Origin of the sequence: Saprospira sp. CCB-QB6, from assembly GCF_028464065.1 — a bacterium.
Taxonomy (GTDB): domain Bacteria; phylum Bacteroidota; class Bacteroidia; order Chitinophagales; family Saprospiraceae; genus Saprospira.
In genome coordinates this window covers 2,511,884-2,742,569 of sequence record NZ_CP116808.1, presented here as the reverse complement: position 1 = coordinate 2,742,569, position 230,686 = coordinate 2,511,884, and the positions used below count along the sequence as shown (strand labels likewise).

The following is a 230,686-nucleotide window of genomic DNA, read 5'->3' as shown; positions in this document are numbered from 1 at the left end:
GTCGGGTCGGGCTGTGTCGCAGCTCGCTATTCGCTCGGCCCTGCGGCGCTTGCAGCGCCTTGGTCTGGCCTACGGCCACTGCTGTCCATCCCTCAGCCGAGGCGCTGCGCGCCTTGGCGGCGGCTTCGCCGCCCCCTATTGGACCGAAAATCGACAATCGGAAAAATTGTCACGGAATAGGAACCGAAAACACCCAAAATGTCAGCTAAAGCTTTGGAAAGCTGCCATTTTGCCTTAACTTCAAGAATTGGATTTGCTTTTGAAAAGAAAAGCAGCAAAGAGAATCAATCTCCATTTGTATAGATAAAAATCCCTATAAATTATGTTTGATAAATTCACCGAAAAAGCCCGGCAGGCCGTACTAAAAGCACAAGAATACGTGCGCGGCCGCCAACAGCAAGACGTTCAATTGGCCCATTTATTAGCCGCTATGTTAGAAGTGGATGATAATGTAGTGGGCTACCTACTCAAAAAATTATCGGTAAACCTTAAGGACCTCAAGCAAAAGCTAGAGGTAATTATGGATGCTTACCCTAAAGTCTATGGAAGCAACTCAGGCAGCCACCTTTCTAAAGAAGCTAGCCTAGCTATCCAAAATGCCCAAAACCTCGCCCGCGATTTCGGCGATGAGTTTGTTGCCCTCGATATGATCCTGGCTGGTATTTTCTCTGTAGACGATAAAACCACTCGCCTACTCCGTAGCCTCGGCGCTAACGAAAAACTACTTGGCGACGCCATTAAGGAATTGCGCAAAGGCCGCACCGTAAAAAGCGAAAGCGGCGAAAATGAATTTAACGCCCTCCGCAAATATGGCGTAAACTATAACGAACAATGCCGCAACGGGAAATTGGACCGCATTATCGGCCGCGATGATGAAATTCGCCGCCTACTCCATATCCTCTCTCGCCGCAAAAAGAATAATCCCATCCTTATCGGAGAACCCGGTGTGGGTAAAACCGCTATTGTAGAAGGTTTGGCTTGGCGTATCGTAAATAACGATGTGCCCGAAAACCTAAAAGATAAAACCGTTTTTGGCCTAGACCTAGCCGCTCTAGTAGCTGGCGCCAAATATAAAGGGGAATTTGAAGAACGCCTCAAAGCAGTCGTCAAAGAAGTTACCACTTCTAATAATGTCATCCTCTTTATTGATGAAATTCATACCCTAGTTGGTGCTGGTGGAGGTGGAGGCGCAATGGATGCCGCCAACATTCTTAAACCCGCTCTAGCCCGTGGCGAACTACGCGCTATTGGTGCCACAACCCTAGATGAGTACCAAAAGTACTTTGAAACAGATAAGGCCCTGGAAAGACGATTCCAGAAAATTGTCATTGACCAACCTTCTTTGGAAGAAACTGTGGCCATTTTGCGTGGACTAAGAGAACGCTACGAAAATCACCACCAAGTTCGCATTCTCGATGACGCCCTCATTGCCGCTGCAGAACTTTCTCATCGCTATATTAGTGATCGTGCCCTACCCGATAAAGCCATCGACTTGATGGATGAGGCTGCGGCTAAACTTCGCTTAGAGCTAAACTCGATGCCCGAAAAATTAGATGAATTGGACCGCAAGGTACGTCAACTAGAAATTGAACGCGAGGCTGTAAAACGAGATGGCGACCAAAAGCGATTGGATGCTATCAATGAACAAATTGCCAACATCTCGGAAGAACTCACGGTCCTAAAAGCCGCTTGGGAGTCAGAAAAGGAATTGATCAATATTATTCAGTCTTGTAAGTCTGAAATTGAAAAATATCGCCTAGAAGCTGAAGAGGCTCGCCGTAATAGCGATTATGCTAAAGTGGCCGAATTGGAATATGGCAAAATCAAAGAACAGGAAACTATTTTGGCCAATGCAGAAGCCCAACTAGAAACCCTTTCTCCTGAAAAACGCCTAACGGATGGAGAAGTAGATGCCAATGACATTGCAGAAGTTGTTGCTCGTTGGACCGGTATTCCCGTAGCCAAAATGCTCGAAAGCGAAAGAGAAAAACTCCTCCGCTTAGAAGATGAAATTGGCAAGCGAATTATTGGACAAAGAGAGGCGGTACAAGCCGTTTCAGATGCCGTTCGCCGTAGCCGCGCTGGCCTACAAGATGCAAAAAAACCCATTGGTTCATTCCTCTTTATGGGAACAACTGGGGTAGGTAAAACGGAATTGGCCAAAGCCTTGGCCGAGCTCCTCTTTAATGATGAAGGAGCAATTACCCGCTTTGATATGTCCGAGTATATGGAGAAACATGCTGTTTCTCGACTCGTAGGTCCACCTCCTGGTTATGTGGGCTATGAAGAAGGAGGACAATTGACCAATGCTGTTCGTCAAAAGCCTTATTCTATCATTCTACTCGATGAAATTGAAAAGGCCCACCCTGATACCTTCAATATTTTGTTGCAGGTCCTAGACGATGGCCGCCTTACCGATAATAAAGGCCGTGTAGCCGATTTTAAAAATACCATTATCATCATGACGACCAATATGGGCGCCGATGTGATCCAAGATAACTTTGATGGCTTAGACGATGTCGATCCAAGCAAACGCCAAACGATCATTGAAACGACTAAATTGGAAGTTATTGAGCGACTCAAAGACCATGTTCGTCCTGAGTTCCTCAACCGAATTGATGAAACGGTAATGTTTACTATGCTCAACCGCGAAGAAATTAAGCAGATTCTTTATCTTCTACTTAAAGGCATTCGCAAGAGAGTATTGAGCCAAGGCTTTGATATTGAGCTATCTCAAGCCGCCATTGATTACTTAGCTGATTTGGGCTATGAGCCGGCCTTTGGAGCCCGCCCCATGAAGCGCGTACTTCAAAGAGAATTGGTCAATGAGTTGTCTAAAGCGCTGCTAGCTAGCCAATTTACCCCTGGCGACCTCATTTATGTCGACCTTCCTAAAGGACAAGAAAAGCTCTTGTTTACTAAAAAGGAAGAAGAGGTTGAAGTTGAAGACTAAAGAGTCACTGCTAACATGAAAAAGCGATCCCGTTTGGGATCGCTTTTTTTTGGTCCATTTTTTTGCGTTCTACAGGCGGCGAAGCCGCCGCAGGCTGAGCTGCCTGTAGGGTGGCCGAAGGCCAGACCGAGTTTTTTGAGCGTAGCGAAAAAAACGAAGGGCCGAGCAGAACTGCGAGCCCAGAAGGGAGCGACCCGAGCGAAGCGAGGGGCAGCCCCAAAACACCATTGCTCTAATTTTAATCAAAAAGTTGTTCTAAGCGGTTGCCTCTAGAGCCCTTGACATAAATGGCGTGGCCAGAAGTAGGCAAAGCCTGTCGCAGTTGGTCCAACTGCTCAAAATGTTGGGCGAAAGGAGGCAGCGACAAGCCCAAAAAGCTAGGGCCAAACAAGAAAAGTTGAATTTCTTTTTCGTCAGCCAGTTGGTCCAATAGCGCTTGATGCTCCCTTTGGCTAAACTTGCCGAGCTCCAGCATTTCGCCTAGGACAAAAACCTTGGGCGCTGATTTTTCGGCCTTAGCGGCTTGCAGAAAGACTTGCATACTGCTTGGATTGGCATTATAGCAATCGAGTAAAAGCGCTTGCTCATTCCAGTTTCGGCGTTCGGAGCGAAGAGATTTTGGGGCGTAGCTTTCCAGTGCTTGTTTAATCACGGCAGCTGGCAGGGCAAAATAATCGCCAATTGTGGCAGCGGCTAAAACGGTGGGCGCCCAAAACTCGCCAAAAAGATTCATTTTGATTGCTAACTTTCTTTTGCCCAATTGGATTTGTAGTTCTAGATCGGGAGCGGCAAGTAGTTTTGCCTTAGTTTGGTCATTGGGGCGACCGTAAAAAATGGGATCTTTTAGTTGTTTAGCGGCCTTCATCATCACTGGATCTTGACCATAAACAAAGGCTTGTCCCCCTGTTTTGGCCAAATAATCATAGAGTTCGTGATTGGCTTTCTGGATATTTTCCACCGAGCCATATTCTCCCAAATGGTCTTTACCGTGATTAGTAATTAGGCCATGTGTAGGCGCGGCAATTTCGCAGAGGGCAGCGGTTTCGCCTAGGTGATTTGCACCAATTTCTAGGATAGCCAACTCATGTTCATTTTTAATTTGCAGAACGGAAAGGGGCAAACCTAAGTGGTTATTCAAGTTGCCAGGCGTGGCCCAGCAATCATAATTTTGTGAAAGGACCAAATAAAGTAACTCTCGGCAAGTTGTTTTGCCATTGGAGCCCACCACCGCCAAAACGGGAATATCTAGCTGTTTGCGGTGATATTTAGCCAATTGTTGCAGACAAATTTCTACATCTTCCACTAAAATATAGCGCTCATCTTGCGCATTTTCGGCTTTTAGTCGAGGGTCGTTGATAATAGCGGCCAAAGCTCCTTTTGCTAAAGCCATTTCCGCAAAATCATTTCCTTTGTGACATCCATTTTCATCTTTTTGGCCTAAGGCAAAAAACAAATCTCCCGCCTTAACTTGGCGACTATCAATACAAAGGCCTTTAGCCGATAAAAAATGGGTATATAATTGAGCGATCTCCATGATAGCAATTTTGGTCTATAAAAAGGATGGGCGAAAATAGTCTTTTTTTAGGCTAGCCCTTCTCCCCTAAGGGAAAAGAAATCAAAAGTTTTTTAAGATAAAATAGGGGTTTGCGGTCCATAACTAATCTAAAAGATGTATTTTTGAGGCCAATTAAGGCCCCTACAGGGCCTTTTTGATTGATTATCAGTAAAATAAGAATTTCTCAGTTATGGACTACAAAGTCAAGGAGCTAGGAAAGTTCCAATATATAGAAGAAGGCCAAGGGGAAACCCTTTTGCTTTTGCACGGTCTTTTTGGGGCCCTTAGTAACTTCGGTACAATTATCGAACATTTCCGTCAGGATTACCGCATTTTGGTTCCTGTACTTCCCATCTATGAAGCGCCTCTAAGAGAGCTTTCGGTGGGCTACCTCAAAAATTATGTGGTAGAGTTTCTTGAGGCCAAGGGCGAAACGGAAAAAATGCATGTTTTGGGCAATTCTTTGGGTGGGCACGTTAGCCTATTTATGGCCCTAGAAGAGCAAGATCGCTTGAAAAGCCTGATCCTAACTGGTAGCTCTGGACTGTTTGAAAACACTTTGGGGAATACCTTTCCTAAGCGGAAGAGCTATACCTTTATTGAGCGCAAAGCAGAATATACCTTTTATGATCCTGCCACAGCTAGCAAAGAATTAGTCGATAGCCTTTTCGAGATTGTCAACAATAACGAAAAAGCAATTCGCGTAGTAGCTTGTGCTCGTTCTGCTATCCGCGATAATGTAGAAAACCGTCTACACAATATCAAGCTCCCCACTTTGCTTATTTGGGGAAAGCAAGATCGCATTACGCCTCCTTTCGTTGGTGAGGATTTTCACAAAGGGATTGAGAAATCTCAACTATATTACATCGATAAATGTGGACATGCCCCAATGATGGAACGTCCTGATGAGTTTAATCGCATTTTGAGTGCTTTTTTGAACCATCAGAACTAAATCTGACGGTCTTTTACTCAAAAAAAGGGCTGACTCTGCAGAGAGTCAGCCCTTTTTAATTTCTAGCTAATGGACAAATTTCTCTATTTCACACAACCTCAATGTGGGGTTTGCCATGCCCTACTGCCCAAACTTCGCGAGTTTGTAGCCGAACATTACCCAAAAATGGAATTAGAAGTAATTGATTGTATGGCCGAGCCCGAACGAGCGGCCCAACATAATGCTTTTTCGGTCCCTCTCCTACTCGTCTTTTTCGAAGGCAAAGAGTTTTATCGCTTCTTTGGCGCTTTTTCTTTAAGCGAACTAGCCGCCCAAATGCAACGCCCTTATCAACTTCGTTTTGAAGATTGATTTTAGCCTTTTTGGTGCTTTCTTTGTGGAGCGAAAAGTAAAAATTAAACAGCTATTCAATGAAAATCAAGTTTTACTTTTTGCTCCTTTTTTTGGCCTTTTTTAGCAGCAGTTGGGCCCAAAACAAAACAGCTGGCAGCATTTGGGAAGTATTGGCCTATCCTGTTCATGCTTTTCGCCTTAACCGGCAACAGCCCGCCCAAGCAGAACGGCAACGCATTCAATATGGCCCAGAAGAACGACAATATCTCTGGCTCTATGAACCTTTGGGCGGAGCTAAACAAGCTCCCATTATTTTTTATGTCCATGGTGGTGCTTGGCGAACGGGTAAACCAGAACAACATCAACATTTAGCCCAATTATTTACCGATTTGGGCTACCGTTTGGTCATGCCCGCTTACCGTTTGGCCCCTACTTATTGCCAAGAAGATTTACAACTCGATATTGACCAAGCCATTTTAGCCGCCCTCAAGCATTGGAATATTTCAGGCCCCAAAAGTCAATGGATTATTGGTGGAAGCTCTGCTGGGGGAAATTTAGCCGCTCTTTTGGCCTACGATCAAGATCGCTTAAAGAATTTAGGCCTAAGCACTCAAAATATTACTGGCTTTTTTTCTATCGCAGGCGCTTTAGACCTTAATCAGATGGAGTCTAGCCTTCCTCTTCGACAATATGCAGGCAGCAATAATTCAGTTAATTTCAAATTGGCCAATCCCATTTATTTGATTGATCCCAAAGACGATTTTCCAGCCCTTTTACTACACGGCAATAAAGATGGCTTAGTCGATTTTCGAGCATCGGCCTCTTTTGCCCAAAGCCTAAATCAGGCCCAACTCCCCTACTCTTTTCATTGCATCCGAGGCGCTAGCCATCTGGTCGTCACCGCAAAATGGTATTATAAGACCAAAAAGCGAAAAGGCCAAGGCCAACATTTACGCAATTGGCTAATCGCCATAAGCAAAGCGGAGATAGAAACTCCGAAATAAATCCTCCTTATAATAAATACGTAAGGGCAAAAACTCAGCTGCCTGAAGCAAGGCCGAGTTCTTGGCATTTGCAGCCAGTTCTTCTTCAGAAAATAGCAACGGATAATCTTTTGGCTCCGCTTTTTGACTAGCTTTCATCGCCCAAATTTCCTGTGGCAAACGAAAAAGCAATAAGCCTTCTGCCGCTCGATACAATTCCGCCTTGAAAGCTTGCGCTTCGGTCCCATAACTCAAACGAAAATCGCCATTGTAATCCGTCGGAAAACGAAGCAAAACATATAAATCCGTATTCGCATTCCACTCGGCCCCCAAAGGACCAGCGCCTTTTTCTTGCAATAAATTTTTGGCCTGATGCCAGCCCTCTTCTCGCTGCATACGCTCCCACCAAGCTGCCGCAGCTAAGCTATCCAATTGATTTTGAGGATCATCTCCCTCAAAAAAGCAGTAGGCCTCAAAGGATTTTGCCCGATTGCTTTTCAAGGCTCTGGCTTCAGCCGATAAGCTATCTGCTTCCGTTTTAGGGGCTGCCGTTATTTCTTTTTCTGGGGCTGCTGTTTGGCAGGCAAAACAAAGGGCTAAGGCCCAAACCCATATCCATTTTTGCATAATTCTTCTGTTTTTTTGGGGCCCGCGGCCGGCTAGCCTTTGGCTAGGTCGGCCGCCGCTATGCTGCGGGGCTCGCTATTCGCTCGGCCCTTCGTTTTTTTCGCTACGCTCAAAAAACTCGGTCTGGCCTCCGGCCACCCACTCCGCAGCGCTGGGCCAAAAGGCTTCTGGCGGCAAACAAAATTGCAAAAAAAAGGCGCCTTCTTCAAATAGAGGCGCCAAAATAGAACTTCATTTTTATTTATGCCATTGGCTGCACCAAAACTCGATAAATATCATATTTAGCTGATTCTTGCCGCATTTCTAAAAGGTCTAGCAACCCTTGCGATTGCAAAATTTCTTCTAAAGCAGATTGAGTATGCTCATTGCGCAACTCAATTTGGCCCTCTTGCAACTGCTGCATTCTCCAGAGATAGGTGTTCTCCATTTCCTGCCAAGTTTTACTTTGTTGTTGGACCGCATCAATTTCGGGAGAAACAGCTTCCGCTTCTACAAAAGCTTGATTATTTCGAGACAAAATAATACCCTCACTAATAATATAGTAACCGCTATGTGCCCATTGCCCCTCTTTTTCCGAAAGGAATTTAGAATAGACCACTAGCTGCAAATCATCATTATTCTGTAAGCTTTGGCGATAAAAACTTTTTCCTTTCCACTTAAGGTCTAAAACGGCTGTTTCTACTTTACCATTTCGCTCTCGGTAAAGGACCAAATCTGCAATACCCTTAATTTTTTGGCCACAAAGTTCTCCCTCTACAGCCATTTCAGAAGCTTTCACGCTCCAACCATTCCGCTGAATAGCAGAAATGAGGGTCCAAGCAGAAAACTTCATTTTATTGATAAAACTAATTCGGTCAGCTTCTTTGCCATACATTAACAAGACCGCTCCCTCTCGTTCAATAATTGTCGGTAAGGTTTTATCAATCCAAGCTTCTAATTCTGTTTTGGTCCAAGTTTTAGGCTTTTCTACCATCAAATCAAAAAGGCGTTCAAAAAGCACATGCGATAGGTTTCCCTTTAGGCGATTTTCACTAGAAACCTGCAAAATAGAAGACTTATTCAGCCCAATCAAATAGCGGAACACCCATTGGTAAGGATAATAAAACAGCTTATCTAATGAACTAAACGACTCATTTTCTCGCTCGCTGAGCAAGCCTGCGCCACCTTCTTGTTGGCCCAAACGAATATAAGGCGAAGGAGATTTTAATGGACTTGGACGCAACTTTTCTTCTTCTGCCAGCTCAAAATACTGTTGGAAATAAGTAGAGCTTTTGGCCTCTTCTAGTTGAATACTAAATGTATCGAGCAGCTCTCCAAAAAGGGCCTGCATATCGCCCCAAAGTGGGTGTGGATGTTGTTCACGCCCTTCCACTTTGGCGGGAAGGACCAAAATAAGTTGTTCTCTACAATATAGTATAGGCCGGATGCGCTGCCAGATATTCCGCAAATTGAGTTGGGCCAAAGCCTCCAATTGGATGGCCCTTTTTTCTAGATAATCTCGTTCATTTTTGTACCAGCGATCAAAACCTAGATTGCGTTGAGGATCCACAAAGTTCCACCAAAGCAATTGTTGGCTATTGCCTACAATTGCAGCGGGTTCATAAACAAAGGGAGCATGCCCCAATTCACTAGGTCGGAAAGGAATAGCTACGGCCTGGTTTACTTGTTTTACTAAGCGTTCAAGCTGTAGGTAGCCTACTCCTTGTTCCTTTTTAGCTAAACTTTGCAGCAAAAGCAAAAGGCGGCCAGCTTGCTCATAAAGGCGCAGAATTGGTTTTTGGGCAGCCAAAATTTCTTCTCTTTGGCGTTCAAGCTGTTGTTCCTTAGCCTCTTCTATATCTGATTTATTGAGTTTTTTATCAATCTTATCAACTTGTTTCTTTTGCTCATCCACTAATTTAAGGGCCCAAAGGCGGAGATAATCGAAAATTTCGACTAATTCTCGAACAGGCAATAATTGTCGAGAGTCGTAGCGGCGGCGTTCAAACCAAAAGCTATAATCTTTTTCTGCTTGAGCTAGTTCTGCTTCTAGTTTTTGGGCAATACGAGGGCCAGCTCTTTCGATTTGGGCCTTCATATCTTGTACAAATTCCTCTTTTTTGCGGAACCAGAGTGCGCTAAAGAGGCCAGGTTTTTCAGAAATAGATTCGGCCAACTTAACTGCCAAACCTTTGTGCAAAGGAATATTGGGCAAAGATAAAAACTCGAGTAAGCGATATGGATTGAGGGGTTGCCAGAGAAAAGAGCTAATTAGCTTAAGAATTTGTAGGCTGGGGCGGGCCAAAGAGGCTGATTCCACACCAAAAGAGGGTAATCCTTCTTGGACCAAAGCATTGTCTAGTGCTCTATTTTTATTAGATAACAAACAAAGTGGTTTCAGGTCGGGCATTTGGGCAAAAAGCTTGGCCAAATAAGCGGCGGCATAGGCTTCGCTCTCTGCTTTGAGGACCAAAATAGAGCCATCTGCTTTTTTTGTATCGGCAGTGGGAATTTCTTGGCCGAGGAGGCGAGCTTGCAATTGGCCCAGCTGCTTATTAGCTAAGGGTTGGGGTTGTTCTAATTGTCCAATTTCCACCCCTTCTTTTTCGAGTAGTTCAAAAAAGCGCTGCCAATAGGGTGGCCAAAGAGCTTTGGGCTCTTGCAACAACAATTTAGAGATAGGTTGTTTGCGGCCCTTTTCGATATAGGCAAAAACTTGGCGGAAGCGCTCTGCGAAGGCGGGTGCGAGTTGAATTTCTTCTTGACGCTGCAAGAGGCGTTCTAGTTCGGCCAATGTACGCAGGCGGCTAGGCATTTGCGTACGGATGGCAAAATCCCAGCTAGAGAGATAAAGTTCATCTCGGCGATCGAGTAATGCTTGAGCGGTAGCTAAGGGATCGGCTTTAAAAGAGGCGGCAAAAAAGGCCTCCTTTTGTTTTTCTAGGTACAAAGCCAATAGCTGCCGATATTGCTCTACACGCAAAAAGGCCTTATTATCGGGATAACCAATGCCCAACTGTTCTTCTAAAAATTCAATCAGTTGTTGTGGGCCACAACTATAATCAATGCCTTCTTCCCAGAGCGGAAAAATCTGCTCTTGCAGGCTCAAACCAAAACGTACTATCATAAGACTTCAGTCTAAAGAGCACAATTTAAGCAGTGGAGGGGCATTCTAAAATTAGGAAGGGCCCATCCTTTTGCGGTGCTCAACATCTAAGAGATAAGACAAGTTAGTTATTTTATACGCAAAAAGTAAATAGTTTTCCATTTTTTAGTCAAAATAATGATAAAAAAGGGCGGTTTAGGGTAAAAAAGGAGGCGAAGCGGCTATATTGGTCCAAATACTGAAGAAATGGGGGCCGAAGAAAAGGGTTAAAAGAAAGGAAAAGGAGGAGCGGCTGAGGGATGGATAGTGGTGCGGCGCAGCCGCAGACCAAGGCGCTTTGCGCCGCAGGGCCGAGCAGAGCTGCGAGCCACGACACAGCCCGACCCAAGGCCTGAAAGGCCGCAGGGGCAGCCCCTAAAAAGAAACAACACCAACATAAATTTGGGTAAAGTAGAGCGGCACTACATATTCTAAAAGTCAATATAGATTTATTCGGTTATAAAATAAATTAGCCATTTTTTTTTCCTAATTTGTTTTGGAAACAAAACTGGGCAACGCTTGTTGCTTTTAACTAAAAAAATTAAAGGAAATGAAAAGATCAGTATCTAGCCGTTCGAAGGAAGAGAGAGCCAAATTTTTCAAGCGAGGATTGACCAAAGTGCAGTTTTCTACGGCTCAATTGGGTGGGCAGGAAAAGGAAAAAGTGGAAAAAATTGAGGCTGTAGAGGAAAAAGTGGCGGAAGAGATTGTAGAAGATGTGGTCGTAGAGGCCGTTGTGGAAGAGGTTGAGGAGGAAGTTGAATTGGCTGTGGAGGAAGAGGAGGAAGAAGATTTTGATTGGGACGATGATGATGAGGAGGAGGAAGACGATGAGGACGATGAGGAAGAGGAGGACGATGATGACGACTTTGACTGGGATGATGAGGAGGATGAGGAGGATGAAGATTAGGTTTAATAAAACCTAAAAGTCAAGCTTTTCTAAGAACTCATTTAAAAAATGCTTAGTTTTGCGGGGGCCTTTGAGGTCTAAATACTAAAAAACATAGCGCTTATGATGAGCAATTTGCTAACCATTGCCGTAGCATTTGGAGCATTGATTCTTGCCTTTTTGCTAATTAACATCCGCAAAATTTTTGTTGGAGAAGATTTTAGAGGGACTTGTGCCCAGAATAACCCTTTACTGAAGAATCAGATTGGGGAATGTACGGTATGTGGCCGTAAGCCGGAGGAAGAGTGTCAACTTCCGGAAGTAGAAGAAGCTTAGGCTTTCTTTTTCGAGGAAAAAAGCGATTTAGCGGCTGCTAAATCGCTTTTTTTGTGCCTAGTTAGGGGCATTGATGAAATCTATAGGTTATACTGGGCTGACTTTAAACTATATATGAAATTAGCGTTTAATTTATCTTAGCAAAAAGGAGAAAAAACTTATTTTTGCCGCCCAGAGCTTTTCAAAATTCTACAAAAAAAGAAAAACTATGACGCAAGTACGCAGTAAAATTGCTGGAATTGGGCATTATGTTCCCAAGAATGTAATCAGCAATAAGGACCTCACAGAGGTGATGGAGACCAGTGATGAGTGGATTCAGGAGCGCACAGGTATTCAGGAGCGCCGTTATGTAGACCGTTATAAGGAGAATACCACTACACAGGCGGTAAAGGCTGCAGAAATTGCGATTGAGCGGGCAGGAATCACTAAAGATGATATTGACTTTATTGTTTTTGCGACTTTGAGTCCTGATTATTATTTCCCTGGTTGTGGGGTATTATTGCAGCGCGAATTGGGCATTAAGAGTCATATTGGGGCTTTAGATATTCGCAATCAGTGTTCTGGTTTTGTATATAGCTTGTCGGTAGCCGATCAGTTTATCAAAACGGGCATGTATAAAAATATTTTGGTTGTCGGTTCTGAGACGCATTCTGCGGGCTTAGACTTTAGCACCAGAGGTCGTAATGTGACGGTTATTTTTGGTGATGGTGCTGGAGCGGTAGTCTTGCAACCAACCACTAAAGAAGGCCAAGGTATTTTGTCTACGCATTTGCATGCTCAGGGAGAACATGCCGAGCGTTTGGCTTACATTAACCCGGGTGCACATGGTGGAATTTTCACAGGGGAGACTGATGATTTCCATTTGGACAGTGCTTGGGATTCTATGCTCATTACGCCAGAGATGGTAGAAGCTGGACATATTTACCCCAATATGGATGGTCCCTTTGTCTTTAAAAATGCGGTAGTTCGTTTTCCTGAAGTCATTATGGAAGCCCTACAAGCTAACCAGAAAGGGGTAGAAGAAATTGATATGTTGATTCCTCACCAAGCGAATTTGCGTATTGCTCAGTTTGTACAAAAACGCATGGGGCTAAGCGATGAGAAAGTGTACAACAACATTCAAAAGTATGGCAATACCACTGCTGCTTCTATTCCAATTGCACTTTGCGAAGCTTGGGAAGAAGGCAAGATCAAAGAAGGTGATTTAGTTTGTTTGGCTGCCTTTGGTAGCGGATTTACCTGGGCTTCTGCCTTGATTGAGTGGTAAAAGTCCTTTCGCATTAGTATAAAGACCGCCCTAAACTGTCGGTTTAGGGCGGTCTTTTGTCGGATAAGCAAAAAACAAAGGAATAAATCAGCTTAAAAAAGCGTATTCTTATTGTCCGCAAGATATTATCTACCTTAAATTATAATTATATTCTAATGACTTGGAATTGGAAATCTAAAGTAGCAGGGATTGGCTTTTTGGCCCTTTCTCTTAGCCTACAGGCTCAGGCCCCAGCAGAAAAAGCTCCTGAAAACTGGTTCAACTTGGACCTCACAGAAGATAAAGTACATGGAGTAAGCACTGAAAAAGCATACAAGGAACTCCTAAAAGACAAAAAGCCTAAGAAAAAAGTCTTGGTTGCCGTGATTGACTCTGGCGTAGATCCCGAACATGAAGACCTCAAAGACGTGATGTGGGTAAACCCCAACGAAATTGCGGGTAATGGCATTGACGATGACAAAAACGGCTATGTAGACGATATCCATGGCTGGAACTTTATTGGCGGCGCCGATGGCAAAAACGTCAATTATGAAAACTTGGAACTCACTCGCCTCTACCGCGAACTCAAAGCCAAGAAAAAACTCAACAAAAAGGAAAAAGCCTTTTTTGAAAAAATCAAAGAAGAATACGAAACTCGCCGCAAAGAGATGAAGCAACGCAAATCTCAATACGGCATGATCCTCGACGCCTTCAAATTGGTAGAAAAAGAACTCGGTACAGACGATTTTAGCGCTGAAGACCTCGAAAAGATTCCTGAAGATGCTAGCGACGACCTCAAGCAAGCCGTTGCAATGCTAGCTCCTACCCTAGCTCAGGTACCTAGCAAAGACTTGAAAGAACAACTAGAAGGTGCTGTAAACTACTTCAGCATGAATGTAGATTACTTCCTCAACGAGGACTTTGATCCCCGTCCCACTGTTGGCGATAACTACCAAAAACAATCTGAACGCTTCTACGGAAACAATGATGTTTATGGCCCCGATGCCCAACACGGTACGCACGTAGCCGGTATCATCGCCGCCGTTCGCACAAATGACCTTGGGATGATGGGCGTAGCCGATAATGTAGAAATCATGTCCATCCGCACCGTTCCTAACGGAGATGAGCGCGATAAAGATGTGGCTAACGCTATCCGCTATGCCGTAGATAATGGCGCCGACATTATCAACATGAGCTTTGGTAAAGCTTACTCTTACAACAAAAAAATTGTTGATAAAGCCGTAAAATATGCCGCTAAAAAAGGTGTTCTACTCGTGCATGCCGCTGGTAACGACAACAAAAACACGGATGTAGAATATAACTTCCCCACGGCCTTCTACCAAAAAGGAAAAGACTCTTACAAGCGCGGCCCCAAAGAAGCCGATAACTGGATCGAAGTTGGTGCCCTTTCTTGGAAAGGCGCCGCAGACGCTCCCGCTGTTTTCTCTAACTACGGCGCTAGCACAGTAGATATTTTCGCCCCTGGTGTAGACATTTACTCTACAGTTCCTGAAGGAGAATACGAAGCCCTAAGCGGTACCAGTATGGCCGCTCCCGTTGTGGCTGGTGTTGCCGCTTTGGTTAAAGCTTACTATCCCGAACTCACTGGCCAAGAACTCAAAGAATGCCTAGAGAAATCAATCGTTCTTGTTGACTATGAAGTGAACAAACCTGGTACAAACGAACTTGTCAAGTTCTCTGACCTTTGTAAAAAAGGCGGTGTAGTTAACGCTTATAAAGCACTCGAACTAGCCGAAAAAATGGTTAAAGAGAAGAAATAAACAACTTCTAACCTAATATAATTAAGCCCTTCTGCTGCTCAGTAGAAGGGCTTTTTTATTGTATTTCGGGGCCTCCTGCCTGCGGCAGGCGCTACGTTTCAGGGCTCGCAGTTCTGCTCGGCCCTTCGGCGCTAAAGCGCCTCGGTCTGGCCTTCGGCCACCCTTCCACATCGCTAGGCCAAAGCTCGCTACGCTCGCTTTCTGGACCAAAAACAAAAAGCCAACTCTTTTGAAGGAGTTGGCTTTTTTCTTAACACTTAAGATTTCATCTTCTGCTTAACGACCTCTACTTCTACCAGAAGATTTTGAGGAAGAACGAGAAGAACTATTCGTTCGACTGCTACTTCTACTAGAGGAGCGAGAAGGAGATGAGGAACGAGATGAGTTATTATATGAACGAGTAGGACGATTGCTTCTATTCGTACGATTGTTATTCATTCCGCCCAAATCACTCCCTCTTGAACGCCCCGTATTCGGCACAGCCGTTTGCGTCTGAGGATTGCTCCGACCACTATTTCCTCCACTATTCACTGTCCCCAAATCACTCCCTCTTGAACGACCCGTATTCGGCACAGCCGTTTGCGTCTGAGGATTGCTCCGACCACTATTTCCTCCACTATTCACTGTCCCCAAATCACTCCCTCTTGAACGACCCGTATTCGGCACAGCCGTTTGCGTCTGAGGATTGCTCCGACCACTATTTCCTCCACTATTCACTGTCCCCAAATCACTCCCTCTTGAACGACCCGTATTCGGCACAGCCGTTTGCGTCTGAGGATTGCTCCGACCATTATTTCCTCCACTATTCACTGTCCCCAAATCACTCCCTCTTGAACGATTAGGAGTCATCACCCCACTAGTATGCAAGGATGCTGGCGCAACTTGTCGCTGATGAGTGTCATACCCACTTACTGCTCGAGTTCGACTTCTTTGAATATTAGGATCACTACCACGACTGTAACGAGTCGTTACATAATTGGCCGCATTAGGCGCAGAGCTTTCATAATACCAGTTGTTTCCTCCTCCATAATAACCATTATGGTAACCATTCCAATACCCTTGATTATAAGCTCTTCTATAAGGATTATAGCCCCAGCCCCAATTGTTATAAGGGTTATACCCCCAGTTATTGTAGGGGTTATACCAAGGATCATAATAAGAATTACTGTACCCCCAACCATAACTATAACTCCAGCCCCAACGTCTCCAACGACGAGGACGATAGCTATTGTAACAATAAATGTTCATCCCAGGGGCATAAGGGTTGTACCAATAACTATCTACATAATAATTACTGTAATAATTAAAACCCCGAGCAGGACGATGAAATCGACGAATACGAGCCGCATAAGCATTATCATAGCGAGCATCAACGTATTCTTGCTCCGGACGATCATAACTATTCTGATCGTAAGTCGTAGGCGGCTCCTGATAGTTCTGCTGCTGAGCCACAGGCTCCTCTTCTCCATCAAAATAAATGTCATCGTATTGGGCCCAAGCTTGGGGCCCCATTAAAAAGATGGCGAAGAAGGCCAAGAAAATAGGGAGTGCTTGATTTTTCATAGATATTTCGGTATTTTCAACTGTACTTTTAGTCCTTTTTTTAACTTTGTGGGCCTTTTGGCCGCCTAATGAATATACAGCTTTTTTAAAGCTTAAGTTTTGAAAAGCAACTGCTTGCCTAAACTTTAACGTTCCATAAGCAAAAAGGCCACCTTTAATAAGCATTTATCGTTCAGGTCCACCTCATTAATGGACCAAAAAATATACCAATAAACCGATGGCAAAGGAGATTACCGCCCAACAAGAAGACTACTCTCAGTGGTACTTAGACATTGTTAAAAAGGCCAATCTAGCCGCTAATTCCAAAGTGCGCGGCTGTATGGTTATTAAGCCTTATGGCTATGCTGTTTGGGAAAAGATGCGCGACGATTTGGACCGCAGATTTAAAGAAACAGGTCACCAAAATGCCTATTTCCCACTCCTTATCCCCAAAAGCTTTTTGTCTAAAGAAGCAGAACATGTAGAGGGCTTTGCCAAAGAATGCGCCGTGGTCACTCACCACCGCCTCATGAATGATCCCGAAGGCCAGGGTGTAGTAGTAGACCCCGACGCCAAACTAGAAGAAGAGCTGATCATCCGCCCCACTTCCGAAACGATTATCTGGGACACTTATCGCGACTGGATCTCTTCTTATCGCGACCTCCCTCTACTCATTAACCAATGGGCCAATGTGATGCGCTGGGAAATGCGTACCCGCTTTTTCCTCCGTACCGCAGAGTTCCTTTGGCAAGAAGGACATACCGCCCACGCTACTCAAGAGGAAGCCGTGGCCGAAGCCCGCCAAATGCTAGAAGTTTACGCTAACTTTGCCGAGGAGATCCTCGCTATGCCTGTCTATAAAGGCGAAAAAACAGCCTACGAACGCTTTGCCGGTGCCGAAGACACCTATACTATCGAGGCCCTTATGCAAGACGGCAAAGCTCTGCAAGCCGGTACATCTCACTTCCTAGGTCAAAATTTTGCCAAGGCCTTTGATGTGAAATACCTCAACGAAAAGAATAAAGAAGAATACGTTTGGGCCACCTCTTGGGGCGTTTCTACCCGCCTAATGGGCGCGCTCATTATGACGCATTCCGATGATGAAGGCCTGGTCCTTCCTCCTCGCATCGCCCCCACTCAAGTGGTCATCATTCCTATTCCCAAACCCAATGATGAAATTGATGCCGTTGTCACCCAAATCATGGACGAACTCAAAGCACTTGACATTAGCGTGAAGTATGATGACGACCGCAAACGCCGCCCTGGCTTCAAGTTCGCCGAACATGAGATGCACGGTATCCCCGTCCGCCTCGCTCTCGGTAAACGCGACCTTGCCAATGGCCAAATTGAAGTGGCCCGCCGCGATACCAAAGAAAAAATGAGCTACCCCCTCGAAGGCCTAGCCCAAAGTATCAAAAACCTACTCGACGATATCCAAACTAACCTTTTCAATAAGGCCAAAGCCCGCCTAGACGAAGGAACTCATATCGTAAACAACTGGGAGGAGTTTGTCGATGTAATCGAAAATAAAGGCGGTTTTGCCTATGCCTACTGGGATGGGACCACCGAAACCGAGCTCAAAATTAAGGAACTCACTGGCGCCACTAGCCGCTGTATCCCTCTAGAAACTCCAGCCGGCGCCGAGGAAGTTGCCGAGCCCAAATGCGTGCTCACAGGCGCTCCCGCCAAAGCAAGAGTGCTTTTTGCCAAAGCTTATTAGCATAAAGGTTTGGGGCTGCCCCGCCCTGCAGGCGGGTCGGGCTGTGCCGCAGCTCGCAGTTCGCTCGGCCCTGCGCCGCCTTCGGCGGCTGGGTCTGGCGCTTCGCGCCACTGCTATCCATCCCTCAGCCTGCGGCGGCTTCGCCGCCTGTAGGACGCCCTTTAGACCAAAAGTCCAGTTGCTTAGTGCAGCTGGACTTTTTTTATCCCCATTTCACTACCTCTCCCCTAGTCTCTCTATTTAAAATAGCGAAGCGATGCCATTTTCAAGCGGCTGCTAAGCCGCAGGCTGAGGGATGGAAAGGGGTGCGCCGAAGGCGCAGACCCAGCCGCCTTAGCGGCGCAGGGCCGAGCAGAACTGCGAGCCCTGACACAGCCCGACCCGACCAATAATTCATGAGGGTTTCAACCCTCATTTTGTATAGCTTCGCAAAGCGATACCGCTTTGCGCTGGGTTTCAACCCGGCGGGAGGGGCAGCCCCAAAAAAATATCCCACACAAATTGAAAAGACAAGAAAAGGAGAAGAGTCTAAGCGAAATATCAAGTTTTTTTATTAAACTTGTTGCATACGGAACCTACATCCACATTTTTTACTGAACTAATAATTAGTTCGCCACCCAACTAAAAAGTATTAAAAGCAGATGGAAATTACTTATGACTTAATCAAGCCGATTATTCTAGAAGAAAAGGCTGACAATAGCACTATGGTTTGCAAATTCCAAGTAGAAGGAGAAGTCTTTGAAGGAAAGGGCAACATTCGTATTGACTCGAAGGATACCGGTAGCAAGGTGAAAAATATGGTTCGCCGTACCGTAATGAGCCGTATGCGCTCTTCTTTGATGCGTATGGTTCGTGGTGCTGTTGGTGGCGGTATGGCTGGTAACATTGCCTCTATGGCAGGAAACGAAGTAGTGCGTGCGAATACTTCTCACAATAGTTTTTCGGCTGCCGAAAAAAAGGCCGCTGTAGTGAAGGCTTTTGAGCGTGTAGCCTTCAACTTTTACTATGATGAGGAAAGTAAAAGCTGGAAAATTGCTCGTCGTCTTTCTGAGTTTGAAAAACGTCTAAAAGCAACTCCATTAACTACCGCTTACGATAAGAAAACTTTGGCCCGCATGCTCATCGAAATGGCAAAAGCCGATGGTCAAATTGCTGCCGAAGAAAAAGAATTCTTCCAAAGCTTTTTGGATGATGATACGGGTAGTTTTGCTCAAGTTATGCGTGAAGCCCCTCTGTCTCGAGTAGAATTGGAGGAAGTATCTACAGAAGGTCGCGAAAATATTTTCATGATTACTGTAGCCGTAGCCCTTTCTGATAAAGATTTTGACCAATCTGAAAAAGATAAGCTCTACGAATATGCCGAAATGATGAGCTTTGAAGAGAAAAAGCGCGATGATCTCATTAAATTGGCCCAAGATTATACCATTGAAAATGCGATTCACGCCTCTGGCAATATGTCTCGCGAAGAAGTATATCAGTTTGCTGATCAAATTGGAATGGACCGCTCTGAGGCCGAACGTGCTCAAATCCGCATGTCTAAACGCCTAGGCTAAGCCCACAATTTGGCCCAACACAAAAAAGCCCGCTTGATTAAGCGGGCTTTTTTGTGTTTAGGTCTTATTTTTAGATTAACCTAAATTAATTTGTAGGGAAATCTATTTTAAGTTAGCTTAGCAATAATTTAAACTAATCATTTTTTTAGTCTAAGCTAAAATTTAATATATGAAAGCTAAAAAACACTACTTATTGGCCATTTACCTTCTCCTATATAGTCTTCATCTTGGTGCACAAACTGCCAGTCTTCAAGGTTATTTATATGATTCCCAAGCTCAGCCGATTCCCTTTGCAGGCATTGGTTTGATTGAACAACAAAAAGGAACTGCTAGTCTTGAGTCTGGTTATTTTTATCTGGATGGATTGGCTCCTGGCCATTTTGAGTTACAGATACAGGCTATTGGCTTTCAAAGCCAATCTATAAACATTGAGCTCAAGGCCAATGACACCCTAAAACTCGATAGTCTCCTCTTGAAAGAGGACATCTTGGGTTTGGAAGAAGTTGTAGTTTCAGGCCAACTCAAAGAGAGCTTTCTCAAAAACTCTGCAGTAAAAATTCAAGTTTACCGTGCAGAGTATCTAGAACAAACTACAGCCCCAACTAACCTTATGCAGGCGCTAAAACTAATTAATGGTGTGCAGGAAGTAGTAGCTTGTGGGGTTTGCTTCACCAATTCCATTAGCATTAATGGCCTACCTGGACCCTATACTGCTGTACTAATAGATGGTAGTCCAGCCTATGGCAATTTAGCCTCGGTCTATGGACTAAACGGCATTCCCAAAAATATGATTGACCGTATTGAGGTGATTAAGGGGCCCAATTCTACGCTTTATGGCTCGGAGGCTATGGCAGGTGTAATTAATGTAATCACCAAAGATCCTAGCAAGCAAGCAGCTGTTTCTCTTGACCTTATGGGAACCACCCATGCCGAGGCTTTTTCTAATTTGGCTCTGTCTCAAAAGTTGGGGCGACTCAATGCCAGTTTGGGCCTACAACATGCCTACCTCAACCGCTTTGATGATGCTAACCAAGACGGCTTTGGCGATAATATTGCGATGGATCGCCTATCTGTTTTTGGAAAATTTACCTTTGATCGGCCCAACAACAAAAAAGCGAGCCTCTTTGCCAAATATTACTATGAGGACCGACGCAATGGCGTGGAACAATACACAAAAGATCGAGCTTATCAAGAGATTCGAGGAAATGACTCCATTTATGGTGAAAGCATTTACACCCAACGCTTTGAACTCATGGGCAGCTATGAGCTTCCGACCCAAGCCCCTATCCGCCTAGATTATAGCTTCAGCCAACACCATCAAGATAGTTATTATGGTAGCGATGGCTATCTGGCCCAACAGCGCATTGCCTACCTCAATGCCCTTTATATGCCTAATTTTGGCCCAAAACATAATTTAACAGCTGGATTAACCGCCCGCTATCAATTTTATGACGACAACACGCTTGTCACGTCCAAAGCCGATGAGCAATTTATTCCTGGACTTTGGGCCCAGCACGAATGGAAACCCCAAGGAGAAAAATGGACCTTCCTCAGCGGCCTTCGACTTGATTATTATGAAGCCCACGGACTTATCCCCTCTCCCAGAATTTCTATAAAATACGAACCTCGCCCCTACTGGAAAATTAGACTGAATACGGGCACAGGCTTTCGCTTGGTCAATCTTTTTGCCGAGGATCACGCCTTTGTTACTGGCAACCGACAACTGATTTTGGCCGAAAAGCTAGCCCCCGAACAAGCCCTAAGCAGCACTCTTAATATTCAACGTATTTTTAATTGGGGGCAGGGACAAGGAAGTATTGATCTAGACGCCTTCTACACCCACTTCATTAATGCCATCATTCCCAATTACGAACAGGCCAATAGCATTATTTATGAAAACTTAGATGGCTATGCTCAAAGTCGAGGCCTCGCCCTCAACCTTAACTATGGGCTGCCTGCTGGCCTCCAAATTAATCTGGGCGCTACCTACCAATATGTTTTTGAATATCGTAAGAATGAGCAAGGCCTAAAAGAAAAAAGGGAACTGGAGTATAGCCCCAAATTCTCTGGGGTATTAACCATCAACTATCACTATAAACCTTGGAATTTACGAGCGGCCTATACTGCCAACTTCACTGGTCAAATGCAATTGCCTGAAGTCTATGATCTGGACCAAAATGGACAGCCCCTTCCCCAAGCTCGCAGCACAAGATCCCAAGCATTCAGCATTCATAACCTTCAACTAACAAAGCAGTTTCCCAAACGACAACTGGATATTTATCTAGGTGCCCAAAATCTTTTTAATTACCGCCAAAAAAGCTCCCCCCTCTCTGGACTCAATGATCCAAATGCAGCAGTAGGATTTAGCGATTATTTCGATACGGCCTATGCCTATAGTCCGCTACATGGCCGAGAGTTTTATCTGGGGATTCGCTGGAATTTTCGTTAATTAAATTTGGGCCTCCTGCAGATCTCTAGGCCAATTACTTTTGGCTATTTTTAAGTAGTTAACAACCTACAGGAAGGTCCAAAGCGCTGGTTTTGGACCTTTCTATCTGCTGAACCGAGCAAAGCGAAGAGATTGCCCTTGGCTGAGGGATGGCAGTGGGTGGCCGAAGGCCAGACCCAGCAGGCGAAGCCTGCGCAGGGCCGAGCGAGCAGCGAGCCCACGCACAGCCCGACCCGCCCGCAGGGCGGGGCAGCCCCATAAATAAGAAAAGAACAGCAAGAACGTTTAAGACTAAATAGGAGAAAACCAATAGCGATTATTTTGGTATGATAGTTTCCGCTAAGTTATTTATCTTTAGGCTGTTTTGTCCAACCCTAATTAATAATAGTTTATGTTAAGCAGGATATTTTTACTCTTCTTTCTCTTGCCCTTAAGTTTGGGGGCCACCACTTATATTGAAGGGCCTATTTCGGAGGATACAGAATGGTTAAAGGCCAATAGTCCTTATATTATTACGCAAAACCTTTTAATTACGGAGGGAGCTTGTTTGCGTATTGAGGCGGGAGTTGAATTACAGTTTGCACATGAAACCCAGATATTGGTAAAGGGTGGAATTTCGGCTATTGGCAATAAGCGCAAACCGATTCGGTTTGTGGGCCATAATAATGCGCCTTGGAATGGTTTGCGCTTTTATCATAATTGTTTGCATTATGAGGAGGGGCAAGTGCGCAGCACGCAATTTGAGTTTTGTGAATTTGTGGGCATGGGGGAAGCCCCTGCTCAGCTATTGCGGACCGAAGGTTGTCATTTGAGTGTGAAGAATTGCAAGATAGAGAATTGTTATACGGCCATCCAATCAGAGCGACAGGCTAAGATTCAGTTGCTTGACTCAGAGATTAAGAACTGTGATAGGGCCTTGAATGTGCGCAATAGTAGCATGGCCAAGGTAAAAGGTAATAGCATAGAAAACTGCAACTCCATTATGTTAGGAGGCAGCACTGATTTTGAAAACAACCAGTTAAAAAAGTTTACCAACTACGGGCGGCATTCTGGTTTAGTGGTTTGGATGCTAGGCGGTGGTTTGGTGAATATCCGCAACAATCAATTTGAGGATTTTGAGGGGGTAGCGATCAAATTGCAGAAAATGAGTCGGCGGTCTAGCCTCAATATTCGCCAAAATCAGTTTGAGGGTAATGAAACGAATATTAAGCTTTCTTGTCAATATGCCAATAAAGGCAAGACTTTGGTAGAGGAGAATAACTTTATGGATTGTAAGCGCTATCAATTGGCCCTTTTTTCGCCTTGTTCAGAGGAGCCTGACCCAATTATCATTGGGCCTAATTACTGGGGCAAATCGGATGAAAATGCCTTTTTGGATCAAGAACAAGACGTTAATCTATCGACAAAACTGCAAGTTGCTGCAGGTTCAAAGAAGCCTTATCGCTAAATTTTACGTACTATTATAGGCAAAAAGACCCAGTCACAAAACAAAAAACTAAACTAGTTCGTTTGCACAAAACGGCTTAATAAAAAAATAGATTTATGACATTAAACAACTACAAAAAATGGCTACTCGGAAGTAGCTTTCTACTACTCACGGCCAGTAGCTGGGCCCAGCACAACAACGAGCTCTATAATGATGGGGCTTTGATTAAGGTGCAGGCTGGCGCAGAGGTCTATGTTATGGGAGATGTTCACCAATTTGGGGCAACTGCATTGATGGACCATGATGGCTATCTCGAAGTTCAGGGAGATATGTATTCAGATAACCTCTTTCAACAAAGAGGGACAGGAACAACCAAACTCATCAATGATGATGTCAATGCGGGCCAAACGCAGTTCATTAGCGGCAGCTATGCCGTTCGCGGGGGGCAGGCCGCTACTGGCGTTGATGATGGCTCCTTTTACGATCTTCAATTGGCCAATGACCAAGGAGTGGTTTGGCTAAATGGAACAGGTAATATTGCTGATGTTCGCAATAGTGTAGATTTTAATGGCCCTGGCGCGGCTACCGTCAATAGAATTATTACGGCAGATCCCTCTGCCCTACCGACTAACGGAGCGGCTTATCCCGCTGTTTTTGGGGTAATGAACCCCACGGCTGGCCTAACTAATATGCTCGATAATACCGTAAATACCAACGGAAATATGTCGGCTATTGATAATGGCTATGTGCAAGGAAAACTCCGCCGAGCCATTGATGCCGCAGGAGGAACTTACGGCTATGTTTTGGGACTAGAACCTGCCGCTGCTGGTGCACAAAGAGGAATGCAATATATTCATCTCGACTTTTCTGGGGCCAACAACTATGATGTCATCACGGGCCACTTTCAAACGGGCCTAGACAATAGCTTTGCCAGCCAACTCGAATGTAGCGGCTATCAAATTGACTATTGGGGGGGCCTAGATCACGGCCAATGGGTTTTTGATGACTTTACAGGCTCAGGCACTGGCGATTATGCCGTGATGGTTTGGCCACAGGATGATAACTTTCCCACCAAAACCGTTTGGCTAGTCACTAAAGATAATGCCGTTGCGGGTACTGCCGACGATTGTGGAGGAAGCCCCGTATCTCTAGAACGCACGGGCTTCAATGGCTTCTCTCAGTTTGGGGTGGCCGCCGCTGATATCCTTTTGGCTCAAAATAAGTTGTTGGACCTAGAGGCTACGCCTATCGAAAACAACTATATCCAACTCGATTGGAGCACTGAAGAGGAAGATGAGCTCGCTCATTTTGAAGTAGAACGCAGCTTAGACAACAGCCAATTTAGCTTTTTAGAACAGGTTTATGCCCAAGGCAATAGCCAATTGATCCAAGACTATCAATTAGATGATTATGAGGTTTTGCCTAATGTCAATTATTACTACCGCCTCCGCCTAGTCAATAATGATGGTACATTTAGCTATAGCCCCACCGTGGTGGCTCGCCTCTATAGCGAATCGGAGCAAGAAAGCATTCGCATCTTCCCGAACCCCGCTAGCGGAAATACTCAAATTGATGTCTTGTCAACTAAAGAAAGAGATTTGCAAATCCGCGTCTTCGATGCAATTGGTAAATTGGTCTATGAGCAAGATGCCCAAACTCAAATTGGACATCGGTTGATTCAACTTCCCGCTCAAGATTGGCCCGCTGGCTTGTATCTCATCCAAATCGCTGGTCCTGACTTCCAGCAAACTAAAGAGCTGATCAAAACACATTAAACCTTTTGACTCGCATAAAAAAACGCCATTCCTCTTTTTGGGGAATGGCGTTTTTGCTTTACAACCAACTAGAATAATTAGGTTTTGGGGCCCGCGGCCAGCTCGGCTTCGCCTCGATTGGCCGCCGCTATGCTGCGCCGCTCGCAAGGCTGCTCGGCCCTGCAGCCACCTGCGGCGGCTTGGGTCTGGCCCTTCGGGCCACGGCTGCGCAGCGCTGGGCCAAACCTACTCTATTATGGAGAGCTGGATCCGTTTGCGGCCTAGCTCTAGCCCAACAATAGTTACTTCTAGCTCTTGGCCCAATTTGACAAAGCGGGCGGGATCATCTACTCGTTGATGGCTCATTTGAGACTTATGCAAAAGGCCATTTTCCTTAATTCCAATATCAACAAAAGCCCCAAAGGCCGTAATATTGGTCACGATGCCCGGCAGTTTCATCCCCTCTTTGAGGTCCTCAATCTGATGCACATCAGCAAACTGGAAGACTTGGCGAGGCGGACGAGGATCGCGGCCAGGTTTTTCCAATTCCTTCATAATATCATGCAAAGAAGGTAGCCCAATTTCACCCTGCACATAATCTTTAAGCTGAATCTTTTTGCGCAAACTTGCATCCGCAATAAGGTCGGCAATGCTGGCATTGAGGTCCTTGGCCATCTGCTCTACAACGGGATAAGCCTCTGGATGCACCCCCGTATTGTCCAAAGGATGAATCCCTTTCCGAATGCGCAAGAAGCCCGCAGCCTGCTCAAAGGCTTTTTCTCCCAAGCGCTTAACCGATCGCAATTCTTGGCGGCTTTTAAAGGCCCCCTTCGAGCGACGATAATCGACAATGTTGCGGGCCAAGGCAGGCCCCAAACCAGATACATAAGTAAGAAGGTATTCGCTGGCGGTGTTAAGGTCCACACCCACCGCATTCACGCAGCTTTCGACTACCGCTCCCAATTTATTTTGTAGTTGTTTTTGATCCACATCATGTTGATATTGCCCCACTCCAATAGACTTAGGATCTATTTTTACCAATTCGGCCAAGGGGTCCATCAAACGACGACCAATAGAAACCGCTCCACGGACCGTAATATCTTTATTGGGAAACTCCTGACGAGCAATTTCTGATGCCGAATAAATAGAGGCTCCACTTTCATTGACCAAAAATATGGCGGGTGGATTTCCCTCAAAAGGCAGATCACGAACAAATTGCTCTGTTTCTCGGCCCGCAGTCCCATTTCCAATGGCTATCGCCTCAATACGATGCTTTTCTAGTAGATCCAAAACCGTATCGGTAGCTTGTAGCTTGCGATTGCGGGGAGGCGTGGGATAAATCACCGTATCTTCAAGTAATTCCCCTGTTGCCGACAAACAAACTAACTTACAACCCGTGGCATAACCTGGGTCTATGGCCATCATTCTTTTGTTCCCCAAGGGAGAGGCCAAAAGCAATTGGCGGAGGTTATCGGCAAAAATCTGAATAGAGGCCAAATCTGCCTGCGCCTTGGCTTGCTTGACAAACTCATTACTAATAGAGGGCTTCATTAGGCGTTTGTAGGCATCTTCTATGGCCATATCTAGTTGTTCTGCCCAACGATCGGGACAGCTTCTGCGAATAAACTGCCCACAAAGATCATTCAATACATAATCTTCATTTGGGGCCAATTGGACCTTGAGTAAGCCCTCTTTTTCGGCCCGCAAAACAGCCAAGATCTGATGCGCTTGTAATTGCTTGAGCGGACGGTCCAACTCAAAGTAGTTCTTATATTTTTGGGCCTCTTCTTCTTTGCCCGCTACAACTTCCGCCTTAAAGCGAGCCCGCTTCTGATAATGCTGACGTACAGTTGCCCGAGCAGTTTCATCCTGATTGATGCGCTCGGCAATAATATCTCTGGCCCCTTCTAAGGCATCCTCTTCATCCAAAACTTCCTCAGATAGTAGGGGTTCTACAATACTGTCGAGATCAAAATCTTTTTGGGCCCAAAGCAATTCAGACAAGGGTTCTAGACCAAACTCACGGGCCTTATCGGCTCTGGTTTTTCGCTTTTTCTTGTAGGGCAGATAAAGGTCTTCGAGCAAATGCAGCTCAAAGCAATTTTTAATTTTTTTGGCCAGCTCATCGCTCAGCTTGCCTTGTTCCTCAATCTTTTCTAGGATAAAAGCCTGACGCTTTTCAATTTCCTGTTGTTTTTCCCATTCGTCTTTAATAGCCATGAGGTCCACCTCATTCAAGCCCCCACTAGCCTCTTTCCGATAGCGGGCAATAAAGGGAATGGTGGCCCCAGATTCAAAGAGCTCAATTACTCGGGAAACAGCCTGAGCGTGAATATTTAGCAGTTTCGCAATACGTTCGATCATAAAAGTACGGCTTTGAGTTAAGGGCCTCAAGATAATGGCTTTTTGGGGAGCTTGCAAACGCCTTTTGTTTGGGCTTTGATAAAAGCGTACTTTTGCCCCAGTTTTTCAGATTTAAACGCAGCTTTATGTTCATTTTTATTGGGGCTATGGCCGTCATTTTCCTCGCTTCTTTGATCAAATCTACCTTTGGATTTGGCGAGGGCATGGTCAATATGTCCTTACTCACCCTATTGCTGGGCCTCGATCAGGCGGTCCCTTTGGTGGCCATTTTGGCCTTGGGCGGCAGCGCCTATATTCTCCTTCAAGATTTTAAGCAGGTCGACTGGAAAGAGCTTTGGCCTTTCTTAATTGGGGCCTTGTTGGCCGCCCCCATCGGCCTTTCTATGGGCGAGTATTTGCCCGCCTTTTGGATGCGCAAATTGCTGGGCCTCCTCATTATGGTTTTTGCCGTCTTCAAATTATATCAGAGCTATCAAATTGCCGAAGATTTGGGCGAGCCCAAAGGGCCCGAAGGCCGAAAATGGGGATATCTCTTTGGCCTTTTGGGCGGATTGTTTGGGGGCGCCTATAATGTTGCGGGTCCTGCCGGAGTGCTCTACGGCAACTTTAGAGCTTGGCCACCCGCCATTTTCCGCGTAACCATGCAGGGCTATTTTATGCTTTTGGGCATAGCCGTCGTTTCGGGCCACGCCTATATGGGCCGCTATTCTCCTGAGGTCCTAAAAATGGCTGCTTTTGCTTTAATTCCAATTGCACTGGGCGTATTCCTCGGCCGTTTTTTCAACCAAAAATTATCCAATCCCGCCCTTTTCAATAAACTGGTCTATTTCCTCTTAATCCTTTTGGGCTTAATCCTTATTATCAAGTAGTTTTTTTGGGGCTGCCCCTCGCTTCGCTCGGGTCGGGCTGTGCGGGGGCTCGCTGCTCGCTCGGCCCTTCGCAGGCTTTGCCTGCTCGGTCTGGCCTACGGCCCCCCCCTACCATCCCTCAGCCGCTCCTCTTGGTTTTTTCAGTCTAGGCGTCCTGCTTCGGCCCTAAATCCGCTTTGTTTGAGAGCAGTTAAGTTAATTTGTTAGGGTTTTATTAAAAATGAAAATAATGTAACAAAATCAAAAAGGGCAAAAGTTATGTCTGGAACATAACTGGCTTACTAAAAAACATAACCAGCTAGGTCTGGAACATAACTGGTTTACTATATAGAAGGAGCGAAGCGACTGGCCTAGCGATGCGGCGGGGTGGCCGTCAGGGCAGACCGAGGCGGCGAAGCCGCCGAAGGGCCGAGCGAATAGCGAGCCCCAAAGCGTAGCGCCGCAAGGCGAAGCCGCAGCGGAGGCCCCTAATCCTCATCAATAGCTTGATATTGAATAGCCAAGAGGATCAGTTTGGCTTTAAACTCTTCTAAGAGGAGATTGAGTTGGGGGGTCTGGGAGCTAAGTTGGGGCCAGCTATCAAAATAATTGTAGAGTTTGGGGAGGCGCAGATAGAGGGGAAGCAGGCTATCTTCGCAAGGGGGCTGTTCTAGTTCCTCATCTAATAGCTTATTGCAATGGCTAATAATGGCCTCTAAAAGGGCGGTTTCGGTTGGGGCATGTATACTTGCGCAGAGGCCATCGATTAGGTAGGGCGACTCTAGGAGAAAGTGAAAAAAAGTGGCTATTCGGAAATAATTGAGGACCTTGAGGGCGGCGGGGCCATCTTGGGCAAAGGCCTGTTGGGCATCTTTCCAGACTGCTTTTTTGAAGGCATCATCTAGCTCCTCTTCATCATGAGATAAGCAACGTTCTTGAAGTTCTTCGATGGGTTCTATCCAATTTTTTTGGCGTAAAAAGAGGAAAACTTCGGTCCAATCCTCCTCTTTCAGGTCCTTATTGAGCCAGAGTTCCCAGTCTACTTTGGGTTGTTGGAGCAAGTAGAAATAGCGTAGGGGTTTTGCTTTAACCCAATCGAGGCCATAGGTACTTATTAGGACCAAAAGGGCGATCAGGCCGCCAGTCCACCAAGGTGAGAGGGGAACATAATAAATTAGGAATCCCCAGCCGACCAGAGCGGCCAAAGCGGTGGCAAAGAGGAGGGGGTGAGGGCGGTAGGCGGTAAGTCTTCGCCATTCTCCAATTTGGCCAAAGATAAAGATGGAGCTAAAGAAATAGCCGAGCGTCCATCTCCAATTCCAGTAAAGCAGGGAAAGGGGGATGGCTAGAGCCATTAGGAAGGGGAAAATCTTAGCGATTAGAACAGCAATAAAATCGGTTAATCGGGAGTATTTACGCATAGGCAAAAAAAAAGGCCCTAGGACCAAAAACCTAGGGCTCACACACAACACATCTGACATAGGCAGATGACTCTTCTGTCAAAATGAAAACATAATTAAAATTGCTGCAAACATCTTAGTAGATGTCCTTTAGCAAAAAAGAGGTGTGTGGAGCTAAAAAAAAAGTTTAAAAATTTCGTTCAGTTGGTTTGGGGCTTCCAGAAAGCCCATATGACCAATATTTTTCAGTGTTTTAGATTGCCAATTTGGCGAGAGTTGTTGAGTGCTTTGGGCTTGGGAAAAGGCTGGGGGGACCACCTCATCGAGTTCTCCGATAATGGCCAAAGTAGGGCCTTGGAAATTGGCGAGGATGGTTGATCGGTCTGGGCGAGACCACATTGCTTTGAGTCCGGCTAATACCCCTTCTTGGCTATGTCCGGCTTGTTGTTTCAAAAAATTTTGGACGGCTGTTGTTTGGCGAAGTTGAGGGGGGAACAGTTGGGGGATGAGTTGTTTAAGGTATGGATCTAGGCCGTATTTCTCAATAAAGGCGGCTGATTTTTTTCTTTTAGCCTGTTTGGCTGTTGGATCGGCAAAAGGGTGGCTATGTAGGAGGCAGAGTTGACGAACAGCCTTTGGGCGTTTTTCGATCATGGCGAGGGCGAGGTAACCGCCCATAGAGTGGCCGAGGATACTTAGTTCCTGAATATTTAGCTCATCGAGCCAGGTCCAGAGGAAATCGGCCATTTGGCCGAGATCATCGATTGCGCCTTCTGATTGGCCAAAGCCGGGGAGGTCGGGTAAGAGTTGGCGGTAGCTTTGGCCTAACTGGGGCCAAAAGGGGTTAAAAATGCTATGGTCTTCGCAAAATCCGTGTAGGTAGAGAAGGACGGGGCCATGGCTTAGGCCTTCTTGTCGATAGAAAAACTTAGGCTTCATCTGTAGCTTCCTTTTCTTTTTTGGCGGCTTGTTGGGCCTTGAATAACTTCATTAGGTCTCTAGCGGCCTGTTGTCCAAGTACAATAGAGCTGCCTAAGAACAGGCCTAAGACTACTCCTATAATTAGGAACAAACGGGGGTTGGGGCGTTCTGCATAAAGGGGATAGAGGGGGCGGTCGATTACCTGTAATAAAGGAGTTTGTTGTTCTAGGGCTAGTTTGGCGGTTTCTACATTTTTGATGGCGAGGAAATAGCCTTCCATTTCGCCAGAGAGTTTTCGGGCGAGGTATTGTGTTCGGATACTTTCGGCATAGCGGCCTTGGGCTGTTGCATTATGTTGGTTAAGGTATTTAATATAATCTTCCTCGGCCTGATCCATTTCTTGTTCTAGAGAATCTCTTCGGCTACGGGCGGCTTCAAAGATTCGGCGTTGTTTTTCTACGGATTGGTTGCTATAGTAAGTATTGAGTTTATCATACAACAAATTGATAAAATCATGAGATAGGATCTCTGAATTGCTCACAAAGCGGATATTCAGGATTTCGGAGGGGCTTAGCTCTTGGGTTAGTTGTTGTTGAATACGGCCCACGGCTGCTTGTAAGAGTACATTTTCTTGTCTAGTAAACTGCTCAAAATTTTTGTGCTGAAAATAGAGCTCGGCTAAGCTAGATTCATTTTCTGCCCATTGTTTGCGCATGCCTTGTAGTTCTAGATAGTGGTGGATCATAAAGTCCTTTTTTGGACCATCGGGATACAGTATTTCCACTTCTTCAAACAGCGCCATTTGGAGCAGGCGACGAGTAGTGAGTAGTTCTTGTAGGCGGCCCATATTGCCAGAGGCGAGCTCGGAGCCCCCTCCTAAACCGGCAAAAAGTCCTCCTCCAAGTACCTGTTGAAGATAGCCTTGATCGGCTCCGCCCCCTTCATTCATGCTGAAGGATAGGCGGGCCACATAGCGGGTGGGAAGTTTGGCTTTAGACTGATACAAATAATACCCTAGGGCTGCAGCCAAGATAAGGACCAACCAAGACCACTTAAGCCAAAGCCAAGCATAGCGCTTAAGTTGTTTCTGTATATTTTCAGCTGTAAGCAACTGAGAAAAATCCATAGTACTTTAGTTATTTAGGGCTCGGATGGCAAGCAAGAGCGTCAAGGTAGAAGAAGTGATGGCTACACCATTTTGAATAATGCGGTTCCATTCGATAGGTTCTCGTTTCTTCTTTGGAATATTTTGCTTATCGGTTTTAGTTTTGGTATCTACATAAACCATTGCGCCTTTAGTTACCTTAGGGTAGCACTTAAAGAGATAATAATTGCGTGTTTTCTTTACTGCTCCAGAAGGATAGCGGACATACACTAAGCGTTTTCGGCCGCCATTGGCTCGATCAATTCCTCCCGCATATTCTTGGATATAATATTTAGCTCTTTTGCCTTTATGGAAGGGAACATTGATGCGATCGGGGTTTATTTTTCGGCTGATGGCTTCTTCAGCTTGAATCTCTTCTCGTTCTATTTCGCTTTCGGTTTTTAGCAGTTTGAGTTTGAGTTCAATTTCTGCTATTTCCGATTTATTTTTCACCTCAGGGTGGTTAATTCGGCCCCCAATAGCCACCAAATCTTTGATCACGGGAATGCTAAGACGATCACCAGGACGCAAAATATAGTTAAAGCGAGAATCTGGATTTTTGGCTACATCTTTTAGGTCCAAAACTACAAAGCCCTCTCCTGGCCGAATTAACCGAGCTCCTTCTAAAAAGGCTAGGGCAGTTGGTCCCCCTGCTCGGTCCAATAAATCGGCAATGCGTTCGCCATTATCTTGCAAGGTATAAGCGCCAGGGTAGGCAATTTCTCCTTGAATGCTTACATTTTGAGGAAGTTTATAATTCTTTGTTAGGCGGACAAAGATCTGATCTCTAGGCTCAAGGGTTAGGCCTTCAGCACCAACAACCTTTAGCTCTTCATTGATATCATAACTCATCAATTCCACCTTGGAGCTTCCATCTTGCTGTGGCACCAATCTCGAAATTTCTAAAATAGAGTTGGCTGCTTCTTTTTCAATCCCATTGGCCAAATAGAGTAAATCTTCTAAGGTTAAGCTATCACTATGTACATAGGGCCCAGGCTTACGCACTGCGCCATAAATTTGCACCTTGTATTCATCTACAAATTCCGATTTGAATTTGACCTCAATTTTATCCAAAGCACGCAAGCGAATATTTGCAGCGTCTTGGCCGGCCAAGATACTATCAATACTCACATTGATGTATTCAATGGAGAAATCGGGACGCAAACGACGCACATAAATTTTCTCCTTAACCGCAGAAAGCATAATGCCCGATTTCTGCAGCACTTCCAATATTCTGGTCCCTGCCCCCAATTCATATTCTCCAGGCAATTTCACGGCCCCCTCTACAGTCACATAATTGGAATAAGCCTCACTAATTGGCGACAGCTCAATAATATCCCCATTCAGTAAGGGGAAGTTCTCTTTATTGTCTATAATTTGGGCCAAATTCACATCAATAATTCGCTCTTCATCATTGGCATAACGCTTAATCTGAATATTGCGCAAATATGCATCGGCCTTAACACCTCCAGCAAACTCTAGGGCCTCTAAAAGCTGCTCTCCTTCTAATAGTTCATAATAAAAAGGACGCTTAACCGAACCCCGAACCTCCACTACTTTTTCGGCCAAAGGCACAAAAATATAGTCATTGTTATCCAAGAAAAACTCTTCTGAAACATTGGGGTTATTAGCAAATTTATAGACATCCAATTGCCGAGTAGGATGATCGCTACTAATCACTTTAATCCGACGAACACTACCAATTTGCGAAGGTCCTCCAGAGGCCACTAGGGCGTTAAAGGCGGTATTGGTTGCTGGAATTGTATAGCTGCCCGGACTAAATACCTCGCCCGTAATATTCACCGTAATACTTCTCGAATAATTGAGCTGTACATCATAATTTGACCCCTTCATGTTCATATGTCGAGACAAACGCTTATAAATCGCATCCCGCACATCACTAAACTTCATTCCTTTGATATAGAGCCGAGGAACCATAAGGTCTGGAATCGATAAATCAATGTACCCATTGTCATTCACACTCACGCTCTTACTAAAATCAACAGCTCCCCAAACGGTCACTTCTATCTCATCGCCAGAAGCAATTCGGTAGCTTTCTATGGCCCGCTGGTTTTTGGAGCGATCAAATAAAGTGATGCTTTGGTCTCTAAAAAATTGCTGTCCCCAAATTTTGGGTTCGGGCAATTCTTCTTGCCGCTTACGCGCCAAAATATCTTTTTCCTCCTCTTTTTTTCGCTGCTCTTTTTTCTCCTCTTCTATCTGATCCTTTACTTTTTTCTCTTCGGCATTGATTTCCGTTGCCTTGGGATCTACTTTCGGAGCCTCAATGCTCCCGTTATTTCCCCCGCCTGAGGGATCTACTTGTCCAGGGTCAATAACTGGCGGCACAATAGGGGGAATCTGGGCCTGCACTTCTAAGGCAAACAGGCTACAACAAATGAGGATAAACAGACTAATCCGCTCTCGCATAATGATCAAAGGGTTTGATTTTATTTAGAACTGCTAAGTTACAAGTTTTCTCTTAATGACGATTATTTTTTTGGGGCCTCCCGCCACAGGCGGGCGCTACGCTTTGGGGCTCGCTGCTCGCTCGGCCCTGCGCGGGCTACGCCCGCTGGGTCTGGCCCTTCGGGCCACCCCGCCGCATCGCTAGGCCAACATGCTTTTGGCTTTTTAGCCTAGCTCTAACGAAAAAAGCCCGCTTCTGCGGGCTTTTAAATGCTCTTTTTTTTCATTTTTTGTTTGTGGGCCAAAGCCTGTATCAGGCTGGGTCGACAATTAAACTCTAGCTGCTGGCTAATCGGTCTAGCTTTTTTCTCCTTCCGAATGGCTCGAAGGATCCAGCTAGAAAGCAGATAAACCGACTTTTTGGTCCCTTTTTCATCCATAATTTTAGTGTTCGTTATCTAACTAAGTTACTGATTTTCTGTCTAAAAGCAGATTGATTTGGACCAAAAGCAAAAAAAAAGAGACCAACAAAATTGTTGGTCTCTTTCGTGGAGGATATCGGAGTCGAACCGATGACCTCTTGCATGCCATGCAAGCGCTCTAGCCAGCTGAGCTAATCCCCCATTCAACTTAACATTGCATTCCTTTGAGTGCGTTGCAAATATAAGACAGCTTTTTGGCTTTGCCAAACTTTTTTGGGCCTAAAAAAAGAAAAAATTAAAGGTTTTTTAATTTAGCCTGATTTACAATTGCTTAGGCAAACGGCTAATAAAAAAATTGGCCCGGCCCGCCCGAGGGATTCCTTAAGGAATCCCGTAGAGGGGTGGGTGGGCGGGGACATTTTGAAGCAGGCCGAGCGAAGCGAGGCCTACCGCTTAAAGGGGGAGACAAAAGGCCGAAGCAGAAAGAATAAGGTAGAAAACAAAAGTGGAGCTGGCCCAGCGCTGCGCAGCCGTGGCCGCAGGCCAGACCAAAGCCCGCAGGGCTGCAGGGCCGAGCAGACCTGCGAGCGGCGCAGCATAGCGGCGGCCAGCTGTGCTGGCCGCGGGCCCCAAATGGTTTTTAATTGGCCGCCTCTTCCTCTAGATCTACTTCAGGAAGATGCTTATACATAAAATTCAATGCATTTTTATACATAATGCGATCAACCAGCTCTTCAGCAGATAAATTATACATAAAAGTTTGGATCTCCTCTGCAGTATAAAGTCCTTCGATGTCGCGAGGATTTTCAAAAAAATCGATCAAATCGCGATAAAGCTGTTCCATATCATCTGAGCTATCATAGACCTCTAGGGGGCGGGCATACATATCAAAAGAAGAAGAAATGCTAATCATTTCCCAAGCGTCAATAGATTGGGCGACATAGATAAATCGGCAAATATTGGCCACAACAGCTTCTACGGCTACTGCTCGGCGATTTACAGAACCGGGAACTGTAGAATTATATCGGGTTTGGAAAGCCTTGCCCATCAGGCGGTCTCGATCGAGAGAGATCCCTACCAAGCCATTAGATTTCACAATGGCCTTAATGTCTTGGCGGCACAAATTGGCTTGACGATTATTGAAAAACGACTGCTGATTTTTCACGGGCTCATCGCTTCCGCTGTAGGCATTATCTTTATAAGACAAGCCACTAATTCCTACATTTAAGGCTAGGGCTGGAATTGTATCTTTTCTAAAGCACTCTTCTTTGAGATAGCTATAAAACCAAAGGCGTCCTTCTAGACTCATATCAGCTACATCGACTAAAATTCGGCGGCCCACCTTTTTATCTAATAGGCGACGACAAACCCACTGGCCCAATTCGGTAAAGCCTTTTCCCAAGCTATTTTGCTCGCCAAAAACTTCTTGTTGGGCTTCATTAAATCGGGCTACTTTACCGACAATGCCATCTTCAAAATAATTGCCGAAGCTAATCGAGAAAATGGGAACGCTAAGATATTCCCCTGTTTTTTGACGTATGGGTAAAATACCTTTAAGTTGGTTGACGCTATTGAGTACGAGTTGGCCAAACTCTTGGCGGCCCAAAATTTCTAAATTTGTTTCTCCACTTTCTTCATCGGGGCGTAGCGCAAACAAATCGCTAAAGACATGTCCACCGCGCAAGCTATAAGTGAGGCCAATTTCTTCGGGGTTATTCATCACACTATCCAAGTCTGCCTTCGTCCGAATCATGCGACATTTATAGTTTCCCCAGGGAGTTTGATAGGGTAAAGGCGAATCAAAAGAGCTTTCGCCATAGAGTTCGCTACGGGCGTAGGCAATATCTCGGCTCAAGTCTTCGATATAAAGAAAATGGCTTTGTTGAAAATCTTTTTCGGCCAGGGTACAGCCCGTAAGGCATTCAAAAAGCTCCTTACTAATTCCAGGACGAAAATACTCTGAAGCCATCAGCTGCCTTTCTATGGGTTGAATCACCTGATTAGAAATTTTGACTCCACCTTTAACCAAATCTAATAAACTAGCTTGTGATTGTTTAGGTACTCCCAAGAAGGCATTATCAAGTTCAATTGGCAATTCGATTTCGCAATTGTGTTCTATTGTTCGCCAAGGGCTTTTGCGATAACCACTTTTAGAAGATTCAGCCGCTTTTTTCATAGAGGCCACGCTCATATCAATGGTATAATAACGTTTTTGGGCCTCTTCTTTATCTTCGGTTATTTGGGCCATCAAGGCAGTATTCAATAGGCAAGCCCAAAGCAATAAAAAAATAGGTTGGGGATAATTCATATGTTCATTTTTTGCAGCCGTTCAGCAACTTGCTGAAGATAATAGCGCCGCAGTGGTTCTAAATAATGCTGCCCCCAGGGGCTAAAAAACTGCAATTGTTTCAAAAACTTTGATTGAAGCTGCAGCCATTCCATATCACTATAAATCTGGCCCATTTCTAAGGCCCATTCTTGGCGCAATAGACTTCCTCTCCTCCAAAAATGGCTACTCAAGCTATAAGAAATATCTGCATCTTTTAGGTAAGCTCCTAATTTCGTACTAGGGCATTGCCCAACTTGAGTAGCGGCAATAGCTTGGCAAATTTCATCAATTTGTTTTTCCTTAAAATTCCATTTTGGCAATTTCTCTTTCGCCCAATCTATTGCAATTGCCTCGTGGCCCTCTGCTGATTCTGCATAACCCAGATCATGCAAATAGGCTGCGGGAATCAAGATATCCTGTCCAAATGGCAAAATCGATACAGCAGCCACTACTCCTTGAGTATGGTCCAAATTGTGATAGCAAAGTGTTGCTCTTTGCTTTCTTAGCGTTTGATGACAGGCCGTAATTAGCGCATTTAATTGCATTAGCGAAGCGATATTTTCTGAAAGCCTACCTTTAAGCCTCGATTATAGAGTTGAAGGCTATACTCTCCCTTTTCAAAACTCCATTTGCTTCCTGCAGGAGGGCTCCAACTGATGCAAAGATCTTCTTTATTGGGATAATACTCAAAGCTTTTTACAATCGTATAAGGGGTTTTATTTCCTTCTGCATCAGAAAAATACCCCCCTCCCATTTTTTCTTCAACAATAATATGTCCATTGGGATCAATGATCTGCATATAGAATTTATTTGGCCCTGGAGTAACTACCTCATTCTTTACAATTTTAAAGCAAGCCTGAAAAAACTCGGCTCGTTTGCGGCGGTCAGTAGCCTTCGTTTCGCCTCCTTTGCTCAATTTTGCGGCAATAAATTCTAGATTTGAAATGCGCAAAATAGCTCCCTTATCCAACTGTTTATTGAGCTCTTCTGTGGTTTCCTTTAAATTGGCGGCTTTTTGGGCCAAAGAATCCTTTACCTCCTGCTCTCGCTCATAAAGCTTCTGATACTCACTGCGCTCTTCCATCAGTTGCACATTCTGTCTACGCAATTCAGCCAAATCTAAGGTCTGCTCATCAACAAAGGCTCTCAGTTTTTTCAATTCTTCTTGTAAAGCCTCTACCTGATTAGCCAACTTCTGCTCATTATTCTTCTGCTGATCGGCCTGAGCAAGCAAGTTTTTAATTTTTAGATACTGTTTATCCAATTCTGCCTCCTTGTCTAAAAGAGCGGGATATAAACTATCTGCCTTTTCTCGATAAAAAGCCAACTCGCTTTGTAACGCTGTATATAAGCTATCTGTTTCTTTGGCTATTTCGCCTACATTCATTTTTGGCTCTTCTGAAGAACAACTCAGCAATAGGCCTAAGCCAAATAATAGTAGAACACGCTTGACTCCTAACATTTTAAAGAAATTGATCTGGTTTAATTTTTTGATTCGCAAATTTACAAAATTTGAAAGAAGTCAAACCGCTGCCCATGCATCATTACCTTATTTCCCCGAATATAGTCCTTTAATGGCCGCCCCCAAGGCTGCCAATCGCCCAATGGCTGCGGCCGATAGCCCTTAGCCAAGCCCCAACCCAAACTATAAACATAAATTTCTTGCCCCTGCAAACGATAATGCCGAACAGAAAAGGGCTTCCAGGCTTGATAAAAGTTTAAGCGGTCTTCTACCTCCAAGGTCCCCATTTCTTTATAGTTCAAGCGGGTCAAGTTTTCAAATTTGCTCAAAACTGGCCTTGGAAAATGCGCCTTTACCCCTTTTTGACTCGGCAAACTCGCCCATAGGGCCAAACTATCTGCCTCCAATTTCATTTGGCCACAACTGCGATCATAATCGCAAATGGCTTCTTCTAATAATTCCGCAGCCTCAAAAAAGGGAAGCTCCTCCGCCAAACGCTGGGCCTTCGCAAAATGAGGCGCCAAAGCCTCCTGATAATCCTCATCCGCTAAATCTACCCAAGCAATATGCTTTTGCTGCTGCAACTTTTCAATATCTCGCCCCTTTTTCAATTTCAGCTGCCCCTTCCAACGCGTCTGCCCCAAGTTTTTTGTCCGCCCCATCCCCTGCAAATTAGGCAAGCTTCCCGCTCCCCCACTCACATAGCGCTCAAGCTCTACTTCCAACCAAACAAGCTCTCCCGAACTGCTGCCCAATAAAAACAAACTATACTGATAAGCATAACTACAAGCCGATATATGGCCCCCACTTACCAAAACAAATAACAATATTATCCCTATTTTTTTCATCCACTTACCAAAAATTAGAACCCGACCTAGGCCTCCAGCCCTTAGGTCTTGCCCGATATTCTATAATTATTTTACTATCTACCCCTTCCGATTTGTTCCGGTCTCGCTGATAAATTAAACGGCCCGAACGATTATATTTTAAGACGGAAACCGATATCCGCTTTTTCTTTTTAGAAGACAAAACTTTCTTCACCCGTTTCAACTCCCCATTGCCCCAATAGCGATAACGACTCCTCAAACGTGGCGTCTCTGGCTTTTCTTCCCCATCTGGAAAATAACGAGTAGTCGTATAATCCAATCGCCCCTGAGCATCATAAAAAAAATATTCCTCCTCGATAATCAAGCGATCCCGATTCCGAGTTGCCGTCTTTAACAAAAATGAATCTGGCGAAAACAAAAAGTCTACCTGCTTTTGTAAACCATCCGCCTTGCTATAAAAAATAGCCTTATCCAAACTTCCATCTGCCCGATAAAAAAGCGTATCCCATTTCTCATCCCAATCATACTGCCTAAATACTTTCGATAACTGCCCACGCGAATTATAAGAAAACAACAGACTGTCCGTACTGCAATTATCTCCCCAATACCAAACTTCCATTTTTCGCCGCCCATCCGGATAAAACAAAAATATTGCACTATCTATTACCTCCCCCTTCTGCTGAAAAATATTCACCTCCTTGGTCGAGTCTGGATAAAAAGCCACAATTTTCGACTCTAAACTCGCATCGGGCTTGAAAAACAAATTCAAAGACCGCTTCCCCTGCTCATTATACTCCTCCCTAGAAAATAAATACTTCCCCTTAAACTTCGAATCCTTCGATTTATTGACCACATAGGTCTCCTTTAAGCGAATATTCGTCACTTTTTGCGGCGCCAACTTCAACCCCAAATATGCATACGCATCTAACTGCGCCCGAACTGGCCCAACACAAAAAATCACAAAAAGTAATAAGAGTGGATTCATCCTTTATTTTTCTTTTTTGGGCCTCCGCAGCTTCGCTGCGGCGCTACGTTTCGGGGCTCGCTATTCGCTCGGCCCTGCGGCGCAAAGCGCCTGGGTCTGCGGCTCCGCCGCCCCCCTCCACATCGCTAGGCCTGCGGCCCTTCGGGCCTGCAACACGCAAAAATAGCTAGGGCCAGACATAAAAAACCCCTAAACGCAAAATAGTCGTTTAGGGGATTTTTTATCGGCTCAATACGCAAAAAAGCTATTTCACAATATCTGCACTAATGTAATAAAGCAGAAGATCATCCTCTACATTACCATAAATCTCTACTGCAGACTCATAGCCTTTCTTAATATCAGCCTTTGAAGAGTCAAACTTAATTTTGACATAACCTTTTTGGCCTGGGGCAACGGCTTTGCGGCTCCATGAAGTAGGCTCCGTACAGCTACATCCACCTTGCACAAACTCAATCTTCAAGTCTTCGGTCCCCGTATTGATAAACTCAATAGTAGCTTCCTTTACTTCTCCAAATTTGAGTTCTCCCAGCTTCAATTCTGGCTCAAGAAACTTTACTGTCGTTTTCGGCCGCTTGTTCTCCTGAACAGGAGTTGCCGACTCAGTTAGTTTTTTTTTTCAGCTTCTACTGCACCAACCTTACCTTCAATAATCTTGAACTCTACACGACGGTTTAGCTGACGACCCTCAGGGTTATCACTACCATCTTCATTTTCGTTAGGCGCAACAGGCTCAGCTTCTCCAAAACCTTTAGCAATCAAACGCTCAGCAGCAATGCCTTTTTCTACTAGGTAGTCAATGGCCGCCTTAGAACGACGATTAGACAAACGATCGTTGTAGCTGTTAGATCCAATAGCATCGGTAAAACCACGCACTTCAACTACCATTTCAGGATAATCAGTCATTACTTCAGCAATGCGATCTAATGTGTCAGCAGCTCCTGTGCGGATGTTCGCCTTATTAAAGTCAAACAATACATTTACAAACAAGGGAGGAGGAGCCAAATACAATTTGTGCATCTCTTTCGCCTCTGTCGCCTTTACTGTTTTAAAGTCACCAATATAACCTTCTAGACGAGCTTTGATTTTGTACTCTTTGTTGTTGTCCAAGATAAAGCTAAACTGATTTCCATCAGTCATTGTCTTTTCGGTTACCAACTTATCGCCTTCATAAACCATTACGGTCACTCCATTCAAAGGCGCTTTGCTGTTGCGGTCAAATGTTTGAACCATCAAGCCAGCCTCTTTCAAAGTAGTGGTCTCTTCCCATTCCATAGGACCAGATACGCTACCAAAACGGTTTTCTAGAGCAGGGCGGCGAGTGTCAGCTGTAGTGCTAGAACCAGTCTCCCAGCCCTCTTTGCTTGCTACTACCTCATACTCTTTTCCTTGCTCTAAAGGAAATACAAATTTGTTATCCTCTGTATTTGTTTGCTCAGCAACTACTTCACCAGTTGCTTTATCAATTACTTTTACTGTAGCACCAACTACTTCTTCCCCAGTTTTGTCATCAGTAACCTTAACAACTAGGTTTACGTCACAACGCTCAGGCATCAAAACAGAGAAGATATCATCAGTAGAAGTTTGGCTTTGTACTGCTCCGCTACTTCCTTCACGGTTAGAGATCAAATAACCAAAACAGTCGTCACGGCCTTCACGAGTTACGATAAAACCAAATTCATCTACACTAGTGTTAAAGCCAGGTCCCATATTTTCTACAGCAGACCAAGCACCAGCTTCATTGCGCTCTGTTTGGAAAAGGTCAAAACCTCCCATACCAGGATGTCCGTTAGAGGCAAAATAAAGACGATTATCACGCTCATCAAAGAAGGGGTAGCTTTCGTCTCCTACGCTGTTTACAGCTTCCAAGTTCAAAGGTGTACGAGTAGTGCCATCAGCATTGATCTCTGCATACCAGATATCAAAACCGCCTTTACCACCAGGCATATTAGAAGAGAAGAAGAGTACTTCTTGGCCATCTAGCATACCTACTGCGGGGTTTTTGCAGCTATACTCTCCATCATTGAAATCAAGAGCAATAGGGTCAGTTACATTTGCACCATCATAGCCAGCGCCATAGATTTTACTATTTTCGAGTTTGTTTCCCACCAACTGAGCCTTAGCAAAAAAGAAGCGACTCATATCTTGGTTAAATGTGGGGTTAACTACATGTGCACCCTCAGCAGTAAGGGTAGAAGCGCTAAAAGGCTCTACTTTCTCCCATTTTTCGCCATCTTCTGCTTTTTCAGCAACAAAGATGCGGGCAAATTTGGCCTCTTCTTCAGCATCTTCCAAAACGATAATGCTATCGCCACGGAGGGCTGAGAAAACCAATTTATTGCGGCCAACAGGATAAGCATAGTTCTCCATTAGAGGAGAGTTCACTGTTTTATCTAGAGGCTTAATGATTAGTTCTTCTTTGGGAGAAGTTACTGTTTGTGCCCATTTTGCTCCAGCGATTTCTGTATCGGCTAGGGTTTTCATGCGCTCAGCTTCTTCACCATTGTATTTGCTTTTGAAGCTTTCAAAAGCGGGAATACATTCGCTGTATTTTCCGGCCAATTTCAAGCTTTGGGCATAATACCAGCTAGCCATAGGCATAAAGTTCTCCTTATCGAGTTCTATGAGCTGCTGAAATTCTTGTTCAGCAGAAGCGTAATCGCGAAGGAGGAAATAAGTATAAGCTACATCGTAGTTGGCCTTTACGTCTTCGGGTTTGCGTTCGCGCACCTGCTTAAAGTAATCCAAGGCGTTCCAAGTATCGTAGCGTTCGAGGTTACTAGAGGCAATTTCTTCTAGTTTTTCTGTAGGTTGGCTGTTGCCTACAGGTTGTCCCCAGACGAATGGCATGGCTAGTAAAACTAGCAAGGCCGATAGGAAATAGTTTTTCATTGCTATTTTTCTAAATTTTATGGGAGATGCTTATTAAAAGATGCGAGCTGTTTGTTTGGAGGGCCGGAGCGGTACCTTTAGCGAAAGCTATTGGAATTTGCGGCCTAGCGATGCGGAGCGGGTGGCCCGGAGGGCCAGACCGAGGCGCTTTAGCGCCGATGGGCCGAGCGAATAGCGAGCCCCGTAGCGTAGCGCCGCAGCGGAGCTGCGGAGGCCCCAAAACAGCAAACAATAATTAGAAACGAGGGTTAAAGAGAATTTCTTTGACCACAGGTGTTCTGTAAATTTTGGCGATATAAGTAAGGCCCAACTCGAAGCCTTGGCCACGAAGATTGTTGCCGCTATAGTTGCTGTTAGACAAACCAGAAAGGTTAAAGTCATAGGCTACACCAAAAGAAAGGCCGCGATATTCTAGGCCAAGGCGAGCAAAGGCAGCATCCGAGAGGCGGTAACCAGCACCTGCCAATAGATTGAAGTCCTTAGTATCATTGAAGTGGATAGCGGCAAGTGCTTGAAGGTTGGCCTCAAAAGCAGCGTCCATGTACTGAACAAAAGCCATAGGGCGAACAGACAACTTGCGCGTTAGGCTAATATTAGAGCGAACGCTACCGATGATATTAGAAGGCAAGCTATAGACATCGTTAGTGATCGTCAATTCGGGAGAGTTGAGGTGGTTATAAGCCACGCCCGCCTCGATATTCCAACCAGCGGCCACATGAGAAAGCATCAAACCTGCAGAGAAATCCATTCCGCTAGCAGTTCCGCTAGCAAAAGTTTCGGCAGTACCTCCAGTGATATCATTTTCAAAGGTATAGTCGCTAGCGTCGCCAACAGACTGTTGGATAATTCCCCCTTTAAAGCCAAAAGAGAGGCGAGTGTTGCCTCGAGCGCCAAGGCCAGCATGAAAAGCTAGGGCCAATTCTGCTTTGAGGGTCGACAAATAAGAAACTTGATCGTTATAGAAGTTAATTCCAGCACCAAACCAATGTTTAGCGGGACCAAATTTGTCTTTTCCCTTGATCCCAATCAAAGGGGCATCAATAAAGGCAGAAGGCGTTTGATAGCCCGAAAAAGAGGTAGGGTATGCATTGCCTGTGGCGCCCTGAGGTAGCGTACTGTTGGTGCCCAAACCTTGCCATTGGCTACGATAGATTCCTCCCACACGGAAGGTCCCCTCGTAAAAGCCCGTATAGGCAGGGTTGAGGTTCACTGGCGACATGTCGAACATACTAAAGTGAACGTCCTGCGCCTGCAGTTGCCCCCAGCTTGCGAGGATGCAAAAAAGGAGTATAGGTTTTAAAATTTTCATCTGACTGATAATTTTGTACAATGTTAATGCTTCAGAGTTTTCGCTTTCTTTTAGTCCGGTCAAGGCTACCAGACCCTAAATGTTGATTTAGCGTTAAATATAGTTATTTTTTAACTAAACTAAGTAGTTCAAAAGGGCTTAACTCTTAGGCTTAAATGCTTTAAAATAATCTGCCCCAAAAGAAGGGGGCCCCAAAATTATAGGTTTATGCGCGTAAAATTAGCATTTTTTCTCTTTCTCTTTCCTTTTTTCCTCCTAAGCTGCCAAACTTCTAATAAAAAAAAGGACTTCTCAAAAGTTAAGCTTTTGCCCCTGCCCGCCTTGGCCCTCGATCAAGATAGTAGTATCCAAATGCGCGGCTTCAACTACCAAAATGGCCGCCTCACAATGATTGTTCAAAACCTTTTATTGGGCCAAGCCGTTGATAGCCTGCGCAAAAAAGGCCAAAAGTATATTCCCTTGGGCCTACATCTTCATCTAGTGCTAGACGATAGCCTGCATGCCGCCCAAAATGATCGCAATTTTCAAATCAATATTCCCAACGGTCCCCACCAATTCAAAGCCTTCCTCTCTGCCCCCAACGGCCAAGTCATCCGCGCTCCCCAAGCCTTTGTTTGCCGAGATATAGAAACCCTCAATCAATCGGTCCGAAAAAGCCTAGCCAGCCCCAAAGCCCAAATTGCCTATGCCAGCCCCCTCGGCCAATTCTCCCCCGAAGAAGCCCAAAATGTGATTGTCGATTTTTATCGCTATAATTGCCAACTTGGCCCCCAAAACTATCAGGTCCTGCTCGAACTCAACCAAGATCGACAATGGTGGATCCAAAAATGGCAGGCCCACAGCCTCCAAAATCTCCCCCCAGGCCAACACAAAATTCATCTCAGCCTCTACAATGCCCAAAAAGAAAAAGTCTATGGCCCAATTACAGAAGAAATTTTAATTCTTGAAGAATAATAATTTGGGGCTGCCCCTCCCTTTGGTCGGGTCGGGCCATTCCGCAGCTCGCTATTCGCTCGGCCCTTCGGCGCTAATGCGCCTCGGTCTGCCGCCTACGGCGGCCCTGCTACAGCCCCTCAGCCTGCGGCGGCTTCGCCGCCTGTCCCCTCCAAAAAAATATAGGCCAGAAAAAAACCCAAAACGCCCATTTTAAGGAGACAAAAAAATGAGTTCCAAAGAACAAATTTTTTATTCCCTTTTTTTCTTAGCAAATTTGCCCTCTGCAAATCAGACAAGCACCACCAATTAAGACCTCATCTAATTGATATGCAATTATTTGAAAGACTCCGCTAGCTATGAATTTTAACAAGACTGACCAAAAGAAAAATCTCAAGAGCTTCAAGCAACCTCAAGGCAATAACGCCTTTGGGAAAGTACAGCCCCAAGCCCCCGCCCTCGAAGAGGCCGTCTTGGGCGCACTCATGCTCGATAAAGATGCCCTGGCCATCGTCATCGATATCCTTTCTCCCGAAAGCTTCTATGTCGAACGCCACCAACATATTTATAAGGCCATCTGCAAACTCTTTGAAGATAGTAATCCCGTCGATTTGCTGACCGTTACCGAAGAGCTCCGCAAAATGGGCAAACTAGATGCCGTGGGCGGCCCCTACCAATTAGTAGAACTCACCAACCGCGTAGCCTCTTCCGCCAACGTGGAATATCACGCCCGCATCATTTCCCAAAAGTTCATCCAAAGGGAGCTCATTCGGGTGTCTACAGAAACCATCAATGAGGCCTATGAAGATACCGCCGATGTATTCGACCTCCTCGATAAGGCCGAACAAGGCCTCTTTGGCATTACCGAACAAAACCTCAGCAGAGGCTCTATGGGCATGAGTACCCTGGTCAATATGGCCATCAAACAATTCGAGGAGCTATCAGAAAAGGAAGATGGACTCACGGGTGTCCCTTCTGGCTTTACCGCCCTGGACCGAGTAACCTCTGGTTGGCAACCCAGTGATTTGGTCATCGTTGCCGCCCGTCCAGGTATGGGTAAAACTAGTTTCACCCTAGCTGTAGCCAAAAATGCAGCCGCACAATTTAGCTCAGGGGTCGCCTTTTTCTCTTTAGAGATGTCTAGCGTCCAACTAGTCAACCGGATTATTTCGATGCAAACCCAAATCTCTTCCGAAAAACTCCGTAAAGGCCAACTCGAAGATTATGAATGGCAACAACTCTATGCTCAGGTAGACCAATTGGGCAAAATGCCCATCTTTATTGATGATACCCCAGGCATTAGCATCTTTGAACTGCGCGCCAAATGCCGCCGCCTCAAAATGCAACACGATATCCAACTCGTTATTATTGACTACCTCCAACTAATGACCGCAGGCGGTGGCGATAAAAACGGAAACCGAGAACAAGAGATTTCAACCATCTCTCGTGGACTCAAGGCCCTGGCCAAAGAACTCAATGTGCCCGTTATCGCCCTCTCGCAGCTGAGCCGTGCCGTAGAAACCCGTGGCGGTTCCAAACGCCCCATGCTTTCTGACCTTCGGGAATCTGGTGCCATCGAGCAAGATGCCGATATCGTGACCTTTATCTATCGTCCAGAATATTACGATATCCTAGAAGATGAAGAAGGCAACTCACTTCAAAATATTGGCGAAATTATCATCGCTAAACACCGTAATGGTTCGCTAGAAACCGTTCGCCTACGCTGGGATGGCCAATACGCCCTCTTCTCTAATCTGGAAGATCAAGACTTTACTGGCCTACAACAAGCTGGCGGCAATTTCCAATTGCCCTCCAACCTAGGCGGCGAACCCAGCCCCCTTTCCTCTAAAATGAATAATGACAACGGCAGCATAAATGATATCCCCTTCTAAAAAACGGGAACTTCTTGCCCCCTTTTTTCCTTTTGAGGGTCTGCTGCAGCCTAAAAGACTGTTTTTTAATATCTAGGCTGTAAAAATTATTATTTTATTGAAAATTGCCTATTTTTGCAGGCGTTTCCAAAAAAAGCGGAGACATGAAACATCTTAGAGCCTATGCGATCAATTTTCTGAGTTTGGCCGATGGCCAACATCAGTTTGATTTTGAGCTCAATGAAAAGTTCTTAAGTGCCTTTGAGGATACCCCTCTAGATCAGGCCCAAGTCGTAGTTAAACTGCAAATGCTCAAAAAGCAGCAGTTTATGCAGCTTGACTTTCAGCTTTCTGGCCATGTTCCAGCCCAATGCGACCTCTGTGGACAAGATTTTGACTTGCCCATTTCGCTAAATGAGCAAATGATTGTTAAGTTTGTGCATGAATTGCCTGAGTTTCCTGAGCCCGAGCTCATTTATCTGCAACATGGGGCTAGTCAGCTAGATTTGGCCAATACACTCTATGAGTTGTTGGTGCTCGCTATTCCAATTCGAAAGGTCCATCCCGATCAGGGTTGTCCTCCAGAAATCTTGGATTTGCTCGACCAATACAGCCAAGTCGCTGAAGAAGAAGAGGAGGAAGATGAAACTCCAAATTCTTCTGTCTGGGATGCTCTCAAAGATTTAGACTTAGAATAACCCTTTACATATTATTGAAAAAATAGTACTTTATAAAATTCTGTAGAAATGGCACATCCTAAGAGTAGAATATCAAAACAGCGTAAGCGTAAGCGTCGTACCCACTATAAAATCGAGGCTCCTAACGTAATCGACTGCCAAAACTGTGGCGCTCCTAAATTGCCTCACCACGTTTGTGGCGAGTGTGGTTTTTACCGTGGCCGCCTTATGGTAGCTCCTAAGGTTAAAGAAGTAGCTGCTCCCGCAGTAGACTTTGGCAATGAAGGCCTAGACGATTAAGTCTATCCCCCTTTTTGCTTTATATCTCAGGCTCTAGTTGCTCGGCAGCTAGAGCCTAAGCTATGTTATTTTAGACCAAATAAAAAAGCGCAGTTATCAATTTAGATAACTGCGCTTTTTATCGCTAAAGTCCTCCCCTAGCTTTTGGCAAACGAATCGTATAACTTTTTCGCTTGGCATTGGTCAATTTGCTACTGAGAATCCAAGGATTATGCAATTTGAGGGTCCGATAACTAACCCCCTGCTCCTTGCAGAAAGCCGCCCAATTCGTAGGACCATTTACTGTTACTAAACGATAAGCCGGAAAAGCGGGATAAAGATCATCCTCCTCATAGAAAAAACCATAGCTCTCTGGATTAGACAAAATACATTTGGTCGCAAAAATACGTGGCAAATAACGCATCGTTTCCGCAGGCAACTCCAAATCATAATACGCCTTGCCTCCCTGAGCATTTTGCCGCTCCTGAACACGGCCTTCACCACAATTATAAGCCGCCGCAGCCAAGGTCCAACTACCAAATTTTCCTTTTAAACGCTTGAGTAACTTACAAGCCGCCTCGGTCACCAAATAAAAATTCAGGCGCTCATCCACCTCCTTATTCACTTCCAATCCATACATACGAGCCGTAGCTGGCATAAATTGCCAAATCCCTTTAGCCCCAGCAGGCGAAGTCGCATTTAACAAATTACTTTCCGTAACTGCCAAATACTTGAAATCATCGGGTACCCCATTTTTTTTGAGTACCTCCTCCATCATCGGAAAATAGCGATTGGCCAGTTTCATACTATGAATGGTGGCCGAATGACGAAAACAAATCGACAATTGTTCTCGATCAAAACGCTCCCGCATATCCATATCCTTAATCGGAACAAGCTCGCCAGCAAAACTCAATGAATCAGGAATCTTTGGCATCTGCACCTGCTGTACATGCTCCAATTTTGGCGCCTGAGGCGCAGCTTCTGGCTGATCCGTTGGGTCCGTATAAGAGGTCAAAACCAAAAAGGCCAAAAAAGCCGTTGTACCTAAACTATAAACTAATAAGGAGGATAGCACTTTCATCTTATTTCTTTTTTTGCTTATAAATTGGAACCGTCGAACAGGCCTCGCCAAACATAATACTTTTCGCTACAGGCTGCAAAATTCGCGTAATCTCCATATAGGCCGCAGGCGGCACCGGCTTATCACTACATCCTTTGACCACCACGGGCTTGCCCTCAAATTCCGCCAAATCCAATTGGCCCAAAACAACCTGATAATGCCCAGCCAAAAATTCTTCCTCACTCCCAAAACGAATCGCCAAAGCATAAGGAGCAGCCAAACTGACCACCAATTGATAAGCCCAAGTCGGCACAATGGCATCTGCAGAACAATAAACCCGCAGGTTTTTGCCCTCATATTGGCTCCAATCTATCTCTTTGAGCGCCTGTCGAAAATCTTTCTCCCTCAAAATTAAGCCTTTAAAAAGATAATCTTTGATGTCAAAGACCAAAATTTCAGCCTGAGGATAATAATCTTCCAAATTAAAGTTGACTAGGCTACTTTGCGCCACTCTATTGACTAGCGGTTGATTTTTCATTTTCTTCTTTTTTATATTTTTTGGGGCTGCCCCTCCCTGCGGTCGGGTCGGGCTGTGTCAGGGCTCGCTATTCGCTCGGCCCTTCACAAAATTTCGCTGCGCTCATTTTGCTCGGTCTGGCCTTCGGCCACCCCTTCCCATCGCTAAGCCAGGGCGGCTTCGCCGCCTAACTGGCCCAATTTATAAATGTCGCTCCCAATGGTTTTGTTCTTGGATTTCCTCCATAATAGACAAATAACTTTGGTAGCGCAACTCATGAACTTCCCCCGTTTCTAAAGCTGCTTTTACTGCACAATGCGGCTCATTGATATGCAAGCAGTTATTATACTTACAGTTTTTAGAGGCCTCAAATATTTCTGGAAAATTATGGGCTACATCTTGGGGTTCCAAATTGAGAAAGCCCAACTCCTTAATACCTGGCGTATCAATAATTTCACCGCCCTCGGGCAAGCGAAATAACTCGGCAAAGGTGGTGGTATGCATTCCCTTTTGCGTATAATCAGACACCTCACTGGTTCGTAAACCAAGACCAGGCGCCAAAGCATTGATCAAAGAAGATTTACCTACTCCAGAGTGACCAGAAAAAAGACTGCGCTTATCCTTGAGCAACAATTTGAGTTCTTCTAGGCCCTCTCCAGTTTCTGCAGAAACCAAACGAGTTTGATAGCCTGCTCGGCCATACAAAATTTTGAGGCCCTCATACATTTCTAGATCATCCTCATCATAAAGGTCGGCCTTGTTGAGAATAATGTAAGTGGGAATAGAATAGGCTTCTGTGGTCAGTAAAAAGCGATCAATAAAGCCCAATTTGACATTGGGTTCTCGAAGCGTGACCACCAAAAGCGCTTGGTCCAAATTACAAGCAATCAAATGTTGATGGTGCTTTTGGCGAGTAGATCGGCGAAGCACATAGTTTTGGCGGGGCAAAATCTTATGAATCATGCCCGTTTCTAGGCCCTTTTCTTGTTCAAAAAGGACCTCATCGCCTACAGCTACCGGGTTGGTGAGTTTATAGCCTTTGAGCCTAAACTTTCCTTTGATGCGGCAATCGTAAACTTTATGATCAGGCGTTTGGACACGATACCAAGCGCCAGTGGATTTAATTACAGTTCCTTGCATAAAATGCGTTAAAATCTAAAGTTGAACTTAATTTAGTGGCAGGCGGCCACCATTTCGGCCATCAGTTGTGGGTCTTTTTCTAGGGCATTGCCCACCACGACCAAATCTGCTCCTGCTTGAATATTTTGGGCCACTTTTTCGGCTGTTCGGATACCTCCGCCAACAATTAGGGGTAGTTCTATAGCGGAAGACACCGCCTCTATCATTTGAGTAGAAACGGGATGAAGTGCTCCAGAGCCCGCATCCATATAAATCAGTTTGAGGCCTAATAATTGGCCAGCTAAGGCGGTACAGATAGCAATATCTTCTTTATTGGCGGGAATGGGTTGCGTATTACTAATATAAGAAACCGAAGTGGGTTTTCCGCCATCGATAAGCATATAGCCCGTGGGTAAAATTTCGAGTGGGCTTTTGCGCAAATAGGCAGCTGCTTCTACATGTTGGCCAATGAGCAAATCTGGATTGCGGCCAGAGATAAGCGAAAGCAGCAACAAGGCGTCAGCATTATGGCTAATTTGGCGGAGAGAGCCTGGAAAAAGAAAAACGGGAATATTACTTTGGGTTTTGAGTGTATGCACCACCTCCTCTAAAACGTCGTTGAGTAGTAGGCTACCGCCCACAAAGAAATAATCTACACCAGCCCAAACAGCTCGTTCAATCGTTTCGTTCAATTCCTTCGTCTTAAGTTTATCGGGGTCGACCAATAGGGCAAAGCCCTTTTGTTTTTGGGCCTTAGCCGCCAATAAATTTTGGTAGAGCGGAAAGTTCGCCAATCCTTTTAGCATAGTCCTCGTTTAATCTTTGGGCGAAAGATAGTGAACTTTTGGCGACTGCCCTTAGCTTTTGGGGAAGTTGTTGAGTGAGAGCAGAGGAGTTCTACAAAAGCGTACTTTTATATTAGTATTGGGATCTAGTAACTCCTTGCACATAGAAATTGGGCCTTGTTCTTTATCTTATCTTTATAGTTAGGGGGCCAGAGCAGAAGGCCAAAAGCGAAGGAATTGGTAGAGCGGCCTAGCGATGTGCAGCAGTGGCCGCAGGCCAGACCGAAGCGCTGCAAGCGCTGAAGGGCCGAGCGAATAGCGAGCTGCGGAGCGTAGCGCCGACGAGCGCAGCGAGGCGGAGGCCCCAAAACAATACAATCAGACTTGTTCATTCACTTAAATTTGACTTATGCGTTATTTATCAGCATTTTTAATTTTGGCCCTAATGGGTTGGGCGGCATCTTGCAAAAAGGAGCCTGTGAATCCATCGACAGAGGAGAAAAACTTGAGATTAAACTTTAAGGCGCAGTTTGATGGGCAAGCTTTGCCGATGTTTACGGATGTGCTGGCGCCCAATGGGGAGAGTTTTCAGTTACAGACCTTGAATTTCTTTCTTTCTTATGTTGAAATTCAGAAAGAAAATGGGGATTGGGTTACAATTGACAGCTCGGCTTACCTTAACTTTAGTAATCTGGTGGATGCTGCGGCGGCTGAAGCTGGGGTTGATTTGAATTATTCTTTGGCGGAGGCGGGAAATTTCACGGCAATCCGCTTTGGCTTGGGGGTTGCGCCTGATTTGAATGCTATGGATCCAGCTGATTTTAGTAGTGCGACGGCTTTGGGGGATGCGGGAAATTATTGGACAGCTTGGGACAGCTATATTTTTACGCGGACCGAGGGAAAAATTGATAGCTTGCCCAATGCTGCGGGGGGAGAAATTAGCTTTTTGTATCATTCTGGGGTAGATGGCATGTATCAGCAGAAGAGTTTTAGTAAAGCGTTCAATTTGGATCAGGATGTTGATTTGAACTTTAGTATTGATATAAAAGAGGTATTTTACAAAGCTGGGCAAGAGATTCCGATTGCAGCGAATAATGTCAGTCACTCTGGTGATTCTAGCACAGCCGATTATGCCATTGTAAAAACCATTATTACGAATATGGGCCAAGCCCTAGAATTGCAATAAATTATGTTTAAGAAATCCCTTCTGTATTTGAGTTTAGGTTTGGGCAGTTTGTTATTATTAGAAACGGCCTGCGATCCCAAGCCTGAGGATATTGGTCCTATTTCGCCAACGGTAGGTAGTTTAGATAGCATTCCCTATAATCCGGTAGCCTATGATTATCCTGAAATCAATGGCTTGCCGGCCATGGAGGAGCCCTCGGATAATCGAGCTACAGAAGCTGGGGTTAAATTGGGTCGTTATTTATTTTATGAAAAGGCCTTATCTATAGACCACAGCATTTCTTGTTCGAGTTGTCATCAGCAAGATAAGGCCTTTACAGATGGGAGTGCGGTAGGCATTGGTGTAGGTGGGGCCTTGGGGACTCGAAATAGCATGTCGCTAATCAATGTGGGTTATAACTGGAAGCAAAACAGCCAGCACAACTTCAACTGGGATGGAAAATTTGCGAGTTTAGAAGAGCAGGTTCTTTCTCCTGTAGAGCATCCATTAGAAATGATGAACAACTGGGAAGAAGTGATGCAGCGGTTGAAGGCGCATGAGCATTATCCGCGCATGTTTCGTCAGGCTTTTGGGATTGACCATATTGATGAAATGACTAAAGAGTTGGCGGGCAAAGCCCTAGCGCAATTTTTGCGGACCTTGAACTCTGCAGACTCGGAATATGACCGAGACGAATGGGTACCTTTTGAGTATATGAGTGAAGCGGCCCAAAGGGGAAAACTGCTCTTTTTGGGAGATGCATTGGGCAGTGCTAGCACCAAAGATGCAGAATGTGCGCATTGCCATAGCTTTACACGAGATGCGGCTATTTTTGCTCGCAATAGCTTTTCCAACAATGCCATTGATTCGGTAAATAGCTTTACTGAGTTTAACGATAATGGTTTGGGAGGAATTACGGGTTCTGTAGTAGACAATGGTCGTTTTAGAGAAGTTAGTTTACGTAATGTGGGCTTAACAGCGCCTTATATGCATGATGGTCGTTTTGCTACCTTAGAAGAAGTTTTGGATCATTACACAGATCACACTTCTGCGGGTCGTGGTCCCAATGTAGCCAATGAACTAAGTACTGCGCCAGAACTCCCTCATTTGACCTCCCAAGAAAAACAAGATCTTGTTGCGTTCTTACATGCCTTGACCGATACGAGCTATGTCAATAAAGCAGAATGGGCAGATCCCTTTTTGCAAGTAGATCCTTGGGCCGAATAAAATTCAGTTTTTAGCGCTTTTTTTATAAAAATGGACATTTATTTAGACTAAAATCATACGGTTTAATAAAAAGCTATTCGTTTTGATCAATTTTATTGAACAAAAACCTGCTCTAATATTCCTTTTTTATCAATTAAGCTTGTATTTTTACTAACGGAGTTTATCACTTCTGACTGATAAATTTTAACTGTAGGTACGCTGAACACTACCCCATATGAGTGAAATTTTCCAAGGCTTACGCTCGTTTGATAAGATGAAACTTATACCTACAGCAAGCAGATTGTCGAGATGACAATCTGCTTTTTTTATGAGTTCATCAGGGAATCTCCCTATTTTGAGGAAAATCAGCTGATCATGTTACGCATTTTTAGAAATTTTTTCCGCCTTTACTTACGTCCCGTCTATTTGGTTATTAAGGCAACCATAGATAGTTATGGACAAGACCGCGTGCAGCGGATGGGAGCCGCCTTAGCCTATTATACTATTTTTTCGCTACCGGCCATTTTGATTATCATCATTGGCTTGGTGGGCTTCTTTTTAGGCGAAGCGGCTGTAGAAGGCCGAATTTACGATACTATTGTAGAGTTTGTGGGCGAGGCCGCCGCAGAACAGATTCAAAATGCCGTAAAGAATATTGGAAGTCCGAGCACAAACTGGTTAGCCACCATCCTGGGTTTGGGTTTTCTAATTTTTCTTTCTACCCATATTTTCTACGCGCTACAGGAGGCCCTCAATACCATTTTTGGGGTTCGAGAAGTTGCCCGAAAGATGCAAATTTTGCAAATGATTATTAACCGCATCTTGTCTTTTGGGATGATTCTCAGCATTGGCGGTTTATTGGTCCTTTCTATCTTGCTCAATGGACTTATTTTAGGCCTAAGCACTTATATTAAGGGACATCAAGCTTGGGTGGCTAGCCATCTGCCCGATCAGCTGGCCCCTGCGGTAAGCTATTTTACGTCTAACTTTTTGGTCTTTATCAACCTAGGCGTCTCTATTCTTATCATTGCCATTTTCTTTATGCTGATGTATAAGATTTTGCCCGCCGCCCGCCTTCGCTGGCGCTATATCTGGTGGGGCTCTATTTTCTCGGCCATTCTCTTTTGGTTGGGCCAATTGCTAATGGGCTACTACCTCAGTCACACGAGTATTGTGAGCGCCTATGGAGCCACAGGCTCGCTAATTATTATTTTGCTCTGGGTGTATTATTCGGCGCAACTAATTTTTATTGGAGCCGAATTTATCAAGGCCATCTGCGAGTATAGAGGCGTGATTATCCAACCCAAAGCCTACGCAAAGAAAATGCAGAAAGAACGCCAATGGGTGAAGAAAAGCCGCCGAAAAGATGATAAAGGAAGAGTGATCGAACTCTATGAAAGTCCCCTGCCCAATGAATTGATCTAAAAAAAGGCCCCATATCTTTCCAAGATATGGGGCCTTTTAAGCATTCAACAAGCTTACTGTGGCAACTTAATTTTGGCTCCCACAAAGAAGCCTTCTACAGTTCCCCAACGCTGCAATTGATCTTTATTCAAGGCCTTAATTTGCGCTATACTCACATTAAATTTGCGCGACAAAATGCCCAAACTATCTCCTCGCTGAACGGTATAAATTTTAGGCGTTTTGGGCGGCTCTGGCCGAACTGGCTGCTCTGGCTGAGGCTGCCCCTCTCCTACTTGTAACTTTTGACCCAAAGACAAACGAGCCCAATTTACCCCTGGATTCGCCGCCGATAATTTGCTGAAAGAAATACCCAACTTTCGAGCAATGCCGTAGCCCGTATCTCCCGAAACGACGGTATAGTATTTTACAGTTGGCTGTGGCGTTGGCGTAGGTGTAGGCTTTGGATCTTCTTCTTGAGGCGCGCTGTTGTTGTTTGTTCCCGTATTATTTGTGGAACTAGTATTTCCCCGAAAAACATCCAAAAAGCTAAATACCTTGGCCGCATATTGGCTAATTTCTTTAAACTTGGCCGCCGTATCCCAGCTCAAATTAAAGCGCTCTACCACATCCTTAATGGCGCCCTGCAAATGCGGCTGATCCAAAAAATCCATCTGTGGGTCTTTACTCCCCCCCGCTTTGGCCCGTTCAAATGCTTTCATAACCGTGTACTCTCCAGCATTATAAGCCGTGAGCAACATAGGTGCATCCTTGGGGTCATTGGCCGAAATGGCCAGGCCCGTCATCCGGCTCAAACTCCGCGCCTTTAAGATCAAAGCCAAAGTTCCAATCAAGGTATTTAAAGAAGCATCGGCCCAAACATCATTTTTATCTCGGTCCAAATACTCACTCAATTTAGTATTCCGATAACGCAAATCTGGAAACTGCTGAATGGTCGCCATCCAAGTCTGCCGCGTAATCTGCATCAACCCCTTGGCCCCACTATAGCGCCCCGCTCCTGCTCGAGCATTGCCCGAAGACTCCACCGCCACAATGGCCTTGAGCAAAGCCGCCTCTACCTTGAGCTGCTGCCCATAATAATCTAATACAGGCTCATAACGCCGAATATTGGCTAAACGGCCAGCTATATCTTCTTGGCTAAATGTGTGTCGAGCAATCATATCCTAAGGGGAGTTTTTAAATGAATGATAATTTGGGGCCTCAGCTGCGGCTTCGCCTTGCTGCGCTACGTTTCGGGGCTCGCTATTCGCTCGGCCCTGCGGCGGCTTTGCCGCCTAGGTCTGGCCTTCGGCCACCCCTGCACATCGCTAGGCCAATTGCGCCCCCTAAAAGGCAAAAAAGGGGCTACGCCCCTCAAAATAAAAAAAGCTTTCTCCAACCCAAGGGCCAAAGAAAGCTTTTTATATCATTGATGTGAAATTTCCTAAGAAACTACCTCTACTTCTGCAGGGATGATATTCACGAAAGTGCGATTTTTATAGCCTTTCTTGAATTCTACGATACCGTCGCAGAGAGCAAAAAGAGTAAAGTCTCTACCTTTACCCATATTTTCGCCGGGGTGGAATTTTGTACCACGCTGACGAACGATAATGTTTCCAGAGCGAACGAGTTGACCGCCGTATTTCTTTACACCGAGTCGTTTACTATTACTATCCCGTCCGTTGTCCGTACTACCTACACCTTTCTTGTGTGCCATGACTTTATATGTTTAGCGTACTAATTTAACAAATAATGAACTTCGCATAGATATAAGCCTATGCAATGCTGTCAATCTTAATTTTTGTGAAAGACTGACGGTGACCGTTTTTCTTGCGATAGCCCTTACGACGCTTCTTTTTGAAAACGATTACCTTGTCACCTTTTAGGTGCTCTAATACAGTGGTGTTAACTTTAGCCTCTACGGTAGGCTGACCAACTTGGTAAGTGTCGTCTTTTGCTAGGAGGAGTACTTTGTCAAAAGTAACTTGATCACCCTCTTTAGCATCCAGACGATGAACAAAGATCTCCTGACCCTCGCTCACCTTAAACTGTTGTCCTTTAATTTCTACGATTGCGTACATCTTACCTGGATGAGTGAAAAATGAATAATTAATAATATTGCATACTTGCCTTTCGGCAGCGGGCAAAAATAAAACTCTTTTGAGAAAGAAAGAAATTTTGGCCCAAAAAAATAAAGCCTGATGGCTAACCATCAGGCTTTTAGTAGCGGAGGTTGAGGGATTCGAACCCCCGGACCCCGTGAAGGGTCTTCGGTTTTCAAGACCGACGCATTCGACCACTCTGCCAAACCTCCTGCGTTATTGAACGACATTGTTCCGTCGTTGCGATTGCAAATATAGGGCGGGTATTTGGTTTGTCCAAACTTTTCTGTAAAAAAAAGCTAAGTTTTTTAGAAAAAACCCAATAACTAACTCATTAACAAGGGAAAAGAATTTAAATTTTATTTTGGACCTAGAAAGGCGCGCAGCCGCCTTGGCTGAGGGATGGGCAGCAGTGGCCGTAGGCCAGACCAAGGCGGCAAAGCCGCCGCAGGGCCGAGCGAATAGCGAGCTGCGAGACAGCCCGACCCGCCCAAAGGGCGGGGCAGCCCCAAAAATACTACTTCCCTAACTTCTCGGCTAAAATCGTTTGCATATCCTCTTCATGGGCTTGATAGAAGATGGGATTGTGATAGACATTGAGTTTTTGCAATAAATAGTGCAGTTGTTTTTGCTCCTTGGGCGTTAGTGGGGCGATGGCCAGCTGGCCCAGCAGGCCCATTTGTGGGAGCAACTGCATAATGAGGGCATTTCCTTGGGGCGTGAGGGAGACCAATTTGGCTCGCCCATCGCTGGGATCGGGTCGGCTGCTGATAAACTGTCCGCGTTTTAGGCGGCGGATAATCTCCATACCCGAGCTAAACTCCATGGTATTTCGATCAATTAACTGTTTTTTTTGCATGCTTCCCTCCACTAATAAAGTGGCCAAAAAGCCAAACTCGTCAATTGTAGAAACCGGCTCCTCTTTAAATTTCTTCTTGAGGTAAAAGCGAAGATATTTATAATTGAGGGTAACCAACTGCGTAATCTGTGCAGCCAAATTGCCCTGTAAAGGCATAGCAGGTTCTAATTCGACCATATCATCGGTGATGATATCCTGCTCTAAAATCCAATACGCAAAATCCTTGGCCGTCCAATTTTCATTTCTCCCCTCCTCTTCGAAAGCGGCCAAATAAGGCAGCAACCGAATCAACTGATCGTATTTCTTCATCCTATTAAACATTTTTGTTGAAGAATTCTGCCAAAATTCTACCCCAAAATTAAACAAACAAAAATATATTGTGTTTTTGTTACATCTTAAACGCTAAAACCATAAAAAAAGATCATGAACGTTCTAAAACCTTATTTAGCCTCAGGGATTTGGGTCTTCTTTTTCCTTTTGCAGACACCTATTTGGGGACAAAGTGGCCTGATTAAAGGGCGTATTTTAGATACCAAGAATAATCAGCCCATTATAGGGGCCAGTGTGGGTATTCCTAGTTTAGGTCTGGGTAGTATCAGTAATTTAGAGGGGGAGTATGAAATTGCCAATCTAGAGCCCGGCTTTTATACGATAACTGTAAGCTATTTGGGTTATGAGAGCCAGAGCCGGTCTGAAATTCAGGTTACGAACTCTCGGCCTGCTAATATCGACTTTTTTTTAGAAGAAGAAAGCGAAGCGGTAGAAGAAGTGGTGGTTAAGGCCTCTCCTTTTAAACAAAAAGCAGAGAGTCCAACCTCTTTACAAACCATAGGAACGGCAGAAATTCAGCGTAATCCTGGGGGAAATCGAGATATTTCTAAGGTAGTTCGGATTTTGCCGGGGGTGACCACCACCAACTCTTTTCGCAACGACCTAATTATCCGCGGGGGCGCACCTAATGAAAACCGCTTTTTTTTGGATGATATTGAGGTACCGAATATTAATCACTATGCGACCCAGGGGGCCTCTGGAGGGCCACAGGGTTTGCTCAATGTGGATTTAATTTCGGAAGTAGATTTTTTTAGCGGGGCTTTTCCAGCCAACCGGGGCAATAGCCTAAGCTCGGTCTTTAATTTTCGTCAAAAGAATGCACGGGACGATCGTTTGGGTCTAACGGCCAGTGTAGGTGCTACGGATGTTTCCTTGGCTTTAGAGGGCCCTTTAGACAAGGGGAAAAACCATAGTCTGTTGCTTTCTGCTCGCCAATCTTATCTACAATTTTTATTTGATGCTATTGGCCTCTCTTTTCTGCCTACTTACAATGATTTTCAGTTCAAGTGGCAGTACAAGCTACCCAATAAGGACCAATTTTATATTACGGGTTTGGGTGCTCTAGACCGCTTTAAGCTCAATCTAGATGCCAATGAAACGCCCGAACAACGCTATCAGTTAGAAAATTTGCCCGTCAATAATCAATGGAATTATGCCATTGGGGCTGTCTACAAAAAGTTTCAGAAGAATGGCTACTTTACATTTGTTCTTAGCCGAAATATGCTCAACAACGATATCTTCAAGCATGAGGATAATGACGAAAGTCTGCCCAGAACCTTTGACTACAATTCTCAAGAAAGCGAGAACAAGCTGCGGCTAGAGCATAGTATCCGCCTAAAAGGCGATTACAAACTAAGTTATGGACTAGGCTATCAATATGTTCGCTACTTTAACCGCAGCGATTTGCAAGCTTTGGTGGGCGGATCACCTCAATTGGTGAGTTATCAGACCGAGCTATTTTTCCATAAGTATGCGGCCTTTGGCCAACTGAGCAAGCGCTTTTTGCAAGACCGCCTCAATGTTTCAGTGGGAATGCGCTTGGATGGCAATAGCTATTCGGAGCAGATGAATAACCCTCTGGAGCAATTTTCGCCTCGTTTGGCCCTCTCTTATGCCATTACGCCTCAAATTAGCTTTAATGCCAATGCGGGTATTTTCTATCAATTGCCGGCTTATACGGCTCTTGGATTTAGAAGCAATGATGGAAATTTGGCCAATCAAGACCGTCTAAAGTTCATCCGCAATCAGCAGTTGGTGGCGGGCTTTAGTTATTTGAGTGAGTCGGCCAGCAAAATTTCGGTAGAGGCTTACTATAAGAAGTATGACAATTATCCCTTTTTGCTCAATGAGCAGATTGCCTTAGCCAATTTTGGGGCAGAGTTTGGCGTCGTGGGGGCCGCCCCTTTAGATGATCGTGGAGAGGGCCGTAGTTATGGACTAGAGTTTTTGTTCCAGCAGCGACTCTACAAAGGGTTTTATGGCATTTTGGCCTATACCTTGGGCAAATCTGAGTTTAAAAATCCAGCTGGCGACTATGTGGTTTCTTCTTGGGATAGCCGCCATATTGTCAATGCGGCTTTGGGCAAAACCATCCCAATCATGAACCAAAAGATCCGCAAGGCGCGCAATGAAAAGCGAGAAAGCAAGGGCAAGGCGGCCCTTACAAAATCAGTGGTTAATCAGGAGCTACAATTGGGTTTGAATATCCGTATGCAGACGGGCTTGCCCTATACGCCTTATAATGACAGCCTATCGGCCTTGGTCCAAAACTGGGATACCTTTAAAGAGGGGCTTAGAGATTATAGCCAGCTCAATAGTGAGCGGACCAATTTATTTTATGGGGTGGATTTCCGTGTAGATTACAAATGGTATTTCCCCAAATGGAGCCTACAGCTCTATTTTGATATCCAAAACTTTCCCTCTCAGGCAGCCAGTCAGCCTCGCCTCATTTTGGAGCAGGGCGACGATGGCAATCAGCCTATTACGGTCATCAATGAAGGGCAGCCCAATGCCTCTTATTTACTTAGAAGCATCGATAATACGAGTTCTGTAACGGTTCCTTCTATAGGAGTGATTATTCAGTACTAATTAGATTTGGGGCTGCCCCGCCCTTCGGGCGGGTCGGGCTGTGTCGCAGCTCGCTGATCGCTCGGCCCTTCGCAAAAAAGCATAGCTTTTTGCTCGGTCTGGCCTTGCGGCCCCCTGCTGTCCATCCCTCAGCCAGATTTAATCGCGCTGCTTTGGCCATAGTTTGCTATGAATTTTCTGCTAGGCCAGCTATTTTTTAAGGGCATAGCCTTCGCTATGGCTGAGAAAAATAGGGCCGACTAGCAGAAAATTGCTGCAAAGGATAAAAGTGAGTGCGATTAAATCTGGCTATTGCCTGCAGCCCTCTGGGCCTGCAAAACCGTTTAGATAAGTAGTATAAAGAGAAGGCCCATAAATTTAAGGCTTGAAAGTTTCTGTTATAATAGAGAGAGGAGGATCAAAACTATGGTTTTGGTCCTCCTTTTTTCTGGCCTAGCGCTCAGGAGGGGTTCCCTTACCCATCGGGAGGGATTGGCTACTTCTTTTGATAAGTAGCCTGATTTTCGGGAGCATTCAGGGGGTTCTTCTGTCGAGATATTAGGGGCAAGAAGCAAAGCCGCCGAAGAAAAAAGCCCAGCTAAAAAAAATGGATGAGCGGCTGAGGGATAGAAAGCAGTGGCCCCCAGGGCCAGACCAAGGCCGTCAGGCCGCAGGGCCGAGCGAATAGCGAGCTGCGACATAGCCCGACCTGAGCGCAGCGAGGGGCAGCCCCAAAAAAGTAAACTCCTTAAATAGAAAAGGGCAATAGATTCTTAAAAAAGGCTATCTTATAAGCGGCTATTAGCGAATAAATTAAAAGCCTTGTCACAAACAAGATTGAATAATTTAGAACTAGTAGATTTTCCTCCATTTTGTGAACCCTAAAACGACAACTCCATGAGTTTTGCAGAAAAAAGGGCTGCTTTAGAGCAACTATTTGAGCAGCAAGAATTTGAGGCCTTAGTAGATCAGGCGGCTCCCTTAATTTTTGAGTATGAGGACGAGACGGATGTCGACTTCTTTTTACTATTGGCTAAGGCGGCCAAGGCGAGTCAGAATACTGATGACTATGAATATTTTTTATTCAAGGCCAAAGAAAAAGCGCCTCAGAATACGGCTGTTTTGCTTCAGTTGGCTGAGCAGGAGGTTTTGACGGGCAGTAAATTTACGGCCAAAGAGTATCTTCAGCAGATTTTGGACATAGATTCGGCCCATGCCAAGGCGCATTCTTATTTGGGTGATATTTTGTTGGCGCAGTTAGATTATGATACTGCTTTAGTGCATTATCAGAAAGCGATGGAGGGCAAGAATTTGGCTCAGAATGAGCAAGAGCAAATTGCTGTAGCGGTGGTTGACCTCTATCAGAAGTCTAAATCGACAGCGGAAGCTTTAGCTTTTTTGGAGGAGTATTTTCCGAAGGAAAAGTTTCAGGCAAACATTGAGAAGCTTCGTTTAGGACTATACCAAACAGATTCGGCTTACAAAGAGCAGCTCAAGGAGAGTTTGGCACTTTTGCATCAGCATTTGCCAACGGAGGTCATTTACATCTTGAACTTAGCGGCTATAGAGCCGGATCATCAGGCGGCTATTGCGCTATATGACAAAGCGATGGCTTTAGCGTTGACTGAAAAAGAGAAAACGACCGTTTTAAAGAAGCGGGCTTATCGTTTGGTGCAGGCTGAGGAATGGAATAAAGCGGTAGCTGATTATGATGCTTTAATTGATCAGGAAGAGCAGCCTTTATATTTTGAGATGCGAGCAGAGGCCAAGGAGCAATTGAAGGATCTCAAAGGGGCTTTACAGGATTACAGTCAGGCCTTAAAGTTGGATGGTGCAGCTAGTCGCTTGCTTAAAGCGAGAGGATTATTATTTGCCAAAGCCAAGCAATATGATCGAGCTGCGGCGGATTTGACGGCAGCGATTAAAGTTACTGGTAGCATGGGAATGGCTGAGCTCTACTATCATTTGGGCGTAGTCTACAATAAAAACAGTGATCGCAATAATTCTGTAAAAATGCTCATCAAGGCGGATCAGTATGGATATGCTAAGGCGGGGCAGTATTTGCAAGAAAAGTATCCGGAGCAATTAAAGAAAGTGCGGGAAAACAGCAGTGAAAAAATCAGAGCTAAATATGAGGCCGAATTTGTGCGCAATGCCAAATCGCCTATTTTGCAGCAAGCATTTGGTCGGCTTTGGGCGCCCAATATGGCTAAGTTCATAGAGGCCTCTGAAAAAGAGTTATTAGAATTGCCTGCATTTTTGAGTAAGCAAGTATTAGACAACATGTCTAAGGAATTGCTTATCATTACTGCAGAGGGTTTACTCTTTTTTGAAAATGGTGCTGAAGTTCCCTTAGAGGCTTATTACAGTGTAGAGGTAGAGTCAGAGCATGCTATTTTGTTAGAGGTCCAGCCCGTAAAGGGAGGCAGTTCGGCCAGTATGCGTATTTCTTTCTTTGAGGGAGAGTTACTTTTGCACTATCCTGTTTTGGAGATCGATTCGGCGGCGAAGTACTACTATCCAGTAGAGCAGCCTTCAGCGGATCAATTAGAGAAATTGAATAACAAGGCTTTGGCCTTAAACTATATGCCGGCCATCGAGGCCGCTATTGCCGAAATAAATACCTAATTAACATTCCCCATTTGATGGCTAGGCGGAGCAACTAGCCCATTTAAAATTAGATTACATTATGAGCCAAGAAGTAAAAACATTTGCAGCCAAGCTGCAAGAATTTGAGACGGCTGCGAATAAGTTAAAGACTTATTTGAATAGCTGTAAGCAAGATTTGGATGGGAAAATCCAAACAGAGAAAGGCAAGATTCAGCAAAAGCTGCAGGAGTTAGAAAACTACTTGAAAGAAAATACAGCAGAAAAGCTCAAACAGGCCCCTAATGTGGGCCAAGCTTTTACTGATGTGTTACTAAAGGCCAAGGAAGTAGAAAATGAGATTCGGTCTAAGGAAACCTTTATACAGGCTTATGTAGATGAGGCTCTGGGTGACAAGCTCAATGCTGTAAAATCTCCATTTGTGAGTTATGCCCTTCATCGAACGATGATAGAGCGGGAAATCAAGGAGGATAAGGTTTTTGTTGCTACTAATACAGCACAGCTACTCAAGACACTAGAGAAAATGGTAGCTAGTGAGGGTAATTTGGATAAAAAGAAGGCGCTTATCATGGCGACCAACTACCTCAAGCAATTTTTGAGTAGTTTAAAAGCTGTTGACTACAGATACCTTCAGCAGGCTGATATTGATATGTTGGTTGCCCAGTTTAAGGATGCGGCCGAAAATTATCATCATAGTGAGGGATTCTTCACTCGTTCAGCTACAAAAGGCTCCTTAAAAAAGCTCACTAAAGATAATCTTGGGCCATTAAAAGATTCTTTTGGCTTAGCCTTACTATATGGAAAGGCCCATGAGCCTAATGGCACATTAAAAAAGTGCGATGAGTTTAAGGATAGTTTGCCTAGTATAGTTGATAGTTTGGCCAAAAAGGGACAAGCAGACAGCAGCATCAAAGCCAAACTAAAAGAGTTAGAGTTCAAGTACCTCAAAGCTTTGAAAGCAGCATTTAAAGAAGCTGATCCAGAACATGCCCAAGCGATTATTGATCAGGTAGAAGCTAAAGAAGTTCCCAAGCAAATTGACTGGATTCGCAAGACTTTTGGCTTAGCCAACTGGGCTTATGAAAACTTTGGGGCTACTGCAGGAAAGTACTTGATTGAAAAAGCCAATGGAAAAGCTACAGAAGAGGGAAAACAACCCACAATTTCGACAGGAGATTTATTGAAGTATAAAATATCGACTCCTGACTATGAAGTAAATTTAGATGTCCCTCTATTTGATGTTGGATTTGTAGATGCTGGTCTAGAGTTGGGGGCAGCCTTTAAAGCTGCTTTTGAGGTTGGTGGAGATTTAACGCTACACAACTTTTTAGATGCCAATATTGAAAAAGTAGTTAGTGGTACTATTGGTGCCTCGGCTACAGCAGAAGCCAAAGCCTTTTTAGGAATTTATGTCGCTATATTGAAGATTGTCAAAGCTTCTGCTAGAGCTGTATTGGCTGCAGAGGCAGGAGTAAGTGGCGAGGCTGCAGTAAGTTTAAATAAAGGGAATATTGCTGCTGCAACTAACTTTGCCTTTGATGCTGAGCTTAAAGGCGGACTAAGCTTCAAAGGGTATTTAGAATTTGCTATTGGTGCAACGGCCATTATCAAAGCGATTTTGGATAGCATTGGCATTCCTGCTGAAGCCAAATTGCAATATCCTGAAAAAGGTAGTGAATTAGTCATTTTAAATGTAGAGCGTGCAGCTAAGGTACACGCTCATATCCCTTTCCAGAAGAAAGACGTGCCCTTCCCGGCCAAGGAGTTTGACATCAGCAAAGGCGAATGGGTAGTTGAGTATCCCTTTATTGAGGATATGCAAAAATTCTTTAGCGATAAGTTTTCAGGCTTAACAACAAAGACCATTAACATGGAGCCCCTTAACGCAGAAGAACTAGAACAGCTAAAAGCTGATTATGCCCAATTTTAATGCCTCATCCCTCTTAAATTAACCAATCATGAAAGCGAAATTTAAAAGTCCTGATTTCTTAAAAGAGAAAGGACAAGATTTTAATATTAAACTACTCAAGCAAGCTGTTAAAGGCGACTTTTCTGCTCCACTCAAGTTTTTTTATGATACCGAATTTGATTTTGGTGAAGAAAAAGCTCCACTCATGTACATTGGAGCAGGAGTTCCCTCGCCATGGAAAGCCTATATTAAAGAACAAAAGAAATCAGCCTCTTTTGTTGCAGGTCAATGCACCTTAGATCCAGAAGGTAACCTTCAACTCTTAGCAGAAATTGGCAAGGGACAAAAACCAGCGGTCCTTAAAGCCCTCAATAAAACGATCCTCAAAAAGTGTAAGCTTCAAGCTTATTTTGTCGATAGTATTGAGCAAGCTGCCGCAGCAGGAGCTGCAGTAGCTGCGGCTAGCCCAGAAACGACCATAGAAGACAATAGCCTAGCCTTGCGTCTAGCAGCCCTTATCGAAAATGGTCAAGAGTTGATTAAAACAATTAACCCTGTTATTGCCGAGCTCGAGCAACCTTTACAGGATATCCGCTCTACAGTAATCACAGATGCCCTAATTCAAACTGTCCAATCTGGCCTTAAAGTCATCAATACGGTCAACTTAACAGCTTATCTTGCCAATGCCCAAGCTGCTTTGGCCGAAGCTCAAGAAGAGGCCGAAGTACAAGAACTTAATAAGGTGGTTGCTGAGATTAAGGCCAAACAACCTATTTTAACTCAAATTGCTGCCAATAGTGCTAAGGTAGATAAAGTTAAAGATCCTATGGATAGTGATTTTGCTCCCATCAGCGATGATCCCTTCCGTACGTTCTTAGGACTATTGTAAGCAAGTTATTCCCTACTTTTTATACAAGAGACTCTTTTTAAGGGTCTCTTTTTTTTGGGGCCTGCCGCCTTTGGCGGCCGGGCCCTTTCGGGGCTCGCAAGCCTGCTCGGCCCTGCGGCGCTTTGCGCCTTGGTCTGGCCTGCGGCCACCCCTACAGGCCCCTAGGCCAATCCGCCCCACTGCTCAGCTAAAAGCCGCTAAAGCGCCTTCAAGCTTCGCAGGCTCGCGCCAAGCGCAGCCCGGCCGGCGGTAGGCGGCGGCCACCTCCTCCCCTGCTTTTAACCTAGTCTGCCCCTCAATATATTCCATTTCAAGTTCAGCCTTCCCTTCCGCCGCCTCCGCCTGGGGGCTGGCCTCCTTTGGCCCAAGGGCCAAAGCGCCCAGCATGACATGCCCCCTTCGGGCCCATCCTCCACAAAAAAAGGGCTGTCGGATTTTCCGACAGCCCTTTATCTATTTAATTCCTTCCGCTAACTAGCGAAGCAAATTCACTGCGCCCTTAATCACAGTCGTCTCTCCATCAATATAGAGCACTTCTGCAGACCAAGCAAAGGTTCCAGAGTTCATTGGTTTGCCCTTAAAGCTACCATCCCAACCCTGTAAAGGATCATTCGGATCAAGGTTCAAGCCCTCATACACCAATTCGCCCCAGCGGTCATAGACTCTAAAGCTTAGAATCTGCTCTACCTTTTCATCAGCTTGAACAAAGAAACGATCATTATTCCCATCACTGTTCGGCGTAAAGGCCGTAGGGGCTGCTGCATTTCTAGGTTTAACCATCTTCACCACAATCGAGCTATCCTGAACACAGCCCGAAGCATTCGTGGCCGTAAACTGATAAATGCCCGCATCATAAGGCGTCAGTGAAGTCGTCAAACTGCTATCCACCAATGCCCCAGAGTTAATCTCTGTCCAAGCCCAAATCGCCCCAGTCGTATCATTCAAGTCTGCAAATAGCGTCAACGTATCTCCATACTCCAACACATACTCCACTTCGCCTGAATCTAAGGCTGGACCAAAGCTCGTCAGGAAGAATGGATCTGCCGCCTCTACTGTTACTAGCGTATCATACATACAACCATTATTGTCTCGGATATACAAAGGATAAATTCCCGACTCCAAACCAACAAAAAGATTGCCTCCTGTAAAGTTTACACTATCCAAACTGTAAGTGTAGCCCCCCAATAGGGTCGAGCCACCAATTCCATCTACTTGGATACTTCCGTTCGCATCATCCACACAGGCTACGCCTCTAATACTGAGGTTGCCAATACCTACTTCCGTCGGATTCGCCAAATTGATGCTCGTATCTGCCTTACAGCCATTCGCATCTTCCACATTAAGCGTATAGTTGCCCGCAGCTATGCTGTCTAAGCTTGGCGTTGCCAACCCATTCGACCAGATATAAACATAAGGTGATATTCCGCCTTCTACTGTAGAACCTAAGGCGCCTGTACTGTTATTGTAGCAATCTACTGCCCGTACTTGGTTCAAGCTCACCGACAATTCCGAAGGCTCGCCTACCACATAGCTAAAGCTATCCACACAACCATTGATCGACTGGACCACTACTTCGTACTCGCCTGCCGCTACATTCGTAATGCTCGTTCCTACAACGCCATTACTCCAATAGCTCGCCTGCAAAGGCTCATTCGAGTTCGTTATGCTTATAGAACCTGTAGACTCTCCATAACAAGAGGCATCTTCTATCGCTACCGTAATGCTCAAGGCCAAGGCCTCTCCCACTACAGCCGTATCTACCTGCGTACAGCCATTCAGATCCGTTACACTCACATAATAAGTCCCTGCAGATAGACCCGTCGCTACATTCGTCGTCTGACCCAAGGGATCTGACCACTGATAGCTCAAGGTCCCTGTTCCCCCTGAAGCTGTTACCTGTGCACTTCCATCTGCGCTACCTGCACAACTGGCATCCGTTACATTCACGATCTGGCTCGTGATTCCTGAACTCTCGTTCACTGTTGCTGTACGGACCACGGAACAGCCATTCCCATCCGTGATTGTCACACTATAGGTTCCTATACTCAAGTTCGAGTTTACATCTGTACTCGCTCCATTCGACCAAGCATAAGTATAGTCTCCATTACTATTGGGCGTACCCCCACTCACAATGGCCGTAATTTGACCAGAAGCACCTCCAAAACATAGGGCATCTGCTGTATTCAATGTCGCTACTAAAGCACTTGTTGGCTCCATGACAATCACCTGACTAAGCGTCTGACAACCATTCGCATCCGTTACCGTCAACACATAAGTACCTGCGGCCAAACCGCTAATACTTTGACCCGTCATGCCATTGGACCATGCAAAGCTATAAGGTAGCGTTCCCCCTGTCAAGAAGGCCGTCGCTGTACCATCTGAGCCCCCTTTACAATTCACCCCTGTCGTCCGAATCGTATCGACAACCAAGAGCGCGGGCTCTACCAAGTTCACCGTTAAGGTCGTACTACAACCATTCGCATCTGTAGCCGTTACCGTATGCTGTCCGCCTGCTAAACTTGTAGCACTAGCTGTCATCTCGCCATTGGGCCAAGCATAGCTATAGGGGGCTGCCCCTCCTGTAGCAACTACCGTTGCACTTCCATCCATATCTCCATGACAGCTCGGATTCACACTTGAGACAAAGCTCAATACTACTGGATCGGGATTTTGCAATAAAACCTGATCCGTTACCGAACAGCCTTGGCTATCCACAACCACTACCGAATAAGCACCTGGCGCCAAGTTCGTCGCAGTCGCTGTCGTTTGACCATCTGACCAAAGGTAAGTATATGGGGCCGTGCCTCCTGTCGGTACCGCTGTTGCACTTCCACTATTCGCTCCAGCACAGGCTGCCGCATTAGTCGTAATGCTGGTTGTCAGCAATGTAGGCTCGCCTAGAACATAGCTTTCTACAAGCTGACAAGCATTCCCATCTGTTACCGTCACACTATGTGTGCCCGCTGACAAGCCCACGGCCGTAGCCGTTCCTTGGCCATCTGACCAGAAGTAAGTGTAAGGAAGCGTACCTCCTTGAACCATTACGGCTACAGTTCCATCTGTACTTCCATTACAGCTAGGTTCATTCCCACTCATACTCGCTGTTAACGCTGCTGGCTCTTCTACTTCTGTAGTCGATACCATATCACAGCCATTCGCATCCGTTACCGTCACTTCATAAGTACCCGCCAATAGGCCTGTAATCGTCGCAGCAGTCATCCCATTATCCCAGTTGTAGCTATATGGAGCCGTTCCGCCTGTTGCACTTACCGTAGCCGTTCCATCGCTACCTCCTGAACAAGACACATCTGTATCACTCAGACTCAACTGTATGGCTGTTGGCTCCGTAATCGTTACCGATACAGGCAACACACAGTTATTCCCATCACGAACCTCTACCGTGTAAGTCCCTGCACAAAGGCCCGTAAAGTTATTATTGCTACTGAATACATTACCCGTTTGACCAGGACCTAATATTCGGTATTCATAGCCATTAACACCTAGCGTTCCTGTGCCAGATACGGCCGTAGCGATAATCTGTCCATCACAATCATTGGCACAAAAGACATTCACCTGCTGGATTGTCGCATCCAAAGGTACAGGATCCGCCAAACTAATACTATCTATTGCCGTACAGCCAGAGGCATCCGTCACCGTTACCGCATAAGTCCCTGCCGCCAAGTTCGTCGCAAGCGTACCATTCTGCGCCTGTGGACCAGACCATGCATATACATAAGGCGATACGCCTCCACTGGCCGTCACCTGTGCCGCTCCATCCGAGGCTCCTGGACAGCTAATCGCTGCTCCATTGTAATTAGAGTATTGTTGGACGTTGAGTACGATTGGAGATGGTGCTGTAATAGTAGCTGAAGCAGAAGCCATACAACCTCTAGCATCTGTAGCAGTTACAGCGTATGTATCTGGTGCCAAACCATCTGCAGTAGCAGTAGTTTGTCCATCAGACCAGACAAAAGTGTAGTTGGGCGTTCCCCCCAACGCATCTGCTGTCATTTCTCCATCACTATCTCCTGCGCAAATAGGATTCACAGGGTTAATGATATTTACCACAACAGCCGAAGCAGGTTCACCAACAAAGGCACTTAAAGTTACTGAGCAACCATTAGCATCAGTTACTGTCACATCATAAGGGCCTGTTAACAAGTTACTGATTTGGAAGCCTGATTGGCTATTAGACCAGTTGTATGTATAAGGGGGTTGACCACCCGTTGTTGTTGCTGTAATCTGTCCATTGTTAAGTCCATAACAGCTGATCGAATCAGCTACTAGAGTAGAAACAATTGGCGTTGGTTCAGTAATATTTACACTATCAATAATAAAACAGCCATTAGCGTCTGTAATAGTTACGGACTCCATACCTGAAGCTAGACCTGTTGCTGTTTGTGTCGTCTGTCCATTATCCCAAAGGTATGTATAAGGTTGAGTACCTCCTGTAGTACTAACTGTTGCTGTTCCATCGGTCAAGCCATTACAGCTAATTGTTGTACTATTGAATGTGGGATTTGTCAACGCAGTAGGCTCATTTACAACCACAGTTGTATCCACAGCGCAACCGTTGGCGTCTGTCACGGTCACATCATAAGAACCTGCTACTAAGCCAGTAGCTGTTGCTGTAATTTGACTCGATGCAGCTGTAGACCAAAGATAGCTGTAGCCAGAGGCTCCTCCAGTTGCAGTTACTGTCGCACTACCATCTGCACTGCCAAAGCAAAGAGCTGCTGTTGTTGTCGTAGCTAACTGGATAGCAATCCCATCTGCTACTGTCTCACAAATTGTAAATGTACAACCATGTGCATCAGTTACTGTCACACAATAAGTTCCAGTAGCTAGACCAATAGCCGTTTGTGTAGTTTGGCCTCCAGTAGTTGCATCCCATAAATAAGTGTAAGGAGCTGTTCCTCCCACAGGCAAAACTGTAACTGTTCCATCAGCACTACCAAAACAAAGCGCATCGGTAGTAGTTGTAGTTGCACTAACTGCAGTAGCAGGTTCTCCTACTATAGCTGTAAGAACAATTTGGCAACCATTTATATCTTCACAAGTCACACTATAACTCCCTGCTGCTAAGCCAGTAGCAGTCTGTGTAGTTTGAGCACTTGCGTCACTCCATAAATAAGTATAAGGAGCCGTTCCATCTGCTAATACCACAGTAGCAGTACCATCAGCTCCACCAAAACAAAGCGCATCGGTAGTAGTTGTTGTGCCTGTTAAAGCTGTAGGCTCAGTAAGTGTAATACAATCTGTAGTTGTACAGCCATTTGCATCAGTAACTGTTACACAATAGGGCGTATTTGCCGATAAGCCAGTAACTGCGGCTGTAGTTTGATTTCCAGTATTGGCATCCCATAAATATGTATAACCACTAGTACCTCCTGCAGCTGTGGCAATAACTTCTCCATTACTACTTCCATTACAACTTACATCTTGACCATTGTAGTTTGAGTTTACCGCCAAAGAAACACTTACCGCAGTAGGTTCACCAATAACTACAGAGTCTAACGTTTGGCAGCCATTGATATCAGTAATTGTTACAAAATATTGACCTGCACTAAGGTTTGTTGCTGTAGCTGTAGCCTGTCCCAAAATATCACTCCAGTTATAAGTATAAGGAGCGGTACCATTTGTTACTGCTACAGTAGCAGTACCATCAGATCCTGTATTACAGCTTACATCTGTACTACTTTGCATATTAGATTGCAATGAGATAGGTTCTGTTAGTGTTACAGAAGTAACAGCAGAGCAGCCTAAGCTATCTGTTACCGTTACACTATAAGTACCTACACATAAGTTCGTTGCAATAGCCGTTGTTTGACCATTAGGCCATAGGTATAAATATCCCGTAGTAGCAGGTGTCCCCCCTGTAGGAAATACTTCTGCTTCTCCATCGCAGCTACCTGCACAACTGATATCTTGGCCATTATAATTTGAAATTACTCCAGCAGTAGCTGTTACAGTAGCTGTTGGTTCTATAACTGTAGCGGTTTCTGTTATGCTACAACCATTATCATCTGTAATGGTTACGGTATAAGTTCCTGCTGCTAAGCCCGTGGCAGTAGCTGTAGTTTGCATTGGAGAAGTGCTCCAGCTATAACTATAATCTACAGCAACGGTTCCTCCTATTGCTGTTACCGAGGCTGTACCATCAGCACCACCAAAACAATTTACATCTGTTGTTGTAGTTGTTGCGCTAATTGGTGTGGGAGCTGTAAGCGTAATACAATCTGTAGCTGTACATCCATTATTATCTGTTACTGTCAAACAACAAGCTATGCCCGCAGTAAGGTTAGTAACAGTTGACGATACTTGACCATTGGACCAAACATAAGTGTAAGGGGCTGTACCTCCATTAACTGTAGCGGTGGCCTCTCCATCTGAGGCAGTAGCACAAGAAACATCTTGACCATTATAGTTAGAACTAACTGCATTTGTCACTTGCAAAACCGTAGGCTCTGAGACAACTACTGTTGCGGTAGCTGTACAACCCGTACCTTCTGAAATAGTTACCGAGTAGCTTCCCGCCGCTAAGTTTGTAGCTGTTGATGTTGTTTGATTAGCAGCAGCAGCATCCCACTGATAAACAATAGGAGGTGTAGCAAAGGTCAAAGCTACTGTAGCTGTACCATCTGAAGCGCCATTACAACTTGCGGGCGTACTAGAGGTAATTGGGTTAATACAACCCGAAGCACAACAAGAATGGGTTGTAGAAGGTCCATCAGCGCAGCTTCCTCCAGAAAGTGCATAGATAGTCAAATCTACACATTGTCCTGGGGTAAGGCCACCCACAGAATAAGTTGTATTAGTAACTGCCTGTGTAAAAGCTGGCCCTCCATTTACACTGATGCTATATCCACCTGAGCCAAAAATAGGCTGCCAAGAAAAATATACATCAGTAGCTGTAACAGAATCACAAACAATGATAGGTGCTGGATAAGCAGTATCAATTATTGCATTAAAGCTAGTCGTATCACTACATCCAAAGGTATTCTGAGCGATAACCTGATATTGTGTATCTACAGTTGGTGAAATAATACTGCTATCACAATTTGTACAGCTAATATTATAGTTAGGTGACCAATAGAAACTAGCTGCAGATTGGTCATTGAAGGTAATGCTCCAATTAGTTACAGTACAAGGTACTCCACCTAAACTAGGGGCAAGGTTATGCTGAATCCGCAACACCCACTGTCCATTAGCCGCACAGCCATTCAATCCACCAAATCCATTGGCTCCTACAGGAATAAAGCTAGAGTTATCAGGAATATTTGAGAAGGGCGTGTTGTAAGCAGTAATAGCTTGAGTAGCATCTGGTGTAAAGCAAACCCCTGCTAATGCCTTATCGTTAATCCCTCCCTGACCATTCATCAAAGGAAGAACACAGCCTGTAGGAGAAATGAGAAAGAGATTAAGATCTCTTATAAAACCATTTCCACAACTCATATCTAAACAAACAGACTGAATAGAAGTAGATAGGATATCTACAGGAGCAATTCCAGAAGTGTTAATAGGAATATCTAAAATCGAGTCAGGCTGAATGGTTGCTGTTCCACTAAGTGTAAAAGATTGTGGCCCAGGGCCAGGCTGAACAGAAGCAAATACTTGTGCAGAGTTTCCATTACAAACCGTTACATCAGGAATCGGATTGATTACAGCTGGAAAAGGTGCACTAACTTCTACGGTATCATGCTGTACACATGAACCATCTGTATAAGTACAAATGAGATCCACTGTATCTAAAACATAAGCAGTCGGATTATAGACGTTGGGGTTATCAAAGAGCGCAGCTGGAGACCAAGAATAAGTCCCTGGAGCCGATGCGCCACCAAAACCAATTGCCTCTAATCCAATTGTATCTATACTATTGGGGCAAATAAACTCCTTACTGAGCTCTAATTGCAGGTTCTCCAAATCTAATCGGTAAGATATAGCCTGCTGAGCTGAAATAGGACAGGCATTATCTTCTATAAAAGTAACAAAGGTATAAGATCCTGTGGCAACACTATCTGTTGGAATAGTAAAACACACTATCGCCTCATTAAAGTTGGCGGTAGGGTAGGTAACAGTATAAGTTGCACCAGGAATTATGCTTCCAACATTAGAGCTAATTGACAAAGAATCAACAACATCTGGGTCCGAAACATTAAGACAGAGGTCTAATTGGTTTCCACCACAAACATTGATAGCGGCAACTAAACCTGTAGTATCCAACACCCCTTGGTTCACAGTAAAACTATCTACCTGAGAAGAGGTATTTGTACAGTTATTCAATACTACGATAACAACTTCTCTTCTCGTTGTATTGATCAACGTTCCATTGCGATACTCTTCAATAGTAAATCCAACCACAGCATACTGTGATTGGTTGGCACAAGGCGTAAATGCAATCTGTCCTGTACTTTGATCTAAAGTAAAGGTATTATTTGTACAAAAAGGCTCTGTAGAAGAAAAACCAGCACTATAGGCAATACTACTGCTAGCTCCATCCAAAGGCTCAGAAATAGAAAACACCAAAGAGTCTCCATCGGGATCTTGGGCATCATGGCTATAAAAAGCAGGCTGTCCAGCACAAGTATACAATACTGGAATTCGTCCAAATTGAGGACTGCTGTTACAAGGCGCCCCCCATTGTGGGTGATTCGAGTTAATTACAGTTTCTACATAAGTTGTTCCTGTACTACTTAAGTTTGTAATTGCCGAAGTTCGACAACATTCACTAAAGCTAACGACTAAATTAGAACAACCCGTACCAATTGTGGCGACACCTTGGTAGATATATTGCTCTACCCCTGGCTGACTTCCACCATTACAGCTAGAAGTACTAGGGTCACAAAGCTGTGATTGATCCGTTACAGAAACCTGACTAAGCGTAATGTTACTATTTACTCCACAACCAGCTCCTCCTGAAACAGTAAGCGAGGTGGCAGAGGGAGTAATCCCATCACAATCTCGGTAGTAGACCAAAGTAAATTGATATTGCCCTATTGCAGGATCAATACATTCATAGGTTAAGTCTACGGCTACTCCATGCGAAGCATAAAGCTGTGGCAGACAAAACAGGCTGAGAAGAATAACGGCAAAATACCGAAAAACTAATCGTAAAGGGGAGCTCATCTAAGTTGCTTTTGATTTTAAAATAAAATCAGTTTTCCAAGGCTGATTCTGTACTTTTTTTTTGCGATTTTGGCCAAATGTAGTTGATCTTTGGGCATAGGCCCAAAAATTAAGCGAACATTCAATCAGGGCTTATAAAAACCTTAACAGTTTGCTCGCAGTTGCTTTACGCTGGCTTAACTTCAGAACGTAGCATTTGCCTATTTTGTATATTTTTTCTCCGCTTTTTCCCTTGCTTTTTCTCTACTTTTAACGTTTGGGCTTTTCCTTTTTTATAAATCCCTGATGCTCTTATTAGTTTTAGCGCCTCAAAAACCGCTTGGGCAAAGCTATTCTTTTGGCCTAGCGATGTGCAGCAGTGCGGCGCAGCCGCAGACCAAGGCCGTCAGGCCGCAGGGCCGAGCGAATAGCGAGCTGCGGAACGTAGCGCCGACGAGCGTAGCGAGGCGGAGGCCCCAAAACAAAAACCCTCTCCATCCTATACAGATTGAGAGGGTTTTCCTTGTCTTAAATAGGCAACTTAGGTGGCTATTGCCTGCATCATCAGGGCACAAATAATGGCCCCATAGGTGCCTAAAGCATACCCCAAAACGGCCATCAATACGCCTACAGGCGCCAAGGCGGGACTAAAAGCAGAGGCCACAATGGGGGCAGAAGCGGCCCCTCCAACATTGGCCTGACTCCCCACGGCCACAAAAAAGAAAGGAGCGCGAATCAATTTGGCGACCAAAAGCAAAATGCCCACATGCACCAACATCCAGCAAATGCCAATGGCAAAAAGACCGAGATTTTTAATGACTTCGCCCAAATTCATTTTCATACCAATGGTAGCCACCAAAATATAAATGAACAAAGACCCCCAACGGCTAGCGCCCAAACCCTCTAGTTTTCGGGCGGGCGTAAAGGAGAGAACCAAGCCGTAAGTGGTGGCCAAAACGATCAGCCAGAAAAAGCCTGAAAGCAAAGAACTTAGGCCAATTTCATTCAGTGTTTCCTCAAAAGGGGTCAATAGCGGAACGATCCAATCGGCTCCAGCATGTGCCAAGGCCAAGCCGCCAAAGCCCACCGCCGCCATAATAAAGAGACTGTAGGTGGTTGGCATTTGGGCCACACTCATTCGGTAATCGCTCACCCGCTCTTCCAACTCTTTGATAGCCGAAGAATCGGCCTTAAGCCAGCGGTCTACCTTATCCGAAATCTTGACGCCATAAAGCAAAAAGCCCATCCAAATATTCGCCACAATCACATCCACCACAATCATGGCAGCAAAGATGTTATCGGGCACCTCAAAGACCTCTTTCATAGCCGTTTGGTTGGCACCGCCGCCAATCCAACTCCCCGCCACCGTAGATAATCCTCGCCAAAGCTCGTCGGGCGTCATGTTCACCAAACCTGGAGCAACATAACTTGTGAGCAACAAAGCCGCTGGTCCACCCAAAATGATCCCCAAACTGGCTGCAAAAAACATAATTAAAGCCTTGGGACCCAAATTGACCAAGCCCTTAATATCAATGCTCAAACAGAGTAAAATCAAGCTGACGGGCAAGAGGTAACGAGAGGCCATAAAATATAAATTAGAGTGCTTGGCCGTGGCCATATAAGCCGACTTATCCAAATTGGTTTCTTCCTCCAACCAAGTTTTTACCGTTTCATAGGTCCAACTCCCCCAGCCCTCTGGAGGCGCAATTTCTGCCGCCTTCAATACGGCTTCCAAGCTCTCTTGCTCAAAATAATGCGGGGCAATCAAGCCCAAAGGATAATGCAAAAGCGCGGGAATAAAATAACAAAGCAACAAAGAAGGCACAAAAGTATAAAAACGCTTCCAGCCCTTGCTCTCTAACTTTTCGGTAAAAAAGACTGCGCCTAAAACGACAATCAACAAGCCCAAAACAACGGCCTCATTCGTAAATATCGGTTCCATTTTTCTTTTCCATTAAAGCTGACGAACAGCAAATTCTCCTAATAATATTCCTGTAGCTACGGCCGCATTCAAGGACTCGGCTTCTCCAAATCTCGGAATGCTCAAGGCCTGGGTCAATTGCGCCTGCAATTCCTCCGATAAACCTTGGCTCTCATTTCCAATCAATAGGAAAGCCCCCTTTTTCAAAGGCGTATCATAAACATTTTCACCAGCCAACAAGGCCCCATAACGCGGCAGCTCCGCCCAATCTTCAAACAACTGATTCAAATCTACATAATGTACATTCACCCGCAAAAAACTTCCCATACTGGCCTGAATCACCTTGGGGTTATAAAAATCAACACAGTCTGGACTGCAAAAAATATTCTTCACCCCAAACCAATCTGCCATGCGAATAATGGTCCCCAAATTGCCCGGATTTCGCAAACGATCCAAAACCAAAGACAAGCCCTGATCCAATCCCTCAATAGCAGGCATTTCTCGCTTGGCCACTACCGCCAAAACCTTATTCGGCTGCGTCAGGCCCGACATCCGCTCCAATTCTTTCCCACTCAAACCATATTGCTCCGGCTCCTGCGCCCATTCCTCAAAAGGCAATTCGGCCCAATATTCTTCAATCCCCATCAAGCCCTCTACCACAAAACGATCCTGCAAAAGCAATTCTCGCACAATTTTTTCTCCCTCCACCACAAAACGCTCTTGCAAATCTCGCTGTTTCTTCTGCTGCAAGCCCTTAATGGCCTTCAACTCATTTTTACTGATTCTTTTCATATATTTTTTATTTTTTGGGGCCTCCGCCTCGCTACGCTCGTCGGCGGTTACTCCCTTCGGTCGTCGAACTGCGGCCTAAAGGCCTTGTTGTCCTTGCGCAGCTCGCTGCTGTTTTGGGGCCTCCTGCCTTCGGCAGGCGCTACGTTGCGCAGCTCGCTCTTCGCTCGGCCCTTCGCAGGCTGCGCCCGCTCGGTCTGGCCCTGCGGGCCACTGCTGCACATCGCTAGGCCGTTCGGCCCTCCGGGCCGCTAAACGGTTAAATGAGTGCTACAAAAGATGTATCTTTATCCGCCCAAAAGCAAAGGCCACAATCTACAAAAAAAAACGCCGCAATCTATCCAAAAATATGGCTCCCTTTCTTCGCTCTTGGCCCCTCGGCCTCCTCCTCCCTCTTTTTATTCTCCTTGCGCTGGGCCAACATAGCTGCCAAAATCGCAAGTACCTCCGCGCCCACTCCAACCCCAAACACAAAAAAAGAAGAGTCTATGAGGAACAACTCTTGGTCAGCAATACGATCAAACTAAACAAAAAAAAGAACAAAGAAAGAGCCGATGGCGCCCTGCTCTGCGCCGACTCGATCCTGGTCCCCCCACAATCCTACGAACTCTCCGCCGACCAACAAGAACTCTTCGCCTACGATCTGTTCTACACCCTCCGCCAAAAACCCAATCGGAAGATTCTCTTTAGCTACCCCTTTCTCTGGATCCACAACAGGGCCAAGGAAAAACGCATCAAATATGTCTATGATCCCAATTATCGCCACCTCAACGAAAAGGGCCAATGGGAAAAAGGCGGCATCCGCCCCGACTCCCTCAACTTTGCAAAAACCCCAGACTCTAGCTATTTTAAAGATAACCGCTGGCGAAAATTCCTCCGCAATAAGGTGGGCGAAGCCCCTAGCATATTTGATTCCGCAGAAGCCAAATACGCCGCCCTCTCTATGCAAAATTACCTGATTCAACAAGGCTTTCTCGACGCTAAAGTAGGCTACCAAGTAGAATACGATCACTATAAAGCTAAAGTCAATTACTATTATAGTACTGGCCGCCCCCTCATTATCGATACCGTTATCTTCGAATCCCAAGACCCACAAATCCACAAAATCCTCCAACAAAGCAAAGAAAAATCTAAACTCAAAGCAGGCAGCCCCCTAGCCAAATCCGCCTTCCTCGAAGAAAAAACCCGCCTGACCTATGCTATCCGCAACCAAGGCTATCAAGAGTTTAACTGGAACTTCATCGCCTTTGAAGCCGATACCGTCAATGCCGATACCCTCGATTTTAAAGGCCGCCCCTCCCAAAGCCCCAGAGCCAATATTTATGTCAATGTACTTCCCCCCTCAGATAGTAGCCTACACCAACAATATAACATTCACAATGTGTTTATTGTCCTTGATGAACCCCGACTAGAAATCCATAAAAGTAGCCGCCGCTACCAAATGGATAGTAGCTACGTGGTCCTTCGCCCCCCCAATAAGGGCCATCGCCAACTCTACCGCACAGAACTCTATGAAGGCGATAGCCTAAACTATTGGACGCTCTTTGGACAAGGAGAGGAAAACCTACTCGCCCGCATTTCTAACCAAAAAAATAAAAGTATTCTGGTCCTCGCTGGAGGTAAATTCCCCTATGTCCTCCGCCTAAGCCCCAAAGAAAAAGCCCCCAAAAATGCCCAATGGGCCCAAATTGAACAAATATCCCGCAGCGAACTCAAAATTAGCTTCCCCAAAAAACAACTCAAAAAGAAGAAATCTTTCTACCAAGACCGAATCAAACAAGAGTTCTATGCCCAAAACCCGCTCAACAACAAAATCTATAAACTCAGCCTCCGCCCCTACCGCCAACGCTTTATCCGAAAATCTTATCAAGAGGTAGAAAAAATTAGCCCCACAGATATTCATATTCACACTATCCTACGAAAACCCGCAAAAACCGCCGAAACCGACTCCATTAAGGCGGCTAAAGAAATTGCCAAACGCAAAAAACAAAACTTTATCATCAAGGATGCTGCTATCTCCAGAAATGTCCAACTGACCAATGGTAGTCTCTATAATTTTGACGCTGGTAAGGAAAGTATCGACCGCATCTCTGACCTTAATGTCTTTAATTTTCCCCGCCTAGAATATGTCCCCTCCAAATCAGGCAACCCCAACGAACTAGATGCCTATGTCTTTATGCAAAAAGCCCCCAAACTACAATTGGGAACAGACCTAGAAGTCAATACCGGTAGTAACAACCTAGGCGCTGCCATTAACCTCTCTGCCCGAAATCGAAATATCTTCAAAGGCGGCGAATCCTTCGCCTTTAATGTGGAAAGTGGTATCGATTTCCAAATTCGCAACCGAGATAGCGTGCTCAATACCACCGAAGGCTTCCTCAGCTGGGTTAATCTGCTCGATATTAGCACAGGCTTCGAACTCAAATTCCCCCGCATGCTGGGCTTCCGAAACTGGACCCTAGGCGTAGATAAACCCAATAGCAAAATTAACCTCAACTATAATTACCTCCAACAAGCTAGCGATTTCCGCATCAGCTCTTTCGATGCAAGCTTTTCCTACAATTGGCAAAAAGGCAAAAACCAAAGCTTTAGCTGGTCCCCCCTCCAAATTAACCTCACCCTAGAACCCCAACTAGATGCCACCTTTAGCGACCGCCTAGCCGAAAGTAACCTCGGCCTCTGGCTCTCCCTCCAAGAACGATACTTTATCCCCGCTAGCAATTTCCAATACAGCCGAAGCAATATTCGCCTAGGCAAAAACCAAGTCGGCTACTTTAGAGCCCTGCTCGAACTGACCGGCTCTAGCGTCTGGCTGTTCGACCAAATCAATAGCAACAACGATATCCAATTCTTTGGCATCCCCTATACCCAATACGGCAAAGTAGACCTAGACCTCGGCCACAACTGGCGTATCGCCAAAAAATATAGCCTAGCCAGCCGCCTCATGCTCGGCGCAGCCCTCCCCTACGCCAACTCTAATCGCGTCCCCTTTAGCCGACAATTCTACTTAGGAGGCCCCAATAGTATGCGCGGCTGGAATATGCGCTACCTCGGCCCCGGCCGCATCCGCGCCGAACCTGGCGCAGAATTCCAACTGGGCGATATCCGCCTAGAAATAAATACCGAGTTCCGCTTTATGCTCAATTCCTGGATCGGCGGCGCTATCTTCGCCGATGCCGGCAATGTCTGGCTGATGAAAGGCATCCAAAGAGATTTTGCAGGCTACCCCTATAGCCCCGAAGAAAATGGCGCCATCAGCTGGAACTTCTGGCAAGAACTTGCCCTAGATGCCGGCCTCGGCATCCGCCTCGATATGAGCTTTTTTATCCTCCGACTCGACCTCGCTATGCAAGTCCGTAACCCCGCCGGCTTCGATATCACCGACGAAAATGACCAAATTCAACGCTATGGCCCAGACGGACAACCCGTCTACTGGAAATGGGGCCGACTCAATTGGGTCCTCGCCGTCGGACAACCTTTTTAAGCCTCCCCCTTTTATTTTCACAACTTCCTTGTATTTTACCCCTGTTTATACATCTATTAACTGCTAAATTGTGAATTATGAAGTACTACATGCTCTCTCTAATCTTCGCCCTCTTTTGCATTTTGCCCAACCAACAACTGCAAGCGGCCTCTTCTGCTATCGATATAGGCAACTTCCATCAGGAAACCGTTCTCGGCCAAGGTAAAGGCCAAGGCAAAAAACTCACGAAAAAACAAAAACGCCAAAAACTTCGCAAACTCCGCAAAAAGTACCGCAAAGAAATGAAAGGCCTCTCTAAAGCAGAAAAACAAGCCTTCCTACTCAAAAAACTAAATACTGAACGCGCCCCCGAACAAACGCAATTGGATATTCCCATGAAAAACCTGCTGCTCCTAGGTATCCTCCTCGTTATTATCGGCGCCCTTTTTGGCCTTCTCGATATCGGACTCCTCGCCTCTATCTTTGGCTTTATCGGCGCGCTCATCATTATTATCTGGCTCATTCTTCTTATCCTAGAACATCTATAAAATCCTTATTCTAGACATAATTTAGGCTCCTTACGCTTCTGTAAGGGGCCTTTTTTGGGGCCTCCCGCCTTCGGCGGGCGCTACGTTGCGCAGCTCGCTATTACTTGCTTCGCTGCGTCGGCTCCCGTTGGTCGGGTCGCTCGGCCCTTCGCAGGCAAAGCCTGCTCGGTCTGGCCTGACGGCCACTGCTGCACATCGCTAGACCGTTTGGCCTGCGGCCATAGCTGCAGGTTAAAACCCTCATTGATTTAAATCTTTTGGCCTTAGAACTGGCTATTTTCCTCTACGTATATGGGCTGAAGGTTTTAACCTTCGGCCCACTTCATTAGGTCTAGCATGGCCTCCCTTTTTGCTGTGGGTTTCAACCCACAGGCCTATATGATATAAATTTTACCCCTAGGGCCAAGGGCCAAGGCCCTAGGCTATTAAATCTATCATCCCCTCCTTCGAGGGGATTCGCCTTTCCTCCTCAGCTTGAACAGTTAAGCGAACAAAATCTTTAACGACCAACTATTCGCTTGCTCTTCAAACATAAACTTAGCCCCTAAGGGCCAATACAGAAAATTCCGTCTGGGCCTAATTAACCAATAGAGCCAAACAAAAAGCCCCCTCGAAGGAGGGGGCGACTATGACTATTAGCCTAGGGGCTTGCCCCTAGGTAAAATAAGAAGGGCTTAAATACAAGCGTTTTCAATATTTTGTTTTTAAGCCAAACTAGCTAATCTGTCGTAGGGGCAGTCCAGAAAAAAAGATAGGGCCTTAGACAGCTCCCCCCTAGCTAAATGTATCGATGCAGACGCCTCTGGCGCACTCCCAGCCCTATCCTGAGCGAACAAATCCGTGCGAAGAAACTGCTTAAAGCTATTTGCAGGGCTGCAATTGGTCCAGAAAGATTGATTTGGACAAACAGTCAACTGCAAAACGGCTGAAAACAGGCATTTAAAGCAAGGCGAAAAGATGAGCGGCCTAGCGATGCGAAAGGGGGCGGCGAAGCCGCAGACCAAGGCCGTCAGGCCGCAGGGCCGAGCGACCCGACCAACGGGAGCCGACGCAGCGAAGCAAGTAATAGCGAGCTGCGGAACGTAGCGCCGCAAGGCGAAGCCGCAGCGGAGGCCCCAAAAACAGCATTAAAAAAAAGCGGCAACATCCTTAAAATGGAATTATTTTAGGCCTAACCCCTTCTTTATTTTGGCATAAAAAAAAGAAAGATGTATCGGATTCTTGTTCTTCTTCTATTTTGCAGTGGTTCTTTATTTGGGCAGCAGTTTTTGGCGGCTAGCAGTGCGGAGCATCAGTATGTGGATCCTATTTATCGGCAATTGTTGGCTTCGCTTCATTTGCCCAATCCCCCCAGTTTAAAAATATGGCGGCAGCAGGCTAGCATGGCTTTTTATCAGGCTGACAGCAATTGGATTGTCTTAGATTTGAAGTTATTGAGCCTTTGTAGAAGCTTGCCCAAGGGGCGGGATGCTCTAGCTTTTTTGTTGGCGCATGAGCTCAGTCATCATCGGCGGGAGCATGGCAAAATGCGGACGGCCTTTGCGGCCAATGGCAAAAACTTTCAGCTTTGGCAGCAGCAGGAGGCACAGGCGGATCAGGAGGGGGCTTTTTGGGCTTATATGGCGGGGTTTAATCCTTTGGCGCAGAACGCTTCAGGAGAAAACTGCATTGCTGATTTCATGGAAAAGGCCTATGCGGAATATCAATTAGCGGCTGATTTGCAGGGGTATTTGCCTTTGCCCATTCGGCAAAAGGCTTATGAGGGGATCTTGGAAAAGACCAAAGAATTGATTCAGGTTTTTGAGGCGGGGCAGCAGTGGGCGAGTTTGGGGGGCTATCTTCAGGCGGAGGCCTGCTATCATTATTTAATAGACAGCATGGGGTTAGCGCATAGTCCGATATTGCACAATATGGCCTTGGTTCAACTACAATTTAGTGCGCAGGCTTATCCCGAAACACAGTTTTTCCCCAACCTATTGCACAACAACTGGAAGCGGCCAGAGCGCTTGCGGGGAGCGGGTATTTATTTGGGGAAATCGCCAGAGGTTCGGATTGGTTTGGCCCTAGCGTACTTTAGGCAGGTGGCCCAAAAAGAGAAAATGCCTTTAATTAGTTATTTGGGCTATGCGCAGGCGCTCTACCTCATTCATCAGGCCGAACTATTTGAGTTAGAAGAGCAGCCATTGCTCAAGGCCGAGCAATTGCTCAAATTGGCGAGGGGGCAAGCCCAAGGGGAGCTCAGGGCCTACATACAGTTAGCGGAGGCAATTATTTGGCAAGCGCAGGGAAAATCGGCTGCGGCTTTGCGGCAATTGGCTCAATTGGAAAAAGAGGGGGCGGAAATTCAGCATTTGGCGCAGCTCAATGCGGCCCTTATTAAGGGGGAAGAATTGCCCGAAGAGCAGCAATTTTTGCCTCAGCGGCGCTTGCTCAAGAGTCAGCATTGGCCTGCTCAGCAATGGGTGCAAGACTGGCCCTTACAATCGACGGCACAAAAGCAACAAGCTTTGGGTAAAGCCTTGGGGCGGCCTATTTGTCTCTATCAAAAAGGGCCATGGAAACTTTGGTTGTGGATGGGGCAAAAGGGGGAAGAAGAAATCTGGATTTTGGGTTTACATCAGCAAAATGGCCCAAAGAGTCGGCAGAGTGAATTTATGCTTTTGCGGAAGATGGCGAGGGGGTTAGAGCCGCCCAAAGAGAAGGCGGATCTACAATGGCAGCTCCTTTCGGAGGGCTTATTTTTGCAAATGCCACAGCAAAGGCGTTATTATGAATTGCAAACGGACAAAAAGCTCTTGTATCAGGGGCAATATTATCCTTAGGTTATTGCCAATCGACTACTTGTCCGTCTTGGGCCAGCTGCATTCGTTCGGGCAGGGCCGCTAAAATCTCCTCTTTGAGGATATCGATCCATCTGGTTTTGGCAAAATTGCGAACATGGGCAAGGCTCACCTCTCGCAGGGGTTTTGGGGAAATAGGACGAAGGCGAGGGCCTTGTTCTGGGCGGCAGGCCAATTCGGGCAGAAGCGTAAAGCCCCCTTCTTGATCGACCAAGCGTTGCAAAGCTTCTAGAGAGCCGCTATCGAAGCGGAAGGGCAATTGTTGTTGTTCTTGGGGCATTTTGCAGAGATTGATCATCTGATTTCGGAAACAGTGATCTTGTCGGAGGAGCCAGAGGCTTTTGCCTTTGAGTTGTTCGGCGGCGACCTCCTTTTCTTTAAAGAGGGGGTGTCGTTCGTGGATATAGAGTTGGATCTCTTCATAGAAGAGGGGCAACGTATAAATTTGGGGATGATTAAAAGGAGTAACGAGCAAGCCTAAATCTACTTGGTCTGTTTGTAGGGCTTCGCTTAATTCTTCGGTAGAGAGTTCTACCACTTCTAGAGAAATTTTTGGATAATTTCGGACCAGGTTACCGACAAACTTAGGCAAGAGATAAGGGGCAAGGGTGGGGATAACGCCTAGGCGGAGGCTGCCTTGCAATTCATTTTTGAAGCCAGCGACCAATTCATTTAGACGATCTCGTTCTCGGAGGATTACTCGGCCTTGTTCAATAATTAAGCGCCCCATATCGGTAGGCATAATAGGTTGACGGCTACGGTCAAACAGACTAATTCCCAATTCTTCTTCCGCTTTTTTGATTTGCATACTCAGGGTGGGTTGCGTCACATAGCAGTGTTGAGCAGCAGCTCCAAAATGCCGATGTAGATCTACGGCTACAATATATTCTAATTGAGTGAGTGTAGGCATGGAAAAAATTTTACCTAATTATTGAATACATAAAGCTATTTTGGGGATAAAAAATTTGGAATTACTTGGTATGCATATTTTTTTATTTCAAAACAAGGAACATATAGACGGAGCCTATATTTTTATCAAAAAAATCAATTCGATTTATTTAAACGACTGCCGTATTTTTGTGTTAGCAAGATAGAACGAAAGTCAAGGTTTCGCCTCCTTGTAAAATTAAGCTTTCGTAACTTTTGTTTGACAACTTAAAATAAAACTAGTATGAATCGCCTACTTTCAATCGGCTCTGAGTTTCCTCAATTTAAAAAGCAAGCAGTTGTTTCTCTAGAAAAAGGGAAAGAGTTTGCTGAGCTTGTTAATGACTTCAAGAATGAAGACAATCGCTGGACAGTTATGTTCTGGTGGCCCAAGGATTTTACTTTCGTTTGTCCTACAGAAATTGCTGAGTTCAACAACGCCTTTGATGAGTTCCGCGATCGTGACACTGCACTAATTGGTGCTTCTACTGACTCTGAGTTTGTTCACTTGGCTTGGAGACATGACCATGAGGACCTACGTGGTTTGCAGTTTCCTATGCTAGCGGACACTTCTAAGTCTTTGGCTGAGGATTTGGGTATTTTGGAGCCTAATGAGCGCATTGCTTACCGTGCAACTTTCATCATTGATCCTGATAACGTAATTCGTTTTGTTAGCGTCAATGACCTTAGCGTAGGTCGTAACGTAGAAGAAGTGATCCGCGTACTTGATGGTTTGCAAACGGACGAGCTTTGCCCTTGTAACTGGAAGAAAGGGGAAGCTACTCTTACTGTCTAATTAAGATTGGAGAAAGCACTCATTATTAAAAATGAGTTCACTTATATAGCTGCGCTTTCCCCAGGAAGCGCAGCTTTTTTTAAACATCTATCTAAAAACTAAGATACAATGCTTGCCAGTACACTAAATGATTTGTTGGCCGATCTTGGCCTTCCTGAAGATTATAGCACGCCTAGCTTGGAGCAACTCATCCAAGGGGATTCTAAATATTTGCGTGATTTGCGCATGAACCTCAAGGGCTTTCGTCGTTCTAAGGAGCTAAATGCCAAAGAGGTGGCACTCATTAGCCTAGCTATTGCCAATGCCTTGCACAATACGGTCCTAGAAAAAGCCTTTACTCAACAAGCGCGGGAGAGCGAAGCCACAGAAGCGGAGATTGCCGATGCTATTGCTTGTAGTTCTTTGTTGAGCGCCAACAATGTATTTTACCGTTTCCGCCACTATATGGGCAAAGAATCTTATGAGACGATGCGCGCTGGCTTGCGTATGAATATCATGATGAACCCTGTTTTGGGCAAAGAATTTTTCGAGCTCGTTAGTTTGGCTGTTTCTGCTGTAAATGGTTGTGAGGCTTGTGTAAAATCTCATGAGGCTTCATTATTGGGCCTTGGCAGCTCAGAAGCTCGAGTATTTGAGTCGGTCCGTCTTTCGGCTGTCATTGCTAGCCTTTCTAGAATTGTGTACTAATATTGGCCGTCTTTAGGGCTTAAGGGCTTGTTTTTCTCTTTTTATTTGAAAAAAAACGCCTATTTCTAAAAATAGATTTGGAAAGTCCAAAAGGCCGTCTTATATTTGTGTCGCACTCAAAGAGAGGGCATCACTGGTCTGGTAGTTCAGTTGGTTAGAATACCTGCCTGTCACGCAGGGGGTCGCGGGTTCGAGTCCCGTCCAGACCGCAAAAAAGCACTAACGTAAGTCAGTGCTTTTTTCATTTTAAGCGGGTCTGTAGCATTTTTGCTGCGGGCCCGCTTTTTTTGTTTCTGTTGCTGATTTTTTGGGGCCTCCGCTGCGGCTTCGCCTTGCGGCGCTACGCTTCAGGGCTCGCAGGTCTGCTCGGCCCTTCAGGCTCCACTTTGTTCCGCCCTCGGTCTGGCCTTCGGCCACCCCGCCGCATCGCTAGGCCGAAGGCCATTCCATTCATGAGGGTTTCAACCTACAATTAAAAAGGGCCGAAGGCCCGCGGCTGAGGGATGGGCAGCAGTGGCCGCAGGCCAGACCGAAGCGCGCAGCGCTGAAGGGCCGAGCGAACAGCGAGCTGCGAGACAGCCCGACCCAAGGCCAACGGCCGCAGGGGCAGCCCCAAAAAAAACTCCCCTTACAGCAACTGCAAGGGGAGTTCTTCTTTTATCGGGCTAATGTGATTTAGCGCAAAAGCGTTACTTCGCCACGGAGCACAACGGGCTCGCTATCTTGTGGGCGCTGGTAGCTAATGCGGTAGATATATACATCGCGGGCTTGTTCATTGCCATTGATGGTGCCGTCCCAAACGGGGTTATTGGCATCATCGTAGACCAATTGGCCCCAGCGGTTATAAATCTTAAACTCGTCCACATAGGCCGCATCTAGATAGAGGGCGCGGAAAGTGGGGTTAATATTATCGCCATTGGGGGTAAAGGCCGAAGGTACGGCAGGTTCGGGTTGTTCTGTAATTTCTAGCGTAAGCGTTTCGCTTAGGACACAGCCATTGAGGGAAGAAGCCGTAACGGTAATTGTGTAATTTCCGACAGCCAAGCCGCTCAATTCGATATCGCTTAGGGTATCTGAGCTAAGATTTAGGCCAGCTGCGGGGCTATAGGTCCAGCTATAACTTACGCCAGCTTCATTGGCGCCCGTAGTGGCGGGAATTGTAATTCCCAAATCCATAGTGGTATCGACTTGATTGCTATAGCCTAGACTTGGGTTAAGCGTAGGTTGTTGAGGATCGCCCAAGGTTGCCGTGAACTCATCAGTACAGCCAGAAGCATCGGTAGCTGTCACGGTATAAGTGCCTGAAATCAGGTTAGTTAACGCTCTTGTAGTATCTCCTGTAGACCAAGCATAGCTAATTGGACTTGCGCCCAAATCAGGTTCAGCAACTAGTCCTCCAGAGTTAGGAGCTTGGCAGTTTATCAACTGAAAAGACATTCCTATAGAGAAAGTAGTATCCATACCCACGACAATTGCAGTTGAAGTAGCGAAGCTACAAGCATTGGCATCGGTTACCGTTAGGGTATAGCTACCTGCGGCAAGGCTATCTAGGTCTTCTAGGGTATCGCCAGTAGACCACAAATAGCTGTAAGGAGCAGTACCACCACTTAGGGTATAATCAATAAAACCGTTGTTGTTTTCACAGTTTGCATTTTGCAGATTGAAGCTAGGAGTAAAAGCAGCGGGATCTTGCAAAACGGCAGAGAGAGTATCTGTACAGCCGTTACCATCGGTCACGGTAAGGGCATAAGTGCCAGCGGCCAAAGCGCTAAGGTCTTCTGTGGTAGCAGTATTGGACCAAAGGTAAGTAATTGGCGCAATGCCACCCGTTACCGTCACATCAATTGTTCCGTTGGCATCGCCATTACAGAGGGGTGAAACGGCAGCATCTAGGGCTACGGCAAAACCAGAGGGGGTATTGAGTTGATAGCTGTCCACCAATTCGCAGCCTGTTGTGTCCGTAATAGTTACGCTATAAGTACCTGCAGAAACATTGCTCAAATCTTCTGTTGTTTCGCCATTCGACCAAGCGAAAGTATAGGCATTTGCTCCACCGCTTACGGTAATATCAATAGCGCCATCCAAGCTGTTAGGGCAGTTGGGATCGGTCAAGCTAGAAGTGGCCACAATAGCGGTAGGCTCATTGATTGTAGCGCTTACGGTAGCTGTTGCTCCATTATTATCTGTTACGGTTAGGGTGTAAGTCCCTGCAGCCAAGCCAGAAAGGTCTTCTGTGGTATCTCCATTAGACCAAAGGAAGCTTAGATTAGCACTTCCTCCACTGTTACAATCATTTGGCGTCATGCTGCTAGTTGCGGCCCAGGTGCTGCTACCGTCAGGATCGCGCTGATATACATCGCCAGAAACACTGATAGTTGCATAGCTAGCCAAAGAAGGAATAGTTACGCTACCAACACAACCCGTCAAACCAGAGGTGCTGATAATATCGCCTGGGCTGGGCGTATTATTCACGCCGCTCGGGTTGCCATAAATTACCCCATCAATAAAGGTTCCGCTGGCATCATACATCGTCAAATACTCTCCTCCATTGGTAAAAATAAGATCTTGACAAACTCTGGTGCCTACATCAGCGATACAGTTGCAGCCTTCTACATCTAAGTCAAAGGTAGTTCCGTTGGTGATATGCAAAGGCGAGTTATTATGGCCAATAGTAAATAAGCCATCGGCAGGGACAATGCTCCCTGCGGGTAGTGTCAAAATCCAGTCGCCATCGGTCAATACATAACAACTCAAATCGGTACCAGCAGGAGCAATAAGCTCAATATATTCTTCTGAAAGAGGGTCCCCATTGGCGCCACAGCCTGTTCCGTCGCCTGCCCCAGGTCCATTTACTAAAAACTCATTAATCAATACTGTAGTTGAGCTACAGCCATTAGGGTCTGCCGTGACAAAAACAGCCCCATCGTTATTGCCATTACAGCTCACATCTTGTGTGCTGTCTAAGGTAACTGTAAGTTGTGCTACTAGCGGAAAGCTACAGCAAAGGGCTAAGAGGAAACTAATCGTTTGTTTCATTTACTTATTTTTGATATAAAGCTGATATTTCTCTTTAAGGCCGCAATAATACGAGCATTGTCAAGAATATCCAATCTTTAGGAGTCAACTAAACGTTAATTATAGCGATTTTAAATGGCCCAAAACGGCCTCAACTTGTTCATCTAAAGGCAATTGAGCATCTATCCAATGTAGATCTTTTTCCTTGCGCAACCAGCTCATCTGCCGTTTGGCATAGCGCCGACTATTCCGCTGTATCAAGCGAATCACCTCGGCCCGATCAATTTGGCCCTCAAAATAAGGCCACCACTCCTGATAACCTACTGTTTTTAAGGACAATAAATCTCTTTTTGGATACAATGCTCTAGCCTCAGCCTCTAAGCCTTGATCTAACATTAGCAAAACTCTGCGATCAATTCGCTCATAAAGCTGCGCTCTGGGCCAATCTAAGGCTAGCTTTATTACAGTAAACGGGCGAGCCCCCCGCTTTTGCTGCCTAAAGCTACTATAAGGACTACCCGTAGCCCGACAAATCTCTAGGGCCCGAACTAATCTCCTCGGATTCTGTATATCTACTTCCTGATAATATTGAGGGTCTTTTTCGGCCAATTCTTGCTGCAAAGCTTCCAAACCTTTTTCCAGCAATTCCGCCTCTAATTCTTCCCGAACAGCCGCCGGCACATCCGGAAACTCATCGAGGCCCTCTGCCGTAACCCGAGCAAACAAACCCGAGCCGCCCAATTGTATAGCGAGCTCTTTTTGCTCAAAGTAATTGGCCAAAGCAGCCAAAATATCCTGCTCATAATCCCCCACCGTATAGTTGTCCTCTATCGACAAGCTATTGATAAAATGATGCGGGGCCGCGGCCAATTCTTCGGCATCCGGCTTGGCCGTTCCAATCTCCATTTCTCGGTAAAATTGCCGAGCATCACAAGAAAATATCTCCGCCCCGTACTTCTGGGCCAAGGCAATACCCAATGCTGTTTTTCCGCTGGCCGTAGGCCCCAAAATTTGCAATAATCGCGACACTATTCCGCTGTTTTAGGCCAAAATGACCACATCCTTCAAGTATTCTTCTCCCAAATGCCGATTCAGCAATTCCAATAACTTGGCCTTGCCATACATCAATTCCTGACGCAAAGGCGCCGAACGCATCCGCACAAATAATTTCCGCCTTTTCACAAAAACCGATTGCGTATGTTCGGCAATCATTGGCCCCATTTGCTGCTCCCAATAATTCCGAATCTGAAACTCCCGCATCTTGTCACTTAGGCCATATACCTGCAACATTTTGTCCAGTACATTCCCAAAATTATCGTCATTTGATTTGCGGTAAGGCAAGCTGTTATGGTGTTCTTCCAATGATTTCATAGGGCGCTTTTAATTGGTTGAAAGCCAAAGGTAATACATTTTTCATGGCTTCCTGCTATTGGATTTTTAACCTTTTTTTCTATGCTGCTGTTTCTTTTTTGGGGCCTCCGCTACGGCTTCGCCTTGCGGCGCTACGTTTCAGGGCTCGCTCTCTGCTCGGCCCTTCAGCCCTTCGGGCTTCGGTCTGGCCTTCGGCCACCCTTTCACATCGCTAGGCCGATGCTGTAGGTTTCAACCTACAGCAAAAGCGGTATTGCTTCGCAATGATCTATAAATGAGTGGTTTACCCCTCATGAAATTAACTTATCGGCCATCCTTTGATAAAAACTCCTCTTATTTTCAAACTTTGCTCATCCCCATTGCTTATGTTTCCTCCTTTTTTGCTTGTTTTTGCCCTCTTTTTTCTCTGCATTAGCCCAATTTCGGCCCAACAGCTAATCATTCAGCTAGAGTCAGCCCAAAAAGTAGAGGGCCAGCTCTATTATGCGCTTTACCATAGCGCTCAAAGTTTTCAAAAAGAAGAATTGGCCCTTAAAAAGGCAGTAGTTCCGCTTCAAAAACTGCCTTTGCGCATTGATTTGGGCCAACTTCCTCCTGGACAATATGCCTTGGCCTTTTTCCAAGATCTCAATCAGAATGGCCAACTGGACCTTAATTTTTGGGGCATCCCCAAAGAGCCCTATGGCTTTTCTAATGACCCCAAAATTGTGGCTGGACCACCTAGCTTTAAGGCGGCTAGCTTTCGGTTGGGCCCCAAAGAAAATAAATTGCTTCTGCTTCGGCTAAAAAATGAGTAACTCAAGCCATACCGCTTTTGGCCTAGCGATGCGGCGGGGTGGCCGAAGGCCAGACCGAGCCAGCTTGCTGGCGAAGGGCCGAGCGAATAGCGAGCCCCAAAGCGTAGCGCCGCAGCTTTGCTGCGGAGGCCCCAAAAAACAGAACATAAAAAAACGGTCAGCAGAGCAAGCTCCACTGACCGTTAATCATTTTGGCCGTCATTTATTGGGCCAAAGAGAGGCGAACCGTAACCCCGGCCTTGGTATTGGTGACGGGGAAAGAGGTAGAGACCGCTGGGATTGTGCGGTTATAATCGTAGAATAATCGGATCGTCAGGCGGTTATTGATGGCATAATCAATAGAAGGCGAGATTCGGATCGTTTGCATTCCGCGAGTAGCGACCGAGTTATTTTGGTCAAGGACGTGGTTGACCGTTTTGTCATCTCGGAAAGAGAAATCGAACTTAATGTCCAGCTCATTTTTGGGAATTGTTTTGCCAAAATCGAAGTCGAAATTATTGTTCTTTTTCTTTGTATCCTTCTTCTTGCCCTTCTTCTTGAAGATATTCAGTTTTTCGGGCGTAAAGTTTTTGATGAGCATGCCTAAGCCCACTGTAATTTCAGAAGTTTTGGTTTCTGAGAGTTGGTAATCGACAAAGCTCATAGAGAGGTTTCTCGATTTCTTGTAATTAAAGCGGGCCGAGAGGCCGTTTTTCAGGCGCATATCGATACCGATTAGGGGCATAAACTGCTCTGTGATGACAATATCGGGGATCTCGAAGCTAGAGTAATAGTTGAGGCTATTAGGATCTTTTTGTTCGGGATCTTCTTCATAGTCGAGATCGGTAGCGAAGCTATTCACGGTCAATTTTGATTGGTAGCCGTGCGTTAGGCTAAAGCTAGAGAAATACTTTTTAAAGAGCTCGATTTTGGTCAGGCCATTATAGGTCAGTTTCCAGTTCGGCATAGGCAAGAGATCGCGGATATCACCTAGCTTAAAAGTATTGGCATCTTGGCCAGAGTAGGCGGCTAAGAAAGCGGGAATCAGGACATCTTGTTGATAGCGGCCATAGCCGAGTCGGTAGCCTGCATTATTGGTAGTATCATCGTGTAAGTCGGTAATACCGTTGGCATCGCCGATGCGATTAGAGATAATAATGCGGTTATTTTCGAACTCTTCAAAGGTCGCTGAAGAGTTGCTTCCGTTCGTTCCGATTTGATCAAAGGTAGATAAAATCGGGAGGTAAGAAATATTCACTGAACCGATTTCCATAGGATTGAGGTGTTGGAAGCTTCCTCCGATGGTATCCATCTTGAAATTCTCGGAGAAGTTTTCCGTCAGCGTTTTGCTGAGGTCCACATCAATCTTAAAGTCGGGCAAAGGCTCTAGGGTAAACTTAGCCGAAATGCTTTGGTTATGAGATTGCGTCACCTGTTGGTTAAGGAAAATATTTTCGGTTACCCAGCCAGAGCTAGCGGCTTGATCGAGCCAAGCGGTTGTAGCGGCACGGCCAGTGGGGTTAAGTCCCGTAATAAAGTCCCAACCGGGGGCCAGATTAGCGCCAAAGCTGTTAATATCTTGTCCGAGGACGCTATGTTGTCCCATAAAGCCGGGGATTGAGGTAGCGTAATCCTCTTGATAAGTAATTCGGCCACGGCGGATAAGGAGGAAGGGACGGATAAGGAGGCGTTCGGCCATAGAGGGTTCTCGTTCCTCCTTCTTTTTGTCGTCTTTTCCGCCTCTTTGGGGGCGTTTAGGTTTCTTTTTGGGTTTGCTATCAATCTTCTTCAGGTACTTAGACTTTGCGTACAGCTTAGTGAATTGAAAATCGACATTAAGTTGTCGGTTATGGGTATTTCCAATCACATTGCCAAGAGAGTCGGTATTAAGGCTAGCCACACTCCAGTTATAATTGCTTTGATATTGGGCGCGCACTTTAATCCAATCTAGTGCGGGAATTTTATCTAGAGGTACGGCATAAGAAAGCGTCATGCTATGTTGATAATTCTTATTTCGTCCAAGGTTTTGGATATTCTGCCAAACGCTATCGCGTTTCACTTCTGTATCTAGGCGGCCGTAGGGCTCGTCGATTACGCCATTATTTGTGGCAGAGAAGTTAAATTTGAGTGATTTAGCAAAATCCCATTGGAGGTTATAAGAGCGGTCCCAACTAAAGCGCTTATCGTACCAAGTGCTATAAGCGTCTTCTGAAAAGCGGTAAGTCGTTTCGGTAAAGTTTCGGCGCATTTCGTTGCGGAAACTAAAGCTATTTGGTAAAGGGTTAAAATTAAATTCTTGAATTAGAGCCAGCCATTTATTTTGCTTCTTAAAGAGTTTTTTGAAGGGATAAATGGGGCGGAGGCCTGGTGCATAGTTATAGTCAATCACTCCGCGGTTTTCAATATGCTCTTCTGAAGCGATAATGGGAGAGCGGTAATGATTATTACTTTGTGCGTAAGTAAAGCTAAAGTTGGATAAATCTGTAGGGAGGCGTCTTTTCCCGGTTCGTTCTTTACGCACATTAGTAAAGTTAAAGCTAGAGATTGTTGTAACAGTTTGAGCTTGTTGGCGAATAGAGTCGCGGGCGGCGGCTGTAGTAGCTGCTCGCAATTTATCCGTCAGGCGAATATCTAGCTGATAGGGGTCGTATTCTGGAGTTAGAATTTCTTGAGAATACTGGGCATAGAAAGGTACTTTCAGTTTCCATTTTTTGGGAAAGAACTTATCTAGGCTAAAGTTTCCGGCCACATCATATTGGAAGAGTTGTTCGCGGCTTCTTTGGTTTACGCGTTGTTCAATTTGGCCAAAACCGATTGATTTGAACTGACCAGAAAGCGTCAGTTGTCCCAAATCGGCTAATTTTATGTCGGTGCGCATGAGTGCGGCGGTTCCGCCTCTTTCATCAAAGCCAGTAAGGCGGAGCTCATTGATCCAGATTTCTCCGCAACGGTTCAAGCCATCATCTTTAGTATTTCGGATACCCACCATAACGCCTTTAACAACTCCTAAATCGGGATTACCGATAATTTTCACATTATTATTGGGGGCATCAGGGTCGGTTTCCGTGTACAAAGAGCTTAGAGAGATATTCAGGAGATCGCGTTGAATTTTAAGATTGCGTAGAACATCTAGGCCAAAGTTGAGCTCATTATTCTCTAGCCAAATATCTTCGGGATCAGCAGAGCCAAAAGCCGTAGACATTTCTAGTGGAATTTCATATTCGTAGTAGTTATTTTCAAAATCGCTACCTAAGCGGACAAAGAGTTTGAGGTCTCCAGGATCATTCTCTACGGCGCAATCGGGTAAAGACTCGGCATGCACATACATTTTGAGTCGTTCATAAACCCGCATATCGAAGTTTACGATTTTGTAAATTGCCCGAGCATCTCCATCCTTTAAATTTTGGATATTTACAGAAAGAGACTGCTCATTTTGCAGCGTATTGGCCAAAGAGCCGATAGCTTGTTCTCGTTCTACACCTGGAGGCAAGACATAGGGGTAGGGAGTTCTTTGGCTATTTTCCTCATAGTTTACGGCATTTACATCAAAGGCCGTTTCATTATCATTTTCGGTGGGTAGATAAACGCCAGGCTCACGGAGTGTGCGGGTATATCGACGCCATTGGTTTCTGATTAGGTCCAAACGAGCAAAACGCATTACAGTTTTCTCTTCAAAGCCCGTCATATACATTCTAATGAAGCGAATAGAACGGAAGTCGCTAATTCCACCCACGCGTTTTGTGTATTGGTCAATTGGAATTTTAAGCTGATACCAATATACTGTTTCGGTACCATTGGGGCCATCATAATCAACTCCAACAGAATCAAAAGTATATTGTGTGAAAGCCATTTCATCGCTACCGTTCACTCGCTCAACGGGAATGCGGTACTGAAAATAAGACTCCTCTTCATTCAAGGTATTATCTCGGTTAATATCCTCTGTATTGGGAATATTGGTTGAGGTAGAAGTAAATGAAGTATTTCCGCCATCAGGGGTAGAGTTCCCCTGTGGATTATTGAAGCGCTTATAGCGCCAAAGGATAGGGTTTTCCCCATTAGGCGCTGTATTATTATCATAAAAATCATCTCTAAAATAGAGGAAGTCATCTCCTGCGGGGTCATTGAGTGCTTCTTGGTAAATTGTACTTGCTGTACCATAGATCGCAGCCAGTGAATCTAAGTATTCTGCATACTTAATCGCTTCGCTGGCATTATCATAGCCATCTAAGCCCACATCCTGCTTATCTCGGATATCAGGATCATTATCAAAAGCATTAGTAATAGCTTGTGTACGGGGTACTCTTGACCAATTCGTTTCATCTGTACGAATAGAGGAACTACTATCTGCGGGTAGTCCATTTTCAAAGAATAGACGAGAGTCACGTAGAATATCCTCAGAGACATCTCCTAATTCGATATAGAGTTCTCCACCATTTCCACCATATCCTTCTTTAAAAGGACTCATGACCCAAACCTCTACAAATTCGATATTATTGGCCTCAAAGTCATTATTTTGGATACTGCGCATAACGCCCCCCCAATGCTCTTCTGCCTCAAGGGTATCGAAGCGAGCATCAAAGTTATAGGGGCCTCTTTCTTTTGGATAATAAGCCAAATCAAAAGTTCGCAATAAGGTGGATTGAATAGCCGAAACTGTAAAATTTCTAAAGATTTCATCCTGACGGAACTGTCGAACATAAACGCTCTTGGCCTCATCACCACTTACATTATTTGGTGGATTGCTGATTAGGTCTGGATCTAATTGATACCAGGCTATTCTTGCTCGGTTCTTATTATATGGCAGGCTATCAATTAGATTGGCTTCTGGAAATAAATCGTTTCCATCCCCCCTTGGCGTAGAGGCCAATTGCCAGTTTAAACTGGGAATCGTTAGGTTGAAGTTGCTAGCCGCTCCTTCAAAGTCATCTAAAAAGACAACTCCGCCTTCATCATTGGCTTGGTCAATTACAGAAGGAGATCCTGGCAATAAATGCGCAAATTCACCACTAAAAGTTATCGAAGAAGCTTCTTTAGTTGAAATTAAAGGCAAGAAATCCACAGCCTTAGTCAGCCATGGCAATTCGCTACTATACTGTACATCAAAGCCATAAATACTATTGGAGATGGGATCATCTCCATAGTTTACCTTTTGGGTAAAGGGTCGCTCTGACAAATGCAGAAAGGTTCCCCCAATATTAAAGTTCTTATTGATGAAGTAATCGAAACGAGTACCAAAAAAGGACTGTCGATTGAACCCAAAGGTAGAGTTATCCTCAAAAGCTACTCGAATTGGCTGGCCCGAATTTAAGTAGGCTTCGTTCAAAATTTTAATTCTACCTAAGTTATAATCAATGGAGTAATCGCTCCCCTCTGTCAAGACAGCACCACCTGCAGAAACAACTACAGACCCTCTAGGAATATTGAATCCACCTAAAGAAATTTCTGAAGAGACAGAGGACTTATAACTTCCTCGAATAATAAAACGGTTAAACTCTGGAAATTCTCTAGCTCGAGTTACCGTAGAGTCATAGAGCTGCTGATAAACGTAGCGCTGGGCTAAATTACTCACTGTGCTAGGGTCATCTGGATCAGAACGGAAAGCCTTCTCTAAAGTACTACCGAAGGGCTCTAAAACGGGGAAAATCACCCGACCGTTCTGTGGTAAAATCGTTAAGCCAGATACAAAATCAAATTGTCCATCAGGCATAGGATCTCCTTGACGATTGAGATTATCCAAGTTTAATAGACGTAGTAAGGGTTTTGAAGAAACAGGTCCTTCCGGAATAAAGCGCTTCTCCCCTCCCCCAGGATCTTGATAAAAAACATCTAATTGAAAGTCTTCACTATTTACCTGATAGGCCCCTAGTGAATAGATATTTTTCATCATCAAATCCCAAATAGGCAAATCTACTCTGGTCCGTACCCCTTTGAGTAATTTGAGGTGCATAACATTCAAGGTGTCTGCATCAATAGGCAAATCCTGAGCAAACTCTCCTACCTGATAAGTTTTTCCATTATAAGTATACTGATAAGCCACCGCAATCACGTCAGTTGGCTTAACCGATACATTCAAAGAGAGGAAACCCAATTGAGAGTGATAGCTATATTCTGAAGCCGATAGTTTACGTGCTCTAATCTTAGAGAAATCCTGAGCATCGGTCATATTAAAGCCCGTCTGCAATTCAGATACTGCTGTTTGTAGTCCTCGGGCGCGTTCACTGGCCAAGAGTTCATCATACAATCTATTGGCATAGTTGTCTGGCAGACGACGGCCATAAAGATCGCGCCCCTGCTCAGTAGCTCCATTCAAACGGTTGGCATTAAGCATATTGTCTGCCTCAGTTTCTCCAAGGTCGGCATAAGCTACCACATCCCTAACGCCTTCTGTTACGTTTCGGTCATTGGTTACCCAAACTTCAATTTTAGTAATATTGAACAAGCTATTGATCTGAGGCAAATTCACCATATTCCCCTCATAAGTATTGCGGTTATAATGAGAAAGGAAAAAGTGGCGATTCTCATCATAGTTATCCGCAGTTACCTCAAATGTTTGCTGTTGTGCTCCCCCCTGAATAGAGATTTCTTTACGTTGAGTTTGGCTCTGAGAGGCTACCATAGAAACCGTTAAGCGACCAAACTGTAGCTCGGTCATAAACCCAAAGAGGTTTTGCCGTCCCTGAATTAAAGAGGTACGCAAAGGAAAGCTAACATTACCCGCATCAATCTTGCGCACAATATCATCCTCCGAACAAGGCGTATCAGTAAGGTATTGCACCTTAATCTGACGATCAAAATCAAAGGTGGCTTGGGTATTATAGTTAAAAGAGAGCTGCAATTTCTCTCCAATTTTCCCCACTACATTGAGCTGCATATTCATATCAAAATCAAAGCCCCCCTGACGTTGCTGCCGCTCAGTCAATATAGGGTTGGCAATCCGTTGAAAGTCGGCCCCAAAGGTCAAATCAATATTACCCTGTGGACGCACATCAAAGTTGCTACCACAAAACAGACGATCGACCAAACTATTTTGGATTCGCTCTTTATAGGGCTCTATAGGATCTTCTCCCGCCTGCTGGCGATCCATAAGGTAGAGATCCTGAAAATAATCTTGGTCTTCTTCCTTGGCCCGAAAGGCCAAGTATTCTTCCAAGGTCATATAAACTGGTGGACGATAATTGCTCCCATTGATCGTTTCTGTCAAGATATACAAACCCGAACGAGGATCATAAGTCACTTTTTTATCAATGGCCTTAGGATCTTTAAGATCAAAGGGATTATTGCTCCGATCGCGGACAAAATCGCCAAAGCGCTCGCTAATCGGAGGTAAACTATCCTGTGTGGGATAGCTTGGAATATCTGGCCCTAAAGGCTGATCTGGACCAGCAGATAATGTTGGCCCATAAAAATGGGGTCCATTGGCCCCAATTGTTTGCGATACACAAAGAAAGAACAGCAGTAGCTGCAAAGCTGCAGTTTTCGCATTCATAAGGATAGCGTCTATTGATTCTTCTGGCCCTCAAGCCAGTATAAAGGAGATAGAGGATGGATATAAACGAAGAGCATACACCTACTAGTACCAAAGCAATTTGCCGATCTTTTACCCATATAGGATATTTGGCCGAGCGATCTGCAGCAGTGCGGCATAGCCACAGACCAAGGCCGTTAGACCGCAGGGCCGAGCAAACAGCGCGCTGCGACAACAAGGACTTTAGTCCGCAGTTCGACGACCAACGGGAGTAAACGTAGCGCCCGCCAAAGGCGGGAGACCCCAAAAAAATATATATAAGGCCTTGGCTAGCATATAAAATGCCCCTTCGTTTCTATCTAAAAATTGGGTAAAATTGCTATCGAATAATACTAGTTTTAAGTCATTTGAGCCAATGCCAATTTGATGAGTTGTCCTACATCCTGCATGTCTGGCTCCGTTTTAAGAATGGAGTTCAATACCTTTTGGGCCTTGATCTTATTAAAGCCCAAGGCTAAAAGCGCATCCAAAGCCTCCGAGCGAATGGGGTTTTCCCCCGCCGTTTGACCCTGAATAGAAGCCGCAATGGCCTCACTTACCGCACCACTTTCTTTGAGCAATTTGTCCTTGAGCTCCAAAATGATCCGTTTGGCAGATTTTGGGCCAATCCCCTTGGCCGATTTGAGTACCGCCACGTTCTCGGCTATGATTGCCGCCCGAATCTCTTTGGCCGACATGGCCGAAAGCAAGACCCGAGCCGTGTTGGCCCCCACTCCTGATACCGAAATGAGCTGCTCAAATAACTGCAACTCCTCCGCCGTCGCAAAACCATATAAGGCCTCTTGGTCCTCTTTGACCAAATGATGCGTGAGCAATTTAACTTGCTCTAAGGCCTGCACCGCCTGATAGGTCTGCAAACTGATGTAGAGACGATATCCCACGCCGCCAACATCCATAATCAATTCTGTAGGGCTCTTATATACGAGCTTACCATGCAAGTAGGCAATCATAATTTCCTTTAGATAACGATAACAAAAGACAAAACGTGGGCAACTTGGCCAATTTGTCTGCCTTAAGATGCAAAAAAGCCCTAAAATAGGGCTTATCAATCGGGTTTACAAGTCGCTAAGATACAATAGATTTTTGCGAACTTGCAAAAATGCCAAGCTCTCCCTGCTTTTTTCCTAACTGATTCTTAATTTTTTGGGGCTGCCCCGCCCTTCGGGCGGGTCGGGCTATGTCGCAGCTCGCAGGTCTGCTCGGCCCTGCGCGGGCTGCGCCCGCTGGGTCTGCCGCCTTCGGCGGCCCTGCTACAGCCCCTCAGCCAATCTGTGGGTTAAAACCCACAGCAAAGCGGTATCGCTGCGCGATAATTATGAATAAAGGTTAATTTATATTCCCCTTAGCCCAATACTTAAGTTTTGGGCCTTCTTGCCAACTAGCTGTTAATAATCATCAAAGCGTGTCTTATTCACAGGCAATTTGAGGAAGCCTAAAGAACCTGGACGAACTTGGACAAAGAAATTCCAAGTCCGCTGCTCTGGCTGCCAACGCATCCCCATTTCCCAACAATGCAAAGATCGGCTAAAGCCAAAGTCTGGATAGGTAATCCGCTTTTTGTCAAAGTCATAGCCCATTCTATAAATCCGAATATCCCAGTTTTTAGACAAACGAAAAGCGCCCGACATTGAAATCTCATTAGCCGTAAATTGCAAACTATCTACCCCCTCAATATAAGCTCGACTAAAGCGTAGGTTGTAATTCAAGCTCAACTGCTGAAGGATGTCAAATGATTTGGCCTCTTCTTCTTTTTTGCTTTTGGACCTATAAGGGTCAGAAAATAATTGCTTGAGCGAATTGGGGTTAATTTGCGTACTCAATGCCAATGCCCCTGAAGTAAAACGCGCCAAACGACCATTTTGGGTCCACTCCAAAGTATTGAGGCGGGTATTAGTATTTTGATCGGCAATATAAGGATCAAAAACCATCGAAAAAGTGGCATTGACCATTTTGAATAAGGTCGTATTAGCATTTAGACTGATGGTCGACCAACGCAAACTATCCGCTGCAAAATTGTAATTCCCCGAAACATTTAAGTTGTTCAAGATCGGAAATTTATTGTTCTGCTGTCTGCTCGTATCTCGGCGAGAAGGCTTGAGCTTTCCCTCTATTCTACTATTCAAACTATAGGTTAATAGCGCCTGTTCTCCCCCTGAAGGCACCGCATCAAAGCGACGATAGGTCGTCAACTCATCTGGATAACGGGTATCAGTTTGTACGCTGCCATAATAGCCCCAAAAATCACTTTGGTAGTCTGGCCGCCAACTCAAACCAACATTGGGACGAATCACCGCCCGCACCTTTTCTAAGCGACCAATGTTGTAGGTTCCCGTAGCAAAAAGCTGGGTGCTCATGTTTACCCCCGCACTAAAGTTTCGCACCGCATTAAAACCATAATCTCTAAACTCATTGAGGGTTCCAAAGGTGGTGTCTAGCTCAATATCACTAATGACAGTAGGATCATCATCATCAAATGTGGTATCGGCCGTGATGACTAAGCTGGGGTCAAAACTTTGCTCATTCGCATAGAAATACCAACTTTCCTGATAAGAGATATTGGGCTGTACATTGATGTATTTAAACAATTTGAGGGATAAATTCACTCTAGGCGAATGCACCACTGAATATTTAGCTTCTTCCATAGCGTCTGCCAAGCCATCTGCAGAAAAAAGCAAACTATCCGCAATTTGGAAGCTGTTGTTGGCCGTAGCCGAATAAGAAAAACCAATGCGCTCATACCATCGCTGTTCTCCCACCTGCACTTTTCGCTGGAAGGGATAAATCTGGTTCATGGTTAAGGTAGTTTGCGGAGCCGTAATGTTCATCGTATTGCTACTAGTATTCTGAGAGTGGCGTGCAGCAATAGCCAACGAAAAAGGGGTCCCCAAAAAGCGCTTGCTATAAGAAATACTTGATTGCAGAGTAGACTGCAAGGTCAAATTCGCAGAGGGCTCTGTATTTCTAAAATAATCTGAAGTTCCTAGGTTTACACTAGCCGCAAAACTTTGGCTAGGATGAGCCTTGGCATCCTGCTGATGCGTCCAACTAATATTAAAGTCTTTTAGCAAGCTATAATCTGGTGTGCCAGGCTCGTCTTCAACAGTACGCGCATAACTAATGCGCAAGCCTCCAGAGGCTTTATAACGCATTTTATAATTTGATTCCAAATTCACGCGAAAGGTCCCACGAGTATAAAAATCTCCCGTCAGTTTGAGGTCCATTTGATCGCTGATGACCTGATAATACCCAATCTCACGAATCCCCGCTCCCCAGTTTGGCGAAAAATCAATATTAGTGCTGAGAATCAAGCCCGATTTGCGGCTGTTCGTTATCGGAAAAAAGCCAAAGGGCAAGGCCAAAGGCGTAGGGCTCCCCATAATTTCAATAAATGAAGGACCAACTACAATCAATTTCCCTGGAATCACCTTGGCCCGACTACTTCTCAGCCCAAAATGCGGATGCTTATGGTCACAGGTGGTGTAGGTGCAGCCCCCCGCATACAAAACATCACTGCTTGCCGTGCTATCTCCCGATTTGCTAATGAATTTAGTAGCTTTTGACAGAAAATAACCGTCGCCTTGCTCGGTGCTGGTATCAAAGACTTTTCCCTTCTTGGTCTTAAAGTTATACATGATTTTCTTGGCCTCAAACTTTTGGTTCCCATCCGAAAAGTAGGGCATTTCTCGAATGCCTGAGGGCTCTGTACTATCTGCAAAACCTTCTGCTGTAGCTATAGATGTCAAAAAATCTACCTCGATATAGCCCGCTTTGAGTTGGTAATTTCCATAGTTGATCTCTGCCGAGCCATAGAGGTAAATCTTCTGGTTCATCAAATCATAAATAGTCGAATCCTTGGCATCGTATTGCACAGGAGAATCCAGAGAATCGGGATTAAAGACAATAGGCGGCAGACTATCTGTTGTGGTCAATGCCAAACTATCCGAATCACTACTATCTATAGCCGTAAGCGCCATTTGGCTAGTATCGCTAGGCGGCAAACTATCTAGAGCTGTGGCATTAACAATCTTATCCGTTTCCTTTTTTTGGCCTCCTCTGGCCTTGGGGTCTATACTAGGCAATTTATCGAGCCCCTCATCGCTAGGGGCTGTTGTTGTATCGCTTTTCGGCAGTTGGGCCGCAGCGGCCTTGCGCGCCTTTTTCTCTGCTTTGATCGCTTTGCGGGCCTTTTTGGCCTGTGGCGTATAATAAGGGTATCGGCAGGCAGATTGCCCCAAAAGGAGCAAGATGACGGCAGAAAAAAGGAGGCTTTTTATCAATGCTTGCATAGCTATTATTCTATTCTGATCTTTTTGGGGCTTGCCCGCCCAAAGGGCGGGCCGGGCTGTTTCGCAGCTCGCTGATCGCTCGGCCCTGCGCCAGCAAGCTGGCTGGGTCTGGCCTGCGGCCACTGCTGTCCATCCCTAAGCCGTTTTGGCCTACGGCCAAAGGGGCTGCGCCCCTTATTTTGGACCTATAATTATAGACGTAAGCCAAGGCAAAGGCGTTGGCCCCGCAAAAATCCTACTTTTTAGGCCAAAGCCCCAAGTTTTTGCATAGAATATTGGAAAATATACGTCTAGCAGGCGGCTAAGCCGCCGCAAAGGAGCGCAGCGACGCGGCTGAGGGATGGAAAGTGGGGCGGCGAAGCCGCAGACCAAGCAAAAATGCTTTGCATTTTTTGCGCAGGGCCGAGCGAATAGCGAGCCACGACACAGCCCGACCCGCCCAAAGGGCGGGGCAGCCCCAAAAGAGCAATAGTTAGACTATTAAGAGGATCGACCCGGCCAAAAAAAAGACCAACCCCTAAAAAGAGGTTGGTCGATTATTTTTATCTGTTTGTTGATCTAGAGATCGAGCAACAAGCGAGTAGGATCTTCGAGCAATTCTTTAACTTTCACGAGGAAGGTTACCGAAGTGCTACCGTCGATCACGCGGTGGTCATAAGAGAGGGCCAAATACATCATGGGACGGATTTTGACCTCGCCGTCTACGGCCATGGGGCGTTGCTGGATGGTGTGCATACCCAAAATAGCCGACTGTGGTGGGTTGATAATGGGGGTACTCATCATAGAGCCAAAAACGCCACCATTGGTAATGGTAAAGGTTCCACCACTCATTTCATCCAAAGTCAATTTGCCATTGCGGGCCTTAGTGGCCAGCTCCTTAATTTTCCATTCTACCTCGGCAAAGTTGAGTGACTCTACATTGTGAACGGGAGGGACAACTAGGCCAGTGGGCGTAGATACGGCGATAGAGATATCGGCATAATCGTGATAAATGAGGTTTTTGCCATCTTCTGTGAGCTGAGCGTTCACATCGGGCATTTCCATAAGGACCTTAGCACAAGCTTTGGCAAAAAGCGACATAAAGCCGAGTTTGATGCCATATTTCTTCACGAAATCCTCTTGGTAAGTTTTGCGCAACTTCATGATATTGGTCAAGTCTACCTCATTGAAGGTAGTGAGCATGGCCGTTTCATTTTTGGCATAAACCAAGCGAGAAGCGATGGTGCGGCGCATACGAGACATTTTCTCTTGGCGCTGTTCGCGGCTAAAGTTAGCAGCTCCGCTAACAGGAGGAGCCACAACAGTTTTGGGCTCTTCTTTTTTGGGAGCGGCCTCTTGTTTAGGTGCAGCTTGTTTGTTGGCAATAGCCTTAAGTACATCTTCTTTAGTGATGCGACCATCTTTGCCTGTAGCTTGGATATCTGCGGCAGTAAGGCCATTTTCATCCATGAGTTTGCGAGCAGCGGGAGCGGGATGTCCAGCCGCATAGCTATCCTCTTTGGGGGCAGCTACTTCAGTTTTTTCTTCTTGGGCGGGAGCTTCTTCCTTTACCTCAGGACTGCTTTCACCTGCACCGCCAGACACGCTAGTGTCAATTTTGGCATAAACGCCACCGATTGGAATATCATCATCCTCGGCAGCAACCCAAATAAGTTTACCTGCTTTTTCGGCAGGAGCTTCTACAGTGGCCTTATCTGATTCAAATTCGCAGATGGCCTCATCTTGTTCTACATAGGCGCCATCTTCCTTGAGCCAAGCCGATAGCGTAACCTCTGTAACTGATTCCCCAATTACGGGTACTTTTAGTTCAATAATACTCATTTCTTAAATTGAAATTATGGTGGTGTACGGTTCTATGTTCAATATATAAATAATTCTAGATATAGCGGCCTCTTTGGGGCTTAGTTTTCCTGATAGAGGTAGCTATATTCATCCAATTTGAGCAATTTATCGCCTTGGAAAAGCTGTTTTTTGACCGGGTTTTGGTCAATATTATACTCAATAATGGTAATAGAATGGGCCCCGTTTTCTCTAAATTCCGTCTCCGTATATTTCAATAGACGATCGGCGGCATCATAGCTATATTGCTCTCGGTATTGGGGCTCGCCATCAATGGCTCTTTCATAGAGTTGGAGTTTGCCCGTAGCATTATAGACCTTTTTCTCCGTCTTGATAATATCCTTTTCCTTTTTGTCTTTATAGTCTACTTTTTCGGTCATTACAGGGCCATTATAACTAAAGGTAGAGGTCTTAAACTTTTTCTTGTAGTTATATTCTACACTTTTAATGGGCCGATTGTTTTTGTAGGTGCTCACTTTTTTGTGGCGGATAGTCACTTTACCATTGCTTTGGCGCAGACCATAGCTAATGGTCGACTTCTTAATTTCGCCCGTTTTTTTATTGTACTTATTGACCGTTTGGTTCCAATCGCTATACACATAGCCTGTAGACTCCAGCAAAAGGCTGTCAAAAAGGTATTTACAACTCATTTCGCGCACTTTTTCAGTCCCCAGCTCACTCTTATCCGTAGCCGTCCATTTTATAATTTGGCCCGCAGCATTGCGTTCTACCTCATCAATATGAATCATAGGCGGCGAGTAACTATAATCCGTGCTTTTGCTATACACCAATTCCCCACTTTTATCATAGCGGTTTTCACTAGCTCGGCTCAGCTTCCCTTCTGCATCAAACTGCTGCACACGCTCTCTTTCCGTAGCGCTATGTGCATGGCTCTTAAAGGTCGTTTTCTTCTTTTTGGCCTGTTTGGGTCCTCCTTCATAAGCCAAATATTCATTGTAAAACTCCCCCATATAACTTTTGGGATTGTAGCTATAATGGTAGTGCAATTTGGCCGTTTTTTCTCCATTCGGATAAGTATAATGCCAACGATCCTGACGCGTCATAATCTGCGCCTCATTATAGACCGATTCTCGCAAAATACTCAGCAATTGCTCCCCCTCTTCCGTAAAGCTATAACTATGCTGAATCACCTGGCTAATGCTATCAAGACGCATCTCAAGTTGGGCCTGAAGCAAGGGCGAAAAGGCCAAACAACAACTAATAAAAAGTAAACGGCTAAACATCTATAGATTTTTAATGATATGAATTTGGGGCTGCCCCTTCGCTACGCTTCGGGTCGGGCTGTGCCGCAGCTCGCTATTCGCTCGGCCCTTCGGCGCTAAAAGCGCCTCGGTCTGGCCTACGGCCACTGCTATCCATCCCTCAGCCAGTCGCTGCGCCGCTTTCTGGACCAGCAGGCCTTAGTCTTTTCGCTTTCGAGGATGATACTCATAAACAAATTCATCCTTATGCATAATACGATCATTTTTAAGTAACTCTCTACTAGAGACATTTCCCCATTTGTCATAGGTCAAACGCTCTTCCTCCTTTTCATTGGTCTCTCTGTTAATTTTAATGGTCTTAATGCGGTTGCCATAGTCGTCATAAGCATATTGTACAATGCTTACCACCTGCTCATTGCGGCTCTTAGTTTGGACCAAGATGTTCCCATAAACATCATATTCGGTGTTGGTTACCCAAATACTTTCTTTTTTAGAGCGCTTACGCTTCTTTTCTGGATCAAAACGCTCATTTTCTGTTTGGCGAATGAGCACACTATCTCGATACTCATTAACAAACTCACTAATAAACTTTCCTTCTATATACTTCTTCCAACGAATGAGGAAACTATTCTCAAAGTAGCGAATGTCTTTTCTAAATAGTTTACCATTGACTTTCTCTACCGTGATAGATTTCGTCAAATAGCCATCCTGATCCCTTTTGTAATGGGTTTTGATTTCCTTACGTGGCTGATTCGGTTCTTCTACAAGTTCCAAAGAACGAATCACCTCATCTTGCTTGTTATAAAACCAATTGCGTTGGCGAGTCACAGTTCCCTTAGTATTAAAGTACTGCTCTACTTCTTTATTCCCCGCCTCATCATAAGTGAGCAAATAAGTAATCGCTACCGAAGCTTGCTGCCCATCTACATAAGAGATCTCTTCAATTTTATTCTTATTGTTCTTCTGGTCCCAATAAATCTTAATCTCCTTTTCTAAAAGGTTGTCCCCATTATAATGCAAACTATTTTGATGGCGACCGCGGCTATCATAACTATGAATAATTTTGCGCTGACTATTCAGATTGCTATCCAAACTCATCTTAAAATACTCCTCTCGAGTCACCGCTCCATATTCATTAAAATACTTTTCAGTTTGAGTTTGTAATTCCAAACCTTTATTTAGCGCAGGCACATAATGCTTCTGCTGCATAAATTTGATCTGTGGCTTTTGAGCCAAGAGCAAACTAGGCAATAAAAAGATAAATAAACTGCCTAGCGTCAACAGACGAAGGTTCCTAAAAATGGAAAACTTAGATGTTTTGAGTGTATTCATTGCTGGAACTGTTTTGCGGGAAAATCGTAATTTTGGCAGGTTAAAGGTACAGACTCATACTAGAAAAAGAGTGTTTAACACTACTTTTTAGTTGGGGTAATAGATATATTCATAACTACGCTCTTGCATGAGCTTTTTATTGAGAAACTGCCGATGCTTCAAAGGCAAGCCCTCTTTGGTATAACTGAGCTCTTCTTCTTTTACTTCCTCACTCACTTTATCTACCGTTTTACGGCGAATTAGTCGTTTGGACTCATCATAAAAAAAATAGCGTACCTCTACCAATTTCTCCCCTTCTCGAATGGCCTCTTTAACCGGCAAACCATCCTCATTATTCTTCGTATTGATGCTTCTCAATGGCTGATAATCAGTGTACTGAAGTGGATCGGCCCGACTCTCTTCATAATCTAATGGAGAAAGCTGAAAAGGCAAAGGTGGAGGAATTTCACTGGGCCCCTGCTCTCGAATTTGCTCTCTATCATGTTTGAAGTGGCTATACAATACCCCATTTTGATACCGCTGCCATTCAATAATAAAGCAATTTTCAAAATTTCGGACCTCTTTATAACGATCTTTGCCATTTTGCAAAATACTGACCGAACGCTGAATCTGCCCCTTTCTATTGTATTCATGTAAAATACTCAAGCTGCGTTTGCTGCCATCCTCCTGCAAGTCCCAAGCATTACTACCCAAAAGCTCGCCCAACTGGCTATACAAATAATTGACCTCACTGACCAATTGATCTTCTGTATTATAGGTCTCCACCTGCTTGATTTGTCCCTTGCTATTATAGCTATACAAGGTATATTGTTGCTGAAAACCCGGCGGACGATAAGCCGTTTGAGTTACTTTTAACTTACGGCCTTCTTTATCTAATTGTCGGTCCTCACTCCATACTAATGCCTGCATAGAGTCGTAGCGCAAGCGGCCAACAAGCTGGCCCAAGCGATCATATTTAAAGTGCTCAGCACTCTGAAGCTGTTCGCCCTTGTAAAAACTCTGCTGCACTAAGTTGCCATAGATATTATACTCTAAAACAGTTTTTTTCTGCAACAGCCGTTTGTTGTCCTTTAGGCGATAATCGAGAATGCGTTTCTCTTTAATTGGCGGAATGCTATCCGCTGCCTGCCCCCAAAGCTGTGGAGCCAAGCAACAGCATAACAAAAGAAGTTTAACGATATTGATAATTGTAGCGTTTTTCTGAGATGATCTGTCCATCCACATAAACAGCTCGACGTAGCATATTGTTATTATCATCAAATTCTTGAACCTCTTCCTCTACTCGAGTTTCCCGTTCGCCCTCATAGTCTACTTTCTTACTGCTCACCAAGTTATTGCGCTCATCATAGCTATAAAAGGTAATTTGTGTAACTACATCATCTACCTTCTGGATGGTCTTGATTTTATTTCCCTTGTCGTCATATTCGTCTTCATTGGCCCAACGACCAAAACCGCCGCCGCCAAAACCACCGCCACCACCAAGGCCGCCACCATCATTATTAAAGGTCATCATGACCCGAGCCTTAGAAGGATCAAAACCTCCTTTCTTAGCCCCACCAAATTCACTGATCAACTCCCCATTTTTATATTTTAACTGCTCCTCTACCCGGTTGCGAACAAAAGTAGTGATCTCCTTATACTTGTCCTCCCCATCATCTATCTCCTTCTCCGAAGAAGCTAAGAATCCATTTTCATCATATTCGGTCTTTTCTGTCTCTTTATACTTCTTGCCAGAAGGCAGTTTCTCCCACTTGGTATATTTGATGATTTCATCATCCCCATTGTACTTCCAACGCTCCTCCCCCACTTTTTTGCCATTGGGATCTCTAAGTTCCGTCTTATCCAACAAACCATATTCATCATAGGCATACTCCTTGGAGTAACGAACATCTGGCGCCTTGAGATAATCAATGTACTCCAATTTCACCACATCCTTGTCATCATTATAATGACTCTGCTCCATCTTGAGCGGATCCCCCATCTCATCATACTCGGTCTCTTCCTGTATTCTCAGAATACGACCATCAAAGGTTTTCTTGATCTCTTTCTGTGGAGTCAATTGCCCTATCGGATTGGCTACAAAGATCTTCTGCATAATCAAACGCCCCTGCTCATCATACTCCTTGAGCTCTCTCTTGGTCGTCAATAGACTATCCATCTGTATCTCCTCTTTCATCTCTCTCTGCTGGAATTCCAGAGATTTTACCTTGGCCTTCTGAGCCAAAAGAGGCTGACTCCCCAAGGAAAAGCCTATCAACCCAATCATATAGGCGGCTTTCTTTATATTATTATTAGTGATCATACTAAAATAGACGCTTTTTTAGGTTCCTGCGGTCAGGATTTCAGGAGGTTAATCCCTATAAAAATAATAGGTTTTCTCAAATTTCCGCCCATCCTCTACCATTAATGTAGTTGTTTGCTGACGGCCCTGCTCATCATACTGATGCTGCAATTCTCTCACTTTTTGCACTCGGACCCACTGCTCCTCTCGCAAAATTTGTTCCTTGCTATTATAATAAATATCTAGGCGATAATTCAATAGGCCCAAACTATTGTAATAATAGTTTTCCTGCTTCTTTAACTTCCCCCCATCATTATAATAGTATTTTTCTTCCCGCTTGAGCTTGCCCGCTACCCAATAACGCAATTGCTGCTTTAAACTATCCGAAGTATAACTGACCTCTGTCCGCTCTTTTACCTTCCCATGATCATACTCTACTTCCAAAACTAACTGCCCCTTCTCATACTTCTTCGTATGACACTCACTTACATAACGATACTTGGGCTGCTTCTTCTCTTTCTTCTCCTCTTCCCCCTTTTTCTTGGGCTTGGGGCTGTTCCGAAAACGCTTGCATATATGCGATTGATAAAAGCTGAGCTGCCCCTCTCTATCATATTTCCAAACCGTTTTGTAACGCCGACTACCACTCTTTCCCTTCATTACCTTTGGCGCTCCCTTCCGATTATAACGATATTTATACCACTCTCTCCGCTCTTTTTTATACACTACTTTCCCCCCCCGCTTTACCGTGCTCCAATGTACATAATGATTCTGCCGCTTTACCTTTCCCTTTTTGTTGTATTTCCAACGCTTTGACCGATGCGAGGTGCTCCCCCGATAATCATAGGTCTCTTCCACCACTAATTGCCCCTTTTTATTATAGGTCAAGGTATCCTCTCGCTGCAATTCCCCCCGCTTATCAAAATAAAGTTGCTTGCTCCGCAATTGCTCTTCCTGCCCATATTCTACATAATAGGTCTTAAATTGCTGCGCCTCAGGCTGCCCCCCCTTAGGCGAATAGGTCAACTTCTGCTGCACCCCAAGCTTTTCCTCCGCATCATACTGATACAAAAAAGAAGATTTTAAACTGCCCGCTGGCTGTTTCCGATATTCATATTCCTCCTGCCCAATAAGCTCCCCAGCCTCTCCATAACGCCAAATCTGCTTTTTCAAGGGAATACTATCCCCCTCCTGATCATACTGATATTGCTCTACTCGCAATTCTTGATAGCCCTGCCCAAAAAGTATAAATGGACACAAAAGGAGGACTAAATGTAGGTAGTTCTTCATATTTTTGTTTACTATTTTGGGGCCTCCGCAGCAAAGCTGCGGCGCTACGTTGCGCAGCTCGCTATTCGCTCGGCCCTGCAGCGCTAAAGCGCTTTGGTCTGGCCTACGGCCACTGCTGCACATCGCTAGGCCAGTCGCTTCGCTCCTTCTAATACCCAATTTGCAAAAGATTGACCCTAAATCTAATAGAGATGGAAAATAATAAAGATAAAAAATCAGCCCTGCATATCGCCAAAGGAATAACAGAAACCCCAACTTTCAAGAAAAAACAATTGGCCCGCTTCAAAAGACGAAAACCCTCTGTGGAAGAATTACTACAAGGAATTCTAGCCCAAGATCGCCTTTTACTCAGCCAAGCTATTACCCTAGTCGAAAGCCAAAAGCCCACTGACCGCCTCAAAGCTGACCAACTTATCGAAGCTTGCCTCCAACAAAATAAGTCGAGCCTCCGCCTCGGTATTACAGGCTCCCCCGGCGTGGGCAAAAGTACGTTTATCGAATCCTTTGGCCAAATGCTTATCCAAAAAGGTTTTCGCCCCGCCGTCTTAGCCATCGACCCCAGTAGCCAACGCACCGGCGGCAGCATCCTCGGCGATAAAACAAGGATGCAAACTTTGTCTAGCCACCCCCAAGCTTTTGTCCGCCCCTCCCCCGCTGGCGATGCCCTTGGCGGCGTGGCCCGAAAAACTAGAGAAGCTATTTTCTTATGCGAAACCGCAGGCTTTTCTCCCATTATTGTCGAAACCGTCGGGGTGGGCCAATCCGAACTGGCCGTGCACTCTATGGTCGATTTCTTTATGCTTTTATTACTCCCCAATGCCGGCGATGAACTACAAGGCATCAAAAGAGGGGTGGTCGAAATGGCGGACCTTCTTCTGGTCAATAAGGCCGATGGCGAAGCCCTGCAAGCCGCCAAAAGAAGCAAACAACAATACCGCAACGCTCTACACCTTTTTCCCGCCCAAAAGTCAGGCTGGACCCCCAAGGTAAGCCTAGCTTCTGGCCTACATGCCGAAGGACTAGAAAACATCTGGGAGCAAATTCAAGACTATTGCCTACTCACTCAAGAAAATACTTACTGGAAACAAAGAAGGGCCGAACAAGCCGAATACTGGATGCGCCAAAGTATTGAACAAGAACTCCTCCGCCACTTTTACGAACATCCCAAGGTGCAAGCCCAATGGCCTGGCTGGCAAGCCGCTGTCCGTGGGGGACAAACCTCTTCTTTCCGCGCCGCTAGAGAATTACTCAAATTGGTCCAAAAAGAAGATTAAGCCTATGGAAGCCGGCCGGCCTAGCGATGTGGAGGGGTGGCCGTAGGCCAGACCAAGGCGGCGAAGCCGCCGCAGGGCCGAGCGAATAGCGAGCCCCGAAACGTAGCGCCCGCCGCAGGCGGGAGGCCCCAAAAACAAAAAAACACCCCTACCGAAGTAGAGACCTAGAAATAAGCTTGATCAAAGCCTAGGATTAGTCTTTTTTGGAACCAAAGAGACCAGAAAATAGACTGTTGAGTTTATACATTAGCCAGTACATTACAGGGACAATGACTAGGGTGAGGAAAGTAGCGAAGATTAGACCATAGACCACGGTCCAAGACATGGCGCCCCAGAAAGCGGCGTTATCGCCCCCCCAATAGATATTGGGATTGAGCTCTGTAATCAGGCCGTAGAAGTCGAAGTTAAAGCCAACTGCTAACGGGATAAGCCCCAAAACTGTAGTAATTGCCGTGAGGAGAACGGGACGCAAGCGGGTTTTTCCTCCTTCAATGATAGAGGACTTGATATCTTCATCAGAGAGTTGGTCTTGGCCAGTTTCCTCCTTCCGCCTTTTCTGTAGGAAGTCGGTATAGTCAATGAGTACAATAGCGTTGTTTACAACTACCCCAGCCAAAGAGATAATTCCAATACCAGTCATAATCACAACTAGATCCATGCCCGTCATAATATAGCCCAAGAGCACCCCAATGGTACTAAAGAAGACCGAAAGGATAATGATAAAGGGCTTACTGAGGGAGTTAAACTGCGACACGAGGATGAGGAAGATGGCCAAAATGGCAATCGTAAAGGCAGAGCTAAGGAACTCCATAGCGGCGGCCTGTTCTTCTTGTTCTCCTGTAAACTTAAAGTCGTAGCCTTCGGGCAATTCGTAATCCTCCATCAAATATTGGAGTTGCTGTACGACTTCGTTGGCATTATAGCCTTCCAATACATTAGAGTAGATGGTAATGGTCCGTTTTTCATCTTCTCGTTTCACGGCATTATAGGTAGTGCTAGGCACCTTTTTCGCCACAGAAGAGATGGGAATTTGGACTACTTGTCCACCCGCGTCCATATTGCGGAAAGTCACATTTTGGTTCATCAAAGCCTCTTGGCTTTTGCGGTATTCCTCGCTAAAGCGGAGCATGATGGGGTATTCATCTTCCCCTTCTTTAAACTTAGAGACCTCACGGCCATAGAGCGAAGTACGAATCGTCATGGCGATATCATAAGTAGATAGTCCATAGCGACGAGCAGCTTCTCGGTCTACTTGAATAAGGTCTTGTTGTACATTAGCTTTAACGTTCATCTTGAGCTCTTCAACACCAGGTACGTTGGCATTGCGAAGCTTATTGAGGACCGTATTGGCTACCTGCGACAACTCTCTCATTTCTACATCATCTCCAGAAATCTCTAGGTTAATCGGCTTACCTGTGGGAGGACCTTCTTGGTTGCGGTCAACTACAATTTCTACCCCAGCATAGCCTTGGACCGATTGGCGGATTTCCTCCATAATCTTAGTGGTCGATACGCCTTGGCGTTCATCGGCTGGAACAAAAGAAACCGTTAGACGAGCCTTGTTGGGCGTTGCTCCAGGTTCGGGGGGACCAGAAGGGTCCGAAGTATTTTCTCCAATTTGAGAAAGTACAGCTTCAATTACCCCTTTTTCATTGTAGGGACGAACGACAGCTTCTACCTTCCCTTCAATTTCCTTCATCAATTCGTTGGTGGCCTCAATACTACTTCCAATGGGCAGATCGACAAATACGTTAACGTATTTGGGTTCTGCTGCGGGAAAGAACTCTACTTTGGGCGGGAAAACCCCCATGAGAATCACTGACAAAAAGAGTAGGGCAATAACCCCCAAAAACATGACATAAGGCATAATCCCTTTGAGGGCAAAGCTGATGAAGCGGTCATAGATCGCTTCAAGTATGGGCAAGAACTTATCTTGGAAAAAGACAGCACCTGGAGCAAACAAAAAGACATTCATAGCCGTCAAGATGGTCGCCATACCAAAGAGGTTGCGCACCCAATCGGTACCAGAAACCCAGCCGCCAACAGTAATTGCCGCCAAAATGCCAATCCAAATTAGGTTGTTGATGAGTTTTTTCCCTTTTTCTGCCTCTACTTCTTCAGGCGTTTTCTCTTTGGTCATCAATACCGCTGTAAATACAGGCGTAAGGACCAAGGCGACAAAGAGAGAAGAAATCAACACAATAATGAGGGTCAATGGCAAGTACCCCATAAATTCTCCCATTAGGCCAGGCCAAAATAGAAGGGGAAAGAAGGCCGCCAAGGTTGTCGCAGTAGAAGAGATAATCGGCATGGCTACCTCTCCCGCTGCCTTTTTAGAGGCATCTTTGAGGCTATAGCCCTCTTGAACGTATCGGAAAACATTCTCTACCACTACAATAGAGTTGTCCACCAACATCCCTAGGGCCAAAATGAGCGAGAAGAGAACAATCATATTGAGCGTTACGCCCATGAGGTTCAAAATCAAAATACCAAGGAACATCGACATCGGAATGGCAAGTCCTACAAACAAGGCATTGCGCAAACCAAGGAAGAACAAAAGCACCAAAACAACAAGGATAATCCCCGAAATGATACTGTTCTGTAGATTCGATACCTGATTGCGCGTATCTACTGACTGGTCATTAAAGATTTGAACCTTAAGATCAGAGGGGAAACGTCTAGCTTGTGCCTTTTCCACCAATTCTTTGATCTTATCAGAAGCATCCAAAAGGTTTTCTCCAGAACGCTTGATTACATCCAAAGACACTACTTGCAATTGGTCACTACGAGCAATAGAAGTAGGGTCTTCAAAACCCATTCTCACCGTAGCAATATCCTTGAGGAATACAGGATTTTGATTTTCAGAGCGGATAATAATGTTCTCCATCTCTTTCACATCCTTAAACTCTCCAACTACCCGAACCGAGCGATTAAACCCCTCGGCCTTGAAATCCCCAGCAGAAAGCGTGAGGTTTTCTGCACTGATTGCATTGGCAATATCATTAAAGCTGAGTTTTCGGCTTTGCATCTTAAACCAATCCACATCAATTTTGACCTCCTTGTCCGAGGTTCCCTTGAGATTTACCTCAGAAATTTCAGACAATTTCTCAATTTCATCTTGTAAATACTCCCCATATTGACGGAGCTCATCTTCGGTATAACGACCCGAAATATTCACCGTTAAGATGGGAAACTCCGAGAAGTTGATTTCTTCTACATCTGGCCCAGAGGTCAAATCTTGCGGAAAATCAGCATCTCCTTTTACCTTATCTACGGCATCCTTGACCTCCCGAAGGGCCTTGTCTACATCTACATTGGTATTAAATTCTACAATGATGTTCGAGAAATCCTGAATCGAAGTCGCTTCTAATGACTTGATCCCAGAAATCGACCCGATTTCCTTTTCTAGCGGAATGGTCACCAATTTCTCCATATCCTCGGCAGAGTTTCCCGAGTAGGTCGTTCCCACAAAAATAGTGGGAATCACAATCTCTGGAAAGGCCTCTTTGGGCATGGTCAAATAAGATTGTGCTCCAAAAAGTAGAATAATTCCCGTTAGCAAGAACATACTAATGGCATTATCTACAGCAAAATTGGTTGGCCCAAAACTCCGGTAGAGTTTCTTTTTTTCTTGGCTCATATCGTTTTTTTCTGATTGCTTTGATTGAAGTGATGTTTATTTTTTGGGGCCTCAGCTGCGCTGCGCTTGCTGCGCTACGTTGCGGGGCTCGCTATTCGCTCGGCCCTTCAGCCGCCAAAAGCGGCTTCGGTCTGGCCTTCGGCCACCCCTCCACATCGCTAGGCCAACCCCCGCTTGTTCCTTGCGCCTAGAGAAGCGGGCGCAGCCCGCTTCGGCTTAGGGATGGATAGCAGTGGCCCAAAGGGCCAGACCGAGGCGCCTTAGCGCCGATGGGCCGAGCAGACCTGCGAGCTGCGACACAGCCCGGCCCGCCCTATGGGCGGGCAAGCCCCAAAAAACAACTTAATTTTTTTGAGCAGTCGCTTTGCTCAAGACCTTCACCTTATCGCCATCAATGGCTTGGCGGGCACCTTTCACGATTAGGGTTTCATCGCCTTGCAAGCCCGACTCGAGCATGGTTTCATTTTGATAGCTGCGCCCTAACTCAATGATGCGCTTTTTGGCTAGGCCATTTTGGGCCAACATCAAATAGTTGTTGCCATCTACATCTTGCAAAATGAGGTTGTTGTCTACCACAACCACATCCTCAGCCTCAAAATCCTTAATTTTGATTGTGGCCATCAAGTTGGGCTTAACCAAACCACCTTGGCTCGCTACAGCAGCTTCAATAGCAAAAGTTCTGTTGGTCGAGTTGATGCTTCGGCTCACTTCATTCACGCGCACGCTTTGGCTTTCGCCTAGGGCGGGGAAGAAAAGCTCTACCTTATCCCCTACTTTCACCTTACCCAAAAGGTTTTCGGGCACCTGAGCAATGACTTTTAGGTCATTGGTATTGAGGACCTGAATGATAGGCGTGCCAGGACCAGCAAATTCGCCAGCTTTGAGCATCACCTGCTCCACATAACCCGAAATTGGGGCATATACATTGGTTTTGCTCAATTCAAATTCTAGGCGTTCTTTACTTTTGGTGAGTTGCTCTACCTGGCTTTCGGCTTGAAGAAACTGCACTTCAGAGCCAATTTTCTGTTCCCAGAGTTTTTTCTGCCGATCGTACATGTCTTGGGCCAACTTCAAAGAAGCCTTGAGTTCTTCTAGGCTTTTGCGAATGCTTTCTACATCCACTTTGGCCACCAAATCGCCTTTTTTGACATATTGATCTTCGCGGACCAAAAGCTCCGTGATGCGGCCACCAGTTTCAGAACTAGCAAAAGCAGGCTCTTGAGCGGTAGCGATATTTCCCTGTACCTCTACATAATGTGAAAAGGTTTTCTTCTGTACGCTTTGGGTCGTAATATCGACAAACTTCTCGGGACGAGCGGTGGTATCTACTTCGCCTAGGCGTTTTTGCAATTGGGCCAATTCCCCTTCTAGGGTTTTGATGGCTTCCTTTTTAGTTTGAATCGCTTGGCGAATTTTGGAGGGATCTTTCATTTGTTCTGCATTGGTTCCTCCGCCGCCACAGGCAGCCAAACTGAGGGCCATAAGGGCCACAAAACTATATTTTAGCGTTTTCATGCTGTATATTGATTTTAAACAAGTTCTATTTCAAAGGATTTCCTAGGGCTTGGTCCAAATCTGTTTTGGCAATCACTAGGTCATAAATAGCATTCATATAATTGGCCTGTGTGCGGTAAAGCTCTTGCTCGGCCGTGCTGATTTCGGTACTTGAGCCAATCCCCTCCCGATACTTAATGCGGGTAGTTTCCAAAATGCGTTCGGCTAGGTCTAAGTTTTTCTTTTGGTTATCCAAGCGCTCAGAAGCATTGAGGTAAGTCGCTCTAGCATTGCGAATTTCTAGCTCCGTGGCTAGGGTAAACTGCTTAATTTGGATATCTACTTTAGTTGCATCAATTTTAGCCATCTGGATATTGGCATCCTTCTTAAAGCCATCAAAAATGGGCACATTCAATTGTAGACCAATGACTGTAATGGGATTAAATTTCCCTTCATCACTATCAAAAAGGTTGTTGCGCTGCAATTGATATTGATGCGAAATAAAGCCAGACAAATTAGGCAAATAACCTGCTTTATAACGCTTCATGTTAAGGTCCATCAAATCGCGGTTGAGACGCAAAACTTCTAGTTCGGGGCGCTGAGCTGCAGAAGCGGGACCTTCCAAATCATCTTGACTAGGGACCTGCATTAAGCTTTCTAGTCCATCCTTAAGCGCAATAGACTCATCAAGAGGGTAATTCATCTGAAATTTGAGAACATTATAGGCCAATTGCGTTTGGCGCTCGACCATGTCTCGTTCCGATTGCAAGTTGGCCAGATTAAGATCTAGGCGATCTACATCTAATTGCTCTACCATACCGCTTTGAAAAAAGGCTTGAGTTTCATCCCGCATCTTCTGCAAGTTCTCTAAGTTTTTATCCAAAACGCTTAGGTTTTCCTCCGCCAAAAGCACCGCCAAATAAGCGCGCTTAATTGTGTAGGGAATCTCATGAGCGCTAACCGCTTTTTGCTTGCGACTCAATTCTGCTACAGAACGAGCAGCTTTTAGGCCCACAAAATAAGATCCGTCAAAAATAAGTTGGCTGAGCGTAACTCCCGCTGTCAATGAATTGGCAATACCAAACTGAGCGGGTTGAGGATCTCCCTCAGGCAAGTTCGCTGTAGTTCCTGCGGGCACATATCCATAGCCCTCTAAAGTTCCCACAACAATAGGCGAAATAAAATCAGGTAGATACTGTACAGGTAGGTCAGCATTGTAGTTATATTCTACTTTGCCACTCAACTGCGGCAAGCCCATAGCACGAGTATCGCGGATTTGTTGCTTTGCATAGAGAATATCCTGCTCTGCCGTTTGCAGCTCTAAGCTTTTATCTATGGCATAATCAATGGCTTCTTCTAAAGAGAAACTAGCCGGAGATTGAGCCGAAGACCAGCCCGCCATAAAGAGAAAAACAAGGCTATACAGCCCTTTACTTAAGTTCATCTCAATTCTATATTTAAGAAGGTGAAGAAAGTTGTTCTAGTTGTTTCAAGTAGTCTTTAAGGCTTGCTTTGCCTCTATCAGAAACGATTCCGTGTAAATGATAAGCCATCATGGCCCGATGCATACTAGAGCGCGAAAACTTATCGGGCGGAAAAAGCTCCCCATCTAAAAAGAGCTCAACCATTCCAATGTATAAGCGACTCACAATATCCGCATTCAAATCAGGCCGATATAAGCCCTCTTCAATGCCTCGATCCATGTTGTTTTTCATCATATTAAAGATGAAGGTCTTGCGAAACTCATCAAATTCGCCCCAAACCGCCTTATGATATTTTCGCAGATCAAACATCAGAGAAGGATTGATATTTTGAATGTTTTTCTGGATCTCTCGGCCCATCAAAAACATTTCCTCCAAGGCATTTTCCGCCTCTGTTTGCACCAGATTACAGATTTGCTTCTCCCGATCAAAATGCACTTGCAAAACCTTCATTATAAGATCCTGCTTATTCTTGATATGTACGTAGAGTGTCTTTTTAGACATACCCAACTCTCGTGCAAGATCTGACATGGTTACGGAGCGAATACCGTAATGTCTAAACATCTTATCGGCCGCTTCTAATATTTTTTGTAGTTCATCCACAGCATCAAATTTTATTTCGTCAGTTGTTCTATAAAGCCGCTTTCCATCAGTAAAAAGCTTTTTTACAGAAACTTTTAATGTTTCTTGGGTTTCCTCTAGGACCTAAATCCCTGCTTCACAGCAGCAAAACTAAGCACTAAAACCGAGGAAACCAAAGATATGTTTAAAGTTTCCTCAGTTTTTCTGTAATTTTTTTGTTAACTACAGGAAGATTGGGGCTGCTATATTTTTTCTTAACTTGAGCGCAAATGAATACAACTATGTGGACTGCGCTTTTTTCCTTTTATCGACGGGCTCAATCGGGCCGCAAAATAGCTTGCCCAGCCTTCCAACAATGGCGAGAAATGGTCTTCGAGGATCGGCGGCAATTTTATTGCTTTGCGCCCTTAGAAGGGCAGCGCGATTTACTAAGGCACGACAACCGCTCTATACAAATTCAGGATTTGGGTGCAGGTAGCCGAAAATCAGCCCCTAAACAAGTGGCCGATTTGGCTAGGCGTTCGCTCTCTCCAGCCTGGCAGGCTCAGTTCTTATTTCGCCTGATCAATTTTCATCAGCCCCAAACTATCTTGGAGCTAGGGACCTCTTTGGGCATTTCGGCCCTTTATCAGCATGCGGCCAAGCGTTCAGCCCAAATGATTAGTATAGAAGGCTGCCCCGAAATTCACGCTATTGCCAAAAAGAATGCGCGTTTGTTTGGTGCCTCGGCTAGTTTGCAGCTTTGGCAGGGCAGCTTTGCAAAGCTATTGCCCTCGGCCCTCAACCAGTTGGGCCAATTGGATTATGCCTTTATTGATGGACATCATTTGCGGCAACCCACTTTGGATTATTTTGAGACTTGCCTGCCTTATTTAGGCCCCAATGCCCTCTTAGTTTTCGACGATATTTATTGGTCCAACCAAATGCAAAGCGCCTGGGAGGAGCTCAAAGGCCACCCCAAGGTTAGTTATAGCATTGATTTGGGCTGGGCGGGCTGCCTCTTTTTTGGCCCCCGCCCCCAAGACTGGCCTCAACAACTGGAGCTGCTCCCTTTTTGGGCCAAACCTTGGTCTTAATGGACTTTTCTTCTTTTTTGGGGCCCGCGGCGGCTAGCCGGCCGCCGCTATGCTAGGCCGCTCGCTGTTACTTGCTTCGCTGCGTCGGCTCCCGTTGGTCGGGTCGCTCGGCCCTGCAGCCGCCTGCGGCGGCTTGGGTCTGGCCTGCGGCCACGGCTGCGCAGCGCTGGGCCTGCGGCGGCTTCGCCGCCTGCTAAATCTAGCTGTTTTTGACCATGGGGGAATAGAAGTAGAAAAAGCGAACAAGGACTTTAGTTTGCTAAAAATGATAAAGCTTTTATTACAATTCGTTATGGGCCGATGGTTTAAACCATCGGCCCATTTTTATTGCGTTTAGTATGGCCGCTTTGGTTGCTGTGGGTTTCAACCTACAGGGATATATATCATATAGTGAGACTGTTCCAATACCCTAGCTGTAGTGCTCCCATACCGTAGCTATACTGTGTGCTTGAGGTGGTCAAAGTCCTCTGTATACGTTATGGAAGTGTATGATATAGGTTGTGAAACCGCATAATATAGGTTGTAGGACCCAAAATAGACGTCCTGGAACGTCTATTTTGGGGTCCCTAGACGTCTATAGCAGGGTCTCTAAACCTCTACAATAAGGTTCCGAACTTACCCAATGAGGTCTAATAACCTATACGATAGCGTCCAGAACGTACCTAATGGAGTATAGGGGCCTCCTCCATGGACTTAGGAGACCTATATCATACAGTTCAGAACGTCTATTATGGAGTTGAGGGACCTATGTCATAGAGTACAAGAACCTATACGATAGCATCCAGAACGTACCTAATGGAGTATAGGGACCTACTCCATAGGCTTAGGAGACCTATATCATACAGTTCGGAACGTCTATTATGGAGTTGAGGGACCTATATCATAGAGTACAACAACCTCAATTTAGGTTTTGGGGATAAAAAAGGGGAGAGCTTTAGGCAGTAAGAAAGGGTATACGCAAAGTTTTAAACAGACTCCTAGCTTTAGAGCTAAATTGATTATAACGACCTAGGGACAAAAAAAAAGAGTCACTGATAAAATCAGTAACTCTTTTGTAGTGGGCGAAGAGGGATTCGAACCCCCGACCCTCTGGGTGTAAACCAGATGCTCTGAACCAACTGAGCTATTCGCCCTTATTTTTGTGTTGCTTTCCGTTGAATGCGATGCAAATATACGGCAAGAATTTAAACTTCCAAACATTTTTCAAAAAAAGTGGAAAAAAAACGGCAAAAAAACCTAAAACTTGGCCCAAAGGCCCTTTTTACTGGCCTTCTTTGTATTTTCGGGCTGTATTTTTTATAAAAATTATTTTGTGTTCCTGCATCTAGCAGGCGGCGAAGCCGCCGCAGGCTGAGGGATAGTAGGGGGTGGCCGAAGGCGGCAGACCAAAGGCTTTTGAAGCAAAGCGAAAAGCCTGCAGGGCCGAGCGAACAGCGAGCTGCGAAATGGCCCGACCCGACCGAAGGGAGGGGCAGCCCCAAAAACATATTCTTCCCCAAAAAAAAGAAAGCGACATGAGTCAAAAGCCCAAAAAGAAAAAAAGTCTTGCTTGGCGAGTATTATCGACCCTCTTCTTCTGGTCCCTAATGTTTACGATGGTGGCCGTTATTGCCTTGATTGTTATGGCTGCCTTTTATGAGGCCAAAATTGGGGGTTTGGTGGTGCAAGAGCTGCGAAAAAGTTTGAAAACAGAGCTCAAAGTAGAGCGGGCAGAGCTCTCTTTAATTTGGGATTTCCCCAAGGCTTCGGTTAGTTTGAAAAACTTGGCCTTGCATGATAATAGTGGCGACAGCAGTCGTTATTTGTTGCGGGCCGAGGATCTCTCCTTAAAATGTAGTATTTGGGGGTTGTTGTCGGGCTATTATCAATTTAATGCCATTAGTATTTCTAATGCGGCCATTGATGTGCGGCAATACAAGGATGGGCAAACGAATTACGACATCTTCATTACGGAAGAAGAGGCCGAGGAAACGGGGCAGAGTAGCGACCTCAATCTCTCGATTAAGGATGCCAACTTTAAAAATGTTAAGCTGCGTTATTTGGACCAGATTATGGACCAAGACATCAGCTTTTTGGTAGAGTCGGCCTTTTTTGCGGGTGATTTTAACAATGAGCGCTACATCTTAAATAGCTTGGCCAACATCAAGATGAATTATCTGGATATGGGGGGCGAGCGCTATCTGGAGAATAAGAGTTTGGGCTATAATGCCAATATTCAAATTGACCATTTGACCCAAAGTTATAGCATTAAAGAGATGAAATTGCAGGCCGAAGGCAATGAGTTTTCGACCATGGGCGAGGTTGTTTTGGTGCCTAAGGGAACCCGTTTGGACCTCAAATTTGAGTCAGACAAAGCCAAATTGGGTGCCTTGCTTCAGCTTTTGCCGCCCAAGTTTTTGCCCTATTTAGGGGGCTTTGAAAGCAATGCCTATATGAGCTTTAAGGCAGAGACCAAGGGCTTGCTTGCGCCCAATAGCTTGCCCATGACCAAATTTAACTTTGGTTTGCGCAGTGGACGAGTGAGCCACCCCAACATGAGTCAATCGCTCAAAAGTGTAAACTTCGATGTGGAATTTGAGAACCGAGGCGGCAACTCTAATCAGGCCTTATTGGAGCTAAAAAACTTTAAGGCCAGCTTGGGCGGTCATCCGATATCTTTGGCCCTAAGAGTAGAGGATTTGGACAATCCCTTGATTGATTTTAGCTTTGATGGCAAATTGCCCATTGACCTCATCAAGGGCTTTTTGGGCGAAGAAGTGAGCAAGGGCCAAGGATTGCTCGCCATTGAAGAAGTGGCCTTAAAAGGGCGCTTGAATGATATGCTTAATCCTCGTTACATCCAGCGAGTAGATTTAGCGGGCCGTCTGCGTTTTGATAATGTGGGCTTTGTTCGCTACGATGTGCCTTTGAGCATTCCAGAAGGGAGTTTGGCCCTCAACAACAATGTCTTTTCCGTAGAAAAGCTGCAATTTAAGAGTAGAAAATCAGATATCTTATTGCAGGGGAATTTTCAGAATATTTTGCCCGTTCTTTTTGCGGATTCCACCAACTCCAAGCAGGCAGAGCTAGGCTTCAAGGCCAGTTGGGCCTCTGAGAAATTGGATATAGATGAATTGATGTTGGCCGCTTTGGGGCCGCAAAGTCAGGAACCTTTGCCAACAGATTCCATTGCAGCCGATTCGGTTCGGGCCGAGAAGAATGAGCAGCGGATGTTTGTCTCCAACTTCCTTTATGGGAGTTTTAAGCTTCATATCAACCAGCTCAATTATGGAGAGTTTGAGTTTAAGAACATTGATGGCGAATTGGCCTTTCAGAACAACAAGATGGACCTGAGAGGGCTTTCGCTAGATGGCTTTCAGGGCAAAATGCGTTTAGATGCTCGCTATACCTTTGATTTGGCGCCCAAGTTATTGGCCTTTGCCGAATTGGAAAAGATCGACATCAATCAGTTTTTTGAGCAGATGGATAACTTTGGGCAAACAACCTTGGAAGCTCGGCATTTGCGTGGTCGTTTGAGCAGTTTGGTCAAGGTCAATGCCTTTTGGGATGAGCAGGGGCATTTTATGGATAATGAGCTCTCTGTTTTGGCCGATGCGAGCCTAGAAGATGGCGAAATTATTGGCTTTGAGATGTTGGAGGATTTTAGTCAGTACATTAAAATCAAGGACCTCAAACACATTCGATTCAATCGGGTAGAAAACCAGTTCCGCATTGCCAACCGCAAGCTCTATATTCCCGCCATGTTCATTCAGAGCAATGCCATGAATATTACGCTTTCGGGCAGCCATAGTTTTGACCAAGACATGGACTATCGTTTCAAGATCAATGTGGGCCAAATTTTGGCCAATCGCTTCAAACGCTACAACAAGGATATGGAGCCTTTGCCCGCCCGCAAAAAGGGCCTTTTCAATGTTTATGCGCGTATGTATGGCAACCTCAACGATGAGGAGTTTAAATATGATATGGGCCGCAAAAAGGTAAAAAAACTCATGGAGGCCGATATGCAGGAAGAGACCTTGGCCCTTAGCAACAGCCTAAAGGCGGAGTTCATGGGCAGCGAATTTGCGGCTCGTGGCGGCAGCGCTCCATCTGGCAGCAACTTCCAACGCAAGGTAAAAACCTTAGAAGAGCCTGATGAATGGGCCGATATTCCAGAATATAAAGGCGGTAGTGGCGGCACAATTGAGGAAGAAGAGGAGCCAGAATATATTGAGTGGTAATGTTTTGGGGCTGCCCCGCCAATAGGCGGGTCGGGCTGTCCGCAGCTCGCTGCTCGCTCGGCCCTGCAGGCTTTTTCGCTTCGCTTCAAAAGCCTTGGGTCTGCCGCCTTCGGCGGCCCTGCTCCCATCCCTCAGCCTGCGGCGGCTTCGCCGCCTGCTAGACCCCATAAAAAAAGCGCCCATGCTCCTCAGAGCATGGGCGCTTTGGCTAGGCCCAAATTAGTAAGCCTTTACCTTAGCAGAGAAAGAGTTAAAAACATCGCTAGCGTAGTTAAATATTTTTTCTTCCGCTTCAAACTTATCGCTGGCTTTAAACTCGCCGCCTTGGCCCTCTACTTTATTAGTTCCTGTCAGTTGGTAGTAGTTTTGGCCCTCAAAAATGTGTAGATCTAGATTAGTGGGGCTAACATCACTCACACAATCGAGTTGGCTAAAGCAATAAATTTCGGCCTCGCCGTCCTTGTCCTCATCGGCAATTTGAAAACCTGCATCGGGGAATTTGCTCACTAGGTCAAAGTTGCAATTTTCCATATCGTAATGCTTAATATTTTGGCGTTTGGCCTCTTTGCCATCCCAAAAATAGTAGCCTAGACTCATATAGTGGCGACCTTCAGAGAAGTATTGATTGCGCAACAGATAGTAAGTTCCCTTAATATCTTTTACTTCGGTGGCTTCTTCTAAATCGGGTCCATGTACTAGCAAACCATTAAAAGGGAGTTTTTTGGCGGGAACCATAGTCATGGTAATTTCAAAAGGGCCAGCAGCAGCTTCGGCAAAAGCCTCTTCTTCGCTGAGAGGTTCTTCTTCTGTTTCTTTTTGGGCCTCTTGCTCTTTTTGGGGATCATTTTCGGCTGTTTGTTCTTCTTGAGTTGGAGAACTAGATGGGCTTTGGCAGGCGCTGCCCATCAGCAAAAAAGCGAGGGCTAGGGGGATAAATAGTTTTCTCATATTTGACTTAAAGTTAGTGGAGATAAAATGCGTAAACTAGCCGGCATTGGCTGAGGGGCTGGAGCAGGGCCGCCGAAGGCGGCAGACCAAAGCCCGCAGGGCTGCAGGGCCGAGCAGACCTGCGAGCTGCGCAATGGCCCGACCCGCAGGCCGCAGGCCGAAGGGGCAGCCCCAAAAGAAAAAAGCTTTACCTCCAAAAGATAAAGCAAAAGACCGAAGCCTAAAAGAAAGAGTTGATAAAACCTTAGAAACAGCGCTCTACATAAGTGAGCACCTGGGCCACCTCCTCATCTTTGATGGCATAGAAATGTTTATTACCTTCGGGACGGACAATAAGTACGCCCTTGCTTTTCAGGATACCCAAATGATGAGACACCACAGCTTGTTCTATATTAAGCATACCATGAATATCCTTCACGGGCAATTCGCCTTTTTCTTGCAAGAGGTCCACAATGGCCAGACGAAGAGGGTGAGCAAGGGCACGAAGGGCCGCTGCAGCCGCTTCTAGGGTCGCAATGCTTAATCTAGCTTCTAACTGACTCATAAGATGATGGTTTAATTTGAGGTCTACGATTGCAAACAAAGTTAATCAAAAAAACAAAAGAGCCTAAAAAAATAGCTATATAAATATAGTCCTTTTTATATGTAGTTACAAGGGACAAAATATTCAAAATATAATTCTACAAAGAGGCCAAAATTTCACTTTAAAGATTATTTACAGCAATTTTGTCAAACAAAATTTTAAAAAATAGTTTTAGTTATAAACATCATTAAAACAGCTCCTTTATGCGATTAGTCTATATTTCTCTTTTGCTGCTTTTCAGCTGGGCGGGCCAACTAGCGGCTCAGACAGCTCCTTGTGGAGTATCTTTGGCCGATGGGGCTGTTATTAAGGCCCAAATGATGGAAAACCGTCGTAATATCAATTTGGCCCAAATTAACCGCCAAAATATGACTTATATTCCCTTAAGCTTGCATTTGGTGGGCAATGAAGCTGGGGAGGGTTTTGCTTTGGGCAGCAATGCCATTGAAATGCTTTGCAAGCTCAATGCTGACTATGCCGATCAAAATATATTCTTCTATCTGCATGGCCCGCTCCACTATATTTATGATGATGTAATTTACGATGATGCCTATAACAATACGGGCCAAGTTCGCATGAGCAGCTACAAAGTGCCCAATAGCCTCAATGTTTTTGTCAGCAATAATGTGAGTCGATCTGTGGCGGGTTATTATACCCCTTCTTATGATTTTGTCTTTATTAAAAATGGCTATGCCAACGGTAGTTCAACAACAATTACCCATGAGTTGGGCCATTTTTTTACGCTTCCCCACACCTTTTATGGCTGGGAGGGAGTTGATGCTCGATCGCAGTACGGAGGAGCTCCAGCTCCAGTTATCATCAACGGACGCCTAGTAGAAAATGTAGACCGGTCCGTCGGAGCCAATTGTGCCAGTGCGGCCGATGGGTTTTGCGACACAGAAGCCGATTATATTTCAGAGCGCTTTAACTGTCCAGTTTCTACAAATTTGCAAGATCCCACAGGGAGCCCGCTGCAAATCAATAGCGATTATTTTATGTCTTATTCTAGTGACAACTGCCAAAATACCTTTTCTCAAGAGCAGAAAAATGCCATGCTTAGCGATATTGCCAACCGCGGCTGGTCCAATTTCCCAGCCCCTAGTAATATGGATACCCTAGATGGCCGTCAGATCCAAGGCATTAGCCCCATCAATAATGATTTTGCCCAAGAAGTCAATGGCCAAATCCGTCTAGAATGGGATACCACAGGCGCTTCTAGTGCCAACCAATGGATTCTTACGGTTGAACGTACCTTTAACGGTATTCCCATTGCCCAGGTCTATTTTGCTAGCGTCATGAACCAGAATTTCACCTATATACCACGCGCCGCGCTAAGCAATAACCACCAATTTCGCTGGGCCGTCAAACCACTTCATCCCGCTTATACCTGCTCTCCAAGCTCCAATTATTTTCATTTTCAAACGGGCTTTGCCACTAACACTACAGCCCTAAGTACTGCAGCCGAAAATCAACTGCGCATCTTCCCCAACCCTATCCAAAATGGCCCCCTACAACTTCAGTTGAGCAGCCTAGAAAATAGCTCGGCTAGCCTCGCCATTTATGCGCTGGATGGCCGCATCCTTTGGGAAAAGCAGGGCTTGGCCATTAGTGCTGGCAAACAAGAACTACAGCTACAAATTCCTCAACTAGCCGCTGGCCAATATTTTGTCCTTATCCGTAGCGATAAACAAGTTTGGAGACAGGCCTTTATCAAGCAATAGTTTCTTTTTTTGGGGCTGCCCCGCCCGCCGGCTTGAAAGCCAGCGCAAAGCGGTATCGCTTTGCGAAGCGATACAAAATGAGGGTTAAAACCCTCATGAGTTTTCGGGCGGGTCGGGCCATTGCGCAGCTCGCAGGTCTGCTCGGCCCTGCAGCCCTGCGGGCTTTGGTCTGCCGCCTTCGGCGGCCCTGCTCCAGCCCCTCAGCCTGCGGCCCTTCGGGCCTGTAGACCGCAAAATGGACCAAGCTGACAAATTGGCCGCCCTTAGGGAACTGGAATTATCTTTGTCCACTTTTAACTAAGTTCAAAATCATCCCCTTAGACTGTATATTATATGTTCGGAAATTTCAAACGCTGGTTGGGCTTCTCAGAAGTCAAAATGCGCATATCGGCCCTAGAGGTCTACCCAATAGATGTCAATACCATCAATGCAGAATTACTTTTTTCGGCCAAAGGAGCGGCCAGCATTGAGGCCATCCGCCTCCGCCTAATTGAGCGCTATGAGCGAGGAAGAGGCGATAATAAAAAGATCGACGAATACATTTTAGGCGAAAAGCTAATTGAAGAACCTTTGCATTTGGAAAATGGCCAAGACTTTAGCCTGTTTTTCAAGTTGCCCTTTAAGTTTCAGCTTTCTAATATGGACCGAATCGAGCGCTCTAATGTGATCGGAAAAAGCCTAGCGGGTTTTGCCAAAAGCCTCAAATCCGCTAAATCGACTTATCGGATAGAAGCCGTGGCCCAACTCCAAGAGCAGGAAGCTCAACTTTTGGAAGAATGCAAAATTCGTTTTCAAGGAAAATAAGGCTTTGCATTTTCCATAAAAAGGCCCAACTTTATACAGGTTGGGCCTTTTTTGCGTCTAGTCGGGCGGCCCTTGGGCCGTTTTTGGCGAGCTTGTCCGCAGGCCCAGCGCTGCGCAGCGGTGGCCGAAGGCCAGACCGAAGCGCGAAGCGCTGAAGGGCCGAGCGATCAGCGAGCCGCGCAGCATAGCGGCGGCCAGCAAAGCTGGCCGCGGGCCCCAAAACAATCAGAATATGAATATTATACTCCTTTTTTTAAGTCTATTGACTTTAGGCATTTTATTTTTGGCTTGGCGACTTATGCAGCCATCTAAGCCCGATTTAGCAGAAGAAAATGACGCTATTTTAACTAACCAACAGGCTTTGGCCAAGCGCTTGCGGCATGCCTTGTATTGGGCCGAGCGGCATGAGCAGCAGGCTTTGGAAGAGATCCAAAACTGCTATGCGCAACAAAAAGAAATTTTGGAAGAATTGGGGCGGCCAACCTATGTAGAACTGCCAAGCAAAAAGCTTTTTTTTCGGCTTTTGCCCTTGGGGGAGGAGCAGAGTATTTATTATTATCAGCGAGATTTGAAAGAAGGGCAAACGACTGCTTATCGAGAAGAAAGTTTGCGACTTTTGCAAGAATTTGATCAGCAGCGGGAGTTATTGGGGCAGCAAATTTTGCTTTTTCAGGAATTACAAAAATCGCATCAGGAGAATTTGCAGCGTTTGGATGCCTTAAAAAAAGGCGATCAAAGCTGGGCGCAGCTTGAGCGACATCGGCAATATTTGGCCCAACAAAAAGCGCAGGACAAAAAGGAAGAAGCGGCGATATTGCAGCAATATCGCTTAGAATTGATTGCGGAAGAGCTAGAATTTCAGGAAGATTGCCAGCAAGCTTATGAGGAGTTAATTAAAGCGGATCGTTTGGCAATAGGACCAGAGATCGATCAGCTTCGGGCAAAGGTAGAGCAACAAGATCCTGACCGTGGCTAGGCTTTTGCATAAAGGAAAGAAAAAAACTAACTTAACGGTCAGAACGCTAAATCTACAGATAAGTATGAGAACTCTTTTCTTTTTTCTTCTTGCCCTTATGAGCTCGCCCCTCCTTTGGGCTTCTGGTCCCCAAAATTCGGATGGCTCGATTCAAAAAATCTTATTGCTCAGCGAGCAACAAAAGTACCTCATTAAGCAAAGCGCCAAAGCCTTTATGGGCTTGGCCAACAGCCCCAAGGTCGTTGATTATTATTTACAAATTGATTCCTCTTTACTCGTTTTTGAGGAAAACTTAGTGGAACTCGAAGAATTTAGTAGTTCTCCGATTCTCAAGCCGGCCTTAACCGAACTCAAAAACAACTGGAAAGATTACAGCCTAGTTGTTAGCCGAGAAATTGGCCCTAAAACCTGCTCTAAACTCCTCAAATTGGAGCGCAGTACTTATGAGGCCGCAGAAGCCTATCGCTTTGCATTAAGTGGTTACATTGCTCAAATTTATCCCAATATTGCTCGCAATCTTAAAGAGTCTTATGACCTTAGTAGTCGAGCCTATGCCCAGGCTATTTTTGCCGAGACCTATATGTTTTATCAATATGCTAGCCGTTTAGATTTGCCCGAAAAGCGAAACTTAGAGCGTAGCCTCAAAAAGGTAGAAGAACAAACCTTGGCCAACTTTGACATCTTGCTCAATAGCAAAGTTAATACAACGAGTACCAAAGAGCAACTCAAAGGCATTCAGGATGCTTGGAAGGCCTTAGGACAGCGATTTGAGCGTTATGACCCCAAAAGTCGAAACTACATGACCCAATTGGCCCAAGCTTCTGATCAAAGCAGCCAAGCGCTTTGTCGGCTTGCTAGTGAATACAGCCAATTGGTTGAGGTCCTTTCTGTTAGCCATTTAGTGGCTATGGTCAGCCGCCATCGCGCTCAAAATAAAGAGATGGCTCGCACCTATCTCTTGGCTGCTTTTGAGTTGGACCGCGACCGAAATGTCCGCCGATCTTTAGATGAGCTCATCTCTGAATTTGAAGAGCGCAACCGCCGCTTGGTCGTTTTTGCCCCAACCAAAGCCGCCCGCCGCTCTGCAGAAACGATTGGCCGCTTCTGGAAAAACTACAAAAAAGCACTCAAACAAAACTATACCGAAGAGGGCCTTTTCAAACTCATTGAGCAAAGTCATATTATTATGGCCGCCTGCGATCGCATGGCCGAAGATTTGGAAAACTACACCAACCAACTCCCCCTCTACCCTAAAGAACAAAAGGAATTGCCCAAAGAAGAACGCATTATCCACCTGCTCAATATTGTGGGCCACCAAACTACAGACATTCAGCGGCTCCTGATTTATCGCGTACAAACTGCCGAAAACCAAGGCGGAAGCATTTCGCAACGACGCTATGAAGATGCAATTAAAGAGTTTGAGCAAACCCTCCAACAACTCCAAACCTTTGAGGATAACACTCCCGCCATTGTGGAGGGCCTCCACCAACTAGAAACGCTTTGGACCCAGCTCAAAAACGATTATTTGGGCGCCAAAACACTAGAAAAAGAGCAATTGGTTAGCTGTATCGAGCAAATTGACTTACTCTCCAATGAACTCGAACAACTCAGTATTCTCTATGAAAACATGGTCAATACTTTAGTCCAATATAGCCTAAAATAATCCATTTAGCCCTTCTCCTTTAGAAGGGCTTTTTTTGGGGCTGCCCCGCCCTTCGTGCGGGTCGGGCCATTGCGCAGCTCGCTGCTCGCTCGGCCCTGCAGGCTTTTTCGCTTCGCTACAAAAGCCTTTGGTCTGCCGCCTGCGGCGGCCCTGCTGTCCATCCCTCAGCCTGCGGCGGCTTCGCCGCCTGTAGGACCTAAAAACAAAGGGGAGAAGAATCTGTAAGATTCTTCTCCCCTTTTCAATATGCAATTGGAGCATTATTTATTCTGGCGAATTACTCTAAACTCAGTACGGCGGTTCTCGCCATGTTGGGCTTCATTACAAGAGCTAAAATCGTCACAGCCATTGAGCAATTGGCTTTCGCCTAAGCCCAAATAGCTCAAACGAGCTTCAGAAATACCCTTAGCAATAAGGTAATCGGCCACAGCCTTTGCTCTACGCGAAGAAAGCTCTAGATTATAATTGGCATCTCCTCGTGAATCTGTATGTGAGCGAATTTCTACCACTAGTTCAGGATTATTAACCATAATATCTAGCAGCTGCTGAAGGCCTGTAGAGCGCTCTAAGTTGATACGATCTTGATCGTAATCATAGTAAATAGCATCAATTTGATAGACCTGCTCTCCTTCAAAGCCGTTGGGATTTCCTCCGCCAAAGCTTCCTCCTTCTCCATTGGGATTATTGGGATCATCTAGTTTAAAGAGCTCTGGGAGAGCTACATTTGCATTGAAAGTGGTATCCTCATCAACATGAAGTGTATTAAACTTATTGGTACTGGTAAAATACCCTTCTTTGCTCGCTTTGATTACGTATTGACAATTAGCCAATGCTTTTAGGCTATAATTTCCTTCTGCATCAGTGTTCCCTTTAATGCTTGCTTTTTGGCAATTACTCATAAGTTCTACGGCAGCATTGGCTAGTGGTTCTCCAGTTTTATCATTAAGTACTTGGCCCTCCACTTTAATTTCTAATTTCTTGGCTACTATAGGCACTTGAATAAAAAGGCGGGCGCCCATAGCATAGCCTTCTGTAGAAATAGTGACCGAAGTATCGCCAAAGGCGGGCGAAAAGACCTCAAAGGTACAGCCTCTGTTCAAAGGCAATTGCAGTTGTACTCGTCCATTGATATCCGTTAGGTATTCTTTGCGAGGAAAGCAATCTGAAGTCAGGCTGACCTCATCTACGCCTTTTCCAGTTACCTTATCAAAAACGAGTAGTTCTGTATTTACAGCTAATTTAGTAAAGAAAAAGATGTCGGTAGCTCCCACAGCGCTATCGCGATTAGATGAAAAGTAGCCAGAGATTCCAGAGCTATCATCTTGCATATAGGCAAAGTCATCAAAGCGGCTATTGATGGGCGAGCCTAGATTTTCTAGGGGTCTCCAACGACCTTTATAGGCTTTAGAAGAATAAACATCCAAGCCCCCTAGGCCAGTATGTCCATCAGAAGCAAAATAGAGCGTTCCGTCAGCGGCAAGCCAAGGAAAAACCTCATCGCCTTCTGTATTGATTTCTGGACCGAGGTTAATGGGTTCGCTCCATCCGCTGCCTTCCAAGTAAGAAACATAAAGATCCATCCGGCCAAAACCGCCTGGCATATCAGAAGCAAAGTACATTTTATCGCCTTCTGCATTAAGGGTAGGATGAGCTACAGAATAAGAAGTTCGAGCAAAATCGACTCGACGGCCTTTTTTCTCCCAGCCTGTATTTGTCATTTTAGTACTCATGATTTGAGTACGAACGATGCCTGTTCCATCTCTTTCTACTTTTCCCTTATCATAGTAATTTCGAGTAAAGTACATAGTTGTACCATCGGGCGAGAAAGTAACTGGACCATCGTGATAGCGAGTATCTACAATCTTATCAAAGGGGCGAGATTTGCCATATTTATACGCTTTAGTTTCCTCATCGACTAGGCGGCGATCGCAGTAGTAGACATCGACAAAGGGGCGGCCGGTCCAAGCTGATTGGAAGAAAATTGGAGCGGCTCCAGTATCTCTTTCGGCGCAATAGACAATTCCCTTGCGGTGTGTATTGAGGCCAAATTCATCGTATTTGGTGTTAATTTCTCGAACATTTCGGACGATGTAGAGGGCTCCACTATTGTTGAGCAGTGTTCGTAAGCTATCGTTACAGGCCTCAATGAGTTGGGGGCCGCGGAGGTCGCCGGGGGCTAATTCTCTAAACTTCTCGAAACTTACGCGGGCCTCTTGGGGGCGGTTATTAGAAAGTTGAGAAAGGCCAAGATAAAAATAGAGTTCAGCATTGGCCTCTGGATGGAGGACCGCTTTGGCGTACCAGCGTTCGGCCTTTTGGTAATCTCCGATACGGCGGTAGCAATCGGGCAGATTGAAAAGGGCTTCGGGCTCTGTTTTTTTGGCCAAAATATTTTCGTAGAGTTCAATGGCCTTACGAAAGTTCAATTGTTGGTAGAACTTATTGGCCTTTGTCAGCTTTGCGGATTGGGCCTCTAGGCTAGTAGCAGCTAGGGCCAAACAGAAAAAGGCTAAGCAAAGACGAGATAAGATGGATTTCATATAGAAAAAGCTTTTGAAAGCGTAAATGGTCGATAATTCAAACTTCTGGTCCTTTGGCGTTTTGCAGGCGGCGAAGCCGCCGCAGGCTTAGGGATGGACAGCAGTGGTGCGGAGCGCCAGACCCAGCCAGCTTGCTGGCGCAGGGCCGAGCGAATAGCGAGCTGCGAAACAGCCCGGCCCGCCCAAAGGGCGGGCAAGCCCCTAAAGAACCTTATATCAATCCTAGCGAGCGATACGGATCCATTGGCGGCCTAAAAGCACACCATCGGTACCATAAACAATCAAGTAGTAGTCGCCATCGGGTAGGTCATTTCCTTGGAAGGTTCCGTTCCAGTCATTTTGGTAATCTTCTTGGCGGAAGACCTCATTGCCCCAGCGGTTGTACACAACCACTTCGTTATTGGGGAAATTCTGGATCGTTTCGATGACCATAAAGTCGTTCACGCCATCATTGTTGGGAGAGAAACCGTCATAGATAGTGAACGGGCTACAAGGAATATCGATATATACGGTGGCGGTATCGGCGCCCCAAGGATTAAAAATTACATAGTCGAAGGCATCATCTCCACAGAAACCGGGGTTAACGGTATAAGTGAAAGAGCAATCATTTTGGTTGAGTTGGCCTAGGTTAGGTTGGCTAAGAGCAGCAACCGTATAATTGCTGGTATTGAAGCTATCATTGAGGCAGACATCTATGGTCCCTGTATTTTGGCCAAAGATCATCTCTAGGGTATCATCTTGAGCGATAGGGGCGGGAAGTGCCACCTCGATAAAGAGGTAAGAGGTATCGCAGGCGCCGTTATTGGAGCAGACCAAGAAGCAGCCGAGGTCGCTACCGAGGCTATCGCCAATGTAGGTAACGCAGGCAGTTTGTTGGTCGATGATAAAGTTCACGGCTCCAGTAGAGGCGTTCGCGCAGAAATTGTAGACGGTATCCACAGAGGGAACCTCCGTTGTATCTAGGCAGAACGTAAATTGTTCTCCGACCAGAATGGTGTCTTCAAACTGTTCGGTGGTGGCGCAATATAAGTTTACAAGGGCGGCATCACTACAGTTGAGTGGGCCATTGACCACCAAGTTATAAGTTCCTTGAGTAGGGAAGCTCAATACCGTTCCCTGTGCATATTGCGGTTGTACGGTAGGTCCTACATTAGAAACTGTTCCGGAAGGGATACAGCTAATATTGAGGTTATTGTAATTGGTTGTTGAGGTCGTATTGGTTCCGATAATAATTGAGCTATCGCCATTGATGCTCCAGAAGGTATTTCCATCATTGATATTCATGAAATTGACCACACCTAATAGGCCAGCTACAGTATCGGGGCCGTAAAAGACGCCATTGGCCGTCCAGCTTACCTCAAAGGCACCAGCACAGTTAGGCACTAAAATCACGGGATATTGGATGCGAGTTACTTCATTACAAGCGGCAAATCCCCCTGTATAGGGTTGGCCATTGAGTGTAAAGCTATAATCGCCAGACTGCACACTATCCAAAGGAATATTACTAATACAAGTCTCTAGAATAGAGCAATCAGTTAGTTGGCTAGTAATCGTATCGGGTAAAAGGTCGCGACAGTTCGGCTCCAAGTTATTAAAGATATAGACCATAGTATCGCAAACGCCATTATTATCGCAGAGTTCTACACAAACCGTATCGGCGCGAATGCCTGAGTTTTGTTGAGGGGCCGCAGGAGTATAAGAAGCGCAGCCCGTTGTGGGATCTACGCTAATTCCGCCTACGGTTTGCAAATCACAACCAAGGTTTGTGACAGAAGTCAAGTTTCCAGCAAACTGAATATTGATGGGGCAGGTATCTACCACTGCAGAGCCAGCAGCCACATCAATAATAGCGGTATCTGCTTGAGGGGCTAGCGTAAAGATATAAATGGTGGTATCGCAGAATCCGTTATTATCGCAAACCTCCCAACAGAGTGTATCTTGTCCAGCGGTATTATTGGCGATATAATCGAAACAAGCTGTGTTAGCGTTAATGTTGGCTACGGCACCAAAGTTAAGTGGAGAGCAGCCCAAGTTATTCACCGTTTGCAAGTTGCCAGGCAGCTGTGTTGTATCCATACAATAGGTTCCGCTTTGGTTCACATAAACCTCAGGGCGAATGGTATCTACAGAAGAGCAAGCTAAAAGCTCGATGTTATTTTGTTGAATTTGGCAGCCTTGGGCATCGGTTAGCGTGAGGCTATAGTTACCGGTAGCCACATTAGATAGATCCTCGGTAGTTGCGCCATTAGACCAAAGGAAAGTATAGGGCGAATTCGCTCCATTTACGGTCAAATCAATATTTCCAGCTACACAAGCGGGATTGGCCGTTTGCACCTCTAAGGCCCAATAGTTGGGGCTCGTGATTTCTACGGGCAGAAAAGACTGACAACCTCCGTTTTGTAAGCGGACCTCATAGCGGCCAGCGGGCAAGTTAGTTTGTGGCGTATTTCCAACCAATTGGCCAGAGCTCAATTCATAAACTTCACAAGTAGGACAAGTTCCGTTATCATCAATAACTCCAGCATTGGCCCCCACACAACTGTTTGCGCTAACTGTAAAGTTGGCGGGATTGAGTGTAGTCGCCCCAGCTTCATCTAAAACTAGCGTATCAAAGCCGCTACATCCATTGACATCAATGACTTCAATAGTATACACCCCTGCGGTCAAATTGACAAAGGTATTTGGGCCAAATTGTTGCCCAATAAAGGTCCCATTCAAGTAATAATCAAATGGCACACTGCCCGTAGTGGGTGTAGTGGTAAAAGAACCATTGGTTCCTCCCCCACAAGCGGGGTTGCTATTCACAACACTTCCAGCCAAAATGCCTCCATTTGTAGGGACCTCTAGACGGAAAGCCGAGCTACAACCATTTGCATCCACCAAAATGAAGCTATACTCCCCAGCGCTAAGCTGACTGAGCGTATCTAGGTTGTTCAAGTTGGTCAAAGTAGCCGATTGTGGGCCTGTATAATTTAATGAAAAAGGCGCTTGGCCCGTAAAGCTAAACGCAATTTCTCCAGTATTCACCGTATTGTTACAATCATCGGCCTGAATGACCGCCGTATGGCTAGGCCCATCCTGATGACTAATGCTAAAGGGAATAATCTGCTGGCAAGCTGCTCCATCACTAACCGTCAATTGATAATTACCCGCTGCTAGGCCCGAAATGGCCGCAGTATTGCCCCCATTAGACCATTGGTAGGTAATCGGTGCTTGGCCGCCTGTTACGGCTACGCTAGCTTGGCCGTTATTCTGCCCACAACTCGCATCACTTAAGAGCAAGCTTTCAATTTGTAAATCACATTGGGCAGAAAGTTGATGACTATAGATACTGCTCCAACAAAAACTGACCGTAAGCACTGCTATAATGGCCGATTTGCGGATAAAGTGTAGAGGTAAATGCATGCTCAAAAAACGAGTTATTGAAGGTATATTCGGATGGCTAAAATTAAGTAAGTTTTTCATAAAACACTAAAGAAGTCTTTTAAGAATTGGCTAAAGCCAGCCTTTGCCGCTAGCTCGGGCCAAAGATAAAGCTTTTGAAGCGAAAAAAAGCGACGCAAAATTTTAAGGACTGAATTTGAGGCTAATAGTCCAACATAGACATAAAAAAAACCGCTCCCAAACTTGGAAGCGGTTAACGTGATTTCGCCGGGGTTCGAACCCGGGACCCTTTGATTAAAAGTCAAATGCTCTACCAGCTGAGCTACGAAATCAACCTAAAAGGCTAAACTCTATATAATTTTTTCTTGTGATTTCGCCGGGGTTCGAACCCGGGACCCTTTGATTAAAAGTCAAATGCTCTACCAGCTGAGCTACGAAATCAATCCAGATATTTAGCCTTTATTTTTTATTTGTGATCCCGCCGGGGTTCGAACCCGGGACCCTTTGATTAAAAGTCAAATGCTCTACCAGCTGAGCTACGGAATCAATCCAAAACTTAAAGTCAAAAACAAAGTGTTTTCCTCCCTAAGCGGTTGCAAAAATAGGCAAGAATTTCTTTTGTCCAAAATATTTTAGCCCTTTTTTCAAAAAAACTTACTTTTTCAACATCACGCCCTTGGCAATTAGGTTAAACTCACTGCTTCCTTCTGTGATTTCTGCCGCCTCTTCTTCGCTCTGCCCATCCGCCTGCGCTTGAGCTTGCAACTCCTCTACAGAAATGTCTACTCTAAAGGCAGGCCCCTCTGCCACAACCGTTTGCCCCATAAATTCTTTGGGCAAAGCCTTATGCTCCGCAGTACTCACAATCAATTCTTGGCCCTCGGCCGTCTTGAGCGTAAACCAACAACCCGACATTTTACACATCTCCACAATTTCTCCCTCCACTTTTATATTTTCTATACCAGGCGACTCCTGCCCTTCGCCCCATGCAATCATACCCAAATCATCAGCCTGCAAACTCGCAACCACTTCCGAGGCCGTCTTCGCCCCCTCTCCATCAATTTTTTCCAAACCATAATGCAAACCCTCTTCCGTCAATGGCTCAGGCGCAGCCCCATGCCCCTCATGATGCTTATGCTGCTCTTCTGCCGAAGCGGCAGCCGTTTCTTCCTGCCCAGGCTTTCCGGCAGTGGTTTCGTTTTGGCAAGCACCAAATCCCAATAACAAAAATAGGCTTAAACTGAATGTGATTGATTTAAACATAGTAGTTTGCTTTTTATTTTGACCCCAAAAATAAGCATTTTCAAACAGCCAGCCGTATCCTTTCGCCTTTTGTCCCCTTTTGTTATAGTTTTTTCCAGCCAGAAATTGCAGTAGGGAAAACAACTTCCCCTCCTTTTTTATGTTTATCTTTTAATTGATTTTTTGGGGCCTCCGCTGCGGCCTTCGGCCTTGCGGCGCTACGTTGCGGGGCTCGCTATTCGCTCGGCCCTTCGGCAGCAAGCTGCCTCGGTCTGCGGCTGCGCCGCCCCCCTCCACATCGCTAGGCCAAAGCCCCCTTTCTCACCTAAAGCCGCTCTCTTATGAAATGGTACATTTTACGCAACCCCAAAGCTCGCCAAGCTAGCGCCCTTCGACTTTGGCCCAAAATAGAGCGGCAAATCAAAGCTAGTGGCCAAGCCTATGAGGGCCAAGATGTACGCAACCGCAAGGAGATGCTCCAACAAATGCAACTCTACCTAAAGGAAGGCGCCCAAAATTTCCTCATCCTCGGTGGAGATGGGAGCATCAATGCCGCCGCCAATGCCCTTTTAGGCCAATCTTTCCGGCCCGTAGATGAGCTCATTTTGGCCCAAGTTCCCCTTGGTTGGGGCAACCACTGGCGCCCCAATACCGCCGGCTTCCGCCCCTGGAAGGGCCTGGCCCAAGGCCTTCGACAACCCAAAGCGAGCTACCAGCATGTAGGCCTAGTCAGCTGGCAAAGAGGCAAAAAAACGTATCAACGCTATTTTATTCATCTGGTCCAAATTGGTTGGCTAGCCCAATACTACCAAAGCCTACAGAAAAAAGCGCCTAAAAATATCCGCCTGCTCACTAAATGGCAGTTTTTCCAAAGCTGGAACCAACAACAAATCCTCTCTCCCGCCCAAATGACCCTCAACGGCCAAAAACAAGCCTTGGCGCCCTTTTTTAACCTAGCTATTGGCCTGCAAAACCCCAAAGAGAGCTTTAGCTGGAGCAGCCAAGAGAAAAAAGCCCATTTGGGCCAACTGCTCTTTCCCCAAGCCTTATTAAATGGCCCCAAAAGCAGCCCCAAACCCGTCCAAGATATACAACTCGAACTGCCCAGCCATTGGCCCATTAGTATTGATGGCGATCCCATTATTCGCTCTGGCACAAAACTCCATCTCCAATTGTTGCCCCAACAACTTCGACTACTGAATTTTTAGGTCCAACAGGCGGCAAAGCCGCCGCAAAGGAGCGCAGCGACGCGGCTGAGGGGCTGGAGCAGGGCCGCCGCAGGCCAGACCTAGCGGGCAGAGCCCGCGCAGGGCCGAGCGAGCAGCGAGCTGCGCAATGGCCCGACCCAAGGCCGCAGGCCGCAGGGGCAGCCCCAAAACAAATAGCCCCTTCCTAAAACGGAAGCGGCTATTTTCAGTAAAAAGAGCGAGCTAGTGTCCTCTTTTCTTCTTTTTAGGTTGAGGTGGCTTTAGCTCAAAAGTTTCTAGAAACTTAGTGGTAAAATTACCATTGATAAAGTCCTCATTGTCCATCAATTGGCTATGGAAAGGCACGGTAGTGTGTACCCCTTCCACCACAAACTCATCTAGGGCGCGGCGCATCTTTGCGATACACTCCTCGCGGGTGCGGGCGCGGCAAATCAGCTTAGCGATCATGGAATCGTAGTAAGGCGGAATATTGTAGCCAGAATAAACATGTGTATCGACGCGAACGCCATGGCCTTTGGGGCTATGGAAAGAAGTAATCTTTCCGGCAGAAGGACGGAAGTCATGATAGACATCCTCTGCATTGATACGGCATTCGATAGCGTGCATTAGGGGGTAGTAATTCTGTCCAGAAATACGTTCGCCCATAGCAATTTTAATCTGTTCGGCAATGAGGTCATAATCAATCACCTCTTCGGTCACCGTATGTTCTACCTGGATACGAGTATTCATCTCCATAAAGTAGAAATTGCGGTGTTTATCGACCAAAAACTCTACGGTTCCCACCCCTTCATAGTTAATTGCTTCACCGGCTTTGATTGCGGCTTGGCCCATTGCCTCGCGCAATTCTTCGGTAAGGAAAGGAGAAGGCGACTCCTCCACCAATTTTTGGTGACGGCGTTGGATAGAGCATTCACGTTCGGAAAGGTGGCAGACATTGCCATATTGGTCACCAGCAATTTGGATTTCGACATGTCGAGGTTCTTCCACGAACTTCTCGATATACATACCGTCATTGCCAAAGGCGGCCTTAGCTTCCTTTTGGGCAGCTTCTAGGGCATCTTGCAAATCGGCCTCTTTCCAGACCAAGCGCATTCCTTTTCCACCACCACCAGCCGTAGCTTTAAGCATTACGGGGTAGCCGACTTCTTCGCAGACCTTTTGGGCTGTTTTAAAGTCTTTGACCAAACCATCGGAGCCGGGCACTACGGGAACGCCTGCTTTAATCATGGTATCTTTAGCCGTAATTTTATCTCCCATTTTGTTAATCTGTTCGGGAGTTGGGCCAATAAACTTGACATTATACTCCGTACAGATTTCGGCAAAGTGGGCATTTTCGGCTAAGAAGCCATAACCGGGATGGATGGCATCGGCATTGGTAATTTCTACCGCAGCCATAATATTGGCAATATTGAGATAAGAATCGCTACTTGCAGCAGGCCCTACGCAGACGGCCTCATCGGCAAAGCGCACATGCAGGCTATCGCGATCGGCTGTAGAGTAAATAGCGACCGTTTTGATCCCCATTTCCTTACAGGTTCGGATAACGCGCAAGGCGATTTCGCCTCGGTTAGCAATAAGTATTTTCTTAAACATACAATTGGTTTTGGATTGAATAGCAAAGATGAACTAGCGGCTCGACTTAGACGAGGGGCTCTACAAGGAAAAGCACCTGCTCGTATTCTACGGGGCTAGCATCTTCGGCCAAAACCTTCACTACGCGGCCAGTTACCTCAGATTTTACTTCATTAAAGAGTTTCATGGCTTCGATGAGGCAAACCGTGTCATCTGGTCCAATTACGTCTCCTACCTTAACAAAAGGTGGTTTTTCTGGAGATGAAGAGCGGTAGAAAGTACCCACCATAGGCGACTTAATTTCGAGATAATTCACATTATCCTTCAATTCGCCTGCATCTTGGCTTTTCTCTTGAGCTTGGGGTGCTTCTTGCTGAGGGGCTACAACGGGAGCTGCAGGAGCAGCAATAGGCATAGCGCCCATAGTAGGCATCATGGGAGCAGGAGAAACCACTTCGGTACGTACCTTTTGGTAGTCCTTAGTGCGAATAGACAGGCTCATTTCTGTCGTTTCATATTTGAATTCCCCTACAGTAGTGCCTTGTAGCAACTTAATCAGCTCTTTAATCTGGTCAAACTCCATAAATATAAGTTTTTAGCAGAAGCCTCTCCACTAGGCGAGGTTTCTTAGGCTAGATAAAAGGTATTTGTATAAACAAAAAAGCGCAATGCTAAAGAAATCGGCATTGCGCTTTGAGCCGGAGCTAGCGCCTAGTTTTTGACACGCTCCATATATTCACCTGTTTCGGTGTTAATCTTAATGAGGTCTCCATTCTTGATGAATAGAGGTACACGTACTTCTGCGCCTGTTTCTACTTCGGCAGGAGTAAGAGTATTGGTTGCTGTATCGCCCTTAACGCCAGGCTCTACATAAGTAATTTGCAAGAATACGTACTGAGGCATCATCACCGCCAAAGGAATTTCTTTTTCGGCATGGAAAAGCACCTCGCAAACCTCTCCTTCTTTGAGGAACTGTACACCGTCTAGCATTTCGCGCTCAATGTCGATTTGCTCATAGGTCTCTTGGTTCATAAAGTTGAGGCGATTCTCTGCCTCATAAAGGAACTGGTACTGACGACGCTCTACGCGTACATCTTCTACTTTGTGGCCCGCAGGAAAAGTGTGATCGAGCACCTTACCTGTAGTCAAGCTCTTAATTTTGGTCCGAACAAAGGCGTTTCCTTTTCCGGGCTTTACATGCTGAAATTCAACAATGATATAGGTATCGTGGTTGTGCTCTAGGCACATCCCTTTACGAATGTCTGAAGTCGTTGCCATTTTAGGAATAATTTACAATTACAATGAAGTTGTTCTACTTCTTTGGGTAGCTTTGGGAGATCAAAGAAAAATCTTTTTGCCCCAATGGCCAAAGAATATAGCTAAATTTTGTCTGCTGGGGTGGAATTTCAGGCGCTAAGATAGGAAGAAATAAGTATTCAAGCGGCCTAGATTTTGGCTGGCGCCAAAATTTATTGCGTTCTACAGGGCCGAAGGCCCGCAGGCTGAGGGATGCTAGGGGGTGGCGCAAAGCGCCAGACCGAGCAAAATGAGCAAAGCGAAATTTTGCGTAGGGCCGAGCGAATAGCGAGCCCTGACACAGCCCGACCCGAGCAAAGCGAGGGGCAGCCCCAAAAACTCCTTAAAATGAGGCAACAAGCATTCATTTTTATTTTTTTGCTTATCTTTTGTCATCACCAAAATCAATCTATATGATCTCTTCTAGCCATTTATTAGAAGACCCAAACTTGGACCAAATTCCAGCGCTAGTGGCCCAACAACGCAGCTTTTTTGCGAGCCAACAAACCAAATCGCTACAGTTTAGAAAGGCCCAACTCGAACGCCTACACCAAAAGATTGTGGAGCGAGAAAGCGAGATTTTAGCGGCCTTGCATAGCGATTTGCGCAAGCATGAATTTGAAGCCTATTCGACCGAACTGGGCTTTGTTTTGGTCGAGCTCAAAAAGGCCATCCAACAACTGCCCAAATGGATGAAGGCCCAAAAGGTGGGCACGCCCCTCTTTCTCTTTAATGCAGGCAGCGAAATCCGCTCTGAGCCCTATGGCCTGAGCCTGATTATTGGCCCTTGGAACTACCCTTTTCAGCTGCTTTTTGCCCCTCTTATTGGCGCTTTGGCTGCTGGAAACACCGCTATTCTCAAGCCTTCAGAGCTGGCTCCCGCTACTTCAGCCATCTCCGCAGAGATTATCCGAGAAGCTTTTCCTCCACATTATGTGGCTGTGGTAGAAGGTGGCGTTCCCGCTTCTCAAGCCCTACTCAAAGAGCGTTTCGACTATATTTTCTTTACCGGTGGAACCAAAGTGGGCAAAATTATTTACCAAGCGGCTGCCCAACATCTTACGCCCATCACCTTGGAGCTGGGCGGGAAAAGTCCCTGCTTGGTCGATCGCGATACGGACCTCAAAGCAACCGCCAAACGGATTATCTGGGGGAAGTTCACCAATGCTGGCCAAACTTGTATCGCTCCCGATTATGTATTGGTGGATAAGGCCGTGAAAGAACCACTGATTGCCGAAATGAAACGCCAAATCCAAAAGGCTTATGGCGATAATCCCCAACAATCCGATAGCCTGGCCCGCATTATCAATGCCGCCCATTTTAACCGCCTGATCGCCTACCTCAAAGATGGCGAAATTGCCGCTGGTGGCAATTATGAGGAAAGCGAACGCTACCTCTCCCCGACCCTGATGACGGAGGTTAATCTAGACAGCCCCCTCATGCAGGAAGAGATTTTTGGCCCCATTCTCCCCATCATTAGCTACGATAGCCTGCCCTCAGCCATCGAGTTTATCAACCAACGGCCCAAACCCCTAGCCCTCTACATCTTTAGCAAAAATGATAAGAATGTAGAACGCGTTTTGGCCGAAACCTCTGCCGGCGGCGCCTGCGTAAATGATACCTTACTGCATATTGTCAATCCCAATCTTCCCTTTGGCGGAGTGGGCGAAAGCGGCATCGGCGCCTATCATGGCGAAAGCTCTTTCCAACTCTTTTCTCACCAGAAATCAGTACTCAAACGCAGCTTTCTCATCGATGACCCCGTCCGATATGCCCCCTACAAGCTAGGCATCAAATGGCTCAAAAAGCTCATGGACTGGACCTTATAACAAGCAAGCTTCCTCTGTTGAGGGAGCTTTTTTTTTGCTCCTTAACAAGGTCTATATATTAAGGATTTGGGGCCCGCGGCCGGCTAGCCTTTGGCTAGGTCGGCCGCCGCTATGCTGCGCGGCTCGCAGGTCGCTCGGCCCTGCGCGGGCTTTGCCCGCTGGGTCTGGCCTGCGGCCACCGCTGCGCAGCGCTGGGCCTTCTGAATCTAGCTGGCCAGCACCAGATCCAAAAAACATGAAACTCCTTAACATAAGAACAAACTCTATTCGCCTTTTTTTAAGCTTGGGCCACTATCTTTGTGGCCAATCCAAGCCCCCTGAATAGCAGGAGGCCTTTATTTCACAAGATTAACGTACGCACATGAGTCTAACACTTCGTCCTACGCATCAACAAATGGCAATGCAACGCCTGCACGAACGGATCGAACAGCAGATTTTGGTCATTGATGGAGCTATGGGGACCATGTTACAACAGTACAAATTGCAAGAAGCCGACTACCGCGGAGAACGCTTTGCCGACTTCCATCGCGATTTGAAGGGCAATAACGATTTGCTCTCTATTACTCAACCTCATCTGGTCACAGAGGTCCATAAAGCCTACCTAGAGGCAGGAGCCGACATTATTGAGACCAATACCTTTAATGCTACCGCTATCTCTCAGGAAGATTACGATATGCAGGAGCTGGTATATGAACTCAATTATGCCTCGGCCCAATGCGCCCGCGCCGCTGTAGATGCCTTTAATGCCGAAAACCCAGAGAAGTTTCGCTTTGTGGCCGGCGCTATGGGGCCTACCAACCGCACGGCTTCCCTCTCGCCAGATGTGAATAACCCCGGCTATCGCGCCATTAACTTCGAGCAACTACGGGCCGCCTATTATGAGCAAGCCAAAGCCCTAGCCGAAGGTGGAGCCGACCTCTTTCTGGTCGAAACTGTTTTTGATACCCTCAACTGTAAGGCGGCCCTTTTTGCCATCGATCAGTATTGCGAGGAAGTAGGCATTGCCTATCCCGTTATGGTATCTGGAACCATTACCGATGCTTCTGGCCGTACCCTTTCGGGCCAAACGGTAGAAGCCTTCTGGCTCTCGGTCAGCCACGCCAACTTGTTTTCCGTTGGCCTCAACTGCGCCCTAGGCGCAGCCGAAATGCGCCCCCATATCGAAGCACTATCTAATATTGCCCATTGCTATATTAGTGCTTACCCCAATGCGGGACTGCCCAACGAAATGGGAGAATATGACCAAACGGCCCAAGAAATGGGCCTACTCATTGAAGATTTTGCCAAAAGTGGCTTTATCAATATCGTAGGAGGCTGCTGCGGTACTTCTCCAGCACATATCCGCCGAATGGCAGAAGTGGTGGCCGAACTACCCGTACGCAAAAAGCCCGCGCCTATGCAATACTCGGCCTATTCTGGCCTAGAACCACTGATTGTCCGCCCCGGCTTTAACTTTATCAATGTAGGAGAACGGACCAATGTGACGGGCTCCCGCAAGTTTGCCCGCCTAATCAAAAATGGCAACTATGAAGAGGCCCTCTCTGTGGCCCAACAACAGGTAGAAGGAGGCGCCCAAATTATTGATGTGAATATGGATGAAGGAATGCTCGACTCCGTCGAAGCCATGAGCTATTTCCTCAACCTCATCGCCTCCGAACCCGATATCGCCCGCCTGCCCATTATGATCGACTCTTCTAAATGGGAAGTGATTGAAGCTGGCCTCCGCTGCGTACAAGGCAAGGCTATTGTCAATTCTATCTCGCTAAAAGAAGGGAAAGCGGCTTTTGTCCATCAAGCCAAATTGGTCCGCAGATATGGCGCCGCCGCCATAGTCATGGCCTTTGATGAAGTAGGCCAAGCCGATACCATGGAACGCAAAGTAGAGATTTGTAGCCGCGCCTATAAAATCTTGACGGAAGAGGTGGGCTTCCCCCCCCAAGATATCATCTTTGACCCCAATATTTTCGCTATTGGAACAGGTATCGAAGAACATAATAATTATGGGGTAGACTTTATTGAAGCCACTAGAGAAATTAAACGCCGCATGCCTTTGGTCAAAATTAGTGGTGGCGTGAGTAACCTCTCTTTCTCTTTCCGTGGAAATAATATCGTTCGAGAAGCGATCCATTCCGCCTTTTTGTACCATGCAGTCCAAGCAGGAATGGATATGGGCATTGTCAATGCCGGTATGATTGAGGTCTATGAGGATATTCCCAAAGAACTCTTGGCCCTAGTGGAAGACCTGCTCTTTAACCGCCGACCCGATGCAACCGAACGCCTAACCGATTATGCCGAACAGCTCAAGGGCTTGGATGGTAAGAAACGTAAAGAAGACCTCGGCTGGAGAGAAGCTCCCGTGGAAGATCGCCTTGCTCATGCCTTGGTCAAGGGAATTACCAAGTTTGTGGTAGAAGATACCGAAGAAGCCCGACAACAATATAGTAGCCCCCTAGAAGTCATTGAAGGACCACTAATGTCAGGGATGAATATTGTGGGCGACCTCTTTGGCGCAGGAAAAATGTTCCTTCCTCAGGTGGTTAAATCCGCCCGAGTGATGAAACAGGCCGTAGCCCATCTTACGCCCTTTATTGAAGCCGAGAAATCTGCTGGCCAATCTGCTAAGGGGAAAATCCTTTTGGCTACGGTCAAAGGTGATGTGCACGATATTGGGAAAAATATTGTGGGAGTGGTCTTGGCCTGCAACAACTTTGAGATTATTGATATGGGCGTGATGGTTCCCGCCAATGAAATTCTTAAAAAGGCCCAAGATGAACAGGTGGATATTGTGGGCCTTAGTGGACTCATTACCCCCTCTCTCGATGAAATGGTCTATGTGGCCAAAGAGATGCAACGCTTAGGCATGCAGATGCCCTTGCTCATTGGTGGCGCAACCACCTCTAAAACTCATACGGCCGTAAAGATTGCCCCACAATATAGCGGGCCTGCCGTGCATGTTTTGGATGCCTCCAGAGCGGTTACGGTAGCGGCTTCGCTCCTAGCCGAAAAAGAAGAAAATCGAGCGGCTTATATGGAGCAGGTCTTGGCCGAACAAGAACGAATCCGTGTGCAGCGTGCCAAACGGACTTCCGCCAAGCGCTACTTGAGTCTGAAGAAGGCCAGAGAGAATAAACTCGCTTTGGATTGGTCCAAAATAGAGCCGGTGATCCCCAACAAAATGGGCATTACGGTCCTTGACCAACTAGATTTGGCCGTTCTCCGAGACTATATCGACTGGACACCCTTCTTTAGCAGTTGGCAACTGGCCGGTAAGTTCCCCACTATTTTAGAGGATGAAGTAGTGGGCCAAGAGGCTAAATCCCTCTATGCTGATGCGCAAAAGATGCTGGACCAAATCATTGCCGAAAACTGGTTGCAGGCCAAGGCCGTTTGTGGTCTTTTTGCCGCTAACTCCATAGATGATGATGACATTTTGGTCTATCCCAATGGGCCAGAAGCAGAGCCGATGCGCTTGCATCATCTGCGCCAACAACGGCAGAAAGCCGCCAATAAACCCAACTATTGTCTCAGCGATTTCTTAGCCCCTAAAGCTAGCGGAAAGACCGATTACATGGGAGCTTTTGCCGTTACCGCAGGTATTGGCATCGAGGAGCATGTGGCCCGCTTTGAGGCTGCCCATGATGACTACAATGCCATCTTGCTCAAGGCTTTGGCCGATCGTTTGGCCGAGGCTGCTGCAGAATATCTTCATGCTGAGGTCCGCCGCAACTATTGGGGCTATGCAGCAGATGAGGCTTTAGATAATCAGGCCTTAATTGCCGAAAACTACCAGGGCATTCGTCCAGCACCAGGCTATCCCGCCTGCCCAGAACATACCGAAAAGCGCAGTTTGTTCGCCCTGCTAGAGGTAGAGGAGCGCATTGGCATTCGCCTGACAGAAAGCTGTGCCATGTTTCCCGCTGCTGCCGTTAGTGGTTGGTATTTTGGACAAGAAGAGGCCCGCTATTTTGGCTTGGGCAATATCGAAAAGGATCAGGTAGAAAGCTATGCGGCCCGCAAGGGTATAACGGTCGAAGAGGCCGAACGCTGGTTGATGCCAGTCTTGAATTATGATATTTAGGGGCCTCCTGCCTACGGCAGGCGCTACGTTTCGCAGCTCGCTGTTCGCTCGGCCCTTCGCAGGCTTTGCCTGCTCGGTCTGGCCTGACGGCCACTGCTACACATCGCTAGGCCTGCGGCGGCTTCGCCGCCTGTAGGACCCCAATAAAGGAAAGGTCCAAAACTTAGGTTTTGGGCCTTTTTCTGTTCTGGAGGGCTACTTTTAGCCATCGGGAGGGGTTCCCATACCCATCAAGAGGGGTTTACCTACCCCTCTGGAGGATTTCACTTAGCCATCGGAAGGGGGGCCGCTAGCTATCAGGAGGGGTTCCTATACCCATCGGGAGGGGTACACTTACCCCTCTGGAGGATTTCCCACACCCATCAGAACGGGGTACTCTAGCCATCCGAAGGGGTACAATAGCCCTCTCTAGGCCTAGGCTTAGCCCTCCAGAAGGCTAGTCCTAATCATCAGGAGCATTTCCAGACCTCCGAGCGAGGGCCTCTCCTAGTCCTCTATAGGGCTGCTGTACATTATCTTGAGGGCTAGCGCTAATCCTCCAGAGCAGCCCTCCTAGTCATCAGAACCATTCTTCTACCTAAAGAGGAGGACTTGAGCTAGTCATCGGCAGGACTTGAACTGCTCCAAAGGAGGACCTATAGAGGTCCTGCAGAGTAACTAGGCCTATAGTATAGAGGACTTAAGTAAGTCCAAAATAGGATGTACAGAGCCCCTCTCAAGGACCTCCCCTGCCCCAAGCGAGGACTTGCCCAAGTCCTCTTGAGGAGCTATACAAACCCAAGGGAGGAGCTCACTAAAGCCTACTGAGGGGGTTCAGTACTCCTCTTCCTTGCTTGTAGACTGAGCAAAGAGCGGACTAAAGCCCTTCTTTGCTTTCTATTACGCCCCATTGGCTACACTAGAGCAAACGCAATAGGGGAAACCAAATAAATGAGCATCTTGAGATATAAAATAGATGCTTTTTATGAAAAAGAAGAACTACCGCTCATATCAACTTGCCCTAGTTGGCTTTTTGCTTTTGCTGCAATATTCTTGCGCTATTTGTACTGATACGAGAACAGCTAGAGGAAATGTCATTCCTAAAAAGTTTAAAGATTGGTATGTAACTAAAGCAGAGGACCTTTACCCTAAAGACTTGATAGATACAACTGCGATCTATTATCTATACTACCCAGATACTAATTTTGGACCAATGTATTTTTTTAAGCGTTTTTTTGCAGACGGTAAGCTGTATAGTAGCACAGGACTAGACAGTCTAAATAATGAGGTGGCCAATAATATAGTTAATGGCTATACTGGTTATTATTTAATCAAGGATGGGGAGCTAATTATCAAAACTTATGACTACGCGTATTGTGGATATTATATCATACAATGGGCAAAAATATTTGAGGATAGAATAGTGGTATATAAAGCAACAACTTATTCTTCATCAAGACCTGACTACTACCCTGATTCAAGCTCTGCTGAAGAGGTAAACTCGGTATACTACAAACTAGATGTTGGTAAATTATACAGCCAGCCAGATTGGTAGTTGGTTTTTAAGGGGGGCCGCCCGCCGAAGGCGGGCGGTTACTCCCGTTGGTCGTCGAAGACGCCCTTAAGGGCTTGTTGTGGCCGTTTGGCCTTCGGCCATGACTGTAGGTTGAAACCTACAGCAACTAGCATAAAACAGCACAAAAAAAGTAGCCGAGGATTAAAATCCTCAGCTACAATCAATATTTTTTATGAGCCGATGGTTAAAACCATCGGCTCATTTTTTTGGATGTAGAATGGCCTCCCTTTTTGCTGTGGGTTTTAACCCACAGCTTCAAAAAACAACAGCAAAACTGCCGAAGAAAAAAGCTAAAAGAAAAAAATTAGATGAGCGGCCTAGCGATGTGCAGCAGTGGCCGTCAGGCCAGACCGAGCAGGCAAAGCCTGCGAAGGGCCGAGCGAACAGCGAGCTGCGAAACAGCCCGACCCGCCTGAAAGGCGGGGCAGCCCCAAAAAAGGATTAGAATCCTTCTGTTCTACCTTTCCAGAAATGCAGGCCTTTTTCGTAGGGTTGGGCGATCAGGTCCAGTAAAAGTTGGTAATCCTCGGGATTGTGGACAAAGTCCATTCCTTCTACATCGAGGACCAGGATGGGAATTTGGTCTTTTTGGAGGCGGAAGAAATTGAAATAGGCCTGTTGGATTTTCTTGAGATAATCGGGGGCGATATCTTGTTCGTAGCTGCGGTTGCGCTTCTTAATTTGTCGGATTAGTTCGGGGACCGATCGGTGGAGATAGACCAGGAGGTCGGGTTGGGGGAAGATAGAATTGAGGGTAGTAAACAGGCGTTGGAAGAGGCGGAGTTCTTCTCCGCGGAGGTTTTGTCCGGCGAAGAGCAGGGTTTTAGAGAAAACATAATCGGCTATGGTGTATTGTTGGAAGAGGTCGGGATTCATCAGGACCTCTTGGAGTTGTTTGTGTCTTTCGGTCATGAAGAAGAGTTCTACGGGAAAGGCGTAGCGTTCGGGATTTTTGTAGAAGAGGGGGAGGAAGGGATTATCGGAAAACTCTTCGAGGATCAGGCGGGCATTAAGGTCTTTGGCGAGCAGCTCGGAGAAAGAGGTTTTGCCGGTACCGATATTTCCTTCAATAACAATATAATTACCGTTAGCGATTTGCATGATGTTAGTTTTGGGAGGCTATTTTTTGAACAGGAAGCGGATCTTGACAGTGATCTAATAGGTCTTGGATTGATTGGTTGAGGCTAGGGTGGATAAATTGGGGGGCGATTTGGGCGAGGGGGGCGAGAACAAAGCGGCGTTTATGGAGTTGGGGGTGTGGAATTTGGAGTTGGGGCAGATTGATTTGTTCTTGATTGTAGAAAATAATATCGATATCTAGGCAGCGGGGTCCCCATTTTTGTTTGCGGATGCGGCCGGCCTTGGCTTCTATGCTTAGGCACGCCTTTAGGAGTTCTTCGGGGGAGAGTTCGCACTGTAGGGCTAGGGCCATATTTTCGAAATCGGCTTGATCTTCTAGGCCCCAGGCGGCGGTTAGGTAGACATCGGATTGGCTAGTAATTTGGCCAATTTTGGCGAGTTCGTCGAGGGCGAACTGCAGGTAATTTCTGGCTATGCCCATATTGGAGCCCAGAGCGAGTAGAGCGAGAGCCATTTAGCAGGATTTAAGCAGTTGGGCGATACTAGCGTAAGTATTCGCTTCGGTTTTCATGGCTTGGAGGGGGCGCCAGGCTAATTCTTCGATACCTTCTTCGGTTTGGGGGATTAGGGGGCCGTTGGTTAGGGCCTTCATTTGGAACCAATGTGTTTTTTTGAGGGACCAGAGAGATTTATAGGGGTTCCAGTAGATATGATAAGTTGAGGGTAATTTTGGGCCGAGTTCGAGAGCGGCTAGGCCAGTTTCCTCCTCCACTTCTCGGAGGGCGGCTTGTTCGGGGGATTCTCCTTTTTCGATTTTACCTTTTGGGAGGTCCCAGCGGTCGAAGCGGTAGATGGCTAGAATATCGTCTTGGTAATAGACTAGGCCTCCTGCGGCTTCGAGGTAGTGAAATTGGGTAAGAATATTTTTCCAGAGGTCTTCTAATCCTTTGGCGGGGATAATTCGTTTTTGAGGGGGAGTATCGGCTTTAAAGCTAAGGAGTAGGGCTTTAATTTGCTCGGCTTTCCAGATTTGAGGTCCTTCTAGTAGTTGGATTTGGTGGGCTCCGTTAAAGATCGTGTACATAGTCAAAATTCGGCTTTTTTGAAATGCTGCGAAGATAACTTTTTGTTTCGACTTTTGGGCTGCTAGGAGCTTAGCGATCCTCAAAGACTTAACTTTTGATAAATTGGGTTTATTCTTCTTTTAGTTGCTCTTATATTAAAGTTTAGGGAATTTGTTTTGCGCTTTATTTGGGGCCAACAAATGTTTTATAAAAGGCAGCATAAAAGCAAAATTAATAGTTCTAATAGTTAGGGCTTTATTTTTTTATTGGGTGAGACCTTAATATTAAAGCCCGTAGATATGATTAAAATTTGCAGAATTGGTCCTTGATTTTAAATTTTTATTATTAAAATGCTAACTTTGTTAATAACTTTTAGGGGGCCTATGCAAGTGCATTTCAGCCCTTTATTAGTGGATTTGAAACCATTTTTTATTTAACCCTTCAAATGTAATATAGCCTTGGAATACAAAAGTTTACATTGGAGTATTACGTCTATGAGTAGGTGGGCCTTAGGGCTATTCCTACCCTTGTTTTTCCTGCTTTTTTCGGCGGGGGATGTACAAGCGAGCCACATTGTAGGTGGAGACGTCTACTATACCTGTCTGGGCAACAACCAGTATCAGGTTACATTTCAGCTATACCGAGATTGTGACGGTATTTCTATGCCCACAACGCTTTCGGTTAGTTTAACAGCGCCAAACTGTGGTTTGGCCCAGCCAAACGTCACCTTTAATGCGGGGGCTAATTTTGGTAATGAGATCACCCCAGTTTGTCCTGATGAGCTAGCTAATACGACTTGTTCTAGTAGTTCGGGGACCATTCAGGGAACTCAAGTTTACGAGTACACTGCAGTCGTCACCCTTCCTTCAGAGTGTGATTCTTGGGTGCTTAACTGGAACACCTGTTGTCGAAACAGTAACATTACCAATGGAGATAATGCGGGGAGTCAGTCTATGGCGCTTGAGACCAGCATTAACAATGTTGGGGGACTTTGCAACAACTCTCCTCGTTTCACTTCGCTTCCCACGCCTTATATCTGTGCTGGTCAGCCCTTTACGTTTAACCATGGAGCCATTGATGTAGATGGAGATTCATTGATTTATGAGATGATTACTCCTTATCAGACTGGATCTGCTGACCCTTATATTTTTCAGGGGGGAGCAACCGCCACTCAGCCCTTCTTTACGACTCCTGCCAATGGTATGGTTTTCAACACCAACACGGGACAGATGACTTTTACGCCTAGCATTGCACAAACATCTGTTGCAGCAGTAAGAGTGTATGAGGTGCGTAATGGGGACACGATTAGTACCATCATGCGTGATATGCAGGTGGTTGTATTGAACAACTGTACGAATACAGGGGTAACCAATACAGAACCTATTGTATCTGGTGGAGGTACTTATGATACTACCAACCGTACTTTTGTTACTTGTCAGTGTGATACCTTAGAATTCCAAATTACAGCAGTGGATCCTGATGGAGACACGCTTTCATTGGATCCTAACAACTCTAATATTGGGACGGTGTTTGGACCTGCTAACTTTAGCATTTTCCAATTTAACCCAGATCCTAACCGCCCAGACTCTCTAGAGCTTTATGTACAAATTCGTACTTGTAATGCTCAGATTGGGGTAAACAACTTTACAATTGCGGTAACGGACAACGCTTGTCCCATTCCGCTCCCAGCTTATCTTGGCTTTAGCCTGGTAATTCCTGGTGTGAATGTAACAGCTAGTGATACTTCTATTTGTGCAGGTGTAGCTCAGGATATTCAGCTTGGTGCTCAGACTTTCTCTCTCGGCCCAGGTGGTTCGGTAGCAGGTAGTTTTAACTGGGTACAAATTGCTGGACCTACAGCTCCTCTTAGCGATGACACTATCCGTAACCCTATTGCTAGTGTACCTGCTTCTACAGTAGCTGGTGATGTAGTTACTTACGAAGTGCAATTTATCACTACTCCAGATCCTATTACTGGAGCGAGCTGTGTTACTACTGACACTGTAAGTATCTCATTAGTAGATCTTCCTCTTGATGTAGTTAGCTTACCTTCTGACACTTCACTTTGTCAGAATGGTTTACCTAATGCATTAACTTTTACAACTAATGCTACAGGACCTGGTATTGACTTGGTTAATGGTGTTTGGACATGGACTTCAGCTCCTGCAGCTCGTGTAAATGACCTTAGTGCCACTAACGTAGCCAGCCCAACGGCTAATATTAGCGGTGCGCCTGCCGATACGCTTACCTACTATGTAGAGTATGCTTATGGTGCCTGTATTGGTCATGACACTATTGGCTTGAAGTTCCGTCCAGGTATTCCTGATATTACTCCAGCTATTGACACAATTTGCCCCGGTGATACAGTAGTATTGACCATGAATTATGGTGTTGGTTCTGGAGGAATGAGTTCTGGAGGTTGTGGACCTAATGCTGGACCTTGTTCAGGAACGCCTCAACCAATCACTGTTGGTACAGCAACAACTACTTCTGACCAACCTTTCCGTGGATTCTGGGAAGACAGCCGTTTCCAAACACTTATTCCTGCTAGTGAATTATTAGCTGCGGGTATACAACCTGGACTACTTAATGACATGACACTAGATGTTGTGACAAAAGGAAGTTCACAGCCATTTAGTAACTTCTCTGTTTCTCTATCTTGTACTACTCTTACTGCTATTCCTGCAGGTACTACAGGTTTCTTAGCCACCCCTAATGCCACTCAGGTATATAGTGGTAATTACACGACTACTTTAGGTCCTAACCTAATTCCATTCAATATGCCTTATGAGTGGGACGGTACATCTAGCCTACTGATAGAGTTTTGTTTTGATAATGGTAGCTGGACTTCTGATGACGATGTTGCTGCAGTTACGACTTCTTACCTTTCTGGGATTGGAGATTACACAGATGGCGTTTCTGGCTGTCTTCCTGGTTCTTTGTCTACTCCCACGACAACATCTAATCGTCCTGTAATTACGTTTAGCAACTGTGCACTACGACCACTTCTAATCTATGATTGGTCACCTAATGTTGCTCTAATCAACGATTCTACAGAAACGCCTTCTGTATTCCCTGCAGGTACGACTACCTACTATGGTACTGTTATCGAACAGGGCTGTCCTATGGTTGACTCTACAGAAATTGTTATCAATACTACAATCCCCGCTCCTGTAGTGAGCTGTGGTACTCCCGATAACTACACAAGTGAAATCCTCTTCGAATGGAGCGGATCTGCTGGTGCTACTGGCTGGGAATATAGCCTTGATTCAGGGGCTACTTGGGTTGCAGTTCCTTTGGCTCAAGATAGCGTATTGGTAACTGGCTTCCGCGATGGAGAATGTTTCCAAATTCAAGTTCGTGCCCTAGGTGGTGTTGGACTTTGCCCTGACAATGCTGCTACACTATTTACCTGCTGTACAACTCCATGTGTGAACCCCACACAGGTGACTACAGTAGCTAGCATGGATATTAGCTGTTACCAAGCCAATGATGGTACGATTCAGTTATTGGGTACTCAAGGTGATTTAGGCCCCAACTACGATTTCACACTTTTCAATGCTGCCGATAGCCAAATTGCTTTCGTTAATACTCCAGATACAGCTAGCTTCTCTAGCCTAATGCCTGGCGATTACTATGCAGTTGCTTACGACTCTTTCGGTTGTGTAGCTTACTCTGATACCATTACTATTGCTGAGCCTGCTGAGTTTGTTGCTAGCCTTGATACACTCATTGGTACTTCTTGTTGGAATACCACTGATGGCGCTGCTCAAGTAAGCGCTGTTGGAGGAACAACTCCTTATAGCTTCCAGTGGGATGCCAATGCCAATGGTCAATCTACAACTATTGCGATTAACCTGCCTGCAGGCGCCTATACCGTAACCGCTACTGATGCCAACGGCTGTCAGTCTGTTGTGAATAACATCAATATATTTGGTCCCTTTGCTCAAGCCCCCACTGTAACTACAACTATTACAGATGCTACTGCTTGTCCCGCAAACGGATCTATCGAAATTACTGCTGTTCAATCTATGGCCGGAGATCCCGTTCCTGGTAACCCCAACTCTTTGGATTACCAATGGAGCAATGGTGTTAGCGCAGCTAATACACTCACAGGCCTAGAACCCGGTACTTATAGCGTAACCATTACCGACCAAAATGGCTGTACGTTCACCGATAGCTATACTGTAGCTGGCTCTACCGTAAATATTGATAATGCCGACGTTAATAGCCCAGTTTGTGGTCTAGACAACGGTAATATTGATTTGACTGTATCTGGTGATAATAGCTATACCTTCCTTTGGTCTAATGGCGCAAGCACTGAAGACCTCTCTGACCTATCTATCGGTACTTACACGGTTACAGTTACGGGTGCAGGAGGATGCCAAGATAGCGCAACCTTCAACCTAGTAGGAGGAGCTATCGAAGCCCGCGTAGTCGCTCGCGAAGAGCAAATCTGTGTAGGCGCTAGTAACGGTTTCTACGATATCGAAGTAAACTCTACTAGCTCTGGAACTAACCAGATTACTTACCTTTGGTCGAATGGAGAAACTACTCAAGACGTGAGCAACCTCTCTGCTGGTACTTACTCTGTTACTGTTACTTTGGATGCTGGCGTTTGCGAAACTAGCCTAGATGGCCTAGTCGTTCTCGAAGATGATCCTGAAGTAGCTATTGATGTAACTAACTGTGAAGACCTAGCCGCTAACGTTCAAGGTGGATGGCCCGACAGCACAGGTACATTTACTTATACCTACCTATGGAGTACTGGCGACACTGTTGCCAACATTAACGGTGTAGCTGAAGGTACTTATACCCTCACGGCTACAGATGTTAATGGTTGCTCTGCTACCGCTACTGCCGAAGTTCGCTACCCTGTTATCGCTCCTTATATTGTAAGTCCTAGCGTTCAGGATACAAGCCTACCCATTGGTAGCACTATTGATATCGCTGCTGGTACTGCTGGCGCCGAAACTGGCGTAAGCTATGCTTGGTCTCCCGCTGCAGATGTAGCCGATGCCAATGCTTACCAAACAACAGTAACTACCCTAGATACCACGCAAAATCCTTTGGCCTTCGTTATCGTGGCCGACAACGGATCTTGCCAGTCTACTGATACACTTTACTTGAACCTTCTACCTGTTCAATTCTCTGGCTTTGCTAACGCCTTTACGCCTAACAATGATGGAGAAAATGACAGCTTCCGCCCATTACCTTACCGCTTGAGCGATAATGTAGAAGTAATCGAGTTCAAAATCTACAACCGTTGGGGACAAATCGTTTTTGATGGAGACAATAACGATCCTCGCGAGGGTTGGGATGGTACCCTCAATGGCGAATTGCAAGCCCGCGATGTATATATCTATGTATTCTCTTACCAATACCCTGGTCAAGATGTACAAACTGTTCGTGGCCAAGTGACGCTTCTCCGATAAGCCGAACTTCCACCTGATGCTGAAGAGCCAACTTGCCTATAAGGTGAGTTGGCTCTTCCTTTTTTGGGGCCCGCGGCCAGCTTTGCTGGCCGCCGCTATGCTGCGGGGCTCGCAGGTCTGCTCGGCCCTTCGCTTTTTTCGCTTCGCTCAAAAAGCTCGGTCTGGCCTGCGGCCACCCCTCCGCAGCGCTGGGCCGCTCATCTTTTGTCTTCTCTTTTGGTATCCCTCTTCGGCCCCTAAATTTATATGGAGTTTACCCCTGCTCAACTATCTTCACAAAGCGATACCACTCTTGCGGTGGGTTTTAACCTACCGAAGGAACAGCCCCAAAAAACAATCCTTTCAAACCAGATAAAAAGCTTATCTTAAAACACCAGAAGCCAAGCAAACATCATCTAATTGGCTGAATCGAAAAATTTTCCCCAAGAGTAAATCTACTCCTTCACTTAAATCAACCACTATGAAATCCTACTTTCTGCCCCTGGCCCTCATCAGCTTTTTGTTTTTGGGCCAAAGCTGTAATCAATCTATGCCCTCTGGAGCCAAAGAAGAATACCTTATAGAGCATCAATCTAGAGCCGCTCCTCAAGAAGAAATGGAGCTAGCCACCGAAGAAGCCATTGGTGAAGTCGTCGATCCAGAGGCCGCTCTTATGGATAGCACTACGGTCAATATCCAAGATCATAATACCGAAGAGTATGGCAAAATCATCGAAAATCCATTTTTAGGCGCCACAGATAACCCCCTCTCTACCTTTTCGATTGATGTAGATAATGCGGCCTATAGTAATGTGCGCCGCTATCTCAAAGAATGGAAGCAACTGCCCCCCAACGGAGCCGTTCGCCTAGAGGAAATGGTGAATTATTTTGATTATGATTATCCCCAACCCACTGGAGAACATCCCTTCTCCGTAAATATGGAGCTGAGCCAAGCCCCCTGGGCCCAAGAACATCAACTCTTGCATATTGGCCTCCAAGGGAAAGACCTCAATTACGATGAACTCAAACCCTCTAATCTGGTTTTTTTAATCGATTGCTCTGGCTCTATGTCTAGCGACAATAAGCTCCCCCTACTTAAAAAAGGGCTCAAAATGTTGCTCTCTCAGCTCGATGATAAGGACAAAGTAGCCATTGTCGCTTATGCAGGTGCCGCAGGTTTGGTCCTGCCCTCTACCCCAGCTAGCGAATCCAATAAAATTCTCTCGGCCCTCGACCACCTAGAAGCTGGCGGTTCTACCGCTGGTGGACAAGGTATTGAGCTGGCCTATAAAACAGCCCAAGAAGCCCTAATTGAAGGCGGAAATAACCGCGTGATTCTCGCCACCGATGGCGATTTTAATGTGGGTCCTTCTAGTAGCTCTGATTTGGTGGACCTCATTACTGAAAAACGCAAACTGGATATCTATCTCACAATCTGCGGCTTTGGTATGGGCAACTATAAAGATGACCGCATGGAACAAATCTCGAATGCTGGTAATGGCAACTATTTCTATATCGATAATGAAAAGGAAGCCAAAAAGGTCTTTGTGCGAGAAATGCGCGCCAATATGTTTAGCATCGCCAAAGATGTGAAGATCCAAATTGAGTTTAACCCCCAATGGGTGAAGGCCTACCGCCTAGTCGGCTATGAAAACCGCCTACTCAGAGCCGAAGACTTTGATGATGATACCAAAGATGCAGGCGAATTGGGCGCTGGACATACCGTTACGGCCATTTATGAAATTATTCCCCAAGGCTCGGCCTCTACCCAAAACGTAAGTAAACAACCGGCCTTGAAGTACCAAGATGCCCCCAGCATCAAAAATAATAGCAGCGACCTGATGACGCTCAAATTACGCTACAAACCTTTGGATAGCGACAAGAGCAAACTCCTAGAGTTTAATCTTAACAAGGACGCTGCTGTAGCACAAACCTCAGATAATTTCCGTTTTTCTGCCGCTGTGGCAGCCTTTGGTATGCTGCTGCGCGATTCTGAGTTTAAGGGAACCGCCAATTTTGATAAAGTGAAAAATTGGGCCCTTTCGGCCAAAGGCCAAGACCCCAATGGCGACCGTGCAGAGTTTGTGGAACTGGTCCAACTAGGCGCACAACTTAAAAGTCAAGCTTCCGCCAAAAACGATTAACAATATTCTTTAGCCTTAAAGAGCTGGTTCTATTCATAGAGCCAGCTTTTTTTTGGCCCAGTTTAATTCTCCTTAAATTTTAATCTAATACTTCTGAAAGCAAGCGATGCTTTTTAACTTTAACAAGCTAATCGACCACTTTTGGCCCAGCGCTGCGCAGCGGTGGCCGCAAGGCCAGACCCAAGCCGCCAAAGGCGGCTGCAGGGCCGAGCAGACCTGCGAGCCGCGCAGCATAGCGGCGGCCGACCTAGCCAAAGGCTAGCCGGCCGCGGGCCCCAAATAAAACAACAGTGCTAAATAAACTACCATATCATGAAAGAGCAAAATAGACGATCTTTTCTACAGTTTTTGGGCCGTACCGGCCTAGCTGTTTCTGGCGCAAGCCTACTAACTAGCCTAGAATCTTGTGGCGAACCCCAACATAATAAAGGCTATACGGAAACAGGCGAGAAGGTAGAACCCCAAGTTGAATTCCCTTTTAAAGGCCTAGCCGCCAAAACTGAAGACCAACTCATTCTAGATGAAGGACTGGAATATCAAATTTTAGCCAAATGGCAGGATGAGATTTCAACTAAAGATAAATTTGGCTTTAATAACGATTATACCGCCTATATCCCAATTCAACAAGGGCCAGAACTACAAGAAGGCCTACTTTGGGTCAATCACGAATATCTCGATCCCCTTTTTGTACACGGTTTTGCCCGCAAAGCCGACCCGAAAACAAAGACAAAGGAAGCTATTGACCAAGAGCTTTATGAGGTGGGCGGATCTATTTTGCATATCCAAAAAACAGCCGATGGCCCCTGGGAAATTAAGCAGGATAGCGAGTATAACCGCCGCCTAAATGGCTTTACCGAAATCCCTTTTGATTGGCCCGAAGCCGTGGCCGGCAAAAAGGTCGCTATGGGCACCTTCGGGAATTGTGCAGGAGGCGTAACCCCCTGGGGTAGCATTCTGACCTGTGAGGAAAACTACCAGTTTTATTATGGCGAAAGCGATTATAGCCAAAATGCCGAGCAACCCAAACGCATCCCCTCTGAATATGGCTGGGAGCATAAGTATCCCGATAATCTGCCCGAACACTATGGCTGGGTGGTCGAAGTAAATATTAAAACGGGTAAAGCCCGAAAGTTGGTGGCCCTTGGCCGCTGCGCCCATGAGTGCGCCCAAGTCTATGAAGCTCCCGATGGCCGACTAGTGGTTTATACCGGCGATGACAAAAATGATGAACATATCTATAAGTTTGTCAGTAGCCAACCCGGCAGCCTGACCGAAGGCACCCTTTATGTTGCCAATACCGAAAAAGGCGAATGGCTATCCCTCAATTATGAGGAACAACCCATTCTGCAAAAGCATTTTAAGAATCAAACGGAGGTCCTTATCCGTATGCGAGAGGCAGCCAAGCTCTTAGGTGCGACCCCACTCAATCGCCCCGAAGATATTGAGTTTGACCCCCAAACTGGCCATGTGCTCATCACGCTCACCAATAATATTCCCAAGGGAGATTATATGGGCCAAATTCTCAAGATTGAAGAGAAATCAGAAGATAAAACAGGCCTTAAATTTAAGGCCGAAGCCTTTTTGACCGGTGGGGCGGACTTCGGTTTTGCCTGCCCCGATAATATGGCCTTTGACCCCAGAGGCAACCTTTGGTTCACCTCTGATATTTCGGGCAGCAAGATCGGCAAAGCACCCTATACGCCCTATGGAAACAATAGTTTATTTGTCTATCATCAGGCCGAGGACAAGGTGATTCGGGTGGCCTCTGCCCCCAAAGATGCCGAGCTCACAGGCCCTTACTTTACCCCTGATGGTCGCCACCTCTTCCTGAGTGTACAACATCCTGGAGAAACCAGTCCCAGCCTAGAGGAACTCACGAGCCATTGGCCAGAAGGCGGCGATAGTACTCCCCGCTCTGCCGTGGTGGTCATTAGCGGCCCCGCCCTCGATAAGTTGATGGGCTATAATAACTAGATGATCGTTTTTTGGGGCGTTACTCCTTTAAGTCGTCGAACTGCGGCCTGAAGGCCTTGTTGTCGTTTACTTCGTCGAACTGGCGCCTCTTTGAGGCTGGTTGTCGCAGCTCGCTGTTACTTGCTTCGCTGCGTCGGCTCCCGTTGGTCGGGTCGCTCGGCCCTGTGGGCCACTGCTGCACATCGCTAGGCCATTTGGCCTTCGGCCATAACTGTGGGTTGTCCCCCTCACTGATTGTACCCTAGGTTATAGAATCTGTCATCCCCTCCTTCGAGGGGATTTTCTTTTCCCTTAGCCCTTACCCAGCTGAACCTTCAACTTTTGGCGAGTAGTTTGCGGCTGTTTTACAAAAATATACTGCAATGAAACAACTGATTTTCTGCCTTTTAGCCTTAGCTGTTTGGCAAACGCCCATTTGGGGCCAAACCAAGGCGATTGCCTATAAAAGTTTTGCGGGCGAACTCCCCTTTTTTAATCCCGACGAACTGCCTGAGGATGACTTTGGTTTGCCTCCCCCCATGATGATTCGGCTAGAAAAGCTAAATGATTCTATGGTGGTAGAGACCATCAGAGATTGGGACCAGTCACTTAAGACAGATACCGTAAAAAACCACTTATATATTCATCGACAAAAGCTTTCGATGGAAGAGCTACGCAAGCGATACCCTAAGTATGTAGAGTTTATTGGTTTTGAAAAAGATAGTCTGCCTACAATAAGTCCCCCCCCTGCAGAGCCGCATCGTCCAGGTTTAGAGGAAATACAAAAGCCGATAGACCGCTGTCCTGTTCCCCCCAAAAAAACGGACTCGCCCAAAGCCCAGCCCCAGCCACAAGAGGGGCAAGGCGCCATAGAGTTGCTCCAGCAGCAAAAGACCATCCGTTGCAAGATGCCCGAAAAGGAAGAGCCCCATTTAGCCTATATGGGAATAGCGGGATTTTTCTTGCTTTTTGTTTTGGGCCTTTGGTATAGAATCTCTTAGTTTTGTTTTTGGCCCAGCCGCCCCGAGGGATTCCTTAAGGAATCCCGTAGAGGGGTGGGTGGGCGGGGACATATTGCGCATGAGGAGCGCAGCGACGAATACCATTTTAACCGCAGCAATGAAAGATCTATTGATAATGAATGGGCCAAACCTCAATTTATTGGGGAAGCGGGAGCCTGAAGTATATGGTTCTGCTAACTTTGAGGAGATCTTGGACCAAATAAAAGCCGATATGGGCGAGCTATTGCTCCCCTATCGGCTACATTATTTCCAATCGAATCATGAAGGAGCCTTATTGGACCAACTACATGCCGTTGGTTTTGACTATTTGGGGATTGTTTTTAATCCCGGGGCCTATGCCCATACCTCCATCGCCTTAGCGGATGCCGTTCGGGGCATTAGTCGGCCCGTAGTAGAGGTACATATTTCCAATGTTCATCAGCGGGAAGCTTACAGGCGACATTCCTATATGGCAGAGGCGGCCGTAGGTGTCATTTCGGGTTTAGGTTGGCGGGGGTATGCCTTGGGCCTACGTTATTTAATCGAGCAATTCGGCCAAGAAGTCTAACTCAATTCTCATGCGGCTAGTGGCGGTAGTCGTTGAGCGCAAATCAATTTTCACCTCTATGCGAAACTGTTCTTGAGCCAGTTGATCTTTAAGATCAACAATAGAGGGGAATAAATCTAAGCTAGCCGAATTGTCTAGTGGAACATCTAAGCGGTAGCCCAATTCATTGCGGCTACTATCGGTCACAGCATCAAGATAAACACGACGGGCAAAATCAAAAGAGGCCTCTCCATCTTCCAGATAAAGGCGGATTCGAGCGGGTTGTGCCTGTTTGAGGTTTTCGGGCACGGTTCCATTAGTATAGATATCGGCGGGGAAGTGATAGGTCAGTACCCCATTGAGTCCGGCAGGAACTTCTACCCAAGTCGTAAAAGGCAATTCGAGACGGTCGCCATTTTTATCGCAGGATAGCAAAAGACTTGTGCTGAGGAGGAAAAAAGCAAAGAGAAAACGCATAAGATTAAAATTTAGAGTGAAGGGCGATATTCCTTTAAATGAAAGTCAGCCGCCGCTGGCTGAGGGATGGACAGCAGGGCTGCCGCAGGCAGCAGACCAAGGCGCTTTTGCGCCGCAGGGCCGAGCGAATAGCGAGCTGCGAAACAGCCCGACCCGCCCGCAGGGCGGGGCAGCCCCAAAACAAAAAAATCTTCTATTAAATTTTGCATTTAAAGAAAGTTAGCTCAATAAAATTGGGTAAAAGTCCCTTTTTTAGTAGAGTTCTTTTTATGTTCGTACGGTTCTTAACATTTTATTTAATTACGAGACGATATGGGAGAAGAACGTGTACGATTAGCTAGCTCCAGTAGTAAGAGCGATATGCAGCATTTTGTGCGGCAGTTACTACAAGACGTTCAAGCATTTGAAACGATGCTAGGGGGCGATTGGTTTGAGGATGATGTGATGCGCATTGGGGCCGAGCAAGAAATGTGTTTAATTGATAAGCATTATAAGCCAGCTTGTACTGCTATGCAAATTTTGGAAGAGTTTCATCCAGATTGGTTGACCACCGAGCTGGCGCAATTCAATTTAGAGATCAATCTTTCTCCTCAGCGTTTTGAGGGCGAGGCCCTATTTAATATGGAAACCGAGTTGCGTCAGCGATTGGGCGAGTTGGCCAAGGTGGCTGCTCGGCACGACAGTCGTTTGTTGCTCACGGGCATTTTGCCCTCTTTACGCAAATTTGATTTGCACATGAGCAAGCTTACGCCCAAAGAGCGTTATGCGGCCTTGATGCATGCTTTGCGCAAAATGCGGGGCAGTGATTATGAATTGCATATTGTAGGAATTGATGAATTGATTGTGCGGCATGATTCGCCCTTGTTAGAGGCTAGTAATACTAGTTTTCAGGTACATTTACAGGTTCGTCCGCAGGATTTTGTCAAAATGTATAACATTGCTCAGGCGATCACGGGGCCAGTCTTGGCAATGGCCGCCAACTCGCCCCTGCTCTTTGGCAAACGGCTCTGGCATGAGTCTAGAATTGCGCTTTTTCAGCAATCTATTGATAATAGAAAGAGCCGAGATCACCTGCGCGATCAGAGTCCACGGGTAACCTTTGGACATGATTGGTTACATAAGTCGGCCCTAGAGATTTACAAAGAAGACATTACCCGTTTCCGCATCATTTTGGGAACCGATATTGAGGAAGATTCTCTAGAACGCTTGGCTGAAAAAGTAGCGCCTAAGCTAAAGGCCTTGCAAGTGCACAATGGTACAGTTTATCGTTGGAATCGCCCTTGTTATGGTATTTCGGGCAATGGCAAACCGCACCTTCGGATAGAGAACCGCGTCTTCGGTGCAGGCCCCACAGTAATTGACGAAATGGCCAACTCGGCCTTTTGGTTGGGCTTGATGGAAGGCATGGCTTTGGCGCATGATGACATCACCAAACTCATGAGTTTTGATGATGCTCGAGACAACTTTATCAAGGCGGCTAAGATGGGAATTGATTCTGAATTTACTTGGACGGGCGACAAAAAGGTCAATGCTCGTACCTTGGTTTTAGAAGAGCTTTTGCCTATGGCCAGAGCGGGTTTAGAGCATCGCAACATTCATCCGCTGCATATTGATCGCTATTTGGGCATCATGGAAGAACGAGTGCGTCGACATAGTAATGGCGCCCGTTGGATTCTGCGCACCTTCTCTAAATTTAAGAAAGAAACTAGCGTAGATGAAAGCTTGACCACTATTACAGCAGCCATTTATGAGCATCAAACACAGAGTCGGCCCGTGCATGAATGGGAAATTCCAGAGCTAGGACAATTTCACCAATACGATCCCTCTAAACTACTAGTAGAAGAGTTTATGAGCACCGATTTGGTTACCGTTCATCAGGATGATATTGTGGAGTATGCCTACAGCCTTATGGACTGGAACGACCTCAACTACCTGCCCGTAGAAGATGAAGAGGGGCACTTACAGGGCGTAGTCACCGCAAAATCGATTATGCGTTACTTATCGAACCCGAATAAAGATAAGAATAAAACGGTGGGCGATATCATGCGCCGCAATCCCAAAACGGTAGCCCCGCAAAATACCATTACAGAAGTCATGAAAATGATGCGAAAAGAGGGAGTAAAAATTTTACCCGTTCTAAAGAATAAAGAACTAATTGGCCTAATCTCTGAAGAAAACTTTGTAGATATGTCGCGACGATTGATTGATCGTCTTTCAAAAGAATAAAAATTATGATGAAAACAGTATTCAGTCTTTTCTTTACGGCCTGCTTCCTTTTGGCGGGCCCGAATCTTTTCGCCCAAAAAAAGGCCAGCACAATTAACAGCAGTACTATCTCTGCTCCTATCACTAAAGAAAAAGCAAAAGCACTCGCTTTTGGGCAAGATCTTATCAAGGCTTATTTTGATGGCAATTGCCAAATTGTAGCTAATAGTCTAGCTGCTCAAGTCATTGCCATGGAGTCTGGACAGCAATTTAGTATTAGTCCTCAGTTAAGAACAGACTTTTGTAAGGAAAACCCTATCCGCAACGATATCCAAGTCAATTACCAAATGTATTTGGATAGCTACAAAGCCGAGGTAATGGACAAAGAAGAATTTGCCTCCAAATATCCTCAACGCCAACAGATGTATAATCTCCAAGCCGGCGATATCTTTTTCAATGGAGCCAACCTACTCCCCAAAAAGCAAGAACTCTTCTCCGCTTCAGATATGGCAATGTTTATCCTTCGACCAACCTCTAATGGCTTCGAAATTATCGCAATTTAAGCGTAACTAAATGCCAAAAAAAAGGGCGCCGACCAGCTGGTCAGCGCCCTTTTTCCTTCTTCTTATCTTATTTTCCTTGCTCCAAGCGAACAACATCCTTAGCAATGTTCAAACGCTCTGCAGCCTCAGGATACTTTTGCTCAATCTCTTTATAAAGCGCCAATGCACTACTCGCATCATTCATGTTGGTCTCTTGCAAAAAAGCAGCCTTACGCATGAAAATAGGCGTAATCATTTCATTTGGACTCTCATTCATCGCCTTTTTATAATAACTCAAAGCCTGCTCATTATCGTTAAGCTCAGAATAAGCATCACCCAAAAGCCCATAAGCAGTAGCCTGAGTCGCACCATCCTTACCATCATAAGCTTCCAAGTACTTGATCGCCTCCTCAGCCTTACCCAAGCGAAGCAAAGAAACTCCAGCACCGTAATGCGCACGATTAGCCGCCTCAGTACCACTATAGTTAGCAATAATGTCTAGAAAACCTTCATAACTGCCTCCCATCTGACCAGCCAAAGCAGCACCAGAACCATTTAGCGCCAAAAGAAAAGAGTCTTTTTCAAACATCGCCTCTGCCTTAAAAATCGCCTTATTAGCATTTTCATTCTTAGGCTTCATATAGAGGTTGCTGTAGGCATAATAGCCCACACCAATAATCAAAACGGCGGTCAAAGCGCCAATAATCACGTTCTTATACTTCTCAAAAGTTTCTGCCGTTTGATCACGAAACTGATCTACATCAAAATCTTGAAGCTCTGTTTTTATGGGTTGATCTGCCATTCTATCTCTTTCTTTTTCAGCCAGCTGATTTGATCTTATAAAAAAAAATTTGCTTGCAAAGATAAACAACTTCTTAAAAATCCTAGATTTCACTAAATCTTTTTTAGAAGCATGCTAAATATTCGCCTAGCAATACCTATTTTTTGAAGGCTAAATATCAGTTTCCTAATTATTTGGGGCTGCCCCGCCCTACTGGCGGGTCGGGCTGTTTCGCAGCTCGCTATTCGCTCGGCCCTGCGGCGCAAAAGCGCCTTGGTCTGCTGCCTGCGGCAGCCCTGCTGTCCATCCCTCAGCCAGGTCGCTTCGCTCCTTTTCGGCGGCTTCGCCGCCTCCCTAAACCAAAATATTTCTCTTTGTATCCAAGGCTACAAAGCAAAAGAAAAGCTGGCCTTAATATTGTCGCCCAAAATTTCCCTCCTTCCTTCTACTTCATTTCAAAATTACACGCATGAACAAGCTACTCTTCTCTCTTAGTTTTCTTTTCCTACTTAATGGTTCTCTCTTTGCCCAATCCAACAAAACCTTACCCGAACTGTTAAGTAGTCATTCTTTCACCTCTGCCGATGGCCAAAGCGAAAAAAGCCTAGCCGATATTTTGGCCCAACACAAAGGTAAAGTCATTTATATTGATTTTTGGGCCAGCTGGTGCGGGCCCTGCAAAAAAGAAATGCCCAGCTCTAAAAAATTACATGAAGAACTAGGCGATGAAGTCGTTTTCCTCTACCTTTCTGTAGATGACAAAGCCGATGCTTGGCAAAAAGCCCTCGATAAACTAGAAATCCGCCAAACTGGCGAACACTGGAGAAGAGGAGGCAAAGACAGTAAAGAACTACTTCGTTTTTTTTATATTTATAGCATTCCTCATTACCTGATTGTTGATACTGAAGGCCAATTTGTCGATAGAGATGCCCTTCGTCCCTCAGATCCTAAAGCAGCCAAAAAACTCCAAAAGTGGGTCAAAAAGGCTAAATAGTCAGGTACTCACTGACTTAATTATGACGATTAACAACTTACCTCAAAAATTTCTGGCCGTATCGCTACTGCTTTTTGCCGCCACCGCGATTACGGCCTATTTTATCTCCATTCACTTCCTTTGGGCGCTACTCATTTTGGTCCCTCTCTTTGTGATGGGAGTTCAAGATATGATCCAAACGGATCATGCCATTCGTAAAACACACCCTCTACTTGGCCGTCTGCGCTACTTTCTAGAAAGCCTGCGCCCAGCTATCCGCCAATATTTTATTGAGTCGGACCTAGACAATACCCCTTTCAACCGACGCAAACGCTCTCTCATTTATCAAAGAGCCAAAAAAGCCAAAGAAACAGTCCCTTTTGGAACCCAACTCAATATCTACGATGAAGGCTACGAATGGATGACCCACTCAACCTACCCCCTAGACTTTGATAGTATTGAACAAAATCCTAAAGTCTCTGTGGGGGGACCAGATTGTAAACAACCCTACGATCTTAGCATTTTCAATATCTCCGCCATGAGCTTTGGCTCCCTCTCCGCCAATGCCGTTATGGCCATGAATAAAGGCGCCGCCAAAGGCGGCTTTGCCCAAAATACTGGCGAAGGCGGAGTCAGTCCCTACCACCTCTCTCAAGGTGGAGACCTCATCTGGCAAATTGGTACAGGCTACTTTGGCTGCCGAGCAGATGACGGCAATTTTGATCCCGATAAGTTTGCCAAAACAGTGGATCATCCCGATATCAAAATGGTAGAGATTAAACTTTCTCAAGGCGCAAAACCTGGACATGGCGGTATTCTCCCCGCTCAAAAAAACACTCCCGAAATCGCTAAAATCCGTGGTGTTCAAGCTGGAACAGATGTCCTCTCGCCACCCTACCACAAAGCATTTCAAGGACCAGAAGGCTTACTCCAGTTTGTAGCTCAACTCCGCCAACTTTCTAAAGGCCGCCCTGTTGGCTTTAAGCTCTGCATCGGCTCCGAAATTGAATTTTACGACCTCTGCAAAGCCATGGTCAAAACAGGCATCAAACCCGACTTTATTACTATTGATGGTGGAGAAGGCGGTACCGGAGCAGCTCCTGTAGAATTCTCAGATTCATTAGGAATGCCTCTACGCGATGGGCTTAGCTTTGCCGTGGATACGCTTCGTGGCTTTGATCTTAAAAAAGATATTAAGGTGCTAGCAGCAGGTAAAATTAGCTGTGGCTTTGATTTGGCTAAAACCCTAGCCCTAGGGGCCGATGCTTGTTATAGCGCTAGAGCCATGATGATGGCCGTAGGTTGTATTCAGGCCCTAGAATGCCATACAAATAAATGCCCCACAGGAGTCGCTACTCAAGATAAACAACTCATGAAAGGCTTATATATTCCAGATAAAGCTGAACGCATTTACTCTTTTCATAAAAAAACAGTACATGCTTTGGTCGAGTTACTTGCTGCTGCAGGCATGAAAGACCCCTCAGAATTGTCTAGAAGACATATTCTTAGACGGATTTCTATGAGTGAGGTACGCAGATATGACCAACTTTATCCAGAAATCCCCATTGGCTGTTTATTGGAGGGCCAAGAAGGCTGCCTACCCGACCTTTACCGAAAAGAAATGTTACAGTATCTCGAAAACGGCTCTAATTATGAATAAGCAAATGCCGTAAAAAGAAAGGACCAAGCGTAAATTATGCTTGGTCCTTTTTTGGGCTAGCCCTCTTCTAAAAAGGGGTAATCTATATAACCTTCTGGGCCTTGAGTATAAAAAGTATCGGAATTCCAAGGCGTCCAAGCCGCATTGCTAGCCATTCGCTGCACCAAATCTGGATTAGAGATAAAGGCTTTGCCAAAAGCAATGGCATTCGCTCGATTTTGGGCCAGTTCTTCTGCTGCCGTCTCAGCTGTATAGCCGCCATTGGCCACTAAAAAGCCTTTGTAGATTTGGCGATAATGACCAATAACATCTTGAATAAACAAATTGGGGTCCTTCTCTTGCGTGGCCAGTTGGCGATGCGCAAAGGCTTGACCAGGCCGAGTCAGATGCACATAGGCCAAGGGATAATCATTGAGTTTATCCAAAAGGTAATCAAAAAAGGGGATCGTTTCTTTATCCACATCAATACCGATATGACCATCTAACATAGGATTGAAGCGCAGGCCAACTCGTTCTAGGGGACAAACTTCTTGGACCGCCTCGAGGACCTCAAAAAGGAAGCGCGCTCTATTGGCGATGCTCCCCCCATATTTATCTTGGCGTTGGTTAGCCGAATTGGCAAAAAACTGATGGAAGAGGTAACCATTACTCGTATGTAGCTCTACCCCATCAAAGCCAGCGGCCAAAGCATTGGCAGCAGCTTGCTTAAACTGGGCAATGACAGCCTGAATATCTTCTTGGTCCATGGCCTTAGGAACAGGAGAAAGCTTGAGCCCTTCATGGGTGCGGCTCTTACTGCCCGTAGCAAGAGCTGAAGGAGCCAAAAGTGCCTGTCCATTCATCAAATCGGGATGAGAGACTCGGCCCACATGCCAAATTTGGGCAAAAAAGTGGCCGCCTTTAGCTTTTACAGCTGCTGTTACCGCTTTCCAAGCCTCTACTTGAGCAGGGGTATAAATTCCAGGCACAAACAAATAGCCTCCAGCTCGATCAGAAATGGGCAAGCCCTCTGAAATGAGGAGGCCAGCAGAAGCTCGCTGTGCATAATATTCCTGATGTAAGGCCGTGGGTACCCTTTCTGGATTATCGGCTCGACTTCGAGTGAGCGGCGCCATAAATACGGCATTCTTTAGCGTTAATGGGCCCAATTGGACGGGATCAAGAATAGACATAATCAACTAGTTTTAAGATGAAAAATGGGGCGGCTTGGCCGCCTTGGCCGCAGGCCAAATGGCCACAACAAGCCCTTTAGGGCGCAGTTCGACGACCAAAGGGAGTAACCGATGTGTAGCCCTAGCCGCAGGCCAAATGGCCTAGCGATGTGCAGCAGTGGCCGCAGGCCAGACCGAGGCGGCCAAGCCGCCGAAGGGCCGAGCGAACAGCGAGCTGCGAAACGTAGCGCCTGCCGCAGGCAGGAGGCCCCAAAAAAGACTTATTAATTAACAAGAGGATGTTTATCGCCCCAGATGCGTTTCCAGAGCAACTCAAAAAGCAAATCCATTTCAATATCTCGGGCTTCGCGTACGCCTTCGGCTTCTAGTTGGCCATCTTTTAGATAAATTCTGTGTCGGAAAACGTATTCGCCCTTTCCTTTGAGGAAGCCGAAGCCCATTAGGCCGAAGCGAAGATTATTCATATAGAGCTCGCCATTTTCGCCTTCTTCTACGCTATAATAGCCTTGGGCAAACCATTTTAGGATTTGGACGAACTCCTCATCGGCCCATTTATCGAGCAATTCATGTTGTTTGGGGAGTTTTTTGAACTCCATTTTGCTATCCTCATCCCAGAAAGAGTAGGTGCCATAATAGAAAGCATCCTTGGTTTCCACGGTAGTTTGCCAAAGCATAATGTTGAGAATGCTGGGATAGGTCAAGAAATCGACTGACTCAATACCTTGTTCTTTGAGGTTTTGGGTAACCACGGCATTAACCTGATTTTTGGCGACAAAGCTCAGGCCCATATAGGCTGTAGAAAGGACCAAAGCGGCGGTATTGATGCCTTGTTGCCACTTATTATTCTTAAAAAACGGGATAATAATCACGGCCAATAAAAGTGGCAAAGTATAGATTGGGTCGGCAATAGCGATATTATTAAAAGAGACCCGATAAGAAGAAAAGGGCTCAAAAATTTGGGTGCCGTAGCTTGTGCAGGCATCAATTAGCCAATGGGTAAGAATGGCCCAAAAGAACATCCAGCTCCAGCTTTTCCAGCTAGGCTCCTCCTTTAATTGAGGAGGATTTTTGCTCCCCCAATATCGCCAACCAACCCAGGCCGTCACGGCCAGGATAAAAAGGCCAATGCCCTGCAAAATTGCATTATCATCTTTTAGGCCCATACCGCCCATAAACAGGACCAGCAAAAGGCCAAAAAGGACCGCAACTGCGCCCCTTTGTTTGTGGGCCAGATAGCCCAATAAAGGAGAAGCAAGCAGCGTAATAAAAATAGAGTGCGTTAATCCCCTATGATAGAGTAAGCCATAAATTTCGTGCTCGCTAAAAACGCGACTAACGACATCTAAATCGGGCAAAGTGCCCGCAATAGCGCCCCAAGCCAAAGCTTTAGCGCCAATTTTTCGGCCGAGAACTGCTTGTCCGCAAGCGGCACCAAGCACAGCCTGAGTGAGTGAATCCATAAGATATTAAAATGATTGAGGCGCAAAATACAAAGCCTAAGTTAGAAGATGCGCCCAAATAACAAGAGTTTAAGGCCTTTGGCCAGCGATTTTTCTTATCTTTAATTGAACTTATTTCAAAATCGCCTAGCCTTAGCGCTTTGCGTTATTTTTCAATGCGTTCATTATTCAAGGAGACAAAACCGGCGCCTATGGACAGCCTAGATAAAACAAGCTTGCCGCGGATAGAAGAGCTAGAACACAAGCTCTACTTGCAGCAACTGCAGATTAACCGCTTATCGGAAATTACGCAGGCCATCAACAACAACATTAAGATTCAGGACCTGTTTAAAATCTATACCGATACCCTAAGTTGGGAGATGGGCGCCAATCGCTTTGCCCTATATAGTTGCAAAGATGGGCATTGGCAAGTCGCTACGCATAAGGGAATAGACGAAAAGCTCTTGGTTCTAGACATTAGCGAGTATTTTTCGGCCTATCAGCGGATTTCTAAAATTGGGGAAGATCATCCTTTGCTCTGCGAGTTTAACTATGTGATTCCCGTTTATCATAAGGAGGAGGCCATCGCCTTTGCCTTTGTCCATAAAGAGGCCCGAAAAGGGGAAGAACTCTTTGAGGCCATTCGATTTATTGGGACCTTGACCAATGTAGTGGCCGTTGCCATTGAGAATAAACGCCTCTTCAAAAGACAATTGGCCCAAGAAAAAATGCGCCATGAGCTCCGATTAGCGAACCAGGTCCAGAACATGCTTATTCCCAACAAATTGCCCAACAATCAACGCTTTGATTTTGCGGGGATTTATCAGCCGCATGAGGGCGTTGGTGGCGATTACTATGACTTTATGGAGCTCAATGAAGATGAAATTGCCTTTTGTATTGCCGATATTTCAGGCAAGGGTATTTCAGCCGCAATCCTGATGTCGAACTTCCAAGCCAACCTACAAACCCTCATTCATCGCAAAGATCTCAAGATCCCCGAATTTGTCGACCGCCTCAATGAGAAGGTCCTCAAAGCCACCCGAGGCGATCGCTTTATTACCTTTTTTGTGGCCCGCTACAACCGCAGCACAGGCCGTTTGCTCTATCTCAATGCTGGACACAACCCGCCTTTTCTCTATCGAAATGGCCAGGTTGAACGACTAGATAAGGGCTGCACGATTTTGGGCATTGTCCCCAAAATTCCCAAACTAGAATGGGGCGAAATTTACCTGCAAGAGGATGCCTTTTTCTTCCTCTATACTGATGGCCTAACCGATTTGCGCAATGAAGCAGGCGAAACTGTAGAAGAAAAAGCCATAGAAGACTTTATTGCCAAACATCACCGGCTTTCGGCTGTTGAATTTAACGCAGCCCTCATGCAAGAAATGAAAGAGTTTAAGGGCAGCATGGAGTTTCCCGATGACATTTCGATCCTTACAGGACACATCTTTGCGACAAAAGAGCAGGGGAAACAGGCTCCCGCTGCCAAAATGGCGGTCAAAGCCTCCTAGGCGCTCTTTTTGCCTTTCATAGACTACAACAAGACTTATCATAATGCAGACTTTATTTCTTCTTTTCTTCGCCTATTTGGTTTACCGCTTCCTGATTAAGCCCGTTTTTTTGGCTCCTCCCAAGCAAGAACGACCACTTAGCCCACAAGAACAATTTATGCGGATGTTCCAACAACAAATGCAGGCCCAACAACAAGGCCAGGGCCAATATGTTAACGAACAAGAGTTTGGCACTCAAGGCCATCCCCCCCGCCAACAGAAGCAGGAACAAAAACAAAAGCCTCGCAATGATGGCGAATATATTGATTTTGAAGAACTAGATTAAGATTTGGGGCCTCCGCTGCGGCTTCGCCTTGCGGCGCTACGTTCCGCAGCTCGCTATTCGCTCGGCCCTGTGGCGGCAAAGCCGCCTTGGTCTGGCCTGCGGCCACTGCTGCACATCGCTAGGCCGTTCGGCCTTCGGCCGGGGCGGCTGCGCCGCCCAAAACGCAAAAAGGGAAGCTGTGAAAATTCACAGCTTCCCTTTTCTTTTAGACCAGCTCGTCCTATTTATTAAATCGAGCTATTTCGATATTAAATTTATTTGAGAGCGCTTCTCCATGTCGCTCTGCATAACTGCCTACGCGCATAATACTAGCGTGGGCCTCATCTACAGAAAGTCCGTCTGCCTCGCGGATAATCTTGAGATAAATCCAGTTTTTGAAGGTCGTAAAAGCAACGCCCCCATAAAGGCGGTCATTGATTTGAAGCAATTCGGCAAAGAGCTCATTGCGAAGTTCTGCATTTTCTGGAACATGAAAAAGCGGAGACATCACTTGGAAATAGGGCCGGCCTTCTCTTTCGATTTCCCAAAGGTCAATCCAGACCATAATGTCCTTCTTGGTTAGGGTCCAAAGGCCCTCTTTTTCTTTTCCTCGGCTCGAAACGGGATCAATGCCCAATTTAGCGATAGCGGCTTCTACTGTTTCGTAATAGGCTTTTAAACTCATAAGCGTGTTAGCTGGACCAGTAGGCTAGCTCAGCTCAATTTGATGCTGCCAGCTCACGGTCGAATAGTTGTTATTGAAACGAATAATCTGCACTTCCTTCTGATTTCCATGCTTCCGCTCTATACGCAGTTGCTGGCTTCCTGCTGGTCCTTCTTCCCAAAACAATTGGTCTTGGCGCTGAGGATCAGCAGCTACCTTTTCCGTTTGCGTGAGCAGCTCCAACAACCAACTCATATTACAAGCCTTTGCAGCTGCATCAGATTGGACAAAAACGGGACGAGCCTGCAAACTCGCCGAGAATTGTTCTTCTCCAAAAGGCAAAGCCTCTGCTTCTTCCCCTAATTGGAAATAGCCGAGATACTGAAAAGGATAAGATTGTAATTGGGCAGAGCGCAATTCTCTAAAGGCCGTTTGGGCCAAACGAGCTTGCTTAAACTCTTGCCAATGAAGCTGTACATTTTCTGCGGGGAGAGCAGTTGCCAATTGTACAAACTCTTGCTTAGCCGCTTTTTCAAGCAAATCGGCTAAGAGGAGCTGGCCTTGGGCCTCGCACCTTTGGCGAATGATATTTTTGAAACTCAGTGTCAGTTGTTCCATAAAACTGCAGGATTTATCTTGGAGATAGTCGTATCGTATATTCTACTTTCAGGTATAATAGTACGCAAATTTAAGCAAACTCTCAAGCATTATCCTAGTTTTATGGGCAAAAAAAATAAGATTAGGGACTTTACCTACTTTTTAGGCAAAAGCCCATATACAAGCCCTTTCAAGGAGCTTTAATGGATTAAGACGTGTAACCAAAATAATTCAGACTGCGCTCATCATCTCGCCAATTGTCTTTGATCTTTACGTGCAATTCTAGGTATACTTTGGTCTGCAAAAACTCTTGAATAGCGAGACGGGAGTCTTGGCCCAAGCGCTTAATGGCTTGGCCTCCTTTTCCAATTAGAATACCTTTTTGCGTTTTTCTGGCCACATAAATATTAGCCAAAATGCGGGTAATATCGGGTTCTTCTTGGAAGGCTTCTACCACTACTTCTACTGAGTAAGGAATCTCTTGATGATAATTGAGCAAAATCTTTTCTCGGATAATTTCGGAAATAAAGAAGCGCTCTGGGCGGTCGGTAAACTGTTCTTTCGGATAATAAATAGGACCTTCGGGCATGCGTTCAATTACTTTCTCCAGGACCAAATCCGTATTGATGCGATTGAGGGCTGAAATGGGAATCAGCTCGGCAAAATCGAGTTTTTTACTCCAAGCGGCCAACTGCTCCAATTGTTCTTTAGGCGGGAGCAAATCAATTTTGTTGAGCAGCAAGAAAACGGGAGCTTTAAGCTTAGCCAAAAGCTCAAAAATGGCTGATTCATCTGAAATCTTTTCGGTTGCATCGGCCACGAGTAACATCAAATCGCTATCCTCTAGGGTAGATTTGACATACTCATTCATGCGCTCCTGCATTTTATAGCTAGGATCTTGGATAAGGCCGGGGGTGTCGCTAAACACAATTTGGTAATCCTCCTCAGAGACAATGCCCAAGATGCGGTGGCGAGTTGTTTGGGGCTTATTGGTAATAATCGACATCCGTTCGCCAACCAAGGCATTCATCAGGGTAGATTTCCCGACATTGGGATGGCCCACAATATTGACAAAGCCCGATTTGTGGGCTTTTTTTTCTGTACTCATAATGTATGTTAGTTAAAAACTAGGTTCTGGAAAGTAGTGTTTTGGTCCATTTTGCGGTGGACAGGCGGCAAAGCCGCCGCAAAGGAGCGCAGCGACTTGGCTGAGGGATGGACAGCAGTGGCCCGCAGGGCCAGACCGAAGCGCTTTAGCGCTGAAGGGCCGAGCGACCTGCGAGCTGCGACACAGCCCGACCCGCCCGAAGGGCGGGGCAGCCCCAAAAAAATTAAATCTTGAAAGTAGCAGCAGATCGTTTGCGTCCTCTTCTTCTGCGTTTAGATCGGCCATCAATGGGGCCAGTGGCAATATCTCGGCCCAACTGACCGAGTAAGAAGCCTAGGCCGCCAAGTAAGGCACCGAGAAGAGCGATAAAAAGCATCACGCCAGTATCGGAGCCAAAGGGAAGGCCCAAAACGGCCCGCATTTTTTGGAGGAGCAAGCCACCATTGCCTGCATTGATCCAGTACATGGCGACAAACCAGCTAAGGAAGCTGCTACCCGCCCCAGCCAAAAAGCTGCTACCTAGGCCCAATTGCATGGCAAAACCGATGATAATGGCGAAGAATAAATTGGCCCACCACCAGCTTGCAAAGAGCCAAAAAGAAATGCTGATGAGCAAAAAGAGCACTGCGGCACCTAATAATACTCTAGTCATAATAAATCGTCTTTTTTAGTGCAAACGCTGGCGAATGCGGATATTCTCTTTTCCTTCTTCGGCAGATTCTAAGTAATGTAATTTGTTGTAGCGGCCTTCGGCCCAATCTTGCACCATATTATCGTAATAATGGCTACCGGGATTCCCCGATTGGCCACCGGGATAAATGGCTTGTGCCTTAGGTTTCTTATCGCCTAATTCGACAATCATGCGCCAAGAGGGGCCCGCGGCAGAACCGCCCTTATGAATTAGGCTATCGGCCTTGCGGCTAGCGGCAAAATCGTAGCGATTGCTGACGGCATTGAGCGCATCAGCGGTTCCGCCTACGGGAAGGTTAAGCACGCTAAACTCCTCGATTCGGGCCAAGTGATAAAGTGCCGTAGCCTTCATTTCGCCCCAAGAAATGGGTTTGCCCGCTTTATTCTTGGGCAAGGTATTCAGGGTTTCTTTAAAAGAGAGGGTAACAATATCTTCTACGGTTTCTCGCTTTTTGGTTCCGACCTGGTCCCAAATAAAAGAAGTCGTATCCCGCTTAAGCAAGCCAAGCAAGCGCCAAGCATCGGGATAATGCAGTTCCATACCTTGGGCGGCTGCCTCATCCAATTCATCATAAGTGAAGGCCTGCAGGTTATAGAACCAATCTTCAAAAATGGTTGGGGCCACGGCATCTGGATGATACTCATAATCCCAATCGCGGAAAAGCGCCAACAGCTCTAATTCATCTTTGGTCAAATCTCCTCTTTGCAAGAACTTCATCAAAAGGGGCAAGAAATCTTGGGCCTTTTGGCTAAAATTGCTCAATTGCAAGGCCTTCATTTCGCTATCAGTGGCTGCAGAAAGGGCATCCAACTGGCCATTGAGATAGCGGCCACGATACTCCTCAAAATAGCCGTAGGTATAGTAGGGATAGGCGGGACTGACCGAATGCTGATTGGCTGAAGCCACATAGCCCTTTTTGGGGTTATATTCGTGTGGAATATGCTCTTGGGGCATAAAGCCCGACCATTGATTAAAGGAATAGCGGCCATCGGCTACAAACTTTCCTTGATCGGGTCGGCGCAAAGGCAATTTGCCTTGAGTCCAAAGCGCAATATCTCCATTATTACAAGCAAAAACCAAGTTTTGGGCGGGGCAAGAAAAATGCTTAATCGCAGCCTGATAATCTTGGTAGTTTTTGGCTTGGGCCAACAAGACAAAGGTTTTTGCCTCAGAGCTAGGCTCATTGGCCTGCCAATGCAAGACATAATCTTGGCCATTTACGGTACGGACCACTGGGCCAAAATGCGTATAAATGAGGGTATCGACAACAAAGCCCGCTCCTCGCACATAAACCGTATCGAGGATTTTTTCGCTGGCTCTTTCTTCCCCATCAAAAATATAAGCGGATTTGCTCGCATCGGTCCATTCTACGGCATACCAATCGCGAACATCATGGGCCACATTGGTTACGCCCCAAGCAATATGTTGATTAAAGCCAGAGATTACGCCTGGCGCCCCAGGCAAAGTAGCTCCATAAACATTAAAATCAGGCGTTACAATCTGTACCTCAAACCAAATGGAAGGCAAATTGAGCTTGAGGTGAGGGTCATTACATAAGATAGGATAACCCGAAGCCGTCTTCTTGCCGCCTACGGCCCAGTTGTTACTTCCAATGCCCTTAGGTTTGGGATTTGGATTTTTGGGCAAGCCCTGATCAAAGCCCAAGAAAGGCTTGGCTAGGCTATCGCCTACCGCTACGGGCTTAAAGTTATAAAAAGCCGTATCGTTGATAATGGGAGATTGCTCGGGAAAGTATTCTGGATAAAAGATATTGAAGGTATCTCGACCAAAGTATTTATAAGCATTGGTCATCTCAAAATCATAGTCTTTATCGGTCAAATCCTCCGCCATGGCTTTGAGCAAAAGCGCTGATTTAAGCACCGTCCATTTTTCGGGACGATAATTCAGTAACTTATACTCTAAAGGCAAATCCGCATAAGACAAATCATCAATATAAGCATTGACCCCATCGGCATAGCGCTGCAAGATCTCATAGGTTTTGGGGTCTTTCTTCCAAAGCTCTACGGTCTTTTTAGCCGCCAAAGGCAGGCCCGATTTACGCTTTTTACGATCCATTTTAAGCAAAACCTCTCGCATCTTTTCCGAGGTGGCCAAAACCTCTGCCAAACGGCCAGAAACAGCATGCGTCTGAAACTCCATCTGCCAAAGTCGAAGGCTAGCCGTAGCATAACCCTGGGCAAAAAAGGCATCCTGCATATTGTCTGCAAAGATGTGCGGCACCATGCGCTCATCATACAACAATTCTACTGGGGCGCTAAGCGAACCATCACGCAAAGAAGAGGGCAAAGATGGGCCATTTGCATGTTCGGCATTGCGCCAAAAACCCGAACTCGGACTCAATAGCTTCCCCATCGGGGGAATAAAGGTTTCTTTTTTCGTTATCCGCCCCACTAGAGAAGAAGCAAAGTCGGAGGAGTTCAGAAAAAGAAAGAGAAATATAGTAAGGACCAATACGGCCACAAAACTCAATATTCGCATAGTTTACTGGTTTTCTAGGGCTTTGCCTGCACCTGTTTTATAGGCTTTTAGGCAGTTCATCAATAAGGAAACAACGGTCATTGGACCAACGCCTCCAGGCACGGGCGTCATCGCCGATACTTTATCTTTTAAGGCATCAAAATCAACATCTCCCACCAAACGGTACCCTCTTTTGGCCTTGGAATCATCTACGGCATTGATGCCCACATCCAAGATTATCGCCCCTTCTTTGACCATATCAGCCGTTAAGAAATTAGCTCGACCAATAGCCGCCACAATAATATCGGCCCGCCGACAATGCTCAGCCATATCTCGGCTACGACTATGTAAAAGCGTCACCGTACAATCGCCCTGCGGATGCTTGCGAGAAAGCAATACACTCATCGGACGACCCACAATGTTCGAGCGACCAATCACAACCGCTTCTTTGCCCGCGGTCTCGATCCCATAACGCTCCAAAAGCGTGATCATCCCCATGGGCGTAGCTGGCAAATAACAATCTTCGCCCAATAACATTTGTCCCAAATTATAGGGATGAAATCCATCTACATCCTTCTCGGGCGCAACCGCCTGCGTCACTAAGTGTTCATCTATATGAGCAGGCAATGGCAACTGCAAAATATAGCCATCCACTTCAGGATCTTGATTGAGCGCAGCTATTTCTGCCAACAATTCTTCCTGGCTAATATCTGCCGCCAATTGCTTCAAACTAGAACGAAAATTAGCTCTTTCACAAGCCCGCATTTTATTGCGTACATAGCTGGCCGAAGCCGGATGCTCGCCAACCAATACGGCCACCAAATGAGGGGCACGGCCGCCTTGGGCAAGGAGCTGTTCTACTTCTGCTTTGAGCTCTAACTGAATACTTTGAGAGAGGGCTTTACCATCTAAAAGTTGCATGGACCTATTTCTTTGAGGGTGGTTTAATGCCCCCAAAAATAGCCTATTTTAAGCAGCCCACTGGATTATTTTCCTTTTTTTTTCTATTCCAAGTATTTTGGGGCTGCCCCGCCCTGCGGGCGGGTCGGGCTGTGTCGCAGCTCGCTACTCGCTCGGCCCTGCGCGGGCTTCGCCCGCTGGGTCTGGCCTGACGGCCACTGCTGTCCATCCCTCAGCCGAGGCGGCTCCGCCGCCTCCCTAACCCTATTTAGGATGGCGCTAAAATTGAGAGGACCTAGAAGTACAATTTAGATTGAACCACATAAAAAATATAAATGATGAACAAATTTAGTCTCTTCGTATTTTTCTCCATCTTCAGTACGACCCTTATGGCCCAAATGAGCAGCGATGCCCTGCTCTTTTCCGAACGCATACAACCCAATACTGCCCGTAGCCTTGCCGTTGGCGGCGCTCTAGGCGCCTTAGGAGCCGATATGAGCAGCCTCAATGGCAATCCCGCCGGACTAGCCGTTTACCGAGGCGCTGAGTTTAGTATTAGCCCTGGCCTACAATTCGCCAATATCAAAAGCCAGTTTTTAGCCGATAGTACACTCCCCCGCTCTAGCAACAACCGCCTGAGCTTTAATATGGGCTCAGTGGGCCTAGTCCTCGCCAATGAACAAAGTACAGATTGGCGCTTTGTCAATTTTGGTATTAGCTTCGGCAAAATCGCCTCTTTTAACAGAACCTATTCTTTTTCTGGAACCTCTACGGGCTCTCGCATTATTAACTTCACCCAAGAGGCCAATGCCGCCAATGCCGTTCCCGATGATTTAGACCCCTTTGAAGAACGCCTCGCTTGGGATGCCTACTTTATTGATAACCCAGGCGGCGGCACCGATTATGTAGGCTCGGTAGTCGATTCTAATCGCGCTTATATTCAAAAAAGCCAACTGGTCCGCCAATCTGGAGGCATCAATGAACTCAATATTGCCCTAGCAGGTAACTACAAAAACAAGCTCTATATTGGTGGAAGCTTGGGCATTACTTTCCTCAACTTCAGAGATTTTAGAAGTTATAGCGAAACAGAACCCACGGGAAACATGGACTTTAAATCGCTTAATTTTGACGAAATCCGTACCGTCCGAGGAACAGGCATCAACCTCAAACTGGGCCTTATTTATCGGGTCAACAAACGCCTAAGAGTGGGACTCAATATGCATACCCCCACAGCCATGAGCCTGACCGAAAATCTAGATACCGAACTTAGTGGGGCCGTTGTTTGGAATGATACCCTTAGAGAAACATCAGCTACCGAACCTTGGGTCTCTCCTACGGCAGAGTACAAACAGGATTTCTTTTCTCCCTGGGTTTTTGCCCTCAGTATGGGACATACCTTTGGTGGAAAAACCGACCCCATTAAGGGCTATTTGGGCATAGATGGCGAATATCTCAATTATGCAGGCAGTAGCTTTGCCCTCCAAGCTTCTGATGAAAATGCCACCGCAGGCGACCAAGCCTTTATTGATGCGGTAAACAATGCAATTGTAGACACTTATCAGGGCGCTTACCGACTAAGAGTTGGGGGCGAACTGGCCATCAAAACCCTACGCTTAAGAGCCGGCTACCGCCTACAAAGCTCTCCTTATTTGGACCAAGTGCAGGGGGTAGATGATTTGCGCCATGATATTTCGGCAGGGATTGGGTTCCGCCAAGAACATATCTTTTTTGATCTTAGCTATATGCGGACCATCAGAGATTTTGAATACTCTCCCTATTATGCAACTTCTATCTATAATAATCCCAGAACGAGCAATAGCGAAACTGTTGGGCTTTTTATGATGACCCTAGGGTTTAGATTCTAATTCTCCTTATCCCTCCTATTGATGAAGAGGACCAACTGCAAAATGCAGTTGGTCCTCTTTTTTGGGGGCTAACAAAAGAGTTATTTGGGCGGTCCTGTAAGGATGCAGATGCCTTGGGGGATTCCCCCTAGTTAAATGTATCGATGCAGACGCCTTGGGGGAATCCCCCTAGCTAAATGTAAGGATGCAGATGCCTTGGGGGTATCCCCCTAGTTAAATGTATTGATGCAGATGCCTTGGGGGAATCCCCCTAGCTAAATGTATCGATGCAGACGCCTTGGGGGATTCCCCCTAGCTAAATGTAAGGATGCAGACGCCTTGGGGGATTCCCCCTAGCTAAATGTAACGATGCAGACGACTGTGGCGCAACGCCACAGCTAAATGTAAGGATGCAGATGACTGTGGCGCAACGCCACAGCTAAATGTAAGGATGCAGACGACTGTGGCGCAACGCCACAGCTAAATGTAAGGATGCAGATGACTGTGGCGCAACGCCACAGCTAAATGTAAGGATGCAGACGACTGTGGCGCAACGCCACAGCTAAATGTATCAATGCAGACGACTGTGGCGCAACGCCACAGCTAAATGTATCAATGCAGACGACTGTGGCGCAACGCCACAGCTAAATGTATCAATGCAGACGACTGTGGCGTTTAAGCTATAAAATATGGGATAATAAAATGGGGGCTTATAGGCCCCTCATCTGGTTGTGGGTTGCAAGCTGCAGGTCCATATATCCATCCTAGAGGGCCGAAGGCCCGCAGGCTGAGGGGCTGGAGCAGGGCCGCCGAAGGCGGCAGACCCAGCGGGCGCAGCCCGCGCAGGGCCGAGCGAATAGCGAGCTGCGGAATGGCCCGACCTGAGCGAAGCGAGGGGCAGCCCCAAATCAAAAAAGGGAAAGCAATAGGCCTTTTATAAAAAAATTCTATTTTAAATCTGTTCGCAGTACCTTTAGGGTCCTAAACTAAAATCATGATCATGAAAAACTTCTTACTGTTATGCTGTTTTTTGGGCAGTGCTTTTTCGACTGCCTTATTTGCGCAAATTGATGCTCGCTTTGGATTTAAGGCGGGGGCTAATATTGGGACCATTATGGGGCCTGCGGAAGAGAATGCCCAGGGGGAAAGTCTGGATGGTTATAGTTGGACGACCAAGGTGCATATTTCGGCCACCGTGGAGGTTCCGATCAATGATTATATTGGTTTGGCTGCGGAGCTGGGATTTTCTCAGCGGGGGAGTCGTTATCGGTTTGAGGCGGATAATGCTTACCTCAGTATTCCCTCGCTCAATGAGACGTTTGAGGGACAAACGAGAGTAAAATCGGTCAATATTACCAATGGTTATGTAGAGGTTCCGATCTTGTTTTATGTGCGTCCGATTAAGGATAAAGTGCAATTAGATTTTGGTCCGAGCTTTTCTTTTTTGGTCTCTTCCAGAGGATTAGGTATATTAAAGTATGGAGACTTGAGTGAGGGCAGCAGCTTAGGCGATGACTTTGTAGAGATCAATTTGGATCATAGTTATTTGCGGGATGCGGCTGGCGAGCTCAATAGTGATTTTACGAGAACGGGGCAATTGGACCAGCGCAGCATTACTTATCCTGCGGATTTGGGCGGTTATTATTTCTTTGATAAAAAGGATGGTCCGGCCTATCGCTACTTTGATATGGGCCTCAACTTTGGCGCATCTTACTACTTTACGAAAGGGTTGCGCGTAGGGGCTAGAGCCTATTATGGTCTCCTAGATATAACGAATAATAATTATGATATAGAACAACAGGCTCTAGACGATAACCGCAACTTCATTTTGCGAGATGATTTTGACCGCAACTTCAGCTTGCAGATTTTTGTCGGTTTGCAGTTTTAGGCCTCAAAAACCAAAAATCCCATGTTTAAAAAGGCCAAAAAAATGATTAGAAAGGATCTCCAGAAGCGTTATGAGAAAATGGAGGACCTTTTCCAAAAGTTTGAGCATCGTGTTTATGGACATCTTGAAGATCGTCTAGAAACCCTTGAAAGCCGCATTGATGAGCTTTCTGATGTTTTAGCTAAGCGTTTGGATCAATTGGCAGAGCAGCAGCAAGCTCCCCCCCAAGAAGAAGTTGCAGAAACAGAAGCGGCCACTCCCCCCAAAGAAGAGGCTGCGGCCAAAGATGACCTTTGTCAAATTAAAGGCATTGGTCAGGTCATGTCGGAAAGCCTAGCGGCAGAGGGCATTCATAGTTTTCAGCAATTGGCGGCGCTCAGTGCCGAAGAAATTAGCCAGCTCGATGAGAAAATCTCGGGCTTTCAAAATCGCCTAGAGCGTTACAATTGGCAAGAGCAAGCCAAAAAATTCATCGCCGAATCTTAATCATGATAAAGCAAGCAGAAAAAATTGCCATTCTTGGGCCAGCCCACCCCCTTCGGGGCGGGCTGGCCGCTTTTAATGAGCGACTCGCCAAGGCCTTTATAGAAGAGGGCCGAGAGGTAAAGATTTATAGCTTTAGTTTACAGTATCCCAGCTTTTTGTTTCCGGGCAAAAGCCAGTTTTCTACGGCCAAAGCGCCTGATTTGGATATTGAGGTTTGCCTCAACTCCATCAATCCTTTTAATTGGTGGAGTGTGGGCCGAAAGATTGCCAAAAGCCAGCCCGATGTCCTGATTGTCTCTTATTGGCTGCCCTTTATGGGCCCTAGTTTTGGGACAGTTTTGCGGCTGGTCAAAAAATTCTCGCCCAACACCAAACTACTGGGCTTGGTCCACAACCTCATTCCCCACGAAAGCCGCCCAGGCGATGCGCTTTTCAATCGCTATTTTGTGGGGCCTTTAGATGGCTTTATGGCCTTATCTAAAAAGGTGGTCCAAGACATAAAAGAGTTTTTGCCTGCGCCTCGGCCAGCGCATTTTCATCCGCATCCCGTCTATGACAGTTATGGGCCTTTATTGCCCAAAGAAGAGGCTAGAGCGCAGTTGAAATTGGATCCTCAGGGTAAGTATTTGCTCTTTTTTGGCTTCATTCGGCAGTATAAAGGGCTGGATATTTTGCTAGAGGCCTTGGGCGATCCTCGTCTGGCCCAATACAATATCAAGGCCTTGGTGGCGGGGGAGTTTTATGAGGATGAGGCCCCCTTTCGGCAACAAATCGAGCGCCTGCAACTGGGCGATCGTTTAAAATTGTACAACGACTTTATTCCAGAAGAAGAGGTAGGCCTATTTTTTAGCGCTGCCGATTTGGTGGTGCAGCCTTATCGCCGCGCAACCCAAAGCGGAATTTCGCAATTGGCCTATCATTTTGAGCGCCCCATGTTGGTCACGGAGGTGGGCGGTTTGCCCGAGATCGTGCCGCATGGCAAGGCTGGTTATGTGGTCCCCCCCGAAAACCCCAAGGCCGTAGCCGATGCCATTTTGCAGTTTTTTGAGTACGACAAAAATGATCTATTCAAAAGCTATTTACAAGCCGCTAAAAAACGTTATGCTTGGCCCGCCATGGTAGAGGCCTTTGATGAATTATTGATCGAAATACCTGAAAAATAGGGGCTATTTTGGGGCCTCCGCTGCGGCTTCGCCTTGCGGCGCTACGTTTCGGGGCTCGCAAGCCTGCTCGGCCCTGCGGCGGCTTTGCCGCCTGGGTCTGGCCTACGGCCACCCCTACACATCGCTAGGCCGCTCCCCCTTCAGGCTTTGCTTTTTAGCCAAGCGGCTTCGGCCCTCAACAAAAAAGGCCTCAGCAAATGCTGAGGCCTTTTTTATTAGCTTAGACGAATCTCGTCATTCGTTTCATTATACAACTTATAGGAAGTAATGGGCAGGTTATTGTCGGCCCGCACATTAATCCATTTTTTGTATTCTCTCCACCATTTAATCTGCAGATTGTGCAACCAGCCTTTTTTGATATAGGCTTGAACAAAAGGGTGGACCAATAAAGTCACCTTATTCGGTTTTTGCGACTTCATCACAAAATCCAAATCTCTTTTGATATCGTCTGTGATGAGCAAAGTAGGTTGAACCTTGCCCGTTCCTTGGCAACTAGGACAAGTTTCCGTCGTTTGGATATTCACCTGAGGGCGCACTCGCTCGCGGGTAATTTGCATCAGACCAAACTTGCTCAGGGGCAAAATAGTATGCTTCGCCTTATCGTTACTCATCGCATTTCGCATATGCTGAAAGAGCTCATTACGGTGAGGCGCCTGCCGCATATCAATAAAGTCGATAATAATAATCCCTCCAATATCTCGGAGTCGGAGTTGGCGGGCGACTTCTTCGGCGGCTTCTAGGTTAACGCGCAGGGCATTTTTTTCTTGATCATTGCTGCTCATTTTATGCCCACTATTCACATCCACCACATGCATGGCCTCCGTATGTTCCAAAACGATATAGGCTCCGCTTGACATAGTGGCTGTTTTGCCAAAGGAAGCTTTAATTTGGCGGGTAATTCCGTATTGGTCAAATAAAGGACGTTGGCCGTTATACAGCTTTGCTAAATCCTTTTTGCCATCGGTTACCTTGTTTAGTTCTTCTACTACATCATCATAAATGGCTTCATCATCTACAATAACACGACTATAGTCATCATTCCAGAAATCGCGAATGAGCGTTTGGGTTTTGTTCAGTTCACTCAGGCACTTAACGGGACCTTTAGCATTGTGCATCTGCTTATAGATCTCTTCCCATTTGGCCATCAGTTGTTGGATATCCTCATGTAGATCGGCAACTTTACGGCCTTCAGCGGCAGTGCGTACAATAAAGCCAAAGTTTTTGGGACGTAGGCTTTCGATCAGGACCTTTAGGCGGTTGCGTTCATCATCCGATTGGATTTTCTTAGAAACGGCAATCGTTTCGCTAAAGGGGTTAAGGACCAAATATCGGCTAGCGATAGTTACCTCACAGCAGAGGCGGGGACCTTTAGTAGAGATAGGTTCTTTGAGTACTTGGACCATAATGAGTTGGCCCTTCTTCAATACATTAGTAATTTTCCCCTTTGGCATTTTGGGGATATCGGCTTCCATCTTAAAATTATCGAGTAGATGGCTTTCTTGTCCTCCGCTAATTGCTCCATTAGAATATTTAATTAGCGAGCGAAGTTTTGGACCGAGGTCGGTATAGTGTAAAAAGGCATCTTTGCCTTTTTGGCCAATATTGACAAAGGCCGCATTGAGGCCAGGCAGCAATTTGCTCACTCGGCCAAGGTAGATGTCTCCAACAGCCAAACTATTGACTGTTTTTTGATAGTGGAGCTCCACCAGTTTTTTATCCTCAAGTAGGGCAATTCTCGTGTCTTTGCCCCCCGAGCTGATGATTAACTCTTTTTCCAAAATGATATATATTTATTGACTTCCCCTTCTTTTTTGCCAAGGTTTGGCCAGGAAGCTTTTAGCCCATAAGGCGTTCTGTTTGATAAAAAGCAAGGCTCTAAATGAGGGTTTAGAGCAAAATTCGATGCAGGCCAGTCACTCTTTTGTGGCTTGACCAGATATATAAAAGGCTCATAAAAAACGATATTTTTATGAGTAAGGCTTAAATAAACAAACAGCTAATTAAGGCGGGCAGTAGGACCACTCAGGTAGGGGTGGTCATTTTTGCGGCTCCTTAGGCGGTGGAGCCAACAAAAAAAGGGTAAGTTGAACAAAGCCAGCTTACCCTAAATATTGGTGAGGCAAAGTCTGTATGCAGACTAGCCAACAATTCTATATAGATAGGAAGCATGCCCATCCATCTACAAAAAGAAATTATTTCTTCTTCTTCTTGTGACGGTTTTTACGAAGGCGCTTCTTTCTTTTGTGCGTAGCAATCTTATGTCTCTTACGCTTTTTTCCACATGGCATAGGCGTTAGTTTTTTATAAAATTAAATAAAAGTTAAAATTCTTAATTCATATTGGGTGGTCCCCAACATATTGGGCTGCAAATCTACTACTTATTTTCTATTATTTTCATAATTCTGCTTACCCTTTTTCAGTTCTATGGCTAAATCGGGGCGATTTTTTGCCAATTCGATGCAAGCATCATAATGTTCGAGTACTTTTTCCGCATTTTCTTGCCGCTTATAGCATTCAACTAGAGAGAAATGGGCTTCGAGTAGAAGGGTTTCACTAACTTCTTCGTTCTTGGCCAAAGCCACCACATTTTCAAAGCGGGGAATTGCTTTTTTGATATCTCCAGTTCGATTGAGTGAAAGGCGGCCCATTTGCATTTGTAGTTTCAGGTTGTTGGGAAACTTTTTATCTAAGGCCAATAACTTCTGGGCACCAGTCATGGGCATGACCGAAGCATCAACCATAGCTAGGTCTATATACATAAGGGCCTCGTTAATGGCGTAATTAACGGAATCGGGGGCCATTTCAATTGCTTTTTCAAAAGCTGAGATAGATTTGCGGGCCAAAAACTGTCGGAGTTTCATATCGGCTTTCTCTTTATTGAAGGCAATGCCATAGGTACTCCCTGCAATATTCCAAGCCTCGGCTTCGGGAGCTAGTTGGGCTACTTTTTCGGCATAAAAGCCCCCAGCTCCAAAATTTTTGTACTCATTCCATGTTCTAGAAATCAGCTTAAGGGTCAAGAGTTCTTGCTCAGGGTCTTGAGCTTTTTTGAGCTCTTGTTCTAGGCTATTCATATAGGCCAATTGGCTGCTGTCTAAAGCAGCTCTAGCTCCTGCCATCAAAACATCATCGGTATAGGTAAGACTATCCGTTTCAGGATCTTGACCATCTACTTTCTTTTTGTTGGGGGTTGTTCTCCCCGTTGCAAGCAAACCAATAAAACTCAAGAGGGCAATTGTAACGGCGGCCCACTGCCAAGTTTTTGCATTCATAATTTTTTATTTTTTGGGCTTTATTCTGCCTAACTATGGCTATAAATTGGCCCAATCAGATACGGCTGAGCTTCCCCTAAAAAAAATGGACAAAACCCTTTTAGCCAACAAGCTGGCTAGTTAGAGGTTTTGTCCATCTTCGAAAAATTCTTGCTTAAAGAAGTTAGTCTACTTAGAAACAGCTTCTTCTTGCTCCTTTTCTTCTACCTTCAAGGTCGTTTTAACTTTCTCTACAAATACTTTTGCAGGCTTGAAAGCGGGGATATAGTGTGCGGGGATTTCAATGGCACGGTTTGCTTTAATGTTACGACCCACTTTGCGGGCACGTTTCTTAGCAATAAAACTACCGAAACCGCGGACGTAGACGTTCTCGCCTTCTGCGATGCTATCTTTCACTTGCTTGAAGAATTCTTCAAGTGTGACCAAAACATCAACCTTGGGGATTTCTGTTTTCTCGGCGATACGAGCTACCAAATCAGCTTTTCTCATGCTCTCCTATCTATTTAAAGCGGTTCTTGAAATTTGTAATATTCTGAAAGTGTGGGCAAATGTCGCATTTTTTTTATAAAAAGCGAATAAAAGCCTATCCTTTTTAGCCTAAACCCTTTAATTCGCTGCTAAATAAGCCCTTATAAATCAATAGCTTAAAAAGCTATTCAATCTACTTTATTCGACAGAATAGCTCTTTTAATCTTCAAATGACAGTTTTTTCTGTTCTGCTTCGGGCAATAAGCGAAAGCTTTTTCGGTGTAAGGGCGTTGCGCCATATTGAGCAATAGCGGCCCGGTGGGCTTTTGTGGGGTATCCCTTATTGCTTTTCCAGCCATATTCTGGATATTTTTTGGCCTGTTCGAGCATATATTCATCTCGATGTGTTTTTGCCAAAATGCTTGCTGCCGCAATACTTAAAAAACGGCCATCGCCTTTAATCATGCAATGATGTGGAATCTCTTTGTAGGGGCGGAAGCGATTGCCATCAATCAATAAGAGTTCGGCTGTTGTGGTTAATTGGTCCAAGGCCCGATGCATAGCCAAAAAAGAAGCTTGTAATATATTATGTTTATCAATTTCTGCAGGGCTCAACTGGGCCACGGCCCAAGCTAGTGCGCCCTCTTCGATAATTTCTCGGAGCTCTTCTCGTTTTTTGGCACTCAGCTTTTTGGAGTCATTGAGTTCGCTTAGGTCCATTTTGGGATCTAAAATCACGGCGGCGGCAAAAACTGGCCCCGCCAAGCAGCCGCGGCCTGCTTCATCGCAGCCCGCTTCTATTAAAGTATCTTGATAAGAAAATGCTAAGTTTGACATTTATATTATAGTCTAATTGAATTTGGTCCAGAAGGCGCGAAGCGCCTGGCCACAACAAGGCCTTTAGGCCGCAGTTCGACGACCAAAGGGAGTAACCGATGTGTAGCAGTGGCGCGAAGCGCCTGGCCTAGCGATGCGGCGGGGTGGCCGTAGGCCAGACCTAGCAGGCGTAGCCTGCGCAGGGCCGAGCAGACCTGCGAGCCCCAAAGCGTAGCGCCGCAGCTTTGCTGCGGAGGCCCCAAAATAGAATCACATTAAAAGAGTTCCCCTTCTTCTCCGGGGGCGGCTAAATTGAGGTGTTGATAAGCCTTATAGGTAACCGATCGGCCTCTGGGTGTGCGTTTAAGGTAGCCTTGTTGGATCAGGTAAGGCTCGTGTACATCTTCGATCGTGCCGGCATCTTCGCCCACGGCGGTAGCGATAGTGGTTAGGCCGACTGGTCCACCTTTAAAGTGTTCGATCATCACACGCAGAATCTTGTTATCCATTTCGTCTAGGCCTTGGCTATCGACCTGTAGGGCATCGAGGCCATAGGCGGCGATAGTGGCATCGATGGTTCCATTTCCTTTGATTTCGGCAAAATCGCGGACTCTTCGGAGCAGGGCGTTGGCGATACGGGGTGTACCTCTAGAGCGGCGGCCGATTTCGTTGGCGCCATCCTCGGTAATGGGCACTTGTAGAATTTGGGCCGAGCGCTTGATAATCTTGATGAGGGTAGCCAAATCGTAATAATCGAGCAGGCAATCGATGCCAAAACGGGCGCGCATAGGGGCAGTGAGCAAGCCTTTTCGGGTAGTTGCGCCCACCAAAGTGAAGGGGTTGAGTTGAATTTGGATGGTTCGGGCATTGGGTCCCGTATCCAGCATAATATCGATGCGATAATCCTCCATAGCCGAGTAGAGATACTCCTCCACCACCGTATTGAGGCGATGAATTTCGTCAATAAAAAGGACATCCCCTTCTTCCAGGTTGGTCAATAGGCCCGCTAGATCGCCGGGTTTTTCGAGCACGGGCCCCGAAGTAATCTTAATTTCGGTTTCCAGCTCATTGGCGATAATCAGTGAGAGGGTGGTTTTTCCGAGGCCGGGAGGGCCGTGCAAGAGCACATGGTCCAAGGCTTCGCCCCTTCTTTTGGCGGCTTGAATAAAGATTTGTAGATTTTCGACCAATTTGGGCTGGCCCGTAAAATCCTGTAAGAGTTGGGGCCTTAGCGCCTTCTCTATATTATTCTCTTGTTCTGAGAAATTATCGTTGGTGGGATCGAGGTGTTCGTTACGCATAGTTATCAAAAAAAGGGTTATACATCCAGCTCAATCAAGCAGGGACAATGGTCAGAATGTACCGCATCATTCAACAATTCGGCGCCTTTGATGGCAGGGGCCAGAGCTTCTGAAACGCACTGATAATCGATGCGCCAGCCTTTGTTATTGGCCCTGGCGGTTTTGGAGCGCATGCTCCACCAGCTAAATTTTTGCTCTTCGGGCTGTTGCTGTCTAAAACTATCCACAAAGCCGCCTTCTTTTAGCCATTTGCTCATCCAAGCCCGCTCCTCAGGCAAAAAGCCAGAGGTTTTTTTGTTCCGTTTGGGATCATGAATATCAATTTCTTCATGGGCAATATTATAATCGCCCTGCAGCAAAATTTTGGGCCGCTCTTTTTTCAATTCCTGCACCCAATCATAAATACTATCCAAAAAATCATATTTGACCTCTTGGCGGACCGAGCCCGATGTACCCGAAGGAAAGTAGCAGTTCAACAGGGTCCAATCGCCAAAATCTAGACGCAAAACACGGCCCTCTTTATCAAAACGCTCGATGCCCATGCCCTGCACTTCCAAATCGGCCTTTACCTTAGACAAAACGACCACCCCACTATAGCCTTTTTTCTCGGCCGCATGCCAATAAATATGCTCATAACCAGCTGCTTGCAGCTCTTCCAAATCCACTTGTTCACGCAAAGCCTTGGCTTCTTGCAAGCCAATAATATCAATGTCATTTTCCTTCACCCAATCCACAAAACCTTTCCGAATTGCAGCTCTCAGCCCATTTACATTGTAGGATAGTACTTTCATTTTTTACTTTTGATTTTGCTGTTGTTCTGTTTTTTTTGGGGCCCGCGGCCGGCTAGGCTTCGCCTAGGTTGGCCGCCGCTATGCTACGGGGCTCGCAGGGCTGCTCGGCCCTTCACAAAACTTCGCTTACGCTCGTTTTGCTCGGTCTGGCCTTCGGCCACCCCTCCGCAGCGCTGGGCCTTCTGGACCATTTATAGCCAGCCCTTTTCAATTAGCGCTTCTGCAATTTGCAGGGCATTGGTGGCTGCGCCCTTGTGTAAGTTATCGGCAACGATCCAAAGATGCAAGCCATTTTTCTGAGAAAAATCACGGCGGATGCGGCCTACAAAAACCTCATCTTTTCCCTTGGCCGATAGTGGCATGGGATAGATATTTTCGCTGGGATTATCTTGGACAATCACGCCTGGAGATTGGGCCAACAATTCGCGAATATCAGCGAGTTCAAAGGGCGTTTTCAGGGCAATGTTTACGGCTTCGGAATGGCCGCCCATAACAGGTACGCGGACCGCCGTAGCGCTGAGACGAAGTTCGGGCAAATTCATGATTTTACGGCTTTCGTTCAACAACTTTATCTCCTCCTTAGTATAACCATCTTCTACAAAAACATCGCAATGGGGCAGACAGTTTTCAAAAATAGGGTGAGGATAAGCGGGGTTTTCGGGTTGTTGGCCCTGTAATTCCTCTTGATATTGTTGGAGGGCCTTCATGCCTGTTCCCGTCATAGACTGATAGGTAGAAACCAGAACTCGTTCTAAGCCATACTGTTTTTCTAGGGGCCAAAGGGCCAACAACAACTGAATAGTAGAGCAGTTCGGATTAGCGATAATAAAGTCATCGGCTGTGAGTTGGTCCAGATTCACCTCAGGAACAATGAGGGGTTTATCTTGGTCCATACGGAAGGCAGAAGAATTATCGATCACCTTACAGCCGATAGCGGCAAATTTTGGGGCTAGCTCTAGAGAAGTGCTTCCGCCGGCAGAGAAAAGGGCCAAATTTGGTTTTTTGGCGAGGGCTTCTTCGGCGAGGAGGACGGGAACATCTTGGCCCTTAAAGCGGACCGTTTTGCCTTTGGAGCGGGCAGAGGCTACGGGTAAGAGCTCACTAATGGGCAAATTGCGTTCTTCGATGAGTTTCAACATCACTTGGCCGACCATTCCGGTGGCACCGACAAGGGCTAATTTCATGCTTTTATATTTTGCAACTGAGAAGAAGCCAAAAGTACAAAAGAAGTTTTGGCTTTGAGTGGCAAAAAGCTTGAAAAGTGCTTGGGCTTACTTATTTGCGGCTTTGCAGAGCCAAAGGCTCGCAGGCAATAGCCAAATTTAAACGCACTCCCTTTTATCTTTGCAGCAATTTCCCGCTGGTCGGCCTTATTTTTCTCGGTCATAGCGAAAAAAAATAGCTGACCTGGCCAAAAATTCATAGCTAATTATGGTCAAAGCAGCGCAATTAAATCTGGCTGAGGGATGGACAGCAGTGGCCCGCAGGGCCAGACCGAGGCGCTGCAAGCGCCGAAGGGCCGAGCAGCCCTGCGAGCCCCGACACAGCCCGACCCGCCCGCAGGGCGGGGCAGCCCCAAATTATAAAAAGATAAAACATCCTTTTTTTCCGCATTAAATAGGGACAAGAAAAGGACAGTTTAAAAGTTAGAACTAAGAATTTAGAATCTTAAAAGACTAATCCTTAAATTAGTGGCTAGAGTCCCCTTTTTAAATGTTGTAAAAAGCATAAAGACTTTATTCCCCCGACGAAATCCCCCACCGAAACGCACTATCTACTATGTCTTTAAAGAATAAAATAAATTGGGCTGAATTTGAGGGCCTAAGTACAGAAGAATGGAAAGCCAGCATTGAAAAATTTCTCAAGGGAAAGCCATTAGAGAGTCTTCAACAGAGTATTGAGGCGGCTTACAGCATTTCGCCTTTTTATCGGAAGGGAGAAGTGGAGCCCTTGGTTTTGCCCCAGTTAGATGCGCCTAAAACTTGGGCTATTGCGGAAAAAATTGAGGTAGCTGGCGATTTGGCGGCTAGTCAAAAAGCGGTAGCCGAAGCATTAAATGGCGGGGCGAACATGCTTATTTTGGATTTTCAGAAGGGCAAGGGCAAGGATATAAAAGAAGTTTTGCAGGGCGTTCATTTGAACATGATTAGCTTAAAGATGCAGGGCGAGGCCTTAGGTATTTTTGCAGAGGATTATTTGCGAGAGTTAGGTCGTTTTAGTTACTCTTCGGATTTAGATTTGTTATTGGCGGGTAATAGTTTTCAGGCCTTATCTTGGCAACAATTGTATGGTGGCACCTATCCCAAGTTGCGGGCTTTTCAGATCAATATTTCCTTAAAAGATGGGGCGATTACGGCCTTATCTGATGCTTTGATGGAGATTAAGTTTGCATTTGAGGAATTGCGTGCTGCGGGGGCTCCGCCTTGGGATGCACAGCATTATTTTCAGATTAACTTTGAGTTGGAGGAAAACTACTTCCGTTCTATTGCTGCAATTCGGGCATTTAAGCGGCTTTGGTTGGGCGTATTGGAGGCTCAGGGATTGGAGAAAGTCGTTTGGCCATGGATACATGCGCAGGCTGCGGTGGCAGAGCGTAAAAAAGACTTGTATTGGCAGATGATTGCGAATAGTACGCAGGCCTTGGCTGCGGCTGTGGGGCAGGTACATAGTTTAGAGTTGCCTATATTGGGAACGGCAGAGCAGCGTCCTTTTGCTCGTCGGATTGCTCGTAATGTGCAACATTTATTGCAGTTAGAAAGTCATCTTAATGAAGTTCAGGATCCTGCTGCGGGGGCTTATTATATTGAAACATACAGCCAAATTTTAATTAAGGCGAGTTGGGAACAGTTTTTAGAGAAAGCCTAAGGCTCTGGTCTGGTTTTTTCTTTTTTATTAAACTGCTTGCCCTAACTTTTAGGTAAGCCTCTGTTGAGCAACTCATTTAAAAGCAATTGTTCTTAGTTTTTGGGCTGTTTTATCTTCTCGATGCTCTATTTCTTCATCCTCTTGCTTATTGCATTGATGGCGTTATTTATAGGGAGAACTGGCAGTCTATTATTCTGCTCAAAAATATTATTTTCATTTATAGGGACTTTAGTCTTTACTTGAAAAAATTAGCCGAATCCTATAGAGTTCATTTAGCTCTAATTAAGTTTAAGTGGCTAGAGCGTATATGAGAACATCAGTTTAAATGAGTTTGTAAATTAAAGCCAGAAAGGCTTTAAGCTGTCCCCCCATCGCCTATGAGAACATCATTTTTTTATATTTTCCTGTTATTTTGTCTTTCTTCTTTTGAAGTCAAGGCACAGGGCGAACTCATGTCGACACAGACCCATGAGGCTTACAACAACTATGTGATTTATAGCAATGAGTTGGTGCATGCCTTACATATCATGGAAAGTGATTTTGCCTACTTGAATATGGCCTTTAATGAGTATATAGAGCAGGGTGAAAAAGAGATTGCTTTTGAGCAAAGAATCATTTTAAGGAACTACGATTACTTTCCCATTTTACCTCGAGATCTTTATGTCAAGCTCTATGATGACAACTTTTATATTCCACCTAAAGAGCGGGGAAAACCATTGGAGTTAATCGGTCAATATCACAAACTGATAGAAGAACTAGAAGAAATTTATGAGGCTTTGGCGCAGTACTTAGAGTCGGGGCGCTATCGTTCTGATGAAAAATTATTACAGGGCTATAAATATTTGGAGCGTATTGAGTTGTTGTACTATGATGCTTATGCTTTAGAAGAGAAGTTATATTGGCGTTTAGATGCTAGCTTTAATCATTATAAAGTTCCAGTACGAAATCAATTATATGCTAATATTCTTTCAGAGCTAGAAGATCTTTGGCAGGAAGGGCGTCGGATTAGTCGCGGGGTAAGAGCTAAAGATCGGAGTGCTGGCTTTAAGGCCAACTGCATGTATTTTGAGAACTTAATTTTTAAGCTAAAAAAAGACAAAGAGCAATATTTAGGAAGCATTCCCAAGGACGAAGAAATTCTGCGCGATTATTATGAGCAAATGATTAACCGAGCAGAGTTACTCCTTGCCGATGCTCGATCTTATCTAGCCCAAACAAAATATCAAAATAAGCCTTTGGGGGCTGACTTTCATTACTATAGAGATATGCTTAGTCACTACAACCGCTACGGAAATGGCCTGACGGCGCTCTATAATAAGATGTTGCATTATACTACAGAGCCTAAACTCATCGCGGATGAGCTCCCTCCTATTTTTGAGCTTAAATACCCCAATCATCCTGCGTTTGACTCGCTGCGAAAAGATAGCATTGCAGATCCTACTTGGGTATTGGCCCAGCTAGAAAAAAATAGACAAGATAGTATTACTCGGGCAGATAGTTTGGCTAAGATTAAAATGCAGATGCCTCAAGTAGGAGATCCTAGTTTAGAGGGCTTTGCCGCTAATAACTTGATTTTCCTTATTGATATTTCCTCTTCTATGGGCGATGAAGAGAAACTCCCACTGCTAAAAAACTCTTTGACCCAACTATTATCGCTAATGCGCAAAGAAGACAATATCTCCATTATTGCCTATTCTGATAAAGCAGAGCTGCTTCTTCCCCCTATTTCTGGCCAAGAACAAGAAAAAATTATTGGCATTTTAGAAAAGCTGCAAGTCCGCAGCAGTAGTAATGCCGATTTGGGCCTTAATAAGGCCTATCTCCTCGCTCGCGAAAGCTTTATTGAAGGAGGCAATAACCGCATTATTATGGCTACCGATGGCAACTTTAGTATTGACAAAAAAACGGAGCGCTTAATTCGCAAGAGTGCTCGCAGAGACATACAACTCAGCATTTTCTACTTTTCAGAAAAGGAATATGATTATGTAAAGAATAATCTGCAAGAAATTGCCCTTTGGGGAGAGGGAAGTTATAATTACATCACCACCCAAAATGCCAGAAAAGCCTTACTCCTAGAGGCCCAATCCGTGCGAAACACTCCCTAAATCAAACAACAACTAAAAAGGGCTGCTGGATAATTTATCCAGCAGCCCTTTTTAATACTCCTCTTTGATAACTATCGAGAAGCCTTATCTAATGGAGGAAAGAGCAGGCGCATGCCTGGCTCAATCGCATAAACAGAAGGTAAGTCATTGATTCTGGCCACAGCCATAAAAAACTCAGGACTACCATAAATATCTTCACAAAGCTTAGGCAAATTGTCTCCATGCTTAATCTCAATAAAGTGACTCAAGTCAGGAGAGTTACCTTTTGCACGAGCCTCAGGATCTTCAACCCCCTTAAACTTTAAAGTCAACTCCGCCCGTACAGGATGCCCCTGCGCACTAAATAATACATACTTAACCGTCAAGCTCTGTAGCTGACACTTATATACCCCTTTTGAAGAAACAATATTAGTAGACTGAGAAGGCAAAACTGACCCCCAAGTTACCGTTAGGTAAGGAGGACCATGCGTTTCTTCTACATAATAATAACAGGTATCTTTTAACTTCTTAATATAATCTTCTACCGTTGGCGTTCCTGTAGCAAATTTAATGGCCGCCATCACTGCCCCACCTATACTCGTAGGCAATCCACCTGGATCGGGCAAAACCCCCGTAGCATCCACTACAGTCTCAATCGTTAAATCAGGCGTCTCATAGTTAGCTGCACCAGGAATAGGAGCAGATTCTCCACCCGCATTTTCAGAGGTCTTGGTGTCTCCACCACTCCCCCCTTTATCCCCATAAGAGATATTATAGTCGAGCTGTAATTCTTGAGGGTTAACTTGCAAGGCAATCGCATTACCTGTCTTTTTTTGGCAAGCAACATCTTTATAGCCAGTGATTACTACTTTCTGCATGAGTAGAATGCGTTTTATGGTTAGTCGAGGAAGTATTTTGTCGTTGAGTGCTTTAAAGATATTCTTTTTCCGCTGAATTTTCGACTTTTATTTAATTTTTTTCCGCTGAAAAGTTAAGCCCCTAAGCCTTATTTTTCTTTTTCTGGCCAACCTATTATGCGCTGGCTAGGATATGCCCAATCAATATCTTCCGCCTCCGCAAATGCAATTAAGATGCTCTCCCAAATTTGCTGGGCCGAACCCCGTCGCTGTTTAGGTGGACAAAGATAACGCAAGGAAAACCGTATCCCCTCCCGCTCTACCGAAGTATAAACGATTGGCGTCAATTTATTATAGTAAATCAAATACTCCCCACTCATGTTCCGCAAATTCTCCCTAGCTTGCTCATAATATGTAGGCGCCTTTTGGTTAAGGATCTCTGTCAAGATCTCCTTGGCCTTAACCCAATTGCTGTCAAAGGTAATATCCAACTCCAACTCATTCCAAATGAAGTCTAAGGTCGCATTGTAATTAGCTATATCCGTATTGAAAACTCGCATATTAGGAATAGACAACAAACGGCCCGTGCTCTGATCACTATGCACCCAGTTCCCCAATTCCAACATCACAAAATCAAATAACTTGATGTCTATCACATCTCCCGTCTTATCCCCCACCTGTATCCGATCCCCTACCTTAAAGGGCTTCCTAAAGACGATGTAATACCAACCCGCCATGTTCACAATCGGATCCCTAAACGCAATGGCCAAACCCGCCGATAATAAGCCCAAAAAGGTGGCAAAGGACTCAAACTGATTGGCCCACAAAAAAGCCAAGGACAATAATAATAGCCCATTGAGGATATAGGAAATTCCCTTGTTCCAATTGTACCTAGCCACGGGATTGGCCTTCAATCGCCTAGCTACTGAGTTTTTTAACAAGCGCTTGAGCAGACTAAATAACAGCCACAAAACAACCGATAAAGCCAACTTGATCTGCCAATCATTCCAATCCTGTCCCAAATAGTGCTTCCAATACACCAATATTTGCTCAAACATATCGCTAGAATCAAAAAAAGGCGGCCAAAGCCGCCCTTCCACTAAAATATATAGGTTCTTATTTGTCCAATTTGTCTAACTCGACAACAAAGGCCCCTTTCAAATTATACTTTTTCTGCAAGTTCTTCCGATAACTCTCCGCCTCTGCCTTAGTGAAAAATGGCCCCATAATAATCTTGTAATAGGGCTTGCCATTCAACTCATCCGCATAAACTAATGCCCCCTTAAACCAATTTTTCTGCAAAACAGCCACCTGCTGCACTACCGACTCATAGTCGCTATAACCCGCAACCTGTACCCCAAATCCCTTGGGCTCCAATTTCAAGACCTGCATCTTATACAAGCCCCCCTTATCCAAAGCCGAGGCCTCTTTGATGATGTTCAAACCATCTGCCTGTGTACTCTTTACCGCTGGCTTAGAGGCTGGCGCTAGCTGACGAGCCGCCGCCTTTTGCGCTACTTTTGCCTCCGCTTTTGGCGCTGCCGCCTCCTTTTTTACCGCCTTGGCACTGCTCTGCTGAGCACTCACTACCTCCACTTTTACCTTGGCCTGACCATCCGCCAATAAGCCAATCTCTTCCGCCGCAGCCTTAGATAAAGACACAATCTGACCCGCAATATATGGCCCACGATCAATCACCCGAACAGTCACCGATTTCTTATTGCCCGCATGCGTCACCCGAATAACCGTCCCACAAGGCAAGGTTTTATGCGCCGCCGTCAATTTCGTTTTATCATAAGTCTCTCCACTACAAGCAGTTTTCCGACCATGAAAACTGTCATCGTAAAAGGTGGCAATCCCCACTTCCGCAGGGGGCAAGTCATTATTGTTGGCCGAAGCCCATTGTAAGCTGAAACTCAGCAAAAAAATAAAGAGGATTTGTTTCATAACGATTTCTATTTGTTAGAAAAACAATATACAAGTTCAACCCTAATTGACCCAATATTTTAGCAAAGGATTTTTTTTGCCCATGTTTTGGGGCCTCCTGCCTACGGCAGGCGCTACGTTTACTCCCTTTGGTCGTCGAACTGCGGCCTAAAGGCCTTGTTGTCGCAGCTCGCTGCTGTTTTGGGGCCTCCGCTGCGGCTTTGCCTTGCGGCGCTACGTTCCGCAGCTCGCTGATCGCTCGGCCCTTCGCCGCTTTCAGCGGCTCGGTCTGGCCTGACGGCCACTGCTGTCCATCCCTAAGCCGCTCAACAGTTGTCATTCTCTTAGCTTTCCGCTTCGGCACTAAATGCCAAGGCTATAGATAAACTTAAACTTTGTCAAATCTCTTTTATATCAATAAACATTTCCTGCAAAAAAGCTATATTTATTCATTCTTAAACCTTATCTATAAATTAACATGTACGACAGATAGATAATATCAATTAGTTAAATCCCCCAGCAATGAATAACTACCTTTTAATTCTATTTTTTTCGCTCTCTTTTAGTTGGCTAGCTCAGGCGCAGCAGGATAGTACAAGGAGCTTGTTTATATATTATCCTAGGTTTACTCCAAGCAGCATGAATGTTTATGTTTATATTGATTTCAATCTAGAGGAAGAGGGGCTAAAATATAACTCAGAAGAACGCTGGGAACAGATAAAACAACAGCCACTTTTTTACATAGCCTTTGTCAAAGAGAATAGCTCCAATGATTCTATTTATCAAGTTTATGATGTTATTCCGATCTGTGAGGAGGAAAGCAGTTGTAAAGACTGTACGAGTTTTGGCCATTCTTTAGCCAAGGTATTCGCAGATAAGAAATTTTATTTCGACTTAGAATGGACCTCAGAAAAAGAGAAGAAATACTATCTCTATGAGCATGGAGGTTCTATTTCACGCTTTACCTTAAAACTTAAGCTGTCGGAGGAGCTGCCTTGGCCTTTTCGTCCAGAAAGGAGTGATCGTAGTATAATATCAAACAAACAATATGTCCTCAACTAAAAAACCATTCAAAATCATTAACAAGCTCCTTGATTGGGTGTATAACATCTATTCCTTTCTTACAATAGCCATTATTGTAATCGCTATTGTAGCCGCTCTGCTTTTCTTTTTGTTGGGCCGTTGGGATTATCTAATCAGTAGGGAGGATTGTGAACAGTTGGTGATTAACAAAATTCATTTTAAGGGGATACTCTTAGCTAAAAAGAAGGGACGCCTAGGGCAGTTTAGTAGCTCTATTCATTTTATTGTGATAGACTCCTTTGGGACGCCTAAACAACTGATCTTACCTCCTGCTGGGGATACCCTAAAATTTTGGAGGAAGGCCCAAAAGGGAGACCTAATTATTAAGGAGGCTTGGAGCGATGAAATTATATTAGTTCAGGAGGGCCAAAGGGAGGCTTTTCCTTATCCGAATAGCCCCAACGCCTTTAAGTATAATCTCTATGAATATGGCTTTTTTGATTTGGCAGATACGACTTATTATTTCTGCTTAGTTAATGATGAAGCCAAAAGTAGTCGGGATATGAAGCTGTATGATATTGATTATTAGAAGCTGAGGGCCGAAGGGCCTTCGGCCCTCTTTATTAGGTTTTGTATGGCCTTCCTTTTTGCTGTGGGTTTCAACCCACAGCAAAAAGGATATAAATTCCCCCCCCTAGGGCCTGTAGGATGGATATATAAACCTGCGGGTTAAAACCCGTAGCCAGATTAGACCCCAATTAGCTAGCTTTTTATTGTCTCATGGCTTGCAGCTTAAAAGCCACAAGACCTGAAAAACTTAAGCCCCTGTTTTCTATCATGGAAGCAGGGGCTTTTAAGCTCCTGCGGCGAGAAAAATGATGGCCCAACAAGATTGGCTGCGGCCTTTAGGCTGCAGCATCTTAGACAAAAAATACGAACGCATCCAAAATTTCAATTCTAAGCCAAGCTAGCTAACTTGTAGTAGGTCAAGTCCATAAAAAAAAGATAGGGCCTTATACAGCTCCCCCTAGCTAAATGTATCAATGCAGATGTCTTGGGGGATTCCCCCTAGCTAAATGTATCAATGCAGATGCCTTGGGGGATTCCCCCTAGCTAAATGTATCGATGCAGATGCCTTGGGGGATTCCCCCTAGCTAAATGTATCGATGCAGATGCCTTGGGGGATTCCCCCTAGCTAAATGTAACGATGCAGACGCCTCTGGGGAATCCCCGGAGCTAAATGTAACGATACAGATGCCTCTGGGGAATCCCCGGAGCTAAATGTAACGATGCAGACGCCTCTGGGGAATCCCCGGAGCTAAATGTATCAATGCAGATGCCTCTGGCCTTTAAGCTGCAAGCCCTAAAACAATAAAGGATGGGCTTATGAGCTCCTCATCTGACTGCGGCTTAAAACTCACAGGTCCACATATCCACCCTAGAGGGCCGAAGGCCCGCAGGCTGAGGGATGGACAGCAGGGCCGCCGCAGGCGCCAGACCGAGGCGCTGAAAGCGCCGAAGGGCCGAGCGATCAGCGAGCTGCGACAACCAGCCCCGCAGGGGCGCCAGTTCGACGAAGTAAACAGCCCGACCCGACCGATAATTCATGAGGGTTTCAACCCTCATTTTGTATAGCTTCGCAAAGCGATACCGCTTTGCGCTGGGTTTCAACCCGGCGGAAGGGGCAGCCCCAAATAAACAATAAAAATAATTTGCCCCAAAGGCTAACCTTTAAAAAGAGGGGGCATAAAGAGACAAAAGCAGCCAAGCGGTGCTTCTACCATCTTAAAAAATTAGCCTTATGAATACGATCCACCTTTATCTTAGCCTTGCCCTTATCTTTGTTTTGGTCCAAAACAATTTTGCCCAAGAAGCCAGCCTGCCTCGAGATGGCATTTATCAGAAAACTTGGGGAGAACGGCCAGTGATCCATCGGCCAGAGCTGCAAGAAAGAGATGTACTTTGGGAAAAGCGCATCTGGAGAGAAATTGAGTTGGGCGAGCTGCAAAACCAGCATTTTGCCAATGAAAACCGCCCCCTGATTGATCTGCTCATTCAGGCCCTAGAAGACCAAAAATTGAGTGCTTACAATGAAGATTTTTCTGTTCGCATGGATTATTCAGAGGCCATGAGCTATGTCTATAAAATTGATACTTTTTTTGTGATGGACCTAGACGGGGGCTGTATGGGCGATAATTGGGAGGTGGTCAAAACTCGTATCAATCCCAAAGATGTGACTCGTTTCCGTCTTAAAGAAGTGGCTTATGTAGACAAAAAAGATGGGCAACTCAAAACGCAGATTCTAGGCATTGCCCCCATCCGCAATATCTATGACGACAATGGCAACTTTTTGATGGCCAGTCCTATGTTTTGGTTTCATTTTGACGAATTGCGCCCCGTTTTGGGCCAAACAGCGGCCCCCAACCGCTTTCAGGATGCTGGGCAATTGTCTTGGGCCGATGTTTTTGAAGCCCGCCAATTTTCTAGCTACATCACTAAAGAAAGTAATCTGCGCGACCTCCGCCTACAAGATATTTATAGCGGTACAGACCGCCTGCTACAGGCCGAAAAAATCAAGGGTAAAATGGCTAATTATGAACATGACTTTTATGGGAATTAGGTCCAAACAAAGGCCCCAAACGCTAGTGCATTTGGGGCCTTTCCCTTTAATCTCGGACAATAATCGGAAGCGAAATTTGCAGTTGTAGGTTGCGGCCCTGTTCGGGCAACTCTAGCTGTCGATAGCGGCTCAAATGGGCCAAATAAGGCGTATTGAATAGGTTTTGGGCCAATAATCGGACAGACAAAGGCTGCTTGCCCCAAACAAAATCCAAATCTAGACGCAGATCCCAAAGAGAAGCTGCAGGCGTGCGCTTCTCATTTCGAGCCACTTGATTTTGAGCGGCCCAATAACGATGTCCCAAGGCCAGTTCCAAATGCTTCAGCCCCTTTTTGGGCCTCCAATCTTTGCCCCAAGCCAATTGAGAGCGAACAGAAAAGGGCGGAGAAAAAGGCAGGGGCAAAGCCGTTTCTAGCCCATAGCTATATAAATACTCCAAAGACTGCTTCCACTTAACGCCTTTATAGCGATAATCATAGCGCAGTTCTAGGCCCGAAAACAAAGCATCCTGCTGCTCATATTCATACAATTGGCCCGCATCGGGTAAGGGCGAAAAGCGAGGGGCGGGCGATAAGTACAAATAGCCATCAAAATAATGCGCATAGGCCTCGGCCAAAAGGCCAAAATTGCCCTTGCGCCAGCTCCAGCTCGCATCTAATTGATAGCCAGATTCGGGGCCTAAGCTACTGTCGCCCTTTTCGTGGCGAAAACTACCGTGGTGCACCCCATCACTCAATAACTCTACGGGATGCGGGGGGCGAAAACTTTTGCTGAGTTGTGCTTGTAAATTAGACCAAGCATTCAGTTTTCTCCAAAGTCCAACACTGGCCGAGCTCCCCCAAAACTGTCGTTCCAAGGCCCCAGCCCCCAAGCTAATATTTTGCCCATCGACATCAAAGTATTGCGCAAAAGCAGTAGACTGCATTTGTTGATAATCTAGACGCAAGCCAAAATCAAGGCCCAAACGCTCCTCTTTATTTACCCAATGGCCCAAGGCAAAAGCGCCTAGCTTGCTCTGCACAAAAGCGGGAATCAAAAAGTCGAAGCCACCTCTTTCATTCCTTTGTTGCTGGCCCGAAATACCATAAGCTAGTGCCCAAGCTTTGTAGTCTTGCCGCAGCTCTACACGGCCCGAAAAAGTAGCCAAATTGAGCGCTAAGGCCAAGCGGTCATTAGCATCGGCTGGGCGGTTGTGCAAATGTGGAAAAGCAAACTCTTGACGCAAATTCTGCTGCCAACCTAAATCAATATACAAGGCATCCCGCTCCGTCAGCTGATAATTAAAATTGAGAAAAGACTTGAGGTGTCGAATAGATTGGGAGGGAAAATCAATATCTCGCCAGTTGCCATCGGGCTGTAACTCATAGGCTCTGGGAATCCCCATCGCCCCAGAAAATAAACCGCCCTTCATCTGATATAGGCTGTTGGTCCAACGCAAACTCCCTTTTTTCCAGAGTTTGCCCAAGATCAACTTGCCCGAACGCTCCTGCCCTGCCGTATTCTTCAAGCGTTGTTCATACAAAGGCAAAACAAAGCCTTGATAGACAAATTCATCGGCGGGCACTCGATAGTCGCCATAGCGCTGTTCACTATATTGCAGTTGCCAAAAGTAGTTGTGCCAGTTGCGGCCCAATTGCAGGTTTAGCCCCCAATGCTCATTATTGCTTTTGCCTAAAAGCAAGACTTGTCCCTGCCAACTATTGTGTGGAGCGACCTTAGTTGGCAGCAAGCGAATACTTCCGCCCAAAGCATCAGAGCCATAGCGCAAACTACTTGCGCCCTTACTCAACTCTATGCGATCAACACTCAAAGCATCAATGGCTAAGCCGTGATCGTTGCCCCACTGTTGCCCTTCTTGGGCCAGATTGCCCTCTAGCAATTGTACCCGATTGCCCATCTGTCCCCGAATAATCGGCTTGGCCATCCCCACCCCTACCGAAAGAGCCGAAACCCCTGGAATTTCGGCTAAGGTATTGGCTAAGTTGCCCGCTAAATTCTCTCGGATATCATCCGCATTCAACAACTCTTGAGAGGGCTGCGGCTTAGGCCCCAAATCTTGCTCCTGTACCAAAACGACATCCACCTCTTGACAGCGCAAACAATTCGCATCTGCAGCTAAATATAAATGAATATGAATGTCTTTTTCTACCCCCAAAACGATAGTGCGCTGCACAAAACTCCCCTCCTGTCCAAAAGCCTGCAGATCAATACTATCCCCCAAATCAGCTGCTAACTCAAAATGAAAATGTCCCTCAAAATTAGTCAATTGGGCCATACTATCTGGCAAAAGGAGAACGGGTAGCCCTATAACCAACTCATGGCTCTCATAATCGTAAACCTCGCCATGAATCTGATAATTTTGACCCCAAACGAAAACAGGCCAAAAACAAAGTAAAAAGTATAAATTGCGCATAATTAAGGCTTCATCTTGTTAAGCTCCCACAAAAGTACAGCTCTACTGCAACATTGTTGCAGCAAAGCGCTAACTTTAACCCCTTATCTCGCTTAAAGTTTGTTAAAACATGAAACGCTTTTTCCTTTTCTTCCTCAGCCTCTTCCTTTTGCAGGCCTGCCAAACTGCCCAAAGTGATCTTCGGGCCCCTATTCTCAATATTTATAGCTTTACCCCCCAGCTCCTTTCCGACACGATTTGCGGCCAACTAGAACCCGATAATGTCATTCATCTTCGTACAGATGATACCCTAAAAATGAATTTGGGGCTCATTGATAATGAAGAGCTCTCTCAACTCAAAGTAGACATTCACGCCAATTTTGATTGCCATGGCCACCGTAGCCCCTACCTAGAAAGTTGGTCGGTCCTTGAGCTAATCGATCTAAGCGGCAGCAACCAAGATTTAGAACTCTTTTATGTTCCCCCAGCAGATGCCTGGGCCGGCAATTACCATTTTCAGCTCCGCCTACTCGATGCAGCAGGCAACGAAACAGGAGGCAGCACAGCTTATAGCATCAAACTGATTTCTAGCCAAGATAGCATTGCCCCCGAAATCCGCCTCAATAGCCCCCAAGGCAGTACAACGGCCAACCGTGGCAGCCAAATCTTTTTTGAGGGCCAGGCTTTAGACAATATGGACCTAGATGGCGGAAAACTCGAACTTCGCTACGAATCGCCTTCTGGAAATATCCAATTGGCCCAAGAAGTGGAAATCCCGCTCAACACGGGAACTACCTATACCTTTAACTGGTCCTATCCCATCCCCAACACCCTCTCTACGGGTAACTACCGCTACTTTTTGCGCATTATTGATGCCGTGGGCAATACCACAGAGAGCAGCTCAGTGGATATTCAGCTGAATTAGTGGGATTCCCTGAATAAATCTTTAACTTTGTGCTCTATTTTTTAGGGGCCTGCCGCCTGCGGCGGCCGTTACGTTTCAGGGCTCGCAGTTCTGCTCGGCCCTGCGCCGCCTTCGGCGGCTTTGGTCTGCGGCTTTGCCGCCCCCTTGCACATCACTAGGCCGCTCATCGGCCTAGGAAACGCTTGGCCAACTGCTCCGGCCCCTTTAGCCTACTGCTTAAATATTTACTGCAACTTTAGTTATGAAAGAAATTTGGGAACGCTTCGAAGCATGGATCGACCGTTATGCTAACCTACTGCTTGATGATTTGAATGGAGGAGCAGAAGAAGAACATTTTGAGCCCGTCGAAAGGGCCATCCGCTCTGAACTGCCCCAAGCCTTTAAGGAATTTTATCGCATCCATGATGGCCAATACTCAGAATCTGAAGAGGGCCTAATTGATACACATATTCTTCTTCCGCTAGAGCAAATGCTCAGCATCTGGGCCCAACTCCGCCATCAATTTGATGAAGGTGCATTTGATGATCTAGAATCTGAGCCTCAAGATGGCATTCGGATGGAGTGGTGGAACCCCTACTGGCTTCCACTCACTACCGATAAAGCAGGTAGCTTTATTTTTATGGATTTTGCCCCTAGTCGCCAAGGCAATTTGGGCCAAATTATCTATATGCCCCGCGATTCTGCCGAACGCATTCTGCTGGCCCCCTCTTTTGAGGCCTGGATCAGCCGATATGTGCGCCACTTAGAAGAAGGCCACTACCGCTACTCGGAAAGAATGGGCGGAATTATCCAAAAACAACGCCTCAATGGGGTAAGCGACGATAGCCAGCATAGCTTCTGGCACGATAGCGAAAATGATGACCTAGAAGGCTTTGAAGTGGTCAAAGAATAGGTCCAAACTCTTCCTGTGGAGGGCGGCTAGCTGTGCTAGCCGCCCTTTTCTTTGGCCCAAATGGCCTAGCGATGGGCAGCAGTGGCGCGAAGCGCCAGACCCAGGCGGCTTTGCCGCCGCAGGGCCGAGCGATCAGCGAGCTGCGAAACGTAGCGCCCGCCAAAGGCGGGAGGCCCCAAAACAGCAGCGAGCTGCGACAACAAGGCCTTTAGGCCGCAGTTCGATGACCGAAGGGAATAAACGTAGCGCCGCAGCTTCGCTGCGGAGGCCCCAAAAAAAACAGCCTACAACTGCATGTAGACTGTTTCTGTTTTTACTCAAACTGAACAATGGTTTTGCCGTCCCCCCCTTGTTGAGGGGCTGCAAAAAAGCTGTCCTTTACATTGGGATACTCCCGTAGTTTTTTCTGTACGGCCCGCCGCAAAACGCCAGAGCCTTTTCCGTGAATAATCTCCACTTCATAGGCGTTTGACATCAGGGCTTTGTCCAGAAAAACTTGTAGGCGTTCGATGGCATCCTCGTAACGCATTCCCCGAATGTCAATTTTAGCATCAAAGACTTGGGGTTGGCTGTGCAATTTGGTTTGTACCGTGCTCGCCTGCTGCTTTTCAAAGGCGCCTTCTACCAAGATGAGGTCGCGCAGTTTCACGCTCAAACTAATGTGTTCTAGCTCTACCAGCGCCTCCTTCTTTTTGATTTCTCGGACCACGCCCAGCATGCCACCCGCTCGCAAACGGACCTGAGAACCCACCACAATTTCGCCCTTCACCTGCTGATGATAAGCCTGATAAATATTCTCTTTAATATCATCGACTTTTTCGGTTAGCTCGGCTTGTTGCTCTCGGTTTTGGGCCAAGAGGGCCTCCGCTTTAGCGCGGGCATTGGCTTTGTTTTCGGCCTCTCGTAGTTCCTTGAGGGCATCCTTAAGATCTTGGCGATCTTGTTGTAGGGCCAACATTTCTTGTTCACGGACCTGCAACTTGAGTTTTTTGCGCCCAAATTCCAGCTCCTTTTGCGCATAATTATAATTCTTAATGAGCTGGTCCAGCTGTCGCTGCTGCTCTGCCACCTCTACTTCCTTTTTCTTGAGTTCTTGTCGCTCTCTTTGCAAGTCAGCGAGCATTTGCTCATAGTTATGCACCTTTTTACCCACTTTTCGCTTGGCGTATTCTACCACTTTGAAGGGCAAGCCCGTTTTTTCGGCAATTTCGAAGGCGTAAGAGCTACCGGGTTGGCCCATTCGCATTTGGTAGGTGGGGGCCAGGCTATTCATATCAAACACCATATGGCCATTGACTAGGCCCCTTTGGTTAAAAGCGAAACTTTTGAGATTGGCGTAGTGCGTAGTAATCAAGCCATAGACCTTTGCCTTATTGAGTTCTCGCAAAATGGCCTCGGCGATGGCGCCTCCCATTTGGGGGTCGGTACCAGAACCAAACTCATCAATCAAGACCAGAGTATTAGCATTGGCATGTTTAATAAAGTAGCGGGCATTTTCCAATCTAGAGCTATAGGTACTCAGCTCATCTTCCAAAGACTGCTGGTCTCCGATATCGGCAAAGATTTGCTCAAAGACGCCCATTTCGCTGCCCTCGGCGATAGGGAGAAGAAGACCGGCCTGCAACATCATCTGCAAAAGGCCAAGGGCCTTGAGCGTAATTGATTTTCCCCCAGCATTTGGTCCACTGAGCAATAAAATGCGCTCATCTTTCTCAAAGCTTAGACTGAAAGGGACCACGGGCTCGCCCTGTTCCTTATTCTTCAGCAGCAAAAGCGGATGATAGGCCTTTTCAATCTTATAAAAGGGAGTGGGGCGCAGCAAAGGCTTAGTTGCATTGAGTTTGTAGGCCAATTGTGTTTTGGCTTGGATCACATCAAAGCGAAGCATCAGGTCCTGAAAATCTCGGAGATCATCTACATAGGGACGGAGCAAGGCGCTCAAGTCTCTTAGAATGCGGAAAATCTCTCTTTTGTATTCTTGTTCCAGATCAAAGAGGTCATTGTTCAAATCAATCACCTCATCGGGCTCAATGTAGACCGTGCGGCCAGAAGCCGACTCATCATGTAAAATCCCTCTTAACTGTCGCTTGTATTCGGCTTGTACGGCTAGTACTCGGCGGCCATTACGGACCGTTTCTACAGAGTCGGCCAACCAATTTTTACTTTGGTAAAAACCTGCTGTCTGTCGAAATCTTTTGTCCATTTCTTGCCGCTTAGAGCCCTGCATCCGAGCAATGCGCTGCAATTCGGGTGAGGCATCTGGGCGGATATTCCCTTCTTCATCAACCACTTGGTTAATTGACTTGAGCAATTCGGGCTCAAACTGTAGGGGACGTAAAATATCAAAGAGATGTGGATAGAGTTCTCGGCGCTCTGTTTTGGGATCAAAGAAGCGGAAAAGGGCTTCTGTACAAAGCAAAATGCTGGCAATATTCCGAAGGCTCTCTACCGAAAGCACATAGCCCTCAATTCGGAGCATTTTCAAGTCGGCTTCTATGCTGTGATAGACCCGCAGGGGAATATTGTGATTGTGTTCATAGCTTTGCAAAAACTCAAAAGATTCTTGCAAAGATCGCTCTATCTCTTGAGGGTTTTGGCTCAGGCTAAGTTCGGCAAAATAGGCCTGCCCCAGCTCTCCGAGGCAGTAGGCTTGTAGTCGTTCTACGACCTTATCAAATTCTAGTTTCTGATAAAGGTCTTTCGGTGCTAAGTTCATGACAAAGGTTGAATAACTGCTGTTCTACAAACAAGAACTGCCCAATTGGGCAGTTCTCTGTAGTCTAATTCTTTAATTTGGCTGCTAATCAAAGAGCAGAAAGGCGCAAATAGTTCAAGTCTATTTATTCTTTTTCGCTTCTTTGGCCTTGCGCTTGGCTTCTTTGGCTGCGGCCTTGGCGGCTGCCTTCTCTGCTTTGCGTTTTTCTTTGGCTGCTTTTTTCTCGGCCTTTTTACGGGCTTTCTCTGCTTTCTTGGCCGCTTTGAGTTCTGCTTTGAGCTCGGCGGCAGTCTTGGGTTTTTCTTCTATTTCTACGGCTACCTCTTCTTTGGCTTCCTCCACAACTTCTTGTTCTACCTGAACGATATCCGTTTCGCTAGCTAGGCTAGCCAGCTCAAACTTGCAGTTGGGCGGATAGGCGCAACGCAACTGGGCTTGTTGAGGCAATTTGGCCGCTTCATCATTGCTGAGCATAGCCAACAACCGGCTACTTTGGTTGGGCGTCAAACAAGCGCCCTGAAACAAACTTAGGGCCTGTTCATAGCTGTTCTCTGCATCAAAACAAATAGAAAAGAGGCTATCATAAAGGGCGGGTTGCATGGGCAAGCTCGTAAAGGCAGTCACTTTTTCTCGTTTCTCTTTGCTGCGACGAAGCATCTTTTGGCCTCCACGCTCTACTATGGTTTGGATCTCAATTTCTTTGAGCTCTACCACTTCTTGTCCCCCCTCATCTTTGTCCTCTAATTTATAGCGGATAGTCGTAATGGTTTTGGGATATTGCGATTCATCAATCTCTGTAGAGTTGTTATTTACCTCATAGCCTCCAAATCGCTTGCCCTCGCCTTTGTTGCCCTGAGGGGCTTTGCTGGCCGTAGCTGGACCAACTCCTTCTTTACTATAGGCCAAATCTAAAGCAGCGGCTCCCCCTGCACTAATCGGTAGACGATCTTCTGATTTCAAAACCATTCGATCATTGATTTTGACGATCTTATAGACCGAACAGAAGCCTTTGTCCAAAACTACATTTTGTTTTAATAGGCCCAACTTTTTATCTGTAAATTCGATACGTAGAAAGTAATTGCCTTCTACAAAGTTGCGCAAACGAACACTGGCCGAGGCTTGTTCTGACTGCTTGCGGCCATCTATGCCCACATAAAATTCATAATTGTCGGCGCTCTGAATGAGCAAATCGGATTGGGCCCAAGTTTGGCCCCCCAACAAAAGGAATAGGAGTATTAAGTAATGCTGTACTTTCATAAGTTGTTTTTTTATTAGTTCTAAATCATAAGGATAAAATGGAGTCTACAAATTTAATGAATAAAACAGAAAAAGAGCAGGCCTACAGCGCTGCCCTAAGCGAAATTAAAGCGGTTTTAGAGGGGGAAAGCCAAATGGTCCTTAAAATGAGTACGATAAACTGTATCCTCAAGACGCATTTACCCTACTATTTTTGGGTGGGCTTTTACTGTATGCATGAGGGCGCCCTTATTGTTGGCCCTTATCAAGGCACCTTGGGCTGTTTACATATTGGTTTAGATCGCGGCATTTGTGGACGGGCGGCTCGCTTGGCCCAAACGCAACTGATTCAGGATGTACATGCCGATCCCGAACACCTTGCCTGCGATAGCCGAACCAATTCAGAGATTGTTCTGCCCGTTTTTGACCCGCAGGGCCAATTGATCGCCGTTTTTGATGTGGATAGTACCGAAAAGGCCGCCTTTGACGAGTTGGACCAGCAGTTTCTCGAACAGTTATTAGCCGAGCAGTTTGCTCAAACTAGCTTAGAAAAACAGTTTTTAAGCTAGGGTTCTGTTCTGCTGCTGTTTTTGGGGCTGCCCCTCGCCTGCGGCTCGGGTCGGGCTGTCTCGCAGCTCGCTATTCGCTCGGCCCTGCGGCGGCAAAGCCGCCTTGGTCTGGCGCTGCGCGCCACTGCTGCCCATCCCTCAGCCTGCGGCCCTTCGGGCCTGTAGGATGGATATATGGAGCTACTAAATTCCAGCAAGCCACAGCCATCTGCATCTTTACATTTAACTGTGGCGTTGCGCCACAGCCGTCTGCATCTTTACATTTAACTGTGGCGTTGCGCCACAGCCGTCTGCATCTTTACATTTAACTGTGGCGTTGCGCCACAGCCATCTGCATCCTTACATTTAACTGTGGCGTTGCGCCACAGCCATCTGCATCTTTACATTTAACTGTGGCGTTGCGCCACAGCCATCTGCATCCTTACATTTAGCTCCGGCCCCAAGCCAGAGGCATCTGCATCAATACATTTAGCTCTGGCCCCAGGCCAGAGGCGTCTGTATCGTTACATTTAGCTCCGGCCCCAGGCCAGAGGCGTCTGCATCGTTACATTTAGCTCCGGCCCCAAGCCAGAGGCATCTGTATCCTTACATTTAGCTCCGGCCCCAAGCCAGAGGCATCCGTATCGTTACATTTAGCTAGGGGGAGCTGTCTAAGGCCCTATATTTTTTTTCTGGACCGCCCCTATTACAAATTAGCTAGCTTGGCTTAGCAGCGAAATATTGGATGCGGTTGTATTTAAGCCCTTGTCATTTTACCCTAGGGGCAAGCCCCTAGGCTAATAGTCATAGTCGCCCCCTCCTTCGAGGGGGCTTTTTGTTTAGCACTATTGATCAACTAGGCCCAGACGGCATTTTCTGTATTGGCTCCTTAGGTCCTAAATCTTATGTTTGAAGAGCAAGAGAAAGCAGTTTATTGAAGATCTTGTTTGCTTAACTGTTAAAGCTCAGGGGTAAAGACAAATCCCCTCGCAGGAGGGGATGACAGATTCTATAGCCTAGGGCCTTGGCCCTAGGGGTAAAATTTATATCCTATCGACCTGTGGGTTGAAACCCACAGCAAAAAGGGCGGCCATGCAAGCCCTAATAAAATGGGCCGAAGGCTAAACCCTTCAGCCCATAACTAGAAAAGGGGCAATTAACTAAGACGAGATAGATAAAAGGCCAAAAGGGTTAGCTTAATGAAGGGGTTTTCCCCTCATTCTATAAAAGATTGCGAAGCAATACCGCATTTACTGTGGGTGTCAACCCACAGAATTGGCCCAGCGCTGCGGAGGGGTGGCCGAAGGCCAGACCGAAGCCGCCGCAGGCGGCTGAAGGGCCGAACAGACCTGTGAGCCCCGCAGCATAGCGGCGGCCAAGCTAGCCAAAGGCTAGCTGGCCGCGGGCCCCAAAAAAAAGACTAAAAAACATCCTTTGCCCACTCCTTTGAGATCCTCTTGCTATTTAGAATTCGGCAGCCTTGAAGAATCCTAGTAGAATAAGGGATTAGAGCGGGGGAAAGACGAACTATTTTCTGTCTAAAGTTTAATTTTTTCTTAACTTAGCTCAGTCAAATAGACTTTGGATGTCCGCATCCTGCAAAACAAAAAGCAAGCAGCCTAACCCACTGCTTGCTTTTTGCTGCCTTAAAGTCATTTATTAACAAATAATATCTTTTTATGAGATTATTTTACACTATACCTAAGCGGAAAAGCTGGCTAGCTGTAGTCCTCTTTCTCTGCCTGCCATTTTTGGCTTGGTCGCAAGGCCGAATTGAGGTAAGAGTAGTGAGTATGTCTGTGGCCAACAATGTAGATTGTGACGGCTTTTTGAATGGAGACAGTGATTTTGTCTTTGAATTTTTGGCCACGGATAACACCATTGGCCTAGTGAACAACAACCCCGCGGCTATTGGGGTGTTGGGCGACTTTAACTATGGATTTCGGAATGGGGACAATGGTCCTTGGACCGTTAATGCACCTAGTGGCGATTTGAGACCCAATGATGGTATTTTCTTCAATCAGGAGTATATCTGTCCTGCCGATGTGCCTAGCCTCATCAATATTGATTGGCGGGCCTATGAGAATGACATTTTGGGCTTTAACTACAGTTTGACGGGAACCACCTTTGATGAGGACCTACAAACGGGGAATCAAGTTGGGGGAATTGCCGTGCCTGCTGTAGGGGGAGTAAATACGCAAAGCTTTACGGCAACGGCTACAGATGGCTGTGGGAACCAAAGTTATACCTTAGTTTTGGAGGTAGAGCACTTTGCCTTGCCCGTTACTTATTTGCCTGATGCTATTTGTGCGGCGCCCATGCTCAATTTGAACCAAACCTATACCTATGGTTGGTGTCCCACAGTTACTTTAGAGCCCAATGAGCCCAATGCTAGTGATGTGACGGACAATGGTTCTGTTTGGTTTGCTTTTACGGCTCCAGCTTCTGGGGAAGTAGAAATTACTACGGACCTTAGCGGAACGGAAATCGGGACCTATATGCAGTTTTATCATGCTGCAGATGGCTATGGTTGTACGGTAGGGAATAACCTCAACACAGGCGCCCAAGTAAAAGACAAATTTGAATACCTTTCGCATTTAGAATTTTCGGATGGAACAGATGGTTTGGGGTTAGATCCTGAGGCAGAAATTGAATTTGATGCTTGTGACCCTGTAGGGGGCGTGAGTTACCAAAAGCTGCATCCTGGGGAGGTCTATTATGTACAGCTCACTTCTGATGATGCAGGAGAAAGAGGTTGGGTACAGGTTCGGATTAACGATTTGGGAGGATCCTCTCCGCCCAATCCAGAAGACATTCCCTGTACTGCACCTCAAATTACCTTGGGTACAGCTGCTGTTTCCTCTGGAGCGGGTTCAGCGGCTAGCATTACCCTAGACTTTGACTGTGCTTTTGATGGGGGGAATGATTATGGAGAAACGGGCTCGGCCCATACCAACTCCAATCCAGAGAACTACCATGCTTATGATTACGATCATAATGCGACCAATAACAGCACGGTCAATGAATCGGTTTGGATGCATTTTACTGCGCCCAATAGTGGCCGTGCTTATGTAGAAACAGATTATACAGGTTCTGTATTTAGTGAGAACTTGGCCTTTTTTGGACCAGATCCTCGCTTTGCGCCGGGTACTCCTGGCGATTTCTCTTGTGCCAACTTAACCAACCTCGATGCAGCAGATGGGGGCCGAAATGGTGTTTTGGGAAATGCTCAAGAAAGCGCCATTGTCTACAGAGAGTGTATGGAGCCAGGTTATGAGTACTATGCTATGGCGGATCCTGTTAGTGGACTCAACCCCTTCAATGACCAGTTTATTGGAGTTTGGGCCTATGATCCTTCGGTAACGGAGCCTTTGGAGAACCCTCCACCCAATGATATTCTTTGCCTTACGCTACCTGATCCCTTCTATGAGATTCCGGTGCAGTTAATTGGTCAGCCTCCTCTCCCCTTCCAAGCAGTAGCGGGAAGCAACCAACGCGCTTGTATTGAGCGCCTAGCTGGAGAGCCTGTATCTGACCCGAACCCTGCTAATCGCGCAGATCAGACGGTATGGCACTACTTTACCGTTCCTCCTTCTGGAGTAGTAGAGATTCGCTTGAGAGCCTATACCAACCTCAACCGTTTGAACTATGCCATCTATCCTTTGCTCAATGGCACGGATTGTTATGGCGGTTTGCAGCCTGCTACCTACACGACTACAGGGGCCGCCAATGGTGGCGCACTAACGCCCATTGCTTCTGGCAACACGGATTTTAACGGAAGTACGATTAGCCTTTGTTGTTTGGTGCCTGGTACCGTTTACGCCCTTCAGTTAGACGGTGGTTCTCCTGGTGATCAGGGACAATACATCATTGAATACATTGAGGAAATTGAGGTCTATGCTGGCGACTCTCAGTATGAGACCGAGCAAGGCGATACTATTGCCTACAACAGCATGGACACCGCTTATATTTGCTATGGAGACAGCATTTTCCCTTCTGTTATGCTAGATCCTTTGGGCCAAACTACTTCTGTAGTGCCTGGCTGTTTGGAAGTAGGCTTTATGTTGCATAACAGCTTCCCTATTCCCGATACTATTGCCAATATTGGCTTTATGTATATTGACTCTACCCGAGATAGCTCGGCTTATTTTGTCAATAATACCAACAACTCGGGCAGCATGGGCAATCCGCTCTTCAACCAAGTTTACTATGTATCTGCGGTAGCAGATGAGACCGTTAGCTGGGGAGATTTGACCTGTTCTAGTGCGAGTATGGAAAATGGGGCCCCTGTGGTCTTCCTACAACCCTTGAATATTGTTACGGGTTATGATCCCAACAACTGTACAATTAGCCTGACGCTTTCAGGTGGTTTGCCTGCCTATAATGGTAGCAGTTATGATTATCTATTGGTCAATAGCTTTGGCGATACGATTCAGGGACAAGCCTTAGCCAACCAAACGGTTAGCTTTCCTATTTTGGGAGCCGATGTTTATGATATTTATATCAATGATGGGGTCAACTGTACAGCCCAATCTAGCGTCAATGCGAGTCCTTGTAATGACCCTTGTTTGAGCGATCCCATCCGCTTCATGCCTAGCCCAATTGATAGCACCATCTATCAATGTCAGGCTGGAGGTAATGCGGCTACAGCAACCGTCCTCATCAATGGAGGTTATCCCGCTCAGAATGGTTCTAACTACACGATTGTACTTAGTGGATCTTCTGTGGCTGGACAAAACGGTAGTTATACCGTGGCTGGTTCAGGCAACTCTAGCGCCATTTCATTTAGCTTTGATGTAGCTGATGGCGATGTTTGGAGCTTAATCGTAAGTGATAGCGGTGCTTGTAGCGATACTACAAGTCATCTCTTTACTTATGACCAAACCAACTGTCCTGATTTCTGTGTAGCGAATCCAGTAGTAGCTAGTTCTGGCTACAGCTGCTTCCCTACAGGCAGTGCTTTAGTAGAGGTTAGCTTGGGTGGTGGAGCCCCTTCTATCTTTGGTTCTAATTATACGGTAAGTGTTTCTGGTTCTACTGTATTTGGACAAACCTACAGTAACGCTCAGATTGCAGGGACTATTGGTGGCAGCAGCTACTTGTCCTTCTTGGTTAATGATGGTGACAACTGGACCGTTACGGTCATTGACGATAATGGCTGTACGGATACCCTCAGCAGTACCTATATCTTTAATAGTACGAACTGTCCTATTAGCTGTGATTCGGTGCCTTTGGCCATTACGCCTTCTAGCTACAATTGTAATCTAGATGGTACCGCAGAGGTCACTATTGATATTACAGGAGGTACGCCTTTCTTTGATGGCTCTGATTATAGCTTGACCATTACAGGAGTAAGCACTGGAGATAATGTCTTGAATACCCCAGTAGCGGGCAACATTGGCGGTTCGGTAACTTATAGCTTTACCGTAGCTGATGGCGACATCTGGCAGGTCTTTGTGGAAGACATTGAAGATTGTCAAGAAAGCTTGACGGATACCTTTGCTTGGAATGCGACCAACTGCGGTAACATCTGTAGCAATGCTAGCTATACACCCATCCTAATCAATGGCGGATCTGATTCGGTCAGTTATGACTGTGATGGGCAAGGCAATGCCATTTTGTTCTTAGAACTGACTGGCGGTTTGCCCGCAGCGGCTGGTCCCAACAACCTATATACCGCAACGATTACCATCAATGGCCAAACGACTAGCCAGCAAGCTCTTTATAGTGGTGGTTTTGCTAGCCTAGGCCTCAACTTGGCTTCTGGCGACGACTGGAAAGTGGTCATTACAGATGCTTTGGGTTGTTCTGCCGATAGCATTGCCGCTATTTTCCAAGCTGTAGATGCGGTTGCTACTAGTGATGCTGGTTTTGAAATCTTGGTGGGGGAAGCTGTTACCCTAGATGGTACAGGCAGCCAAGGAAACATTACTTCTTACCTTTGGACGCCCATGACGGGCCTCAATAATCCCACTCAAGCCACAACAATTGGCTTCCCGATTGAGACCACTACTTATAGTCTAGAGGTTCGTGATGCTAATGATTGTGTAGACTACGATAGCGTGACGGTTAATGTTGGCGCTTGTGTGGCCCAGCATTCTGGTTTCACGCCCAACAATGATGGCGTCAATGACCTTTGGGAAATTCCTTGTTTGGAATTGCTAGAAGGCGATTTGGAGGTTTACAACCGTTGGGGCCAATTGGTCTACCGCAAAGAGGCTTATGACAATAGCTGGGATGGTACGGACTTCCGTACGGGTTCCAATTTACCTGATGCTACCTACTATTATGTACTACAGGTAAAATATCCCTCTCAAGCCAATCCTGTCCTCTTTAAAGGTACGGTGACCATTATCCGTTAATAGTTTAAGTGTGGCGCCCTTCGGGGCGCCCGCTACTAAAATCATAGCTTATGAAACATTTTTTCTTTACGCTATCGCTGCTGCTTTTGGGCTGGCAGGCGCAGGCCCAGCAAGAGCCTCTTTTTGCGCAATACAATAACAATAGCTACCTGATTAACCCTGCTGTGGCAGGCTCTAGAGGGATTCACTCTATACAGGTCTTCCATCGTTGGCAATGGGTGGCTTTTCCAGGAGCGCCCCAAACTTTTGGGGTCAATTATCAGGGACTTATTGGCCAATCGCATGGGGTGGGCGGCTTAATTTTTTCTGATGTGACGGGCCCCTCTCGCCGCTTTGGGATGAAGGGTTCTTATGCTTTTCATTTGCCTGTGGGCGATGATATGCGCCTATCGATGGGCCTAGCTGGTCGAATTGTCCGCCAACGCATCAATACGAGCGAGATTACTTTTGTCGATGATAATGACAATGCGATCAATAGCGGTAGCGAGGCCGTAACTACTGGAGATGCCGAGTTTGGCCTCTACTTCTATGCCCGCAACTTTTTTATTGGGGCCTCGGCCCCCAACCTCATCCAATCTAAGTTGGATTTTGCAGGCAGCAATGCCACGGGCCGCGATCCTATTGGCTATAATTATCGCCACTATTTTGTAACGGCTGGCTACAAGTTTTTCTTTGATGACAAAGAAATGAGCCTAGAGCCCTCTATTATGGTCCGCTATACCCAAGGGCCCCGCCCACAGATTGATGGCGGAATTAAGGCCACTTTCTTGGGCGACCAATTGGGCTTTGGCGTTTTTTACCGATCGCCAGGCTTTTTGTCTTTCCAAGCTCGCTTTGTTTTTGACAAGCAGATGCCACTTTTGCTCTCTTTTGATGTGGCCACCAATAATTTCCAAAATTATAGTGTAGGCGCTACGGAGGTCAATTTTGGCTATGACTTTGCCGGCCAAACCCTTTATGGGGTTGCGGGCCAAGCTGGTCCAGATATTCCCTCTTTGCCCTCCTCTTCTGGAGAACGAAAAGGAACGCTTTAATTGCTTAAAAGGTCGCTGCTTGCAGGGGCCTTTTTTTTTGGGGCCTCCGCCTCCCTTCGGTCGTCGGCGCTACGTTTATTCCCTTCGGTCATCGAACTGGCGCCTCTTCGAGGCTGGTTGTCGCAGCTCGCTATTACTTGCTTCGCTGCGTCGGCTCCCGTTGGTCGGGTCGCTCGGCCCTGCGGCCTGACGGCCTTGGTCTGCGGCTGCGCCGCCCTGCTGCACATCGCTAGGCCTGCGGCGGCAAAGCCGCCTGTCTGCTGTAAATGGACCAAACAAATGGCCCAAACTCCCCGAAGGGATTCCCTAAGGAATCCCGTAGAGGGGAGGGTGGGCGGGGACATATTAGCGAATGAGGAGCGCAGCGACGAATACCATTTATACGGTCCTACAGGCCCGAAGGGCCGCAGGCTGAGGGATGGATAGTGGGGCGGCGCAGCCGCAGACCCAAGTTTTTGAGCGTAGCGAAAAAACTGCAGGGCCGAGCGAGCAGCGAGCCACGACACAGCCCGACCCGAGCGAAGCGAGGGGCAGCCCCAAGAAATTCTAAAAAAGGAGCTGAATAAGTTTAGCAATAAGAGCGCTGCGTTTTAGTATCTTTGGGCCAAACTATAAATACTAAAAGGATGCAGAAGCTAAAAATTGGCCTCTTGGGTGCGGGCCATCTTGGAAAAATACACCTCAAATGTTTGCAACTATTGCCTGATGTTTATGAGCTAGTGGGTTTTTATGAGCCGCAAGCCGAGCGGGCAGCCAGCATTGCTGAAGAATTGGGCCTAAACGCCTATACGGATGTAGAGGAATTGATTGCGGCCGTAGATGTGGTAGATATCGTAACGCCCACCAGCAGCCATTTTGAAATGGCTAAAAAAGCTATTGCGGCGGGCAAACACATCTTTGTAGAAAAGCCCATCACACAAACATTAGAAGAGGGCAAAGCCCTTTTGGCCCTAGCACAGGAAGCCGGCATCAAGGGGCAAGTAGGTTTTGTAGAGCGTTTTAATCCCGCCTTTTTGGCCATGGCAGATCAGGATATTTCGCCTATGTTTATCGAGGCGCATCGTTTGGCTCCCTTCAATCCTAGAGGCAATGATGTTTCTGTTGTTTTGGACCTCATGATTCATGATCTAGACATTTTGCTCAAGTTGGTCAACTCGCCAGTGCGTTCGGTACAGGCTAGTGGCGTAGCCATTGTTAGCCCAGCTGAAGACATTGCCAATGCTCGGATAGAATTTGAGAACCGTGCAGTAGCCAATATCACGGCTAGTCGCATCTCTATGAAAAGTATGCGTAAGTTTCGCCTTTTCCAATCGGATGCCTACATCAGTATGGACTTTTTGGAGAAAAAGAGCGAGCTCATCCGCCTATATGATAGCCCAGAGGGTGTAAGTGAAGCAGATCGCCTCATGGCCCTAGAAACTCCGCAGGGAGAGCGTTATTTGTTAGTGGATCAGCCCGAAACGCAGGCTGTCAATGCCATCAAAACAGAGTTGGAGCTCTTCGCCAAAAGCATTTTGGAGGATACAGAGCCAACGGTTAGCTTAGAAGATGGCGTTAAAGCATTAGAGCTAGCCTATCAAATCTTAGCGGCTATCTCGGCACATCGCCAAGCTATACAAGAACAATTTTAGAAAAATGATGAAAAAACTGAGTCTATTCCTTTTTGGCCTTCTCCTTTTTAGTGCTTGTAGTAAAGATCGTCAAGTGGCTATTCCCGCCTATGTTTCTGTACCCTCTATACAACATACGCCAGGCGATCCCTATGTAGAGGGCAGCAGCCAGCATCAATTTGAAGATGCTTGGATTGCGGTAGATGGGCAAATGTTAGGAGCTACCAACCTCCCCACCACCCTACCCGCCATTCTTGGTGAGGGGCCTAACTACAATGTGAGTATTTATGCAGGTGTACCCAGCGATGGGATATCGACGAATCGCATTATTTACCCCTTCTTTGATCCTTATGTGGTCAATATGGAACTAGAAGCAGGGCGAATAGATACAGTTTACCCCAATTTTCAATACAATGATGAGGTAGAATTTTTCATTGTAGAAGATTTTGAAAATGCTGGAGTTGCCTTTGGTGAAGACCGTGATGATTATCCTGACAGCTACCTTGACAAACAAAACGAGGATGTTTTTGAGGGGGACTATTCTGGCCAAATGATCTTAGACACAGCTAATTGGGAATGCTATGTAGGCAGCTCCTTCCGCATTTCTGATTTGCAACTTCCCAATACGGCCACCCCTGTTTTTTTGGAAATGCACTACAAAACAGATGAGGTCATTTCAGTGGGCCTCATTGCTCATTATGATAATGGCTTACCTGATGAAATCTTCATCAAAGGCGGAGTAAATCCATCTGATGGTTGGAAAAAAATCTACTTTGATCTTACCGAAGATATTTTCACTTTAAATGCAGCTCGTTACACCCTCATTTTACGTTCTGCAGTTAGTGATTTTGAAGAGAATACACATCCCAAAGTTTACCTAGATAATATCAAGATTCTACATTATTAAGGCAGGCCCCCTCCTCCTTCTCATAAGTTTGGCGCAATGAAAAAGCAAGCCTTAGGGCTCTGGCTCTATATTTTACTCGATTACTTAACAGCTACTTTTGCTTGGTGCCTATTTTTTGTCTTCCGAAAAATAGCCCTAGAACAAATTGCGCCCTTTCATTGGGACTGGCTATGGAAAGATCCCAATTTTATTTTTGGGTTTCTAGCACTACCTCCTGCTTGGATCTTATTATATGCGCTAACAGATAGTTATCGCAACATCTACCGAATGTCGAGAACTACAGAGTTTCTCCGTACGTTAGCTAGCGTTTTCTTGGGCAGCCTCATTCTCTTTTTTAGTATTTTACTCAATGACCTACCTAATTATAGCGAAGGCTATCGGGCCTATTATGCTTCTTTTGGAGCGCTATTCGGCTTTCAATTTATCTTGACCTTCTTGGCCCGTATGTTTCTTTTGGGCAGAGCCCATTCGCGAGTCCAAAGAGGCGATATTCGTTTCAAAACCCTACTCATCGGTAGCCGAGAACGAGCAGCCCAGCTCTATGCCGAAATAGAAGAAGGCCAAACAGCAGGCTATTATGAATTTGTAGGTGCTTTAGCATTAAATGAGCAGCCCCTAAACTATGGGCTACCCTATTTAGGCCAAGTAGAAGAACTAGAGCAAGTATTACACGAACAAGAGGTCCAAGAGGTTATTTTGGCCTTAGAAGCAGATGAACAACAACAATTGAGCTTTTTACTCAATGCCTTGGCGGGCCGACCACTGCTGATCAAGGTAAGTCCAGAGATGTATGAAATTCTTTTGGGCAAGGTGAAGATGAGCAATGTTTATGATGCCGCCCTAATTGAGATTTCGCCTAAGTTTATGCCCCTTTGGTTTGCGGTACTCAAAAGAGCGATTGATATATTCTCTTCTAGCCTTTTTCTGCTCATTTTTGCTCCACTCTATGCCTATATCGCCCTGCGAGTTCGCCTTTCCTCTTCTGGCCCTATCTTTTATTTGCAAGAGCGAGTAGGCCGAGCGGGACAACCCTTTTTTATCTATAAGTTCCGCTCTATGTATACCGATGCTGAACAGCATGGCCCACAACTTTCTACAGATGCCGATGACCGCTGTACCCCCTGGGGCCGAGTCATGCGCAAATATCGCTTAGATGAATTGCCACAATTTTGGAATGTCCTTAAAGGAGATATGTCGCTGGTTGGCCCCCGGCCCGAACGACAATTTTATATTGACCAAATTGCCAAAAAAGCACCACATGTTCGCCACCTCCAAAGAGTACGACCAGGCATTACCTCTTGGGGCCAAGTTAAATATGGCTATGCCTCCAATGTAGATGAAATGATTCAACGCCTCAAATACGATATTCTCTATATCGAAAATATCTCCCTAGCTCTCGATATCAAAATTCTCTTCCATACCGTTCTCGTTATCGTAAAAGGAGAAGGCAAATAAAAAAGAGGATGATCTAAACGATCATCCTCTTTTTTATTTTAACAAACTACTGCTATTAGCCAATAGTCTGAATCATATCATATTTGGTAATGATATGGGGAATTCCCGCCTTATCTACAGCAATAACCGCAGGAATTTTATGGTTGAAATAACCACCTACTTTCTTTACCGATAGCTCTAAATCTACCGTAGGGAAAGGCTCCGCCATAATTTCACTCAAAGGACGCTCGCTATTGCTCATAGGGTTTTCAAGCAAACAGCTAAGCACCAAGGTTTCTGTAATCGCTCCCACAATTTCTCCTGCTGTATCCACCAATGGCAACTGAGAAAGATCATGCGCTTTCATAAATTGTAAAGCTTCTTTTACTGTCTGACTACTCTTTAGAGTGAAGAAATCCGAATTGTCTTTCTTCGCAATAAGGTCTTTTACCTTGAGCTCATCATCCAAAAAGCCACGCTCACGCATCCACTCATCATTGAACATTTTGCCTACATAACGACTACCATGATCATGGAAAAGCACAACGACTACATCATCTTCTTTTAGCTCACTAGCCAATTGCTTGATGCCCATAATGGCCGAACCCGCAGAGTTCCCCACCATGATTCCCTCTTGACGAGCCAATTCTCTGGTCCCAATAGCCGCATCTTTATCCGTCACTTTCTCAAAATGATCAATGATCTCAAAATCTACATTCTTGGGCAAAATATCCTCTCCAATCCCCTCTGTTACATAAGGATAAATCTCTTTTTCATCAAATACCCCTGTTTCATGGTACTTCTTGAAAACAGATCCATAAGGATCAATTCCCCAAATTTTAATATTGGGATTTTGCTCCTTGAGGTAGCGGCCAACTCCCGAAATCGTTCCTCCAGTACCCACGCCTACCACAAAGTGCGTAATTTTACCCTCCGTTTGTTCCCAAATCTCAGGCCCCGTGCTCTCATAATGCGCTAGACGATTAGAGAGGTTGTCATATTGATTACACCAAAATGAATTGGGAATTTCTTTACTCAATCGCTCGGCTACAGAATAATACGAACGAGGATCTTCTGGCCCCACATTGGTCGGACAAACAATCACCTCGGCCCCTACAGCCCGCAAAATATCCACTTTCTCCTTAGATTGCTTATCCGTTGTCGTAAAAATACACTTGTATCCCTTGACCACCGCCGCAATCGCAATCCCCATTCCCGTATTTCCAGAAGTACACTCAATAATGGTCCCTCCAGGCTTAAGCAAACCCGCCTTTTCCGCATCTTCCACCATCTTTAACGCCATGCGGTCCTTGACCGAATTACCCGGATTGGTGGTTTCTACCTTCGCCAAAATCGTGGCAGGGATCTCTTTTACAATTTTGTTGAGCTTGACCAATGGCGTGTTGCCAATGGTTTCTAGAATGTTATTATAGTAGCTTGCCATTTCCTTTTTTTTGATTAAAATGAACGCTTTAAGGGCGCAAAATTAGGCTTTTATATGCAGAATGCAGACTTTTAAGGCCTTAGAATTCTTTTCTCTTTGGTTTTGGGGCCTCCGCCTCGCTTCGCTCCTCGGCGCTACGTTGCGGGGCTCGCTATTCGCTCGGCCCTTCGGCAGCAAGCTGCCTCGGTCTGCGGCTGCGCCGCCCCCCTCCACATCGCTAGGCCAATCAAAAAGGCCCCTTGGGCCTTGAGCCAGAGGAAGAAAGTCCAAGGCCCAACTATAAAAGCTTTGGGCCTCGCCCGATAAAAAACTATCTTTGCGCAAAAATTAGGATTTGCCATGTCAAAACGACTAGAACAACTTCAACAGCTCCTGGGCCAAAAACCCCAAGACGCTTTCCTCCGCTTTGCCCTCGCCAAAGAATACGAGAAACAAGCAGAACAAGAATTGGCCCTGCAACAATATGCCGCTATCCATAAAGATACGCCCGAATATATGGGCCTTTATTACCACTATGCCGCCCTCCTTATCGAAAATGAAGAAGAGGAATTGGCCATGAATATCTACGAAGAAGGCATCGCCCTAGCCCAAAAAACTGGAGACGCCCACAGCCTATCCGAACTCAAAAATGCCAAGATGAACCTAGAAATGGGCCTCTAAACCCTGCCTTTTAGCCTTTAGACTCGTTCTATAGGCTGTAGTTGGCCAAAATAAATAATCCTAGGGCCTTGATAATCTTAGAAAAAGCTTATATTTGCAGTTATGTTAAAACTAAAAGTAGGCCTTTATAGCCTCCTCTTCATCCTCCTCAGTTTTGCCTGCCAAAGGGAAAACATTGATAAAATTCGGATGAACCCCGACCTCGACTATCGCTATGAGAAAGCCGTAGCCTTTTACGAAGCCGGAGATTACCAAAAAGCACAATACCTCTTAGAGGACCTCATGGGCCTTGTTCGGGGAAGTGGAAAAGCAGAAAAGGTGTATTACTACTATGCGAGTACACACCATAGAATGAGAAACTTTACCTTCTCTTCTTATTATTTTCGCCAGTTCTACAACACCTTCCCCAACTCTGAATTTGCAGAGGAAGCCCTCTTTTTGGCCGCCGAATCTAGCCGAAAATTATCACCAAATTTTCGACTGACTCAAGAAGATACCGAAGAAGCTATTGAAGGTTATCAATTTTTTGTCAACATGTACCCCCTCAGCGATAGAGTGAGTCTGTGTAACGAACAAATTGATTTATTACGGGCCAAATTGGAAACCAAAGCGCTAGAGGCCGCCAAAGGCTACTACAAGCGCAGCCATTACCAAGCCGCCGTCCATAGTTTTGACAACCTTTTGCTAGATTTCCCAGATACTCAAGAAGCCCCCTATATCCGCTACATGATTATCAAGTCTTCTTTTGGCTATGCCGAAAAAAGTATCTTGTCTAAACAAGCGGAACGCTTTGAAGAGGTGATAGAAAAAGCAAAAATCTTTGAGCGCAAACATGGCGATAGCCGCTATGCCTCAGAGGTTAGTAGTATGATTAACATTAGTAAGCAGCGAATAAAAAGATTGCGAAATGAGTGAAATTAAAGAGCGCGCACAAGGAATCAATCCTTACATCGAAGCCCGTAACGTTTTTTTGATGTCATCAAAAGGCGGCGGCAACATTTATGAGTCTCTCAATGTAATTGGTAGCCGTTCGCGCCAAATTTCTGTAGAACTCAAAAGAGAACTACACTCTAAACTAGAGGAGTTTGCCTCTGCTACGGACACCCTAGAAGAGGTGCACGAAAACAAAGAGCAGATCGAAATCTCTAAGTTTTATGAGCGTCTTCCCAATCCCGCAATCATTGCTCTTAATGAGTTTATGAATGATGAATTGGAGTACCGCCTACGTGAAGAAGAAGAGGAAGAAGCATAAGTTATGCGATATTTCTGGCCCCTAAGATAGGGGGATTAGCAGTTGGAAAAGTCTATTATTTTGATTAGCCTATGGCATAGACTTCTCCAACTGTTTTTTTATGCCCCTAGGTCAAGCTTTTTTGGGACCTAGCAGGCGGCGAAGCCGCCGCAGGCTGAGGGATGGACAGCAGTGGCCCGCAGGGCCAGACCGAGCCAGCTTGCTGGCGAAGGGCCGAGCGATCAGCGAGCTGCGAAACAGCCCGACCCGCAGGCCCAAAGGGCCGTAGGGGCAGCCCCAAAAAGTCTTCTCCCCTCCTCCCCCAACATTTATAGACCGAGCGCATACAGACAGAAGCTTGCGCTCCAAAACGCTTTTTTATGTTGACTGGTAAAAAAATACTTTTGGCCGTAACGGGCAGCATTGCCGCCTACAAAACGGCAAGCCTCACGAGATTACTCATTAAGGCCGGTGCCGAGGTACAAATTGTGATGACCGATGCCGCTACTAAATTTATTACGCCCCTAACACTTTCGACCCTATCGAAACGTTCTGTCTATAGTTCTGTAACTTCTGAGGAGGGCTGGAACAACCATGTAGAGCTTGGGCTTTGGGCTGATGCCATGTTAGTTGCGCCCGCTACGGCCAATACTTTGGCGGCTATGGCCAATGGGTTTTGTAATAATATGGTTTTGGCGACCTACCTTTCTAGTCGCTGCCCCGTTTTCTTTGCGCCAGCCATGGACCTCGATATGTTTACGCATCCAGCGACCTTGGCCAATATTGAAAAGCTCAAGAGTTATGGCAACATTTTGATTGATGCCGAAGAGGGTGAGCTAGCTAGTGGATTGGTGGGCAAGGGCCGCATGGCAGAGCCAGAACATATTGTGGAAGCCTTGGAGCTGCATTTTATGCAACAAGGACCACAGCCGCTGAAGGGACTAAGAGCTATTTTGACCTCTGGCCCCACCGTTGAAGCCATTGATCCCGTTCGTTATATTACGAACCATTCTACGGGAAAAATGGGAACGGCCATTGCGGATACTTTGGCCAAACTAGGGGCCGATGTCACCCTAATTTCTGGTCCAGTAAAGGTGAAGCCCAAGCATCCTGCCGTTAAAATTATTGATGTAAAATCGGCTCAGGAGATGTATGAAGCGGCCATTTCAGCTTTTCCTCAAGCGCATATTGCGGTTTT

Annotated in this window: 155 protein-coding genes, 7 tRNA genes and 1 pseudogene (1 of these 163 only partly in view); 76 read left to right on the top strand and 87 right to left on the bottom strand. The window is 45.9% G+C overall.

The genetic code is table 11. The features are described 5' to 3' along the window. Positions 1–322 precede the first annotated feature (322 nt). Complete coding sequence (locus PPO43_RS10570; protein ID WP_272617576.1) at positions 323–2,953, top strand: ATP-dependent Clp protease ATP-binding subunit; 2,631 nt, start codon at positions 323–325, stop codon at positions 2,951–2,953. A 238-nt stretch (positions 2,954–3,191) separates the two neighbouring features. Here the strand turns inward: PPO43_RS10570 and PPO43_RS10565 are convergent, their stop codons facing one another. After that, positions 3,192–4,487, bottom strand: coding sequence for a UDP-N-acetylmuramoyl-tripeptide--D-alanyl-D-alanine ligase (locus PPO43_RS10565; protein ID WP_272617574.1), 1,296 nt, complete (start codon positions 4,485–4,487; stop codon positions 3,192–3,194). A 211-nt stretch (positions 4,488–4,698) separates the two neighbouring features. On the opposite strand from PPO43_RS10565, the gene PPO43_RS10560 reads away from it, so the two are divergent. The 3 genes from PPO43_RS10560 to PPO43_RS10550 all read left to right on the top strand — a co-directional run bounded on the left by PPO43_RS10560 (position 4,699) and on the right by PPO43_RS10550 (position 6,797). Further along, positions 4,699–5,460, top strand: a complete 762-nt coding sequence (locus PPO43_RS10560) for an alpha/beta fold hydrolase (protein ID WP_272617572.1) — start codon at positions 4,699–4,701, stop codon at positions 5,458–5,460. A gap of 69 nt (positions 5,461–5,529) precedes the next feature. Next, complete coding sequence (locus tag PPO43_RS10555) at positions 5,530–5,811, top strand: thioredoxin family protein (RefSeq protein ID WP_272617570.1); 282 nt, start codon at positions 5,530–5,532, stop codon at positions 5,809–5,811. 59 nt (positions 5,812–5,870) lie between these two features. Next, the gene (locus tag PPO43_RS10550) at positions 5,871–6,797 is read left to right on the top strand and encodes an alpha/beta hydrolase (RefSeq protein ID WP_272617569.1); all 927 of its coding nucleotides are present in this window, start codon (positions 5,871–5,873) and stop codon (positions 6,795–6,797) included. On the opposite strand, the gene PPO43_RS10545 is transcribed toward PPO43_RS10550, so the two are convergent. Both PPO43_RS10545 and PPO43_RS10540 read right to left on the bottom strand, forming a co-directional pair. Beyond that, a complete protein-coding gene (locus tag PPO43_RS10545) occupies positions 6,756–7,403 on the bottom strand; it encodes a hypothetical protein (protein ID WP_272617567.1) in 648 nt (215 codons plus the stop codon). The genes PPO43_RS10550 and PPO43_RS10545 overlap by 42 nt on opposite strands. A 241-nt stretch (positions 7,404–7,644) precedes the next feature. Further along, positions 7,645–10,509 carry a PD-(D/E)XK nuclease family protein gene (locus PPO43_RS10540; RefSeq protein WP_272617565.1) on the bottom strand — a complete coding sequence of 955 codons (2,865 nt, stop codon included), beginning with the start codon at positions 10,507–10,509 and terminating at the stop codon, positions 7,645–7,647. Between the two features lie 568 nt (positions 10,510–11,077). Here PPO43_RS10540 and PPO43_RS10535 point away from each other — a divergent pair. The 4 genes from PPO43_RS10535 (at position 11,078) to PPO43_RS10520 (ending at position 14,779) form a co-directional block, all read left to right on the top strand. Next, complete coding sequence (locus tag PPO43_RS10535; RefSeq protein ID WP_272617563.1) at positions 11,078–11,437, top strand: hypothetical protein; 360 nt, start codon at positions 11,078–11,080, stop codon at positions 11,435–11,437. A 102-nt stretch (positions 11,438–11,539) separates the two neighbouring features. Next, on the top strand, positions 11,540–11,752 hold the full coding sequence (locus PPO43_RS10530; RefSeq protein ID WP_002659526.1) for a hypothetical protein: 213 nt from the start codon (positions 11,540–11,542) through the stop codon (positions 11,750–11,752). Between the two features lie 208 nt (positions 11,753–11,960). After that, entirely contained in the window at positions 11,961–13,019 is a 1,059-nt protein-coding gene (locus PPO43_RS10525; RefSeq protein WP_272617561.1) for a 3-oxoacyl-ACP synthase III family protein, read from the top strand. 155 nt (positions 13,020–13,174) lie between these two features. Then, complete coding sequence (locus PPO43_RS10520) at positions 13,175–14,779, top strand: S8 family serine peptidase (protein ID WP_272617559.1); 1,605 nt, start codon at positions 13,175–13,177, stop codon at positions 14,777–14,779. Positions 14,780–15,055: 276 nt separating this feature from the next. On the opposite strand, the gene PPO43_RS10515 is transcribed toward PPO43_RS10520, so the two are convergent. After that, entirely contained in the window at positions 15,056–16,342 is a 1,287-nt protein-coding gene (locus PPO43_RS10515; RefSeq protein ID WP_272617558.1) for a serine/threonine protein kinase, read from the bottom strand. A gap of 217 nt (positions 16,343–16,559) precedes the next feature. Here PPO43_RS10515 and proS point away from each other — a divergent pair, with 217 nt between their 5' ends. The 5 genes from proS (at position 16,560) to PPO43_RS10490 (ending at position 25,244) form a co-directional block, all read left to right on the top strand. After that, on the top strand, positions 16,560–18,041 hold the full coding sequence (gene proS, locus PPO43_RS10510; protein WP_272617556.1) for a proline--tRNA ligase: 1,482 nt from the start codon (positions 16,560–16,562) through the stop codon (positions 18,039–18,041). 641 nt (positions 18,042–18,682) lie between these two features. Further along, a complete protein-coding gene (locus PPO43_RS10505) occupies positions 18,683–19,594 on the top strand; it encodes a tellurite resistance TerB family protein (protein WP_272617554.1) in 912 nt (303 codons plus the stop codon). A 169-nt stretch (positions 19,595–19,763) separates the two neighbouring features. Further along, positions 19,764–22,043 (top strand): TonB-dependent receptor, encoded by a 2,280-nt coding sequence (locus PPO43_RS10500; protein ID WP_272617552.1) that lies wholly within the window; start codon positions 19,764–19,766, stop codon positions 22,041–22,043. 391 nt (positions 22,044–22,434) lie between these two features. Then, positions 22,435–23,490 (top strand): right-handed parallel beta-helix repeat-containing protein, encoded by a 1,056-nt coding sequence (locus PPO43_RS10495; RefSeq protein ID WP_272617551.1) that lies wholly within the window; start codon positions 22,435–22,437, stop codon positions 23,488–23,490. A gap of 95 nt (positions 23,491–23,585) precedes the next feature. Then, positions 23,586–25,244 (top strand): T9SS type A sorting domain-containing protein, encoded by a 1,659-nt coding sequence (locus tag PPO43_RS10490; RefSeq protein WP_272617550.1) that lies wholly within the window; start codon positions 23,586–23,588, stop codon positions 25,242–25,244. Between the two features lie 225 nt (positions 25,245–25,469). Here the strand turns inward: PPO43_RS10490 and PPO43_RS10485 are convergent, their stop codons facing one another. Then, positions 25,470–27,587 carry a Tex family protein gene (locus PPO43_RS10485; RefSeq protein ID WP_272617548.1) on the bottom strand — a complete coding sequence of 706 codons (2,118 nt, stop codon included), beginning with the start codon at positions 27,585–27,587 and terminating at the stop codon, positions 25,470–25,472. Between the two features lie 125 nt (positions 27,588–27,712). On the opposite strand from PPO43_RS10485, the gene PPO43_RS10480 reads away from it, so the two are divergent. Then, positions 27,713–28,456 (top strand): sulfite exporter TauE/SafE family protein, encoded by a 744-nt coding sequence (locus tag PPO43_RS10480; protein ID WP_272617547.1) that lies wholly within the window; start codon positions 27,713–27,715, stop codon positions 28,454–28,456. Between the two features lie 467 nt (positions 28,457–28,923). On the opposite strand, the gene PPO43_RS10475 is transcribed toward PPO43_RS10480, so the two are convergent. The 14 genes and pseudogenes from PPO43_RS10475 to PPO43_RS10410 all read right to left on the bottom strand — a co-directional run bounded on the left by PPO43_RS10475 (position 28,924) and on the right by PPO43_RS10410 (position 44,532). Beyond that, complete coding sequence (locus PPO43_RS10475; protein WP_272617545.1) at positions 28,924–29,856, bottom strand: hypothetical protein; 933 nt, start codon at positions 29,854–29,856, stop codon at positions 28,924–28,926. Positions 29,857–30,009: 153 nt separating this feature from the next. Further along, the gene (locus tag PPO43_RS10470) at positions 30,010–30,774 is read right to left on the bottom strand and encodes an alpha/beta fold hydrolase (RefSeq protein WP_272617543.1); all 765 of its coding nucleotides are present in this window, start codon (positions 30,772–30,774) and stop codon (positions 30,010–30,012) included. After that, the gene (locus PPO43_RS10465) at positions 30,764–31,882 is read right to left on the bottom strand and encodes a lipopolysaccharide biosynthesis protein (protein WP_272617541.1); all 1,119 of its coding nucleotides are present in this window, start codon (positions 31,880–31,882) and stop codon (positions 30,764–30,766) included. Before PPO43_RS10465 ends, PPO43_RS10470 begins: the two co-directional genes overlap by 11 nt. A gap of 6 nt (positions 31,883–31,888) precedes the next feature. Then, positions 31,889–34,330 carry an SLBB domain-containing protein gene (locus tag PPO43_RS10460; RefSeq protein ID WP_272621333.1) on the bottom strand — a complete coding sequence of 814 codons (2,442 nt, stop codon included), beginning with the start codon at positions 34,328–34,330 and terminating at the stop codon, positions 31,889–31,891. Positions 34,331–34,575: 245 nt separating this feature from the next. Further along, positions 34,576–34,749, bottom strand: coding sequence for a hypothetical protein (locus tag PPO43_RS10455; RefSeq protein ID WP_272617540.1), 174 nt, complete (start codon positions 34,747–34,749; stop codon positions 34,576–34,578). 109 nt (positions 34,750–34,858) lie between these two features. Beyond that, positions 34,859–34,932, bottom strand: a tRNA-Ala gene (locus tag PPO43_RS10450). Between the two features lie 439 nt (positions 34,933–35,371). Then, positions 35,372–37,039 carry a hypothetical protein gene (locus tag PPO43_RS10445; protein ID WP_272617538.1) on the bottom strand — a complete coding sequence of 556 codons (1,668 nt, stop codon included), beginning with the start codon at positions 37,037–37,039 and terminating at the stop codon, positions 35,372–35,374. After that, positions 37,036–37,605, bottom strand: a complete 570-nt coding sequence (locus tag PPO43_RS10440) for an HD domain-containing protein (protein ID WP_272617536.1) — start codon at positions 37,603–37,605, stop codon at positions 37,036–37,038. The genes PPO43_RS10445 and PPO43_RS10440 overlap by 4 nt, the downstream gene beginning before the upstream one ends. Continuing rightward, entirely contained in the window at positions 37,605–38,522 is a 918-nt protein-coding gene (locus PPO43_RS10435) for a hypothetical protein (protein ID WP_272617534.1), read from the bottom strand. The genes PPO43_RS10440 and PPO43_RS10435 overlap by 1 nt, the downstream gene beginning before the upstream one ends. Before the next feature lie 41 nt (positions 38,523–38,563). Continuing rightward, positions 38,564–39,349 (bottom strand): hypothetical protein, encoded by a 786-nt coding sequence (locus PPO43_RS10430; protein WP_272617532.1) that lies wholly within the window; start codon positions 39,347–39,349, stop codon positions 38,564–38,566. A gap of 25 nt (positions 39,350–39,374) precedes the next feature. Then, positions 39,375–40,334: a hypothetical protein gene (locus tag PPO43_RS10425; RefSeq protein WP_272617530.1), complete on the bottom strand. Its 960-nt coding sequence runs from the start codon at positions 40,332–40,334 to the stop codon at positions 39,375–39,377. 244 nt (positions 40,335–40,578) lie between these two features. After that, a pseudogene (locus PPO43_RS10420) lies at positions 40,579–40,878 on the bottom strand (DUF1573 domain-containing protein); the annotation flags it as partial. 59 nt (positions 40,879–40,937) lie between these two features. Further along, complete coding sequence (locus PPO43_RS10415) at positions 40,938–43,223, bottom strand: OmpA family protein (RefSeq protein ID WP_272617528.1); 2,286 nt, start codon at positions 43,221–43,223, stop codon at positions 40,938–40,940. Between the two features lie 235 nt (positions 43,224–43,458). Then, entirely contained in the window at positions 43,459–44,532 is a 1,074-nt protein-coding gene (locus PPO43_RS10410; RefSeq protein WP_272617526.1) for a PorP/SprF family type IX secretion system membrane protein, read from the bottom strand. Between the two features lie 207 nt (positions 44,533–44,739). Between PPO43_RS10410 and PPO43_RS10405 the strand changes: the two genes are divergently transcribed. The 4 genes from PPO43_RS10405 (at position 44,740) to rpmF (ending at position 48,313) form a co-directional block, all read left to right on the top strand. Then, positions 44,740–45,486: a hypothetical protein gene (locus tag PPO43_RS10405; protein WP_272617525.1), complete on the top strand. Its 747-nt coding sequence runs from the start codon at positions 44,740–44,742 to the stop codon at positions 45,484–45,486. A 338-nt stretch (positions 45,487–45,824) separates the two neighbouring features. Continuing rightward, positions 45,825–47,357 carry a replicative DNA helicase gene (gene dnaB / locus PPO43_RS10400; RefSeq protein WP_272617522.1) on the top strand — a complete coding sequence of 511 codons (1,533 nt, stop codon included), beginning with the start codon at positions 45,825–45,827 and terminating at the stop codon, positions 47,355–47,357. A gap of 143 nt (positions 47,358–47,500) precedes the next feature. Next, entirely contained in the window at positions 47,501–48,034 is a 534-nt protein-coding gene (locus tag PPO43_RS10395; protein WP_272617520.1) for a YceD family protein, read from the top strand. A 48-nt stretch (positions 48,035–48,082) separates the two neighbouring features. After that, positions 48,083–48,313, top strand: coding sequence for a 50S ribosomal protein L32 (gene rpmF, locus PPO43_RS10390; protein ID WP_002659500.1), 231 nt, complete (start codon positions 48,083–48,085; stop codon positions 48,311–48,313). Positions 48,314–48,437: 124 nt separating this feature from the next. On the opposite strand, the gene PPO43_RS10385 is transcribed toward rpmF, so the two are convergent. The 4 genes from PPO43_RS10385 to PPO43_RS10370 form a co-directional block, all read right to left on the bottom strand. Further along, a complete protein-coding gene (locus tag PPO43_RS10385; RefSeq protein WP_272617515.1) occupies positions 48,438–49,373 on the bottom strand; it encodes a lytic transglycosylase domain-containing protein in 936 nt (311 codons plus the stop codon). Position 49,374: 1 nt separating this feature from the next. After that, entirely contained in the window at positions 49,375–49,890 is a 516-nt protein-coding gene (locus tag PPO43_RS10380) for a DUF2480 family protein (protein WP_272617513.1), read from the bottom strand. A gap of 180 nt (positions 49,891–50,070) precedes the next feature. After that, positions 50,071–51,009 carry a ribosome small subunit-dependent GTPase A gene (gene rsgA, locus PPO43_RS10375; RefSeq protein ID WP_272617511.1) on the bottom strand — a complete coding sequence of 313 codons (939 nt, stop codon included), beginning with the start codon at positions 51,007–51,009 and terminating at the stop codon, positions 50,071–50,073. A 32-nt stretch (positions 51,010–51,041) separates the two neighbouring features. Then, on the bottom strand, positions 51,042–51,794 hold the full coding sequence (locus tag PPO43_RS10370) for a geranylgeranylglyceryl/heptaprenylglyceryl phosphate synthase (RefSeq protein ID WP_272617510.1): 753 nt from the start codon (positions 51,792–51,794) through the stop codon (positions 51,042–51,044). A gap of 388 nt (positions 51,795–52,182) precedes the next feature. On the opposite strand from PPO43_RS10370, the gene PPO43_RS10365 reads away from it, so the two are divergent. The 3 genes from PPO43_RS10365 (at position 52,183) to PPO43_RS10355 (ending at position 55,569) form a co-directional block, all read left to right on the top strand. Then, entirely contained in the window at positions 52,183–52,959 is a 777-nt protein-coding gene (locus tag PPO43_RS10365; RefSeq protein ID WP_272617508.1) for an MbnP family protein, read from the top strand. Between the two features lie 3 nt (positions 52,960–52,962). Continuing rightward, entirely contained in the window at positions 52,963–54,165 is a 1,203-nt protein-coding gene (locus PPO43_RS10360; RefSeq protein ID WP_272617505.1) for a cytochrome-c peroxidase, read from the top strand. Between the two features lie 354 nt (positions 54,166–54,519). Then, positions 54,520–55,569: a YihY/virulence factor BrkB family protein gene (locus PPO43_RS10355; protein WP_272617503.1), complete on the top strand. Its 1,050-nt coding sequence runs from the start codon at positions 54,520–54,522 to the stop codon at positions 55,567–55,569. Between the two features lie 53 nt (positions 55,570–55,622). On the opposite strand, the gene PPO43_RS10350 is transcribed toward PPO43_RS10355, so the two are convergent. From PPO43_RS10350 to PPO43_RS10330, 5 genes are all read right to left on the bottom strand, one after another. Then, on the bottom strand, positions 55,623–56,726 hold the full coding sequence (locus PPO43_RS10350; RefSeq protein ID WP_272617501.1) for a LysM peptidoglycan-binding domain-containing protein: 1,104 nt from the start codon (positions 56,724–56,726) through the stop codon (positions 55,623–55,625). A gap of 263 nt (positions 56,727–56,989) precedes the next feature. Further along, a complete protein-coding gene (rpmA, locus tag PPO43_RS10345; RefSeq protein ID WP_015693039.1) occupies positions 56,990–57,262 on the bottom strand; it encodes a 50S ribosomal protein L27 in 273 nt (90 codons plus the stop codon). A 58-nt stretch (positions 57,263–57,320) separates the two neighbouring features. Further along, the gene (rplU, locus tag PPO43_RS10340) at positions 57,321–57,758 is read right to left on the bottom strand and encodes a 50S ribosomal protein L21 (RefSeq protein ID WP_336298908.1); all 438 of its coding nucleotides are present in this window, start codon (positions 57,756–57,758) and stop codon (positions 57,321–57,323) included. 14 nt (positions 57,759–57,772) lie between these two features. Beyond that, a tRNA-Ser gene (locus tag PPO43_RS10335) sits at positions 57,773–57,859 on the bottom strand. Between the two features lie 305 nt (positions 57,860–58,164). Further along, a complete protein-coding gene (locus PPO43_RS10330) occupies positions 58,165–58,815 on the bottom strand; it encodes a MarR family winged helix-turn-helix transcriptional regulator (RefSeq protein WP_272617497.1) in 651 nt (216 codons plus the stop codon). Between the two features lie 114 nt (positions 58,816–58,929). Between PPO43_RS10330 and PPO43_RS10325 the strand changes: the two genes are divergently transcribed. The 4 genes from PPO43_RS10325 to PPO43_RS10310 all read left to right on the top strand — a co-directional run bounded on the left by PPO43_RS10325 (position 58,930) and on the right by PPO43_RS10310 (position 66,809). Beyond that, the gene (locus tag PPO43_RS10325; RefSeq protein ID WP_272617496.1) at positions 58,930–61,425 is read left to right on the top strand and encodes a TonB-dependent receptor; all 2,496 of its coding nucleotides are present in this window, start codon (positions 58,930–58,932) and stop codon (positions 61,423–61,425) included. 876 nt (positions 61,426–62,301) lie between these two features. After that, positions 62,302–64,032 carry a tetratricopeptide repeat protein gene (locus tag PPO43_RS10320; RefSeq protein WP_272617494.1) on the top strand — a complete coding sequence of 577 codons (1,731 nt, stop codon included), beginning with the start codon at positions 62,302–62,304 and terminating at the stop codon, positions 64,030–64,032. 61 nt (positions 64,033–64,093) lie between these two features. Then, positions 64,094–65,941, top strand: a complete 1,848-nt coding sequence (locus tag PPO43_RS10315; RefSeq protein ID WP_272617492.1) for a hypothetical protein — start codon at positions 64,094–64,096, stop codon at positions 65,939–65,941. A gap of 28 nt (positions 65,942–65,969) precedes the next feature. Continuing rightward, positions 65,970–66,809 (top strand): hypothetical protein, encoded by an 840-nt coding sequence (locus tag PPO43_RS10310; protein WP_272617490.1) that lies wholly within the window; start codon positions 65,970–65,972, stop codon positions 66,807–66,809. Between the two features lie 474 nt (positions 66,810–67,283). On the opposite strand, the gene PPO43_RS10305 is transcribed toward PPO43_RS10310, so the two are convergent. The 3 genes from PPO43_RS10305 to PPO43_RS10295 all read right to left on the bottom strand — a co-directional run bounded on the left by PPO43_RS10305 (position 67,284) and on the right by PPO43_RS10295 (position 78,627). Then, a complete protein-coding gene (locus tag PPO43_RS10305; protein WP_272617487.1) occupies positions 67,284–75,935 on the bottom strand; it encodes a gliding motility-associated C-terminal domain-containing protein in 8,652 nt (2,883 codons plus the stop codon). 520 nt (positions 75,936–76,455) lie between these two features. Continuing rightward, positions 76,456–77,856: a DUF819 family protein gene (locus tag PPO43_RS10300; protein WP_272617485.1), complete on the bottom strand. Its 1,401-nt coding sequence runs from the start codon at positions 77,854–77,856 to the stop codon at positions 76,456–76,458. 12 nt (positions 77,857–77,868) lie between these two features. Next, a complete protein-coding gene (locus PPO43_RS10295) occupies positions 77,869–78,627 on the bottom strand; it encodes a TrmH family RNA methyltransferase (RefSeq protein ID WP_272617482.1) in 759 nt (252 codons plus the stop codon). Positions 78,628–78,973: 346 nt separating this feature from the next. Here PPO43_RS10295 and PPO43_RS10290 point away from each other — a divergent pair, with 346 nt between their 5' ends. From PPO43_RS10290 to PPO43_RS10280, 3 genes are all read left to right on the top strand, one after another. Then, the gene (locus PPO43_RS10290; RefSeq protein ID WP_272617480.1) at positions 78,974–82,108 is read left to right on the top strand and encodes a BamA/TamA family outer membrane protein; all 3,135 of its coding nucleotides are present in this window, start codon (positions 78,974–78,976) and stop codon (positions 82,106–82,108) included. A 77-nt stretch (positions 82,109–82,185) separates the two neighbouring features. Beyond that, positions 82,186–82,635 (top strand): hypothetical protein, encoded by a 450-nt coding sequence (locus PPO43_RS10285; RefSeq protein ID WP_272617478.1) that lies wholly within the window; start codon positions 82,186–82,188, stop codon positions 82,633–82,635. A gap of 1,208 nt (positions 82,636–83,843) precedes the next feature. Then, positions 83,844–85,457, top strand: a complete 1,614-nt coding sequence (locus tag PPO43_RS10280) for a M48 family metalloprotease (protein ID WP_272617476.1) — start codon at positions 83,844–83,846, stop codon at positions 85,455–85,457. A 1-nt stretch (position 85,458) separates the two neighbouring features. Here the strand turns inward: PPO43_RS10280 and PPO43_RS10275 are convergent, their stop codons facing one another. Next, the gene (locus PPO43_RS10275) at positions 85,459–86,385 is read right to left on the bottom strand and encodes a hydrogen peroxide-inducible genes activator (RefSeq protein WP_272617474.1); all 927 of its coding nucleotides are present in this window, start codon (positions 86,383–86,385) and stop codon (positions 85,459–85,461) included. Positions 86,386–86,646: 261 nt separating this feature from the next. Between PPO43_RS10275 and PPO43_RS10270 the strand changes: the two genes are divergently transcribed. From PPO43_RS10270 to PPO43_RS10260, 3 genes are all read left to right on the top strand, one after another. Continuing rightward, a complete protein-coding gene (locus PPO43_RS10270; RefSeq protein WP_272617472.1) occupies positions 86,647–87,198 on the top strand; it encodes a peroxiredoxin in 552 nt (183 codons plus the stop codon). 108 nt (positions 87,199–87,306) lie between these two features. Then, positions 87,307–87,885 (top strand): carboxymuconolactone decarboxylase family protein, encoded by a 579-nt coding sequence (locus tag PPO43_RS10265; protein ID WP_272617470.1) that lies wholly within the window; start codon positions 87,307–87,309, stop codon positions 87,883–87,885. A 135-nt stretch (positions 87,886–88,020) separates the two neighbouring features. Beyond that, positions 88,021–88,094: transfer RNA gene (locus tag PPO43_RS10260), tRNA-Asp, on the top strand. 466 nt (positions 88,095–88,560) lie between these two features. Here the strand turns inward: PPO43_RS10260 and PPO43_RS10255 are convergent. The 3 genes from PPO43_RS10255 to PPO43_RS10245 form a co-directional block, all read right to left on the bottom strand. Next, positions 88,561–90,921 carry a gliding motility-associated C-terminal domain-containing protein gene (locus PPO43_RS10255; RefSeq protein WP_272617468.1) on the bottom strand — a complete coding sequence of 787 codons (2,361 nt, stop codon included), beginning with the start codon at positions 90,919–90,921 and terminating at the stop codon, positions 88,561–88,563. Between the two features lie 99 nt (positions 90,922–91,020). Next, positions 91,021–91,929, bottom strand: a complete 909-nt coding sequence (gene miaA / locus PPO43_RS10250) for a tRNA (adenosine(37)-N6)-dimethylallyltransferase MiaA (protein ID WP_272617466.1) — start codon at positions 91,927–91,929, stop codon at positions 91,021–91,023. A 12-nt stretch (positions 91,930–91,941) separates the two neighbouring features. Next, positions 91,942–92,271, bottom strand: coding sequence for a DUF721 domain-containing protein (locus tag PPO43_RS10245; protein WP_272617464.1), 330 nt, complete (start codon positions 92,269–92,271; stop codon positions 91,942–91,944). 365 nt (positions 92,272–92,636) lie between these two features. Here PPO43_RS10245 and PPO43_RS10240 point away from each other — a divergent pair, with 365 nt between their 5' ends. Beyond that, positions 92,637–93,068 (top strand): DUF2141 domain-containing protein, encoded by a 432-nt coding sequence (locus PPO43_RS10240; protein WP_272617462.1) that lies wholly within the window; start codon positions 92,637–92,639, stop codon positions 93,066–93,068. Positions 93,069–93,270: 202 nt separating this feature from the next. On the opposite strand, the gene sov is transcribed toward PPO43_RS10240, so the two are convergent. From sov to PPO43_RS10195, 9 genes are all read right to left on the bottom strand, one after another. After that, positions 93,271–100,533: a T9SS outer membrane translocon Sov/SprA gene (sov, locus tag PPO43_RS10235; protein WP_272617460.1), complete on the bottom strand. Its 7,263-nt coding sequence runs from the start codon at positions 100,531–100,533 to the stop codon at positions 93,271–93,273. Between the two features lie 377 nt (positions 100,534–100,910). Further along, complete coding sequence (ruvA, locus tag PPO43_RS10230) at positions 100,911–101,522, bottom strand: Holliday junction branch migration protein RuvA (RefSeq protein ID WP_272617458.1); 612 nt, start codon at positions 101,520–101,522, stop codon at positions 100,911–100,913. 435 nt (positions 101,523–101,957) lie between these two features. Then, positions 101,958–104,858: a putative LPS assembly protein LptD gene (locus tag PPO43_RS10225; protein WP_272617456.1), complete on the bottom strand. Its 2,901-nt coding sequence runs from the start codon at positions 104,856–104,858 to the stop codon at positions 101,958–101,960. 558 nt (positions 104,859–105,416) lie between these two features. After that, complete coding sequence (gene odhB, locus PPO43_RS10220) at positions 105,417–106,679, bottom strand: 2-oxoglutarate dehydrogenase complex dihydrolipoyllysine-residue succinyltransferase (protein WP_272617454.1); 1,263 nt, start codon at positions 106,677–106,679, stop codon at positions 105,417–105,419. An 80-nt stretch (positions 106,680–106,759) separates the two neighbouring features. Beyond that, positions 106,760–107,941, bottom strand: a complete 1,182-nt coding sequence (locus PPO43_RS10215) for a hypothetical protein (RefSeq protein WP_272617452.1) — start codon at positions 107,939–107,941, stop codon at positions 106,760–106,762. Between the two features lie 177 nt (positions 107,942–108,118). Continuing rightward, positions 108,119–109,252: a hypothetical protein gene (locus PPO43_RS10210; RefSeq protein WP_272617450.1), complete on the bottom strand. Its 1,134-nt coding sequence runs from the start codon at positions 109,250–109,252 to the stop codon at positions 108,119–108,121. Positions 109,253–109,339: 87 nt separating this feature from the next. Beyond that, complete coding sequence (locus PPO43_RS10205) at positions 109,340–110,470, bottom strand: hypothetical protein (RefSeq protein WP_272617449.1); 1,131 nt, start codon at positions 110,468–110,470, stop codon at positions 109,340–109,342. Then, on the bottom strand, positions 110,424–111,554 hold the full coding sequence (locus PPO43_RS10200; protein WP_272617447.1) for a hypothetical protein: 1,131 nt from the start codon (positions 111,552–111,554) through the stop codon (positions 110,424–110,426). The genes PPO43_RS10205 and PPO43_RS10200 overlap by 47 nt, the downstream gene beginning before the upstream one ends. 48 nt (positions 111,555–111,602) lie before the next feature. Continuing rightward, on the bottom strand, positions 111,603–112,823 hold the full coding sequence (locus tag PPO43_RS10195) for a hypothetical protein (RefSeq protein WP_272617445.1): 1,221 nt from the start codon (positions 112,821–112,823) through the stop codon (positions 111,603–111,605). Between the two features lie 191 nt (positions 112,824–113,014). On the opposite strand from PPO43_RS10195, the gene meaB reads away from it, so the two are divergent. Then, positions 113,015–114,097: a methylmalonyl Co-A mutase-associated GTPase MeaB gene (gene meaB, locus PPO43_RS10190; RefSeq protein WP_272617443.1), complete on the top strand. Its 1,083-nt coding sequence runs from the start codon at positions 113,015–113,017 to the stop codon at positions 114,095–114,097. A gap of 193 nt (positions 114,098–114,290) precedes the next feature. On the opposite strand, the gene PPO43_RS10185 is transcribed toward meaB, so the two are convergent. The 4 genes from PPO43_RS10185 to PPO43_RS10170 form a co-directional block, all read right to left on the bottom strand. Beyond that, positions 114,291–117,737, bottom strand: coding sequence for an efflux RND transporter permease subunit (locus PPO43_RS10185; protein WP_272617441.1), 3,447 nt, complete (start codon positions 117,735–117,737; stop codon positions 114,291–114,293). A gap of 342 nt (positions 117,738–118,079) precedes the next feature. Continuing rightward, on the bottom strand, positions 118,080–119,252 hold the full coding sequence (locus tag PPO43_RS10180) for an efflux RND transporter periplasmic adaptor subunit (RefSeq protein ID WP_272617438.1): 1,173 nt from the start codon (positions 119,250–119,252) through the stop codon (positions 118,080–118,082). A 25-nt stretch (positions 119,253–119,277) separates the two neighbouring features. Further along, complete coding sequence (locus tag PPO43_RS10175) at positions 119,278–120,675, bottom strand: TolC family protein (RefSeq protein WP_272617436.1); 1,398 nt, start codon at positions 120,673–120,675, stop codon at positions 119,278–119,280. Positions 120,676–120,688: 13 nt separating this feature from the next. After that, on the bottom strand, positions 120,689–121,315 hold the full coding sequence (locus tag PPO43_RS10170; protein WP_272617434.1) for a TetR/AcrR family transcriptional regulator: 627 nt from the start codon (positions 121,313–121,315) through the stop codon (positions 120,689–120,691). Positions 121,316–121,563: 248 nt separating this feature from the next. On the opposite strand from PPO43_RS10170, the gene PPO43_RS10165 reads away from it, so the two are divergent. Continuing rightward, positions 121,564–122,370: an O-methyltransferase gene (locus PPO43_RS10165; protein ID WP_272617432.1), complete on the top strand. Its 807-nt coding sequence runs from the start codon at positions 121,564–121,566 to the stop codon at positions 122,368–122,370. Positions 122,371–123,428: 1,058 nt separating this feature from the next. Here PPO43_RS10165 and PPO43_RS10160 read toward each other — a convergent pair. Further along, positions 123,429–123,503: transfer RNA gene (locus PPO43_RS10160), tRNA-Val, on the bottom strand. A 381-nt stretch (positions 123,504–123,884) separates the two neighbouring features. On the opposite strand from PPO43_RS10160, the gene PPO43_RS10155 reads away from it, so the two are divergent. Then, a complete protein-coding gene (locus PPO43_RS10155; protein WP_272617431.1) occupies positions 123,885–126,590 on the top strand; it encodes an AsmA-like C-terminal region-containing protein in 2,706 nt (901 codons plus the stop codon). Between the two features lie 219 nt (positions 126,591–126,809). On the opposite strand, the gene PPO43_RS10150 is transcribed toward PPO43_RS10155, so the two are convergent. Then, on the bottom strand, positions 126,810–127,538 hold the full coding sequence (locus PPO43_RS10150; RefSeq protein ID WP_272617429.1) for a M949_RS01915 family surface polysaccharide biosynthesis protein: 729 nt from the start codon (positions 127,536–127,538) through the stop codon (positions 126,810–126,812). Between the two features lie 244 nt (positions 127,539–127,782). Continuing rightward, on the bottom strand, positions 127,783–128,082 hold the full coding sequence (locus tag PPO43_RS10145) for an ArsR/SmtB family transcription factor (RefSeq protein WP_272617427.1): 300 nt from the start codon (positions 128,080–128,082) through the stop codon (positions 127,783–127,785). Positions 128,083–128,324: 242 nt separating this feature from the next. Here PPO43_RS10145 and PPO43_RS10140 point away from each other — a divergent pair, with 242 nt between their 5' ends. The 4 genes from PPO43_RS10140 to PPO43_RS10125 all read left to right on the top strand — a co-directional run bounded on the left by PPO43_RS10140 (position 128,325) and on the right by PPO43_RS10125 (position 133,285). Continuing rightward, positions 128,325–129,842: a zinc-dependent metalloprotease gene (locus PPO43_RS10140; protein ID WP_272617425.1), complete on the top strand. Its 1,518-nt coding sequence runs from the start codon at positions 128,325–128,327 to the stop codon at positions 129,840–129,842. A gap of 333 nt (positions 129,843–130,175) precedes the next feature. Then, entirely contained in the window at positions 130,176–130,646 is a 471-nt protein-coding gene (locus PPO43_RS10135) for a hypothetical protein (RefSeq protein ID WP_272617423.1), read from the top strand. A 232-nt stretch (positions 130,647–130,878) separates the two neighbouring features. Further along, positions 130,879–131,622 carry a hypothetical protein gene (locus PPO43_RS10130; protein WP_272617421.1) on the top strand — a complete coding sequence of 248 codons (744 nt, stop codon included), beginning with the start codon at positions 130,879–130,881 and terminating at the stop codon, positions 131,620–131,622. A gap of 64 nt (positions 131,623–131,686) precedes the next feature. After that, positions 131,687–133,285: a hypothetical protein gene (locus PPO43_RS10125; protein WP_272617419.1), complete on the top strand. Its 1,599-nt coding sequence runs from the start codon at positions 131,687–131,689 to the stop codon at positions 133,283–133,285. Positions 133,286–133,545: 260 nt separating this feature from the next. On the opposite strand, the gene PPO43_RS10120 is transcribed toward PPO43_RS10125, so the two are convergent. From PPO43_RS10120 to PPO43_RS10095, 6 genes are all read right to left on the bottom strand, one after another. Continuing rightward, complete coding sequence (locus tag PPO43_RS10120) at positions 133,546–135,825, bottom strand: OmpA family protein (protein WP_272617417.1); 2,280 nt, start codon at positions 135,823–135,825, stop codon at positions 133,546–133,548. 222 nt (positions 135,826–136,047) lie between these two features. Next, positions 136,048–139,290, bottom strand: a complete 3,243-nt coding sequence (locus PPO43_RS10115; RefSeq protein WP_272617415.1) for a gliding motility-associated C-terminal domain-containing protein — start codon at positions 139,288–139,290, stop codon at positions 136,048–136,050. Positions 139,291–139,468: 178 nt separating this feature from the next. Beyond that, positions 139,469–139,541: transfer RNA gene (locus PPO43_RS10110), tRNA-Lys, on the bottom strand. Between the two features lie 36 nt (positions 139,542–139,577). After that, positions 139,578–139,650, bottom strand: a tRNA-Lys gene (locus tag PPO43_RS10105). A 32-nt stretch (positions 139,651–139,682) separates the two neighbouring features. Beyond that, positions 139,683–139,755, bottom strand: a tRNA-Lys gene (locus PPO43_RS10100). A gap of 108 nt (positions 139,756–139,863) precedes the next feature. Beyond that, positions 139,864–140,472 carry a DUF4920 domain-containing protein gene (locus PPO43_RS10095; protein ID WP_272617413.1) on the bottom strand — a complete coding sequence of 203 codons (609 nt, stop codon included), beginning with the start codon at positions 140,470–140,472 and terminating at the stop codon, positions 139,864–139,866. A gap of 320 nt (positions 140,473–140,792) precedes the next feature. Here PPO43_RS10095 and PPO43_RS10090 point away from each other — a divergent pair, with 320 nt between their 5' ends. Then, a complete protein-coding gene (locus PPO43_RS10090) occupies positions 140,793–141,659 on the top strand; it encodes a diacylglycerol/lipid kinase family protein (protein WP_272617411.1) in 867 nt (288 codons plus the stop codon). A 222-nt stretch (positions 141,660–141,881) separates the two neighbouring features. Here PPO43_RS10090 and accC read toward each other — a convergent pair whose 3' ends face one another. The 3 genes from accC to efp all read right to left on the bottom strand — a co-directional run bounded on the left by accC (position 141,882) and on the right by efp (position 144,509). Further along, on the bottom strand, positions 141,882–143,252 hold the full coding sequence (gene accC, locus PPO43_RS10085) for an acetyl-CoA carboxylase biotin carboxylase subunit (protein ID WP_272617409.1): 1,371 nt from the start codon (positions 143,250–143,252) through the stop codon (positions 141,882–141,884). Between the two features lie 46 nt (positions 143,253–143,298). Continuing rightward, positions 143,299–143,814 (bottom strand): acetyl-CoA carboxylase biotin carboxyl carrier protein, encoded by a 516-nt coding sequence (gene accB / locus PPO43_RS10080; RefSeq protein ID WP_272617407.1) that lies wholly within the window; start codon positions 143,812–143,814, stop codon positions 143,299–143,301. 128 nt (positions 143,815–143,942) lie between these two features. Then, positions 143,943–144,509, bottom strand: coding sequence for an elongation factor P (gene efp, locus PPO43_RS10075; protein WP_272617405.1), 567 nt, complete (start codon positions 144,507–144,509; stop codon positions 143,943–143,945). A gap of 431 nt (positions 144,510–144,940) precedes the next feature. On the opposite strand from efp, the gene PPO43_RS10070 reads away from it, so the two are divergent. From PPO43_RS10070 to PPO43_RS10055, 4 genes are all read left to right on the top strand, one after another. Further along, complete coding sequence (locus tag PPO43_RS10070) at positions 144,941–146,356, top strand: aldehyde dehydrogenase (RefSeq protein WP_272617403.1); 1,416 nt, start codon at positions 144,941–144,943, stop codon at positions 146,354–146,356. Positions 146,357–146,756: 400 nt separating this feature from the next. After that, complete coding sequence (gene metH, locus PPO43_RS10065; protein WP_442985453.1) at positions 146,757–150,434, top strand: methionine synthase; 3,678 nt, start codon at positions 146,757–146,759, stop codon at positions 150,432–150,434. Positions 150,435–151,398: 964 nt separating this feature from the next. After that, complete coding sequence (locus PPO43_RS10060; RefSeq protein ID WP_272617401.1) at positions 151,399–151,968, top strand: hypothetical protein; 570 nt, start codon at positions 151,399–151,401, stop codon at positions 151,966–151,968. 193 nt (positions 151,969–152,161) lie between these two features. After that, positions 152,162–152,434, top strand: a complete 273-nt coding sequence (locus tag PPO43_RS10055; protein ID WP_272617399.1) for a hypothetical protein — start codon at positions 152,162–152,164, stop codon at positions 152,432–152,434. Here the strand turns inward: PPO43_RS10055 and PPO43_RS10050 are convergent. From PPO43_RS10050 to PPO43_RS10040, 3 genes are read right to left on the bottom strand one after another with little or no spacing between them, the layout of a single operon-like run. Then, positions 152,431–153,090 (bottom strand): deoxynucleoside kinase, encoded by a 660-nt coding sequence (locus PPO43_RS10050; protein WP_272617397.1) that lies wholly within the window; start codon positions 153,088–153,090, stop codon positions 152,431–152,433. The two genes, PPO43_RS10055 and PPO43_RS10050, sit on opposite strands and share 4 nt — an antisense overlap. A 4-nt stretch (positions 153,091–153,094) precedes the next feature. Then, the gene (gene folK, locus PPO43_RS10045; RefSeq protein ID WP_272617395.1) at positions 153,095–153,583 is read right to left on the bottom strand and encodes a 2-amino-4-hydroxy-6-hydroxymethyldihydropteridine diphosphokinase; all 489 of its coding nucleotides are present in this window, start codon (positions 153,581–153,583) and stop codon (positions 153,095–153,097) included. Continuing rightward, on the bottom strand, positions 153,584–154,153 hold the full coding sequence (locus PPO43_RS10040) for an NUDIX hydrolase (RefSeq protein WP_272617393.1): 570 nt from the start codon (positions 154,151–154,153) through the stop codon (positions 153,584–153,586). A 438-nt stretch (positions 154,154–154,591) separates the two neighbouring features. On the opposite strand from PPO43_RS10040, the gene PPO43_RS10035 reads away from it, so the two are divergent. From PPO43_RS10035 to aroQ, 5 genes are all read left to right on the top strand, one after another. Then, positions 154,592–159,568, top strand: a complete 4,977-nt coding sequence (locus PPO43_RS10035; RefSeq protein ID WP_272617391.1) for a gliding motility-associated C-terminal domain-containing protein — start codon at positions 154,592–154,594, stop codon at positions 159,566–159,568. A gap of 460 nt (positions 159,569–160,028) precedes the next feature. Continuing rightward, on the top strand, positions 160,029–161,690 hold the full coding sequence (locus PPO43_RS10030) for a vWA domain-containing protein (protein ID WP_272617390.1): 1,662 nt from the start codon (positions 160,029–160,031) through the stop codon (positions 161,688–161,690). Between the two features lie 312 nt (positions 161,691–162,002). Next, on the top strand, positions 162,003–163,664 hold the full coding sequence (locus PPO43_RS10025; RefSeq protein WP_272617389.1) for a PhoX family protein: 1,662 nt from the start codon (positions 162,003–162,005) through the stop codon (positions 163,662–163,664). A gap of 362 nt (positions 163,665–164,026) precedes the next feature. After that, positions 164,027–164,644 (top strand): hypothetical protein, encoded by a 618-nt coding sequence (locus tag PPO43_RS10020; protein WP_272617388.1) that lies wholly within the window; start codon positions 164,027–164,029, stop codon positions 164,642–164,644. A 118-nt stretch (positions 164,645–164,762) separates the two neighbouring features. Then, on the top strand, positions 164,763–165,212 hold the full coding sequence (gene aroQ / locus PPO43_RS10015) for a type II 3-dehydroquinate dehydratase (protein WP_272617387.1): 450 nt from the start codon (positions 164,763–164,765) through the stop codon (positions 165,210–165,212). Here aroQ and PPO43_RS10010 read toward each other — a convergent pair. After that, the gene (locus PPO43_RS10010; RefSeq protein ID WP_272617386.1) at positions 165,183–165,668 is read right to left on the bottom strand and encodes a hypothetical protein; all 486 of its coding nucleotides are present in this window, start codon (positions 165,666–165,668) and stop codon (positions 165,183–165,185) included. The two genes, aroQ and PPO43_RS10010, sit on opposite strands and share 30 nt — an antisense overlap. Before the next feature lie 312 nt (positions 165,669–165,980). Between PPO43_RS10010 and PPO43_RS10005 the strand changes: the two genes are divergently transcribed. Together PPO43_RS10005 and PPO43_RS10000 are read left to right on the top strand one after the other, a co-directional pair. Then, complete coding sequence (locus PPO43_RS10005) at positions 165,981–167,894, top strand: CBS domain-containing protein (RefSeq protein ID WP_272617385.1); 1,914 nt, start codon at positions 165,981–165,983, stop codon at positions 167,892–167,894. 5 nt (positions 167,895–167,899) lie between these two features. After that, the gene (locus PPO43_RS10000; RefSeq protein ID WP_272617383.1) at positions 167,900–168,436 is read left to right on the top strand and encodes a hypothetical protein; all 537 of its coding nucleotides are present in this window, start codon (positions 167,900–167,902) and stop codon (positions 168,434–168,436) included. 67 nt (positions 168,437–168,503) lie between these two features. On the opposite strand, the gene PPO43_RS09995 is transcribed toward PPO43_RS10000, so the two are convergent. Further along, positions 168,504–169,217, bottom strand: a complete 714-nt coding sequence (locus PPO43_RS09995; RefSeq protein ID WP_272617381.1) for a tetratricopeptide repeat protein — start codon at positions 169,215–169,217, stop codon at positions 168,504–168,506. A 448-nt stretch (positions 169,218–169,665) separates the two neighbouring features. Between PPO43_RS09995 and PPO43_RS09990 the strand changes: the two genes are divergently transcribed. Both PPO43_RS09990 and PPO43_RS09985 read left to right on the top strand, forming a co-directional pair. Then, positions 169,666–170,190, top strand: a complete 525-nt coding sequence (locus PPO43_RS09990) for a TlpA family protein disulfide reductase (RefSeq protein ID WP_272617379.1) — start codon at positions 169,666–169,668, stop codon at positions 170,188–170,190. 22 nt (positions 170,191–170,212) lie between these two features. Continuing rightward, entirely contained in the window at positions 170,213–171,829 is a 1,617-nt protein-coding gene (locus PPO43_RS09985; protein ID WP_272617377.1) for an FMN-binding glutamate synthase family protein, read from the top strand. Positions 171,830–171,885: 56 nt separating this feature from the next. Here the strand turns inward: PPO43_RS09985 and PPO43_RS09980 are convergent, their stop codons facing one another. Beyond that, entirely contained in the window at positions 171,886–173,001 is a 1,116-nt protein-coding gene (locus tag PPO43_RS09980) for an alkene reductase (RefSeq protein WP_272617375.1), read from the bottom strand. A gap of 263 nt (positions 173,002–173,264) precedes the next feature. Then, a complete protein-coding gene (locus tag PPO43_RS09975) occupies positions 173,265–174,461 on the bottom strand; it encodes a metal-dependent hydrolase (RefSeq protein ID WP_272617374.1) in 1,197 nt (398 codons plus the stop codon). 191 nt (positions 174,462–174,652) lie between these two features. Here PPO43_RS09975 and PPO43_RS09970 point away from each other — a divergent pair, with 191 nt between their 5' ends. After that, complete coding sequence (locus PPO43_RS09970; protein WP_272617372.1) at positions 174,653–175,951, top strand: PP2C family protein-serine/threonine phosphatase; 1,299 nt, start codon at positions 174,653–174,655, stop codon at positions 175,949–175,951. 43 nt (positions 175,952–175,994) lie between these two features. Then, a complete protein-coding gene (locus PPO43_RS09965) occupies positions 175,995–176,276 on the top strand; it encodes a DUF4834 family protein (protein WP_272617370.1) in 282 nt (93 codons plus the stop codon). Positions 176,277–176,496: 220 nt separating this feature from the next. Here the strand turns inward: PPO43_RS09965 and PPO43_RS09960 are convergent, their stop codons facing one another. The 6 genes from PPO43_RS09960 to folD all read right to left on the bottom strand — a co-directional run bounded on the left by PPO43_RS09960 (position 176,497) and on the right by folD (position 182,714). After that, a complete protein-coding gene (locus tag PPO43_RS09960) occupies positions 176,497–176,940 on the bottom strand; it encodes a YbjN domain-containing protein (RefSeq protein WP_272617369.1) in 444 nt (147 codons plus the stop codon). Between the two features lie 24 nt (positions 176,941–176,964). Next, complete coding sequence (locus tag PPO43_RS09955; protein ID WP_272617368.1) at positions 176,965–177,537, bottom strand: hypothetical protein; 573 nt, start codon at positions 177,535–177,537, stop codon at positions 176,965–176,967. A 187-nt stretch (positions 177,538–177,724) separates the two neighbouring features. Further along, positions 177,725–178,624 (bottom strand): GTPase Era, encoded by a 900-nt coding sequence (gene era, locus PPO43_RS09950; RefSeq protein ID WP_272617367.1) that lies wholly within the window; start codon positions 178,622–178,624, stop codon positions 177,725–177,727. 223 nt (positions 178,625–178,847) lie between these two features. Further along, complete coding sequence (locus tag PPO43_RS09945; protein WP_272617365.1) at positions 178,848–179,276, bottom strand: hypothetical protein; 429 nt, start codon at positions 179,274–179,276, stop codon at positions 178,848–178,850. 15 nt (positions 179,277–179,291) lie between these two features. After that, positions 179,292–181,814 carry a penicillin acylase family protein gene (locus PPO43_RS09940; protein WP_272617363.1) on the bottom strand — a complete coding sequence of 841 codons (2,523 nt, stop codon included), beginning with the start codon at positions 181,812–181,814 and terminating at the stop codon, positions 179,292–179,294. A 3-nt stretch (positions 181,815–181,817) separates the two neighbouring features. Next, the gene (gene folD / locus PPO43_RS09935) at positions 181,818–182,714 is read right to left on the bottom strand and encodes a bifunctional methylenetetrahydrofolate dehydrogenase/methenyltetrahydrofolate cyclohydrolase FolD (protein WP_272617361.1); all 897 of its coding nucleotides are present in this window, start codon (positions 182,712–182,714) and stop codon (positions 181,818–181,820) included. A gap of 314 nt (positions 182,715–183,028) precedes the next feature. Between folD and PPO43_RS09930 the strand changes: the two genes are divergently transcribed. The 4 genes from PPO43_RS09930 to PPO43_RS09915 all read left to right on the top strand — a co-directional run bounded on the left by PPO43_RS09930 (position 183,029) and on the right by PPO43_RS09915 (position 188,074). Then, entirely contained in the window at positions 183,029–184,558 is a 1,530-nt protein-coding gene (locus tag PPO43_RS09930; RefSeq protein ID WP_272617359.1) for an OmpP1/FadL family transporter, read from the top strand. Positions 184,559–185,537: 979 nt separating this feature from the next. Then, positions 185,538–186,425 (top strand): porin family protein, encoded by an 888-nt coding sequence (locus PPO43_RS09925; RefSeq protein WP_272617357.1) that lies wholly within the window; start codon positions 185,538–185,540, stop codon positions 186,423–186,425. 42 nt (positions 186,426–186,467) lie between these two features. Further along, positions 186,468–186,911 (top strand): helix-hairpin-helix domain-containing protein, encoded by a 444-nt coding sequence (locus PPO43_RS09920; protein ID WP_272617355.1) that lies wholly within the window; start codon positions 186,468–186,470, stop codon positions 186,909–186,911. 2 nt (positions 186,912–186,913) lie between these two features. Continuing rightward, entirely contained in the window at positions 186,914–188,074 is a 1,161-nt protein-coding gene (locus PPO43_RS09915; RefSeq protein ID WP_272617353.1) for a glycosyltransferase, read from the top strand. Positions 188,075–188,289: 215 nt separating this feature from the next. Here the strand turns inward: PPO43_RS09915 and PPO43_RS09910 are convergent, their stop codons facing one another. The 7 genes from PPO43_RS09910 to PPO43_RS09880 all read right to left on the bottom strand — a co-directional run bounded on the left by PPO43_RS09910 (position 188,290) and on the right by PPO43_RS09880 (position 195,906). Next, positions 188,290–189,852: an Rne/Rng family ribonuclease gene (locus PPO43_RS09910; protein WP_272617351.1), complete on the bottom strand. Its 1,563-nt coding sequence runs from the start codon at positions 189,850–189,852 to the stop codon at positions 188,290–188,292. Between the two features lie 600 nt (positions 189,853–190,452). Beyond that, positions 190,453–191,346, bottom strand: a complete 894-nt coding sequence (locus tag PPO43_RS09905) for a hypothetical protein (protein ID WP_272617349.1) — start codon at positions 191,344–191,346, stop codon at positions 190,453–190,455. Positions 191,347–191,514: 168 nt separating this feature from the next. Continuing rightward, on the bottom strand, positions 191,515–191,835 hold the full coding sequence (locus PPO43_RS09900; protein ID WP_272617347.1) for an HU family DNA-binding protein: 321 nt from the start codon (positions 191,833–191,835) through the stop codon (positions 191,515–191,517). A 198-nt stretch (positions 191,836–192,033) separates the two neighbouring features. Next, the gene (locus PPO43_RS09895; protein WP_272617345.1) at positions 192,034–192,651 is read right to left on the bottom strand and encodes a ribonuclease HII; all 618 of its coding nucleotides are present in this window, start codon (positions 192,649–192,651) and stop codon (positions 192,034–192,036) included. A gap of 254 nt (positions 192,652–192,905) precedes the next feature. After that, entirely contained in the window at positions 192,906–193,931 is a 1,026-nt protein-coding gene (gene ruvB / locus PPO43_RS09890) for a Holliday junction branch migration DNA helicase RuvB (protein WP_015692910.1), read from the bottom strand. 17 nt (positions 193,932–193,948) lie between these two features. Next, a complete protein-coding gene (locus tag PPO43_RS09885; RefSeq protein ID WP_272617342.1) occupies positions 193,949–194,722 on the bottom strand; it encodes an exodeoxyribonuclease III in 774 nt (257 codons plus the stop codon). A gap of 191 nt (positions 194,723–194,913) precedes the next feature. After that, entirely contained in the window at positions 194,914–195,906 is a 993-nt protein-coding gene (locus PPO43_RS09880) for an aspartate-semialdehyde dehydrogenase (RefSeq protein ID WP_272617340.1), read from the bottom strand. 595 nt (positions 195,907–196,501) lie between these two features. Here PPO43_RS09880 and PPO43_RS09875 point away from each other — a divergent pair. After that, the gene (locus PPO43_RS09875; RefSeq protein ID WP_272617339.1) at positions 196,502–197,587 is read left to right on the top strand and encodes a methylmalonyl-CoA mutase family protein; all 1,086 of its coding nucleotides are present in this window, start codon (positions 196,502–196,504) and stop codon (positions 197,585–197,587) included. Between the two features lie 377 nt (positions 197,588–197,964). Next, entirely contained in the window at positions 197,965–199,692 is a 1,728-nt protein-coding gene (locus PPO43_RS09870) for a VWA domain-containing protein (protein ID WP_272617337.1), read from the top strand. Between the two features lie 71 nt (positions 199,693–199,763). On the opposite strand, the gene PPO43_RS09865 is transcribed toward PPO43_RS09870, so the two are convergent. The 3 genes from PPO43_RS09865 to PPO43_RS09855 all read right to left on the bottom strand — a co-directional run bounded on the left by PPO43_RS09865 (position 199,764) and on the right by PPO43_RS09855 (position 202,475). Continuing rightward, positions 199,764–200,549 carry a CIS tube protein gene (locus PPO43_RS09865; RefSeq protein ID WP_272617335.1) on the bottom strand — a complete coding sequence of 262 codons (786 nt, stop codon included), beginning with the start codon at positions 200,547–200,549 and terminating at the stop codon, positions 199,764–199,766. A 128-nt stretch (positions 200,550–200,677) separates the two neighbouring features. Further along, positions 200,678–201,586, bottom strand: a complete 909-nt coding sequence (locus PPO43_RS09860; RefSeq protein ID WP_272617333.1) for a mechanosensitive ion channel family protein — start codon at positions 201,584–201,586, stop codon at positions 200,678–200,680. Positions 201,587–201,644: 58 nt separating this feature from the next. Then, a complete protein-coding gene (locus PPO43_RS09855) occupies positions 201,645–202,475 on the bottom strand; it encodes a septal ring lytic transglycosylase RlpA family protein (RefSeq protein ID WP_272617331.1) in 831 nt (276 codons plus the stop codon). A gap of 501 nt (positions 202,476–202,976) precedes the next feature. Here PPO43_RS09855 and PPO43_RS09850 point away from each other — a divergent pair. From PPO43_RS09850 to porN, 3 genes are all read left to right on the top strand, one after another. After that, positions 202,977–203,516 (top strand): hypothetical protein, encoded by a 540-nt coding sequence (locus tag PPO43_RS09850; protein ID WP_272617329.1) that lies wholly within the window; start codon positions 202,977–202,979, stop codon positions 203,514–203,516. After that, on the top strand, positions 203,503–204,066 hold the full coding sequence (locus PPO43_RS09845) for a hypothetical protein (protein WP_272617327.1): 564 nt from the start codon (positions 203,503–203,505) through the stop codon (positions 204,064–204,066). Before PPO43_RS09850 ends, PPO43_RS09845 begins: the two co-directional genes overlap by 14 nt. 1,212 nt (positions 204,067–205,278) lie before the next feature. Continuing rightward, a complete protein-coding gene (gene porN / locus PPO43_RS09840) occupies positions 205,279–206,097 on the top strand; it encodes a type IX secretion system ring protein PorN/GldN (RefSeq protein ID WP_272617325.1) in 819 nt (272 codons plus the stop codon). Positions 206,098–206,143: 46 nt separating this feature from the next. On the opposite strand, the gene PPO43_RS09835 is transcribed toward porN, so the two are convergent. Next, positions 206,144–208,510 (bottom strand): TonB-dependent receptor, encoded by a 2,367-nt coding sequence (locus PPO43_RS09835; RefSeq protein WP_272617323.1) that lies wholly within the window; start codon positions 208,508–208,510, stop codon positions 206,144–206,146. A 109-nt stretch (positions 208,511–208,619) separates the two neighbouring features. Between PPO43_RS09835 and PPO43_RS09830 the strand changes: the two genes are divergently transcribed. Then, a complete protein-coding gene (locus tag PPO43_RS09830; protein ID WP_272617321.1) occupies positions 208,620–209,414 on the top strand; it encodes a DUF4625 domain-containing protein in 795 nt (264 codons plus the stop codon). Between the two features lie 241 nt (positions 209,415–209,655). After that, entirely contained in the window at positions 209,656–210,306 is a 651-nt protein-coding gene (locus PPO43_RS09825; RefSeq protein ID WP_272617319.1) for an SMI1/KNR4 family protein, read from the top strand. Between the two features lie 313 nt (positions 210,307–210,619). Here the strand turns inward: PPO43_RS09825 and PPO43_RS09820 are convergent, their stop codons facing one another. Both PPO43_RS09820 and PPO43_RS09815 read right to left on the bottom strand, forming a co-directional pair. Then, positions 210,620–213,022, bottom strand: a complete 2,403-nt coding sequence (locus PPO43_RS09820) for an endonuclease MutS2 (protein ID WP_272617317.1) — start codon at positions 213,020–213,022, stop codon at positions 210,620–210,622. 120 nt (positions 213,023–213,142) lie between these two features. Next, positions 213,143–214,279, bottom strand: coding sequence for a hypothetical protein (locus tag PPO43_RS09815; protein ID WP_272617315.1), 1,137 nt, complete (start codon positions 214,277–214,279; stop codon positions 213,143–213,145). Between the two features lie 56 nt (positions 214,280–214,335). On the opposite strand from PPO43_RS09815, the gene PPO43_RS09810 reads away from it, so the two are divergent. The 6 genes from PPO43_RS09810 (at position 214,336) to PPO43_RS09785 (ending at position 226,174) form a co-directional block, all read left to right on the top strand. Further along, positions 214,336–214,827, top strand: coding sequence for a GAF domain-containing protein (locus tag PPO43_RS09810; RefSeq protein ID WP_272617313.1), 492 nt, complete (start codon positions 214,336–214,338; stop codon positions 214,825–214,827). Between the two features lie 1,658 nt (positions 214,828–216,485). Next, positions 216,486–221,168 (top strand): gliding motility-associated C-terminal domain-containing protein, encoded by a 4,683-nt coding sequence (locus PPO43_RS09805; protein ID WP_272617311.1) that lies wholly within the window; start codon positions 216,486–216,488, stop codon positions 221,166–221,168. Between the two features lie 50 nt (positions 221,169–221,218). Continuing rightward, the gene (locus PPO43_RS09800; RefSeq protein ID WP_272617310.1) at positions 221,219–222,202 is read left to right on the top strand and encodes a PorP/SprF family type IX secretion system membrane protein; all 984 of its coding nucleotides are present in this window, start codon (positions 221,219–221,221) and stop codon (positions 222,200–222,202) included. Positions 222,203–222,828: 626 nt separating this feature from the next. After that, positions 222,829–223,833, top strand: coding sequence for a Gfo/Idh/MocA family protein (locus tag PPO43_RS09795; RefSeq protein WP_272617308.1), 1,005 nt, complete (start codon positions 222,829–222,831; stop codon positions 223,831–223,833). 4 nt (positions 223,834–223,837) lie between these two features. Beyond that, positions 223,838–224,719 (top strand): hypothetical protein, encoded by an 882-nt coding sequence (locus tag PPO43_RS09790; protein WP_272617306.1) that lies wholly within the window; start codon positions 223,838–223,840, stop codon positions 224,717–224,719. A gap of 36 nt (positions 224,720–224,755) precedes the next feature. Next, positions 224,756–226,174 carry a sugar transferase gene (locus PPO43_RS09785; protein WP_272617304.1) on the top strand — a complete coding sequence of 473 codons (1,419 nt, stop codon included), beginning with the start codon at positions 224,756–224,758 and terminating at the stop codon, positions 226,172–226,174. A 55-nt stretch (positions 226,175–226,229) separates the two neighbouring features. Here the strand turns inward: PPO43_RS09785 and PPO43_RS09780 are convergent, their stop codons facing one another. Beyond that, positions 226,230–227,597, bottom strand: a complete 1,368-nt coding sequence (locus tag PPO43_RS09780; RefSeq protein WP_272617302.1) for a pyridoxal-phosphate dependent enzyme — start codon at positions 227,595–227,597, stop codon at positions 226,230–226,232. A 339-nt stretch (positions 227,598–227,936) separates the two neighbouring features. Between PPO43_RS09780 and PPO43_RS09775 the strand changes: the two genes are divergently transcribed. The 4 genes from PPO43_RS09775 to coaBC form a co-directional block, all read left to right on the top strand. After that, a complete protein-coding gene (locus PPO43_RS09775; protein ID WP_272617300.1) occupies positions 227,937–228,257 on the top strand; it encodes a hypothetical protein in 321 nt (106 codons plus the stop codon). A 102-nt stretch (positions 228,258–228,359) separates the two neighbouring features. After that, positions 228,360–229,172: an outer membrane protein assembly factor BamD gene (locus PPO43_RS09770; protein WP_272617298.1), complete on the top strand. Its 813-nt coding sequence runs from the start codon at positions 228,360–228,362 to the stop codon at positions 229,170–229,172. After that, the gene (locus PPO43_RS09765) at positions 229,165–229,509 is read left to right on the top strand and encodes a DNA-directed RNA polymerase subunit omega (protein WP_272617296.1); all 345 of its coding nucleotides are present in this window, start codon (positions 229,165–229,167) and stop codon (positions 229,507–229,509) included. The genes PPO43_RS09770 and PPO43_RS09765 overlap by 8 nt, the downstream gene beginning before the upstream one ends. Before the next feature lie 359 nt (positions 229,510–229,868). Next, positions 229,869–230,686: the 5' portion of a bifunctional phosphopantothenoylcysteine decarboxylase/phosphopantothenate--cysteine ligase CoaBC gene (coaBC, locus tag PPO43_RS09760; RefSeq protein ID WP_272617294.1), read on the top strand. The gene runs 424 nt beyond the window's last position; only the first 818 of its 1,242 coding nucleotides appear in the window; it begins with the start codon at positions 229,869–229,871; the stop codon falls past the right edge of the window.

Coding starts and splice junctions, on each gene's coding strand:
- PPO43_RS10385 (WP_272617515.1), bottom strand. CDS start 49,373: ATGAAAGTGCTATCCTCCTTATTAGTTTATAGTTTAGGTACAACGGCT.
- PPO43_RS09885 (WP_272617342.1), bottom strand. CDS start 194,722: ATGAAAGTACTATCCTACAATGTAAATGGGCTGAGAGCTGCAATTCGG.
- PPO43_RS10380 (WP_272617513.1), bottom strand. CDS start 49,890: ATGAAAAATCAACCGCTAGTCAATAGAGTGGCGCAAAGTAGCCTAGTC.
- PPO43_RS10410 (WP_272617526.1), bottom strand. CDS start 44,532: ATGAAAATTTTAAAACCTATACTCCTTTTTTGCATCCTCGCAAGCTGG.
- PPO43_RS09875 (WP_272617339.1), top strand. CDS start 196,502: ATGTCTTTAAAGAATAAAATAAATTGGGCTGAATTTGAGGGCCTAAGT.
- PPO43_RS10315 (WP_272617492.1), top strand. CDS start 64,094: ATGAGCCAAGAAGTAAAAACATTTGCAGCCAAGCTGCAAGAATTTGAG.
- PPO43_RS09870 (WP_272617337.1), top strand. CDS start 197,965: ATGAGAACATCATTTTTTTATATTTTCCTGTTATTTTGTCTTTCTTCT.
- PPO43_RS10195 (WP_272617445.1), bottom strand. CDS start 112,823: ATGAAGAACTACCTACATTTAGTCCTCCTTTTGTGTCCATTTATACTT.
- PPO43_RS10465 (WP_272617541.1), bottom strand. CDS start 31,882: ATGGATTTTTCTCAGTTGCTTACAGCTGAAAATATACAGAAACAACTT.
- PPO43_RS09850 (WP_272617329.1), top strand. CDS start 202,977: ATGAATAACTACCTTTTAATTCTATTTTTTTCGCTCTCTTTTAGTTGG.
- rplU (WP_336298908.1), bottom strand. CDS start 57,758: ATGGTTAGCCATCAGGCTTTATTTTTTTGGGCCAAAATTTCTTTCTTT.
- PPO43_RS09970 (WP_272617372.1), top strand. CDS start 174,653: ATGGACAGCCTAGATAAAACAAGCTTGCCGCGGATAGAAGAGCTAGAA.
- PPO43_RS10295 (WP_272617482.1), bottom strand. CDS start 78,627: ATGAAAAGAATCAGTAAAAATGAGTTGAAGGCCATTAAGGGCTTGCAG.
- PPO43_RS10000 (WP_272617383.1), top strand. CDS start 167,900: ATGATGAAAACAGTATTCAGTCTTTTCTTTACGGCCTGCTTCCTTTTG.
- PPO43_RS10405 (WP_272617525.1), top strand. CDS start 44,740: ATGCGCGTAAAATTAGCATTTTTTCTCTTTCTCTTTCCTTTTTTCCTC.
- PPO43_RS10115 (WP_272617415.1), bottom strand. CDS start 139,290: ATGAAAAACTTACTTAATTTTAGCCATCCGAATATACCTTCAATAACT.
- PPO43_RS09930 (WP_272617359.1), top strand. CDS start 183,029: ATGATGAACAAATTTAGTCTCTTCGTATTTTTCTCCATCTTCAGTACG.
- PPO43_RS10300 (WP_272617485.1), bottom strand. CDS start 77,856: ATGGAACCGATATTTACGAATGAGGCCGTTGTTTTGGGCTTGTTGATT.
- PPO43_RS10495 (WP_272617551.1), top strand. CDS start 22,435: ATGTTAAGCAGGATATTTTTACTCTTCTTTCTCTTGCCCTTAAGTTTG.
- porN (WP_272617325.1), top strand. CDS start 205,279: ATGAATACGATCCACCTTTATCTTAGCCTTGCCCTTATCTTTGTTTTG.
- PPO43_RS10555 (WP_272617570.1), top strand. CDS start 5,530: ATGGACAAATTTCTCTATTTCACACAACCTCAATGTGGGGTTTGCCAT.
- PPO43_RS09860 (WP_272617333.1), bottom strand. CDS start 201,586: ATGTTTGAGCAAATATTGGTGTATTGGAAGCACTATTTGGGACAGGAT.
- PPO43_RS10070 (WP_272617403.1), top strand. CDS start 144,941: ATGATCTCTTCTAGCCATTTATTAGAAGACCCAAACTTGGACCAAATT.
- PPO43_RS09985 (WP_272617377.1), top strand. CDS start 170,213: ATGACGATTAACAACTTACCTCAAAAATTTCTGGCCGTATCGCTACTG.
- PPO43_RS09830 (WP_272617321.1), top strand. CDS start 208,620: ATGAAACGCTTTTTCCTTTTCTTCCTCAGCCTCTTCCTTTTGCAGGCC.
- PPO43_RS10125 (WP_272617419.1), top strand. CDS start 131,687: ATGAGAACTCTTTTCTTTTTTCTTCTTGCCCTTATGAGCTCGCCCCTC.
- PPO43_RS09780 (WP_272617302.1), bottom strand. CDS start 227,597: ATGGCAAGCTACTATAATAACATTCTAGAAACCATTGGCAACACGCCA.
- PPO43_RS10275 (WP_272617474.1), bottom strand. CDS start 86,385: ATGCCTACACTCACTCAATTAGAATATATTGTAGCCGTAGATCTACAT.
- PPO43_RS10010 (WP_272617386.1), bottom strand. CDS start 165,668: ATGCGTTTTCTCTTTGCTTTTTTCCTCCTCAGCACAAGTCTTTTGCTA.
- era (WP_272617367.1), bottom strand. CDS start 178,624: ATGAGTACAGAAAAAAAAGCCCACAAATCGGGCTTTGTCAATATTGTG.
- PPO43_RS10325 (WP_272617496.1), top strand. CDS start 58,930: ATGAACGTTCTAAAACCTTATTTAGCCTCAGGGATTTGGGTCTTCTTT.
- PPO43_RS09920 (WP_272617355.1), top strand. CDS start 186,468: ATGATTAGAAAGGATCTCCAGAAGCGTTATGAGAAAATGGAGGACCTT.
- PPO43_RS09820 (WP_272617317.1), bottom strand. CDS start 213,022: ATGAACTTAGCACCGAAAGACCTTTATCAGAAACTAGAATTTGATAAG.
- PPO43_RS10530 (WP_002659526.1), top strand. CDS start 11,540: ATGATGAGCAATTTGCTAACCATTGCCGTAGCATTTGGAGCATTGATT.
- PPO43_RS10005 (WP_272617385.1), top strand. CDS start 165,981: ATGGGAGAAGAACGTGTACGATTAGCTAGCTCCAGTAGTAAGAGCGAT.
- PPO43_RS10305 (WP_272617487.1), bottom strand. CDS start 75,935: ATGAGCTCCCCTTTACGATTAGTTTTTCGGTATTTTGCCGTTATTCTT.
- aroQ (WP_272617387.1), top strand. CDS start 164,763: ATGAAAGATCTATTGATAATGAATGGGCCAAACCTCAATTTATTGGGG.
- PPO43_RS10175 (WP_272617436.1), bottom strand. CDS start 120,675: ATGAACTTAAGTAAAGGGCTGTATAGCCTTGTTTTTCTCTTTATGGCG.
- PPO43_RS09975 (WP_272617374.1), bottom strand. CDS start 174,461: ATGGATTCACTCACTCAGGCTGTGCTTGGTGCCGCTTGCGGACAAGCA.
- PPO43_RS10165 (WP_272617432.1), top strand. CDS start 121,564: ATGAATACAACTATGTGGACTGCGCTTTTTTCCTTTTATCGACGGGCT.
- PPO43_RS10255 (WP_272617468.1), bottom strand. CDS start 90,921: ATGAAACAAACGATTAGTTTCCTCTTAGCCCTTTGCTGTAGCTTTCCG.
- PPO43_RS09825 (WP_272617319.1), top strand. CDS start 209,656: ATGAAAGAAATTTGGGAACGCTTCGAAGCATGGATCGACCGTTATGCT.
- PPO43_RS10205 (WP_272617449.1), bottom strand. CDS start 110,470: ATGGACAGATCATCTCAGAAAAACGCTACAATTATCAATATCGTTAAA.
- efp (WP_272617405.1), bottom strand. CDS start 144,509: ATGGCAACGACTTCAGACATTCGTAAAGGGATGTGCCTAGAGCACAAC.
- PPO43_RS09990 (WP_272617379.1), top strand. CDS start 169,666: ATGAACAAGCTACTCTTCTCTCTTAGTTTTCTTTTCCTACTTAATGGT.
- PPO43_RS10360 (WP_272617505.1), top strand. CDS start 52,963: ATGTTTAAGAAATCCCTTCTGTATTTGAGTTTAGGTTTGGGCAGTTTG.
- PPO43_RS10540 (WP_272617565.1), bottom strand. CDS start 10,509: ATGATAGTACGTTTTGGTTTGAGCCTGCAAGAGCAGATTTTTCCGCTC.
- PPO43_RS10180 (WP_272617438.1), bottom strand. CDS start 119,252: ATGAAAACGCTAAAATATAGTTTTGTGGCCCTTATGGCCCTCAGTTTG.
- PPO43_RS10060 (WP_272617401.1), top strand. CDS start 151,399: ATGAAAAAGAAGAACTACCGCTCATATCAACTTGCCCTAGTTGGCTTT.
- PPO43_RS10370 (WP_272617510.1), bottom strand. CDS start 51,794: ATGCTAAAAGGATTGGCGAACTTTCCGCTCTACCAAAATTTATTGGCG.
- metH (WP_442985453.1), top strand. CDS start 146,757: ATGCAACGCCTGCACGAACGGATCGAACAGCAGATTTTGGTCATTGAT.
- PPO43_RS10090 (WP_272617411.1), top strand. CDS start 140,793: ATGAAATGGTACATTTTACGCAACCCCAAAGCTCGCCAAGCTAGCGCC.
- PPO43_RS10030 (WP_272617390.1), top strand. CDS start 160,029: ATGAAATCCTACTTTCTGCCCCTGGCCCTCATCAGCTTTTTGTTTTTG.
- PPO43_RS10130 (WP_272617421.1), top strand. CDS start 130,879: ATGAATATTATACTCCTTTTTTTAAGTCTATTGACTTTAGGCATTTTA.
- PPO43_RS09810 (WP_272617313.1), top strand. CDS start 214,336: ATGAATAAAACAGAAAAAGAGCAGGCCTACAGCGCTGCCCTAAGCGAA.
- PPO43_RS09955 (WP_272617368.1), bottom strand. CDS start 177,537: ATGGAACAACTGACACTGAGTTTCAAAAATATCATTCGCCAAAGGTGC.
- rpmF (WP_002659500.1), top strand. CDS start 48,083: ATGGCACATCCTAAGAGTAGAATATCAAAACAGCGTAAGCGTAAGCGT.
- PPO43_RS09845 (WP_272617327.1), top strand. CDS start 203,503: ATGTCCTCAACTAAAAAACCATTCAAAATCATTAACAAGCTCCTTGAT.
- PPO43_RS10520 (WP_272617559.1), top strand. CDS start 13,175: ATGACTTGGAATTGGAAATCTAAAGTAGCAGGGATTGGCTTTTTGGCC.
- proS (WP_272617556.1), top strand. CDS start 16,560: ATGGCAAAGGAGATTACCGCCCAACAAGAAGACTACTCTCAGTGGTAC.
- accB (WP_272617407.1), bottom strand. CDS start 143,814: ATGGAGTTTGACCAGATTAAAGAGCTGATTAAGTTGCTACAAGGCACT.
- PPO43_RS10200 (WP_272617447.1), bottom strand. CDS start 111,554: ATGATCACTAATAATAATATAAAGAAAGCCGCCTATATGATTGGGTTG.
- PPO43_RS10445 (WP_272617538.1), bottom strand. CDS start 37,039: ATGAATTATCCCCAACCTATTTTTTTATTGCTTTGGGCTTGCCTATTG.
- PPO43_RS09925 (WP_272617357.1), top strand. CDS start 185,538: ATGAAAAACTTCTTACTGTTATGCTGTTTTTTGGGCAGTGCTTTTTCG.
- PPO43_RS10285 (WP_272617478.1), top strand. CDS start 82,186: ATGAAGTACTACATGCTCTCTCTAATCTTCGCCCTCTTTTGCATTTTG.
- rpmA (WP_015693039.1), bottom strand. CDS start 57,262: ATGGCACACAAGAAAGGTGTAGGTAGTACGGACAACGGACGGGATAGT.
- PPO43_RS10525 (WP_272617561.1), top strand. CDS start 11,961: ATGACGCAAGTACGCAGTAAAATTGCTGGAATTGGGCATTATGTTCCC.
- PPO43_RS09835 (WP_272617323.1), bottom strand. CDS start 208,510: ATGCGCAATTTATACTTTTTACTTTGTTTTTGGCCTGTTTTCGTTTGG.
- PPO43_RS09960 (WP_272617369.1), bottom strand. CDS start 176,940: ATGAGTTTAAAAGCCTATTACGAAACAGTAGAAGCCGCTATCGCTAAA.
- PPO43_RS10355 (WP_272617503.1), top strand. CDS start 54,520: ATGTTACGCATTTTTAGAAATTTTTTCCGCCTTTACTTACGTCCCGTC.
- PPO43_RS10560 (WP_272617572.1), top strand. CDS start 4,699: ATGGACTACAAAGTCAAGGAGCTAGGAAAGTTCCAATATATAGAAGAA.
- odhB (WP_272617454.1), bottom strand. CDS start 106,679: ATGAGTATTATTGAACTAAAAGTACCCGTAATTGGGGAATCAGTTACA.
- PPO43_RS09800 (WP_272617310.1), top strand. CDS start 221,219: ATGAAACATTTTTTCTTTACGCTATCGCTGCTGCTTTTGGGCTGGCAG.
- PPO43_RS10490 (WP_272617550.1), top strand. CDS start 23,586: ATGACATTAAACAACTACAAAAAATGGCTACTCGGAAGTAGCTTTCTA.
- PPO43_RS10470 (WP_272617543.1), bottom strand. CDS start 30,774: ATGAAGCCTAAGTTTTTCTATCGACAAGAAGGCCTAAGCCATGGCCCC.
- PPO43_RS10155 (WP_272617431.1), top strand. CDS start 123,885: ATGAGTCAAAAGCCCAAAAAGAAAAAAAGTCTTGCTTGGCGAGTATTA.
- PPO43_RS09915 (WP_272617353.1), top strand. CDS start 186,914: ATGATAAAGCAAGCAGAAAAAATTGCCATTCTTGGGCCAGCCCACCCC.
- PPO43_RS09945 (WP_272617365.1), bottom strand. CDS start 179,276: ATGACTAGAGTATTATTAGGTGCCGCAGTGCTCTTTTTGCTCATCAGC.
- PPO43_RS10435 (WP_272617534.1), bottom strand. CDS start 38,522: ATGTTAGGAGTCAAGCGTGTTCTACTATTATTTGGCTTAGGCCTATTG.
- accC (WP_272617409.1), bottom strand. CDS start 143,252: ATGTTTAAGAAAATACTTATTGCTAACCGAGGCGAAATCGCCTTGCGC.
- PPO43_RS09980 (WP_272617375.1), bottom strand. CDS start 173,001: ATGTCTATTCTTGATCCCGTCCAATTGGGCCCATTAACGCTAAAGAAT.
- PPO43_RS09880 (WP_272617340.1), bottom strand. CDS start 195,906: ATGAAATTAGCCCTTGTCGGTGCCACCGGAATGGTCGGCCAAGTGATG.
- PPO43_RS10535 (WP_272617563.1), top strand. CDS start 11,078: ATGAAAAGATCAGTATCTAGCCGTTCGAAGGAAGAGAGAGCCAAATTT.
- PPO43_RS10395 (WP_272617520.1), top strand. CDS start 47,501: ATGAAACATCTTAGAGCCTATGCGATCAATTTTCTGAGTTTGGCCGAT.
- PPO43_RS10135 (WP_272617423.1), top strand. CDS start 130,176: ATGTTCGGAAATTTCAAACGCTGGTTGGGCTTCTCAGAAGTCAAAATG.
- PPO43_RS09855 (WP_272617331.1), bottom strand. CDS start 202,475: ATGAAACAAATCCTCTTTATTTTTTTGCTGAGTTTCAGCTTACAATGG.
- PPO43_RS10515 (WP_272617558.1), bottom strand. CDS start 16,342: ATGAAAAATCAAGCACTCCCTATTTTCTTGGCCTTCTTCGCCATCTTT.
- PPO43_RS10020 (WP_272617388.1), top strand. CDS start 164,027: ATGAAACAACTGATTTTCTGCCTTTTAGCCTTAGCTGTTTGGCAAACG.
- PPO43_RS10425 (WP_272617530.1), bottom strand. CDS start 40,334: ATGAATCCACTCTTATTACTTTTTGTGATTTTTTGTGTTGGGCCAGTT.
- PPO43_RS10150 (WP_272617429.1), bottom strand. CDS start 127,538: ATGAGAAAACTATTTATCCCCCTAGCCCTCGCTTTTTTGCTGATGGGC.
- PPO43_RS10215 (WP_272617452.1), bottom strand. CDS start 107,941: ATGTTTAGCCGTTTACTTTTTATTAGTTGTTGTTTGGCCTTTTCGCCC.
- sov (WP_272617460.1), bottom strand. CDS start 100,533: ATGAATGCGAAAACTGCAGCTTTGCAGCTACTGCTGTTCTTTCTTTGT.
- PPO43_RS10040 (WP_272617393.1), bottom strand. CDS start 154,153: ATGTACACGATCTTTAACGGAGCCCACCAAATCCAACTACTAGAAGGA.
- ruvA (WP_272617458.1), bottom strand. CDS start 101,522: ATGATTGCCTACTTGCATGGTAAGCTCGTATATAAGAGCCCTACAGAA.
- PPO43_RS10330 (WP_272617497.1), bottom strand. CDS start 58,815: ATGAAGAAATACGATCAGTTGATTCGGTTGCTGCCTTATTTGGCCGCT.
- PPO43_RS10415 (WP_272617528.1), bottom strand. CDS start 43,223: ATGAAAAACTATTTCCTATCGGCCTTGCTAGTTTTACTAGCCATGCCA.
- dnaB (WP_272617522.1), top strand. CDS start 45,825: ATGAATTTTAACAAGACTGACCAAAAGAAAAATCTCAAGAGCTTCAAG.
- PPO43_RS09940 (WP_272617363.1), bottom strand. CDS start 181,814: ATGCGAATATTGAGTTTTGTGGCCGTATTGGTCCTTACTATATTTCTC.
- PPO43_RS10290 (WP_272617480.1), top strand. CDS start 78,974: ATGGCTCCCTTTCTTCGCTCTTGGCCCCTCGGCCTCCTCCTCCCTCTT.
- PPO43_RS10475 (WP_272617545.1), bottom strand. CDS start 29,856: ATGCGTAAATACTCCCGATTAACCGATTTTATTGCTGTTCTAATCGCT.
- PPO43_RS10365 (WP_272617508.1), top strand. CDS start 52,183: ATGCGTTATTTATCAGCATTTTTAATTTTGGCCCTAATGGGTTGGGCG.
- PPO43_RS10050 (WP_272617397.1), bottom strand. CDS start 153,090: ATGCAAATCGCTAACGGTAATTATATTGTTATTGAAGGAAATATCGGT.
- PPO43_RS10025 (WP_272617389.1), top strand. CDS start 162,003: ATGAAAGAGCAAAATAGACGATCTTTTCTACAGTTTTTGGGCCGTACC.
- PPO43_RS09765 (WP_272617296.1), top strand. CDS start 229,165: ATGAGTGAAATTAAAGAGCGCGCACAAGGAATCAATCCTTACATCGAA.
- PPO43_RS10270 (WP_272617472.1), top strand. CDS start 86,647: ATGAATCGCCTACTTTCAATCGGCTCTGAGTTTCCTCAATTTAAAAAG.
- PPO43_RS10240 (WP_272617462.1), top strand. CDS start 92,637: ATGTTTCCTCCTTTTTTGCTTGTTTTTGCCCTCTTTTTTCTCTGCATT.
- PPO43_RS09905 (WP_272617349.1), bottom strand. CDS start 191,346: ATGAATGCAAAAACTTGGCAGTGGGCCGCCGTTACAATTGCCCTCTTG.
- PPO43_RS10505 (WP_272617554.1), top strand. CDS start 18,683: ATGGAAATTACTTATGACTTAATCAAGCCGATTATTCTAGAAGAAAAG.
- ruvB (WP_015692910.1), bottom strand. CDS start 193,931: ATGCGTAACGAACACCTCGATCCCACCAACGATAATTTCTCAGAACAA.
- rsgA (WP_272617511.1), bottom strand. CDS start 51,009: ATGCAAGGAACTGTAATTAAATCCACTGGCGCTTGGTATCGTGTCCAA.
- PPO43_RS09995 (WP_272617381.1), bottom strand. CDS start 169,217: ATGGCAGATCAACCCATAAAAACAGAGCTTCAAGATTTTGATGTAGAT.
- PPO43_RS10140 (WP_272617425.1), top strand. CDS start 128,325: ATGCGATTAGTCTATATTTCTCTTTTGCTGCTTTTCAGCTGGGCGGGC.
- PPO43_RS10455 (WP_272617540.1), bottom strand. CDS start 34,749: ATGGATGAAAAAGGGACCAAAAAGTCGGTTTATCTGCTTTCTAGCTGG.
- PPO43_RS09815 (WP_272617315.1), bottom strand. CDS start 214,279: ATGAAAGTACAGCATTACTTAATACTCCTATTCCTTTTGTTGGGGGGC.
- PPO43_RS10350 (WP_272617501.1), bottom strand. CDS start 56,726: ATGATTGCTCGACACACATTTAGCCAAGAAGATATAGCTGGCCGTTTA.
- PPO43_RS10570 (WP_272617576.1), top strand. CDS start 323: ATGTTTGATAAATTCACCGAAAAAGCCCGGCAGGCCGTACTAAAAGCA.
- PPO43_RS10480 (WP_272617547.1), top strand. CDS start 27,713: ATGTTCATTTTTATTGGGGCTATGGCCGTCATTTTCCTCGCTTCTTTG.
- PPO43_RS10185 (WP_272617441.1), bottom strand. CDS start 117,737: ATGAGCCAAGAAAAAAAGAAACTCTACCGGAGTTTTGGGCCAACCAAT.
- PPO43_RS10120 (WP_272617417.1), bottom strand. CDS start 135,825: ATGAAATCCATCTTATCTCGTCTTTGCTTAGCCTTTTTCTGTTTGGCC.
- PPO43_RS10320 (WP_272617494.1), top strand. CDS start 62,302: ATGAGTTTTGCAGAAAAAAGGGCTGCTTTAGAGCAACTATTTGAGCAG.
- PPO43_RS09795 (WP_272617308.1), top strand. CDS start 222,829: ATGCAGAAGCTAAAAATTGGCCTCTTGGGTGCGGGCCATCTTGGAAAA.
- PPO43_RS10280 (WP_272617476.1), top strand. CDS start 83,844: ATGTATCGGATTCTTGTTCTTCTTCTATTTTGCAGTGGTTCTTTATTT.
- PPO43_RS10145 (WP_272617427.1), bottom strand. CDS start 128,082: ATGAGTCAGTTAGAAGCTAGATTAAGCATTGCGACCCTAGAAGCGGCT.
- PPO43_RS10210 (WP_272617450.1), bottom strand. CDS start 109,252: ATGAATACACTCAAAACATCTAAGTTTTCCATTTTTAGGAACCTTCGT.
- PPO43_RS09865 (WP_272617335.1), bottom strand. CDS start 200,549: ATGCAGAAAGTAGTAATCACTGGCTATAAAGATGTTGCTTGCCAAAAA.
- PPO43_RS10440 (WP_272617536.1), bottom strand. CDS start 37,605: ATGCAATTAAATGCGCTAATTACGGCCTGTCATCAAACGCTAAGAAAG.
- PPO43_RS10245 (WP_272617464.1), bottom strand. CDS start 92,271: ATGAAATCATTGGAAGAACACCATAACAGCTTGCCTTACCGCAAATCA.
- PPO43_RS10225 (WP_272617456.1), bottom strand. CDS start 104,858: ATGCAAGCATTGATAAAAAGCCTCCTTTTTTCTGCCGTCATCTTGCTC.
- PPO43_RS10265 (WP_272617470.1), top strand. CDS start 87,307: ATGCTTGCCAGTACACTAAATGATTTGTTGGCCGATCTTGGCCTTCCT.
- PPO43_RS10485 (WP_272617548.1), bottom strand. CDS start 27,587: ATGATCGAACGTATTGCGAAACTGCTAAATATTCACGCTCAGGCTGTT.
- PPO43_RS09900 (WP_272617347.1), bottom strand. CDS start 191,835: ATGAGAAAAGCTGATTTGGTAGCTCGTATCGCCGAGAAAACAGAAATC.
- PPO43_RS09770 (WP_272617298.1), top strand. CDS start 228,360: ATGTTAAAACTAAAAGTAGGCCTTTATAGCCTCCTCTTCATCCTCCTC.
- PPO43_RS10460 (WP_272621333.1), bottom strand. CDS start 34,330: ATGCGAGAGCGGATTAGTCTGTTTATCCTCATTTGTTGTAGCCTGTTT.
- PPO43_RS09775 (WP_272617300.1), top strand. CDS start 227,937: ATGTCAAAACGACTAGAACAACTTCAACAGCTCCTGGGCCAAAAACCC.
- PPO43_RS10095 (WP_272617413.1), bottom strand. CDS start 140,472: ATGTTTAAATCAATCACATTCAGTTTAAGCCTATTTTTGTTATTGGGA.
- PPO43_RS10565 (WP_272617574.1), bottom strand. CDS start 4,487: ATGGAGATCGCTCAATTATATACCCATTTTTTATCGGCTAAAGGCCTT.
- PPO43_RS10310 (WP_272617490.1), top strand. CDS start 65,970: ATGAAAGCGAAATTTAAAAGTCCTGATTTCTTAAAAGAGAAAGGACAA.
- PPO43_RS09790 (WP_272617306.1), top strand. CDS start 223,838: ATGATGAAAAAACTGAGTCTATTCCTTTTTGGCCTTCTCCTTTTTAGT.
- folK (WP_272617395.1), bottom strand. CDS start 153,583: ATGGCTCTCGCTCTACTCGCTCTGGGCTCCAATATGGGCATAGCCAGA.
- PPO43_RS09895 (WP_272617345.1), bottom strand. CDS start 192,651: ATGTCAAACTTAGCATTTTCTTATCAAGATACTTTAATAGAAGCGGGC.
- PPO43_RS09805 (WP_272617311.1), top strand. CDS start 216,486: ATGAGATTATTTTACACTATACCTAAGCGGAAAAGCTGGCTAGCTGTA.
- PPO43_RS09785 (WP_272617304.1), top strand. CDS start 224,756: ATGAAAAAGCAAGCCTTAGGGCTCTGGCTCTATATTTTACTCGATTAC.
- PPO43_RS10055 (WP_272617399.1), top strand. CDS start 152,162: ATGAGCCGATGGTTAAAACCATCGGCTCATTTTTTTGGATGTAGAATG.
- PPO43_RS10500 (WP_272617552.1), top strand. CDS start 19,764: ATGAAAGCTAAAAAACACTACTTATTGGCCATTTACCTTCTCCTATAT.
- folD (WP_272617361.1), bottom strand. CDS start 182,714: ATGCAACTTTTAGATGGTAAAGCCCTCTCTCAAAGTATTCAGTTAGAG.
- PPO43_RS09965 (WP_272617370.1), top strand. CDS start 175,995: ATGCAGACTTTATTTCTTCTTTTCTTCGCCTATTTGGTTTACCGCTTC.
- meaB (WP_272617443.1), top strand. CDS start 113,015: ATGGAAAATAATAAAGATAAAAAATCAGCCCTGCATATCGCCAAAGGA.
- PPO43_RS10545 (WP_272617567.1), bottom strand. CDS start 7,403: ATGCAAAAATGGATATGGGTTTGGGCCTTAGCCCTTTGTTTTGCCTGC.
- PPO43_RS10550 (WP_272617569.1), top strand. CDS start 5,871: ATGAAAATCAAGTTTTACTTTTTGCTCCTTTTTTTGGCCTTTTTTAGC.